The organism is Mesorhizobium sp. P2_D5 (assembly GCF_056404355.1).
In genome coordinates this window covers 1,294,255-1,513,363 of the sequence record NZ_JBFUEE010000001.1, presented here as the reverse complement: position 1 = coordinate 1,513,363, position 219,109 = coordinate 1,294,255, and the positions used below count along the sequence as shown (strand labels likewise).

The window sequence follows — 219,109 nt, the reverse complement described above, 5'->3', positions numbered from 1 at the left end:
CCACCCCGATCCGTCGCCGATGCGGAGGCACGTCCGAGACGGACGTGCCCGACATCAGCACGCGGCCTTCGGTTGGCGTGTCGAACCCCGCCAGGAGCATGAGGAGCGTCGTCTTGCCGGAACCGCTCGAGCCGAGCAGCGCGAAGAACTCCCCCGACGAGATGTCGAGGGTAACGTCGCTCACCGCAGACACACTTCCGTAGCGCCGGGTGACACCCTGAAAGGAAACGGCGGGGAGTGGCTGGCCTGTCATTCCACGGCCCTTCCCAGGTCAAGCGGCGTAAGCGGCTCGTATCCGGTTTCGGTCACGAGCACGGTATCGCCGAAGCGGGCGCCACCAATACCGTCGACATAGACGCCCGGCTCGATGCCGAGGAGCATTCCCGCTTCAAGCACGGTCGGGTCGCTGGCCTTGATCTCGGGAAACTCAGGATCGGAAAGGCCGATCCCGCGACCGGTGCGATGCTGCATGGCACGGTCCCAGCCGTGGCGTCCGATGACCGCGACGGCGGCAGCGTGAACCTCGCCGGTCGTCACGCCCTCGCGCACCTTTGCCAACGCCGCTTCCTGGGCCTTGCGTGCGACGTCCACGATCTTGCGGACATCCGTCGGCAAACCCGTCGACCCCACCTGGACCGGTCGGTCGAAACAGATGCCGTGCCCAAAGAACGGCCGGCCGCAATAGCAGAGCTGCAGGAGTTCCCCTTCCCGCATAGACCGACCGGCGGCAACTGCATGGGCGCGCCCTGAACGGATGCTGCCGCTACCCATGACATGGATGCCCTGGAGAAGCGGCGAATGGTTCTCATCGCCGTTCCACCATTCCGCGGCACGCCGCATCGCGGCCGTGCGGGAAACAAGCGCCACTTCCCATTCGGGAACACCGGGGGCTACAGCTTCGCAGCTTGCCTTGAACTGGTGGGCAGCGATGTCGGCGCAGCGCCGGACGACGTCGATCGTTGCGGCATCCTTGCGGCGACGCACCTCACGAAGCGTGACTGTCACGTCCCGGATACGTTCGGTACCAAGGGCATCCCTGACCAGGTCGAGATTGCGCGCCGAGGTAGCGTCGAAGTCGACGCCGATCGTGCGGGCTTCCGGAGCTACTTTCCCGATATGCTCGGCGAGCGCGGCTGAGAACGACATGGGCGGCTTCCCCGGCTCTTCCCATTCGACCCATTCGATAGCCACGGGCACGCTGCATTGCGCCCTTATCTCAGGTGCTTCGATGCGGGGCGAGACAAAAGCCGCCGCGCCATCCTGTGGCAGCACGAACCAGACCGGCCGCACCGATGCGATGCCATCCAGTCCGGCAAAGAAACGATGATTGTCGAAGCTCGACAGCGCGAGAACGTCGATGCCTTCCTGCTTCATCGCAGTTCGGGCGCGTTCGAGGCGTTTGCCGTAATCCGCCTCGGAAGGAAAGATGAGCCTGGAGTTCGAAGGGTTCTCGTTCATTTTGCTCTCACGATGGTATTTCGCGTGTGATGGGACGGGCATGGCCGAAGGCGCCACGCGTGCCGCAGATGAGCGCGGAGTATTGCGCTGCATCGCTGGCCGCTTCGGCAAGCGGTACGCCGGTCAGCACGCGGTACGCGAGGCGGCTTACAAATGCGTCGCCCGCGCCGAGCGTATCGACGGCATCGACAGGAACCGCGGGCGCGAACAGGATCTCGCCTTTGTGGCACACTGTGGCGCCACGCGCGCCCTGGGTGATCGTGACCAGTTCGACGCCGGCCGATTGGGCGGAATCCAGAACACGCGCCACTTCGTCGTCGCCGGCACTGCCGCGCGAGAAGGCAGCTGCCCTTAAATAAGGCAGGACACCAGCAGCATATTCCAAACTCCGTTCGGAAAAATCGAAGGAGATCGCAACGCGCTCGCGAATGTCGGGAAGCTGGTTGTCCAATCGGCTTGTCTCACCGGTGTGAACCAGGTCGAAGCCGGCAAGATAGTCGAGATCGGCGTTGTCGAGCCGGAACATCGATACGCCTTTCTCGCAGAGGCCCCATCTGCGGTTGTTGCCGCTGTCGTCCATATGAACGGTGGCAAAGGCATTGGGCCCGTCCTCGACACGCAGCCGCTCGAGCTCAATGCCTTCAGCCTGCAGGCTCGAGCGGATCAGATCGCCATCGGCATCGGTGCCGATCACGCCGAGATAGGCAGCGTGCGCTCCGCTTCGCCGGGCGTGAACAGCGAAATTCACCGCGTTGCCTCCCGGAAACATCAGCCTTTGATTGAAATATCGGTCGACAACATTGTCACCGACGCCACAAACACGCATGCGAAATGCCTCAGTAGGTTGTCTTGAACATGTAGCGGCGTTCCGTGAGCGAATGCCCGGTGACCGCCTGGTAGTGTTCGGCCAAACGCTTGGAAAGGGTCGAGAGAAGGAGCGGGGAAATGTCCCCACGCATCGACGCCGGCACGCCGGGCAGGCTGTAGTCCATCGAATCGATCACGCGGCAGCGCCGGGTGTTCTTGTTAAGGAAAGCCTCAACTCGGTTGATCACCGGGCGGGTTTCGTCTTCGCCCTTGAACAGAAGAACCGCCGTATCGGGCTGAACAACCTCGAAAGCCCCATGCAGAAATTCGTTCGCGTTGAACCAGGACGCGTGCTTCCACTGCATCTCCATGAGATAACACATGGCGAATCCGTAGCCGGCGCCCTGATTGGGACCGGCGGACAGGACGTAAGTCAGGGTCTCGGCCGCGAAGTCAGTGGCGATCTCGTGGAGGCGCGCCTCCGCCTCCTGCACAGCCAGTTCAAAAGCTGCCGGCACCGCAGCGAAAGCCTGTTCCAATGCCGCGAAATCGAATTTTGCCCCGGCTTCCTTCAGAAGCGCCGTCACCATCAGGCCAATCAGCACTTGCTTCGGCGCCAGGATGGTTCGGTCGCTGTGGTACGTGAAGACGTCATCGCATTCGGCGGCGAGTTTGGTCGTCTCGTTCTTAGTAAAGCCGATGACGCGGGCGCCGGCGGAGCGCGACCAGCGAGCGGCTTCGATCGTTTCTCCCGTCGTGCCGTTGTGCGATGCGACAAGCACCACTGATCCCGGCCCGAGCAGCGCAGGACGGCGGCGATTGAACTCTTCGCTATTAAGGCAGAAAGTCGGAAATCCGGCGCTTCGGTCGCACTGGTACGATGCGGCAGAGAAGTCGTTCAGGGAGCCACCGCAACCGATCAGGAAGAGGTTGCGCATTCCATCAGCTGCGGCCTTGGCCACTTGCCTGATCCGTTCGCGTTGCTCGACGGCGGCTTCAGTGATGCGACGGAAATCGACATCTGTTGGGACAAGGTTGGAGTATCGATTCACAGTGCCTCTCTTTTTGCGATCAAGATGTGATAGCGCTCTCATGTGATAACGCTCTCACATTTCCCAATGGGTTGTCAAGGGGCGTCGCGGCGGTCTATTTGTCCGCCATGCACGGGCACGAGTCCCGCAACGCGGATGCGATCAGACCATGAAGGATAATGGACGCTCCGGCGCTCAGCCGACGATCGCCCACGTTGCGCGTGCGGCGGGTGTCTCAAGCGCAACCGCGGCGCGGGTGCTTGGCGGTTACGGCTATGCCGGTGCTGAGACGCGCCAGCGCGTCTTCGACGCCGCAAAACGCCTGGCGTACCAGCCCAACCAACTCGCCCGCAGCATGGCGACCGGCCGCAGCGAGATGATTGGCGTCGTTGTAGCCGATATTGAGAATCTGTATTTTGCGCGAGCCATTCGGGCTATCATAGACACAGCCAGTGCAAATGGCTTCGGTGTGGTTCTAGCCAACACCGACGAGGATATTGAGCTTGAGCGTGACGCGGTGCGCGTGCTGCTCGCCAACCGTGTCGATGGCCTGATTGTTTCGCCAACCTCCAGCATCGAGGTGGATCACCTCATCGGCGCGCGGGACATGGGCTGCCCCTTTGTCCTTCTCGACAGACGCGTGCCGGTACTCAATGCCGACACCTTTGCGATTGACAACTTTCGCGCGGCCCATCAGGCGGTGGCATCTCTCATCAAGCAAGAACACCGACGCATCGCGCTTGTGTCCAACGCTCCTTCTCGCGGGGAGCAACATTACCTGATTTCCTCCGTTCGAGAGCGTATCGACGGTTACCGCGCAGCGCTCCACGACGCCGGAATCCAGATTGTCCCCAAGCTGATTATCCTCGGAGGATGGGACACTGAGAATCTTGCTCGCCAGTTGCGCCAGCTCTGTCAGTCCGCGAACCGTCCGACCGCTTTTCTCGCAACCGACAGTTCCGTGGCCCTCGTCCTTCTCAACGTTCTTCGGGAGCTGGATTTATCGATACCCGACAAGGTTTCGCTCATCTGCTTTGACGACGCCGACTGGACGGCGGCGGTGACGCCGCCCCTGACCGTTGTGTCGCAGCCTATCAGAGACTTAGCCAAAGCTGCGACAGAAGATCTGATCGCTCGTTTGCAAGGCGAGGCTACGGGTCCTGCCAAGGAAACCTTGCTACAGGCGACAATGATAGACCGTGGCTCAGTCAGCAGCGCCTTGGCAAGGCCGAGTGTCAAGCGACGATCGTCAGCGGTTGGGAACTGACATTCGTCAACTCCTCCTGTTGTTGCTGCCTTTGCTTGGAAAGCCGGGGGGCTCGGTCGAAGCCAATGCATACCTGAACATCTGAAGATCAAGACCCGGTCAGACTTGTCCCTTTCACAGGTCGAAACCGCCGATGACACGACGCCGGGGCTGAAGCACTTTTCTCATCGAACACAATCGCCTTCAATTTCGACTCGTTGCTGAGGAGCACGAGATGACCCGATCGAATGAAGAAGCACTGAAGCGCACAATCCGGAGACGCCAGCTGCGTGAAATGGTGCCGCTTGCCGACAGTACGATCTACGAAATGGAACAGCGGGGCGAATTCCCGCGACGCTTCGCCTTGACTCCAAGATGCGTGGTTTGGGATCTGGGCGAGGTTCAAGCATGGCTCGCGGCCCGTCGCTCAAAGCCAATCTTGCGCGCTCCGAAACCGGACCTTAAGCAGCGTCGGGCTCGGCCGATCAGAGAGCCGGATCAGGCTCCAAGAGGGGCATCGACGGCGGGATGAGCGTCGGGACGAACTTCTTGCCAACGACCCAGGCGTCGATGATGTCCGACCATTCCTGCATCATATGGCGGCGCTGCATTTCGTATTCGGCCTTGTTGTAGACGCCACGCGACGAGCGTCCGTCCTCGTGGGCCAGGCACTTTTCAATCCAATCGCTGTTGAGGCCAAGTTCATTCAACAGAGTTGAGCCCGTTCGCCGCAGGTCATGAACCGTGAACGGCTCGAGGGGCAGCCCCTCGGACTTCGCGCGCTCGACGACTGCGTAAGTGATCCGATTGAACGTTGCACGCGACATCGGAGCATCCGCATCGTACCGCGATGGAAGAAGGTATCTGGAATTTCCCGCACAGGTCTTCAGGGCAATCATGATGTCGAGCGCTTGGCGCGACAGGTAGACATTATGCGCCTTCGATCGCTTCATGCGTTCCTTTGGAATGGTCCAAACCGCATTTTCGAAGTCGACCTCATCCCAGACCGCGTCCTGCAACTCGCTTTTGCGCACCATCGTCAGCAGGTAAAGCCGCATCCCCAAACGGATCGTGGGAAGCGTGGCGATGTGCTCGAGCTGTCTTAGCATCACGCGAATTTCCGAGGGCGAAAGCGAGCGGTCCTTCGGCACAAACGTGGCAATCGATGCGGGTCCAACTTCATCAGCCGGATTAGCCACCTTCTCGCCGTGCAGGATCGCGAAGCTGTAGATTTGCTTCAGAATGTCTCGCACGTGAATGGCGGTCGCCGGCGCGCCACGTTCAACGATGCTGCCGCAGTGGGCTCGTAGATCGTCCGGTGTGATTTCCGCCAGCAGGCGATTGCGCCAGGCAGGAAGAAGCTCGCGCTCAAAGATGGAACGCCGCATGGCGCGCGTGCTGTCGGCCATCGGCGCGGCGGTGAGCCACTTCTCCCCGAACCCGCCAAAACTCTTCGCCTCTTTCAGGCGACGCTTCTCGCGCTGCTTCTCTATCGCTGGTGACCGCCCATCTCTGATGGCGCGCTTGGCGTCCAGGCATTTCTCTCGAGCGAGTGCGAGCGAGATTCCGTCTCGTCCATATCTGCCTAGTTGCACCGTCTCACGGCGCCCATTGAGCCTGTAGTCCAGCATAAACGAGATCGCGCCACTCGGCATGACCTTGACATACATACCGTCGCGGTCCGCAACCTTGTAGACTTTTTCTTTTGGTCTCAATGACTTAATGGCGACGTCAGTCAGCATAGCTGCTGCCTCCAAAAAAGTACCGTCAGGGTATTTTCGAGGCCTGTCGACAGAAAATTCTATTTACTTTCAATTCCTTACGGGCAAAAAAGTACCGTCACAAGCCTTACTGGCCATGACGGTACTTTGAAAAATCCCAAGCGGCAATATGTGGCAGATCCGTCAGGCAGCCCGCCGATGCCAATTTCTGCCTACCGATAGCTGTTGAACGCTACTGGATAATTATCTTTTTATTTTCAGATGCTTAAGGAGAATAATGGCGAATAATCGGCGGCGTTCGGATGGGCCTGAATCATTCCCACTCTATTGTGCCGGGCGGCTTTGAGGTGACGTCGTAGACGACGCGGTTGATGCCGCGGACTTCGTTGATGATGCGGGTGGCGGCGGAACCCAGGAACGCCATGTCGTAGTGGTAGAAATCCGCCGTCATGCCATCGACAGAGGTGACGGCGCGCAGCGCGCAGACGAACTCGTAGGTGCGGCCATCGCCCATCACGCCGACAGTCTGCACCGGCAGCAGCACGGCGAAGGCCTGCCAGATGGCGTCGTAGAGGCCGGCCTTGCGGATCTCGTCGAGATAGATGGCGTCGGCCTCGCGCAGGATCTCCAGCTTCTCGCGGGTAATGCCGCCGGGACAGCGGATGGCTAGGCCAGGGCCTGGGAACGGATGCCGGCCGATGAAGCTTTCGGGCAGGCCGAGCTCCTTGCCAAGGGCCCTCACCTCGTCCTTGAACAGTTCGCGCAGCGGCTCGACCAGCTGCATGTTCATGCGCGCGGGCAGGCCGCCGACATTGTGGTGCGACTTGATGGTCACCGACGGGCCGCCGGTGAAGGAGACGCTCTCGATGACATCGGGATAGAGCGTGCCTTGCGCCAGGAAGTCGGCGCCGCCGAGTTTCTTCGCCTCCTCCTCGAACACCTCTATGAACAGCCGGCCGATGGTCTTGCGCTTCTTCTCCGGGTCGGCCTCGCCTTCCAGCGCCGAGATGAACTTGTCGGCGGCATCGACCAGGATCAGCGGCAGATTGTAGTGCTGGCGGAACATCGCCACCACGCCCGCAGCCTCGTCCTTGCGCATCAGCCCGTGGTCGACAAGGATACAGGTCAGCTGGTCGCCGACTGCTTCGTGGATCAGAAGTGCGGCGACCGACGAGTCAACCCCGCCCGACAGGGCGCAGATGACCTTGCCCTTGCCGACCTGCTTGCGGATCGCCTCGACCGCGTGTTCGCGGTAGGCGCGCATCGTCCAGTCGCCCTCGATGCCGGCGATGTTGTGAACGAAATTGCGCAGCAGCCTTGCGCCGTCCGGGGTGTGCACGACCTCGGGGTGGAACATGATGCCGTACATCTTGCGCTCGACATTGCCGAAGATAGCGAAGGGCGAGCCTTCGGACTTGCCGAACACTTCGAAGCCCTTGGGCAAGGAGATGACGCGGTCACCGTGGCTCATCCACACCTGGTGGCGCTGGCCGGGCGCCCACAGGCCCTCGAACAGCGGGCTGTCCTTCTCGATCTCGACAAAGGCGCGGCCGAATTCGCGATGATCGGAGCTTTCGGCGACGCCGCCCATCTGCACGCACATCGCCATCTGGCCATAGCAGATGCCAAGCACCGGCACGCCGGCATCGAAGACGATCTGCGGCGCGCGCGGGCTGCCGATGTCCGACGTCGAGGCGGGGCCGCCGGACAGGATCACGGCTTTCGGATTGATGCGCTCGAACGCCGCCTCGGCCGACTGGAACGGCACGATCTCGGAAAACACGCCGGCCTCGCGGATGCGGCGGGCGATGAGCTGCGTAAACTGGCTGCCGAAATCGACAATCAGGACGGTGTCGGGATGATTGGCTGTTTTCATGGCGAGCGTTTAGAGAAAGAAATGAGTCGACGCAATGGGTTGCGGGGCCTTGCTGTCACTTCGATTCCACGACTTCACCTTCAGCGCCAGTGTCTTCATCCTTCGCCGCAGCCTGTCCGGCCGCAAGTGCTCGCAAAGCGCCCATCAGCGCCGTGAACCGCTCCTCGCCAATGCGACTGACATAGCGCCGCTCGATCTCCATCTTGACCCGATCGCCGTCGCGCAAGGCATCCAGCCCCTTGCTGGTGTAACGCACCATCTTGCCGCGGCCATCTTGCGGATCGGGCAGACGCTCGACGATCCCCTCCGCCTCGAGGCCGTCGAGCAGTTGCTGGATCGCCTGCTTGGAGATTGCCGAGCGTTCGATCAACGCCGACTGGCGCATGCCGTTCCTGGTGATGTGACCAAGCAGTCCGGCGCGTGCTTCGGTGAACCAGCCGTGACCGGCGGCGCGCATCGCGGCGGCGAATTCGGTCTGCCAGGCGCGGCTTGCCTGCCAAAGGCGCCAGCCGACGTGATCGGGCAGGGTGTCGATTTTTTCGTCAAGCTCCTTGACCATTTTCTCCAAACTCCATATAGTCAAGATACTTGACGATAAACATCCCGTCGAGGCTCTTTCGAACTCAAGCACGGACAGGGACCATGACAATTCTCGACAGGAACATGCTGGCCGTTATCATGGTTGGCACCACGCATGTCATCGACATGGGCGGCAAGGACGCCTTCATCCACTACGAAAACGAGAACCGGGCGCATATGCTGCTACCGGATGGTACCCTTTTCCATGGGATCTGGATGCTGCTCGACCACGGCTACAAGGTCGAATGGAAAGATGGCCCCACCGGCTCCTGGAAACTCGATCATACGCCAGGAGCGATCGACTATGTCGATGCGAGCGGCGCCGTGCGCGGGCGCATTTCGCGCATCGATTTCGGCGATCCGGAGAGCCTGGCGGCTTGATGCTATTTCCGGTCAGGCGCTCAGCAAGCCATCGCCGATCGCCTGTTCCAGCCGCCCGACCGCTGCGGCCAGTTTCTCGTCGATGACGTGTAGATATTCGGTCCAGTCGCCGACGTGCCGCAGATCCGCCGCGCCGTCGGAAATGCCGCGCAGCCCGATCAGCGGGATGTCGAACAGCTGGCAGGCGCGCAGGCAAGCGAAAGTCTCCATGTCGACCATGTCGGCGGCAATTGCGTCATAGGCGGCGCCGGTGACGATCGCGCCACCGGTGGACAGCGTTGCCTCCCTCAGGTCGGGTATCCTGAACGGCAGCGGCACGGTCACCGGCAGGTCAAGGAAAGGCGTCGCGCCCTGTTCGAAGCCGAGCGGCGAGGCGTCGATGTCGCGGTAGCTAACCGACACGGCCTGGTAGATTTCCGTCTGCTCCAGCGTCCGGCTGCCGGCCGAGCCGAGCGATACGACGAGGTCCGGCAGGGTCTTCCGAGACTTCAGCAAGGAGAGTTCGGCGCCCAGCCTGACGCCGGCCTCGACCGGTCCAACGCCGGTCATCAGCGGCGTGAACAGCCGCTTGAGGTGCGGGCCATACTCGGCCTCGGCAGCCATCACGAAGAGGACGCCCTTGCCGCCAAGCCGCACAATCTTGCCCATCGGATCAGCCTTCGATGCCATCACGCCCGACCACCGTCATCATCGTTCCGGTCATGGTGGCGATCAGCTTGGCCTCGCCGTCGGCGGCAAAGGCATAGGCCTGGCCGTCGGCGACGATGATGGTGCGGCCGGGTTTTGTCACCGAACCGCGGAACAGGAAGCGTTCGCCCCTGCCCGGCGCCAGCAAATTGACCTTGAATTCGATGGTCAGCACGCCGGAGTTTTCCGGCATCAGCGAGAACGCGGCATAGCCACAGGCCGAGTCCAGCGCTGTCGAAATGACGCCGGCATGCAGGAAACCGTGCTGCTGGGTCAGTGCCGCCGAATAAGGCATCTCGATCTCGATGATGCCCGGCGTCACCAGCGTCAGTTCGGCGCCGATCGTGGCCATGGCCTGCTGGCGCGCGAAGGAGGTTCTGACGCGATCCTCATAGTCCGGGGCGGGTACGATCTTTGCTGCCATGGCCGCTGCCTTTCTTTATGCGGATAAGCTTATTGCAGAGGCATGGGCGGCAGGCAAATGCTTTTGCTGCACTGCAGCAAACCGATCTTAGTTCAGCCAGAGAAGCGATGCGTTGAGCAAGGTGGCAAACGCAACCCATGCCGCATATGGCGCGAACAGCCATGCGGATGCCCGGTCGCGGTTCCAGGCCGTGGCGATGAACAGCCCAATGCTGGCGAGAAGAAGCACGATCACAACAAGCGCGAGCCCCATCATCTTGGCTCCGAAGAAGGTCGGCGACCATAGCAAGTTCAGCACCAGCTGGACGGCCCAGATCTTCATCGCGGCTCCCGACGACGCTTGCAGCCATGTCCGCCAGCCGGCCACGGCGATCAGGAGATAGAGGAGTGTCCAGGCAGGTGCAAAAACCCAGTTGGGTGGATTGAAGGGCGGCTTGGTGAGCGATGCATACCAGGCACCCGGCAGCGTCGCATAACCGATCAGCAGGCCCCCGCCGAGCACCACAATGACGAAAAGCAGAAGCGACAGATATCTTTGCAAGAATCCTATCCCGCGATCGCGGCCAGACGCGCCGCATCTGCAACTGGGGCGCTATCGCCGCCTGTCAACGGCAGCGTCAGTTCGCCTTGCGCAACGCACAGAAGTAAAACCCATCCGTGCCGCTCAACGCCGGCGACAGCGAGACGTCGCCGGCCGGACCGATCCGCACGGCCGTCTGATGGCCGGGAAAACGGCTGTCCCAGAGCGCGCGATGATCGACCGGGACAAAGCCGCTGTTGCGGTGCCGGAATGCCGCAACCTGCTCGCCATTCTCCTCGTCGAACACCGAGCAGGTGATGTAGACCAGCAAGCCGCCTGACTTGACGTAGGCTTTGGCGGCTTCCAGGATCGCCGACTGCTCGCCCTTGCGGGCGTCGAGCTGTCTTTGCGTCAGTCGCCATTTGGCATCGGGACGGCGCCGCCAGGTGCCGCTGCCGGTACAAGGCGCGTCGACCAGCACGATGTCCATATGGTTGCCGAGCGGAGCGAGTTCGGCCGGCTTGGTGACGACCTGCACATTGCGGTTTTCCGAGCGACGGATGCGGTCGAAGATCGGCGCCAGCCGCGCCTTTTCGGCGTCGTGGGCAAATATCTGGCCCCGATTGTCCATCGCAGCCGACAGCGCCAGTGTCTTGCCGCCGGCGCCGGCGCAGAAGTCGAGCACCTGCATGCCGGCCTCGGCGCCGGAAAGGGCAGCCACGACCTGCGAGCCTTCGTCCTGGACCTCGAACCAGCCTTTCTGGAAAGCCGGCTCGGCCTGCACGTTGGGGTGCCTGCCGTCGCCATCGATCGGCGGGATGCGGATGCCTTGCGGCGCGATGGCGGCTGGTTTGGCGCCGGTTCCGGTCAGTTCAGCCAGCACCTTGTCACGGTTGGCCTGCAACGTGTTGACCCTGAGGTCGAGCGGCGGTCGCGTCGCCAGCGCCGCCCCCTCATCAGCCCAGGTGTCGCTGAAGGTTTTCTCGAAAAGCGGCACGCACCAATCGGGTATGTCGGCCCGCACCGCGGCCGGTGCATCGGCGAGCCGGCGTTCGGAAATGGCCTGAAGCTCGGTGGCAGTCAGCAACGGCGGCGCGAATTTGTCACCGTCGAGCGCATCGTTCAGCGACTGCGCCGTCTGGCCCCATTCGAGCAGCAGCGCGCCGAAGCCGATGGCGCGCGGCGTGTCTTCCCCCAACAGCCAGCCGGCGGAACGCTTTCGGCGCAAGCCGTCATAGACGATGTTGCCGATCGCCGCGCGGTCGCCGCCGCCGGCAAACCGGTGCGACAGGCCCCAATCCTTCAGCGCGTCCGCAACCGGCCGGTGACGCCGGCCGATGTCTTCCAGCACTTCGATGGCCGCAGCCAGCCGTCCGCCCAGTCGCATTCGTCATTCCATCAAATCGAGCACATGATCTCCGGGCCTGCTCTTAGAGCCTTTCGCGACTGGATTGAACCCCGCTTCTGTCTCATGCCGACGAGGTTGTCTTGACCGAGGCAGGCTGATCGCCCGACCAGTAAATGTCCTTGGTCAGCAACAACAGATCAATCAATAGATGACAGGTTTCTAATGTTCGTAACTGGCGCCTGCAAGTACGCGATCTGGTGCAACCGCTCTGCTTTCCAAGTTATTCGGTTGGGAATACTCTTGCCGCCATGATTCGCGGCACGGAAAACGTGGACCGGCGGATCGCTACGAGGAGAGGGCAATGAAGACTTATCTGGCGGAAGTTCTAGGCACATTTCTGTTGGTGTTCATCGGTACGGCTTCGGTGGTGACGGGCGGCTTCGGCGGTGCGCTGCCGCTCGGCCAGGAAGGCATCGGACTGGCATTCGGCATCGGTCTCATTGCGGCGGCCTATGCGATCGGCCCGATTTCAGGTGCGCATCTCAATCCGGCGGTGACGCTCGGTGTCTTCCTTGCCGGCCGGCTGCCGGCCAAGGACGTCATCCCCTACTGGATTGCGCAGATCATCGGCGCCATCCTGGCCTCGCTGGCATTGTGGATCATCGTCTCCGGCCAGGCTGGCGGACACACCGGCGGCTTCGGCGCCAATGGCTGGGACGTGGCGAAATGGGGCGTCAGCTCTGCGTTCCTGTGGGAACTGATCGGCACGTTTACCTTCGTCACCGTGATCCTCGGTGTCACCGCTGAAAAGCACTCGACGGCGTTCGCTGGGCTGGTCATCGGCCTGACGCTGGCAGGGTTGCACTTCGCCATCATCCCGGTCACCGGCACCTCGCTCAATCCGGCCCGCTCGATCGGCCCGGCGCTGTTTTCCGGCAGTGCTGCGATCGGCCAGCTCTGGCTGTTCATCGTCGCACCGTTGATCGGCGGCGCCATTGCCGGCGTCGTCGCCAAGGCGCGTGTCTTCGAGAAGGACTGAGGTTTGGACGCTTGAATACGAAAAAAGGCGCGGGCCGTGGCCCGCGCCTTTTTTTGCCGACCCTGCCGCGTCTCAACAACAAGGCCATACCTCACTCGCCCGTTTTCGCACGCTCGGTCGAGCGCGCGGGGGGAACTCGCCTATAGCTTTCTAAAGAAGCCGGACAGAATATTTCGGACCCGCTTCGTCGGACCGCAGTCTGATTCCGTCCTCGAAGCAGTTCAGTGTCACGCACTCGAAGCCGCTGTGTGCGAGGAGTGCCACCAGCGAGTCACGGTCGAAGTGGTGCAGGTGCTCGTTGGGGAGACGCATGCGCCACGTGTGGAACCACGCGTCGCCGTCGGCGCCGAGCTCGCGCCAGCGGCAATAAGGGACGGCGACGGCCAGATAGCGGGCCTGAAGGCGGGCGAGGAAACCCAGATCAGGGATGTGCTCCAGCACGTCGAACATGGCGACGAGATCCCACGAGCTGGCGAGCGCCTCATCCCAATCGACAAAGCGGACGCCCTTGGGCAGCGGAAACTTGGCGATGTCGCAGCCGGCGCAGTCGGACACTCCGGTTATTTTCGCGGCCTCGACGAATGTGCCCGTGCCATATCCAATCTCCAACACGGACCGGGGAATCTCGCCGGTGATTCCAAGCACCCAGCCAAGTCGCTGATACCCGAGCTTGATGGTCCGGTCACTCAGGTCCTCGTAATAGGAAATGTATTGCTTGTCGTATTTGATCGGGGTGAAGTCGATCTGGTGGATCACGCCAAACTCGTCCACCTCGTAATTGTCCAACATCAGCGCGCAGCCTCCGATTCCGAATTCCTAAATCACAGACAACCGCGGATCTGGGCGCAAACCGGTCATGGTATAAATATAAGAAATATATACGTAAAAAATACCACGATATGGACCATGCCAGTCAGGAATGTTGTTCTTTCGGTACTAAAACTCACGTTGCATATGAAGAGTGCTAAAACTAGAAGTACTGCATCAGTCGATGGAAGCCCAAGGGTTAATCCTCTCCCCGTTAGCAGGCTGGCGGCTGCGACCGCAGGTATTGTCAAACCAATTGTAGCGCATGCGGAACCCATCGCAACATTCAAGCCGCGTTGCAGCTCATTGTGAAGTGAAGCGCGAACCGCCGAAATGGCCTCCGGCATCAAAACCAACCCGGCGATCAATGCTCCCACAATACTGTCGGACTGGGTCACCTGGTAGGCAACGAGCGTATCTTCAACACCTGCGGCGACTTGCTCGGCGAGCATGACAATTCCAATCAGCCCGATCAACAGGAGCAAAGTGCTGACAGCGATGCTTTCGTGAGGGGCGGTCCGCATCGAAGCGTCGTGTTCTTGCCCTTGGACGAAGTCGTCTCGGTGCCGGACAGTCTGAGCGAACACAAAACTTGCATAGAGCAGCACTGAAAGCACGGCTACGAAGCCTAGTTGAGCAGCTGAAAATGTGCCAGGGCCCGTAGTTTGTGTGTAGGTTGGCAAAATAAGCGTCATGACGGTCAGTGCGGCCAGAACCGCCAAATATGCGCTGGTCCCTTGTCGAACAATTGCCTGCTTGCGATGACGCCAGCCGCCAAGCGCGAGACACATGCCGACAACGCCGGTAGATGTAATCATCATCGTTGAAAAGACGGACTCACGTGCAAGCGTGGGGTTGTTCTCTCCATGCAGCATCATGGAAACGATGATCGACACTTCGATTGCCGTCACGGCAAAAGTCAGTACCAACGTGCCGTAGGGTTCTCCTACACGCCGAGCCACCGCCTCTGCATGGTCGAGCACCACGAAAATGGTGGTGAACATAATGGCACTCGAAAGCCCTCCGACAAGGATCCTGACGCCCAGCGAACCTTCATCCACCGACAGCCCGCTTGCCCTGACTGCGACAGCCATCATCAAGGCGGCCAAGGGCATCGCATAAGAGGTGACCGATCGTTGGAAAACACTCATTCAAGCCCCCATGCGCCTGCGAAACTTGCTGAAAACCCATGGGGAGCACCTTCGCCAATGTCCGGCAGACCCCCATTCGACCCTCACAAACAACGTCAGCCCGCGGCTCCAAACGATGCCGCGGGATCGCGACCTTGGCTGCATTCAAAATCGAAGCGCTGCTCCCCTTAAGCCGTCTTCTGCGTCACCAATCCCAGTTCCTTGACCATCGCCTCGCGCATCAGAAACTTCTGCGGTTTGCCGGTCACCGTCATCGGCAGTTCGGTGCGGAAGCGGATGTGGCGCGGGATCTTGTAGTGGGCGATCTGGCCGGCGCCGAAGGCCTTGATCTCCTGTTCGGTGGCGATCTGGCCTGGCTTGAGCACGATCCAGGCGCACAGCTCCTCGCCATATTTTGGGTCTGGAATGCCGAACACCTGCACTTCCCTGACCTTGGGATGGCGGTAGAGGAATTCCTCGACCTCGCGCGGATAGACGTTCTCGCCGCCGCGGATGACCATGTCCTTGACCCGGCCGACAATGTTGCAATAGCCCTCGGCATCGATGGTGGCGAGATCGCCGGTGTGCATCCAGCCATCGGTGTCGATCGCCTCGCGGGTCTTCTCGATGTCGTCCCAATAGCCCTTCATCACCGAATAGCCGCGCGTGCACAGTTCGCCCGGCGCACCGACGGCGACGGTGGCGCCGTCGGCATCGACCGCCTTGACCTCGACATGGGGGTGGATGCGGCCGACCGTCGAGACGCGTTTTTCCAGCGGGTCGTCGACGCCGCTCTGGAACGACACCGGACTTGTCTCGGTCATGCCGTAGGCGATCGTCACTTCTGACATATGCATCAGCGACACCACTTTCTTCATCACCTCGATCGGGCATGGCGAGCCGGCCATGATGCCGGTGCGCAGGCTGGAGAGATCGAAGGACTGGAAGTCCGGATGATCGAGCAGCGCGACGAACATGGTCGGCACGCCATAAAGCCCGGTGCAGCGCTCATTCGCCACCGCTTTCAGCGTGGCGCCGGCATCGAACCCCTCGCCCGGGAAAACCATGGTCGAGCCCTTCGACACGCAGCCCATGGTGCCCATCGACATGCCGAAGCAGTGATAGAGCGGCACCGGGATGCACAGCCGGTCGTCGACGGTCAGCTTAATCGCCGAGGTGACGAAATTGCCGTTGTTGACGATGTTGTTGTGGGTCAGCGTCGCGCCCTTGGGTGCCCCTGTCGTACCTGACGTGAACTGGATGTTGATGGCGTCGCCGGGCTTCAGCCCCTCCGAGATGCGGTCGAGGCTGTCATGCTCGTCGCGCCCGGCCATGGCCAGCACATCGGCGAAATTGAACATGCCGGGTGAGTTGTCCTCACCCATGCGGATGACGATCTTCAGCGCCGGCAGCTGCTTTGCCTTAAGCTTGCCGGGGGTGGCTGTCGCGAGCTCCGGCGCCAGCGTCTCGATCATGCCGAGATAGTCGGAGGTCTTGAACTTGACCGCGGTCACAAGCGCCTTGCAGCCGACCTTGTTCAAGGCATAGTCGAGTTCGGTCAGCCGATAGGCCGGGTTGATGTTGACCAGGATCAGGCCGATGCGCGCGGTGGCGAATTGCGTCACCAGCCATTCCCATCGGTTGGGCGACCAGATGCCGACGCGATCGCCCTTTTCAAGGCCCAGCGCCAGGAAGCCGGCGGCCAGCGCATCGACCGTGTCCGACAGTTCGCTCCAGGTGAAGCGCTTGTCCTGGTCGACGAAGACCGCAGCATCGAGCGTGGCGTATTTACTGGCGGTGTCGGAAAACAGAGCGGGAACAGTCTTGTTGAGCAGCGGCGTCGAGCGCTCGCCGGAAACATGCGCCTTGCCGTCGACGGGTGCCACGAAGACATCGCCATTGCGCGATCCACGCCCGCGCAAATTGGTGGCATTCTTCAGCTCGTCGAGATTGATCGGCATCGCTGTCTCCTCCCAGGACGGGTCGAGCCTATCAGCCCGCCGGGATGGTGGAAATCCCGTCGATGGTACTGGAGGGCATCCTCAGCTGACGATGGCCGCCATCTTCGCGGCCACATCGCGCAGAAGCGCCTCATCCGCCGCCGCGCGCGTCTTTTTTGACGCCACCAGACAGGCCTGCGAGCGCAAAACCAGGCCGTCGCCGAGCACCTTGAGATGATTGGCGCGCAGCGTGGAGCCGGTGGTGGTGATGTCGACGATGACATCGGCCAGGCCCGCCGCCGGCGCCCCTTCGGTCGCGCCGAGGCTCTCGACGATGCGATAGACCTGGATGCCGTGTTTTAGCGAGAAGAACTGCTGCGTCAGCCGCCAGTATTTGGTGGCGATCCTGAGCCGCCGGCCATGGCGCTGACGAAAATCGGCGGCGACGTCGTCAAGATCGGCCATGGTGTCGACGTCGAGCCAGATGTCGGGCACGGCGACCACGACATCGGCATTGCCGAAGCCGAGACGGGCGACGATTTCGGCGCGGGTTTCCCAGTCGGCAAGGTTCTCGCGCACCAGGTCCTCGCCGGTGATGCCGAGATCGACCGCGCTCTGGCCGATCTCGCCAGCAATCTCGGAAGCCGACAGGAAAGCCACTTCGATGCCTTCCGAGCCTTCGATGCGGGCGCGGTAGGAACGCTCGTCGCCGGGCAGGCTGACGGCGAGCCCGGCCTTGGCCAGCACCTCCAGCGCCTGCTCCTTGAGCCGGCCTTTCGACGGGATTGCCAGGGTGATCATGGCGCCGTCTCCCGCAATGCGTCGATGCGATCGAGCCAGACGGAAAAGCCGACGCCGGGGATCGGCGTCTTGGCGCCAAGCAGCGTCAGCAGCCGGTCGTAGCGGCCGCCACCGACGAGCGGCCGTTCGCCATCTTGCGCCGCGATTTCGAAGACCAGGCCGGTGTAGTAGTCGAGCGGTCGGCCGAAGGCGGCGTCGTAGCGGATCCTTCCCGTCGGCAAGCCATGCGCTTCGATCGCCTTGGCGCGGGCGGCGAAATTCTCCAGCGCGGCGCCCAGCGAGAGCCCGGCACCGGCGGCGAAGGTCGCCAACGCCTGGGCCGCGCCGTCGAGCGGCACGTCGATCGCCAGAAAACTCTTTAGTGCCGCGAAGGCCTCGTTGGATAGCCGCACGCTGCGCAACTCAGCTTTCTCGATCAGTCGACGCGCTATGTCGGCTGGCGAGCGCCCAGCGGAGGCCGACAGGCCGGCCTCTTCCATGCCACTGGCGATGTGCGCGGACAGACCTTCGAGATCGCCGTCGAGGACAAGGGAAGCGACCGGACCGGAGAGTTGGCCGTTGCGTGGCGGGTTGGCTAGATCGGCGAGTGCTGCCTGCAGCATCGGCGCCGAGCCGAAGGCGCGGGCAAGACGCATGCGCCAGCCGCGCGGCAGCCCAAGGGCGGCCAGCACGGCCTCGAAAATGGTCTGGTCGCCGAGCGTGATCGCCAGCGCCTGGCGGGGCAGCACCAGGGCAAGCAGCGCATGTGCGTCGGCCAGCGAACGGGCATCGGCCTCGGCGGTGTCACGATCGCCTAAATCCTCGATGCCGGCCTGGAAGAACTCGTTGCCGCCTTCGCGGCGCTGGCGGAACACCTCGCCCAAATAGGAATAGCGGCGCGGCGTGCCCGCCTGCGATCTTATGTGGTCGAGACAGACCGGAATGGTGAATTCCGGCCGCAGGCACAGCGCCTGACCGGTTTCGCTTTCGGTGAGAAAGATACGCCGGCGAAGGTCTTCACCGGCCATGTCGAGGAACGGATCGGCCGGCTGCAGCACGGCAACCTCGACCGCATGCGTGTTGCGCTCGGCGAAGAGATTGATGATGTCGGCTGATATGGCAGGGTAGCGGGAGGTCATTGATCAGACGGGCGCGAGGCACCCCCCTCTGGCCTGCCGGCCATCTCCCCCTCAAGGGGGGAGATTGGATGTCGCGTAGGCTTTCGCCAATCTCCAGCGTTGAAGAAGAGGCGCCGAGCCTCAAGCTGCCAATCTCCCCCCTTGAGGGGGAGATGGCCGGCAGGCCAGAGGGGGGTGTTCAAGCGCCACCTTTGGCGCGATCGGCGGCCTGCGCCGCCAAGATCTTCTTCACCTCAGTGACCAGTTCGCTTTCCGCCACCGTCACCTGGGCTGGGCGCGCGGCGCGCCATTCGGCGTTGTCGGTGATTTCGGCCGACATGCGCGCGCCTTCGATCAGATCCTTGATCTGCAGCTCGCCCTTGGCGCGCTCGTCGCCGCCCTGGATGATTGCGACCGGGCAGCCGCGCCGGTCGGCATATTTGAGCTGCGCCTTCATGCCGGCGCCGCCGAGATACATTTCGGAACGGATGCCGGCAGCCCGCAGCGCCGCCACCATCTTCTGGTAGCGGCCGAGGCTGTCGGTGTCCTTGTCCATGACCAGCACGACGACCGGCGCGATCACATCAGCGCTGTCGAGCTTGCCGAGGTTCTTCAGCGCGGTCATCAGCCGGGAGACGCCAATGGAGAAACCGGTCGCCGGTACCGGCTCGCCGCGAAAGCGCGAGACGAGGCCATCGTAGCGGCCGCCGCCACCGACCGAGCCGAAGCGGACGATCTGGCCGTCCTCATTGGGGATCTCGGCCAGCAGTTCGGCCTCGAAGACTGGGCCGGTGTAGTATTCTAGGCCACGCACGACGGAACGGTCCATGGCGATGCGGTCTTCGGCGTATCCCGCGGCCCGGACCAGGGCTTCGATCGTCGAGAGCTCGCCAACGCCTTCCTGGTAGACCGCATTCGTGCTGACGCTGGAATCCTGACCAGCCTGTGCATTCCTCGCTGTCGCACGAAGAACCGCCTCGGCTTGTCCGTCATTCAACCCGGCGCCCTTGGCGAAGTCGCCCTCGCCTTCCTTGCCGCCATCCCAACGCCCCGGCCCAAGCAGAAGTCTCACGCCTTCCGGCCCTAGCTTGTCCAGCTTGTCGATCGCCCGCAGCACCGTCAGCCGGCGGCCGGCATTGTCGTCGCCGCCAAGGCCGATCGCATCCAGCACGCCGTCCAGCACCTTGCGGCTGTTGACGCGGATGACGTAGTCGCCGCGCTTGATGCCGAGCGCTTCCATCACGTCGGCCATCATCATCGCCATCTCGGCGTCAGCCGCCACGCCCGGCGTGCCGATCGTGTCGGCATCAAACTGCATGAACTGGCGGAAGCGGCCGGGGCCTGGCTTCTCGTTGCGGAACACCCAGCCGGAGCGGTAGCTGCGATACGGCTTGGGCAGCCGCTCGTAATTCTCGGCGACAAAACGCGCCGTCGGCGCAGTCAGGTCGTAGCGCAGCGACAGCCACTGGTCGTCATCATCCTGGAAGGAGAACACGCCTTCGTTCGGCCGGTCCTGGTCGGGCAGGAACTTTCCCAGCGCATCGGTGTATTCGATCAGCGGCTGGTCGGCCGGTTCGAAGCCATAGAGCTCATAGACCGAGCGGATCGTCGCCATCATCTTCTCGACGGCGCGGATGTCTTCGGCGCTGCGGTCGGCAAAACCGCGCGGCAGCCGCGCTTTCGTCTTTTCCGATTTGTCGGCCATGGAATGGGTACTCGGTGTTTCGTGGCGCTGTGCGATAGGAAATTTCCTATTTCCGCAGCGCGCGTGTCCTAACCGATGCAGCTTTGTGCGGCAAGGGTTTGCCGCCTTGCCTCTCCCTGTCGGGAGAAGGCAGAGGCGAACCGCCCCGAAACAAAAACGCACCGAAAATGAAACATTCCCGCCATGGGTGCGGCATCGTGCCGACACAATCGCAGCCGATAAGTCGCGCCGACACGAAGGGGTTCGGGCCATGACCAGCACAGCAAGATTCCATGCCATCGACGGCAGCGCAGGCGACTTGCCCGCGCGCCTGCGTCCAGCCGACATCCACGCCCAGAAAATCGTCAGCCAGGCCGCCGGTCCGTTCGAGATACCGGCCGACACCGGCAAGGGACCATCCATGCGCGACGCATTGATGACCGGCCTGCTGGTGATCTACCCGACCGTGGCCACGGTGGTGGCGATTGTCGCCGGGCTTTTCCTGGCCAGCGCCAACGGCACCTGAAGGTACCCACCCGCGCCTTCGGGCGACTCACCAAAAGGGATGCAAGCGCCGCTACTTCGGCCGCTTGAAAGCCTTTCGCTCTTTCTCGACTTGCTTGCGGCAGACGCAGCCCTCGAGATGGTCGTTGACCAGGCCCATGGCCTGCATGAAGGCGTAGACCGTGGTCGGGCCGACAAAGCTCCAGCCGCGCTTCTTCAGCTCCTTCGATATCCGAACCGAGACGGCGGTGGTCGGGTTGGCGCGCAGATGGGCGAGGTCGACGATTTCGGGACGCTCGTCCTTGCCGGGTTCGAACCTCCAGAACCAGGCGGCCAGCGAGCCGAATTCGTCGGCCATCTCGCGGGCACGCTTGGCGTTGTTGATGGTCGAGACGATCTTGCCGCGATGACGGATGATGCCGGCATTGCCAAGCAGGCGCTCGACATCCTTGTCGGTGAAGGCGGCGACCTTGTCGAATTCGAAATTTGCGAAGGCCTCGCGAAAATTCTCCCGCTTGCGCAGGATGGTGAGCCACGACAGGCCCGACTGGAAACCCTCGAGGCAGATCTTTTCGAACAGCCTGCGGTCGTCCGCCACCGGCCGGCCCCATTCATGATCGTGGTAATGCAGATAGTCGGGCAGATTGCCGTGCCAGAAGCAACGCGCGACACCGTCGGGGCCGGCGAGCAGGCCGGTGTTTTCTTTTTCCATAGCCAAAAATCCGTCCGTTAACGCGCCTTTGCGCTGCATTTACTGCGGCTTTACCAGATTCCTGAACCCAGCGGTAACCACACCAAGAGGTTTACTGACAACAGCGCATTTTACGCATTCCGATTCATGTTTCGGTTGCTGCTTACGCGCCAATGATCGCCAAACCGGGGGGCGTTCCACCCGGTTGTATCAGACGATCAAGGTGCGTTCCGATGAAGACAGTTCTGTTTCCCGTGCTCGGCGCCGCGGCTGTGTTTGCCTCGGGCGTCACGCCTTCAACCGCCGGCGATCGCTACGCCGACAGGCCGCCGGTTATGGTGAGCCCCGACCTTTCCGCCCCCTGGGTGCTGCAGCTTGGCCATGCGCCCGGCATCGTTCGCCAGAACCGCCAGGTCGTGCAGCAGCCGCGCCTGCGCTACGCTCAACCGGGGCAGCCTGACCGGGTGCAGACTGCGGCCGTGCAGCCGCCTTCCAAGCGGATGGTCATGCGTCCGCAGATCAACCCGATCTACCTGCCGCAGGAAGTCGCCTATGACGGCCCGCAGAAGCCGGGCACGATCGTCATCGATACGACCCAGAATTTCCTCTTTCTGGTCGAGAAGAACGGTAAGGCACGGCGCTACGGCGTCGGCACCGGCAAACCCGGCTTCGAATGGTCGGGCACGCACAAGATCACCAACAAGCGCGAGTGGCCGGACTGGCGCCCACCGGCGCAGATGATCAAGCGCGAAGCCGCCAAGGGCCGCTACCTGCCGACCTACCTGGCCGGCGGCCTGGAGAACCCGCTCGGCGCACGCGCGCTCTATATCGGCACGACCGAATATCGCATCCATGGCACCAACCAGCCATGGACGATCGGCGGCGCGGTGTCGTCCGGTTGCATCCGCATGCGCAACGAGGACGTGGTCGACCTCTATGAACGGGTCAATGTCGGAACCACTGTCGAGGTGATATAGTTCCGGCGACGAATCACTTGGCCGGCAAAGCACCTCGCTTTTGGCGACCAGTCTGAAGATACGGGGGACGGGCCGTATGGGGATGCGGCCAGTCAGGAAGGGCAGCACGGGAAACCGCGCTGCCCTTTCCGTTTCGACCGGAGCCTGAGGGTCAGCGACACTCCCTGGTCGGCACGTCGCGCAAAAAGCATGACGGTTCGCTTTCGTGCTGCCCTTGGCGATGTTCTTTTGCTATGTCGGCGGCAACCAAGCAAAAGAGTTCGCCCATGTCCCTGTCCGACGACAGCCGCTATCTCAAGGGCGGCCCGGTTGCCCAGCGCATCATTGCCGCCGTGCGCGAGGATGCAACGATCGCCAAAGCCGAGGGGTTTCCGCCCAAGCTGATTTCGATCACCGTCGGCGACACCGCAGCGGTGGATGTCTATGTGCGCAACCAGCGCGCCAAGGCGCAACTGGCCGGCATCGATTTCGAGGAACGGCGCTTTCCCGCCACCATCACATCAGGCGAACTGGAAGCGGCCATCCACGGCCTGAACGCCGATCCGCGGGTCACCGGCATCATCATCCAGCGGCCGGTGCCGGCACATATCCCGGTCCGGACGCTGCAGGCGGCGGTGCATCCGCTCAAGGATGTGGAGGGCATGCATCCGGCTTCGATCGGCAACATCGTCTACAACCAGCTCGACCTCGCGCCCTGCACGGCCGCCGCTTCGGTCGAGCTGCTGAAGGAGACCGGCCTCGACCTCAAGGGGCTGGAAGTGGTCATCGTCGGCCATTCCGAAATTGTCGGCAAGCCGATCGCCTTCCTGCTGATGAGCGAAGGCGCGACGGTGACGGTCTGCCATCACATGACACGATCGGTTGCCGCGCATGCGCGTCGCGCCGATGCGCTGTTCGTCGCCGTCGGCAAGCCGCGGCTGATCAAGGCCGACATGGTCAAGCCGGGTGCGGCGGTCATCGACATCGGCATCAATTCCGAGATCGGCCCTGACGGCTCCAGCCGTATCGTCGGCGACGTCGACACCGAAAGTGTGCGCGAGGTCGCCTCCTGGATCACGCCGGTGCCGGGCGGCGTCGGCCCGATCACGGTGGCGATCCTGCTGCGCAACACGATGGTGGCGCTCAGCCGGCAGCGCGCGCTCTATGAAGCGACCTACGGCACGGCCGACAGGTTGGCGGCCGAGTAAGCACCGAGACGGGCTATGAGGCCTACTCGGCGGCGATCAGGCTGTCTTCCGCAACGCCTGCCGGCGTCGGCCCGCCATAGGCCCAGTCGAGCAGCTTTATCGTATGCACCACCGGCATCTTCGCCGCAGACGCGATCTGGGTGATGCAGCCGATGTTGCCGGTGGCGACGATCGAAGCCCCCGTCGCCTCGATGTTTTTCACCTTGCGATCGCGCAGCTTGGCCGAAATCTCGGACTGCAGGATGTTGTAGGTGCCGGCCGAACCGCAGCACAGATGGCCCTCGCGCGGCTCACGCACGATGAATCCGGCCTTGGTCAGCAATTCCTTCGGCTGGCGGGTGATCTTCTGGCCGTGCTGCATCGAACAGGCCGAATGATAGGCAACGACCGTGCCCGGCTTGCGCACCGGCTCGGGCAGCTCGATGCCTGAGAGATACTCGGTGATGTCCTTGGCCAGCGCCGACACCCGCGCGGCCTTGTCGGCATAGGCCGGATCAAGACGGAGCATGAAGCCATAATCCTTGATCGTCGTGCCGCAGCCGGATGCGGTGATGACGATGGCATCGAGCCCGCTTTGTTCGATGGCGCGCGTCCAGGCGTCGACATTTTGCCTCGCCGAAGCGAGTGCAGCCTGTTCCCGCCCCATATGATGGACCAGCGCGCCGCAGCAGCCCTCGCCCGGCGGCACCACGACCTCGACGCCGAGCCGCGTCAGCAGCGAGATCGTCGTCTCGTTGATGGCGGGATCAAGCACCGATTGCGCGCAGCCGGTGAGGATGGCGACGCGGCCTTTTTTGGCCCCTTGCCCGGCATAGATACCCGGTGAGGCCATCGGTGACGTTTTGGGGATCGATGCCGGCGCGAGCTTGAGCATCGCGCCAAGCGGCTTCAGCGCTTGGACCTTCCCGAACAGGCCAATGAACGGCTTGCCCAGCCTCGCCAGCCTGAGTGCTGCGCGAAAGCGCGCGGGATAGGGCAGCACGAAGGCAAGCATGGCGCGGGTCAGGCGGTCGAGCAGCGGCCGCTTGTAGGTCTCCTGGATGTGGGCACGGGCATGGTCGACCAGATGCATGTAGTTGACGCCCGAGGGACAAGTGGTCATGCAGGCAAGGCAGGACAGGCAGCGGTCGATATGGGTGACGATCTCCTTGTCGGCGGGACGGCCGTTCTCCAGCATGTCCTTGATCAGGTAGATGCGCCCGCGCGGCGAATCGAGCTCGTTGCCGAGCGTGACATAGGTCGGGCAGGTGGCGGTGCAGAAGCCGCAATGCACGCATTTGCGCAGAATCTTCTCGGATTCCGCGACATGCGGATCGGCGAGCTGGGCAAGCGAAAAATTGGTCTGCATCGCGATCTAGTCCTAGGCCATGCGGCCGGGATTGAGGATGTTTCTTGGGTCGAATTCCTGCTTCAGCCGCGCGCTAAGTGCGGCCAGCGCCGGTGCCTGCGGCTCGAAAACCGGCAGGGCGGCGCGATGGGAAGGGGCGGCGCGCACCAGCGTCGCATGGCCGCCGCCATGTTTTCTCAACAGCCCACGCAGCAAAGCGGCTTCCGGGTCGCCCTCTTCCATGCGCAACCACACCAGCCCGCCCTGCCAATCATAGAACGCGCTGACAGCGGCCTGCATGCGCAGCGTCAGAACCATCTGGTGGCCCTCTCCCGGCGTCATCGACACACGCCAGACCGGCTTCTCGGTGCCGTCGGCGAAGGGCCTGCAATCGCGCACATCGCGCCAAATGGCGATTGAAGCCTCGCCGGAAATCTCCTCCAGCGGTCCAGCCTTGCCGAGCAGTGTTTTCAGAGCGGCGATGCGATAGGCGACGGAAGGGCCAAAACCTTCGACGCGCAGCAACGTCGCGGCCTCGCTGCCAAGCGTGCCGCCGGCGACGCGCGCGGCGATGCGCTCCGGCAGATGGGCAGCGCTCGACACTTCCGCGCTTGAGCCGAGCGCCAACGCCATGGCGGCGGCGGCGGCATCGTCGAGCAGGCCGCGGACAGCGAGCGTGACCTCGGTCTCGGCGGCGGGCAGCACTTTGAAGGTGACGTCGGTGAACACGGCCAGCGTGCCCCAGCTGTTGGCCATCAGCTTCGACAGGTCATAGCCAGTGACGTTCTTGACCACGCGACCGCCGGATTTGAACGCCTCGCCACGGCCGGAAACGGCATTGATGCCCAGGATATGATCCCGCGCCGCGCCCGCCTTCAGCCGGCGCGGGCCAGAAAGGTTCGCCGCAAGCACACCGCCGATGGTGCCTTTGCCAGGCTCGCCACCAAGCAGCGGGCCGTAGTCCATCGGCTCGAAGGCAAGCTGCTGGGCGTTTTCCGCCAGCAGCCTTTCGATGTCGGCCAGCGGCGTGCCGGCCTTGGCCGACAGCACCAGTTCGGCGGGCTCATAGAGCGTAACGCCGGTAAGCTTGGACAAGTCGAGCGTGTGTTCGCTCTGTTGCGGACGACCGATGCCGCGCTTGGAACCATGTCCAAGGATTTCCAGCGGAGATTCCTCCGCCGCAGCCCAGGCAACGGTGGACAGGACTTCGTCCAATGTGGTCGGGGTAAAAGACGTCAAAGCCTGTGCTCCCGGAGCTTTTCGAGCACGGCTTCGCCCCTTGGCGACAGACGGTAACCGACCTCGAGGCTCTCGGTGAGGCCGAGTTCCTTGAGCTTGCGGACATCCTGCTTGAATTTCAGCGTTTCGACGCCGGCCATCGCAGCCAGCTCAGCCGCCCGCACTTCCGGGTGGGCGCCGATCGTCCGCAGGATCGACGGGAAGTGGCCCGGTGCGGTCTTGTCCCAGCGCGCAAATCGTGCGGTCAGGGCGTGCCAATCCGCATCGGAAAGCGAGGCCTCGCCACGCAAGGCAACGCGTTCGTCGGGTTCGATACCGTTGAGTTCGATGCGGTAGACCGGGGTGCCGTCATCGGAGCCCAGCATCTCCTGAAGAGCTCCGAGTGCCGGAAAGCCGGCCGCAGTTGCGTCCTTTTCCGTCAGTGCGGACATGTCCACAATCGCAATATCGCCGATCAGCACGACGCCCGACGCCGTCCTCACCCGCCCGCCGGCCTTGACCGTCGGCCGCTTCCAGCGGCGAAAGGCGAGCGTCACTTCCTTGCGCGCGATCTTGTCCAGCGAGGATTGTTTGAACAGCAATTCAGACCTCACTCGGGTATTGGGCGAAGCCTGCGCCAAACAGAGGTGTGGAGATGCCGCGATCCTTCCCACCCCCCTTTGTCCTGCCGGACATCTCCCCCGCAAGGGGGGAGATCAGATCGTCACCACGGCTTTCGCAAATTCCTTTGGTTGAAGGATAAGCACCAGCATTGCGGCCAGCCAATCTCCCCCCTTGCGGGGGAGATGTCCGGCAAGACAGAGGGGGGTGTTCAAGCGCCGACATTTCCCCTCAAAACCTCGGAATGTCGGGAAACGCCACCTGCCCCCGGTGCACATGCATGCGCCCGAGTTCGGCGCAGCGGCGTAGCTGCGGGAAGACCTTTCCCGGGTTGAGCAGGTGGTTGGGGTCGAAGGCACATTTGACCCGCATCTGCTGGTCGAGGTCGATCTGGTTGAACATCTCCGGCATCAGGTCGCGCTTCTCGACGCCCACGCCGTGTTCGCCGGTAAGCACGCCGCCGACCTTGACGCAGAGCCGCAATATGTCGGCGCCGAAGCTTTCGGCCTTGTCGAGTTCGCCGGGCACATTGGCGTCGTAAAGGATCAGCGGATGCAGATTGCCGTCGCCGGCGTGAAAGACATTGGCGACGCCGAGACCGTATGTCTCCGACAGCTCGCGCATGCCGGCGAGCACGCGCGGCAGTTCCTTGCGCGGGATGGTGCCGTCCATGCAGTAATAGTCGGGCGAGATGCGGCCAACCGCCGGAAAGGCCGCCTTGCGGCCGGCCCAGAAGCTCAACCGCTCCTGCTCCGACTGCGAGATGCGGCAGGTGGTCGAACCGTTCTTGTAGGCGATAGCTTCGACAAGGCCGATCAGGTGATCGACCTCGACGCTCGGCCCGTCGAGTTCGACGATCAGCAGCGCCTCGACATCCAGGGGATAGCCGGCATGGACGAAATCTTCCGCGGCATGGATCGCCGGCCGGTCCATCATTTCCATGCCGCCCGGAATGATGCCGGCGCCGATGATGTCGGCGACGCACTGGCCGCCCTGCTCGCTGGTCGGAAAGCCGATCAGCAGGGCGCGTGCGGTCTCCGGCTTTTTCAGGATGCGCACGGTGACTTCGGTGACGACTCCGAGCAGACCTTCCGAACCGGTCATGACACCGAGCAGGTCGTAACCTTCCGCATCGAGGTGACCGCCGCCGAGCCGCACCATCTCGCCATTCATCAGCACCATCTCGATGCCGAGCACATTGTTGGCGGTGAGGCCGTATTTCAGGCAGTGCACGCCGCCGGAATTTTCCGCGACATTGCCGCCGATCGAGCAGGCGATCTGGGAGGATGGATCGGGGGCGTAGTAGAAGCCCTCCTGCTCGACGGCGGTGGTTATGCCGAGATTGGTGACGCCCGGCTGGGCGACTACGACGCGGTTGGGGAAATCTATCGCAAGAATGCGGTTGAAACGGCTCATGACCAGCAGCACCGCGTCTTCCAGCGGCAATGCGCCGCCAGACAGCGAGGTGCCGGAGCCGCGCGGCACGACCCGGATGTTGCGGTCGTTGCAGTATTTCAGCACGCGGGAAACCTGCGCCACCGTCTGTGGCAGCACGACGACCAGCGGCAGCTGCCGATAGGCGGTCAGGCCATCGCTCTCGAAGGCCCGCATGGAATTGGCGGCGTCGACGACGCCCTCGCCCGGCACGATGATGCGCATGTCGGCGACGATCTCGTCGCGCCGGCGCATCGTGGCGTCGTCTGGTTTCGGCATGGCCAGGCCGGACATCAGCAGCCTCGTTTTGCTTGACTGGTCAAAATCTTTTACCAGTGAAGCGCGACGGTTGCAAATCCCACTTTGGCGGAAAGTCCAAAGTCACCGCCGGACGGGCTTCCGCAGCGGCAATCTGCCGCTGCGGGTACAGCCCTATTCGCCGGCCGGCTTGCCGGGTTCGGAATGCATCCGGCGCACGCGGCGCACACCCCACCACACCAGCAGAATGGCGACGGGTACCGAGGCCGCGGTGACGACCTCCGGCGCGAAGGCATGGCCGAAGATCGTGGCGCCCTTGGCGACATAGCCGACGAGGCCGACCACATAATAGGAGACGGCGGCGACAGAGAGGCCTTCGACGGTCTGCTGCAGGCGCAGTTGCAGGCGGGCGCGATTGTTCATCGACGCCAGCAGGTCGCGGTTCTGCTTCTCGACCTCGACATCGACCCAGGTGCGCAGCAGCGTCGTGGCGCGGGTCAGCTTGCGCGACAGATTGGCCTGGCGCTCCTCGACCGAACGGCAGGTCCGCATGGCCGGTGCGACGCGGCGCTGCAGGAACCCACCCCAGGTGTCGTAGCCGGGCACGGCTTCTTCCTCGAGCGCTTCCAGCCGCTCGACGACGATGCCGTCATAGGCGCGGCTGGCGCCGAAACGGTAGAGGCTCGACGCGGCGTCCGCTTCCAACTCGGCGGCAAGCTCGGTCAGGTCGGCCAGCAGCGTCTGGCTATCGCGGGTTTCGGCGACCTTCATTTCCAGCGTGGTCTGCGCCAGCCTGTCCTCGATGCGGCGGGCGCGGCCGGACAGGGTGAGCGCCAATGGCAGGCCGAGCATGGCTAGCGTTCGGTAGGTTTCGATGTCGATCAGCCGTTGCGACAGCGCCCCGGTTCGCGCCGGCGTCAGGCCGCGGTCGAGCACCAACATGCGGGTCATGCCGTCGCCATCCTGGCGGAAATCGGTGACGATGGCGGCGTTGCCGCGTTCGACCAGCGAATAGCACAGGCTGGTCGGGTCGAAGCCGCCGATCAGCCGCTCACTCGCTTGCGTCCACTTGCGGATTTCGAGCCTGATCCCCGAGATGACGGTTCCCGGCGGGGAAAACCCGTTGCCGAACGGCGAGTCCTCCAGCGCCCTGCCGCTTTCGGAGAGCGGGCCTTCCCACAGGTAGGTCGAGAATTCCGTGTGCCGCTCCCAGCGCAGCGAGCCCTTGCCCCACTTCATGGCGTGGTGGCGGGCCTGGCGGTCGGGCGCGGCAATGCCCAGACGCCGCGACAGTTCGGACAGCACCGCATGGTCGACACCGGATCCGCCCTCGGTCATGAAGGCGAGTTGCACCAGGACACGCGGCTTGTCGATCAGCGGATGCGGCCGGGCATGGACCTCGCCAAGCGCACCGGGCCGGCCCTCATGCGCGGGAAAACCCATGACGCTGCCCTTGGCGCGCGGCTGGAACTCGAGATTGGACGGGTCGTCTGACACGGCTTGTCCCCCGGGGTTCTCTAGACCCTCTTACATTGCGTCCCTCTAGGGCCAATGGCCAGATGACGCAAACAGCAAAGTTTAGCCGAAGACGATATGGCGTCAGGCGTCAAAATCGACCCGCTTCGACCAATTGGATAAATAATTTGACCAGTTGGCGACGCAGGCTTTATCCTGCACGACAGCGGTTCACCTTCCAGGCATTCTGTTGAGCGACATTTTTTCCAGGATCGAGCATTCGCGCACCGCCGACGAGGTGGTGCAGCAGATCGAGAGCCTCATCCTGGAAGGCGTGCTGCGCACCGGCGACCGGTTGCCTGGCGAGCGCGAGCTCGCACGCCAGTTCGACGTGTCGCGGCCGATCCTGCGCGATGCTCTCAAGGCGCTCGAAGGGCGCGGCCTTTTGACGACCAAGGCCGGCGGCGGCACGCATGTCGCCGACATCATTGGCCAGCTGTTCACCAAGCCGGTGGCCGACCTGATCTCGATGCATCGCAAGGCGGTGGCCGACTACCTGGAATACCGCCGCGAGATCGAGGGCGTCGCGGCTGAGTATGCGGCGCGACGCGCCACGCCGGAGGATTTGGCGCTGCTCGACCGCATCATGGCGCGCATGGACGAAGCGCACCGGACCGGCGATTTCGACGACGAAGCCGAAATCGATGTCGAGTTCCACCACGCGATCTGCGAGTGTGCGCACAACATCCTGCTCTTGCACACGCTGCGCTCCTGCTACCGGCTGCTGTCGGAAGGCGTGTTCCAGAACCGGCTGCTGGTGTTCACCGTGCCCGGCGCGCGCGACGCGCTGCTTGCCCAGCACCGGGCGATCCATGCCGCGGTGAAGGCCGGTGACCCTGCGGCCGCGCGGCAAGCGGCGATGGACCACATGATCTATGTCGAGCGGTCGATGGCCGAGGCCGAGCGCAGCGGCGACTGGCAACGCGTGTCGCGGCTGAGGCTCAGGCAACGTTCTGAAGGGGCCAGATGAACCCACACGCAGACGCTCCCAGGACTGATAAGCGGGAACCCTCATGAGCCAAATCCTCACAATCGCCGATCTCAAGGACCTCGCGCGCCGCCGCGTACCAAAAATGTTCTTCGAATACGCCGATTCCGGCGCCTGGACGGAAAGCACCTACCGGGCCAACGAGGAGGATTTCGCCAAGATCAAATTCCGCCAGCGCGTGCTGGTCGACATGAGCAACCGCTCGCTGGAGTCGACCATGATCGGCGAGAAGGTGGCAATGCCGGTGGCGCTGGCGCCGACTGGCCTGACCGGCATGCAGCATGCCGATGGCGAGATGCTGGCGGCGCAGGCGGCCGAGGAGTTCGGCGTGCCATTTACCCTGTCGACGATGAGCATCTGCTCGATCGAGGACGTCGCCTCGGTGACCAGGAAGCCATTCTGGTTCCAGCTCTATGTGCTGCGCGACAAGGATTTCGTGCTCGACCTGATCGACCGGGCAAAGGCGGCGAAGTGCTCGGCGCTGGTGCTGACGCTCGACCTGCAGATCCTCGGACAACGCCACAAGGATGTCCGCAACGGACTTTCGGCGCCGCCCAGGATGACGCTGGCCAACATCGCCGACATCGCCATTCGCCCGCGCTGGTGGATGGGCATGGCCGGCACCAAGCGCCGCACCTTCCGCAACATTGTCGGCCACGCCAAGGGCGTCGGCGACGTCGCCTCGTTGTCCTCCTGGACGACCGAGCAGTTCGATCCGCATCTATCATGGAAGGATGTCGCCTGGATCAAGGAACGCTGGGGCGGCAAGCTGATCCTCAAGGGCATTCTCGACAAGGAAGATGCGCTGATGGCGGCCAAGACCGGCGCCGACGCCATCATCGTCTCCAACCATGGTGGGCGGCAACTTGATGGCGCGTCGTCTTCGATCATGGCGCTGGAAGAGATTGCGGACGCGGTCGGCGACACGATCGAAGTGCACATGGATGGCGGCATCCGCTCCGGCCAGGATGTGCTGAAGGCGCTCTGCCTCGGCGCCAAGGGCACCTATATCGGCCGGCCATTTCTTTACGGCCTGGGTGCGCTCGGCAAGGAAGGAGTTACCAAGGCATTGGAAATCATCCGCAAGGAGATGGACATCACGCTGGCGCTGTGCGGAAAGCGTCTGGTCACCGACATGGGCAAGGACCAGCTCCGGCGCTAAGTCCGTGACAGCTTGACCACGGAGACGGCGCAGAGTTGGCAGAACCCGGCATCCATTTTCTCGACGCGCATGGGCCGGAAGGTGTGCGTCTTTATGCGATCGGCGACGTGCATGGCCGGCTCGACCTGCTGGCCGCCATGCATCAGCGGATCGAGGAAGAGATCGTGCGGGATGCGCCTGCCGACTGGCGCGTCATCCATCTTGGCGACTATGTCGACCGTGGACCGGACTCTAAAGGCGTCATCGACTTCCTGATCGAGGCGCGAGAGCGCGATCGGCGGCATGTGATGCTGGCCGGCAACCACGACGTCGGCTTTCTCGACTTTATCAAGAAGCCCGACCCGGAAGGGCTCTTCATCCGTTTCGGCGGCATCCAGACGGCGCTGTCCTACGGCGTGGCGATCAGTGAAGGCACCAGCATGTGGTTCGGCAAAGCCGACGCCGCCGTGCGCAAAGGACATGAATCCCTGGTCGAGGCGGTGCCGCAAACCCATATCGATTTCTTGCGATCGCTGCGGCTTTCGCTGACGCTCGGGGATTTCTTCTTCTGCCATGCGGGCATCAGGCCGGGCATCGCGCTGGCAAGGCAAAACCCGCAGGATCTGATGTGGATCCGCGACATCTTCCACAATTACCAGGGCCTGTTCCCGAAGATCGTGGTGCACGGGCACACGCCGGTGCCGGAAGCGGAGGTGATGGCCAACCGCGTCAATGTCGACACGCTTGCCTGGCAATCAGGCATGCTCAGCGCGCTCGTCGTCGACGGCCCGGACAAACGCATCCTGACGATCACGATCAAGGAGGCTGGGACGACGAAGGGAGCTTGAGCGCGGCGCGTCCGGGGACGCGAAAAACGCTCCGGCTTTAACGAAGCGAGGCGGTGACGCCGTAGCCGTCGACGGCGTTGTGGTTGTTGGCTGCGTCGGCGGAATAGATGCCGAGGCCGCACAGCACGATGGCGGACAACATGGCAAAGGACAGAAGCGCTGCTTTCACGGACGTCATCTCTTGTTGAGCTTGCTGCATCTGTGCACCAGGCGGTTACCAATGCGTTGAAACGGAGAATTCGCTTCAAAGTTTCGACGATTTCGCGCTTCTAGGCGCGTTCTGTATCGACGGTGTGTCGCGCGGGTCACACCAAAGGTTCATCGCGGTTGCACAGCCGATGCAGAGCGCGCGCCTTCTAGGATGACGGGCGGACACAAGCCAAGGATGAAAGGGTTTTCCCCAGGCGGTTTCACCGCCGCGTGCCAATTATGTCACGCGGCAGGACACTGGGGTGCTCAAATTAGGGTGTGTGAGATTCAGGTCAGGCCGAGCCGAAAACGATGGGTTCCGAGAACCGGAGCGGAGCGTACTTTTGGGTACGTGAGCACCGGAAGCGCAGGAAGCCGACGTTTGCAGGCCGGCATCACCTGAATATCAACACACCCTAGATCGTCGCCACCCAGGCGCGGGCAATGGCCAGGCCGGCAGCGTCGGCATCAGGCCCGTTGCGGGCCATTTCGCCATCGAGCTTGCCGGCCCAGTCGGGATGGCGCGCGGCGATGGTCGGGGCAAAGGACGTGCTCCAGTCCTGCACCATCGGCCGGTCGGCCTCGAAATGGAACTGGAAGCCGTAGACGGCGCGGCCGACGCGAAACGCCTGGTTCTCGGCGACATCATTGCCGGCAAGCCGCACGGCGTTCTCAGGCAGCACGAACGTGTCGTCGTGCCACTGGAAGATCGGGAATTTTTCCGGCAACGCGCCCAGCACCGGATCGGCCTTGGCGTCCGGGGTCAGCGACACGCCGTGCCAGCCGAACTCGTTGGCGCCACCGATGCGGTTCTCGCCGCCGAAGGCGCGGGCAACGAGCTGGCTGCCGAGGCAAATGCCGAGCACGGCACGGTCCTTGTCGGCGAAATCGCGGGTCAGTTCGAGCAGAGCCGGGAAATAGGGGTAGTCGTCATCGTCCAGCGCATTCTGGCCACCGCCGAGCACCACCATGGCGTCGTGCCCGCCAGCATCATCCGGCAGGGGATCGCCCTTGTAGGGCAAACGCAGATCGAGGTCGGCGCCGGCTTCCGCCAGAGCCGCGCCGACCTGACCCAGACCGGTATTGTCGTAGTTCTGGACCACCAGCACCCGCATCGCAAAACCCTGCTGACATTAAAATGATGCGAGGAGCGATATCATGCCGCCAGCATTGCAGCCAAGATGCGTGTTGCGGGAGAAAACAATGCCACTGCAGAACCGGGTCGATCCGTTCGGCGCCATCCACGCCGTGCCCGAGCGCGGGCTGTTCACCGGCAATCGCGGCATCATCCACGATCCCGAGACAAAGACGCTGCTGAAAAAGCGCTGGGCGCTTCCGGCCTGGATCATCTGCGTGTGCCAATTCCGCGACGTGCGGCGCGAGCCGATGGGGCGCAACCGGAAGAGCGACGACCATTTGGGTGGCAAAGCGGGCTGGACCGAGCTGTTCTTCCTCGACGAGGTAACGGCGCTGGCGGCCGGGCATCGCCCCTGCTTCTTTTGCCAGCGCGAACGGGCCAAGGATTTCGTCGGCCGCTTCGGCGATGCCTTCGGCATTGCCGAGCCACGCGCGCCGCAGGTCGACAAGCGGCTGCACAAGGAGCGGCTGGCGTCCGGTGGCAAGCCCCCGATACTGGCCCTTAAGGACCTTGCCGGTCTTCCCGACAGTGCCATGCTTGCTGATGGCGGCACCGCCTATGCCTTGCGCGGCGGAAAGGCGCTGCGCTGGTCTTTTGCCGGATATGGCCCACCCCGCGATTTCAGCCTGCTCGAAGGCAAGGCGCTTGCGATGCTGACGCCTGCCACGACGCTCGCCGTCCTGCAGCATGGCTTTCGACCGGTGTGGCATCCGACCGCCGAGGCTTGACGCCGGCGGGCGGCTCGCTCATTCCTCGGCGATGCGCGCCAATTACAAGATGCAACGCCTGTTCGTGCCCGACGACCTCGGGCCCGAGATCGAGTTCGATGCCGGTCAGCAGCAGAGCCACTATCTGCTGCATGTGCTGAGGCTTGGCGAAGGCGCCGAAATCCTGGTGTTCAACGGTCGTGACGGTGAATGGTCGGCGGCCATCGCGGCGAAGACAAAAAGGGCGGTGCGGCTGAAGGTGCTGACGCTGCAACGGCCGCAACCGCCACTGCCCGATCTCATCTACTGCTTTGCGCCGCTGAAGCAGGGCCGGCTTGACTATCTCGTGCAGAAGGCGGTCGAAATGGGCGCCGGTGTCCTGCAGCCGGTCATCACCCAGCACACGCAAGTGGCAAAACCTTCCATCGATCGCCTGCGCGCCAATGTCGTCGAGGCCGCCGAACAGTGCGGCATCCTGGCGGTGCCGGAGGTGCGTGAAGCCGAAAAGTTCGACCGCCTGCTGACCGGCTGGGACAGAGAGCGGCGGTTGATCTTCTGCGACGAGGACGCCTCGACCAACAATCCGCTGCCGGCTCTGCAGGCGGTCAAGGAAAAGAAGCTCGGGCTGCTGGTCGGGCCGGAGGGCGGCTTCTCCGATGACGAGCGCAAGATGCTGCGCGCCCTGCCCTTCGTCACGGCCATTCCGCTCGGACCGCGTATCCTGCGCGCCGATACGGCGGCGGTGGCAGCACTTTCGGTGATCCAGGCAACCGTCGGAGACTGGTGAGACTTCATTCCTTGCAAGGGACGGAGAGCGCAGTATCGTTCAATTCCTGTTGACCTGTGGCTCAGGATTTTTCGCTTGATCGACTACTGACATTTCGTCCATCTAGCGCCGGCGGTCGTCCGACCGTCCTACAACTCCGCGTGTCCTTTCGGACGCGCAAAGGACGCTGTAACACTTGAAGGGGCACGTGATCCTTTCCGAAAATCGAAAGCCGATCTTCGGGATTATGTGCGGAGGGCTCTATCATGGCGCGCGACACAACCGATTTCCGCCCGATCGAAGGCGTCGATGAACTCGTCGAGCATCTGGCCGAAGGCAACAAGCCGCGCGACAAATGGCGCATCGGCACCGAGCACGAGAAATTCCCGTTCTATGTCGACGGCAACGCGCCTGTGCCCTATGGCGGCGAGCGCGGCATCCGCGCCATCCTCGAAGGCATGCAGCAGAAACTCGGCTGGGATCCGATCATCGATGACGGCCGCATCATCGGCCTGGTCGAACCGACCGGCCAGGGTGCGATTTCGCTAGAGCCGGGTGGCCAGTTCGAGCTGTCCGGCGCGCCGCTGGAGACGATCCACCAGACCTGCCGCGAGGGCAATGCGCATCTGGCACAGGTGCGCGAGATCGCCGAGCCGATGGGCATTCGCTTTCTCGGCCTTGGCGGCAGCCCGAAATGGTCGCTGGCCGAGACGCCAAAAATGCCGAAGTCGCGCTATGAGATCATGACGCGCTACATGCCCAAGGTCGGCACCAAGGGTCTCGACATGATGTACCGCACCTGCACGATCCAGGTGAACCTCGACTTCGAGAGCGAGGCCGACATGCGCCGCAAGATGCAGGTGTCGCTGAAGCTGCAGCCGCTGTCGACGGCATTGTTCGCCAATTCGCCGTTCACCGAGAGCCGGCCGAACGGATTGCAGAGCTGGCGCGGCGACATCTGGCGCGACACCGACAACCAGCGCTCGGGCCTGCTCGAATTCTGCTTCTCGCCCGATTTCGGTTTCGCCGACTATGTCGAATGGGCGCTCGACGTGCCGATGTATTTCGTCATCCGCGACGGCCACTATCACGACATGACGCACATCACCTTCCGCCAGTTCATGGCCGGCGCCGCGCGCAATGAAGTGCCGGACGGGCTGCCGACGATGGGCGACTGGGCGAACCATCTGTCGACACTGTTCCCGGACGTGCGGCTGAAGCGTTTCCTCGAGATGCGCGGCGCCGATGGCGGGCCGTGGCGGCGCATCTGCGCGTTGCCGGCTTTCTGGGTCGGATTGCTCTATGACGAGGCAGCGCTCGACGCCGCCGAGGCACTGACCTCAAGCTGGACATATGACGAAGTACTGGCGATGCGCAACGCGGTGCCGGAACAAGGCATTTCAGCGCCCTTCCGCAACACCACGCTGCGCGAGATCGCCCGCGACGTGATGGTCATCTCGCGCATGGGCCTGAAGAACCGCGGCCGCAAGAACCGCGACGGCTATGACGAGACCTCGTTCCTCAACACGCTCGATGAAGTGGTCGCACGCGGCACCACCAGCGCCGAGGAGATGCTCTCCGCCTACCACACGCGCTGGGGCGGCTCGATCGAGCCGGTCTTCATGGAATACGCCTACTAACCCTGCGAGTGCAGGCGCGGCCGATTGATTGGCAAAAGCCGCTTCAATCGGCCATCGAAACGAATTAGGCTCTCCACCCTAGGATTTCCCGGAGGAGAAAGCCGATGCCTACCTTGTTCGATATGCTGGCGCAGGCCCAGAACGGCAACGGCATTCAGACCCTTGCCCAGCAATACGGGCTTTCGATGCAGCAGACACAGGCGGCCGTTGCCGCTCTGCTGCCGGCCTTTTCGCAGGGGCTGCAGCGCAACACGGCCGATCCCTATGGGCTCGGCGCCTTCATGACGGCGATGGCGAGCGGCCAGCACGCCAAGTATTTCGAGGACGCGACCCGAGCCTTCTCGCCGCAAGGCGTCGATGAGGGCAACGGCATTTTGGGGCACCTGTTTGGCTCGAAGGACCTGTCGCGGGCCGTGGCCAGCCAGGCGGCGCAAGCCAGCGGCGTCAGCCAGCAGATCCTGCAGCAGATGCTGCCGGCGATCGCCTCGATGGTCATGGGCGGGCTGTTCAAGCAGACGACAAATCAGATGCAGGCGGCCGGCGGCCTTGGCGGCGGCAACAATCCGCTCGGCGAGATCATCGAGCAGATGATGCGGCAAAGCGGCATGCAAGCCCCCGCTCCACAGCCGCGCCAGGCACCGCAGCCGCAGAATCCGATGGACAGCCCGCTCGGCAAGGTTTTGCAGGACATGTTCGGCGGCGGTGCCCCTCAGCCGCAAAGCCAGCAGCAGCCGACACCCAATCCCTATGGCGACAATCCGCTCGGCAAGGTGCTGCAGGACATGTTCGGCGGTGAGGCACCGCAGCCGCAGCCATCGCAACCGCAGCAGACCCAGAGCCCTTATGGCGACAACCCACTCGGCAAAATCTTCGAGGAGATGCTGCGGCAAGGTGGTGGCGGCTTCGGCGGGGGCGGACAGCCCGCGCCGCAACTGCCACAGGCACCACCGCAGCGGCAGGCGCCGCAGCCGCAGACCAATCCGAGCGGCCGGCCGAGAAACCCCTTCGACGACCTGTTCGGCAAGATGTTCGAGACCGGCGCCCAGCAGCGTGACGAGTATCAGAAGGGCGTGGAAACGATCTTCGACCAGTTCAAGCGGGACATGGATCGGCGCTAGCACCAATTGGCACTTCAAAAGAAAAGCCCGGTCCTGGGAGGACCGGGCCAGAGTGCAGGCGGGCCGGCGGGGATCCGGCAGGGAGTGGGGCCTGCATACTCGTCAGTCGCGTCGAACCTCAAGAAGGTTCACGGCAACCGATTCGATAGCAACCAAGCCAGGCGATCAGGCCACCTGGCGGGCGAAATGCTCGATCGTTTCGACGCGATCGCTGGCGATTTCGCGCAAGATCTTCGTCGGATCGCGGCCAAACGGTATGTCGATGGCGACATGGAGGTCGGCGCGCGTCAGGCCGATATCGGCGAGTTCGGAATCCGACATCTCGCCAAGGCGATAGAAGGCGCGGCGGTTTTTCCAGGCGCGGTAGACGTTGGAGACGGTGTTTGCCACGCGCGTCGCAACGGCCGGACGCGAGGTGATGCGCGAGGTCTCGGTGGCGAAATCAAACGTGGTCATGTCGGTCTCCTTCAGACTCGAACGGACAAAGCCCTGCCATCGGCGCTGGCGACAGCGTCCGTTTCGGCTTCGATTCACATGCCTTCATGTGGACAATGACAATTTGCCATCGACCGATTGATTAATCCAACGAATGTTTCTAATCCTAGGCATCAACACTAGTGATGGATTGGACCGATGAAAGCGCCACTCGATCTCGATCAGTTGCAGACCTTCATCTCGATTGCCGACACCGGCAGCTTTACGCGGGCGGCCGAAGAGGTGCACCGGACACAGTCGGCAGTATCGATGCAGATGCGCCGGCTGGAAGAGCGGATCGGCAAGCCGCTGTTCGAAAAGGACGGGCGTACCAACAGGCTGACCGAGGAGGGCGACAAGCTGCTCTCCTATGCGCGGCGGCTGCTCTATCTCAACCGCGAAACACTGGCCGCCTTCGACGACCGGCGGCTCGAAGGCACGATCCGCATCGGCACGCCGGACGACTATGCCGACCGTTTCCTGCCCGAGATCATGGCGCGCTTCACGCGCTCCAATCCGCGCGTCGAACTGACCGTCATTTGCGAGCCGACGCCAGGGCTGGTCGAGCATATCAAGCGCGGCAATCTCGACCTGGCGCTGGTGACGCACAACGATGTACGCGGCCAGTCGGAAGTGGTGCGGCGCGAGCCGCTGCTGTGGGTCACCTCCGCCAACCATGCGACGCACGAGCAGCAGACGCTGCCGATGGCCTTTGGCCGGCCGAATTGCATCTGGCGGCGCGCCGCCGTCGACGTGCTAGACCAGCAGAACCGCGAGTATCGCATCCTGTTCACCAGCTTCTCGGCGACCGTCATCACCGCCGCCGTACTTTCCGGCCTAGCGATCTCGGTGCTGCCGGAATGCGCGCTCAGGCCCGGCATGCGGGTGCTGGGCGAAGCCGACGGCTTCGGCGCCCTGCCCGACTGCCGCATCGGCATCATGCGCGGCCAGACGTCGCGACCGGAGATCGTCGATGCACTTGCCCGCCACATTTCGGAAAGCCTGGACAATATTTCCGTGCCGATCGGTGAAGAGACCGGGACTTTCGACTTCGCCGCCCTCGCCTATGCCAAGATGAAGCGGACGAAGCCGAACCAGATCCTGCCGGGCTGGTAGGTCAGATCCTCCCTGGCAGGAGGGTCAACCAAGAGCCGAAGCCGACCTGCCCTCGCCGGGCGACGGGCCTGCGAGGGCCAGCATCTGGGCCGGCTCCAGCGGCGGTGACAGCAGATAGCCCTGCAACTGATGGCAGCCCATGCCGACGAGCAGGGCCTTTTGCTCCTCGGTCTCGACCCCCTCCGCAGTGACCTCGACGTCAAGAGCGATGGCAAGGTCGACCAACGCCTTGACGATCGCGGTGGAGCTTCGATCATTGTCGAGAAGGCGCACGAAGGAACGGTCGATCTTGAGCTTGTCGATGGCATGGCGGCGCAGGTAGTTCAGCGAAGAATAGCCGGTGCCGAAATCATCGAGCGCAACCCTGATGCCCGTTTGGCGCAAGGCCGCCAGTACCGTCCTGGTGGTGTCGTTGTTTTCCAGTAGCACACTCTCGGTGATCTCAAGTTGCAACCGCGCCGGCGCCAGCCCGGTCTCGGCAAGGATCAACGCGACCTCGTCGGCGAACCCGGCATCGCGCAGCTGTAGCGGCGAGACGTTGACGGCCACCCAGGGCAATTGCGTGCCGACGGCGAACCGGCAGGCTTCGGCCAGTACCCATTTGCCGAGTTCGCCGATCATGCCGCGTTCCTCGGCAATGGCGATGAACTGTTGGGGCGGCAACGCGCCATGGATCTCATGCGCCCAGCGGATCAGCGCTTCGGCGCCGGCGATCGTCCTGCCATCCGCGGCGAAAATCGGCTGATAGGCCAGTTTTATCCCGGTCCCGCCGCCAAGGGCGCTGCGGAGCTCGTTCTCAACCTTGCGCTTGTGCAGCAGGAGGTCGTCCATGTCGCCGGCGAATATCTGATGGCGACCGCGGCCGTTCTTCTTGGCCTCGTAAAGCGCAATATCGGCCTTGCGCAGCAGATCGTCAGCATCGACTTGCGGACCCGACGCCAGGGCAATGCCGATGCTGGCGCTGACGAAGACCTGATCGTCCATCAGCCTGAACGGCTCCTGCATTTTCCGCAGCAGCCGTTCCGAAACATCCTCGGCCGCCCTGATGTCGCGAACATCGACCAGAATGAGCGCGAACTCGTCGCCGCCGAGCCGCGCCACCGTGTCGATTTCCCGGACTGTCTGCTGCAGCCTGGTTGCCGTCTGGCGCACAAGCTCGTCGCCGGCGGGATGGCCGAGCGTGTCGTTGACATGCTTGAAACGATCGATATCGAGATAAAACAGCGCTATCCTAGCCGTATCGCGCCCGGTCGCGAGCAAGGCCCGTCGCAACCGGTCCTCGAAGAGAGCCCGGTTGGGGAGGCCCGTCAGCGTATCGTGAAAGGCGAGATACTGCGCCTGAGCCTGACTGGTCTGCAGCGCCAGCGATGTCCGCCGCAGGCGCCGCAGGAGAAAGATCAATGCACCCGCGGCAAACAGCACGCCGGCGACCAATGCCGGGCCCGCCTTGCGCACCAGCGTCAGACCGGGGCGCTCCTGATCCCAGCCGATGTAGCCGAGAATGACACCGCGTGAATTCATCAGCGGAATGGCGACGGTGCTGACCGGTTGCGACAACAGCAGCAGGTGCGCGCCATCGAGCAGATATTTTTCGGCGATCTTGCCGATGACAGCGTCGTTGATGAACTCGATCGAGACATGCAGATATTCGCTGCCCGGCGCCTGGGTGACGCGGTCCGAACTCGGCACCAGCGGTGCGATGCTGAGGATCGCGGGCTTGCCCGCAAGCGACACGAGGTCCTCGGCGACCATTTTGGTCGGGCCGCCGGATGCGTTCTGCTGCGGCGGTTGAGCGATCAGCTGGCGCAGCTTTTCGATGGTGGGCCGCAAAGCAGGCTCATCCGCGCCGTAGACGGCCAGCGGCATCACCTTGCCTTCCTGCATGGCGTGGATCGGCCGGTTTGCCTCGTCCAGCACATAGACACGGTTGTGACCGTAGTAGGTGTACATCCAGACGCTGATGTTCTCGACCATCCATTGCTGGTTGCCGGCCTTGGCGTTGAGGATGGAATCGTCCCAGACCGAGATACTTTCCTGCTCGCGCTCCACGGTAGCGATCTGATCCTGCAAACCGTTGGCGAAGAATATCTTTTGTCGCTCAAGCGAGGCACGATCGGTCTGCACGGCCGCGTAGAAGCCAAATCCGACGACCATGACCAGCGCAAAAGCGGCAAGCGCCAGCACGGTCAGCGTGACCTGATACGTCAATGGGCTGCGATGTCCGCTTGCGCTCATGCGTCCTTGGCCAGCTTCGTTGGATTCAACTCAATCAAAGCAGGCTTAACATCGCGTTATGACGTGTGGTCCGTCACAGGCGCCTTGACGTGGGCGTTCAACCGTTCCCCAATCGGCCAATGAGCGAGGCAGCATCCGAATCACGCACCAACGCCACCGAATACACGGTGAGCGAGATTTCCGGCGCGCTGAAGCGCACGGTCGAGGACGTGTTCGGCAATGTGCGGGTGCGTGGCGAAATATCCGGCTATCGCGGGCCGCATTCGTCCGGTCATGCCTATTTTGCGCTGAAGGACGACCGCGCACGGCTCGACGCCGTGGTGTGGAAGGGCACGATGAGCCGGCTGAAATTCCGCCCCGAGGAGGGGATGGAGGTAATCGCCACCGGCAAGCTCACCACCTATCCCGGCAAATCCAACTACCAGATCGTCATCGACAATCTGGAGCCAGCCGGCGCCGGCGCCCTGATGGCGCTGCTGGAAGAGCGCAAGCGCCGGCTGCAGGCCGAGGGCCTGTTCGACCCCGGCCGCAAGCGGCTGCTGCCGTTCATGCCGCGCGTCATCGGCGTCGTCACCTCGCCGACAGGTTCCGTCATCCGCGACATCATTCATCGCATCAAGGACCGGTTTCCATTGCATGTGCTGGTCTGGCCGGTGCGCGTGCAGGGCGAGACGGCGGGCGCGGAAGTGACCGCCGCGGTCAATGGCTTCAACGCGCTGGCCTGGGACGGTGCCATCCAGCGCCCCGATCTGCTGATCGTGGCGCGCGGCGGCGGCAGCCTCGAAGACCTTTGGGGCTTCAACGACGAGGCGCTGGCGCGTGCCGTTGCCGCTTCCGCCATTCCGGTGATCTCGGCTGTCGGCCACGAGACCGACTGGACGCTGATCGACCTCGTCGCGGATCGCCGCGCCCCGACACCGACAGGTGCCGCCGAAATTGCGGTGCCGGTGAAGGCCGACCTCGAAGCGACGCTTGCCAGCCTTGGCGCGCGGCTCAAGGCGGCGGTCTTGCGCAATTTCGAGCGCAAGCGGCAGGCCGCCCGTGCGGCCGCCCGCGCGCTCCCCTCGCCCGATCAATTGCTGGCGCTGCCGCGCCGCCGCCTCGACGAGGCGACAAGCCGCCTTGGCCGGGCGCTGTCCGTCAGCGTCGACCGCAAGCGGGCGCGGCTTCAAGGCCAAAGGCTGACGCCGGCCACGCTGTCGCGGCGCATGAATGAAGCCCGCACGCTGACCGGCCGCGATCTCGCCCGCGCGCAAGCGGCATTTTTTGCCATCGTGCGAGAGCGTCGCGCACGATTTTCGCGCACCGCGACGCGGCTTTCGCCGGCCCCGATCGCGCGGCGCCAGAAGCTGCAAGGGGACACGCTGGCAGCACTGGCGCGGCGACAGGATCGGGTGATCTCCGTCCGGCTCGAGCGCCTGCGCGGACAATTGAGCCAGGCCGATCGCCTGTTAACCACGCTTTCGCACAAAGCCGTCCTGGCGCGCGGCTTCGCCCTGGTGAAGGACGCCGACGGAACGGTGATCAAACACGCGGCCGAAGTGGCGTCGGGAATGGCGCTCTCGCTGGAGTTCGCCGACGGCACCGCCGATGCGATTGCCACCAGCGGCACGGCAAGGCCGAAAGCCGTGGCCAAGCCGGCGGCCAAGGCCAAAGAGCCCGGCAATCAGGGATCGCTGTTCTGAGATCATGACCGACAATCCGAACCATCTGGCAACGCCTTCCGGCAAGCCGCGCGCGCGGCGTTTCGGCATCGGTTTCGACGGCACACCCGGTCCGTTCAACGCGATCACCGATGTGCCGGGCGTCGCCGTCGGTTACACGACGCTGATTTCAGGCGATGGCGCGCTCGTCGTCGGCCAGGGACCGGTGCGTACCGGCGTCACCGCGATCCTGCCCCGGCCGCGTGCCGATCTTGCCACGCCGGTCTTTGCCGGCATCTTCAGCCAGAACGGCAATGGCGAACTGACCGGCTCGCACATCGTCGAGGAAACCGGCGCGTTCAACTTTCCGATCACCATCACCAACACGCATTCCTGCGGTGTTTCACGCGATGGCACGCTGCGCTGGATGCAAAGCGTACTGCCGGCGGCACTCGACAGCGCCTGGGGCCTGCCGGTGGCGGCGGAGACCTATGATGGCTTCCTCAACGACATCAACGGCCACCATTTGACGTCAAAGCATGTTGCGCAGGCACTTGACGGTGCGGCCAGCGGACCGATCGAGGAAGGCAGCGTCGGCGGCGGCACCGGCATGATCACCTTCGGCTTCAAGGCCGGATCCGGGACCGCGTCGCGCATCGTCGACTGGCACGGCCGTGCCTACACGGTCGGCGCCTTCGTGCAGTCGAATTTCGGCAAGCGGCACAATTTTACGGTTCGCGGCCTGCGCGCAGGGCCAGAGCTTGCCGAGCCGGCGATCCGGCAGGGCACGCCGCGTGCCGAAAAGGGCTCGATCATCGCCGTCATCGCCACCGACGCACCATTCCTGCCGCATCAGATGAAGCGGCTGGCCCGCCGTGTGCCGCTTGGCGTCGCCATGACCGGCGGCTTCGGCTATCACAGTTCAGGCGACATCTTTATCGCCTTCTCAACCGCCAATGCGAGCGCGGCGCTGGCACCATCCGGCCGCATCGCCAGCGCCGATTTTGTTCCCGACACCGACATCGATCCGTTTTTCGATGCGGTGATCCAGAGCGTGGAGGAATCGATCCTCAACGCCTTGGTCGCCAATGACGACATGAGCGGACGCGACGGCAATTTCGTGCCGGCGTTACCGAAAGTGTGGCTGAAAGAGAAATTTGGCGGAGGGGATGACTGATACGAAGACGCGGGCCGAATAGCCCGCGTTCAGACGGTTACCCTTGAATTGCTCTAAGCGGCTATTCTGCGGCTTTGCTGGGGGCCTGCTGGTTCTCGTCGGCCTCGGCCGCTTCCTCGAGCCGGGAGGCAATCAGTTCCTGAATGTCGCCGACTTCTTCCTGGATATCCTCCAGAGGGATGCCGACCTCTGCCGCCTTGGCAGCGCATTCCTTGGCCAGAGTCTCGGCCTGCTTGTCGATCCTGGCGTGGGATGACTGGCAGTGGACCTTTTCGCCTATCCATCCCCGCAAGAACTCGATCGCGTGTTCACTCATACTGCTGTTCCCTGGCGGCAAAGCCGGTTGGTAATCATAAACGCCGACACCCCGCAAAGGATGCATGGTCCCATACGAACCGAGTCGTCGCCAGCCGGCAAGCCGATCTTGTCCAAGGTCCACAGCGTCAAAGGAAATCGAGGGGTCAAGAGCATTCTGTTTCTGAGGGGTCGGTACCGTTGGCTGGGATCACGCCCAGCTTTGCGCCACTGTTTCTATTTGCTTTTTTCCGGTTTCCGAGCCGATTTCGTCACAATAGATGGCGCAATCCGTAACACATTTACAGTCGCTTCGGCGGCGCTGCCCTGAGGCGCGCGGGTCGAAGCCGCCGGTATATAGTGACATCCTCACGCAATGTCGACTCTGCTCGCCATCAGGTAGTGTCTCAGTTTGAAATCTTGCGATGCGGTCGATGCCGAGACCTGAGAGGCAGATCGACCCAGGGTCATTTCTCTCGCACATAGGTCACTTCGTGAATAATCTCTCGCCCGTCGAACGGATTTTGGGTGGGGGGCGAGGTGTAAGTCAGCGTATGTTCGTCGACTTTGCAGAACCGCACCTGTTCCGTGCCACTCCATGCTTCATTCCAGCTCATGTCGACATGATGGACAACGCGATCTGACTCAACCGTATAGCTGCCCGAATAGGCGAACATCGAGTCGAACAACGCAATCTTCTCTTCGTCGGATGGCGGCAAACGCTGCGGCCGATTGCGATTGTTCCTAAGGATAAAGAAAATGACGCGCTCAGGTGTATAGATGACGATGCCATGAGGTTCCTGACCCAGAGCTGGCTGCCGCTCCCCGGTCGAAACGTCTCTCGTCATCCAAGACGTCATTCGCCAGCTTCCAAGCAGGAGTTCGCGGCGAATTGGTTGAACGGGCATATCTTCAGCCATTGCCCACACCTCCGTTATTTCTTGGCAACCGCTCTCTATACCATCCGCGTGGTCCCGGCCTCGGCGCATCCGGGCAGTCTGGACGGCATATGGAATGAAATCTCCCTATGCTTTGCGGTAAGTATATAAGAGTTCGGCCCGGATCGCGACCAGCGAGCCTTCAAACCGAGACACGACCGGATCATGCGCATCGAGAACGGCGCAGCGAATGCCGCCGCTGCGTCCAAGCCGATAATGTGCTGGAGTTCATGCCGCCATTGACGCTGCCGCAGGACGAGGTGCGGTGGCAACGGGCCACCCCTATCTTGCCGGAAGCGAAGCCCCATATGCATGGTAGGATCCACTCGTCTTGCTGAGTCCTGCCTAGGGCACGGAAAACTGCGAACGACAGGGAAGCTTACCGGATGTCCCTTGGGATCGATCAGGCGACGATCACAGCCTATCTGGAAGTCATCACCATCAATCTCGTTCTGTCGGGCGACAATGTCGTGGTGATCGGCATGGCGGCCGCGGGCCTGGCAAAGGCGCTGCGGCAGAAGGCGATCATCGCCGGCATCGCCGCTGCGGCTGTCATCCGCATCGTCTTTGCCGTGGTGGCCGTGCAGTTGCTGGCGATCCCAGGCATCATGCTGGTCGGCGGTCTGCTGTTGTTCTGGGTCTGCTGGAACATGTTCGGGGAATTGCGATCCGCCGGCGATGCCGATGACGGGGACGATGCAGACGCCGATCCGACCGTGGCTTTCCTTGCGGCGACACGACCGGCCAAGGCGCTGCGCACAGCGATCGTGCAGATCGTCGTTGCCGACGTTTCGATGTCGTTGGACAATGTGCTCGCCGTGGCAGGTGCTGCCAGCGACGACATGGATGCGCTTGTCTTTGGCCTCATCCTGTCGGTGGTGCTGATGGCGATCGCCTCGACCCTGGTCGCGGCGCTGCTGGCCAGGCATCGCTGGATCGGCTGGCTCGGCCTTGCGGTCATCGTCTATGTCGCAGGCAGCATGGTGCTGGATGGCGTCGAGCAGTTGAAAGCGCTCGACTATTGGACGGCTCTTTCAAGAACGTCGAACTCGATGGGAGCCCCAACAATTAGAGTCTCCATGCGGGGCAAGGAATGAGCGACCATTTCTGGATTCAAATTCCGGAAATCCTCTTTGGGCAAAGCCCTCAGGGATTTCCGGCGACCCGCACGATGAGCTTGCCGAAATTCTTGCCTTCGAGAAGGCCAAGGAAAGCTCGCGGCGCGTTCTCTATTCCATCCACGATATCTTCCCGGTAGCGAACGCGGCCGGTTGCTATCCAGTCGGCCATGTCGCGGTAGAATGCCGGGCGCTGGTCGACGAATTCACGCTGGATGAACCCCCTGATCGTCAGGCTGCGGTGGAGCACCTGCTGCATCAGCGTCGGCAGCCTATCGATGCCGGACTCCGCGATGACATTGTATTGCGCGATCAACCCGCAGACCGGCACGCGGGCAAAATCGTTCAACAGGGGGAACACCGCATCCCAGACAGGGCCGCCGACATTCTCAAAATAGATGTCGATGCCATCAGGGCAGGCCGCCTTCAGCCGCGCGGCAAAATCATCGGCACGGTGATCGACGACCGCATCGAAGCCGAGCTCCTGCCGCACGAAAGCGCATTTGTCAGCGCCGCCGGCCATGCCAACGACACGCGCACCCTTGATGCGGGCGATCTGTCCAACGGCTGACCCGACCGCGCCGCTGGCCGCCGCCACGACGACCGTCTCGCCAGGCTTTGGCTGTCCGATCGTGAGCAGGCCGGCATAGGCGGTGAAGCCCGGCATGCCGAGAACGCCGAGTGCCGTGGTGACGGGCGCCGCCGCGGGTTCGAGCTTGCGCAGCCCGACGCCGTCGGACAGTGCAAAGCTCTGCCATCCCGAGTGCGACAGGACGACATCGCCTTCAGCGAAGCCGGCATGGCGGGATCTGACGACACGCGCAACGGTGCCGCCTTCCATCACGCCGTCGATCTCGACCGGCTTGGCATAGGATTTGGCGTCGTTCATCCGCCCGCGCATATAGGGATCAAGCGACAGGTAGAGGATCTGCAGGAGGAGTTCGTTCTCCGCCGGCTCGACAATTTCAACCGTCTCGATACGAAAATCGCCTGGCTTCGGCCGGCCTTGCGGTCGCGCTGCAAGCACGATGCGGGTGTTTGTCTGGGCTGACATTTGGGGACGACCTCGCTGTCAAGGACACTCTACTCGAAAAACCGGTTGGGCGGCCGCTTCAGGCCAAGATTCTCGCGCAATGTCGTTCCCTCGTACTGCCGCCTGAATATCCCCCGTCGCTGTAGTTCGGGCACGACCTTCTCGACAAAGTCGTCGAGCCCGGCGGGCAGATAGGGAAACATGATGTTGAACCCGTCGGAGCCCTCGGTGACCAGCCATTCCTCCATTTCGTCTGCGATCGTTTGAGGTGTACCGACGAAAGCAAGGCCGGAATAGCCACCCAGCCTCTGGGCAAGCTGCCTGACGGTCAGGTTCTCCTTGCGCGCCAGTTCGATGACACGCTCTCGGCCGCTCTTGCTGGCATTGGTTTCGGGGATTTCGGGCAAGGCCGCGTCCGGATCAAAACCGGACGCGTCATGCCCGATCGCGATCGACAGCGAGGCAATGCCGCTCTCGTAATAGACGAGGCTGTCGAGCTTCGCCCGCTTGGACTGCGCGTCCTCGACGCTGTCGCCGACGACGACAAAGGCGCCGGGCAGGATCTTGATGTCGTCGCGCGAGCGGCCGAGTTTCTCCGCACGGCTTTTGACGTCGGCGAAGAAACGTTGCCCGGCGGCGAGATCGGCATGCGCGGCGAAAATGACTTCCGCCGTCTCTGCCGCCAGTTGCCGCCCAGCCTCCGACGCGCCGGCCTGGACAATAACCGGCCAGCCCTGGATTGGCCGGGCGATGTTGAGCGGCCCGCGCACCGAGAGATGCTTGCCCGTGTGATCGAGCACATGCAATCTGGAAGGATCGAAATAGAGACCGCTTTCAGCGTCGCGGATGAAGGCATCGTCAGCGAAGCTGTCCCACAGGCCGGTCACGACATCATAGAATTCCCGCGCCCGCCGGTAGCGCTCGTCATGCTCGACATGTTCGTCGAGGCCGAAGTTGAGCGCCGCATCGGGGTTGGATGTGGTGACGATGTTCCAGCCGGCGCGGCCGCCGCTGATATGGTCCAGCGAAGCGAAGCGGCGGGCGATGTGGTAGGGCGCGTCGAACGTCGTCGATGCGGTTGCGACCAGCCCGATATGATCGGTGACGGACGCCAGCGCCGACAGCAGCGTGAACGGCTCGAACGACGTAACCGTGTGGCTGCGCCGCAGCGCCTCGATCGGCATGTTGAGAACGGCCAGATGGTCGGCCATGAAGAAGGCGTCGAACTTCGCCGCCTCCAAGGTCTGGGCGAAGCGCTTCAGATGCGCGAAATTGAAATTGGCGTCGGGATAGGCGCCCGGATAGCGCCAGGCGCCTGTGTGCAGGCTGACAGGGCGCATGAAAGCGCCAAGCCGCAATTGTTTCTGTGTCATGGAAATCGTTCCGACCGATCAATATGGTCGAGCGCCATCGCTCGAATCCTGATCTTTAGGATCGGCCGGTCCGCTCAGCCCGGGAAGGTATTCCGTTGCGCCGCGCCGGGTTTTTGCAGCAATTCCGTTTGCGATCCAGGACCGCAGCACAAAAAATGGCCGGGCTCGAATGCGGCCCGGCCAAAAGAAGGTTCAAACCTTCAGAGGGGAACACCGCTCAGCGGAATGGGAGGAGACCGCCGAACGATTTTACCTTTTTGAGCTTATTTCCGCGACTTGGCGACGAATGACGTTCCAAAGAACACGCAAAATGGCGAAAATCTGTTCGGCATTGAGCAAAACCGGGCCACTTTTGGGCGACATGCATTGGGCTTCACAGGCGTTCCGCTCCAGTCTGGAGAAGGTCGGCATAGTGGCGGCGCGCCACGTCGGGATGCGAACGCAGACGGCTTTTCAGGACATTGGTGCCGACATCGCGGAACAACGGGTTGTCCGGGTCGCTTGCCGGTCCGCGTGCCTCGGCCGCCAGCTCCTCGGGCAAATTCAGCAGCGGTATCGTCGCATCCAGCCGCGCGCTGAAGAAGAAGGGAACGGAAATCCGCTCGACGCCGGCAGGCGGCGTCACGACGCGGTGAACGGTGGCGCGCAGATACCCATTCGACGCCAGTTCGAGCAGTTCACCAATGTTGACGACAAGCGTTCCGGGGAGCGGGTCCACATTCACCCAGCTGCCGTCATATTCAACCTGCAGCCCCTTGTTGTCGTCCTGCAGCAGCAGCGTCAGGAAGCCGCCATCCTTGTGCGCGCCGACACCCTGGTCGCCATCCGTCGCGTTGCGCCCGGGGTAGCGCACGATCTTCATGCGATGGTTGGGCGAGTCCCTGTAGATCGCGTCGAAGGCGTCCTCGGGCTGATCGAGCGACAACGCGAAGGCTTTCAGCAGCCGGATCGCCACAGCCGTAGCCCTGGTCTGCCATGCCAGCAGCGCCGGCTTGAGATCGGGCAATGCCGAGGGCCATTGGTTCGGTCCTTGCAGCCGTGTCCAAGGCGCAATTCCCGGCCCTTGCGGGATGGGCTGGCGCTCGACGCCGATGTCGAGTTGTTCACGCCAGTCGGCGGCGCCCCTGGTCAGTTCACCGCCGGCGCGCGTGTAGCCGCGAAACTGCGATGACTTGACCATTTCGATCGCCAGCTTGTCGGTCTCCGGCAAGGCGAAGAACCGGCGCGAGGCATCGAGCACTTCATCGGTCTCCGAAGCCGAAATTCCGTGACCACTAAGATAGAAGAAGCCGACGTCGCGGGCCGCCGTACGCAGGTCCAGGAGAAATGTGCGGTGCTCGGACGCTCCTTGTTCGAGACGGCTCAGATCGAGTACCGGCACAATTCTGGGCATGGCCAGGTTCCTTCTTTTCTCCGCCCTTGCCGAGGAGAAGTAGAAGCGACCATCGGCAAGCACTCGAGGCGTGGATCGTGCATCCAAGGTGCCACGCAGGGGCAGCCGATCAAAGCAATGGGCACCCCAATCTCGGCACCAACAGAAGAAAGTCAGCGCTGCATATTGTGGCCCGAGGGCAAAATAATATTCCCAACGGATGTTTCATGCATATTGCGACGAGACATAGATCGGAGACGTTTATGCGGACTTCCGCATGAACTGAAGGCCCGGGCAGGTTGGCCGTTGCGCCCGGATCCCTTCTCGGGCTGTTTGCCTGATGACTTCAAGCCAGCCCGAAAGTCTCCACGGCGCGCATGATGCCGCGCAGTTCGGCGAGGCCTTTCAGCCGGCCGATCAACGAGTAGCCGGGATTGATCCTGGTCTTGCCGATATCGTCGGCAAGCAAGTGGCCGTGATCGGGGCGCATCGGGATGCGCCAGTCGGCGCGACCTTCCCTGCTGCGTCGCGCCTCTTCCTGCATCAGTGCGAGGATGACATGCGCCATGTCGGTGCCACCTTCGAGATGCTCGGCTTCATAGAACGAGCCATCCTCCTCCATGGTGATGTTGCGCAAATGGGCGAAATGGATGCGGTCGGCGAATTCCTTGACCATGGCGACGATGTCGTTGTCGGCGCGCGTCCCGTAGGAACCGGTGCAGAATGTCAGGCCATTGGCGGGGCTGTCGACGGCGTTGAGAATAAAACGCGCATCCGCGGCGGTCGAAACGATGCGCGGCAGGCCATAGAGCGAGAAGGGCGGATCGTCAGGATGGATGCACATGCGCACCCCCTCCTGCTCGGCCACCGGAATGATCTCGCGCAGGAACCAGGAAAGGTTGTCGCGCAATTCCTTCGGACCGATAGCATCGTAGTCCGCCAGGGCCTCGCGAAAACTGTCACGGTCGTAGCTGCGCTCTGTTGCCGGCAGGCCGGCGATGAGGTTGCGCTCGATCCTGTCGATCTGCTCGTCGCTCAATTCCCTTAGTCGCGTTTCCGCCTCGGCAATGCGGGCGGCGCTGTAGCCGGCCTCGGCATTCCTGCGTTTCAGCACGAACAGGTCGTAGGCCGCGAAATCGATCGCATCGAAACGCAGGGCGTAGCCCGTCGTCGGAAGCCGATAGGCCAGATCGGTGCGGGTCCAATCGACCACGGGCATGAAATTGTAACAGACCGTTGTGATGCCGGCCTTGGCAAGGGCGCGGATCGTGTCGCGATAGTAGCCTGCGTAGCGCTCGCGCTCCGGCGCACCGATCTTGAAGGAATTGTGGACGGGAATGCTCTCGACGACCGACCAGGTCAGCCCTGCCGCCTCGATGATCTGCTTGCGCTCCAGAATGCTCTCAAGCGGCCAGGCGCGCCCGTCATAAATGTCGTGCAACGCCGAAACGATGCCCGTCGCGCCCGCCTGCCTGACATGATCGAGCGTCACCGGGTCGTTCGGTCCATACCAGCGCCAGCATTGTTCCATTACCGCTTTCCTTCTGCGAGGACGGCAACCTATTGTTGGACCGCAACGAGTGTCAAACTAAAGCGCGTCGCGTTTGAGCGGATTCAGGCGACGCGCTTTAGGTCCTTGTTTTTATGCATGTCGTTGCCCCAAAACCGGGGCCACTTTTGGGCGACATGCATTAAGAGCCACAGCAAATAACGGAGTACCCGCAATGAAGGATTTCGACGGCAAGGTCGCTCTGGTGACGGGTACGACCGGGATTGGCCTCGCAAGCGCTATACGCCTGGCGGCAGGTGGTGCCGCGATCATCGCCTGTGGCATCGACCGCGCGGCCAACGCGGCGATGCAAGCGCAACTGGAAAGCTCCGGGCCAGGCGTGCTGGTCATAGACACCGACGTCTCTGTGCCGGATCAGGTTCGCGATGCGGTCGCGGCCGGCGTCGAGCGGTTCGGCGGCCTCGATATCATCGTCAATTCGGCGGCGGTCCATCCATACGGAACAGCTACCAGCACCGATTTCGAGACCTGGAACAAGGCAATGTCGGTCAATGTCGGCTCGATCTACCTGACCGCGCATTTCGGCATTCCGGAAATGATCCGGCGGGGCGGCGGAGCCATCGTCAACGTGGCCTCGGTGCAGGGTCACGCTTGCCAGCAGAATGTCGCCGCCTATGCGACGACCAAGGGGGCGATCCATACGCTGACGCGCTCGCTGGCGCTCGACTACGCGCGCTCCGGCATCCGCGTCAACTCCGTGAGCCCCGGCTCGATCCGCACCCCGATCCTGGAAAAAGCGGCACGCGGCGAAAACGGCACCGATGCCGATGTCGAGGCCGCCTACAAGCGCTTCGGCGAAGCGCATCCCATCGGGCGCATCGGCGAGCCGGAGGAAGTGGCGGAACTCATCGCCTTTCTGTGTTCGGCCAAAGCCGGGTTCTGCACCGGAGCGGACTACAAAATCGATGGCGGCCTGACTGCCGGCATCGGCGTGAAGTAGAGCCATGTAGATCGGTTTTGGCCTTTACCGGGAGTCGCCGACATCTGACGACCCCCGGCGCGACCGCTTTTGGCGGGCGCGGCGCTGAAGTCTTCATCGCCAAACTGGCAAGTTTCTTGCCACCGCGAACCTCGACCAACACCGACTTCGGGTTTTTAAACAGATTTAGCTCGGCATCTAGGCGCCTCGCGAGCGCTGCGGCCGTGGTCGCGGTAGCTCGCCCGGTTAGGGCGGTGGCTGGCACCCCGAGCACGGGGGAACGGCATTCTCGATGAGCTGGACAAGCCGGTAGACGACCTTGTGGAGCCGGGTCCTGATAGCCAGAATGACGTCGAACCCGTGCAGTACTATCGATGGAGGCGGCAGCGTGTATGGAGGCCGCGGCGTGGATGGCGCGTGGTTTGCCGTCGCTACTGGCGTCGAGGCCGCTGGCGCGCCGGAGATGTTTCCGCCAATCCTACTGGATCCGTTTCTATTGAAATCCCGTAAACCGCGAAGGCTCCGGCATTTGTTGGAGCCTTCGCAAAGAATTTCAGGGCCGAGGGATAGGGCCTTCGGCTGACGTCATTCCTCGGTGCCGGATCGAACTGCCTGTGCTTGCGGCGGTGGTTCCCATCCGAAAACACTGCGTCCGCCCAGCATGTGCGACTGGTCGAACTCGCCTGCCACGATTTCCTTCAGGCTGGGACCGGTGACATAGCACTCGACCTGGCGTGACTGGTCGTCCAGCCGTCTCAATGCATCGATTTCCTCGGTGCGGCCGAGCTTCGCCTTGTGAACGGCCGATTTCAGCACGCCGATCGTCTCGTCATAGACTTTCAGCGGCACCGGGAATGGGTGTCTGTCCTTGCCGCCATGCGCCAGCGAGAACCGGCCGGGGTCCGAGAACCGGCATGGCGCTCCATGCACGACCTCGGCCACCATCGCCAGCGCACGCACGGTGCGGGCACCGACGCCTGGCACCAAGAGCAGCTCCGAGAAATCGGCAGGCCCGCGCTCGACGGCGGCAGCGATATTGCCGTGCAGGCGGCGCATGACGACGTCGCTTTCGCGGACGTCATGATGGGCCGGCATAATCAGATGCGGCAGCCGGGGCTGCGCGGGAGCGAGTGGCGAGCCGTGCTCCAGCAAGGCGAACTCTTTCACGATGCGATCGGGACCCAGATCCCGCAACAGCTCCAGTTGGCCGTGACGCGAAGCATCGGCGCGCCGGTCGGTCAGATTGACGATCTGGCCCTGATTGGCGCCTTCGATCGCGGCATGCGGCTGCTCGACGAAGCTCGTCAGCCCCTCGGACAGCCAGTGGTAGCGACGCGCCACCTTGCTGTCGCCGTTCATGCCTTGTTGCACCACGACCCAGTCGCCATCGTCGGTAACGATGAAGCCATGAAGGTAGAGGTCGAAGCCGTCCTGAACGGCGGCGCTATCGACCTTGGCGACCAGCCGACTGGCCTTGGCCAGGCCCGACCCGTCGAAACCGACGCGCTCGCCGATCAATGTCAGTTCGTGCGGAGTCTTGCGCGAATGGGCGCCACGTCCGCCACAGACATGGATACCGAGTTCGCCGGAGAGTGGAGACAGGCCGCGTTTCAGGGCGCCGACAACGCTTGTCGTGATGCCGGAGGAATGCCAGTCCATCCCCATCACCGCGCCGAAAGACTGGAACCAGAACGGGTGTGCCAGGCGGCGCAGCAATTCGGTGCGACCATAGTGATGGATGATCGCCTCGCACATCACCGCGCCAAGGCGCGTCATGCGATCACCGAGCCATTTGGGCACGCGACCGCCATGCAGTGGGAGATCAGCACTTCCAGATCGTTGCGCCAATTTCTGCCGCCCGCGTTGCTCGTTGATTAGAGATAGGTGTTGCGCACCTATCAGGGAAGCCTGCCGTCGCCCTTGCCAACGGATCGCACCCCGCGGGTTCGTCGGATTTTCCGATCCCGAGCGTAGCGGAAACGGATGGGGGCAAACCGTAGGAACGATTTGCATGGAAACCCGTTTGCCCTGACTGGAAACAGGATGAGCAAAATGGTCGCCCCGCGTGCTGCCTGGAAGGGTTTTTTGAAGGTTGGGTCGGTGTCCTGCGGCGTGAAGATCGTCGGCGCCACCAGCGAGGCGTCGAAGGTTCATTTCAGGATATTGAACCGCAAGGACGGACTCCCGGTCAAAAGCGTCTACGCCGACGAGGACACTGGAAAGCCGGTCGACGCGGAAGACCAAGTGAAGGGTTTCGAGGTCGAAAAGGATGAGTTCCTCCAGATCGAGCCCGACGATATCAAGGCGCTCAAGCTGACGTCGAAGCATACGCTCGAGGTCGGCGAGTTCGTGTCGATTGACGAGATCGATACGCGCTATCTGGAGAAACCCTACTATCTGATTCCGGCCGATGGCGCCACTGTGGAGGCCTATAGCGTGATCCGCGATGCCATGAAGAACAAGGGCGTCGCCGCACGATCCTGCGTCGTGCTGTATCAGCGCGGCCGCGAGGTTCTGATCCAGCCCTATGGCAAGGGCATGGTGATGACCGAGCTGCGCAACCACAATGAAATGGTCTCGCAGGACAGCATGTTCGATGGCTTGAAGACGCAGAAATATGATCCCGAACTGCTCGAAATCGCCGGCATGCTCATCGATAAGAAGGTGACGACTTTCGATCCTTCAAAGTTCGAGGACACCTACGAAGATGCGCTGATTGCCATGATCGACGCGAAACGCAGGGGCAAGCAACCGCCGAAGCCAGCGCCGAAGCCGAAAGAGAACGTCATCAACCTGGCCGAAGTGCTGAAAAAAAGCCTCAAACAGGAAGGGTTGGGGCCGCCTAAAAAGAGCGCCCCGCCGAAACGCAAGACCGCTTAGCAGCTGTCGCACCTGGCGCGCGCCAACACGCTAGAATTGATCGAAGTGGAGAACGGCAGCCACGTGGTAGGCCGGCACGGTTGCAGCCTTCGGGGTGGCGCTGGGCCGTGCCGGCCAGTGCTGGGGCTTCGAGGGACCAGCGACGATCAGGCTATAGGCATATTAGCAATCTCGCAATTAAGCCAAATGGCCTATCCTGCGCGGATATCGCGAAGGATGCGCATGCGGTCAGCTCGCCATCGCGTTCGCAAACGATCTCATTCATAGCGGCACTACAGCAATTTTCCCCAAGCCCTGGACACCGCAACGCCGCAAGTTGTGGCGGCAATGTTCCGGCGCCGACATGGGCTTCCATCGCAAAATTCCACAAGTCGGCGTTCTTGCGGCAGGCGGGCGCGACAATGGCCGGCAGGGCTGCTCTGGCAGTTTGGTTCTTTTAGCTGGAAAGGCGTAGGACGATGACGATTTCTCCGTTTCTCACCGCTCTCGGATCCGAAGGTCCCCCAGCCGACCGGGCGAAGGACATGGCCCTGTATGGATGGCTGGTTGGAAGTTGGGAAATGGATACGGTCCACCACCTCGACGACGGCACAATGCAGAAATGGAATGGAGAATGCCATTTTGGCTGGGTGCTTGGAGGCCGCGCGATCCAGGACGTTTGGATCAGGCCCAAGCGGCCTGCGCCGTCAACGATGTATGGCACGACATTGCGCATCTTCGATCCTGGGATCGACGGCTGGCACATCCTATGGAACGACCCGCTCAACCAGGATCACTCGCGCCAGGTCGGGCGGGCCGAGGGGAAGGACATCGTCCAGCTCGGCAACGACTCGCGCGGTTTGAAAACCCGATGGCGTTTCACTGAGATCACCGCCGACAGCTTCCATTGGATCGGCGAGGAAAGAGATTCCGAGAGCGACCCCTGGCAAATCACCTATGAACATTTTGCGCGCCGACAAAACCCCGAAGCCAGGTAGCCGTCGAAAGGAAAAGGCCGTCGTTTTTCCACGAACGACGGCCCCATGCTTGCCTGCCCGCCACCCCCCAGGACAGCATGGAGCTCCATTAGAGCAGGCTAAAATTTGCCGTCTATAAACTTTGACATAGAGGGCGGAAAGATTTTGCCGCCCTGATTGCGGCGATGTTCCCCAGGGAGTTTTTCGGACTAGGACAAATTACTAGCCGCCCCCTGAAGCGCGTCGCGCCGGTCCCGGCATAGCTTTGGCGGCTACGCACGCGACCGCCATCGACATAAGATGATTCCACCCGTCATACTAAGTGATTGATTCTGTTGAGGTGCGTATTACTTCGATGCTCGATACCAAAACAGAACCCATTCAGGCCGATGAGTTAGCCGGGTCACCATATAGATAAAATTTATTTCATTTTGAAATCCACCCAAATATAGTCTTTTACAAATCACTTTCTTCGTCTTACAATTATACTTTACGTCTTGGTAATATAAGCGCTTCACCAAGTCCTTCCGCCCAGCTCAAAGCGGCGGCAGGAGATGGCCGGATAGCGCCGTAGAGTACATGGAGGTGGGGATGATCGCTTTCAAACGCGATGCGAGCGGTCTTTATCTGGCGGACCCATTAGCCGGCGCACGTGTCGCCTTTCTGTTCCAGGATAAGTCACGCGCCGACCCGACATTCGATCTGACCGCCCAGAGCTGGGTCGACCCCGGTCAGCTTGGTTACATCGCGTTCTTCGTCCCTTCGGCGACACGCGACTGGAACGCTTTCGAGATAGGCATCCGCAAAGCCTTCGCCGACAGTCCCGGAACCCAGATCGGCTGGTTTCCCGAGCCGCTCAGCATCGCGCCGATCCTGGTCTCGGTCACCGGGCAAGGCACCTCGTCGCCGACGGTGGGGGAGTCCTTCTCGCTGGCATTCCGGCAGAGCGTGACGTTCCAGGTTCAGCCCGACCTGTTCACGCTGTCCACGACGGTGCTGTTCGACGACGCCTCCAACAGCCTGCAGATCGCCAACAGCCAGCCGCCGGCGGCGCTGCTGTTGACGGCGACGCCGCCAGCCGGCGCCACGGTGACATTCCAGTCGGCCGCGCCATTCGCGAGCTTGGCGCTCAGCGGACCGCTCGCTGGTACGGCAAGCGCCGCGTTTGAACTGGCGACCACCGACCTCGTCCAGTTCGAGGCCGGCATGATGTATTTCGACCCGCCAACCGGCGGCGGGCTGGTCGGTGCCTTGAACTATCCGGTTTTCCGCGGCGTCGGTGGCTCGGCCACGCCGTTCGGCTTCAACGTCACGCTGGACGTGCTCGGCCCACTCGACGCGACGCGCAGCTTCTTCCAGTTCACCGACCCGCTGCTCGGCTCGACTTTCGTCACCACCAACGGCAAGCCCTTTGCCCTCAGCACCATCAACACCGGCGATATCGGCACGGCGAGCCGTCTCGTCTTCGCCGGCCGTCCGCAACAATCGCCGAGCGAGCAGCGCTATTATTACCTGACGCCGGCGGGACAGTTCGGCCTGGCACTCGATACCGGCGCCAACCTGGCCACAGCCGTGACCTCCGAAACGGTGCAGATGCTGTGCGGTGTCACCGGCACCGAGTTCGTGACCGTCACCGTCGGCTCGACACCGGACAAGCTCGAATTCGTACCGGCGCAGCCAGCCTATCGCATTGCGCCAGCGCAGGATTCGCCGACCAACCCGGCTTTTCTCGATGCCACCGTGACGACTTCGTGGGCCCAGCTCATCGTCCAGGACGGCAGCTACATCTCGCAGCCCGAGCGCGCTCCGCTCTACAATCAGCGCACCAACACAGCCACAATGCTTGCCGGCGCTGAACCCGCCTCCGGCCTCACCGTCTATGTCCTCGACGCTTTCAAGGTCGCCTCGTGGAGCGCGAAAGGCGCAAGCACGCCAGCCATACCGCTCGTGCCCTATGCGGGCCTCGATTTCTCGACCGACCCGAACCTCAATGCCGCCGCCTATCTCGACATGGAATCGCGGGCGCTCAACCCGAGGCGCGCCAGCGACTTCATTCCAACGCCGAAGCAACGCGCGGCGGCAAACGCTGCCGCCGCCGGACCGACGACGCTGGCGATGACGCCGCAAGGCATGCTGGCCGAACTTGCCGGCACGCCGCTGGCATGGACCGGGTTGCAGATGGCGACGAGTGCGGCCGGCATCCTGGAATTCGAGGCCATGGGTCCGTCGATCTGCAAGGCCGTGCAGCAGAACCAGATCTTCACGGTGGTCAGCGAAAACCCCGCCAACCCCGACCCACTTGGCTCCGGGCAGGCCCTGTTCGACTTTTCAGGCGACAAACTGGAGATCGGCGACTGGACGTTCGACCTGTCGCCGGGCAAGCTCGCCGCGCCCGACGGCACGCCGCCGATCTTCATGATGAAATTCTATCCGGGCGAGACGATCGAAGCGTTGGTCGCCGACACAAGGCTGTGGTCGCAGGCCGACATCTTCAACAAGACGTTCACCGCCGCCGCCACCCAGACCTATCTGCAAAAGCTGATCACCGAGGCGAAGGCCGCGGTGTTCCCGAATGGTGGCACTCAGCCCGACACCACCTCGCTGTACTGGAATTTCTACCAGACCGTCACCGACCCGACCTTCAACGGCATCCTCGCCGTAAACTGCAACATGCAACTCGATGAATTGCCGACCGCAGTGCGCGCTGTGCTCGGCGGCATGAAGGATCCAGGCATAGCCGGCTTTCGTGTCCACCATGTCGGCATTGCCATCAACAACACCGACCCGTCGCAGGCCGTGCCGACGCTGGCGCAGAGCGCGACCTTCGCGCTGGTCGACTATGAAAAGGCGGCGAGCAAGTCGGCAGCGGCCCCCGATAGCAATATTGATATCGACATCGACTATGGCTTCGAGGTCGAATATCTGCGCGCTTTGTTCACCAATTCCGAGCTGCGCAGCTTCGCCTGCGAGGTCAATCTCACCATCAACAATCTGTTCAAGACCGGCGTCAACCTCGATGCCGCGCTGAGCCCGGCCGCCAAGGCCGGCGATGACGCCAATGTCATCGCCATCATGGGTTCCTACCAGGCACACGGCACCAGCGGCGACGACAAGAGTTCCGGACAGGGCGTCTATTCGTTCGTCGCCCAGGGCGATTTCGTCTTCAACTTTACCGACGACAACGGCAAGTCCAACAACAAATATCTCAAGCAGATCACGCTGACGAAACTGCAATTCTCGTTCGATGACGAGACCGCGGCGACGCCACCAAAAGCCGACACCACCCACATCAGCGCCCATTTCGCCATCTGGGGCGACATCGAGTTCAACGAATTCCAGGTGCTCGACCTGTTTGCGTTCGAGAAGCTGGCCTTTTCCAATCTCGGCATCGACGTCGGCTTCGACCTGACGATCCCGGCCCAGGGACAGCCGTCGACAAGCACGCCGTCGCTCAGCTTTTCGCCGGGTGACCTGCGGCTCGACCTCGGCGCCACCGAGAAGCGCAGCGGCGCCGACAGCCTGCTCGACCTGATCCCGTTCAAGCTCAAGTCATTCCTCTATTCGGGCACGGCCGATCAGACGATCGAGAGCCTGAACTATTATTCGCTCGGTTCGCTGCCTGGCCTGGCGGAAAACGGCGTCACGCTGCAGGACAGTTTCAACTATGCGCTGATCTTCGATCTCGATCTCGGCTCGATGGGCGGGCTGGTCGGTTCGCTTTCGGCCTTCAAATTCAGCGTCCTCATCGGCTGGCTGAGCCCCGAGGACGGCGGTGGGCTGGCCTTCGGCATCCAGCTTCCGCAAGTCGACGGCAAGCTGGAAATCAAGATCGAGGGCGTGCTGACCATCTCGATCGAACAGTTCAATCTCGAATACGCCACCGATGCCGATCCCAAGATGCTGGTGCTCGGCATGCACAATTGCTTCATCGAGATACTGGGCCAGCGCCTGCCGCCGGACGGGACGATCAGCATCGGCCTGTTCGCGCCGACCGAAGGCGCCGACCAGATTGGCTGGATCGGCGCCTACAATTTGGGCAAGGATGGCGGCGGCGGTGGCGGCGACGATGCGCAAAAGCTGCTGGCGGCCCCGGTGCCCGCCAAGCTGGGCGCTGTCAGCGATGTCTTCGAGCTCGTCTATCTCGGCGTCGGCCAGCGGGTCGGCCCCGACCCGACCAAGCCGCCCGCCAATTTCGATGCCTTCCTGAAGTTCATGCAGGGCGACTTCTGGGATGCCCTCAAGAACAAGAAATTTGCCGATATCTACCATCCCGAAGGCAAGTGGATCATCGTCACCGACTTCACGCTGCTGAAAGTGCTCGAGGTCGGCTTCGTCTTCTACGACGTGACGCCGTTCTACGCACTGCTGCTCAAGCTGACCGGCGGTGCCGGCAAGGGTGCGGAATTCGAGGTCGTCTACACCAAGATCTCCGACACGATCGGCAAATTCGCCGCCGTCTTCAGCCTGCCCGACAGCCTGCGCACCTTCCAGGTTGGCGCGGCCTCGCTGACGCTGCCGACACTGAGCGTCGACGTCTACACGAATGGCGACTGGAAGGTCGACCTCGGCTTCCCCGACGGCGACAACTGGAGCGTCTGCTTCCAGGTGCAGGCGCAGGCCGGACCTATTCCGGTGACCGGATCGGGCGGCTTCTACATAGCCAGCCTGAGTTCGGCCACCGACCCCGACGTGTTCAAAGGCACCTACCAGAGCATCCTGGCCTTCGGCTTTGCCGCGCGGCTGGGCGTCGGCAAGGATTTCACCGCCGGGCCGCTGAAGGCGGGGGTAAGCGTCACCTTCTTCGGCATCATCCAGGGTGCGGCCGGTTATCTCACCAGCGGTGGCGGAGACCTCGCCAAAAAGCCGGACGCGCTGTCGCTGCAAGGCCAGTTCGGCATCATCGGCGAGCTCTACGGCTCGCTCGACTTCGTCATCATCAAGGCCAGCGTCAACGTCCGCCTCGAGGCCAGCATCGGCATCATCCTGGCGCTGGAGCCACCCAGTGTGCCGGGCGGCGGTGGCGGCTCGATCCTGCTCTACATCGAGGCGAGCGTCAGCGTCAGCGTCACGGTGGAGATCAATCTCTTCCTGTTCTCCATTTCCATCAGCTTCAGCTTCAATGCCTCGTTCCGCTTCGAATGGCAGCTTGCCGGCTCGTCGCAGCAGGCCCAGATCGAAACTTTCGCGCGCCTGAAGCAGCGGCTTCTTGCGGGTGCAGCGGCGAATGTCGGGCTTTGCCCCAACCTGCCGAAGGACCTGCCTATCCTGTTCCTGCCGGAACTGACCGTGGTGTTCCCCGATGCGACCAGCAAGGGCACGCCGTGGGTCGTGACATCGCTCGGCATACAGTATGACGACAACCCGTCGCAGAACCCGACCTATGCCGACTTCAAGCCGTTCGAGGCGGTGACGACGCAGCTCGCCACCTTCGCGCTCATGCACGCGCTGAACCTGCCGGCCTACAACTCCGTGGTCCTGCTCGAATTCGATTCCAGCAGCGGCACGCCCGGTTTGAAGGACATCGACAGCGAGCCGGACGCGCTCACCGGCTGGATCGACTATCCGACCTTGCTTGGCCAGCTCGCCAATTTCTCCGCCACGCTTGCCGCACCGACCGGCAAAGCCAAGGCCTGCGTGTTCCCGATGCCGCCGTTCCTCAACATGGCGACCACCGGACGCACCGACGGCAATGGCAACGCACAAGATCTGTCCTACCAGTTCCTGGCGCAGAACCTCGTCTCGCAGACCTATCTGCAGACGGTCGACACCTATTTCAACCAGCTCTTCGTCAACCAGACCTCGAACCCGACCTCGGTCAACGACAGCGGCGGCACCACGCCGTTGTCGCAGGAGATATTCCTCGATTATTTCAAGGGACTGATCCGTGGCGCGGTGCACGAGCTGCTGGTGACTATGCAGGATGCGGGGCTGACCTCGTCACCGCTCGACAAGCTGTTCATGGCGGCGGTGGCCGCACCGACACCCGGCGCGCAAACACGCTTTCAGGGTCTCGCCGGTCAGATGTCGAGCGCGTTGCGTGGCGGCGTGCGCCTGCCTTACACCGCCGGTCTCACCGTGCCGGGCGGGGCGGTGTCGAACAGCACGAACCCGCTGTTCGCGCTTCTGTGGCAGGAATTTCCGGCCGGCGGCTTCGCCAAGAACAACAGCTACAGCATCACGCTGAGCAATCCCGACAAGACGCAGGACTGGCTTACCGTCAACGCCTCGTTCTCGCTCACCCAAGACGTCCTTAGCCCCTACCTCGCCTTCACCGAAGCGTCGATAACGGCGCCAACCAGCCCGACACCAATCGCGCTCAGTTCGACCGGGCCGCAATCTTTCGCGCTGGAGAACGCCATCGCCTGGACGCCGCCAAGCGCGACGGCGCTCAGCCTGCGGCCATTCGCGCCAAGCCTGGAGAAATTGCAGGTAAATGAAGGAACGGCAGCGATCCCCGTCCTGGTGAAATCCCGCCAGGCGCAAGGGGCCTATCTGCCGGACGGCACGCCGCTGCCCGCCGGGGACATCACCTTTGCCACCAGCATCACGCTGACGGTCAAGCAGATTCCGGGCGCCACGCAAGGTAGCATGCTTGCCGACGTCTACGCACTGTCCGGCGCCAGCCAGTCGGACGAGGCGCTGCTCGGCCGGATCCTCGACGATCTCAGGGGCGGTGACCGGCCGGTCGACGCGATCCAGATCCTGTTCCAGACGGCCGCCGGTGCGCCCGGCCTCGTCTCGGCAGTGGTCGATCCAAACGCCGTCTTTGCGCTGCGCACCAACACCACGACGGTGTCGCAGCCGCCGCAAGGGCTGATGGCCTTTGCGCTCGGTCTGCCGGCGGGTGTGTCCGTCGGCGCCAGCACCGATATCACCGCGGATGGCGGCTACGGTTTCCTGCAGATCATCCAACAGGCGACGGTCACCAATGCGCAGGGTTACTATCTGCGTTTTGTCGACAAGACCGGCAACGCGCTGCCAACCGCGCTGTTCGTCAAGGGCGTCGCGCAGGTGACGATGCTGGTGACCTACAAGGCCGGCAGCGGAACCAACCAGAGCGGCTCGCCGCTCGCCATCCAGCCCTATTACAACGCGGTCGTGCTTGCCGGCACGCAGAGCGGCCTCGTCTACTATGCCGAGACCGCCGACCCGGCGCTCGAGGCACGCTACGTCAAGGTCGCGGCCGGCACCTTCGGTGTCGAGTTGACGCGCTCCGAGAGCGTCATGCAACTGAAGACGCCTGCCGCCCTGGTCAAGACCGGGCAGCTCGGCGCGGCGAACTCCCATTCGCGCGGCAAAGTCATCGAGGCGCTGCGCGCATCCGGCATCGCCGACGATACCGAACTGCACGCAGCACTGGTCGCGGCGGGTGATGCGAAGGCGTCGCTCAACTCGCTCTACAGTCTCGTCACCTACCAGATACAGGCGACGACAGGCTTCGCGCTGAGCAATTTGTCGGCGCCGATCCAGCCGCAAAAGCCCGACCAGTCCGGCTCTACCGGCACGTACCGGGTGTTCGCGCCGCTGTACAACGTCGCCACCGCCAATGCCGGCTCCGCCACGCCCGACCGCTACGCTTCGATCAACGACAAGTTCACGCTGGACTTCTTCGTCAACGACGCCTTCGGCAACCAGTTGCCGACGCCGGCCAGCTACAACGATACCAACCTCTATTTCGATCCGATCGTGCCGGTCGACCAATGGCCGGGGATCCTGCCGACCTATGGTTTCAACGGCTCGACGCCGAACACGATCGAGATCGTCCTGACGCCGAGCCAGGCGGCCTTCAGCGGCATGTCGGCGGACCAGAAGGCGGCAGCCCTGGCCAATTTCCGCACCATCGAGGACCAGATCAGCGGCCCAGGCGTATCGTTCTATGTCGAGACCAGCCTTGCCCTGCAGGCGGATGGCAGCAGCCTTGTCAATTTCCCGGTGGGTGCTGCAGACACCAGCAAGGTGACCGGCATGGTTGCCGACCTCGTCAACTGGCTGGCGGGGCTCAGCACCAACTTCCCCGGCGCAGTGACCATTTCGATGCCGGTCAGCGGCCCCGGCGCTTTGCCGCCGCTGTTCGAGATCGTCGTGCTGTTCGGCATCACCCGCGATGCCAAATTGATCTCGCCCTATCTGAAGGACCAGTTCGGCACGATCATGGTGCCGTCGGCGCAGAACGTCGCGACCGGATTTGTTCCGGCGACCGGCGGCGCCAGCAACATGTCGCAATTCGCCGCCGCTTTCGTCGGCGGCTTCCCGGCGCAGAAGCTCGCCATCGGAATGAATGGGGCCGACGCATCGCCACAGCAGAAACTGTCGAGCACGGCCCAGTCCAGCACGGCACTGGCGCGCAAGCGGCTCAAGTCATTGAAGCTTGCCCATGACGGCTCCGGTGGAGCACGCGCCGGCTCGCAATCGCTGTGGGCGGCGGCGGCATCGCTGCTCGACATCTCGATCGGCGCCGCCGGTGCCGGACCGCGCTTCCTGTCGCCCAAGCCGCTCGACAATGTGCTGAACAGCGCCAGTGTTTCGATGCCGCAGCTGTCGTCCAAGCTGCCGGCGCTGCCGGCGCAACAGCTGTTCATCGACACCGACCTCGACCAGCTCAACCGCATCTTCTTCCAGGCGGTCGACGAGGTGCTGTCACCGGCCTCGGCGGCCAAGGCCTTCGAGGTCGCCCCCGACGCCTACGACGCGATGGCGCTCGGCCGCGAGGCGCTGGCGCAGAAATACGCGCAATACGAAGTGGACTGGCTGTTTGGCCCGCAATCGCCGTTCACCGGCACGACCGCGGCACTTGCCATCGCGAAGGATGTGTTCGAGCAGCAGATGCGCGCGGCGCTGATGACGGCCTATTTCGTCGACACCATCGTCCAATACGACGTGACCTGGAACCAGTCGGTCTCGGCTGCCGCCGATGGCAATATCGAGCTCTTCGGCCAGATCGAAGCCATGCTCGCCGGAAACTACAGCTGGAGCGGTCTCAGCCTGTCGGCGACGACAAACAATCCGCACGGCCTGACCGACGGCAGCAGGGTGCTGATGATATTCCAGGCCAGTTCGGGGCAATTGCCGGCGAATGGCGTCTACGGCGTCACCGTCACCGGTGACACCACCTTCACGATCGCCACCGCCGCCAGCGGTTCAGGCGCCGGCACCTTCTCCGCCACGCGCCAGAATGCCGGGCTGTCCACCGCCCATGTCGGCATCAGCAGCACGGGAGCAAGCCCCCTCACCTTCCTCTACGGCGATCCCGACGCGGCCGCTGCCGCAGTGGTGCCGTTCGATCTGCGTTTCGCCATCACCAACCTGCAGTTCTTCCTGGCGCCGGCGGGCGCACCCGACGAAGCGCGTCCATCGATCTGGCTGCAGCTCGTCGATCCCTATCCAAAGGGCGTGCCGCATGTCGGACCTGCCGGCGCGCTGACCAAAATCCCGGTGGTGTACCGTCAGTACCCGACGCCGCCGACGCTGGTCAGCCAGACCTGGTCGGGCTACACGCCAACGTCGGGTTCGGGCAATCCAATCGCCGACGGCGCCGACTGGAGCTATCTCTACACCTATCAGGCGTTCCTCGTCGCGCAGGACCAGATCAACACCGCCGTCACCTACAACACCAACCTCAGCGCGGCGCCGGACAACCCGCCGAACTCCGCCAACCCTGCCCCCAGCGCAGGCCCGCCCTACGACCTGTTCACGGCATTGGCGCGCACCTCGGCCGTCTACGGTGCCATCAGCCCGGTGCTGCGCAACCCGGCCGATCCAGCCTGGCCCGATGCGGTGGCCGCCTTCGCCACCGCCATTGGCGAGGTGACGGCCAACAAGGACTGGAATCCGAGCCTGAACATGGCCCTCGGTCAGGGTCTGATCAGCGTCACCGACAGCTACGTCGTCACAGACACGCTGCAGCCGGACGGGACGACGCGGCAGATCGATTTGCAGTGGCCGGCCGCTCAAGGCGAATCCAGCTTCTCCAATGTCGCGCTGACCGTCACCGCACTCGACCCGTCGACCCTGACGCCGTACCCCAACCAGCATCCGGTCCAGCCGTCGCCGCCGGACGGCCTGCTGTTCGAGGTCGACAACGCCGCGCCCGGCAATTTCGGCGTGGCGCACACGATCGAGGTCGATGCACTCAACGTGCTGGCGGCCGAGAATGCGCTCGCCTCGGTGCAGATCGAGCGCAACCTGATCACGCTTGAAGCCTCGAACAACACCGCGTGGCAGGTGGTGCCCGAATTCGTCTACATGACGCCGCAGGTCAGGCCGAGCCAGCCGGTCACGCCGTTCATCGACAATGCGACGCCGATCGATGTGGCGACGCTGCCCGGCCAGGGTTCAGGTGCTGCCTGTCCGACATCGCCGTCAAGCCTTTGCCAGCGCATCTACACGATCATGGCCGACCTTTTGGCCGACCCGGTGCACGAACAATCGCTGCTTGCGGCGCAGGCGGCCGCCAACGTGACCAGCGGAACCACAAGGCGGGTCAAGGTCGCCTGCTCCTACCAGTTCCCGTTCCCCGCCGTTGCCGGCGGCGCGTTCGACGGCGCCTCGATCAGTCCGCTTGTCCCGATCGTGCTGGCGCGGTCCTTCGAGATCGACGGGCAGCAGCCGGCGGAGCTCGGCGATTTCGCCGCGCTTTTCGCGGCGGCGATCGCCGGCTGGGCCTCCAAAAACAGCATCGTCTTTGGCGCCAACGCAATGCCGGCAGGCGCGAGGCTGGTCTTCGACATCACGCTTTACGCAGCACTCAGCGGCGTCAATACGCCGGTGCTGCGCTTCAGCAACCTGCAACTGAAACTGACGGACATCGACGCGAGCTGACCGCCTCAAGGCGGGCATCGCGGCGGCGTCACGCAGACACGAGTGGAAGGAGGAGCCGTTTCGAAACCAGACCATCGGGCCCCAAGCCGGCAACAGGTTTTGGAAGCATCCGATGTTGAAACAAAACGATCGAGCGACGGCACGCTTCGACTTCAAGTCCGCCGCTCTGGAATTCGCCTGCAAGAACGACAGTCCGAAACCCGCAAACCGCGAGGGAAATTATGGCAACGACCGCAAAATTCGACATTCTCGGTGCAAACGCATCTAACCCAAACTGGGATGGCTCGCCGCTGACGCTGGCCTACCACGAAAGCGCGGCGATGCCGCAGACGACCAACGGATCGATGATCTTCGCCTATCAGAACACCGCCTCCCTGAACAATGCCGGCAAGCTGGCGCTGACCTCGGGCAGTTCGACACCGTCGTTCCTGACAGCTCCGGCGTTGCTTTCCCAGCCGAACATCCTCGTCAACAACTGGCAGGCAAACAATCTCTCCGTCACCAATGTCAGCGTCGCGAACGCGACGCCGATCTGGATCGAGGCCTTCGGTCCTGGACTGCCCGGCCAGAAGCCGGTCGCCCTTGCCATCAACACCGCGCTGACGCTCAAGCCAGGCGGCATCGCCCAGGGAACGTCGACCCCGAACTGGATGCAGCTGACCCTCGGGACGAATACGGGCCAGTTGATCATCGTTGCCGTTGTCGGCGGTCCGCAGGATGCGTCAGGCAACAACGCCTACGCCGTCGCGCTGAACTCGCCGTCCGGCAACACCGGTCCGGGCACCGGCACCGCGGCGCCACAAGGCTATTACGCGACGACGGGCGGCAACAACTACTCCTTCGAATTCAACTGGGGTTCCTCGGTTGTCTACGTGGCGAACATGTCGCCTTCGACGGCTTCCTCGCTGACGGCGGAACTGCTGTCTCTGTGATCGAAGCGCGGGAGCCGGAAGCGCAAGCCGCCGGCTCCCGCGACAATGCCGGTGCAAAGAGGACATCCTGGACATGCACGACTTCATCGCAGCGGGCACGGTCAACGCGACCTGGAACGGCATGCCGCAGACACTGGCGGTCCGTGGCAGCGTGACCATGCCGCAGACGCCCAACGGCTCCCTCATCGTCGGCTACTTCAACCAGTCACAGCAAAACAACGAGGGCAGGCTTACCTTCACCTCTGGCAGCAGCGCGCCAACGAACGTTCGGGTTCCGGCCCTGGCACGGATGATCAGCGTGCTGACGGCGAACTGGCAGGCCAACAACCTGACACTCACCAACACCAGCCTCAATGCCGCGACCCCCATCTTCGTACAGGCCTTCGGCCCCGGCATTCCCGGCATGCAGCCAGGCCAGCTCGTGAGCGGCACACCTGTCCAGCTGGCGATGCGCCAAGCGGTGCAAGGGATAACGACACCGAACTGGATGCAGCTTGAATTCAGCTCGAGCACCAGCAATCAGCAGGTGGTCGCGGTGGTCGGTGGACCGCCTGACCAGTCGGGCAACAATGCCTATGTGATTGCGCTCAACGCCCCCAGCGGCGACACCGGACCGCCGACCGGGAACACTCCGCCGGACGGATTTTACGCCACGGCGGCCGGCAACAGATACACGATGTCCTTCAGTTGGGGGGCGGCGATAGTCTACGTGGTCAATCTCTCGCCGCAGACCGCAACGCCGGTGACGACCCTGCTGCAATCCCTGTAGACCTCCGCACCGGTCCGCCTTTCCGCCATCTTGGCTGCTCTATGAGACGGAAGCCATGCCACCTTCGGACTTCAACATTCTGGGTCAATCCCTGGCGACGGACAATTGGGATGGCTCCCCGGTGGAGCTTGCCGTGCGCGACAGCGTGGCGATGCCGCAGACCCCCAGCGGGTCGATGATCCTGGCTTTCCAGAATGCTTCCGAGATGAACAATGCCGGCAAGCTGGCGCTGACCAGCGGCAGCAGCCAGCCGCAATTCCTGCTGGCGCCGGGGCTGGCCTTGCAGCCCACCATCCTGATCAACAATTGGCAGGCCAACAATCTGAACATCACCAATGTCAGCGTGAACACCAACACGCCAATCTGGATCGCGGCCTATGGGCCGGGCATGGGCGGCGCGGCGCCAACGCCTTTGCCGACCACCGGCGACGCCGTCCCGGTCGCTGTCGACACCACGCTGAAAGCGGTCACGCTGCCGCAGTACATGCAGCTGGGCTTCCAGGCGAATTCGGCCGGTCTTTGCCTGTTCGCTTTCATCGGCGGCCCGCAGGACACCAAAGGCAACAATGCCTATGCGATCGCGCTGAATTCGCAGTACGGCGATACCGGGCCCGGCCACCCGACACCGGCCCCGGCCGGTTACTACGCGACGGCCGGCGGCAACAGCTACAGTTTCGAGTTCAACTGGGGAACCTCGGTGCTGTTCGTGGCCTATTTTGGCAGCGGCTCCGTCCTGAGCGGCGTCCCCAAGGTGGTGACTGCCGCCCCCACGGTGACATTGCAGACGCTGTGATCCTCGCGGTCATGCTCCGCCGCCGATCGGCACCTAAACTGATTAAAAATAGAGCAATATTGAAATGAACTGACCGTGAGTCGTATAAGCAAGTTCTTAAGTGCACCATCACAGTTTTGTTGGAAGTAAATTTCAGATTTTATGGCTTTGCAAGCTAGACAGATTTCCGGATCGGGCGCACTATGCTTACGGATCGAAGTCTACAGCCAGTATGAGGGAGGCCCCATGTCGCTTGGTGGATCGATGGCGCGTGCGCGATTTCTCTTGGGTTTTTTCGGCAGCAGCCTGGTACCAATCGCGGTGCTGCCCGCAGCGGCCGAGATCCTCAATCCACCGGTGCTGCAGGATGACCGCGCGCCGATCGCCAAGCCTGCTCTGACGGAGCTCGCACCTGCTGCACCACTGCCCGGAAACACGCTGCCGGTGCGTGGCGACCGCCTGCTCAATCTCAAGATCGAGTATATCGACAACCAGATCTACAACCCGTCCACGGGCGGCTACGACAAGGTCCATTTGCGCGGCTACACCGGCAAGGGCGTCGATCCCAAGGCTCCTTATGTCTCGCCGACGATCGAGGCCGTTCCGGGCGACACGGTGCGCGTCACCCTCGACAATCAGTTGCCGGCAGGGCCGCAGCCCGGCGACCCCGGCTGCATGCCCGGCGGCCAGATGCCCGACATCCCCCACTGCTTCAACGGCACCAATCTGCATACTCACGGGCTGTGGGTAAGCCCATCGGGCAATAGCGACAACGTGCTGCTGTCGATCAACCCGCAAACGCAGTTCACCTACGAATACAACATCCCGTCGGACCATCCTTCCGGCACGTTCTGGTATCACACCCATCGCCACGGCTCGACGGCGCTGCAGGTGTCGAGCGGCATGGCCGGTGCGCTGATCATCCGCGGCAACCGCTTCCCGACCCCGACAACCCATGGCGACATCGATACGCTGATCCCGACCTCGGCGATCCCCGAGCGGGTGCTGGTGATGCAGCAGATCCAGTATGCCTGCCGCGCGCCGGCGGCCAAGCCCGGAGAACTCGGCCCGATCAAGCAGGACATCAACGGCCACTATTTCTGTGATCCCGGCGATGTCGGCGGCATCGAGGGCTATGACCAGTTCGGGCCGGGCACCTGGCCGGCATCGGGGCGCTATACCTCGCTCAATGGCAAGGTGTTCAATCCGAACGACGCCTTGAAGGCAACGCAGGGCCAGATCGAGCGCTGGCGCATGGTCCATGCCGGCGTGCGCGACACGATCAGCCTGCAATTTTTCAAGGTGCTTGACGGCAAGCTCAAGCCCGGAGTGAAAACGCTGCTCAATGCCGACACCAACGCGGCGTTCATCAAGGATACGTGCAGCACCACGCCCGTGCCCTATACGCTGGTCGCGGCCGACGGGCTGACGATGGCGGCGGCGCAGCCGACCAAGCTTGCAACCTTCCAGCCCGGCTATCGCTTTGACGCGCTGGTCGTCTTTCCAGAAGCCGGACGCTATTGCGTGATCGACTCTTCGGCGCCCAAATCAGGCGTGGTCAACGGGCTCGATGTCGGATCGCAACTGCTCGCACTGGTCGACGTCGCGCCGGGAACGGCGGTCGACAATGTGGAAACCTACGTCAATCGCAAGCTGGTCGCCCTGGCCGAGGCCACCATGCCGGCGAACGTCAAAGCGACGGTGGTGGCCGATCTCAAGGCCGGAATGAAATTCACCAGCTTCACGCCGCATCCCGACGTCACCGACGACGAGGTGAAGGGCAACGGCACGCAGGAGCTGACCTTCTTCATCGATACGACGGGGCCGAACACCAAGTTCGAGGTCGGGAACACGCTCAACACGGCCGACGTCAAGCCCTACGACCCGACCCGCATCGACCGCTCGCTGCCGCTGGGCAAGGCGCAGGAATGGACGCTGCAGTCGCACTTCGTCAGCCATCCGTTCCACATCCACGTCAATCCGTTCCAGATCGTCTCGATCATCGATCCCAACGGCAAGGACGTCAGCGCGCCGGGCGCGATAGACGATGCCGGCGGTGAGCCCTACGATCCGCAATATGCCGGGCTCAAGGGCGTGTGGAAGGATACGCTGTGGATCAAGAGCCTGATCCCGCAATCCTTGCCGGCCGGCTTCTCGGGCATCTACACGATCAAGGTCCGTACCCGTTACGAGCGCTACATTGGCGAGTACGTGCTGCACTGCCACATCCTCGATCATGAGGACCAGGGCATGATGCAGAACGTTGCCGTGGTGCTGCCTGATCAGGTGGGCGACATCACCCAGAGCGGCGCGATGCAGATGCAGATGGATGGCCACGATGGCCACAAATAAGGCGCAGCCAATGCCCGCCGCGCCGTTCACCTGGAGCGATGTGGAGGCGATCCTCGCGACGGCCGGCGGCACCGGGGGACCCGGCAGCCTGACGGGACTGACGCTGCCGGAGTTCCTGGCACTGCAGCTGCACGGGATGCCGCTGATCGCGCCGCTCTCGACCACCTGTTGCGGCACCAGCGATGCCAAGGGGCGCGGCGCGCGCTCGGCGCTGATCCGGGGCTTGCGCGGACTGCCGCCGTTCGACGGCAAGCAGTTCCCTCGCCTGCCCTGGGGCGGCAAGCCGGTCGCCGATGAAGACATAGACCGGATCGAGACGTGGATCGAAGAGGGCTGCCCCGGCGCGTTGATCGGTTCGATTGCACTCGCCAGCGAGGTCAGCGTGGCGACCGAGGCGCGCGTCGAGGTCAAGGGGATTGCCGGCCCGGTCTTCAGCGCGGCGTCCGATCCGGCGGCATGGCGCTATGCCAAGGGCGAGCTGCGGCAGCGCATGGACGTCGATGTGCTGGACGACGCGCAAAAGGAGCGGCTGCGCTATGCCTTTCGTGAGCTCTACAAGCTCAATAAATGGGTCGGCGACAAGCGCAGCTACAACAATCTGGCCTTGATCCACCAGAACCATTGTCAGCATGGCTGGGAACGTTTCCTGCCGTGGCATCGCGTGTATCTTTATGAATTCGAACAGGCGTTGCAGGATTTCTGCCCCGACGTGACCATGCCGTGGTGGGATTTCCCGGCTGAGCGCTACAAGCCTGAGGATCCGGCGAACGGCGCTATCCTCCCCGATGCGTTCAAGGGTTTCCTTACCGAGGCCTCAGTGCGCTTCCTGCGCGATCATGGTTTCCCGGCCAAGATCGGCACGCTGGTGGGCAAGCTGTGGGCCAATCCGACGCAGGCCTATGACGCGGTCAGCGGCGTCTGCGGCAAGGATTATGTGGAAGGGGAAAACCGCAAACGGCTGATCGACGCGCTGCTCGAGGTCAATTCGCTATGGTATCCGCTGCGCTATTCAAGCCAGTTCGGCAAAGGCACGATCAACACCGTCATCCACTATCATTATCCGGCACAGAAGGACATCGACGAGATCCTCAGCCTGCGCACCTTCCGCGACTTCGGCGGTGGCAGCCTCTATGTCGACAGCTTCGGCTTCCTGGACCAGAATCCGCACAACACGATGCACATCTGGACCGGGGGCATGAACCCTGCGTTCAAGACCAGCGCGCCCGCCGATCGCAACAGCGCGGTACGCGTTGCCGGACGCAAGTTCCACCAGCGCGACGACCTCTACTCCGAGCCGCAGTTCGGCGACATGTTCTCGAACCTGACCGCGTCCTACGACCCGATCTTCTGGCCGGTGCACGCCAATATCGACCGGCTCTGGTGGCGCTGGCAGCAGGACCATCCCGACGGCCTGCCCGCCGATCTCGATTCCGCGCTGACGCCGTGGAGCTACGCGGTGCGCGATACGCTCGATATGAACCGCTTCGGCTATGAATATGTTCGTGGCGGATGCCTCATGCCGGTCGGGCTGACCAGTCCGGTCGGACGCTTCGTTTCGGCGCCGATCGCGGTGCCCGAAGCGACCAAGAGCTTCCGCTCGGCGGAAGTGCGGCTGCACCGCGTTCCGCAGCTGCCGCGCTCCTGCTTCATCCGCGTGTTTCTCAACACGCCGGATGCCGACGCCAGCACGCCGCTCGACGTGGCGGGCTATGCCGGTTACGCGGCGATCTTCGGCCATGGCGAATGTTTTGGCGGGCCTGGGCATTGCGAGATTCCACCAGCGGAGAACCGCAAATTCGATCTGCGCGAGCGCAGCATGAACACGCCGCGCAACCACCGCATCGATGTGACGCGCGCGGCACGCCGGCTGATCGCGGCCGGTGCCACCAGCCTGACAGTAAGCCTGGTCGTGATCGGCGCCTCCTATGAGGAGGACCGCGAGTTGCTGCGGCTCGACGGGGTCTCGCTCAACTTTCTTGATTGAAAACACAAGATACGGCCGGCGCAGGCACCGAGGGGAAATCAAATGGCCGACCCAACAGTCTATCGCATCCACCCGGCCGTCGGCATCGCGCGGCTCGGCGACAGCCCCGAGGGTTTCTGCATCTCGCCGGAAAAGCCGGCGCAGTTGCCGATCGAATGCGACGCCAACGGCAATGCCGCGAAAGGCGATGCGCCGATCAAACACTTCAAGGACAGCAAGGGCCGCATAAAGCGCCAGGCTGCGCGGTTCCAGATCTTCGTTTATGACGAGGCCAACCCGCAGGGCAGTCCGCTGAAGATCGGCGACCATGTCGAAGGTGGCGGCAACCGCGGCAAGCTGGTCGATATCCAGTGGCGCGTTCAACTCGCCAACAAGAAGGCGGCATGGTTCACCTTCGACGGGCTGCGCGGCGAGGCCGGCTATGCCGCCGACGCGCCGCTGCGCAACGCCGGCATCACCGATCCGGTCGAACGGCAGAATCTGATCATCGACGCCGGCCCGCAAGCCGTCGACTGCACCGCGCGGCGCAAGGCGAGCTTCGGGCGGGACACCAACCCTGCCTATGCCGTCACCTTCCCGCCGACCGGGATGGTGCCGAACGACATCGACACGCTGGGCGAAATGATGACCGACGACAGCGGACGGCTGCTGCTGCTTGGCGGACACGGCAACAGCGGCTCGTTCCTCAGCGGGTTTGGCCATCCGCGCATCGAGACCTACGCCAACAGCGACGGCTGGTTCGACGACATCTCGGACGGGCCGGTGATGGCGCGGCTGGTGATGATGGAGGAGCGCGTCCAGGCGCTGCGCTACATCGATGTCGAATATCCCGCCTGGGTGCTGGTCGGATATCCGCGCTACGCGCCGGAAGTGCTCGACATGATCACGCTGGAGGACGTGGTCGAGGACATGTCTATCCGGGAATTTGCCTATCGCACCGACATGTACGGCACCGCGGGAACGTTTGACGCGCCGCAGAAGATCGATCCGACCGACACGGCGGCCTTGCTGCACTGGCAGGCAGGACCGGTTGAGTGGAACCCGGCCTATCGCCCCTGGTTCTGGCGCGACATCTGGCCGATCATTTTCCGCGCCGACGAATTCTCCTATTTCACCAACATCCTCCAGCAATCGAACTTCCCGCACAACCAGTCGAGCCGGGGCACGTTCGATCCCTATCGCTTGTGCATCCCGCCACGCATCGCACCGCGTGCGCTGGCGCAAAAGGAAGGCCGCGCGAAGGACGACCATGTCGGCGGACGGCTGCTCGAGGCAGCTGTGGAACCGAGCCTGATGCTGCTCGATGCAACGCAGGCGCCGGGCGCGGCTGCCGATGCCGTGGTTGGCGATGCTGCCGCCACGCTGAGGGCGGCAGCGGCTACTTTCACCGCGGCGGTCTGCCCGCCCGACGATGGTGAGACGCCGCGCAGCTATGCCGCGCGCTGGCAAAAAACCTTCGCCGACAACGACACAGTGGCCGAGCCGGGCTATGCAGAGGCGCGCAGCGCCTTCGATGCTGAGATCACCGGCGTGATCGAGCGCATCGCCGCGGCCGCCGCGCCGCCGCGCAAACGGATGCTGACGCTCGCCCGGGCCTCGTCGCGGCAGGAGCCCGGCGAACCAGACCGGACCACCGATCCGGACGAGCCGATCGAGGCTGCGCTCCGCCGGTTGGCGTTCGAATACCGCTCCGGCCAGTTGCTCGAGCGCGCGCTCGCTGCCGCGGCCAAGGATGCCACGACCGATCCCGGCCGTTCCGCGCGGCAGTATCTGTTCGATCTGCTGCGCAAGCCAGGCGAGGAGAACCTGTTCCGGCTCGACGCCAATCCGGCGACGCGGACCTATCACCTGCCGCTGATGCCGCTGCTTGCCGGCGACAATCCGATCACCAACAAGACGGTGAGCAAGTTCCTGCGGCTGACCGACACGCAACTGTTCCTGCTGCGGCAATGGGCGGCGGGCATCTTCATTGACGAGGTGGATGCAGGTTTCGCCCCCGCGATCGATCCGTGGCAGCCCTACAAGGACTGGAACGTGCCGGGCGGACGCGGTCTCGACCAGGGTGTGCTGTCGAACGGACTCGGGGGCGCCTTCTGCCCAGGCGGTGAGGTGACGTGGATCATCCGCAATCCGGCGATCTGGCGCGAGCCCTACCGGATCAAGGCAGACCCTGAATGGTACAGCTTTGCGCTGACCGCGGCGCAGGAGAACGCCAACCGATGGGGAGCGGGCGTCAGCGAGGAAGGCTATATCGCCTATGCCTCCGACCCGCTGTCGCTCGGCAGCGACTTCGATGTCGGATTGCAGCCCGGCGACCTGACCAAGCTCAGCGGCCTGCCATGGCAGGCCGATTTCAACGAATGCTCCACCCAGACGATCGACGTCACCTACGAGGAATGGAACGTCCTTTACCCGGACAGCGTCGGCAACACGCTGATGGAGCGTGAGCGGCGCGTGTGGGAGACCTTGTGGTGGCCGGCGCATCGGCCGATGCAGGCCTATTATCCCGTCGGAAAGGACTTTCAGTTCCGCAACTGGGCGCGCGGCATTCCGCAGACGCTTGCCGGCGATCTCAAGATGGTGACCGAATGGTCGAAGCTCGGCTTCATCGTCCGCAATCCGGCGGGCGGGCTCGATCAGCCCTCGCCCGGTATCAAATACATCTGCGTCGAAGATTCGGGAGAATGACCGTGACCAATCCGTTTGTCGGCAACTGGGCCTATCGCAGCTTCAACAACGACCCCGATCTCAGCAAGGCGGCCAACGACCTTTTATTCGGCGAAGGCACGCTGGCCATTGCGGAGGTTTCCATGACCGAACTTTCGGGAACGATCGGCGGGCCGGGATGGTCGCTCGATCTGCGCGGCAGCTTCGGTTACGGTTCGCCGATGCAGGTCCGCTTCCAGGGCAAGGGCGTGGTCGGCGGCGAGCAGTGGATCTACGACTATATCGGCTGGCTTGTGCCGGTTTGGCCCGATAGCACCGACCGGCTGGAAGTGCCCGCGATCGTCGGCTCGGTGGTGCGCACCATCCCGCATTCGGGCGATGGCGGCAGCACGAACCCGGCAGGGGTGGTGGCATCCTTCTATGCCGTGCGAGCAGGCTGACTTCGTCGTCATCGGCGGCGGGCCTGCGGGTGCCGCGGCAGCGCTGACGCTGCGCCGTCACGCGCCCGGACGGCGCGTGGTGCTGTTCGAAGCGGGACGGCACGAGCTGATAAAATCGGGTGAGATGTTGGCGGCGGTAGCACAGGGGCTGCTACGCCAGCTCGGCGTCTGGACGCCGTTCCTTGCCGCGGCTTTCGTGGAGAACCGCGCGGTCGTTTCGGCATGGGCCGGCGAGGCGCTCGACGAGCGGCACAGCATATTCTCCGCCCACGGCGCCGGCTGGCAACTCGACCGGGCACGGTTCGATCAGCTTATGGTGCAGGCGGCAGCGGCGGCAGGCGCGCAAGTGCGACTTGGGTGCGAGGTGCGTTCGGCGGTGCGCGAGGACCAGGGCTGGCGGCTCAAGCTCGCCGATGGGGACATTTTCGCAGGCGCCGTGATCTGGGCGACCGGCCGCAGCTGGCGGCTGGCGCGATCCTTCGGCGCGAAGCTTCGGGTGCATGGCCACCTCGCCGCATACACCCGCTTCTTCGACCGCGCGCCGGGCGATGGCCGCATGGTCATCGAGGCGCGCCCGGAGGGCTGGTGGTATAGCGCCGACTTGCCCGGCGGACGCCGGGTGGTGGCGTGCCTGACCGATCCTGACCTGGGCAGCGGCCTGCGCGATCCGGAATCCTGGTACCGCGCACTGGCGGCAACACGACTGATCGCACCGCTTCTGCCTCCTGGCGCGCGTGAAACCGCAACGCTGGTGAAATCGGCGGGAACGGCCACCGTCGATCCGGCAGCGGGTGAGCGCTGGGTGGCGGCGGGCGACAGCCTGTTCGCCGCCGATCCGCTGTCGTCGCGCGGGATCGTGCATGCGCTGCGCTCGGGGATCCTCGCCGCCTATGCCGCGTCGGACATGGTCGACGGACGCGACGACCTCGCACGCACGCGCTACGCGATGATCGCCTCGCAGGGCTTTGCCGACTACGCCTCCGCGCTCGGCGTGCATTATGCCGCCGCCGCGCGGTGGGACACTGCCTTCTGGCAGCGGCGTCGGCCTCAACCCGAAGAGCGCGCGGCAGCTTTTTATCACAGTGCGTAGCACATTTACGGAACTGCCCTCGCCGACACCATTGACGTCGGGCTCGGCTGCCTGAAGATGTCGATACTGCCCGCCCGAACAAAACAAGCGTCAGGCCGCCACGTTAGACGAGGGATTTCAGCAGTGCCCTGTCGGCGATTTCCATGCCGAAACCGGGCGTGCCGTCGTGTGGTTGCATATCGATCGCCAGGGATTGAACGCAATGAACAAAATCGATCTTGAAGGACAGGTCGCCGTCGTTACCGGTGGAGCGCAAGGGCTGGGCCTGGCCTTTGCCCGGCGGATGGTCGCATCGGGCGCAAGGGTGAGCCTGTGGGACATGAACAAGGCAGGGCTGGAGGTGGCCGTTGCCGGCCTCGGGGACGCAGCCAAGGGCGTCCTGGTCGACATCACCGATGCCGAGGCGGTGCTTGCGGCGCACGCCCGCACCGAAAACGAGAGCGGGGCCGTCTCGATCCTGGTCAATTCGGCGGGGATAGCCGGGCCCAATCACACGCTCGACGAGTATCCGCTCGATGCCTGGCGGCGCGTCATCGAAGTCAACCTCAACGGAACCTTTCACGTCAACCGCGCTGTCGTGCCTGCCATGAAGGCGCGCAACTACGGCCGCATTGTCAACATCGCCTCGATCGCAGGCAAGGAAGGCAACCCCAACGCGTCGGCCTACTCGGCGTCCAAGGCAGGCGTCATCGGGCTGACCAAGTCACTGGGCAAGGAGCTTGCCGGCTACGACATAGCGGTCAACTGCATCACGCCGGCTGCGGCGCGCACGCCGATCTTCGACCAGTTGAAACAAGAACATATTGACTACATGCTGGCCAAGATCCCGCGCGCACGGTTCCTCGAAGTCGACGAGGCGGCGAACATGGTCGCCTGGCTGGTCTCGAAGGAGAACAGCTTCACCACCGCGTCGGTATTCGATCTCTCCGGCGGCCGCGCCACCTACTGATCCAAACCACGAGAATTCGCGCGCGGCCCTTCGTTCTCTAGCGCCTGATCTCATCAAGACGATCGACCGCCTTGACGTTCTCGGCCGAAGGCCCGGTGGGATCGAAGTCGGACGCCAGATACTTGTCGACAATCGCCTTCGCCAGTTCCGGGCCAATCACACGCGCGCCCATCGTGATGATCTGAGCATTGTTGGACTTGGCAGCCCGTTCGGCCGAGTAGGTATCGTGGGTCAGTGCGGCGCGCATGCCCGGCACCTTGTTGGCGGAAATCGAAACACCGATGCCGGTTCCACAAAACAGCAAACCGCGGTCGAATTCACCTTCAAGCACCTTTCGAGCAACCGTCTGCGCTATGTCGGCGTAAAAGCCCGGCTGACTGAAATCCGTTAGCGTTATGCCGGTCTTTCCGGCCAGATGAGCCGCAATCACATCCAGAAGCGGCTTTCCCGCACTGTCGGCGCCGATAGCGATCTTCATGGGCTCACTTCCTTTCAGATTCTGAGTTGTACCGCGGATGCGCCGTCTGGCGCCCGGGTCCTGGGCGTCAGCGGGTGCATTCCATCCGCGGCCAACGGTTGGCATTCATAGTTTCGCCTGCAGCTTGACATTTGTCGAGTGCTAATCGACTATTGTAAAAATCGACGCCAAGAACAGAGATCATTCGTGTCGATCAGCTCGCGCCAAGGAGGGGTGTCGAGTGCCCTTGGGAGGAGAGCCGACGTGGAATTTTTGCTCGAGGTGGAAGGGCTGAAGAAGTCCTTTGGTGGCGTCGCAGCCTTGCGCGAGGGCCGCTTTCAACTTCGCGCCGGCACGGTTCACGCGCTCTGCGGCGGCAATGGCGCCGGCAAGTCGACCTTCCTCAAGATACTGATGGGTATCTTCAAGCGCGATGCCGGCTCAATCCGCCGTCGCGGCAAGGATGTGGAGTTCGCAAGCCCGGCCGACGCATTGGCCTCGGGCATCGCTATTATCGAACAGGAACTCAGCCCTGTCCCTCACATGACGGTTGCCGAGAACATCTACCTCGGTCGCGAGCCTTCCGCGCGGTTCGGAGGCATCGATTTCCGCGCGATGAACAGGTCCGCGCAAAAGCTGCTGGACGATCTCGAATTCGATATTCGAGCCACACAATACATGATGAACCTCTCGGTCGCGCAGATGCAGCTCGTCGAGATCGCCAAGGCGCTCAGCCACGACGCCGAGGTCATCTTCATGGATGAGCCGACATCGGCGATCGGCGAGCGGGAGGCGCAGCACCTCTTTGCCGCGATCCGCCGCCTGCAGGCCCAGGGCCGCGGTATCGTCTACGTTTCTCACCGGCTGTCGGAGATCTTCCAGATCGCCGATTCCTACACGGTCTTCCGTGACGGCGCCTATGTCGGCAGCGGGGCGCTTGCAGACATCGATCGGCACAACCTGATCCGCATGATCGTCGGCCGCGAACTGTCCGAGGAATACATCAAGACCAACACGCCCACCTTGGAAACCGTTCTCGAGGTTACCGCGCTCACGTGCCCGAACAAGATCGAGGATATCTCTTTCACCGCACGAAAGGGTGAGATCTTCGGCATTTACGGCCTGATGGGGGCCGGACGGACCGAGATCTTCAACTGCCTCTTCGGGCTCGACAAGCCTTCGGCAGGAAGCATCAAGCTCGACGGTGCCGAGGTCACTATTTCCAAGTCGGCCGATGCCATGGCGCACGGGCTGGCGCTGGTCACCGAAGACCGCAAGTTGACCGGCCTCAATCTCTCCGATTCCGTGCGCGCCAACATCTGCATGGCGAGCCTGCCGGAAATGAGCCCCGCCTTCAGCATGGATCGGCCGCGGGAGGCGCAAGCAAGCCGCGACATGCGGGAAAAATTCCAGATCAAGGCGGCGCGCGACACGATGCCGGTTTCCGGCCTTTCAGGCGGCAACCAGCAGAAGGTGGTGCTGGCAAAATGGTTCCTTCGCAACCCGAAGGTCCTGCTTTTGGACGAACCGACCCGCGGCGTCGATGTCGGGGCCAAGCGTGAAATCTATCGGATCATCAGTGACTTCGCCGCCGCCGGCGGCACGGTCGTGATGATCTCGTCGGAAATCGACGAAGTTCTCGGCATGTCGGACCAAATCATGGTGATGCGCGCCGGCAAGAGCGCCGGGATCTACAGCCGGGAGGAAACGGATGCCCAATCACTCGTCCACCTATCAACCTGAGCAGGGACAGGGTGTTCGTCCGGCGGCAGAGGAGTCAATGATGTCGGTTGGAAACAACGAGAACGCAAAAAGCTGGCTCGGTTCGGAGCAGCGCCGGCTGCTGATTCAGGAATACGGCATCTTCTTTGCCTTCCTGATCCTGGTTGCGGTTCTGTCGGTCTCCAACGAGTTCTTTTTGACAGCCGGCAACATCTCGAACGTGCTGCTGCAGACGTCGATCAATGGTGTCCTCGCCATCGGCATGACCTTCGTCATCCTGACCCGCGGCATCGACCTCTCGGTCGGCTCCGTGGTCGCGCTTGCCGGTCTCATCAGCGCCAGTTTCGTGACCACGTCCGCGACCGCCGGGATTTCCGGTTCACCCCATCCAGTCGTCGTCGGCCTCGGCATCGGTCTTTTGGTCGGCGTTGCCTGCGGCGCCGTTTCGGGTGTGATCGTGTCGCGCTTTTCGGTGCCGGCCTTTGTGGCGACGCTGGGCATGCTGTCGGCCGCACGCGGACTGACCCTCATCTATGGCGGAGGCCGGCCTGTTCCCGCGCTGACGCCGGCGTTTCGCTGGATCGGCACAGGCGACATCCTTGGCATACCAGCCCCGGTCGTCATTCTGGCTATCGTGTTTGCCGTCTCCTGGTGGATCCTCAACCGGACGCGTTTCGGCCGCTACATCTATGCCGTCGGCGGCAATCCCCACGCTGCCAGGACCTCGGGCATCAACATCACCCGCATTCAGTTCGTCGTCTATGTCGTCTCCGGCGGTCTTGCCGGCCTCGCCGGAATGCTGCTCAGCGCCCGCACCGGCTCCGCACTGCCCCAGGCCGGTATTGCTTATGAGCTGGACGCGATCGCCGCGGTGGTGATCGGGGGAACCAGTCTCTCAGGAGGGGTGGGCCGGGTGACCGGCACACTGATTGGCGCGCTGATCATCGGCGTCATGAACAACGGCCTCGATCTGATGGGTATCCAATCCTACTACCAGCAAGTTCTCAAGGGCGCCCTGATCGTTGGCGCCGTGATGCTTGATCAGAAGAGAAACTACGGGGCTTAGAGCATCGGACCCAAAGCCCCTCCGGGATCGGACCTGCACACCGCGTGTCCGTTGATAGGCGAACCATGTCGGTCGCTCACTTAAAGTGGAGGTACGAAATGAAAACATTGATGATAGCGCTCGCGTCCGCGACCGCGCTGCTGGCCTCGTCGGCCATGGCGCAGGAGAAGATCAAGATCGGCGCAGCACCTTACGGGTTGAATGCGGAGTTCATGCAGATCTGGGCAGCAGCGCTTCAGGAGCACCCTGCCGTCAAGAGCGGTGAAGTCGAACTGACAGTTTTCGACGGCCGCTATGATGCCCTGGTGCAGCAGGACCAGTTCAAGACAATGGTCACGCAGAAGTACAATGCGATCATCTTCGCACCGATTGACGTCGATGCAGGGGCGGCCGCCGTGCAGTCGGCCGCCGATGCCGGCATCCCGGTTGTCGGCTCCAACACCCGCGTCAATTCCGATCTCCTGGCCTCCTATGTCGGGTCCGACGACACGATCTCGGGCTACATGGAAGCCAAGACCGTGCTCGACAAGATTGGCTGCAAGGGCAACGTCGTCATTCTCGAGGGGCCGGTCGGTCAGTCGGCGCAGATTTCTCGCCTCGAAGGCAACAAGAAGGCGCTTGCCGAGTGCCCGGATGTCAAGATCCTCGAAGATCAGACGGCGAACTGGTCGCGCGCTGAAGCCCAGACGCTGATGGAAAACTGGCTCACCGCCCACCCCAAACAGATCAATGGCGTGATTGGCCAAAACGACGAAATGGCCCTCGGCGCCATCGAGGCGATCAAGGCCGCCGGCCTTGATACGAAGAGCTTTGCCATTGCCGGCATCGACGGCATCACCGACGCGCTCTACGCCGTCAAGAACGGCGAGATGACGTCGATCCTTCAGGACGCACGTGCCCAGGCACAAGGGGCGCTCGATCTCGCCATCTTCAATGCCAAGAAGGGTGACTACAAACCCCAGTCCGACATTTGGGCAACCTACAAGGACATGCCGTGGAAGGACGGCAAGGAGAAGATCTACAATGTGCCGTGGACGCCGGTGACGGCGGAAAACGTCGACAAGCTTCTTGCGACACGCAAGTAATTCAGCCGTGGGGTGTGCCCTCTTGCACACCCCACTTTCCAACAGGCCGGGAAGAGAACCATGACTGATTCAATACAGGTCGATCTCAATTTTTCACTTGGCGGCAAAGTCGCCCTGATCACCGGCGGCGCCTCCGGCATCGGCAGCGCCATTGCATCGGCATTTGCCTTGAAGGGTGCCGCAGTCGGAGTGATCGACATCAATGAATCGGTTGCGAGATCGAAGGCCGATGAACTCGGCAACGGTGCCAAGTTCTTCGTCTGCGATGTGTCCGATCCGAAATCCGTGGAGGCCGTGTTTGCTGCGGCGGAAGCGGCTTTCGGCCATATCGACATCGTCGTCAACAGCGCCGGCGTCGCCATCCTTGCTCCGGCCGAGGAGCTCAGCCTCGATGCCTGGGACAAGACCATCGCCATCAATCTCAAGGGAACGTTCCTCGTCTCCCAGGCCGCCGGACGCGTCCTGATCAAAGCCGGCAACGGCGGCAAGATCATCAACATGGCTTCGCAGGCCGGCACCGTCGCGATCGACCAGCACGTCGCCTACTGTGCCTCGAAATTCGGTGTCATCGGCCTGTCCAAGACGCTTGCCGCCGAATGGGGCAAGCATGGCATCACGGTCAATACGATTTCGCCGACAGTGGTGCTGACCGACCTTGGCCGAAAGGCGTGGGACGGGCCGCGCGGCGAGGCGCTGAAGCAGCGCATCCCGACCGGCCGCTTTGCCTTCCCGGAGGAAATAGCCGCCGCAGCGGTGTTCCTGGCATCGAACGGCGCCGACATGATCAACGGCGCCGACCTTCTGGTCGACGGCGGCTACACCATAATCTGAGCGGCGCAGGATTGGAGCAACAATGCAGCGGTTTATCAACAATCCCGACGAGGTCGTCGAGGATACGGTCAAGGGCTTCGTCAAGGCGCATGCCGATATCGTCAGGCTTGGCGGCAATCCCCGTGTCATCGTCGCCCGTCATGCGCCGGTCAGTGGCAAGGTCGGCGTGATCACCGGGGGTGGCTCCGGCCACGAGCCTGCCTTCATCGGCTATACGGGACGCAACATGCTGGATGCGGTTGCGGTCGGCGAGCTGTTTTCGTCACCAACGGCAAAGAGCTTCCTCGACGCCGCGCGCGAGGCAGATGGCGGCAAGGGCGTCGTCTGCCTCTATGGCAACTACGCCGGCGACAACATGAATGTGAAGATGGCGATAAAACTCGCGGCCAAGGAAGGCATCGACATCGCAACCGTCGTTGCCAACGACGATGTGTGCTCGGCAGGGCCGGATGAACGCGACAAGCGCCGAGGCGTTGCCGGCGAGATCTTCATGTGGAAATGCGCCGGCGCCAAGGCCGCGGAAGGTGCTGGTCTCGCGGACGTGCGGGCGACAGCGCAAACGGCGATCGACAACTGCCGCTCGATTGGCGTTGGTCTTGGCCCTTGCACGCTGCCCGCCGTGGGCCACCCCAACTTCTCGATCGAGCCGGGCACGATGGAAGTCGGCATCGGTCATCACGGTGAACCGGGTGTCCGGGTCGAACCGCTGAAGCCCGCCGCCGAGATAGCGCGGGAGATGGTCAAGATCGTCCTCGATGATCATGACCTTGCAGCCGGAACGGAAGTTGCGGTGCTGGTGTCCGGCCTCGGCGCAACCCCGGTCAACGAACTCTACATCCTCAACGACACGATCGAACAGGAGATCACCGGACGCGGGCTGAGCATCCACAAGACCTATATCGGCAACTATTTCACGTCGCTGGAAATGGTCGGCGCCACACTCACGGTCATGGCGCTCGACGCCGAACTGAAAAGGCTGCTGGATGTCGATGTCGATTGTCCCGCAAGGTTCTAGGAGACAGGCGAATGCAGCATTTTGAAAACGCTTCCGCTGGCGACATCGTTCTTTCGGTGGCGGACCGTATCATCGAAAACCGGGCCTATCTGAGCGAGATCGACGGCAAGATCGGTGACGGCGACCACGGCGTCAACATGGCCAAGGGCTTCGGCATGGCCGCGGAGAGGATCAGGGGCAACGACATGTCGCTGGCCACCGCCTTCGATACGCTGGGCACCGTGCTGATGACCGAGATCGGTGGTTCCATGGGTCCGCTCTATGGCGTCATGTTCACGCAATTCGCCGAGACGATCGAACACTCATCGTCAATCGATGCGAAGACTTTCAGCACGATGCTCACCAATGGTCTCGACGGCATCCAGGCCATCGGGTCGGCCAAGGTTGGCGACAAGACGCTTCTCGACACGCTCGTCCCGGCCATCGACGCCTTCGACAGCGCCAACGCCGACGGGAAGCCATTTCCGGACGCGCTGGATGCCCTGGTTGCCGCAGCCGAAAAAGGCCGCGACGGCACGAAGGACCTTGTGGCCAAGATCGGCCGCGCCAGCCGCCTGGGTGAGCGCTCGGTCGGCGTCCTCGACGCCGGCGCCACATCCTGCGCGTTGATCCTGAAAGCCCTGGCGCTAGGCGCCAAGCAGAAACTGCAGCTGTCCGCGACAGCGGTGCGTTGAATTTTGAAGAATGCTCCTCCCGAGCAATGGCTCCCGGCTGATCTTCCAGCCGGGAGCGGAGCAAGATTGAGAGTTCGCCCGTTTGCGCCCATCTTGGCGACCGATTATGGATTCGGGGAAACCAGGCAGCATGACCGTCAAGGCATCATCGGCGCGGAAGAACGGGACGGTGCGGACGGGGGCCGAGGCCGGCACCGAACCCATCCCGCTGCGCTACGGTGACGACCCCTACGTCTGGGCCTGCTGGCTCTACTACGAAGATCGCATGACGCAAGGCGATATCGCCGACATCATGGGCATTTCGCGGGCGACGGTGAACAGCTATTTGGCCGATGCCCGCGCCCGCGGGATCGTCAACATTTCGCTCGAGCCGTCACGGCTGAGTTCGCTCTCGATCGCTCAGGAACTCAAGCGTCACTTCGGGTTGCATGACTGCCTGGTCGTGCCAAGCGACGACAATGCGCGCCCGCTGATCGATCGTCTTGGCGGAGCTGCGGCGCAGGCGCTCGCCAAGCTTTTGAAATCCGGTGACACGCTTGCCGTTGCCTGGGGACGAACTGTGTTGGCAATCGGGGAGCAGGCCTCCGTGCCTGGCCTCCAGGACGTCACCGTCGTCCAGGCGACCGGAGGCACTCGTGCGAGTTTTGCCTATACGCCGGAACTATGCGCTGCCGCCATCGCCGGCGCCGTGGATGGGAAGCTGATCAACATCACGGCACCAGCGGTCGTTTCGACCGCCGAGGTTCGCGACATGCTGTTACGCGAGACGCTGATCGAAAGCCAGTTCGAGGCGCTTGCCAAAGCCAACAAGGCGCTTTTCGGCATCTCTTCCCTGCGCCCGAATTCAACGATCCACACCAGCGGCTTCTTCGAATCGGTCTCACTTCAACAATACCTCGCCAAGGATGCCGTGGGTGTCGTCGCCGGCCGCTTCATCGACGGACAGGGCAATCCGGTGGCCGGCCCGCTCGACGATCGTACGATCGGAATATCGCTCGACAGGCTGAAGGCCATCGGCCTGCGCATTGCGGTCGCCGGCGGTTTCGACAAGGTGCCGGCAATCCTTGCCGCGCTGCGGGGCGGCTACGTCAACGTGCTCATCACCGACGCCGCCACCGGCCGCGGCATCCTCAATGCCGACGGCGTGACGGAGCTCGACCAGAAGCTCTCGCAGCGCCCAAGGCTCGACAACGCCGTGGCTTTGCCCAGCAACTTCCGCACCCATATCAAGAAGTTCCTCAACGACCCCGACGATGTCGTGGAGGAAATGCTTGACGGCGTGGTGAGGGCCCACGCCGCCTATATCGAGCCGATCAAGGGTTCGCATCGTGCTCTCGTTGCCCGCACCGGGCCGAGGCCCGGGAAAGTCGGGCTGGTGATCGGCGGCGGCACAGGGCACGAGCCCTGCTTTCTCGGTTATGTCGGCAAGGGGCTCGCCGATGCCGTGGCCGTCGGCAACATCTTTTCGTCGCCGCCTCCCGGCACGATCTTCCAGTGCGCCAATGCCGCATCGGGCGGGCAAGGCGTGCTGTTCGTCTACGGCAACTATGCCGGCGACGTGATGAACTTCGAAATGGCGGCTGAGATCGCGGCGGAAAAAAACATCGAGGTCCGCACGGTGGTGACGACCGACGACATCGCCTCGTCGCCGATCGAGGACAGGGAGGGCCGCCGCGGCGTTGCCGGCAACTTCTTCATGTTCAAGATCGCTGGCGCTGCCTGCGACCGCGGCTTGTCGCTCGACGCCTGCGAGGCCGTGACGCGCAAGGCCAACGCACGGACTTTCACTATGGGCGTTGCGCTGGAGCCCTGCTCTATGCCGCAGACCCGTCGCCACAATTTCGAAATCGGCCCCGACGACATCGAGATCGGTATGGGCATCCATGGCGAGCCCGGCGTCATCCGCGAAAGGATGATGAGCGCCGACGCGATCACGGACCGGATCATGGACCGCATCTTTTCGGAGATGAAGCCGGCCGCGGGCGACCGTGTCGCGGTGCTGATCAATTCTTTCGGCGCCACGCCGCTGATGGAGCTTTACATCCTGTTCAGGCGCGTCGCGCAGCGATTGAGCGCCAAGGACATCACCATAGAGGCGAACTGGGTGGGGCATTATTGCACATCGCTCGACATGGTCGGTGCGTCGATAACGGTCTTGCACCTCGACAACGAGTTGACGGACCTGTTGCATCATCCTTGCGATACGGCCGTCCTGCGGGTCGGCTGAGATACGAGTATGCGCCGATCGACGATGGGTCGCATCCTGCTTGAACTGGGAGGAACACGATGTCGGACAATGCGGCGCGACGCCTGAGCAGGATGTTTTATCGCATCTCCATTGCGATCGAGGCGGGGAAGGATCACCTCTCGGATCTGGATGGCGCCATCGGCGATGCCGACCATGGCATCACCATGTCGCTCGGCTTCATGGCGGTGAACGCCGAGTTGGCCAAGCTCGACCTCGACCACATGCTCGCGTCGGACGTTTTCACCTCTGCCGCATCGGCCTTTCTCGATGCGGTCGGCGCCTCCACGGGGCCGCTCTATGCGACGGCGTTCCGAAGAGCAGCACAGGCCCTCAAGCAAGATGAACGCCTCTCGACTGCCGACCAGGCGGCGATCGTCGAGGCCATGACGACCGGCATCAAGGAGCGCGGCAAAGGCCAGCGCGGCGACAAGACGATGCTGGATGCCTGGATCCCGGCAACGGAAGCAGCCGTCGGTGCACGTGCCCGCGCTGCCGGTGGCCGGGAAATGTGGAACAGCATCCTGGAGGCCGCGGAAGCCGGCGCAAATTCGACACGATCCATGGTCGCAGCACGCGGAAGGGCGGCCCGGCTGGGCGAGCGATCCCTGGGGCACATGGATCCGGGAGCGGCCTCGGCCGTCATTATCCTGCGCGCGATGAAAGACAGCTTTGGTGAAGACAGCGCGAAGTAATCCGCGATTGCCCGCAGCGCTTTCCCTCAGGGAATTGCTCTAGAACGAGATACCGTCGTGTTTGGCGGGAGACGCTCCGTCGGGCTTCTTCTGAACCGCTCGATCGGCATCGGTCGCTTCATCGACGCGGCGGAAAATCATGACGAGCAGGCAGGCGAAATACCCCACCTGCAGCACCACGGCGCTGATGACTGTCCACGCGAACGAGACCCAAAACGAGCCCGTGACGCTGTAGATCCAGCCAAAGATGACGGCCAACGCCGCCGTTGCTCCCACCAGAAACTGTGGAAAATACATTCGCCCTCGAAAGATTCCGGGAAGCATCGACCCGGTTGTCTTTCGCCCCATTGCATGATTTCTACCCCGAACGAACAGTTTCAGTTTTTGCATATCAATGCAAGCGTGAACTAATATGCCTTGGCGGCTCGCTATGTTGGATTTTTGTTTGTCCAAATTGCAAACGAAACCCACGCGGCGCAAAGCGTTGCTGCAACGCCCGCGTCGTCACCCCGAGGGGACCGAGCGCCGGCAAACTGGAGAGTCTGGTGAGCGCATATTTGCCGGCGCTCGGTAATCGCAGCACCGGGGGGGTCGTTTGGGGTGTTTTGGGCTGCGACCTCTATACGTTAGCACAAGCTAATATAGAGGTATACGGCCATTTTGCTGGCTATCTAAACTCGAGGTTCAGTTAAGCTGATTCAGAATTCCAGTGCTGGTCGCCAGCACCAAACTTTTGTAGATCAGGAACGCTATCGTACAGATCGCGGCTATCGAGATCGGCACTCCGAATGGCACCACGCCCTTGCGGTCCAAATGCTGGACAACGAGCCGAAAAGCGCCCGCAGGCAGCATGAACGGGTTTTTCACGATCACCGCGGTGGCGAGGGCAAGAACCAGGAGCAGCACTGAAAACACCGCGAAATCGCGTCCGCCGATCAGGAAGGGCACCACGGCCAGCAACTTAACATCACCGGCGCCGATCTTGCGCAGCGCCCAGAACGGGAGCAGCGCGATGAACAAAACAAAGCCGGCTAGGGCGCTCAGCCCCATGTCGAACCACGATCCGGATTGGAGCGACAGCAACAGCATGCTCCCTGCCCCCAGGCAAAGCAGCAGCAGCACGTCGCGATTTGCGATCTTCTGGGTGGTGAAATCGATCCAGCCAATCCTTGCCAGCAGAGGGATGGCGAGGGCTTTCAGCAGCAGCGATTCGACCAGCAGCATGCTAGCGCTCGATATTCTGCACGCTTGACGACAGCAGCTTCAGATTGTTGGCGACGGTCGGATCGTTGGGCGCCAGTTCGTAGGCCTTGAGGAAATTGCTGCGTGCATTCTGCAGCTTGCCGCGCAGCAGGTAGGAATAGCCGACATTGTTGTAATATTCCGCCGTCGGGCCAACCAGCTTGAGGGCTCGGGCATAGGCCCGGTCGGCGAGATCGAAGCGGTGGATCCGGTCGCTGCAGGCAGCCAACCCCATCCACGCGTTGCCGTCATTGGGGGACAGTTGCGTCGCCTTGAAGAACAAGGCGCCGGCATTGCCGTAGTTTTCCGCGCGGAACTGGTTCTTGGCTTCGGCCACGGCCTGGTCCGAGGCGTGATATTCGACATCGGCGACCGTCTTCAGCCCGTCGAAAGCATCGCCAAAGGAGGTTACGTCGCCTTTCGACGGCTCGTTGGTGCGAACGACACCGTCGATGGGGTCTGTCTGGCAGCCAGCGAGGACGACCGTCAACAGGCAGGCTGCGACAGCGATAAGCCTTTTCATATAGTTCCCCTCGAGCGTCCCCCGACTCACATTAGGACCAAAGCATACACGCAACTAGAAGAAAATCCCCTTCATCCGGATGATGACCGGCAACATAATGACCATCAGCACGACTGGAAAGATACACAGCCCCAACGGAATCATCATTTTCACGGGCAGTGAGTTGGCTTTCTCCTCCGCGCTCAGAATTCTCTGGCCTCGCATCTCTTCGCTGTAGACGCGTAGTGCGTCTGTCAGGCTGGTGCCCAGCTCTTCCGATTGCCGGAACAGCACGGCCAGCGACCTTGCTTCTTCAAGCCCGATGCGGTCCGCGAGTTCACGCAGCGCCTCGCGCAAGGGCTTTCCCGCCCGCAGTTGCAGATTCATGATCGCAAGCTGGATGCCCAACCATTTATGGGTGCCGGCCAACTCCGAGCCAACTCGCTCGACCGCTGCCTCCAGACTCATGCCGGCGTCGGCACAGGTGATCATCATGTCCATGAAATCCGGGAACCCACGACGGTAGATGTCCTTCTGCGCTTTCTCGAAGCGATCGAGCAGAATGCTAGGAATCACCAAGCACGCCAATCCCAGCAGGGCTGAGCCGGCAAGGCCGAAATACCCGGGCAGATGCGGCGGCAACACGCGCGGCAGAAGTGCGTAGGCAGCCAAAAATCCGATACACACCACGCCGAGTCGCGATAGCGTATAGATCAATGGAGCGCTCGCCTGATAGAAGCCGGCGCGGAAGAGCTTTGCTTCAAGCGCACTCGGCTCCTGACGCTCCTTCTCCATCGTTCGAAAGTAGGCGTCGACCGGCCGTTGCGCGGCGATCTTGACCAACTGTTCCTGACCCGCGAGCGAGCGATGGTTGACCGCACCTTCGGCCATGAGGCTTTTCGCGACGAGCTTTCGCGTCTGCAGGGCCGGTAAGAAGACAAGCGCGCCAAACAGGAAAAGGGCCACCGCAGCCACGAAAACAGCGACGGAGACCAGAAAGCTCAGGTCGTTGATGTTAGAAAGCAGGTTGATCGCACGCTCCTCAGAAGTCGAAGTTGACCATTCGATACATGATGTAGTCGCCCACCAGAGCCCATAGGCCAAAGCCCACAAACACGGGCATAATCAGCGGGTTGTGCCATACCTTGCCATAATAGGACGGGGCAATGAGCTGAAGGACCAAGAACATCACTATTGGAAACAGCGAGATGATCCAGGCTGAGACCCGCCCCTCGGACGAAAGCGCTCTGATCTTCAATCGCAACTTCTGCCGCTCACGCAGAACCGAGGACAGATTAGCCAGGATTTCGGTAAGATTGCCGCCGGTCTTGGACTGAATGGAGAGCGCTATCGAAAGCAGGTGAAGGCCGTCGAATCCGACGCGCTGAGATAGTTTTCGCACTGCCTGTTCAATGCTTAGACCAAAGGTGATCTCGTCGGAGACGATGCCGAATTCTGTTCCCAGGGGATCAGGCATCTCGCGCGCCACAAGGCTAATAGCCACTGAGGCCGGATGTCCGGCTCGCAGCGAGCGCACGATCATGTCGAGAGCATTCGGGAGTTGCTTCGCGAATTTCAGGATTCGCTTTTTGCGCGCGCGGCGAAGCATGAATAGAGGCAACGCAAACCCGACAACCAGAAATACGACGAGTGCCAGTATTGCCGACAAGCCGAAGAGGAATGACAGCAGCAGCGCCAATGCCAACCCGGCACAGATAAATATACCGGCGAATGTCAGCGGGTTTCCGGTGATGCCGGATTGGGTATAGAGCCTGTTCAGTCCGACCAGCCCAAAAAGAAAGTCCCCCGATTCCGTCAGCCCCCGCTCGCGCAGCAGGTTTTGCAAAGTTCGTTCTGCCGGAACGTCGTCAGACAATCGCCTCAACCGACGATTGATGGCGCCGACCGCCGCACGGCGATCGGAAAAGGAAAGATACAGGGCCTCGCCGGCGAGAATGATCGACGCCGCCGCAAGGACGTAGATAAAATAGAGCAATGCCTGGCCGGACGGCATCAGAGCGCAACCTGCGGATTGAAGGCGTCCTTGCCGAAATGATGCCCTAGCGTTGCCGCTTCCGCCGCAAATCTAGGCCTGACACCGGTGGCGCGAAATTCGCCGATGATCGTACCGTCGGCGGCGACATCGCGCCGGACGAAATGATAGATTTCCTGCAGTTGCACGACATTGCCCTCCATCCCAGTGATTTCCGAGATCGATGTCACGCGCCTGCCGCCGTCCGACAGTCTCTGTGTCTGCACGATAATGTCAATGGCCGAAGCAATTTGCGCTCGGATGGACTCGTGCGTCATCGGCATGCCGGCCATGCCAACCATCTGCTCCAGCCTCGATATCCCATCGCGCGGGGTGTTGGCGTGGATGGTGGTCATCGAGCCTTCATGGCCGGTGTTCATCGCCTGCAGCATGTCGAAGGCTTCCTCGCCGCGCACCTCGCCGACGATGATGCGATCCGGCCGCATGCGCAGCGCGTTCTTGACCAGTTCGCGCTGGCGAACCTCGCCTTTCCCTTCGACACTGGGCGGGCGTGTCTCCAGCCGGCCGACATGCGGCTGCTGCAGTTGCAGTTCCGCCGCATCCTCGATGGTGATCAGGCGCTCCCTGGACGGGATGTAGCTCGACAGCGCATTGAGCAAGGTCGTCTTGCCGCTGCCGGTGCCGCCTGAAACCAGGATCGATTTGCGCGCCTGAACAGCGATGCGCAACAGGTCGATCATCGGCTGCTTGATCGAGTTGAGCGCCATCAGGCGTTCGAGCGAGTACGGATTCTTCGAGAACTTGCGGATCGACACCAATGGGCCGTCAACCGAGACAGGCCGCACGGCGATGTTGACGCGCGAGCCATCCTCCAGGCGCGCATCGACCATCGGCGACGATTCATCGACGCGGCGGCCGATGGCGGAGACGATCTTGTTGATGACGCGCAGCAGATGCGCCTCGTCACGAAACCGGATTGCCGTCTCTTCGACCAAGCCACGCCGTTCGATAAAGACGCGCTTGTGGGTGTTGATCAGGATATCGGTAATAGAATCGTCCTTGAGCAACGGCTCGATCGGCCCGAGCCCCAGCATCTCGTCGGCCGTGTCGCTGGTCAGCTGATCGAGTTCGCGGGCATTCAGCGGCACGTTTCTCAGGCGAACGAACTCGCGAACGATCGGCCGGATCTCATTCAGGATCTCATCCTTGGAAGCGCTTTCAAGAGCGGTCAGATTGAACCGATCGATCAGGTGGCGATGAAGCTCGACCTTGAGCGTCAGGAAAGCGTCGGCGCCCTCGGCGACCACCGTCGCTGGAGATGGAACGCTGGGCATCACCGCTACGGGCGGCGGCTCCTGCAGCGCCCGCGTCTCACTCGGTCCCTTGATGAAACGACCTAACATCTTCCGTAAGTCCCCAATGCCGCTGAACGGATACTATTAACTGCCCACAAGGAGTTCGCGAGACGGTTCATTCCACAGTTAACTAATGTCATGATCACGCCTGCTGCTCCGACGATTGCGCATCTTCGTAACCCGTTTGTTGCTGAGTCTCCAGTTTGGCAATCCAATGGACTGTTTGAATCGAGACGGCGGCGACCGCGAATCCCGCAAGAATATCGACAAGGTAGTGACCGCCTTCTGGCAGCGCCGCGAGTATCAGCATGGCGTTCAACAGATAGACGGGGGGCGCCACATAGCGAATGCCTCGCACGGAATAGACAAATATCGCAGCCAGTGCAGAGTGGAACGACGGGAAGGTCACAAGACCCTCCGGATTCCCGATCAGGAACGGCTTCAACATCCGAAGTGCGTGGAGCTGTTCAAGGTGCCGCGCCGAGGCACCGGGACCAAAAGAACTCAAAAGATCCGGCGAAGGATGGTAGAAATCGAAAGTCCCCGCCGCCGGCACCACCATCATGATCAGGCAGGTCAAACAACCGGCCAGCCCAAAATGCGCGGCGAATTCCTTTAGCCGGCCCGAGCGGGCGGTCAAGGCAAGGATGGCTGGCAACAGCAGAAACTGAACCTTCAAGCTGAAATAGGCGGACGAAAGTACCGACACGATCCAAGGATGTTCATTCAGCCGCCCGACATATGCCACCCAATCGAAGCCCAGGGCAGCGTCGCCCGCGGCCAGATATACGTCCATCAAAGGACGGCTGGTTGCGGATGCCAAATAGGACAACAACAAAATTTCGATCGAGAAGAGAGTGATTACGCTCAATGTCACGATCAGATTCTGGAGCCTGCTTGCGACATCGCTCAACATGTCGCGATAGCGAAAGGGAGTCTTGCGAAGTTGGTAGCGCATCGCGCCAAGCGCGACCCACAGCAGGACCATAGGCATTGCTGAGATCGCAGTTCGAGACCAAAGAACCGGCTCTACGCTTACGGTCGAAAACGGGTACCAGATCAAAACTGCAGCCGCGAGCCCTGCGAGCAAGGCCAAAACAAACGCAGTGAGCTGACGGCCCCGATAAATTGCCGCACTGCCTTGAGCCGAATTATACTCTGAACATCCCGTGGGTCTGGCGTGGGGCAAATCAGCAGTCACGGCGCATCCATGATGCGACACCTGGATGACCACCTGCTCCCCACCGATTGCCGAACCGCCCACCACGATGCGTTAGCCCCCGCTAAATTCGTGACACGGAAACTAACTGTTAACCACGCATGGCACAAGCGCCGCGCGAGGTCGCGACCAGCCATTACTTACGGCATAGTTAACAAGCAGTGCAAGAAAATCGTTTTTATTTGGCGACACATCAATACCAGGCAATCTGCCTGCCACCTCACGGAACATGACCGATCGTAATGAGCCACGTCAGGTCGACACCCGGTCGTAAGCCCTTATATATAAAGGATTATGCATATTACCTAATTTAGCGGTACCGAATTCGGAGGTATGGCCAAATTGTGAATGAATGGTTAAGGAGATTGAAAAATTAATCGAATCAAGCTCTTGGAAAAACTAACCTCCCCCCAATCAGGTATTGGAAGGTTAAGGAACCGTTAATCTGTTTGACTCTGCTTTTTCGCGGGACAAGGATCGAGATGACGGGGGATGCTTGGGTATGGATTTCATCCTTGGCTCTGTCTCGTCGGGTTCAAACCTCCAAAGGGAGAAATTGGCATGAAGAAGCTCATGACGATGACCCGGCAGTTCCGCGACGACGAAAACGGCGCTGCCATGGTCGAATATTCCATCCTTGTCGGCATCATTGCCGCCGTTTCGCTCCTCGCAATCCTTGCTATCGGCGGTTGGGTTGGTGATCAGTTCACCGGTCTATGCAAAAACCTCAACCTCAAGGGTGTTACGGCCGGTGGTGGCGCCGGCGGCGATTGCACGCCGTAACCACAAACTGCTGGGTCGGGACCGCTCGGTCCCGACCCAGGCATTCTGCATCAGGAAAAGCTAGCTTCGCCCTTGGGGGGCGATTTGGGGTGGGAAGATGCGTGCCAATACTCTGATCATGATTGTTCTCGCCGGCGTCTTCGGCGTGCTGGCGGTGGTACTTGCCAACATCTGGCTGGCCGGCCAGCGCAATGCGATGGCACAGTCGAATGGTATCCAGCGCGATACGGTCGTGGTGGCGGCAATGCCGCTGAAATTCGGCGACACACTCAGCGCCGACAAGCTGCGCGAAATTCCGTGGCAGGCGGGCGCACTACCGGCAGGCGCGTTCAAGACGACTAAGGATGCCCTGGCCGGCGAAGGCGCAAGACAGGCGCTGCAAGCGATCAGCGCAAACGAACCCATTCTTGCCAGCAAGATCACGGGTCCCGGCCAGCGTGCCACGCTTTCGGCGGTGCTCGGCGAAGGGATGAAGGCCGTTTCCATTCGCGTCAACGACGTGCTCGGCGTCGCCGGCTTCGTCTTCCCCGGTGACCGGGTCGATGTTTTGCTGACGCGCACGGCGCGCGGCGACGATGGCGCGGACAGGAGTTTTGTCGACGTGCTGTTGCAGAGCATGAAGGTGCTCGCCGTCGACCAGGTGGCTGACGAGAGCAAGGACAATCCGACGGTGGTGAAGTCGGTGACGCTCGAGGTCAGCACCAAGGATGCGCAAAAACTGACTCTCGCGGCAGGGGCGGGCCAATTGTCGCTGGCGCTTCGCCAAGCCGCGGCCAGCCGGGGTGAGATGACCGAACGCATAACGCTTTCCGACTTGACCGGCGAAACGCCGGCCGATGTCGCCAAAAGGCAAGCTGAGCTCGACAGGAAGGCAGCGGCGGAAGCCGCGGCCGCAGAGGAGCGCAAACGCGCCGACGACAAGATAGCCGGTTTGACCCAAGCCGTGGACAGGGTGGGGAGCAAGCTCGACGATCTGAGCAAGGTGAAGCCGGCTCCGGCTGTGGCTTCTGCGCCGCAGGTGCAAGAAGTTGTCAAGGAAGTCGTCAAATATGTGCAGCCGGAACCACCGGCGCGGGCGACAGTGGGTGTGTTTCGAGGTATAAAGCTCGAAACATATGATGTGCCACGACAACAATAACACCGGCATACTGGGATATCTGGAGTCCGAATCAGCCGGCGAGGGGGTAGCGTAAATGCGCGTGTTCTGGGGACCACTGGCGGCCTTCGTTCTAGCCTGTCTCTGTCCGTTGCTGTCGTTGAGCCTCGCGGCTCACGCTGCAGACCGCTTCATCAATGTGTCGAACCCCAGCGTCCACAAGATCTTCCTGCCGATGTCGCAATCGGTAACGATCCAGGTGAATGCCAATCTGGGTGACATCGTCGTCGGCGACGAGAAGATCGCCGATGCCCAGCCGATGACTGACCGCACGCTCTACGTCATCGGAAAGGGCGCCGGCACCACCACGGTCAATCTCTTCTCCACGGACAAGCGTTCGCTCGGCGTCATCCAGATCGAGGTCGGCGTCGACGTTAGCGACATGGCGCAGGCGATTCGCCAGGTGGCGCCAAAGTCGCGCATCGAAGTCGGTTCGGTCAACGGCAGGGTCAGGCTTGCCGGCCATGTCAAGGACGGCGCCACGCTGGCGGCGATCATGGAGGTGGCACAGCAATACGGCCCCGATGCCATCATCAACTCCGTCATCGTCGACGACAGCCAGCAGGTCAATCTGGAAGTGCGCGTGCTGGAAGCCAAGCGCAACGCCGGCCGCGATCTCGGCGTGTCGATCAGAACCACCAACAGCAGAGGCACGACTCAATCCGGAACTGGAATTGCTGCCGTCGACAAAGACGGTACGGTGCTTGGCTCGGGCGGTTTGCTGAGTGGCCTCCTGTCCGGCTCCAGTCCCTTCGGAGCCCTCCTCACGCGCGTCATCGACAACAACATCAAAGTCGACCTGTACATCGAGGCGCTGGAGGCCAAGGGCGTGGTGCGCACGCTCGCTAACCCCAACCTCACCACGCTTTCCGGCGAGCCGGCCAGCTTCAACGCCGGCGGCGAGGTCCCAATCCGCAGCATTGGCACGGATGGCCTAGTCCAGATCGATTTCAAGCAATTCGGCGTCAACCTTACGTTCACGCCGATCGTGCTCGACGACGGCAAGATCCATATGAAGCTGGCGCCGGAGGTCAGCGACCTGACCGGCTTCACCACTGCCGGCGACCCGATCTTCACCAACCGCAAGCTGGCGACCGTGGTCGAGTTGCGCGATGGCCAGAGCTTCGCCGTGGGCGGACTTCTGTCGAGCAAAACCACTAAGCTTCAGAACCAGGTGCCGTGGCTCGGCCAGGTGCCGGTTATCGGGACGCTGTTCCGCAATTCGAGCAACCAGAAGGAAGAAACCGAACTGGTGGTCATCGTCACGCCGCATGTCGTGCGGCCGGTTAAGCCCGGCGAGCAACTGGCGACGCCGTTCGACAAGACGCGGCCCGCCAACGACCCGGAGTTCTTTATCCTCGGGCAACTCGAGGTTAACAAAGACATGATCCGCAAATATGAAACGGGCGACGGCGTCACCGGCCCCTATGGCCACATGCTCGACTTCAAATCGAAGGACAAGATGCTCTATGTCAAGAAATAGCGCCCTGATCCTCGTTCTGTGCGCCGGCGCGCTGTCAGGCTGCGCAGCGGACTATCTGAACAACTACGATTCGGTGACCTTGGCCGCCGGCGACACGCAGAAGTTCAATACGCTGCTGCAGACGGTCGACACGCTCAACCCGGCTTCAAAGAACACCAAGATCGAAGGTGACGGCACGCGCGCCGCCAATGTTGGCGAGAACTACAAACATCCACCACCGCCGCCCGCGCCGCCGCCTATCACGGTCAATGTCGGCAACTCGGGTGTGACAACGCAGTGAACTGAACGGAAGGATGCGGAGGCGCCGGGCATGCGAGGGGCCCTGGTGCAAGGAGAGAGAGAGAGAGAGAGAGAGAGAGAGAGAGAGAGAGTAAGGTCATGTTGGGGGCCATTCGTGCGTTCTGGAACGATCAACGCGGCGTAGCGATGATCTTCGTGGCGATAATGTTTCCGGTTCTGATCGGTTTTTCCGTGCTGGCCATCGATATGGCCAGGCTCAACGGGCTCCAGAACGATCTGCAGAAGGGTATCGATGCGCTTGCGCTTGCGACAGCTTCAGAGCTTGATGGTAGGGCGGATTCGATTGACCGAGCCAACCGGGCGGCGACTACTCTCCTCAGCAACACAACCAAATTTTCAACGGCAGACAATCACACACTGGCTCTTGCCGATGTCACGATCAAATACCTGACCGGGATACCCGCCAGCGATGACACCACTTTGACTGCTGACGGCGTCGACTCTACTGGCCATGACTGGTCAAGCACCGACCCGAAAGCGGTGCAGTTCTCCTTGGTGACGGTGAACGCGTCCGGTTTGGCGGATGGTGCCGGCGCATTTGCGACGATCTTTCCGGCAAGCATGATTGGCAGCGCCAACACCATGGACATCCAGCCACAGGCCGTGGCCGGGTTCGTTCAGTCGATCTGCGAAACCGTGCCGATTTTCATGTGCAACCCGTTCGAGACGACCGATCCGTTGACCAGCAAGACGATCCAACAGGCGTTTGCCTCGGGCAACACCTATAGCCGTGAGTTTCGTATTCTCAAGGTGGACTCGAACCCAGGCCCTGGCAATTTCGGGCTGATCGACAACAACCTGAGTTCGCTGCGTGATGCCATAGCGATGGGCACCTCAGGCACCTGCTACAACCGCGATGCGCTCACCACGAAAACCGGCGTCACCTTGGGACAGGTCAACGCTGGGCTGAATACCCGGTTCGATCTCTACAGCGGCTCGTTGAATAAAAACAATAAGGACTGGAACTACCGGCCTGCCAGCAATGTCCGCAAGGGCCAGAAGAACGGCTGCAGCAAATACGACCCCGTTACGGATGGAACGGCGCTGCCTCTCCCTCCCGGCGCAAACTATGTCGACTCAAAAGGAATGTCCGATCAGATTGCTACGCAAGGCTTTTGGTCTAGTTATTGGTCGATCAATCACGGCACGACATACCCCAACGTCCCTGCCGCCACCAACCCCACCGGCACCACCACTGTCCCGGCTTCCAGATATGACGTCTATAAATACGAGATTGCGCACGGGCTCGTCGGGGACAAGTCTCAGGCGCCGACAAAGGAAACCGGGACGCCGTCTTGCTTCAAGGGTGACAACCCAACGCCGGATCCTGATCGCCGTCTGCTCAACATGGCGATCGTCGACTGCATCGCGAACGCGGGCAAGATCAATGGCCACACCCAGTTAAAGCCGGATGGCTATGCCAGTGTGTTCGTCAACACCCCGGTCTCAAAGCAGAACAATGCCGATGATGACGACGGCACTGGTGCTGAGAAGCCGATCAGCCTGGAGATCGTCGACGTCGATGGAGGGTTTGCCAATAACACCCTTGTAGACAAAGCATTCCGCAATGAAGCCCAGCTGTATCGGTAGGGCGACATGACCAGGTTGGGCAAAATCATCCGGCGGTTCCAAGGCGACGAAAGCGGCGCCGCCTTGGTGGAAGTCGCGATCACCGTACCACTCGTATTGCTGTTATCGGCCGGTGTGTTCGAGTTCTCCAACGTTTTGAACACGCGTCTGCTCCTTGAAGCCGGCGTCGAAGATGCTGCGCGCTATATGGCGCGATGCAGTGGCGATTGGGTTACTTGCCAGGGCCTGGCACAAAACCTTGCGGCAAATGGGGCGATCGCTGGCGGCAGCGCAAGAGTTCCGGGATGGACCCCGGGTCAAGTCTTGATCACCAAGCCTGTTTCCACCCCAGCGGTCGATGGCAGCGGCAACGTGCTTTATCTCAGTAGCACCGGCACGGTGAACGTCGTGCAGGTCAGCACCGAGTTGCCATACAACGGCATCGTGTTCTGGGATTATCTGGGCCTTGGAACCCTCAACATCAACGTATCGCATCAGGAGCGCGTCTTCGGATGGTGATGGAAAACCGAAGGTTCCGCGCCGAGCAGTCGGGCGCCACAATGGTCGAAATGGCCATCGCTCTGCCATTGCTGCTGACGCTGCTGCTGGGTTTTGTCGACTTCGGCTACGCCTTTTTCCAGTGGAACGCCGGGAACAAAGCGGTGCAGGCCGGCGCAAGACTGGCAGAGATCTCTGCACCTGTCGCCAGCGGGCTTTTGCTTGAGACGTTGACGCAGAGCGATGTCACTAAAGTCGGTACCGCGGTGCCCGCAAACACCTACAACTATATCTGCACGGCAAATGCCGCTGGAACCGTCTCTTGCACATGTGGCGCAGGCGCTACGTGCCAGAACCTGAATGCGAGCCAGGCCGCCTTTGATTTCATTTTCAGCGGCAACGGCAACCGGGCCGGAATGCAGAGGTTCCTGCCAACCTTAGTGAAGTCCGAGGTCAGGATACAATATCAGGCGTCAGGACTCGGATATTGGACGCGCCCTGAGGGGCCGGTGCCGACCATTACCGTCAGCATCACCGACCATCCCTTTCAGTTCTTTTTCCTGGCCGGATTGCTCGGATTCGGAACCATCACCATGCCCTCCATGCTGAGCACGGTCACGGGCGAAGACATGAAGAGCACGTGGACGCCATGAATGCCATCAACACCAAGGTTACACCGACCAAGCGCAAGCAGGTGGCGCTGTTCTCGTCGGATCCGAACTTCAAGCGCGAGGTGGCGACGCGGCTCGAGGCGCTGGCGATCTACGATGTCAGGGTTTCCGAGACGCCCGACTTCCTAAAGGGGCCGCCCGCCGACACGCGACCCGGCATCGTCATCCTCGACCTTGCCAATGGCGAGGTGCTCGGCCAGGCAGGTATCGTCGAGGCGCGGTCCAAATGGGCAAGCGTACCGCTGATCGCAGTTTCCGGCGAATTGACGTCGGAGCAGACGCGGGTGCTGGTGCGCATGAACGCGTCCGACTGGCTGCACAAGCCGCTCGATGCCAAGGAACTGCTCAACGCGGTGACCTTCCACGACACCGGCAACCAGGGAACGAAAAGCCGGATCATCACCTTCATCAGCGCCAGCGGCGGCGCCGGTGGGACGACACTCGCTTTGTCGGCGGCCGAATACCTGGCCTCGAAATCGGCCGAACGCGCGGCTTCCACCTGCCTGGTCGATCTCGATTTCCAAAGCGCCAATTGCGGTGCCTATCTCAACCTGTTCAACCAGTTCGACCTCGCCGGCATCATCGGCCAGCCGGAACGGCTCGATGTCGAACTGATGGATGTCATCAAGCTGTCGCGCCCGTCCGGCCTCACCATGTATGCCTTCGAAAGGCCGCAACTGCCTTTCGAGCCGCACGGCAGCGATTTCGTGTTCCGGCTGCTGGACCTCGTCGCCTACCGTTTCGACGACATCGTCATCGACCTGCCGAACATCGAGACGCCCTGGCATAACTCCGTGCTGTCGACCAGCGACGAGATCTTCATCGTCTTCGAACTCAATGTCGCTTCGCTGCGGCAAGGCAAACGGCTCTACAAGAAGATCCGCGAACTGCGCGGCAATGCGGTCAACATCACGCTGGTCGCCAACAAGCACAAGCGCAAATGGTTCGGCAACCACTTCTCGCGCAGCGAGCTCGAGAAGATCTTCAAGGCACCGCACATCAAGTCGGTCGCGCTGGACAATGCGTTGCTGACCGATGCCCTGAATCGTGCGATCCTGCCTTCCGAAGTCGATGGGCGGGCGCGCTTCAACAAGGACCTGAAGCGGATGTTCAAAGAGCGGCTCGATGACGCTGCTGCACGCTAGCTACCGGATCGCCCAGGGGTTGGCCTACGCCAGCCTGCTGGGCGTGGTGTTGGCGCTACCAGTCCAGGACTTCGCCCAAGCGAGATCGAGCCTTTCTGATCGGCCGCCGCTGCCGGCAATGGGCCCCAGCCTGCGCAAGACGGTTGCCTTCGCAACCACCGAGCAGCCAGGAACGATCATCATCCGCAAGAACGAGAAGGCGCTTTACCTGGTGACCCGCCAAGGCCAGGCGCTACGCTACCAGATCAGCGTCGGACGCGACGGGTTTGGCTGGACAGGCGTCGTCAAGGTGGGGGCCAAGACCGAATGGCCGGAGTGGCGCCCGCCGCAGGAAATGCGGGCCCGCCAGCCGGAGTTGCCGAAAATGGTGCCCGCCGGGCCCTACAATCCTCTTGGCGCAAGGGCGCTCTACCTGCTTCGTGACGGTCGCGACACACTCTACCGGATACACGGCACCAATGATCCGTCCGGTGTCGGGTTCGACGGGACATCGGGATGTTTTCGGCTTACAAACACCGATGTGATCGATCTTTTCAAGCGCGTCGCGGTCGGCGCGAAGGTGGTGGTCCAATGACGATGCTCAGCGAACCGGACATGCCGGCGATCGATATCGGAAACCAGGAACCGCGCGAACAGGACGCCATCGAGAAACCGAGCAAGATAAAGACGATCGGCATTCTCATCGCCAGCGGCGGCTTGCTCCTCACCGTGGTCAACATGGCGGCCGCGATCTATCTCTATCGCGGCATGAACGACTTGCGTTTCGTCGAAGCGCGGCTGGAGCAGCTCGGGGCGTTCGAGCAGCGGATCGCGGCACGGCTCGACACGGTCAACAACGGCTTCCAGAGCCGGTTCGAGAAACTGGACAGCCAACTGCAAGGCAGCTTCAACGAGATCAATAGCAACGTTGCCCAGCTGGCACTGACTAGGCCGATCGCCGGCGACGAGGCCACGCCGGGTGCGGTGGAGCCGCCGGAGATGACCACCAGCACGCTGGCGGAAGCGCCCGAAGCTCTCGAAGGCGCGAGCGCGAGCGAACCCAGTATCACGCCCAGGAAGAGGGCCGCGCCGGCGTCGCCCCCTCCCCCAAGCTCCAACTACCAGCGCATCCAGCAGCCTGACGGCAAGGTCTATTACAAGAGGATCAATTAGACCTCGTAGGGTATGGATTTTGGCAGGGCACTGGTGGCGAATGCCGCCCGCTCCAACTCTTTAGTTCTGACGCGACTCCCCAAGGGAAAGCGCTACGCGCTTTTCCCGGAAACCCGTTTCACATTTTTCCCGGAATTGCTGTAGAGATCGCGGGATTGCTCAGAGATCGCGCTGCAGGGCCATGATGCGGGAGGTCCGGGCTTCAAACCGCGCCCGCGCTTCGTTGAGGAAGACGACGTGGCAGTACACACAGGCCGCAGCGCCCAGAAGCAGCACCAGGCTGTTCTTCAAGGTGAAATCCATCGCCAGCGCGAACGGAAGACCCCGGGGCGTCGTGAAGGCGGCGATCGTGCTCGCCGTTTCCGAGTGGCTGCCGACCGCGATCATCAGCCCGGCGAAGAGCAGGGCGACGTGGTTCGTAAGGAAGAAGAAGGCCGACCTCCGGGTCTGGCACGCCATCCAGCAGACGATCGATGCGGCGCCAAGGATGGCGGCGTCGGCAGCCATCGAGCCACCCAGATAGGCGTTGACCTGCTGCCAAAGCATCGTCGACAAGGGGCGCAGTTCAAGCCATACCCACCATGCGGTAGGGCTGGCTGGATAGATTCCCAGCAAGAAGGCTGCCATGCGTTCCCCTGCCAGGATCGCAAGAATGAGAAACGGGAAGGCAAAAAGCAGAAGCGGCTTGCGTTTCATGTTCCCTCACAATCTGCAAGTTAAGATAGACCGCGAAGATTGCGCAAGGCTTAACATCTCTCGCCGCCACGAAGCGCCGACCCGCAGCGAGGGCCGCCCGATCTACGGGAGGTTCGGGCTCGGGGGGAACCGCCCGAGGCGAAATAGGCGCCAGGCTGGAGGGCGGCGGGGCTATCGCCAGATCTCAGAAGACCCAAGGACTTCCCAGATGCGAGCGTGCTGATCTGCGCAACGCGGACAGTCGAGCGGCCGGGAATCGATCAAAGATTGAAGACGTGCGAAGCCGTCAGACCGGCGAGCAGCACGCCCGCAAGGAGAGCGACGATCGAGGCGAGGAACCAGCGCAGCGTGACCTGATAAACCGGCTCGTCGTCGTCTCGTGGGAGCAACGACCGCCACAGCGCAACGAACTGAAGGACGATGGCCAGTGCCAGCAGCAGCGTCGCCAGGATCGAGGCAAACGTCCATCCGCCCTCGACTTCGAAATTCCAGTACCGCAGGAAAAGAAGCGAAAATCCGAGCAGCACGGTGATCGCGGAGATGGCACCTTGTCGGTAGCCAGCGGGCAAGGGAACTCTGCGCTCAAAACCTGTTTCCTGCTGGCGATCGATCTGGCGATCGGGATAGTCGTCCGGGCGGTTGGGCTGGTCGGTCATGCTGTTCACAATATCGCCGGCGTCGGCATCGTCAAATGGTGACGATCTTCAAGGTATCGCTCGCCGTAGACGATGCGATCTTCTTCCGCCTCAAGGTCAGGAAATCGCGCCTTCCCGCGGCGCCCGTTCGAGCAGCCCGGCCTCTATGAGGACAAAGGCGCCGGTGCAGGGGACCAGTTACCAAGAAGGCCACCCTACACGTCCTTGTCCTCGAGCGCCCTGCGCATGCGCCTGATCACCGCGGCGCGACCCCGTTCATCGGTCGCCGCGCTGACCGCCTCGTTTACGTCCAGGAGAAGTTTTGAAAGGTCATTGTGCCAGTCGAGGCGGGCAATCTTTTCCGGCTTCAATCGGCGGGGCTCGTTGACCTCGACCGGCAAACTGCGACCGGGGGTCAATTGGAAAGCATCGTCCAGCCTCGGGATGATGATCTTGTCGTCGGGTATCAGTCCTGCAAGCCTTCTACGCAGGCCGCCGAGTCCAGCCTCCTCTCCATGCGTCAAGAACACCTGCTGCTTCACCGGAGTTCGGGCCCTGATCCAGGCGACCAGTTCACTGGCATCGGCATGTCCGGAATAAAGGTCGAACAGGCTGATACGGGCCTTGACCTCGACTTCCTCACCCTGGATGCGCACGCGCTGCGCGCCGTCCAGCAGGATCCTCCCGAGCGACCCCTGGGCCTGATATCCGGCCATCATCACCGTGGCGTTCCTGCGCCAGAGATTGGCCTTGAGATGATGGCGGATACGCCCCGCGTCGCACATGCCACTGGCTGCAATCACCACGAAGAAGCCACTCAGGCGATTGATCGCCTTGCTTTGCTCCACTGTCTCGGTGAAGCGCAACTCTTTTGAACCGAGGGCCTGGCGCAGCACGTTGCCCTGTTCGATCTCGTCGGCATGCCGGTCGAAAATCGCGCTGGCGCGCGTCGCCAGCGGCGAGTCAACAAAAACCAGGGCTGATGGCACCTCCCCGGCTTTCATGAGCAGATACAGGTCGATCAGCAGTTCTTGCGTCCTCTCTACGGCGAAGGACGGAATAATGAGGGGGCCGCCGGCCTTGGCGGCGCCGCGCACGACGTCACCGAGCTGAGATCGCCGCCGTTCGGGCGAAACGTCCGGGCGGTCCCGGTCGCCATAAGTCGATTCGCAGATCAGATAGTCAACGTCGGCCGGCCCCTCGGGATCGGTCTGAAGCAGCTTGTGGCCTGGGCCGATGTCGCCCGAAAACACGATGCTCAGCGGCACATCATGTCGGTCGATCTCGAGCTCTACCGACGCCGAACCAAGCAGGTGGCCCGCGTTCCAGAAGCGGGTACGAACGCCTTCGGCGATGGTGGTCCATTCGCCATATTCCGAAGCCCGAAACAATGTCATGCACGCGGCGGCATCCTGCTGACCGTAGATCGGCTCGACGGGCGGGCGCCCGCGCTGCGCATTGCGACGGTTCAGGTGCTCGACCTCCGTCTCCTGGATATGCGCCGCGTCCGGCAGCATGACCGAGCAGAGATCAATCGTGGCACGGGTCGTATGGATCGGACCGGAAAAGCCCTGTTTGACCAGTTTCGGCAAAAGGCCACTGTGGTCGATATGCGCATGGGTCAGGATGACAGCGTCAATCGCGTCCGGTGGAAACGGGAATGCACCATAGTTCAGTTCCCTCTCGGACTTGGAACCTTGGAACAGGCCGCAGTCGATGAGGATACGCGAATGCGGCGTCTCGATCTCATAGCATGAGCCCGTGACGCCATGGGCCGCGCCGTGGAAGCGCAGGACTGGATCCGTCTCGCCTCTCATCTCGCGACGACCTAATGCGACAGGAGAACAGGCAGGCGCATATCGGCGAGAATGCCCTCGGTGGCTCCGCCGAGCACGAAGTCCCTGACGCGGGAATGCCCGTATCCGCCCATGACAAGCAGGTTGCCGCCGACCTTGAGAGCGTGTTCCTGTAGGGCAGTTCCGATTGAACGTTTCCCCGCTTGAATAGAGGCGGCCTCGGCCACCAGGCCACGCGTCCTCAGGCCCTGCGCAAGGCGTTCGCCGATGTCCTGCCCCGGAAGCGGTTTTTCGTCAGTCACGGTCACAACAGTGACCATCGAGGCACGTTCGAGAAACGCCTTTGCATCGGCAACGGCCCGGGCGGCGACTCGGCTGCCGTCCCAGGCGATAACGACATGTCCAAGAACCCCGACGTCAGTGGAGTCGGGAAGAAGCACGGTCGGTCGACCCGAACTGAACAATATCGCCTCGGCTATCATCCGCGCCGTCTGGTTGGCCGGCGCCCAGCCAACCAGACAGATATCGAAATAGCGGGAGTGGTTTGCGGCAACCTCGCCCATCAGGGCCGGTGGTGCGCTCAGCCCCTGCGTCGTGAGGGCCACACCGCTATGTGCCGCTTCTTGCGTAATGGCCTCTAGCAGAACACTGCCGCACGTGCGGCTGGTCGCCTCGACCTCTCGTATCTTGCTCGGAAGATCAAGCAGGTAGCTCGACAGCGCGTTCGAAACGTCGGGAATGTCGACATTGATGGCAACAGCATCAAGCGATGCGTCGATCTGCTTGACGAGGGCGACCGAGTTCGCCGCGATTTTCGAGGAGTTCGCGTCTGGATAAGTCGCCAAGGACAGGGATGCCATCAGCTTCATTGGAATCGTCTCCATGGTCGAACGGCCAACTGCCATCACCATCTTGTAGTCACGATGGATGAGACGAGCTTTGACCCAGCGCAAATGCGATCCTTCAAATACTGAGCAGCAGGGTCGGCCAAGCTGAGCCCAGCTAGCGCCGCGAGATGGAGTTGACTTGGAGGGCCGCGTCACTGCCTATCTTGGCGCTTCGCGGGTTTTGGGGTGACAGCGTGATTGCCGTCGATCAGCCTTTCCATGTCGGCTGGCGCGGATGGATGTCGTCCTTGAAGGCGTCGAAGCCCTTCCAGGCAGGTTCGATCAGATCGCAGCCCGGCATGGGCGTGAAGGGCGACGGCTCGCTGAGCTGCATCGTCGGGATGTAGCGCGGACAGTTCGGGAAGATCACGCGCGCCTCCACGCGTACCATCATCTGTGCGCCGACCGTCCTGCCTGTTAGCGGATCGTCTCGGTCGATTCGGGCGGCGCCGTTAACGCGCAGGCGGCGCGGCGTGCCGTGCATGGCGATGAACAACAGCGCGACGTTCGGATTGACGTCGAGGTTGCCGAGGCTCCTGAACATGCCGTTGCCGTCATAATCCGGGAACGCCAGCTCCGATGGCCCAATGACACGCACGAAGCCGGCGGGGCCGCCCTTGAACGAGCAATCTGGCCGTCCCTCGGCGTCGACCGTGGCAAGAAAGAAGTAAATCGCATTCTCGATGAACGCCTTATCCTCGTCGGTGAAGGCCGTCCGTGCCATCTCTGCCAGGCGGTCAGCGATGCGCCGGCTCTCGAAGCGGTCCTGCAGAGAGCGATTGCCTTCGTGGTAGAATGCTTCGCCGGTCATGGACGTTCCTCCTTCACAACTCGGGTGATGGTCCGATCCTGAGTGATGCGGCAAGTCGTACGACAGGCGCGAGGCCCTCGCCGCCGGTAGCATGGGCTGCCTGCGATGCAATCGCGAGAGAAAGCCAGGCACGAGCACCAGATCGCGCGAGCTCATGCCCATCGCTCTGTGTACGCGATCCTCGCCATCACTTCTCGAATGACGGATCTTGGCCGGGCGCATCGTCTCATTCCGGAAGCACTGAGGACCCCTATCGTTTTACACGATATCAAGGGCCGATCATATCGGAGTGTCGAACTGCAATGGTGTCGCGCCTGGCGCGTGCCCTAGTGGGCGCCCGGTTCGGTCGCCGCATGCAGGGGCCCCAAAGCAGCAAGACATCGGCTTCGACCTTTAAGCTGACGTGAGGTCAGAAAGTCAATGACTCGAGTGCACCGCTCCAATAAACTGGTCATTGATGGTCGGCGAGGAGTTAGCCACGCAACCCTAAAAATCCAACCCAGCGCGGTGCGAAGAATGATACTCAGGGAGGGCATCAATGAGTTCATACGATTCCGACAAGGTTGCCAAACTTCATCGGGAATTGCACAGCCATCTTCCGCCTGAACCGGCGCTTCGCCTGAGAGCACTGGAGACGGTTCTGGTCGAGAAAGGCTTTCTGGCGGCCGACGCCGTGGACAAGTGGCTCGACGACTACTCGGAAAACGTAGGTCCGATGAATGGAGCCAAGGTCATCGCGCGGGCGTGGACTGATCCCAAGTTCGCCGAACGGCTGGCGAAACATGCGGCCGAGGCGTTTTCGGAAATCGTCCCAAGCGTCAGGAAGGATTACCCCCTTGTCGCAGTGTTCAACACGCCGGAGATTCACAACGTTGTCGTGTGTACCTTGTGTTCCTGCTATCCGGTTGGAATCTTGGGAATGTCTCCATCTTGGTACAAGTCGACCGAGTACCGGGCGCGAGTGGTCCGCGATCCGCGTGGCGTTCTCGCCGAATTCGGAACCGACCTGCCGGACAAGGTTGAGGTCACGGTGTGGGACTCGACTTCAGACCGGCGGTACATGGTGGTCCCGGAGCGTCCAGAAGGGACGGACGGCTGGACCGAAGAGGACCTTGCCGGCCTCGTGACGCGCAATGCAATGATCGGGACGATGAGGGATCTGTCGCCAAAGCAGGAGGTGGGGTGATGGATACGGTACACGACCTCGGCGGCAGGCAAGGGTTCAGGCCGATCCCAAACGTCGCAGAAGATGACTCGGCGCTGTTTTCCGATGAATGGAAGGCGCGAACATGGGCGATCGCCATGATGTCGATGAAAAAGCTGACGACGGATCGCACGGGCTGGACGCTCGATTGGTATCGCCACGTCTTGGAAAGGCTTCCCCCGGACGCCTACCTCGGCCTCGACTATTTCGAGAAGTGGATTCTGGGCATGATGGTCACGTCTGTGGATGAAGGTGTCGCGGGCGTTCAGGAGTTCTTCGACGGCAGTGCCTCAAGTCGAACCTTCGAATACGAGGCGCCCAGGCCTGCGGTCGAGGTCTCGCCCACAGGGGCAAGGTTCAAGGCTGGCGACAAGATTGTGGCACGGCGCGACGTCGCCACAATGCACACGCGGCTGGCTGGGTATGTCCGCGGCCGACCCGGGGTTGTCGACAGCGTGAACGGGCCACAGCCTTTGCCCGACGAGAAAGCTGTCGGCACGATACGGCGCGAGCAGACATACGTCGTGCGGTTTCGGATGTCGGATCTTTGGCCTGAAGCCGGCGACAGCGCAGACAGCCTGCGGATCGACATGTGGGACAGCTATCTTGAGCCGGCCTGAGATTGCCCGTCGCGCACGGCGCCATCGCGATGGCGAACCTGTCTTCTCCGAGCAATGGCACGCTCAGGTCATTGCGTTGGTCGAGCTGCTCATCGCCGACGGAAAGATCGAAGCCGAGGATTGGTCTCAGACCTTGGGCGCCGAGCTTGATCGACGGGCGACCGATACAGCCATGGACCCCGACGCGATCTATTACGGGGCCTTTCTCAGCGCTCTGGAGCAGATACTCGACAGGAGCCAGTTCGCCCTGCGAGCCGAGGTGGACAGACGCCAACAGGATTGGCGAAACGCCTACCTGACGACACCGCATGGCAAGCCAGTGGCCCTGGGTCCGCAAGCAGATTCAATTTGACTGTAGGCAGCGGTGCGCGTTGCTGCCCACCTCTACAACGCGGTCACCCAGTTGCCCATCGCTACCGGCCCGGCACCTGAGCTATCCCGTTGCAATCGACCGTGCGGTGTGAACGCACGGTGTAGCTGGCGTGGATCACCTGACCCATGTTCATGGAGATTTCACGCACCAGCTTTCGACGAACTGCAGTCGCGAACATAGCGGCCTCGGTGACGCCGATTGTAAATGCGTCTGGCCCGCCAATGACACAGCGCTCGAAATAGGATTGGAGGTTGGAACGGTCGTACATCGCAAACCCGTCGGCCCCGCCAATGCGGGGCATTGCGATAGGCAGCCCGTTGATCGTCACGCCTTCCGCAAGAAGAACCTGCCGGATGGGGTCAAGGAGTGCTCCGGCATTGTTGGGTCCGTCGCCGGATACGTCAATAACCCTGCGCGGGCTGCGCAAGCCACTCTTCGCGAACTGATCATTCGCGGCCGACAATGCGCCGGAAATCGACGTTCCGCGGCCTTCAGTCAACGGCAGCGCCGCAAGCCTGTCTGCCAAAGTCAGAACATCGTCGAGGCTTTCGACAATTGTCCACGGCACAATGACTGTTTGCTGACGTGGGCCGGCCCACTCCAGATAAAGCACTGCGATCCTGCCCCGCTCTCCCGACTTGATTGCCCTGGCGATGTCCGTGTGGCGGAAAGCATCGACGTAGCCGTCGCGTTGCACTCTTTGCTCAACCTTGCTCATCGAGGGCGAGACGTCCACGGCAAGGATCAATTGCAGATCGACTTCGGTCAGGTCGTCTGCGCGACGGTCGGTCGAGTGAGCCTGTGACGCCATCGCGAAGAACAGACTGAGCAGGCAGAGGCCCGTGAGCTGTGGCACCGGTCTTGCTCCGGCAGATCGAGCAATCCGCACCAAGTAGTCCATGGCGAGCCTCCCGCTGACAATGCAATTGTCGGTCCGAGGCGTCTCTTTGGTCACGAACGGCTTCCGATCATTTGCCGAAATCTGCGCTCCCCGCCGGTCTGGATGGCGATGACTCTTCGCAGCGCGAACCGTGCTAAGATCGAAGAATTGGACTGCGGCTTCGTGCGTGAGGGAACCGGCTTGAATAGCTCGCCGCCCACGACGTTCGTACTCAACGGCATTACCGCCGATCTGAGCAGCGAGACCTTGCGCGACAAGTCCAACAGGACAATCGCACTTCGCCACCAGACCTTCGCGGTGCTTCGTCACCTTCTGGAAAACGCTGATCGCGTCATCACCAAGGACGACCTGATGAAGGCAGTCTGGAACGGCATAGCCGTGACCGACGACAGCCTGGTGCAATGCATTCACGAGATCCGTGCGGCGCTCAACGACAATCGGCAGGCCGTCGTGCAGACGGTTCCGAGGCGCGGATACAGGCTAGTCCTTCCCTCAAATGCCGCACCGAGAATGGCCACCATCCTGGCCGCCGAAGTGGCCGCCGGGGGCCGGCTGACAGGCATGGATGAGCCGATCTCCGCTGCAACTTTCCGGGCATACAGGCAGATCATCGATCGGCTGCTGGTTGAACATGCGGATGGTGTGTTCTGGAGCGCCGAAGAGAGCGTGGTCGCCGAGTTCTCCGGCCCTGTCGAGGCGATGCGGTGTGCGGGCGAGATCCAGCATGAGGTCGATAGGCGGAACCGCGAAGTTCCCGAGGTAAAGCGCCTGCGCTTCCGCATCGGCGTTCACCTGGGTTATGCCGTCGCCGAGGGCGACCACCTCGCGGGCGAGGCCGTCGAGGTCGCCGCTCATCTGCAAACATTGTCACGACCGGGCGGGATTTGCGTCACGGAAGCGGTGCGCGCCCAGGCTCAAGACCGACTCTCGCTGGAGTTCGTCGATCTCGGCGAGCACAAGCTGAAGAACGTCGCACGCGCCTTGCGCATCTACCGCGTACCCCTTGCTGCGGAGGAACCGGTCAGGTCACCATTTCGTGGTCTCGATGCCTTCGAATTCGAAGATGCCGATCTCTTCTTCGGCCGAGCGCGGGCGATTGCGGCCTGCACCGCAAGACTTGAGCAGCAGGCAGCAAGTGGCACGGCATTCCTGCTCATCTACGGTATGAGCGGATGCGGCAAGTCTTCCCTCCTGCGCGCTGGCCTGCTGCCGTCATTGACACTGCCTGGAGCCGTGGCAGGCATATCCCTGTGGCGCCGCTGCCTGATCCGCCTCTCCGAAGGACCGGATCCATTCGCTGTGCTGGCTGCGGCACTGCTTCGCGAAACTGCTGTGCCGGAGCTGGCCTCCGAAGTAACAGCCGCGGAGTTTGCTCGGCTCTGCAGGAGCACGCCGGATCGGGCACTGGCGATGATCCGACAGGCACTTCGCGAGGCCGCCGGGCCGGCCCGCCCGCAGATCAGATTGCTTGTCGCCATTGATCAGCTGGAGGAGCTGTTCACGACGGAGAAGCAGCCGGCGACGCGCGAGGCCCTCGTGCGGCTCATGGCGGTGCTGGCCGCGAGCGGACTGGCCTGGGTGATAGCGGCGATCCGTTCGGACTTTTTTCACCGCTGCGGAGAGGTCCGGGGTTTCTCGGCGCTCAAGGACGGCCTCTCCAGCTACGAACTCCTGCCGCCGACTGGCCCAGAGATCGGGCAGATCATCCGCGAACCGGCGGGCGTCGCCGGGCTCCGCTTCGAGGAGAGTGCCGAACTGGGGCGGCTCGACGATGTGCTGCAGGAGGCAGCAGCTGCCGATCCCGGATCATTGCCGCTTCTCGAGTTCGTGCTCGACGCGTTGTACGAGGCCGGCCGCGAGCGCCGAGTTCTCACCTTTGCGCATTATCGCGCGCTCGGCGGGCTCGAAGGCGCAATCGCGCGCCGCGCCGACGAAGTCGTGGACTTGCTGGCGCCCAACATCCAGGAGGCCTTACCCGCGGTGCTGCGCGCGCTCACCACGGCAAGTCCTGGCGATGAAACGGTCACGGCACGTCCGGCCCTGTTCACCGAAATTGCAGGCACCCCCTCGCGATCGGCCCTCGTCAGGGCCCTGATCGACGCACGGCTCCTCGTCAGCGACGAGGACGCCGGAGGGCATGTCTTCGTCCGCGTTGCACATGAAGCACTGTTGAGCCGTTGGCCGCGCGCCGGTGACATTGTGAATGCAAACCGGGACTTTCTCGAGACGCGCGAACGCCTCAGGGCCGACACCCACCGATGGCACCTGGAGAGCAGGAATCGAGAGCTTCTCCTTCCGTCCGGCAAACGTCTCGCGGAGGGCGAAGAGCTGATGTTGTCAAGACGGGAGGAGGTCGACGATGACGTACTTGAATACATCGAGGCGTCCTTGCGTGCCCATCAGCAGAAAGAGGAGAAGGACCGGCACACAGAGCTGGCGCTGATCGAGGCCGCAGAAGAGGCAAAACGCGAGCGCCGTGAGCGCGAGGCCGAGCGCCGGAGCCTCGCGGCTGCCGCGGCAAACCGGCTTGCCCGCCGTACGCGCAATGCCGCGATTGTGGCGATAATGCTCGCTCTCATGGCGGGCGCAGGTGCACTGGTCGCCTTCAGGGCGCAGGAGGAAGCAAGGTCGCAACGCGACCTGGCGCTGCGCAACCAGTCTCTTTCGCTCGCGTTTCTCTCGCAGCAGTCCACGGCGAGAGGCAACACCGAGGCTGCGATCCTGTTGGCGCTCGAAGCACTGTCCTCGAAAGACCCGTCCGAGCGGCCCTATCTCTTTGAAGCGGAGGCAGCCCTCTTCAAGGCCCTGCTGGCGCACCACCAGATCAAAATCTTCCGGCATGGTGCCGGCGTCGCGGATGCGGCGTTCAATCCGAGCGGCGATCACATCGTCACTGCATCCTACGATAAAACTGCAGGCGTCTGGGACATCTCCAGCGGTGCCGAAACTGCGGTTCTAAAAGGTCATGGAGGGGCCGTGGAGAGGGCTGAGTTCAGCCCGGACGGGAGCCGTATCCTGACGGCCGCGAGGGACGGCACTGCACGCGTCTGGAACGCCATCTCGGGAGAACAGCTCTTCATCCTGCAGCCGGTAGGCAATTATCCAACCGCAATCTTCAGCCCGAATGGCAACCAGGTGCTGACGGCGGGGGAGAACAGCGATGCAGTGCTCTGGGACGCCCGGACCGGAAGAAAAGTCGTGAGTGTAAGAAGCGACGGATATGCACGGGCTGGCTTCAGTCCGGACGGTCACAGCTTCGCGACGGCACGCAAGCACTTTGTTTCGATCTGGAGTACCGCGGATGGCGCACTGACGCGGTCATTCCGGGTGAACTCCCGGCCCTATAGCCTGGCGTTCAGCCCGGACGGGGGCCGGCTGCTGGCTGGCGCATGCGGCCCGCTTTCATACGGCGGCACTTCCAGCCTTTTAGATGCGTCGAAAGGAATGGAGATCGCGAAGCTGGACGGCCACAAGAGCGACACGCAATTGAACGGCGTGATTTTCAGTCACGGGGGTCAGCGGATCGCCACCGTATCACTCGACGGCGCTGCCCGGATTTGGGATGGATCGTTGGGAACGTTGCATGACCTGCTCGGCCAGGAGGTTTCGGGTTTGAAGCTCGCCGATATCGGTGCGGATGAACGCGATGAAGAGATGAACGGTGCTTTCAGCCCGGACGACCGCTTTCTGGCGACTGCTTCGGTCAATGGGCCGGTCCGCATCTGGGACGTTGAACGCGCCTCGTTGGTCACGACGATCGCCGGTCATGAATCTTTGGTCGAGCATCTGGAATTCAGCCCGGCCGACAGCAACATTCTTCTCACCGCTTCGCACGATGGCACAGCTCGGCTGTGGGACGTCGACGGCGCACTGACGACCACGCTCTCTCATGAATATCGGCCGACTTTCGCGGTCTTCAGTGCCGACAATATCCACCTGTTGACCGGTGGCGGCGACAGCGCGGCGCATCTCTGGGATGTCGTGAGCGGCCGCGAGATCATCCGGCTCGATACACATGAGATCGTTCAACGCGCGACGTTCAGTCCCGATGGAAGGCGCGTCGCGACGGCATCTCTTGGGGGCCAGGTCCGAATTTGGGAGGTTGCCAGGGGATTCGAGACCGCCCAGTTCCGAGCCCATGGCGGACTGATCCAGATCCAGTTTGGTCGCGACGGCAAATCGCTTGTTTCCGCATCGATCGACGGTACCGCGCAGCTGTGGGATGCGGTGACCGGTACCGAGCTGGCCGTCATCAATTCAAGCAGCAAGCTGCCGCAGGCCATTCTTAGCCCCGACGAACGTCTGGTCTTCGCGGCCAGGGAAGACAATGCGGGCCACCTCCTGAAGGCGGGCGGGGCTGAGCTTAAGGCCCTTGTGGGGCACCGGGATCGCATCACGGCAGCGGCCTTCAACCCGGACGGTCAACTGGTCGCCACGGGCTCACTCGACCACACGGCCCGAATTTGGTCGACCACGAATGGAGCAAACGTCGTAACGCTAGAGGGACATACCGGCGAGGTGACGGTGGTCTCCTTCAGTCCCGACGGCCAGTCGCTGATGACGGCCTCACGCGATGGAACCGTCCGGATCTGGAGCGTCGCTGGCGGACTGGAAAGGACCGTTCTTAGGGGCCACAGCGGCGCGGTGGACAGCGCCCAGTTCAGTCCCAGTGGATTGTATGTCGTGACCGCGTCATCCGAAGATCGCACGGTCCGGCTATGGGCGACGCAATCGGGGCGCCAGATTGCCGTCCTTGCCAGCCAGGACGAAGCGACCGTTCGACCGGGCCTTACACGCGCAGCTTTCAGTTCCGACGGCACCCAGATCGCAATTGTTTCCGGCGAGGAAAGCGTCCGCATCGTTCGCGTCTTCCAGACACCCAGGGACCTCATTGACTTCGCCCGGCGCACCGTGCCTCGCGAACTCACCCCTTGCGAGCGGCGAAGCTTCTTCCTTCCTGAAGACCCTGCAATTGGTACTTGTCCGGGCTGAGGTCGACAATGGAGTCAGATTTTGCCGCCTGAGCCGGCTGCTGGAACGGGCAACTCAGCGCCGCATCTCGACTGTAGAGGCCAGCTTTGCCGCTTCCTGAAAGCTGACGTCGCAGGCGACCACGCTGGCGGTCGTGGTGGCGTCGGCGCGAAAGGTCGACGCTCAACCGAGTACATGGTGCGCCTTGCCGGACGAGGCAAACGGAAATTTCAGCAGCTGCGTCCTTCTATTAAACGCGAGAGCGAGCCATGATGCCCATCGTAATCATCCCGAGACAATTCATCCCAAAGGGAAGCGAAACGGGCGTATGCGCAGCTGGGTGACAAGGTTCTGGCGCTCGCTTTCCGCCGGCGGCCTCGCTTTGGGCACGCTGTTCTTCGTCGCCTCGCTTACTCCGACGCTCATTCCCCGCACCTACCTGACCCAAGGCGTGCTGTCCGGGGCATGTTTCGCCGTCGGATACGGCATCGGAGTCGCCTGGCGCTGGCTATGGACCTATATGGAACTGCCGGAACCGCGTGAGCGGCTTCTGCTCTCTCTCAAGATTGCTGTCGCGGCCGCTTGCGCCGTCATCGCCATACTGTTTCTGTGGTGGGCGGCGGAATGGCAGAACTCGATCCGTCGACTGATGCAGCTCGAACCCGTGACGAGCGCGCATCCGGTTGAGGTCTGTTTCATTGCGATCGCTACGTTCCTGGTGGTCATCGCGCTTGCCAGGCTCTTCAAAGGTATCTCCCGTTGGTTTTCAGAAAGGTTGGGCCGCTTCGTCCCACGCAGGGTTTCGAAGGTGATCGGTTTCGCAGTCGCGATACTGTTGTTCTGGACGATGGCAAACGGTGTGCTCTTCCGCTACGTGCTGCACTTGGCCGATTCGTCCTTCGCGGCGGTTGACGCCCTCATCGAGCCGGACCGACCGCAACCTGAATCTCCGCTCAAGACCGGCAGCTCGGCTTCCCTCGTCCGCTGGAAAGAACTTGGAAGGGCAGGACGCGAATTCATCGCGACAGGACCCACCGCCGCCGAGATACGCGCGTTCACGCACGCCGATGCGCTCGAACCTATCCGGGTCTATGTCGGGCTCGGTGTCGCCGACACGGCGGAGGAAAGGGCGCAAATCGCCCTCGATGAATTGAAACGCGTCGGCGCCTTCGAACGCTCCGTACTCGTCGTCATCACCCCCACCGGCACCGGCTGGGTCGATCCCTCTGCGATGGATACGGTCGAGTATCTCCACCACGGCGACGTGGCGAGCGTGGCCCAGCAGTACTCCTACCTGTCGAGCCCGCTATCGCTGCTGCTCGAGCCGGAATACGGCTCGGAGGCTGCAAAGGCTTTGTTTGCCGCAGTCTATGGATACTGGACGACGCTCCCGCACGAGAGTCGGCCGAAACTCTATCTGCATGGCCTGAGCTTGGGAGCGATGAATTCCGAGAGATCGATGGAGCTTTTCGAGATGCTTGGTGACCCTGTCCAGGGGGCTCTGTGGAGCGGTCCGCCGTTCAAGAGCAGAATCTGGCGCAGCGTGACGGAGCATCGCAATGCCGGGTCACCGGCCTGGCTGCCGCAATTCCGAGACGGGTCCTTCGTCCGTTTCATGAACCAGAACGGCGACCCCGGTCCGAGGGACGCGCCCTGGGGTCCACTGCGCATCGTCTACCTCCAGTATGCGAGCGATCCACTGACGTTCTTCGCCTATAGCGATTTCTATCGCCGTCCGGACTGGATGAATGCGCCGCGCGGCCCGGACGTCTCGCCGGAGCTGCGGTGGTACCCGATCGTATCGATGCTGCAGCTCGCCCTCGACATGGCCGTGTCGACCAACTCGCCGATGGGCTACGGACATGTCTTTGCGCCCGAACACTACGTCAATGCGTGGCTCGCCGTGACTGACCCACAGGGGTGGTCGGCCGACCAGATAGCGCAACTGAAGCAACATCTTGCCGCGCGCGCCAGGATGTGATCGCTGCTTGCGACGGGCGCCTCATGCGATTGTTTCGCGGTTCGAACGGCCGGCCGCGGCAGCCGGACCCGCGACGAGGTCACCGCCTGATGCGGTGCATATCTACGACACGGCCATTGCGCGCGTTCAACCCGACTTCAAACAGACCGTTGGCGCGGCGCGCCCGATAGGTGAAAAGGCGCCCGCGGCAATCCACTCGCCGGACGTTCCAAAAACCACGGTTGCGCAGCAGCCTCTCGCCCTCTCGGCATGTGATCGCTCGGCCATTGTTGAGGCTGGTGCCGATGTTGATGTTGATCGTGACGGCATGGGCGGGCGCCGGCAGAGCCAGGGGCACGACAAGACTGAGAACGAGACCCAGGCAAGCAAACAAGGGACGAGGCATGGAACTCTCCGTGACGTTGCTTTGGTTTCCCTAGAATCAACTCCCCCGAAAAGCGTATTGTCAAGGGACTAACTTCGAGCGCGACGGTCAGGCCGCCCGAGGCCGAGCCTGTGAGCGCAGGCGAGGATGTTGGCCGCGATGGCCAGCGAGACCAAGGGCCGGCCCTTGATCCCAAGCACCCAATTGCACACGATCTCGAAAGCCGGGACCGCCGCAACCACCGCGCCGGAGCCGACAAGGCTGGCCACGCTGAAGATTGGCAGCACCGAAGCGTTGGCACCGGCCCGGACTACTCCTCTTCCTACCGCACAGAAATCATGCAAGCTTGCTTGTTGGGCGGCATACCAGTATTTTGAAGTCGCGGGGGATTTTCTGCAAAAAGGCCCCATCATGTCGGACAAATCTGTAAAGGGCATTGATCGCCGCGACCTTATAATGGCATCCATTGCAACGGTCGGCGCCGCGGCCGCCTTGGCGGCCAACGCCGGCGCCGCGAACGCCGAGGACTCGGCGACTTCCTCGTCCACTCCGGCAGCGGGTGCGCCATCGGCGACGATTTATGTCGGCGATGTGATCCAGGGGAAGAAAGTCGTCAGCACGCTCGACGTCAACGACCTGGAGCCCGGCAAGAAGCACCTTCTGTATTTCCAGGGCGTGGAGAGTCCCACTGGACAGCACTGGTATGTGTCCGTGGCCGTCGCCAAGGGGGCGAAGTCGGGCAAGCGCGGCATCCTGACCAGCGGGGTGCATGGCGACGAGATGAGTTCCATACATACGGTCCAGACCGTGATGAACCAGCTCGACCCCGCTGAGATGTCGGGCACGGTGATGGCGGTCACCGACATCTCCCGCCCGGCCCTGGAAAGCATGCAGCGCAGATGGCCCAACGCGGGCAGAGGCCTCGACCTGATCGACATGAACCGGGTGTGGCCCGGGAACGAGAACGACATCACCGCGGCCAGCCGACACGCCGGGCTGGTGTTCAACCGGCTGCTGCGGCCCAACGCCGACTTCGCGATCGACTTCCATACCGGAACGACCGGATTCGAGGTCACCGCATTCAATATTGCCGAGATGGACGTGCCCGAGATCAAGGCGATGGCGGAGCTCTATCCGATCGGCCAGATCTTCGACAATCCAACATATCCCAATGTCCTCCATAACGCGTTTAACGCCGCGGGCATCCCGTCCTTTTGCCCGGAGATCGGGGCTGCCCGCCACCTGGACCTCGAGATGATCGGGCTATTCGTGGAAGGCACGATGAACGTGCTCAAGCATCACGGCATCGTCGCCGGGCCGATGGGACGCACGGGCAAGGACGTGCACGTCTTTGTCGGCAACAGTGCGTTCCCGATCCTGGCAACCGAGGGCGGGTTGGTCGAGTATCTGGTCAAGCTCAACGACAAGGTCGAGGCCGGACAGAAGGTGGCCATCCAGCGCAATAGCTTCGGCGAAGTGGTTGCGGAGTACGCAAGCGGCGTGGCTGGAGAGATATCGGGCCTGCGCAGCGATGCAATGTCCGAGCCCGGCAATCCCTTGGCATTTATCCTTTTCAACAAGCCGGGGCCGGAGGACGTTGGGGGCTACCCCGAGTGAGTTCACCCATGCGAGCGAACCCTTCGGATCATCGCTTGAGAACGACCGCTGCGCGCAGTTGATCCTCAAACGAGCGTGCAGCGGCGATGTTCAGCGCTGTAAGTTTGAGATCCCGATCAACGGCACGATGTGCAGATCAAGGTGCGAGCTATAGCTGTCTACCGTGGTGCGCTTCCGACCGGCTGCCTCGACGCTGGCTATCCAGAACAAGGTGCGGATCGAGGAGATCACGCCGAAGGTGAAGAAGGGGCGCTGACCGTCAACAAATGCAGCACGCCCCGGCCATCTCCCTACATCGTGATCGAGACATACGACAACAGGTAAAGGATCGCCATGGTCGCCGTCGCGAGTATGACCCATAAGCCCAAGCTGCTCATGCTTCCTCACTTCCCCTAGGTGAGGATTGCGCCAGTCGAGCGCAAACGCAATCCGCCCTGGGTGCGTTGTCCACTCCTTTCTTTTGGAGCACTGGCTCTAACGGCGCTGTTCCGCCCAGCGGAGCACAAATTAGCTGGTGCTTTTCTGAAATGCCGGTGCTGCTGCCGAAGGGATAGCGAAACGCGGGGCCGCTTCCGACCCGCATTGCCAAGCGCGCCGAAGCTGGACCTAGACTAAGGGTTAGTTGCAATCCGCCGCGAGCATCCCGACCTTAGAAGGCGGACCTACCCGTCCGAGAGAATTTGCTGGAGCTTTGGGTAGAGATCATGAGAATCATAGCTCGCACCGCCACCGTGATTGCATCGATAGCTGTGGCTATCGTTCTGACCTTTATGGCAGCTAAAGGATTTGAGCTATCGACGCCAGATCCGATCGTGGCTCATACCTTCGAGAGGAACATCTGAGGGGCACGAGGCGCTATGCTAGGGCGCTCTCTGCGATGAACTCGACGCCGGCCGTTTCCAGAGCGTGCGGCGGGGTTGCTGGAACTGGCAGAGTGCTTCGTCAATCGTCCTTGAGACAGGACCACAGCCGCCATCAGAGCGCTAAGGAATAGGTCCGGCTTCACCAGATTACCGACCGGTCGATCTCGCCGATCCGCGCCCGGCCGGTAAGCGCCATTGCGACCTCGAAGTCCCGGCGAAGCAGGTTGACACAATGGGCTACGCCCTCGGCACCATCCGTTGCCAGTGCGTAGACATAGGGGCGGCCAATCATGACCGCGCTTGCCCCTAGGGCAATTGCCTTCAAAACGTCGGTGCCACGCCTCACGCCGCCGTCGAGGATGATGGGAATCCGCCCGGCCACCCGATCCGCGATGGCGGACAGGGCGTCGATGGTCGCCGGCAGGGTGTCGAGGTTGCGCGAACCGTGGTTCGAGACGACGATGGCATCGGCACCGGTTCCGATCGCCTGCTCGGCATCGTCAGGATCGAGGATGCCCTTCAGGATAAGCGGCAGGGTTGTCAGAGAACGCAGCCAGGCAATATCCGCCCAGGTCGGCATGGCGCGCCGCTGCGCAGTGCCAACTTTGAGGACGCCGGTGTTCCGGTCCTTGAAGTATGGCGTTGCGAGGCTGTCGGGAATTTTGAATCCTGCCCGGAACTGCCTGCGGCGATCGCCTGGTGTTGGCATGTCGACCGTCACACTGATCGCCTTTGCGCCCAGTGCGGCCATGCGCGATACGAGTTCGCCATTGAAACTGCTATCGCTTTGCCAATAGAGAAGGAACCAGACTGGAGACTGGGTCACCGCCATGCAATCCTCGATCGCCGCCGTCGCCGTCGTGCCCAGAGTGAACACCGCTTCCGCCACTCCGGCGCCGCGCGCCGCGGCCACCTCGCCTTCCGGATGCGCCAGCCGCTGATATGCTATTGGGGCTAGGATGATCGGATGCGGCAGACTTTGCCCGAAGAGCGTGATCCCGGTATCAAGTCTTGTCACATCGCGAAGCACGCGCGGCCTTAACTTGATGCGGTCGAATGCGGCTTCATTGTCACGCTTGGTGATTTCTTCGCCAGCACCGGCGGCAATGAACTCATAAACCGCGTGCGGCAATAGCTCCCGCGCCGCGGGTTCAAAATCCGCCAGGCAGAGAAACCGAGTTTCGATATCAAGTGGCATGGACCAATCCGATCAGTATCTCAAAAAAGTCGGCTGCTGACCCCACGCCGGCTCCCCAAAAGGGGGGTAGCGCTTGAGGATTTGGCGTCGCCGCGCCTTTTCCCACTGAAGCAGCAGCCATTCCGGCGCACGTCTCACCAATGATCTGATCAGCCTCATGGCTTGCTCAACCTCACCCCGGCGCCGCCGCCGTTTTTGGGGATGTCGCACGGACTTGCCGATAGTCGCAGGAAACCCTTGGAAATCAACGGTAGCCAGTTGCAACATAGGTGTGACATGAAGCGGGCAAGGACGCCCCTACCCCATGCGACAAACCACTGAATTTATTGGTACCGCTGGCTGGGATCAACATCTTCTACAAGATATTGTTTTTATTGTCTTTTTTCTGCCTCTGGTCTCGATTTGTATCACAATTAGGTGTCACAATAGGTAGCACTTTCACGGGGCGTTGGGCGAAGGAGCCGCACAGAGCAACATCCTCACGCACGTCGGCTCACCTTGATGTTCTGCTCCTTTGCCACCCAGGCTGATACTCTTTATCTCGAAAAGGTATTGGTGGGCCCGGAGGACGTATCAAGAACGTTGATTTTATTTAATTTTTCGTGGGCCAAAATCAGAAATCTTCCCGCATCGTTTCGTATGGTTCCGCGACGCTTCACTATCGAAACTCGGCTAATTCTATGACCCCTATTGATCCACGCCCCCTTAAGCAATTTGGAAGGCTGTAACACTTCCAGTTTGGCCTGCTGCGTTTGGTCCAGCATGGTTGCAAAAAAAGCCGTCTCGCCTCGATGTCGGTTCTCCCAGCTAGCCGCGATTGTGCCGGCGTGAACCGCCGCGCCGGCCCGCGCCCTGGACTAAACTACCCGAGAGTTTGACTGGCGAGGCCATAGGTCACCGGCGCAGATGCGCCGCCGACGGCAAAATCGGCGAGGCGTTTGCCCATCGACATGGTGAGAACCGTGTCGAAAACCGGCATTCCGCTGTGTGACAGAAAGGCGGCGAACTCGCCTTTGTCCATGTGGGTGTCTATGCGCAGGAAGGCCCCCGAATGGTCGGCCACGTGCGGCCGCACGATCGCCACGGCATCCGCGTCGCTTTCCGCCACAACCGGCCCCACGACATGGCCCCGCCCGAACGGCCGACAGAGCGCGAATGCGTTCAGCCTGCCATTCTTGAAAAGACCATAGCCGGCCGAGAGGGCGAAAAGCTGTTCGACGAGCGCCGTCCGCCTTACGCCAAATGCTGCCGCGTCGAGCGCGATCACGGCGGGAATATCCCTTGCGTCCAAAGTCCGGACATCGCCTCGAATATTTGCCGGCCAACCCGTCGTCGGCACGCGGGCGATGCCCTGGCATTGATAAACGGTCTTCTCCGGCTGGAAGTCGAGCGAGAGATAGAGCCGCCTTGCCGCGCGCGTTGCATTGAGGCGCAGATCACGGCCGACGACCTTGTCGAAGACCCGCTTCATCAGCCATTGCCCCGCCCCCAGGGTCTGGAGCCGCGGCGAGGTGATGACCATGCCCACGGTTGCGAAATCGGCACCATGCGCGAACCACATGGCCGAACCGAGAACCCGGCCGATCTCATCGAGCGCCACGAACCCTTCTCCCGACTCGCGCAGGAATTGCCAGTCCTCGGCGCGATGCGGCCATCCCACGGAGAGCGAGAGCGCGTGCAAGCGATCCAGTTCGACGCTTTCGATGTCGCCGACGCGCATCGAGAACGTATCGATTTTCAAGCTTCCGGACGGCTTCAAGTCCATGCCCCTGCAAGATTATCGTACCAGAGAGCGACGCACCGATGGCCACCCTCTGCCCCTACCAACGCTAAACAAGCAGACCGGTACGATTTGCTCGAAAGCCGCGCACCAACGCTAGATTCAACTGAAACATTTCCGCTTTCGGCACGCAATCGCGAAAGAACGCGCACATCCTCTCCGGAAATCTAGCAGCGTATGGTCGACGGTATCGATCCCGGTGGACCCGAAATGCTTTGAGGGCTGGAATGGACGTCTTCGACATCCTCGACCGTCTCGTCGCCTTTCCATCGGTCGCAGGCAAGCCGAACGGTGATATCGCCGGCTGGATAGAGGCCCATCTCGTAGAGCACGGGGCGCAGGTCACGGTGCTCCCGGGGCCAGAAGGCGACCGTTCCAATCTGTTCGCGACGATCGGCCCCGCCGATGTCCCTGGCTACATCCTGTCCGGCCACATGGACGTCGTTCCCGCCGGCGAGCCGCAATGGAGTTCGGCTCCTTTCGCGCTGCGCCGAGAGGGCACGCGACTCTACGGACGCGGCACAACTGACATGAAGGGGTTTCTGGCCGCGGCGCTCGCGGCCGTGCCTGCGCTGACGGGACTGGGCCTGGCCAGGCCAATTCATCTTGCCTTCTCCTATGACGAGGAGGTCGGATGCCGCGGCGTGCCGCATTTGATCGCCCGCCTCCCCGAACTTTGCGCGAAGCCGCTCGGTGTCATCGTCGGCGAGCCGAGCGGCATGCGCGCCGTGCGCGGGCACAAGGGCAAGGCGGCCGCCCGCGTGACGATCAACGGGCGCTCAGGCCATTCCTCGCGGCCCGATCTCGGCCTCAACGCCATCCACGCCATGGCCGGTGCGCTGAGCACGGCCGTGAGCGAAGCCGAGCGGCTGGCGAACGGTCCGTTCGACCCTGCCTTCGAGCCGCCCTACTCCTCGCTGCAAGCGGGCGTGGTGGCAGGCGGACAGTCGGTCAACATCATTCCCGGCACCTGCACGCTGGACCTTGAGGCGCGCGCCATTCCAGGCGTCGACCCGGCCAGCCTGCTCACGCCGGTCAAGGCGCGAGCCGAGGCCCTTGCGGCCGAAGATGGCTTTCGGGTCGAGTGGACGCCGATGAGCGCCTATCCGGCGCTGTCGCTGCCGCAGGACGCGGCACTGGCGGCACTGTTAGCCGAGCTGACCGGCGAAGCGCCGCTTGCCGCCGTCAGCTACGGCACGGAGGCCGGACTTTACCAGGCTGCCGGGGTCGATGCGATCATCTGCGGCCCCGGCGACATCGATCGCGCCCACAAGCCGGATGAGTACATTCTCACCAGCGAACTCGCCGCCTGCCAGCGATTGATCGAGGCGCTGGGCGCCCGCTGCGCGGCTTGAAGGGGAACCGGAATGACATTCCTGTTCAATTCCGATGCGCGGCGCGGAGCGATCTTCGCCGATGCCTTCGCCGAGGAACTGCCGGACGTCCCCTTCACTATGGATGCCGCAACAGTCGATCCTGACTCCGTACGCTATCTCATTACCTGGACCGCGCCAGAAGACCTCGCGCGCTACAGGAACCTGGAGATCCTGTTCTCCATTGGCGCCGGCGTAGACCAGTTCCGCCTCGATACCTTACCGGAACAGGTGAAGATCGTGCGCACGGTCGAGGAAGGCATCGTGCGCATGATGCAGGAGTATGTAACGCTGGCCGTGCTCGCCCTGCATCGCAACCTGCCCGCCTATCTGGCACAGCAACGCGCCGGCGAATGGCGTGACATCCCACAGCTGCAGGCTGGGTCGCGCCGGATCGGCGTGCTCGGCCTCGGGCAACTCGGTCAGGCCGTCCTCGACCGGCTGAAGCCCTTCGGTTTCCCGCTCGCCGGCTGGAGCCGCTCGCCACGGCAGATTGACGGCGTGACCTGTCACCACGGCGAGCTCGGGTTGGAGCGAACGCTGGCGTCCAGCGACATTCTGGTCTGTCTGCTGCCGCTGACCGAAGACACGCGCGGTTTTCTCGATGCCGACCTGTTCGCGAAACTGCCCAAGGGCGCCGCGCTCGTCCACGCGGGCCGAGGGCCACAGCTTGATCATGAAGCGCTTCTCGTCGCGCTGAACAGCGGCCACCTTGCGGCGGCGATGATCGACGTCACCGATCCCGAACCGCTGCCCGCAGGCCATCCGTTCTGGTCGCATCCGAAGATCATCCTGACCCCGCATGTCGCCAGCGTCACCCAGCCCGCAACTGCAGCGCGGGCCGTCATCGAAAACATCCGACGCCACCGCGCCGGGCTCGACCCCATCGGGCTCATCGACCGGTCGCGCGGCTATTGAAATCCAACCTGAAAGGCCATCACTTGTCCCTGCTCAAGACCGTCGACACCGCCCCATCTTTCCCGCCACGCCAGTCCAGGGCGTTGCCCGAACGGCTGATAGCCGGCGACCCCGCCTTCAAGACGTGGGCGCAGGACGCCGCCAAGGACGATCTCGTCCATACCGGCGTCTGGGAAGCGACGCCGGGAGAGACGCGCTCGATCAAGGGCGAGACTTTCGAATTCTGCCACATCCTTTCCGGCGTGATCGAGATCACGCCCGACGCCGGCGAGACGGTGACCTACCGCGCCGGCGACAGCTTCGTGATGAAGCCCGGCTTCACCGGCGTCTGGAAGACCATCGAAACGGTGCGCAAGATCTACGTCACGGTAGGATAATGGGGTTCGCACGTGAGGCCCTGGCCTCCGCAACAGATTTTGCCGTCCCTCATCGCCAGCACGCAACAATCATCCGCGACCGATCTTCGAACGGTGCATGCTGCGCTGTTGCACGGGCTAGGCTCCTCCAGAACAGCTGAGAGTGGGCGCCCATGGGCCTGAGCTTCGACCCGGATACCGTCTCCCTTCCCGTCGGCCATTTTATCGGCGGGGAGCTGATTGCGGCCGAGGGTGCGATCGAGATGCGCCGCCCGTCGGATGGCAAGGCATACGCCGTCAGCCCCGTGGCCGGCGTCGAAATGGTCGACCGGGCGGTAGCGGGCGCCAAGGCGGCGCTGAAGACCAGCAACTGGGGCGGAGTTCGGCCGCGCGAGCGCACCAGGGCGCTCCAGGCCTGGGCCGACCTGATCGAGGCGGAAGCCGAAACGCTGGCAAAAATCGAGGCGCTGTGCTCGACGCGGCCCGTCGGCCAGCTCGTCGCCGGCGACATTGCCATAACCGCCGAGCAGATCCGCTTCTTTGCCGAATTCGCCGACAAGGAAGGCAGCGAGCTGGTGCCGACCGACGAAGCCAGTCTCGGCATGATCATGAGCGAGCCCTATGGCGTGGTCGGCGCGATCACGCCGTGGAACTTCCCCATCTCGATGGCTGGCTGGAAGCTTGGTCCGGCACTGGCCGCGGGCAATGCGGTCGTGCTGAAGCCGTCGGAAATGACGCCCTTTTCCGCAGTCTACATGGCACAACTCGCCGTGAGGGCAGGCTTACCGGCAGGGCTCATAAACGTAGTCCTGGGAGACGGCCTGACGACTGGAACGGCGCTGACCGGCCATCCCGAGATCGCCAAGGTCAGCTTCACCGGCTCGACCCGCGCCGGTTCGGCCATCATGGAAAACGTCGCTCGCACCGGCGTCAAGCCGATGACGCTGGAACTCGGCGGCAAGAGCCCACAGATCGTCTTTGCCGATGCCGATCTGGAGAAGGCAGCGACGGCGATCGCCGGCAGCGTCACCTTCAATGCCGGCCAGGCCTGTGTGGCCGGCACGCGCCTGATCGTCGAGAAGAGTTTGGCCGACAGGCTGACGGCCACGATCCTGGAGAAGATGAAGGCGGTGCGGCCCGGCCCGACCTGGGACGAGGCGACGCAGTATTCGCCTGTTATCTCGGAACGGCAGCGGGCGCGTATCGACGGCATCGTGCGGGCCGCGGTCGAAGCCGGCGGCCGATGCCTGACCGGCGGCGCCGCGATGGACAGCCTCGGCTATTTCTACGAGCCGACGCTGATCACAGATGTCGACCAGGCCAATCCAGCAATCGTCGAGGAGATCTTCGGTCCGGTCCTGACCGTCCAAACCTTTGAGACCGAGGAAGAGGCGCTGGCACTGTCCAGCCATCCGACCTACGGGCTCGCCTCCGGCCTCTTCACCTCCGACCTGTCCCGTACCATCCGCTTCGCGCGCAAGCTCGAAGCGGGCACCGTCTGGGTCAACCGCTACAGCCGCTCGCGCGACCATATCCTGCCAACCGGGGGCTACAAGCGGTCCGGCATCGGCAAGGATCTTGGCCGTGAGGCCTATCTCGCCAACCGCAGGACCAAGAGTGTCCTGATCAGCCTTTGAAGTGATGCCGATGACGACCTACTCGATCGCCCTGATCCCTGGTGACGGCATCGGCCGCGATGTGACCGCCGCCGCTTGGACAGTGCTGGAAACCGTTGCCAAAAACTTCGACTTTGCCCTGACGGGCACCGTGTTCCCCTGGTCCTGCCGCTTCTTCAAGGAGACCGGCCGCATGATGCCCGAGGATGCCATCGACACCTTGCGCGGCTTCGACGCCATCCTTCTCGGCGCGGTCGGCTGGCCGGCGGAGGTGCCGGATTCCGTTTCGCTGCACGGCCTGCTGCTGCCGATCCGCAAGGCATTCGTGCAGTACGCCAACATCCGGCCGCACCGCCTGCTGCCGGGCGTGACAGGGCCGCTGCGGGCGGAAAACTTCGACATATTGTGCATCCGTGAGAACACCGAAGGCGAATATTCGGGCGCCGGCGGGCGCGTGCATCAAGGCACGCTGGACGAGGTCGCCGTGGAGACCTCGATCTTCACCCGTGCCGGCGTCGAGCGCATCCTGCGCTTCGGCTTCGAGCAGGCGCGGGCGCGGCGCGGCAAGCTCGCCTCCGTCACCAAATCCAACGCGCAGAAATATTCGATGGTGTTCTGGGACGAGATTACCCGCAAGCTGGCCGCGGAGTACTCCGACGTCGAAGTGACCAGCTATCATGTAGACGCGCTCGCCGCGCGCATGATCATGGCGCCGGAGAGCCTCGACGTGGTCGTCGCTTCCAACCTGTTCGGCGACATCCTGACCGACATCGGCGCGGCAATCCAGGGCGGGCTCGGCTACGCGGCCTCCGCCAACATCAACCCCGATCGCTCGGCGCCATCCATGTTCGAGCCGGTGCACGGCTCGGCACCGGACATCGCACATCTGGGCATCGCCAATCCGATCGCCACCATCTGGTCCGGCGCCATGATGCTCGATCATCTCGGCGAAAAGGCCGCGGCCGGCCGCGTCATGAAGGCGGTCGAGGCGACGACCGCGCGAGGCGTTGGAACAACTGCCGGCAAGGACACCACGGAAACCATCACGGCCGCCATCGTCGCGGCATTCCCCTGATTGCAAGGTCGTTTTCGATGAAAAACCTGAAAGACAAAAGTCTCTTCCGCGAGGCCGGCCTGATCGCCGGTGAATGGGTCGCTGCCGGCTCTGGCAAGACGGTCGATGTTATCGATCCGGCGACCCAGGCAGCGATCGGCACTGTGCCCGACATGGCCGGTCCGGAGACCCGCGCGGCCGTGGAGGCCGCGGCTACCGCTTATGGGAACTGGAAGAAGAAGACCAACGCCGAGCGCGCTTCCCTGCTGGAAGCCTGGCATGGCCTGATGCTCGCGCATCTGGACGATCTCGCGCTGATCCTGACGACGGAACAGGGCAAGCCGCTGGACGAGGCCAAGGGCGAGATCCGTTACGGCGCGTCCTTCGTCAAATGGTTCGCGGAGGAAGCCCGCCGCATCAACGGCCACACCATCCCCTCGCCGACGCCAGACAGGCGCATCATCGTGCTGAAGGAACCGGTCGGTGTGTGCGGCATCATCACGCCGTGGAACTTCCCCAACGCGATGATCACCCGCAAGGTCGCGCCGGCGCTGGCCGCCGGCTGCACGGTGGTCATCAAGCCATCCGAGTTCACCCCCTATTCGGCGCTGGCGCTCGGCGTGCTTGCTGAGCGCGCGGGCATCCCCGCCGGCGTCATCAACATCGTCACCGGCATGCCGGCCGAAATCGGCAACGAGATCATGGCGAACGAGACCGTTCGCAAGATCTCCTTCACCGGCTCGACGCGGGTCGGTTCGCTGCTGATGCGTGGAGCGGCGGACAGCGTTAAGCGGCTCAGTCTCGAACTCGGCGGCAACGCGCCTCTCATCGTCTTCGACGACGCCGATCTCGATCTCGCCGTCGAGGGCGCGCTTGTCTCGAAGTTCCGCAACGGCGGCCAGACCTGCGTCTGCGCCAACCGCATTCTCGTCCAGGCCACTGTCTACGAAACCTTCGCCGCGAAGCTTTCCGCCCGCGTCAACGCCATGACGGTGGGGCCCGGCACGCAGCCTGGCGTCACCATCGGACCGATGATCAACATGGCGGCGGTCGAGAAGATCAACCGCCATGTCGACGACGCGATCGCCAAAGGTGCTGTGATCATCAGCGAGAAGCCGGCGCTGCCGGAGGGTCCTCAATATGTCGCGCCGCTGGTGCTGACCGGCGCCACGAAAGACATGCAGCTCGCCGGCGAGGAAACGTTCGGCCCGGTCGCGCCGCTTTTCCGGTTCGAGACGGAAGAGGAAGCGATCGCGCTCGCCAACGGCACGCCCTACGGGCTTGCCTCGTACTTTTACACAGAGAACCTGAAACGCGCCTGGCGCGTCGGCGAGGCGCTGGAGTTCGGCATGGTGGGACTCAACACCGGCTCGGTCTCGATGGAAGTGGCCCCCTTCGGCGGCGTCAAGCAGTCAGGCCTCGGCCGCGAGGGGGCGCAGGCCGGTATCGAGGAATATCTCGAGATGAAGAGCTTCCACATGGGCGGGCTCAGCTGAGGCAATTGGCTGAAGCCCGACCGGGCCGGATCGACGATCACTGAATCCGGTCGAGCGCCTTGTAGTAGAGGCCGACCATCGGCAGGAACCAGGGCTTGCCGGAATAGCCGGGAATGGAAGGCCACTCGAGCCCCTTCATCGGATTGCGGTCTTCGCGGCCGAGCATGGCATCGGCCAGGATCATGCCGAGATGGGTGGAAAGCTGCGCGCCGTGGCCCGAATAGCCCATCGCGTACCAGACACCGTCATGGTAGCCGGCCCGCGGAAAACGGTCCTTGGTCATGTCGACCAGCCCGCCCCAGCAATAGTCGATCTCGACCTTGGCCAGTTGCGGGAAGATCGCCGCAAGGCCTGCCTGCAATATCTGTCCGCTCCTGGCGTCAGAGCGCTGGTCCGATGTCGCCGAGAAGCGTGCGCGACCGCCGAAGATCAGGCGCCTGTCCGGAGAAAGCCGGAAGTAGTTGCCTATGTTCATCGATGTCACGCATGTCCGGTTGCCGGGCATGGTCGCAGCGATCTCGGCGTCGCTCAACGGCCTTGTAGCGATGATGAAGCTGCCGACGGAGATGATCCTGCGGCGGAAATAGTCGAAATTTGGCGTCGTGTAAGCGCCGGTCGCCACCAGCACATTGTCGGCGCTGAACCGCCCGCGGGAGGTTGTCAGCTCATGCCTGTTGCCGGCCTGCTTGCGGTCGGTCACCGCCGCGTTCTCGTGGATCACCGCACCGTGGCGGGCGGCGGCCGTGGCCAAGCCTGCCACATAGCGGCCCATATGCATCATGGCGCTCTTCTTCGACAGCATCGCGCCGTGGAAGGGCGAGCCAATCTCGGACTTGAGATCTGCCGCCGACAGCAGCTCCGTATCCGGATCGACTTCGGCATGGAGGGCTTCGAAGTTGCGGGCGATCGCTTCGAAATGCTGCGGCTTGGAGGCGAGCTTCAGCTTGCCGGCGCGGCGGAAATTGCAGTCGATGCCCTCTTCGGCGACCAGCGCCTCAATGGTATCGACAGAGTCGTCGAGCGCCCGGTAGAGCGCGATTGCGCGTTCCTTGCCGAGCTCTGCCTTGGCCGAGAGATAGCTGTGGGCGAGGCCGTTGTTCAGGTGCCCGCCATTGCGACCAGATGCGCCCCAGCCCACCCGCTCCGCCTCCAGCACGGCCACCTTGGCGCCGGCCTTCGACAGTTGGCGCGCCGCGGCGAGACCGGTGAAGCCGCCGCCGATGATGGCGGCATCGTAGTGCCCCTCGACCGGGCCCTGCGCCCCGCCGGAAAAGACAGGGGCTGTGTCGTGCCAGTAGGAGACGAACTTCATCGGCAACCCGCCTGTTTCAGAGACCGACCACGCCTGGAAGACCGGAAATGTCTGATATCTCGACATAGCCATAGTACGGGTTGGCTGGCTCGTGGCCCCGGTTGACCCAGACCTTGTTCTTGATGCCAAGATCGTGCGCCGACATCAGGTCGTAGCGGAACGAAGACGAGCAGTGAAGGATGTCCTCCGTGCCGCAGCCCAGCATGTCGAGCATGTATTCGAAGGCTTGGAAGCGAGGCTTGTAGGCCTGCGCCTGCTCGGCCGTGTAGACGGCATGGAACGGCGCGCCTAGCTTTTCGACATTGGACATGATCTGCGCGTTCATGGCGTTGGACAGGATGACCAGCGGAATCTCCTTGGCCACCTTCGCCAGGCCGGCCGGGACGTCCGCGTGCGGTCCCCAGGTCGGGACACGCTCATAGACCATCCTGGCGTCGTCGGCGCTGAAGGCGACGCCATTGCGCTTGCAGGAGCGCTCGAGCGCGTTGTGAACGACGTCGGCATAGGGCTGCCAGTCGCCCATGATCTCGTCGAGCCGATACGCCGCGAAGTTCTTGATGAACTCCTGCATGCGCGGTTCGTCGAGCCGGCTGCCGTAGAGGTCTCGCGCCGCTTCCGCCATCTGGAAATGGGTTAACGTGCCGTAGCAGTCGAAGGTGATGTATTTGGGCCTGAAGGAAGCCATGTCCGTCGATCTCCGGTGGAAGCACATCCGCGCTGGGATGTATTTCATCATAGGACGGCTGGTGGCGGCCCACCTGACCGAAATCGCCCTCCCGAAAGCAGAAAGTTCCGTATCCACCATCCGGTTTGGCACGCTGTAGCATCTGCCGTGCCGAAGCGGCGCCGCGCGAGATGTGAAGCGTGTCCGCCGTGGAGGGTGCCAGCACAAGATGCGGCGCACGCCTCGCGCTACGGCGAAAGATACTGTCGAAGCCGAAGCCTTCAGATGATCTGCGGCGCGCTGATGGCCGAGACTTGGCATCAGACGATAGGGACACCTCATGTCGCAGGGCGAGATCGAAATCCAGGACTTCGGGCCGGACCATATCGAGGGAGCGGTGGCGCTTTCTCGCCAGGAGAAGTGGCCGCATCGCCCCCAGGACTGGCAGATGGCGCTGCAGCTCTCAAGCGGCGCGGTCGCGCTCGACGACGAGGGCCGTGTCACCGGAACCATCCTGGTAACGCCCTACGGCGCGGATTGCGCCATGATCAACATGGTGATCGTCGACAGGAACGTGCGTGGCAAGGGGCTCGGGCGCCGGCTTATGGATCAGGCTCTCGCCCTCGCCGGCGACCGTCCGCTGCGGCTCGTCGCGACGACTGACGGCATGCCTCTTTATCAGAAACTGGGCTTTGTGCCCTCCGGCACGATCCTGCAGCATCAGGGCACGGTTGCACAGCTCGTCGCGCCCGACGGCGTGGAAGCCGCACGCATCGACGATCTGTCAGACATCAAAGCGCTGGACCGCGACGCCTATGGCGCCGACCGCGAAGCCCTGATCGATGCGCTGGCCGAGCACGGCCAACTCGCGGTTATCCGCCGCAACGGCGCCATCGACGCCTATGCCGCGATCCGCCCGTTTGGACGCGGCGAGGTGATTGGTCCGGTCATCGCGGGAAGTGCCGCGGACGCCAGGGCCCTGATCAGCTTCTTCGCCGCGCCGCGCCCCGGCGCCTTTCTGCGTGTGGATACCGACAGCCGGACCGGCATTGCCGGCTGGCTCGAAGACATCGGCCTCGCCCATGCCGGCGGTGGCGTCGCCATGGACCGTCCGCCCAAGACGGGCGCGGAACAGGCCAGGCCAAAAGTTTACGCCCTCGCCAATCAGGCGCTCGGCTAGCGCGGAGGAAAACAATGCTCGCCAATTCCCTGATCGAACTCGACCGCGCCCATCTCATCCATCCGGTCTCCTCATACCGTGGCCATGAGGCCCTCGGCGTGCGCGTGCTGAAATCGGCGAAGGGGGCGACCGTGACCGATGCATCCGGCCGGCAACTTGTCGACGGTTTCGCCGGACTGTGGTGCGTCAATGCTGGCTACGGCCACGACAGCATCGTCGAGGCGGCGGCAAGGCAGATGCGCGAGCTTCCCTACGCCACCGCCTATTTCGATCTCGGTTCGGAGCCCGCTATCCGGCTCGCCTCAGAACTGGCCGAGCGCGCGCCGGGCGACCTCAATCACGTCTTTTTCACGCTTGGCGGGTCGGACGCGGTCGACAGCACGATCCGTTTCGTTCGCTACTATTGGAATGCCAGGGGCGAGCCGAAACGCGACCAGTTTATTTCCATCGAGCAAGGCTATCACGGATCGTCGGTGGTCGGCGCGGGCCTGACCGCCCTGCCCGCCTTTCACGCCGGTTTCGGCATTCCCTTCGAATGGCAACACAAGATCCCCTCGCCCTACCCCTATCGCAACCCGGTAGGCGAGGACGCGAACGCGATCATCGCCGCATCGCTCGCCGCGCTGAAGGCCAAGATCGAGGAGCTCGGACCGGAGCGGGTCGCTGCCTTCTATGCCGAGCCGATCCAGGGGTCGGGTGGTGTGATCGTCCCGCCGAAGGGCTGGATTAAGGCGATGCGCGAACTCTGCCGGGAGTACGGCATCCTGTTCATCGCCGACGAGGTGATCACCGGCTTCGGCCGCACGGGCCCTCTATTCGCCTGCACGGACGAGGACATCGTTCCCGACTTGATGACGACCGCGAAGGGGCTGACCTCGGGCTATGTTCCAATGGGCGCCGTATTCATGGCCGATCATGTCTACAACGTCATCGCCGATGGAGCGGGCGCTTCTGCGGTCGGCCACGGCTATACCTATTCCGCCCATCCCGTCAGCGCCGCCGTCGCGCTCGAGGTGTTGAAGCTCTACGAAGACGGCCTGCTGGAGAACGGCATCAAGGCCGGCGCTCGCCTGATGGCGGGGCTGGAGGGCCTGAGAGACCACCCGCTGGTGGGCAACGTGCGTGGTCGCGGCATGCTTGCCGCGATCGAACTGGTGGTCGACAAGAGGAGGAAGACACCGCTTCCCGCATCGGCCATGCCGGCGCGGCGCGTCTTCGACAGGGCGTGGGACAACGGTCTCATCATCCGTGCCTTTGCGAATGGGGTTATCGGCTACGCTCCCCCGCTCTGCTGCACCGACGACGACATCGATGCTATCATTGAGCGCACGCGCCGGACGCTCGACCAAACATTGGACGATGCTGATGTCCGCCAGGCCCTGGCATGACGGGCGACGAATACCGCGTGTTTCGAAATAGCGCCGGGGCAGACGATTTCGCAATTTTGTGCCGCCCCCTCACGCCTTTTCGGCGAATCCAGCGCGGGGGAAGTGCCAGACTGTCCTTAAGACAAGGCCAGAAGGCCCGAATTTCCGAGCTTTTGAAAAGGCCGACGCCCCGGACAGCACGGAATTTTGTTCTGTTCAACATCATGCAATTCGGCCACGAGCAGAGGAGAGCCAGTCTTGGCCAGGGGCTTTAGCGAATTCAAATACATGACCTTCGACGTCGTCGGCACGCTGATCGACTTCGAAGGCGGCATTACCACCTGCCTGGCCGGGATTGCCGGTGACGCTGGCGTTTCCATCGATGGTGAAGCCGCGCTGGCCCTGTACCGGCAGGCCCGCTACATGCCCGATGCAGGGCTGTTCCCTGACGATCTCGTGCGTGTCTACATGGTCATCGCGCCGCGCCTCGGCCTGCCGGCCGAGGAGAAATACGGCGTCCGCCTGCGGGACTCCGCCAGCACCTGGCAGGGCTTTCCCGACAGCGCGGCGGCATTGGCCGAGCTTGCGAAGTCACACAAGCTGATTGCCATGACCAATGCCCGGCGCTGGGCGCTCAATCATTTCGAGAAGCAGTTGGGATCGCCCTTCTTCGCCACCTTTACCGCCGACGATACCAGAACGGAGAAACCGGATCCGGCGTTCTTCCAGAAGGTCTTTGATTTCGTCGCCTCCCGGGGTGACCGCAAGGACGACATCCTGCACGTCGCGCAAAGCCAGTATCACGACATCGGCATATCCCGGACACTTGGCCTGACCAACTGCTGGATCGAACGCCGGCACGCCCAGAAGGGCTATGGCGGCACGATCGAGCCGGAGCGCTTCACCGCCCCGGACTACCACTTCACCTCAATGGCCGCATTGGCGTCGGCCGTGCGGGAAAGCCTGAAGGAACGAACCTGAGCCCAAGCCCGGAAAGCCGCAACAAGACGAGCATCCCGACCAAACAAACAGAAAGGGGAATAACATGACCGACAAGATCACGAACTGGACCAGCGCAGACGATGCCATGGTCGAAAACGCCATTCGGCGGGGCGCGAACCGCCGCGAACTTCTCAAGATGCTGTTGGCCGGCGGCGCCGCGGTTGCCGCGGGCAGCCTGGTGCTCGGCCGCGCCACCAATGCCGTCGCCGCTGAGCCGGTTTCCGGCGGAAACTTCAAAGCCGCCGGCTGGTCGTCATCGACCGCCGACACGCTTGATCCTGCAAAGGCGTCGCTCTCCACCGACTATGTCCGCTGCTGCTCGCTCTACAACCGCCTGACTTTCCTCGACAAGGATGGCGTCACGCAGATGGAGCTGGCCGAGAGCTTCGACAGCAAGGACGCCAAGACCTGGACGGTGAAGCTGCGCAAGGGCGTCACCTTCCACGACGGCAAGGACCTTACCGCCGACGACGTCGTCTACTCACTGAAGCGCCATCTCGACAAAGCGGTCGGCTCCAAGGTCGCCAAGATCGCCGCGCAGATGACCGGCTTCAAGGCGGTAGACAAGTCGACCGTCGAAATCACGCTCGCCGACCCGAATGCCGACCTCCCGACCATCCTGGCGCTGCATCACTTCATGATCGTCCAGGACGGCACCACCGACTTCTCCAAGGGCAATGGCACCGGAGCCTTCGTGCTCGAGGCTTTCGAACCGGGCGTGCGGTCGGTGGTCACCAAGAACAAGAACTACTGGAAGTCGGGCAAGCCCTATCTCGACTCTTTCGAATTCATCGCTATCAGCGACGACAGTGCCCGCGTCAACGCCCTGCTTTCCGGCGACATCAATTTTGCGGCTTCGATCAATCCGCGCGCGATGAAGCTCATCGGCGGCCAGCAGGGCTTCGAGTTGTCGAAGACGACCTCGGGTAACTATACCGACCTCAACATCCGGCTCGACATGGATCCGGGCAGCAAGGCCGATTTCGTGGCCGGCATGAAGTATCTCGTCAACCGCGAGCAGATCGTCAAATCGGCATTGCGCGGCCTTGGCGAAATCGGCAACGACCAGCCTGTCTCGCCGGCAAACATCTTCCACAATCCCGACATCAAGCCGAAGGCTTTCGACCCGGACAAGGCGAAGTTCCACTTCCAGAAGTCAGGCCTGCTCGGCCAGTCCATCCCGGTGATCGCTTCCGACGCCGCGACCTCGTCGATCGACATGGCGGTGATCATCCAGGCCGCCGGCGCGGATATCGGCATGAAACTCGACGTCCAGCGCGTCCCGGCCGACGGCTATTGGGACAATTACTGGCTCAAGGCGCCGATCCATTTCGGCAACATCAATCCGCGCCCGACGCCGGACATCCTGTTCTCGCTCCTCTACGCTTCCAACGCGCCGTGGAACGAAAGCCAGTACAAGTCCGAGAAGTTCGACAAGATGCTCATCGAGGCGCGCGGCTCGCTCGACCAGGCCAAGCGCAAGGAGATCTACGGCCAGATGCAGGCTATGGTCTCCGAGGAGGCCGGCACCATCATCCCGGCCTACATTTCCAACGTGGATGCCCTCTCCAGTAAGGTGAAGGGTTTGGAGGCGAACCCGCTCGGTGGCATGATGGGCTACGCAATGGCGGAATATCTCTGGCTTGAAGCCTGAGAGACGCCTGCCGGGGGCCGGTCAGCCAGCCCCCGGCAGTTCACTGCGCAAGATTGCTTGGCCGAACAACCGCAGGGAGCGCTTCCATGACATCTGGGGTTCTCAACCTCGTGCTGAAGCGGCTGGGGATCGCGGCCGTCACACTTTTGATCGTGCTGTTCGCCGTGTTCTTCGCCACCAGCATGCTACCCGGCGACACCGCGTCGATCCTACTCGGCCAGGCGGCGACTCCTGAAGCGGTCGCCGGCCTGCGTGAGGCTATGCATCTTAATGATCCGGCGATCCTGCGCTTCCTGCTCTGGCTTCTCGGCCTGCTCCATGGTGACCTCGGCACCTCCTATGCCAACGAGATGCCTGTTGCGGCGCTAATCGGCGGGCGCCTGGTCAACACCATGAAGCTCGCCGGCATCACCACGCTGCTCTCGGTGCCACTGGCGCTGACGCTCGGCATCACCGCCGCCATGTTGCGCGGCTCCGTCTACGACCGCACGGTCACCATCCTGTCGATCGGCGTCATCTCCGTGCCAGAATTCATGGTCGCGACCCTCGCGGTCCTGCTCTTTGCCGTTTATCTCAAATGGCTGCCGGCGCTGTCCTCGGTCAACGAGGCGCATTCGCTGACCGATCTCGTGCGCATCTATGCAATGCCGGTGATCACGCTCACCTTCGTCATCTCCGCCCAGATGATCCGCATGACCCGCGCCGCGGTGATCGAGACGCTCTCCACGCCTTATGTCGAGATGGCGCTTCTGAAAGGCGCCTCGCGCAGCCGCATGGTCCTGAGGCACGCGCTCCCTAATGCGCTTGGGCCGATCGTCAACGCGGTAGCGCTTTCGCTTTCCTATCTGGTCGGCGGCGTCATCATCGTCGAGACGATCTTCAACTATCCCGGCATCGCCAAGCTGATGGTCGATGCGGTCGCCACCCGCGACCTGCCGCTGATCCAGAGCTGCGCGATGATCTTCTGCCTCGGCTATCTCTTTCTCATCACCGCCGCCGACGTCGTCGCCATCATGTCCAACCCGAGGCTCAGATGACGACAGCGCGCGTGACAACCTCTCGGCGTTCCTTCCTGGGCCACAGCTACAGCCTCGTGGGCGTCGTGGCCGCGCTGGTCATCCTGGCTTGGACGCTCGTCGCGATCCTTGCGCCCTACGTGATTCCCCATTCGATCGGCGACATAGTCGACGACGACTATTTCGGCCCGATGCGCCAGGGACTGTGGCTCGGCTCGGACTATCTTGGGCGCGATATGCTCTCGCGAGTTCTGATGGGCGCCCGCTACACCGTCGGCATATCGCTCGCCGCCGTCTCCATCGCCTGTTTTTCGGGCGTCGTGCTGGGGATGATTGCGGCCGTCACCGGTGGCTGGCTCGACACCTGCCTCAGCCGCTTCCTGGACGCCATGAACTCCATCCCCAGCAAGCTGTTCGGCCTTGTGGTCGTCGCCGCGGTCGGCTCGTCGATCCCGGTGCTGATTCTGACGCTGGCCGTCATCTATATCCCCGGCGCCTACCGCTTTGCGCGCGCGCTCGCCGTCAACATCAACACCATGGACTTCATCACCGTCGCCCGTGTCCGCGGCGAGAGCACCCTCTACCTCATCGGGTCCGAAATCCTGCCCAACATCATCCGCCCGGTGCTGGCCGACTTCGGCCTGCGCTTCGTCTTCATCGTGCTTTTGCTCTCCGGCCTGTCCTTCCTGGGACTCGGTCTCCAGCCGCCGCTCGCCGATTGGGGTGCGCTGGTGCGCGAGAACATCGGCGGCCTGCCTTTCGCGGCCCCCGCCGTCATCGTGCCGTCGCTGGCAATCGCCAGCCTCACCATCAGCGTCAACCTGCTGATCGACAACCTGCCGCAAAAGATCAGGGACCGGGACGCATGAGCAATCTCGTCGAGGTCAGGAACCTGCGGATCGAAGCGAAGACCGACTCCGGACGGCTTGTCGAAATCATCAAGGGCGTCAGCCTCGACATCGCCGACGGTGAGATCGTCGCCCTGATCGGAGAAAGCGGCTCCGGCAAGACCACGGTGGCGCTCTCGCTGATGGGCTATGCGCGGCCCGGCTGCCGGATCACCAGCGGCGAGATCAATGTTGGCGGCAAGAACATGGCTGCCCTTTCCGAAAAGGAACGCGCCAGGCTTCGCGGCACCGACATTGCCTATGTCCCGCAAAGTGCCGCCGCCTCGTTCAACCCCTCCTCCACGATCATGGAGCAGGTCATCGAGGTCACGCGGATCCACAAACTGATGCCGCCCGAACAGGCGCGGCAGCGTGCGGTCGAGCTGTTCAGGGCCTTGTCTCTGCCCGACCCGGAAGGGATCGGTACCCGTTATCCGCACCAGGTTTCGGGCGGGCAGTTGCAGCGGCTGTCGGCGGCCATGGCGCTCATCAGCGATCCCAAGCTGGTCATCTTCGACGAGCCGACGACGGCACTCGACGTGACGACGCAGATCGACGTGCTGAAGGCATTCAAGTCGGTCATGCGGGCGGGCGGCGTGGCGGGTGTCTATGTTTCCCATGACCTCGCGGTCGTGGCCCAGATCGCCGACCGCATCGTGGTGCTGAAGGGCGGCGAAGTGCAGGAGACCGGCACTACCGCGGCAATCCTTTCGGCTGCCCAGCATCCCTATACGCGCGAACTGCTGGCCGCCTTCGAACCGAAGCCGCGGCAAGCACATGCGGACGTAGATGCCGGGACCAAGCAGTTGCTGCGTATCGACAATGTGACGGCCGGCTACGGCCCGGTTCGGGATGACGGACTGCCACTCATCCGCGCCGTCGATTCCGTCAGCCTGGTCGTCGAGAAGGGGCGCAATCTCGGCGTCATCGGCGAATCCGGCTGCGGAAAATCGACGCTGGCGCGCGTTATCGCAGGCATCCATCCTGCTGCGACCGGCGACATCGTCTTCGACGGCAAGGACCTGCAGCGCGCCGCCAGGAAACGCAGTCAGGACCAGCTGCGCGAGATGCAGATCGTGTTCCAATATGCCGATACTGCGCTCAATCCGGCCAAGCCGGTGGAGGACATCATCTCCCGTCCGCTGGCCTTCTATCACCGGCTCGACAGGCAGGCGCGCGCGAAGCGCGTGGACGAGCTGCTCGACATGGTGCGCTTGCCAAGGGGCCTGCGCTACCGTCACCCATCGGAGCTCTCTGGCGGCCAGAAGCAGCGCGTGAATTTCGCACGCGCGCTGGCGGCCAACCCCAAGCTGATCATCTGCGACGAAATCACCTCGGCCCTCGACACGGTGGTGGCGTCCGCCGTGATCGAGCTGCTCAAGGAGCTGCAGCGCGAGCTGGGACTTTCCTACATCTTCATCAGCCACGACCTCTCCGTCGTCGAGGCCATCTGCGACGAGATCATGGTCATGTACAACGGGCAGCGGGTGGAACAGATCACGCCCGACAAGGTGACGGCGCCCACCCACCCCTATTCCAAGCTTCTGTTCTCCTCGGTGCCGAAGCTTGACCCGACCTGGCTGGACGGCCTCGTCCGCGACCCCGAACTCGTCAGCCAGTACGGCCACCGCTGACTACATCGACAAAAGGGCCACCGTTTCAGGAAGCAGCCGCCTCACCTCGGAAACAGGCTGGGCAGCGGCATGTGCGCCTTGACGATGGGAGACTTCAGCACCACGAAGCTGAAATACTTGTCGATGCCGATATCCATGTCGGTCAGCCGTTCCATGATCGTCTGGTACTCGCCGATACCGGCGGTCACGAATTTCATCAAATAGTCGTAGCCGCCCGACACGAGGTGGCATTCGATGACCTGGTCGATCTTCTCGACGACGGCGAGAAAGCGGGCGAAGTCCACCTGGCGATGGTTCTTCAAGGTGATTTCGGTGAACACGGTCAGCGTCTGGCCGAGCTTGCCGATATTGACCTGTGCGGAATAGCCCTCGATGTAGCCTTCCGACTGGAGTTTCTTCACCCGCATCAGGCACGGGCTTGGCGACAGATGCACCAGATCGGCCAGTTCCACATTGGTGATGCGGCCGTTCTTCTGCAACTCGTAGAGGATCTTGATATCGATCCGATCCAGTTTCACGGCCGTCTCCGCAGAACGCGCTCGCCACAGCACAAAATGCTGCCTTGCTAGTAGCCATTGACACTACCACAGCCCGCCGGCCTGTCCATCCAAGCGATACCGCTTTGAAACGCAGCGACTCCCGATTTCAACCGGGCTGCCGGAATAAAATTCTGCTTGGGCCTCAACTGCGGCAGCGGCTGCCTGCGCAACGCGCTAGGATTGGCGCTTCAAACGTAGAGGGACCATGCGCGCGCCGCTGCAGCAAATCGAGACATCCGGCGAACTGCCCCAGTCCGCGGACGCGGTGGTGATCGGCGGCGGCATTGTCGGTGCCTTCGCGGCCTACTATCTGGCCAGGCGCGGCATGCAGGTCGTGCTTGTCGAAAAGGGACGCATCGGCGCCGAGCAGTCCTCCAGGAACTGGGGCTGGTGCCGCCAGCAGAATCGTGACGCCCGCGAGTTGCCGATGGCAACCCGAAGCCTTGATCTGTGGGACAGCTTCGCGACGGAAACCGGCGAAGACACCGGCTTTCGCCGCTGCGGCCTGCTCTATCTCAGCGACGACGAGGCGGAACTGGCCGGCTGGGCGCGCTGGCGTGATTTCGCCAAAACGGCCGGCGTTACCACGCATATGCTCGACAGCGCCGCGGCCAGCGAGCGGGGCCGCGCCACGGGCCGGACCTGGAAGGGCGGCGTCTTCTCGCCGACCGACGGCACCGCCGACCCGTCGCGCGCCGCGCCCTCGGTCGCCCGTGCCATTCTCAAGCTTGGGGGCTCCGTGCACCAGAGCTGCGCCGCGCGCGGTATCGAGATCGAGGGCGGCCGCCTGAGCGGCGTGGTCACCGAAAGCGGAACGATCCGGACGAAGCTGGCCGTCCTAGCCGGCGGCGCCTGGGCCTCCTCTTTTTGCCGGCAGTTCGACTTCCGCTTTCCGCAGGCGTCGATCCGTTCCTCCATCCTGTCCGTCTCGCCGGGTGCCGAAGGTCTGCCGGATGCGCTGCACACGGCAAGGATCTCGGCCACGCGTCGCGGCGACGGCGGCTACACGCTCGCCATAAGCGGACGCGGCCGGGTGGACGTGACGCCGCAGCAGTTGCGCTTCTCGTCGCAGTTCCTGCCCATGTTCCTGAAGCGCTGGCGCAGCCTCGCACCCGGCGGTCTGCAGGGCATGCGCTCGGGCCACGAAACACTCGGTTGCTGGCGGCTCGACCAGCCGACGCCGATGGAACGGATGCGCATCCTCGATCCGACCCCGGATCAGGCGACCATCCGCCTGACGCACACCCGGGCGCTCGAGCTGCTGCCGGCACTGCGCCAAACAAAGATCAGCGCGGCCTGGGCCGGCTACATCGACAGCACGCCGGACGGCGTGCCCGCCATCGGCGAGATTCAAACGGTGCCGGGTTTCTTCCTGGCTGCCGGATTTTCGGGACACGGCTTCGGCATCGGCCCGGGCGCCGGTCACCTCGTCGCCGATCTGGTGACCGGGTCGGAACCGATCGTCGATCCGAATTCCTATGATCCCCAGCGCTTCGACGCTTCAGCCTGGGGGAAGGTCGCCGATTTCTAAGACGTGATCCATGTCTTCCTGGTGTGGACTCCGGAATTGCATCAGCCGTCCCGGAGGAAGGCACCGACAGGCGCCGGTCGGACAGGCGCCTGTCCGCGAAACCGGCCGACAGCGTCGGCCGTACAGCCGGCCTGCGCCGCCACGAGTTCGACCGCAGCCAACTGGCAGTAGCGCCCCTGGCATCGCCCCATGCCGACGCGCGATAGCGATTTCACCCTGTTGGCCTCGCCGCCGCCGAAATCCCCGCTCTGGCGTACGGCTCCGGCTGTCACATTCTCGCAGCGACAGACGACCGCCTCATCGGGAAGTGCCCGCGCCATCGCTGCCGGCCAGGGAAAGGCGTAAGCCAGGCCGCGAGCAAAGCGCTCGAGCCGTGCCAGCTTGCGCAAATCGACGCCGGTGGCGGACGCAGGAATTCCGAGATCGGCAAGGCATGCCGCAGCCGCGAGACGCCCAGCGATCTCCGCGCCATCCGCTCCCAGAAGACGAACCCCATCGCCGGCAAGATAGACTCCGTTGCCGGCTCGACCCATCGGGTCGGTCTTCGGCAGCCATTGCCGCCACTGCTCATCATAAATGAAGGCGCATCCGACCAGGTCGGCCAGATGCGTCTCCGCCCGCAGGTGCCAGCCCATGCCGATCATGTCGCAAGGGGTGCGGTGCTCCCGGCCGCCTGCGTCGCGCCAGCGCATCGCCGCGACACCTTGCTTGTCGGCCTCGATCCGTTCGAGCGTCACGCCCGCATGGTAGCGGCCGCCGAGTCTCGTCCGCAGGGCCAGACCGCGCAGCGTGACGAACGGCCGGGCGGCAAGCTGGCAGAACCCGCGCATCTGCTGATGCCAGGGAGACGTGTCGAGCACTGCTGCCACATCCGCTCCAGCCTTGACCAGTTGGGCGCCGACCAGCGTCAGCAGAGGCCCCGATCCCATAAGGACGATCCGCCGCCCAAGAGCGACGCCCTGCGCCTTGAGCGCGATCTGCGCCGCGCCAAGGCTATAGACGCCGGCATTCTGCCAGCCGGGAACCGGCGCCACGCGGTCGGATGCGCCGGTGGCAAGGATCAGGCGGTCATAGCCGATCATCTGCACGCGGCCTTCCCCCAGCAAGTGCAGCCGACCCTCCTGCGCTGCGATCACCGAACTCGCCGCGCAATGGGTGAGCCGCCCTTCCTTGGCCAGCCGATCGAAGAGCATATGCAGCGCGCGCGCCTTCGGCGCTTCTGGCCCGTAGAGCTGCTCTGCCGTGCGGGTAAAGCCGGCAGGGGGGCGGCGATAGATCTGCCCGCCCGCGCAATGCCCTTCGTCGATCACCACCGGGTGAAGTCCGGCCTCGACCAGCGCCGCAGCGGCCCTTATGCCGGCTGGACCGGCGCCCACGATCACGACCCGCTGCGATGAGGTCTCGCTCACGGCCAGCTCTCCGGCTGCGTTGTGTGTAAACGCATGCCCTGGGTGACAAATGCCGAGCACGCCCTTATCCGCGGTCCCTCGTCCTGCCACACCCAGCAATCCTGGCAGGCTCCCATCAGGCAGAACCCGGCCCGCGGCTCGGGTCCGAACTCGGACTTTCGCAGCGCGTACCCAGAAGCCAGCATGGCGGTCAGCACGGTGTCGCCCACCAGAGCACTGCATATCTGCCCGTCGAGAAAAAAATACACCTCGGCCCGGTCGCACTCGGCCAGCCGAACGATGCGGCCGGCGGTCATCATTCCGCCGCCTCTCGTACCGGGTTCGGGCGAGGCAGTTCGGGGAACCGCTCGCAGGCCGCATCGAACGCCGCCTGGACGCCCTCCGGCCCCGAACGTCCCTTCATGCGGCGGAAGATCTCCGTCTTGGCGAAGAACCGCCAATGGATCGGCAAGTCCCTCAGTATGGCGGTAAGCCGGTCATAGGCCGCTGGGGTCCACTGCGCTTCGTAACCGTCGCGCTCCGGACCGAAATGGAAATGGCCGGCGGCTGGCCCCTGGCGTGCGCGCAGCCTTTCCGTCGCTTGCTCGTCGACCTCGCCGTCGCGGATGACGACGCCATAGTCGCGCTCGGCAGCCGTTGGCGAGACATAGCCTCGCCGCACATCCTGCGCGACGCGCCAGGGCTCGCGCCCATGCGGATCGCCGCGCCCGCCGCCTCCGGCGGAACGGATATCGAGCACGTCGCCGGGCTGTAGCACCGCCGTGTCGATGTTGCCCAGTCGCCGCTCGTGCTCGGTTCCCGGATTGACGACCATGTCAGACAGGCCGGCCGCCTTGCCGCCCAGCACGCCCCAGGGACGAAAGAAGCTGCGGTCCCGGTTGCGCGCCGTGATCCTTGAGTCGGGGGCGAAGACACGGAAGGCCATCTCGGTCGCCAGCCCGCCGCGCCAGCGGCCCGCGCCGCCGCTGTCCCTGGCGAGCCCGTATTTCACGAATTCGACCGGAGTCTCGGTCTCGGTGATCTCGATCGGCGTGTTCTTGAGATAGGCCGCATCGGCGCCCGATCCGTTGGTTCCGTCGCGATGGGGCATGGCGCCGCCGCCGCCCACGACGGGATTGACCGCGGCGATGACGGTCCGGCTGGTCCGCTCGTCCGTGGTCATGACATTGACGATGCAGTTGTTGCCGGCGGGTGCCGCTGGCAGGCGCTCCGGCACCGCTTGCGAGAAGCCGCCGAAGATGACCGACCGCAGCCGGGCGCAGGTGAGCGAGCGCATGCCCACGGCGGCGGGGTATACCGGGTTCAGCACCGAACCCGTGGGTGCGATGCAGGTGAACGGTCGGGTGAGGCCCGTATTGAGCAGGATCTTCGGGTTGATCGTGTAGAGCACATAGTAGACGCCCACCAGCAGCATAGTGTGGCGCGGGTCGCGGCCTGAAGGCACGTTGAGCGAGGAGCCGAGCTGCGGATCGGAGCCGGTGAAGTCGAGCACCGCCTCGTCGCCCCTGATCGTCAGCGTCAGCTTCAGCCGGCAGGGATTGGCCTCGACCGAATCCTCGTCGGCATAGTCGGCGAATTCCCACGTCCCGTCGGGCATGGAGCGCAGCACGTCGCGCGCCTGCGCCTCGGCATGGTCGAGAAGAGCGGAAACGCCTTCGATGAAGCCGGCCTTGCCGAACTTCCTCACCATTGCCTGGATCTTGCGCTCGCCGGTGTTGAGCGCCCCGACCAGCGCCTTGATGTCGCCGATGTTGAGGTCGGGCTTGCGCACATTGGTGCTCATGATCCGCAGGATCGTCTCGTCGAAGACGCCCTCGTTCACAAGCTTCATCGGGGGAAAGCGGATACCTTCCTGATGGATTTCGGTCAGCGCCCGGCTGAGCGAAGCCGGAACAGCCCCGCCCATGTCGGTGTTGTGGATATGCCCTCCTGTCCAGGCGACGATATCGCCGTCGACGAAGACCGGCTTCCACAGATGCGTGTCGGGCGCGTGCGTGGCGACGTGGCCGGAATAGGGATCGTTGGTGAACGCGACGTCTCCCGGCCGGTAGTTGTCGACCATCGCGATAGCGCGGTGATACGAAAGCCCCGGATACCAGGTGGCGCCGAGGTCCATCGGCACGGCGAAGGTCGCGCCTGAACGGTCCATCAGCATCACCGTAAAGTCCTGCGTCTCCTTTACGAAGGCGGAGTGCGCGGTGCGGTGCAGCGTGTGGGCCATGTTCTCGGCGGCCGCGCGGGCATGGTTCGCCAGAACCTGCAGATTTGTCCGGTCAAACATGGCATCACTCCGGGAAGGTCAGCAGAAGGTTGAGGTGACGGTCGACCCGTGCCTGCGCCCCCGCGGGAATGGCAAAAGTGGTGTCTTCCTGAACGACCACGGCAGGCCCATGGAACGTGCTGCCCGGCACGAGGGCCTGCCGGTCGTGGAGGTCGATGGTCTCTACGCTCGCGCCCGTGTAGACTGGGAGACGGCGCGCCGGAATGGCGGCGGCGTCGATCATGTCGACCACCGGGAAGTGGAGTTTCGGCCCCGCGCCCACTGCCGACAGCCGGACATTCACAAGTTCGATCTCGCCGTCCGGGTCGTGGAAATCGTAGAGCTGCTCATGGGTGAGGTGGAAGGCTTGTGCGACGGCGGTCGCATTGCCGTCCGTCAGCCATTCCGGCTGAAGGACGACCTCGATCTCATAACTCTGCCCGACATAGCGCATGTCGCAGGATAGACTGAGTTCGGCCGCCCCCTCATGCCCCTGCGCCGCGAGCCAGTCGCGACCCTCTTGTGCGAGGGCCTCGAAGGCGCCGCGAATTCCGGTAAGCGACATGTCCGACAGCGGGCTGAAGATGGTGCGGATGAAGTCGCCGCGCAGATCCGCCACGAGCCCGCCCAGCGCCGACACCACGCCGGGACGGCGCGGTACCATGACACGCTTCATCCCGAGTTCGCGGGCAAGGAAGGCGCCGAGCATCGGGCCGCCGCCGCCGAAGGGCATCAGCGTGAAATCGCGCAAGTCCACGCCGGCGCGCGAGGCGAGCTTCTCGACCTCGACGAACATCTCCGACACCGCGATGTCGAGGATCGCCTGCGCGGTCTGCTCGACTGGACGGCCGAGGCGAGCGGCAAGTTCGCCGATTGCGCGATGCGCCAGCCCGGTATCGATCCTGAGCTGGCCGTAGGCCATCTCGCTGTGACCAAGCCATCCACACACCACCATGGCGTCCGTCACCGTCGGCCGCTCGCCGCCACGGCCATAGCATGCGGGTCCTGGCGTCGAACCGGCCGACTCCGGCCCGACCCGCAGCACCCCCTGTGCGTCGACACTGGCGATCGAGCCGCCGCCGACGCCGATCGAGCTCACCGACACGGAAGGGATATGGAGCGGAAACTCGCCGATCAGTTCACCGGTACCGAATTGCGCCTCGCCGCCGATGATGAGCGCGAAGTCGGCCGAGGTCCCGCCAATGTCGAGGGTAAGAACCTTGTCCTCGCCTGCCTGGCGCGCCAGCCATGAGGCGCCGATGACGCCGGAGGCCGTTCCCGACAGCAGCATGTTGACGCAGGCGCGCTTGCCTTCGGCAGCGTTCATCAGCCCGCCGTTCGACTTGGTCAGCATCGGGCGGGCCGGCACGCCGCGGTCCTTCAGCCGCTCTTCCAGCGCCGTCAGATAGCCCGAGACGCGCGGATGGACATAGCCATTGAGGATGGCGGTCGAGCTGCGCTCGTATTCGCGGATGACCGGCCACACCTCGGCCGAGGAGCAGACGAAAAGGTCGGGCGCGAGACGCGCGATCGTTGCCTTGACGGCGGCCTCCTGCGCGGCGTTGCGCCACGAATGGAGGAAGGAGACGATGATCCCTTGCGCCCCGTTCGCTTTCGCCAGTGCCACCGCCCTCTCGACAGCCGCCATGTCCGGTGCCTGGGATTCACTCCCATCGGCACGCATGCGAACCGGAATGCCAAACACCATGTCACGCGAGATCAGCGGATCCGGCCGCGCGCAGAACAGCGAATACATGTCCGGCATTCGCAGCCGCGCGAGTTCGATGACGTCCTCGAAGCCGGCATTGGTGAACAGCGCGAGCGGCGCGCCCTTGCGCTGGATGATAGTGTTGATGCCGACGGTTGTGCCATGCACGAAGCGCGTCATGTGCGTAGGATCAAAGCCTTCGCGTTCAGCCAGGAGGGTGAGGCCCGTCATCAGCTCGGCGCCCGGATCTTCCGGCGTCGTCAGCACTTTCAGCGAGGCGACGCGACCGGAACGGGCTTCGAGTGCGCAGAAATCGATGAATGTCCCGCCGATATCGACGCCGACCTTCCAGTCGGCCTCTTTCAGCGCCCCATTTGCCGCGATGGCACCGTCCATGATGCGTCCCTTTCTGTCTGCCGACCAAAACTGGCACGAGCGGACGGTCAGGGTCCAAGATGGATGAGAGGCAAGGATATAAGTCTTGCTTATGCTTTGGCGCGATGTTCGCCGAGGACCACCGAACAGGCAGCACGGATTTGCTCGCGCATCATCTCATCGGCCCGCGAAAGTGGCCGAGTGCGCGAGGTCAGCAGCGCGATCGGAAATTCCGGCCCCGCAGCGAGCGGCCTGACGGCAAGCCCGGCAAACTGGTGCCAGGGCAGCAGCGCGTCGACGAGGCCGATACCCAGACCGGCCTGGACGAAGCCGACCGCGGAGATGGACACGTCGATCTCGAGCGACGGCGAAAGCGCCACACCCTGCGCGCGGGCCGCATGGGCCAGTTCGTCGGCAGGACGGGTGTTTCCGCGATAGGATATCAATTCCTCGCCGGCGAGATCGGCGAGCCGCAGATCGGTTTTCCTGGCCAACGCATGCCCTATGGGCAAAAGGCATGCGAATCCGACGCTGCCGATCACTTCCGCCTCGATATCGGGAGGCAGACGATCGTCCATGGCCACGCCGAGGCTGGCATCGCCGGCGCGCAGCATGTCGATGATCGCGGCGATCGGCGCCATATGGGAACGTAGCAAAATATCGGGATGCTGCGCCCGGAATCCGGTGAACGCGAGCGGCAATATCGCCATGGCCGGCGGTGGCGAAGCCGCGACCCGGACTAGCCCAGTTCGGCCCAGACGCAGGTCGGTGGTCTTGCGGCGCAAGCCCTCGAGCCCTGCCGACAGCCTCTCGGCATCGACGAAGATCTCCAGCGCCTCAGGGGTCGGCCGTAGCCGGCCCTTCACCCGCTCGAACAGCGTGAAGCCGAGTTCGTCCTCGGTGTGGAGCAGGATCTGGCTGAGCGCAGGCTGGGAGATGTTCAGCATCCGCGCCGCGGCGGTCACGGTGCCCGCGCGCATGACGGCGATGAACACTTCGAGCTGCCGGGCCCGCATTGCCACTCCATAGGTAAAGCTTATGGCTCTTGTCCAAACGCATCTTTGACGCAACGCCGTGGCGCGGACAAGATCGGCGTCTTCAAAGGATCATCTGCTCAAGGAATAACTATGGATGTGATCGTGCTGGGCGGCGGACTGATGGGGACGGCTTCGGCCTATTTCCTCGCCAGGCGCGGGGCACGCGTGACGCTGGTCGAGCGCAATCGGATCGGCACCGGTGCAACCGTCGCCTCCTTCGGCAACATCCGGCGGACCGGGCGCCATCTCTCCCAGCTTCCATTGGCCCACCGTTCGCTCAGGCTGTGGGGCGAGGCCGAAAGAATGCTTGGCCGCGACGTGGAATTCCGCGCCACCGGTCATATCCGGCTGATCTTCGATGAAGGCGGGCTCGCTGACATGCGGACCTATGCCGAGGCGGCGCGCCCCTGGGGCCTTGAGCTAGAGGAACTCGGCCCGCGCGAGATCCATGCCCGCTTTCCCGGCCTCGGTCTCGAAGCGATCGCGGCGTCGTTCTCTCCGCAAGATGGCAGCGGCAATCCGCGGCTGATCGCACCTGCCTTTGCCGAGGCTGCCCGCAAGCTGGGCGCGGAAATCGTCGAGGGAGCCGAAGTCGGGAAGATCACCAGCACGGGCTCCGGTTTCCTTGTAGCCAGTTCAAAAGGTACATTCGCCGCCGGCTGCGTGCTCAACACCGCCGGAGCTTGGGGCGCGCGCATCGCCGCGCAGTTCGGCGAAGAGGTCCCGCTCGACGCCCGCGGCCCGCAGATGGGCGTTACCGAGCCCGTGCCACATCAGATTCTACCGGTGGTGGGCATCTGGACGCGCGATAAGCACCATGGCGCCTATCTGCGTCAGGTCGAGCGGGGCAACATCGTCTTCGGTGGCGCCGCCGAAAGGGTGGCGGTTAACCTGGATCCGGGCCATGCGAACGCCGACCCCATGCGCCTGCCGATGCAGTTGCGCGCCGTCGCGCGGCTGCTGCCGGCAATCGCGCAAGTCGCGATCATCCGTACATGGTCCGGCTGCGAGGGCTATGTGCGGGACATGCTGCCGGTCATGGGACGCTCGGCGACGACGCCAGGCCTGTTCCACGCCTTCGGCTTCTGCGGACACGGCTTCCAGCTCGGCCCGGGCGTGGGCGACGCCATGGCCGAACTCATCACCACCGACCATTGCGAAACGCCGCTCGACGACTTCAGGGTCGATCGCTTCGCCCGCGCAGCCTTAAGAGCAGCAGCAGCCTAAAGAGCACAGACGGGCTCGCACCGCGTTGTGATCAGACTTGTCCTTTGCGATCGTGCTGCCACTTTCCCGCGCGAGCGCCGGCCCCCTGCTGATGCTTTTGGCTGCTAACTGTACCTCTTTTTGGATGTTGCCGCTTAATCAGGAAATGGCGATGCCGCAAGGGCTAAAGGGGAACGCAGCGCGGCCAGAATAGTCGTCACAACTACCATTGTAAGACTGAAGTCCTTGGTCTGCCGGCTCTAAAGGCCCGCTTCGTCTATCGTCCGAAAGTCGGTTTCCAGTCGCGGTTGCGCTGTGCCTGAATCCCCTCGTAGTCAGGCAACGGGACCTGAAGGAGGTTCGACAGCGGCGGGTCGCGGCTCCACAGGAGCCGATTGGCACGCGGCCAGGGCAAGTGCCGCGAAGCCCAGCATCGTGTTCCGCATCAAATTCTTTCCATCGGGAGCTATTGGTTGGCAGCAGGCAGCCGAATTGCACACTATCCTGCTCGTGCAGCTATTCGATATGGCTTGTCGGTTTCCAGATGTGTGTCGATATGATGTCGCGCAGCTCGGTGCGAACCGTGCGGAAGAGCGGGCGAAAGTTCGAGGACATCGGTCGCTGCGAGGAGGTCGCGAGGATCAGCTGTCGGGTAATCGGCGGGTCGAATGGCCAGACCTCGATGCGGCCAGCCTCCACAAGGAGGTGGACGGAAGCGTAGGGCAGAACCGTATAGCCAGTTCCCTCCTCGACCAGAAGCAAGGTTGAAGGCATTGCCTCCAGCTCCATCTCTACACGCGGATAGATGCCATGCTCCGCCAAGGTGTTATCGATAAGCCGCCGCAGTCCGTGCGGGCGGCTGGGCAGGATCATCGGCAGCTCGGCGAAGATGTTGAGGCCGACCGGCCCGCGCGGCAGCGCGCGCTCGGACAAGACCGGCCCGATCAGAAACAGCTCGTCATCGGCCAGCGGTTCGGTCAGCACGGAAGGATGGTTCGGCGAATTGTAGAGCACGGCGGCATCGATGCGACCGGCGATCAGCCATTCCAGGATATGGCCGCTGAAGCCTTCGATCACCTGCAGCGCGACATTGGGAAACTCGTTCTTGATCTTCTTGACCAAGGGCACGGTCAGCACGGTGCCAACCGAGGGCGGCACGGCCAGCACCAACCTCCCCTTCGGCGAGGATTTGAGGTTCGATACTGCATTCTGCGCCAGCCGCATCCGCTCGACGATCTCGTCGGCATGGGCCTTCAGAAGCACGCCCGCCTCGGTCAGCACGACGCCGCGGCCGTTGCGATAGAACAGCTCGACGCCGAGTTCCTCCTCAAGCCCGCGAATATGGCGCGTGACCATCGGCTGGGTGACGTTGAGGTCGAGCGCGGCCTTCGAGAAGCTGCCAGCCGCACCGACGGCGATGAATACCTGTAGCTGTTTCGTGTCCAACTTTCGCCCTAACCATCCACTGCTACAGAGCTTCCAGGCTGACTCAGTGGTGTCCGTGTCACGTGCCGAACGGGTACTGCTGGCCCCGGACATTTAGGAAAACGGCATAGACCGACGTTGTCGCTGTGATGAACAGCCTATTGTTGCGCGGTCCACCAAAGGTCAGGTTCGCAACCATTTCCGGCACCTGAATTTTCCCGATGAGCTCACCTTGGGGCGTATGGCACTGTACGCCATCCCACGCGCTGATCCAGAGATTGCCCGCAACGTCAACGCGAAAGCCATCCGGAATGCCAGGCGATATGTCGGCGAAGACGCGGGAATTTACCAACTTGTCACCGTCAACGTCAAACTGCCTGACGTGATGCGGGGCGGTGCGGTCTGTGAGGAAGCCGGAGTCCGAAATGTAAAGGTGCTTCTCGTCGGGCGAGAAGGCTAGCCCGTTCGGCATAGAGAAATCATCGGCAACAACGGTGACTACTCCCGAGCTGGGATCGATCCTGTAGACGCGGCAGCCCGGTTGCTCCTGCAGGCCCTTGCGCCCGACATAATCCGAAATGATCCCGTAATTGGGATCGGTGAACCAGATGCTGCCGTCGGACTTCACGACCACATCGTTCGGCGAGTTCAACGGCTTGCCATCGAAAGAATCGGCCAGAAGGGTGATCGTGCCGTTCCATTCCGTGCGCACGACGCGACGCTCCCCCTGCATGCAGGTGATCAGCCTTCCGTTTCGGTCGCGTGTATTGCCGTTCGGGTTGGAGACATGGCCGCGGAAAAGCGAAACCGCTCCCGTCTCCTCGTCCCATCGCAGCATGCGGTCGTTGGGAATATCGCTCCAGATCAGCGAGCGAAGGTCGGCGAAATAGACCGGTCCCTCCGCCCAGCGATTTCCCGTATGGACGGTTTCGAGGAATGCGACCGGATCGATCAGCTCCCCAAACCGTGTGTCGATCGTCTCGTAGCAGGACATTGACCGCCTCGCCTATGGCAACCGGATCGCGACGGTTTTGGTCTCGGTGTAGAGCTGCAGCGCCTGTTCGCCAAGTTCGCGCCCCCACCCCGATTGCTTGAAACCACCGAACGGCATGGTGACGTCGTTGAAGTTGTGGCAGTTGACCCAGACCGTGCCGGATTTGATTTTCGCGGCCAGCCGATGCGCGGCGCCCAGATTGTTGGTCCAGATCGATGCAGCCAGGCCATACTCGGTGTCGTTGGCATCCCTGGCAAGTTGGTCCAGATCCTCGTCGTCGAACGGCATCGCGCAGGCCACCGGCCCGAATATCTCCTCGCGGATCACCGACATGTCCGGCCGCGTCCTGGAGATGACCGTCGGCTCGACGAAATAGCCGACGTCGCCGGCACGCGCGCCACCGGTGACGATTTCGGCACCGTCGCTCCTGCCTTCCGAGATCAACCTGGTGATGCGTTCCATCTGCTGCTGAGAGACGACGGGGCCGAGCTCGGTTGAGGGATCAAGCCCGGCGCCGAGCTTCAGCTTTTCGGCACGCTCGGCAATGCCGGACATGACCTTGTCGTAGATCTTCTTGTGGACGAAGAACCGCGTTCCCGCGCCGCAGCTCTGGCCGGCATTGAAGAATGCCGCGCTCGAGGCGCCCGCCACCGCCATGTCGATGTCGGCGTCCCCGAGCACGATGGTTGGCGCCTTGCCGCCAAGCTCCAGGCTGACCTTCTTGAGGTTGCCGGTCGCGGCGCGTGCGATCAGCCGGCCGACTTCGGTCGAGCCAGTGAAAGCAACCTTGTCGATGTCGGGATGGGCCGACATAGCCGCACCCACCGTTTCGCCAAAGCCGGTCAGAATGTTGACCACGCCTTCCGGAAAACCGGCGTCCTGGACCAGCTTACCGAAGTAGAGCGCACCGAGCGGCGTCTGCTCGGCCGGCTTGAGCACGATGGTGCAGCCGGCCGCCAGTGCCGGCGCCACCTTCCAGGCGAGCATGCTGAGTGGGAAGTTCCACGGGATGATCTGGCCGACGACGCCGACCGGCTCGCGGCGGGTGTAGGCATGCCAGTCACCCGGCGCGTTGATGGTCATCGTCTCGCCGTTGATCTTGGTGGCCCATCCCGCATAGTAGCGGAACGTCTCGGCCGTGAACGGCACCTCGCCATTGCGGGAATCGCCGATTGGCTTGCCGCTCTCATAAGAATTGAGCGTTGCCAGCATATCGACATTGGCGTCAATCAGATCAGCAAGTTTCCAGATCAGCCTGGCGCGCTCGGCCGGCACCATTTTTGACCAGGGACCGTCGATCGCCGTCCGCGCGGCCTTGACCGCCAGATCGACATCGGCACCATCGCCAGCCGGCACCTGCGCGATGACCCGGCCGTTCGAGGGGTCGATGACGTCGAGCGACTGTCCGGAGGCCGCAGGCAGCCACGCGTTGCCGATCAGCATCGCATGCCTGCCGCCGACGAACGCCGCCACCTTGGGGTCGAGCGGCGGCACCGCATCGAAACGTATGTTCATGATTTCCTCCGAAGGGTCTCTTCGATCAGCGCTGGACGAACGGCGCGGGAATGGAATTCCCGGCATCGATCCAGATGCTCTTTTCCTGAAGATATTCGTAGATGGCGGTCTGGCCGTTCTCCCGACCGATGCCCGACTGCTTGTAGCCGCCAAAAGGCGAGAGATAGCTGGTGGCGCGGTACATGTTGACCCAGACGCTACCGGCTTCGAGCCGCTCGGGCAGGCGGATTGCGCGGCCGAGGTCCTGCGTCCAAAGACCGGCCGCAAGTCCGTAGATGGTGTCATTGGCGATGGCCACCGCCTCGTCCTCGTCGTCGAACGGAATGACCGACAGAACAGGTCCGAAGACCTCTTCCTGGGCGATGCGCATGGACTGCTTCACGTTACCGAAGATCGTCGGCTCCACGAACCAGCCGTCGGCAATCGATTTGTCCTCGGGTATCTTGCCGCCGAGCAATTGCGCGGCGCCTTCACCGTTGGCGATGCCAATGTAGTCGAGCACTTTCGCGCGCTGCGGCAGGGTGGTGATCGGACCGACCTGGGTCTCGGGATCGAGCGGATCGCCAATCCTCGCGGTCTTTGCGAAGGCGACCAGCTTCTCCGTCACCTGGTCGTAGACGGAGCGCTGCACAAGCGCGCGCGAGCCGGCGATGCAGGTCTGCCCCGTCGCGGCGAAGATACCGGAAACGAGGCCAGGGATGGCGGCATCCATCTTGGCGTCGGCGAAAACGATGTTGGCGGATTTACCGCCGAGTTCGAGCGTCACCTTCTTAAGCCCGCCAGCGGCAGCCTGATAGACGCGGCGGCCGGTTGCATCGCCACCGGTGAACGCCACTTTCGCGACATCGGCATGCGTGACGAGGCGGTCGCCGATTTCATGGCCGAAGCCGGTGACGATGTTGACGACGCCGTTGGGAAAGCCCGCCTTCTCGAAAAGCCGGCCGAAGAACAATGCCGACACCGAGGAAAATTCCGACGGCTTCCAGACGATCGTGTTGCCGGCAGCGAGCGCCGGGGCAAGCTTCCACGTCGCCAGCATCAAGGGCGAGTTCCACGGCGTAATCGCGGCCACAACCCCGAGCGGCTCGCGGCGCGTGTAATTGAACACCCCCGGCTTGTCGATCGGGATCACACGCCCTTCGATCTTGTCGGCAAGGCCGCCAAAGAAGCGGAACCATTGCGGGATGTATTTGCACTGCATCCGCATTTCATTGATCAGTTTGCCGTTGTCGCGGGTTTCGAGAACAGCCAGGTTTTCGGCCTCCTCCGCCACAAGGTCGGCAAAGCGGGTCATGATCTGGCCACGCGCGCTTGGGGTCATCGTCCGCCACTCACCGCGGAACGCGGCCGCTGCTGCCTGAACGGCCGCATCGACATCGGCTACGCCAGCGCGCGGAACGAGGGCCCAGGCCTTGCCGGTGAAGGGATCGAAGGATTCGAAAAAATCCTCCGACTGCGCGGCGGCCGAGCGGCCGCCGATCAGCATCGAGAGCTTTTCCGTGGCCAGCGGCGGACGCGTTGTCATGCGCCGACTTCCTGCATTGCTTCGCGCGCCACCCGGAAGGAATCGACGCCCGCGGGCACGCCGGCATAGATCACGACTTGTAGAAGGACTTCGCGGATTTCGTCTTTGGTCACACCGTTGGTCAGCGCGCCCTTCACATGCATCTTCAGCTCGTGGGGACGATTGAGCGCGGAAAGCATGGCGAGGTTCAGCATGCTGCGGGTCTTCTTGTCGAGCGTGTCGCGGCCCCAGACAGCGCCCCAGCAATATTCCGTCACAAGTTCCTGCAGCGGACGATTGAAATCGTCGGCGCTGGCGAAGGATTTCTCGACGAATTCGGCGCCCAGAACCGATTTGCGGATTTCAAAACCCTTGTCGAAAACGTCTTTGCCCATTGGATGGTCCTTTCCAGTTGCTTGGGAGATCAAAGGCCGGGGCTCGGCCGATATTTGCGGCCGCGCGCGACCACCTGGCCGAGCGAGCCGTCGGTCAGGTAGGTCTGCGTCGCCTTGGAATCGTAGGGGACGTTCTCCTGGCCGGGATAACCGATCAGTTCGCGCACGCGCGGGCTCATGTAGTAGGTAGCGATGGCAATCGTGGTGATCGCCGAGAAGGCTTCGCCATCCTCCTTGTTGAGGCTTTCCAGGCGAGCCTCGGCGCCGTTGGCCGGATCGACTGCGATGCCGCGCGCAAAGCCCGGCTTCAGATCAATACGAAAATCCAGCGACTTCTCGACATCGGCGTAACCGCAGACGTCGCTGAACTTCGGCATCTTGCCATGCGCGGGGATGAGGAAGTCGGCGAGCGCGAAGAAAGTGTTCTGGTTTGACATGTCAGGCCACCTTCTGGTTGCGGCGCTCGGCGATCATGCGGCGCGTGTTGCGTAGCGCGACCGCCATGATGGTCGCCGTCGGGTTGGTGGCGCCCGAGGTCGGGAAGGTCGACGCATCCATGATGTAGAGGTTCGGCACGTCGTGGCAGGCGCCCCATTGGTCGACGACCGAGCGCTTCGGATCGTCGCCCATGACGGTGGTGCCGATGAGATGCCAGCCGGATTCACGCACCGGCGTCGAAACCAGCGTCTCGATGGCGCCGGCGGCGCGCACCGATTCCAGGCAGCGGTCGATGTTGAACTTCAGCAGCCGGTTGGAGTTTTCGTTGACCTTGTAGACGATTTGCGGCGCGGGCAGGCCATCGGAATCCACCAGATCCTTCGACAGGACCACCTGGTTGCTCTCTTCCGGAAGATCCTCACCGACAATGCCCCAGATCAGCGAGTGGCCGAAGCGGCGCGCTACATTTTCATGCAGGTTGGCGCCCCAGAAATCCTGGAACCGGCCGCTTTCGGCGACATAGACCTTGGACCCGGTCGCGCCGGATATGCCGACCGGTCCGCCCGACGGCATGCAGTTCCATTTCGAGCCGCGTACGAAGCCGCGGCTTTCGTCGCTCTCGTAGAATTCCAGCGAATAGACCTGTTGGCCGAAGGGACCGCGCCAGGAATCCAGCGGATCCTGGTAGGAGGCGAGTACGCTTGCAAAGGGATGCATCATCAGCCGCTTGCCGACCATGCCCGAAGAGTTGGCAAGGCCGTCCGGGTTCCCGGCCCCTCCCGACATCAGCAGCAGCCGGGGCGTGCCGACGCCGTTGGCGCACAGGATCACCACCTTGGCGCGCTGGCGCCGGTCGCGCCCGTTCGCGTCGACATAGACGACGCCGGTCGCCAGTCCCTGGTCGTTGGTCTCGATCTCCTTGACACGGGCACGGGTGACGAGCCGCGCGCCGGCCTTCAGGGCCAGTGGCCAATGCGACCGGTCGGTCGTCGATTTCGCGCCCTCCGGACAGCCCGTCAGACAGGTTCCGCGGCGCACGCAGGGATTGAGTTCGCCGAACTTCTCCGACGGGATGGCGTTGCTGCCGGGCCACCAGTGCCAGCCCATCTTCTCCATACCCAGCGCACCGCGCTGGCCGACGGAGCCCATGGGGAGCGCCGGAAAGGGATAGGCGCCGCGCGGCGGATAGGCCGGATCGCCGGCAAGGCCAGACACGCCCACTTCGCGCTCGATCTCGAGCTGGTAGGGCAACAGGTCTTCATAGGTGAACGGCCAGTCCTCGGCCACGCCATCCATCGAGCGCACGCGGAAGTCGGACGGCAGGAAATGCATCCATTGCGCGCCGTAGAGCGTCGCGCTGCCACCGACGCCGGCATACATCAGCGGGTTGATGTCCGTCGTCGAGGTGTCGACGGGATAGTCGTTGGGATTGTCGCGGACGTTGGGATTGGGATGCCAGAGCTTGGTGCTGACAAGCTCGTGCTCCGGACGGGCACCCGTATAGTCGGCATAGTCCGGCCATTCGCCCTGCTCGAGCACGACGACGGAAATGCCGGCGCGCGCCAGATGGAGGGCTGCGACCGAGCCGGATGGACCGGCGCCGACAATCACGACATCGACTTCCTCGTCGCGCCTTGCCCGTGCACTGCGATCCGCCAGAACTTCAACGGTCATTTTCTTCCTCCCTTGCGGTCCAATGGCAACATCGTGTCAGACGAGGCGCGTCCGGTAAAACGCCGCCGCGCCGATGATGATGATGCCCTTGATGATGAGCTGCATCTCGATCGGAAATCCGAGCAGCAGCACGAGATTGTTGATCACCATCAGCACGGCCACGCCAAGCAGCGCCGCAAAGATGTTGCCGCGCCCCCCGGTCAGCGCGACACCGCCCATGACGGCGGCGACGATGGAGTCCAGTTCGTAGCCCTGGCCGACCCAGTTCGAAACGGTGCCGACATAGCCGAGCAGGAACAGCCCGCCTATTCCCGCGCAGACCGAACAGATCACGTAGCACAGGATGATCACGCGATCAGGCGCGACGCCGTTGAGGAACGCGGCCTTGGGGTTGGTTCCGACCATGAATATCTCGCGTCCGAGGCGCGATCGATGCAGCACGATGCCAAAAGCAATCGCCAGCACCGCCAGCGTCATCAGGTTGACGGGAACGCCAAGAATGCGCCCGGAGGCCAGAAAGCCCATGCCAGGCGGCAAGGTGCTGATCGGCGCACCGCCAGTGTAGGCGAAGCGGATACCCTGCAGGATGATCATCATCGCCAGCGTCGCCAGGAACGGACTGACGTTGCGCCTGGCCACCAGCCATCCGTTCAGGAAGCCGACAATGGCCGAGAAGACGATCGCCGCCAGGAAGATCAGCGGAATGGCGTCGTTGGTGGTGGCCTTGAAGGCTGTCGCCAGCACCGCGACCGTGGCCATCAGGGACGCCACCGACAGGTCCAGCCCGCGCACCAGGATCACGAATGTCTGGCCGATCACGACCATGCCGAGCGGTGCCGCGATGGTCAGCACATTGACCAGGTTGGCCGGCCGCAGGAAGGTCGGCGACGCCGCCGCAGCGACCGCCATCAGCACCGCCAGGAAGATCACCAGCCCATAGCGTTCGAAGATGGTCGCGAGCGACAGGCCTCGTGAGCGCGGCATCGGAGTGTCGAGAGGCGCCATCGTTATCTCCGCCTCGAAGTGTGGATGCCGACCGCGATGATGATGATGAGACCCTGGATGACCCACTGGTAGTAGGACGAGACATTGACGAAGTTCAGCAGGCTGTTGAGCATGGTGACGAGCAACACGCCGAGGAACGTACCAAGCACGCCGCCTCTTCCGCCGGCCAGAATGGTGCCTCCGACCACGACTGGCGTCACCGACTGCAGCGTCAGCGCGGCCCCGATGCGCGGGTCGCCAACGCCGGTTCGCGCGGTCAGGAAAATCGCCGCTATACCGGCGCACAGGCCCGACAGCGCGTAGGCAAGCACCACGATACGATCGACCGGCAATCCATTCAGCCGCGCCGCTTCCCGATCGCCGCCGACGAAGTAGATGCTGCGGCCCGAATGGGTCCGCTGTAGCCAGAGGCCGGCCAAGGCGAAAATGGCTACGAGGATGATGGCGCTGACCGGAATGCCGGCGACCTTGGCATAGGCGACGTCGGCGAAGGCGCGCGGCACCGAACCGCCGGGCTCCTTGCGATACATCAGCGTGCCGCCGAAAATGACAGAAGACATGCCGAGCGTCACGATCAGCGAATGGACGCGCAGCACAACCGTCAGCAGCCCGTTGAGCGCCCCCACAGCGGTCGCGGCCACCAGGGCGAGCGGCAGCGCCAGCCAGACCAGGTCCGGCCGCCATTCGAGGAAGTTCGCCAGGAAGACCGTCAGCGCGCTCACCAGCGAGCCGATCGCCAGGTCGATGCCGCCCATCAGCACGACGAAGGTCTGGCCGAGGCTGACCATGCCCAGCACGATAAGCTGCTGGAACAGATTGCCGACATTGCGCCAAGTGAGGAAGCGGTCGGACAGGAAACCGCCGGCAACAGCCAGCATGACCAGCAGCACCGCAACGATCAGGTACGACATCATCAGCCGGTTGCGGCGAATATCCATGGCGATGGCGCTCATGCGATCTCCTCCGCTGGCGCCTTGTGACGCTCGATCGATCTTACCGCGAGATCCATGATTACCTCCTCGCCGAGAGCGTCGCCTTCGACTTCGCCCACGACGCGGCCCTGGGCCATCACGAAGACCCTGTCGGACAGACCAACGATTTCTGGCAGTTCGGAACTGATCATCAGGACGCCGACGCCCGAATCCGCCAGACGCCGGACGATGCGGTAGATCTCGACCTTGGCGCCGATATCGACGCCGCGTGTCGGCTCGTCGAGGATGAGCAGCCGATTGGCGATCCTGGACCAGCGACTGAACAGCACCTTCTGCTGGTTGCCGCCAGACAGATTGCCGACCTTCACATCAGGCGACGGTGTTGCGACCGAGAAATCGTGGATCTGGCGCTCCGCCAGCGCACGCTCCCGCGAGCGGTCGATCAGGCCATATTTCGTAATGCCCTGGAGGTCCGGCGCCATGATGTTGGCGGAAATCGGAAGGCCAAGAAAGAGGCCCTCGTCCTTGCGGTTCTCGGTCAGAAAACCGAGGCCGCCGGCGATGGCATCTTTCGGCACTCTCTTTGGGAACGGCTTGCCGTCGAACTCGATCACCCCGCCTTCGACGGCGCGCGCGCCGAAAATGGCCTCCGCGACTTCCGTGCGCCCCGAGCCGACCATGCCGGCCACGCCGACGATCTCTCCGGCCTTCACGCTCAGGCTGACGTCGCGTACGCGCCGACCGGCCCGCAGGTTGCGAACGCTGAGGATGTCCGGCCCATCCGCCGGCGCCGCGCGCCGCGCCGGATAGATCTGGCCGAGGCTGCGGCCAACCATCTTGGTGATCATCTCTTCGCGGCTGATCTCGCCCACCGGGCTCATGCCGACGACCTGGCCGTCCTTCAGGATTGTTACCCGGTCGGCGATCTCGAAAATTTCCTCGAGCCGATGCGAGACATAGACGATGCCGACGCCCTCGTTGCGCAGCCTGCGCATGTTCTCGAACAAAAGGTCGACCTCGTGGCCGGCAATGACAGCGGTCGGTTCGTCCAGGATGAGCAGCCTGGCCTTGCCGACCAGCGCTTTTGCAATCTCGACCATCTGCTGGTCGGCAAGCGGCAGTTCGTCGATCCTTGCGTGCGTGGGAATGCTAACCCCGAGCTGGGCGAGGATTTCCGCGGCGCGGGCGTGGCGGGCACGATTGGAGATGAGCCCAAACCGGCCGCGAGGCTGTGCGTCGATCAGAATGTTTTCGGCCACCGACAGTTCGGGAAAAAGCGCAAGTTCCTGATGAATGACATGGATGCCGGCGACGCGCGCGGCCTTTGGCGATTGCCAGGAGACCCGCTTGCCGAGATAGGTGATGGCGCCGGAATTCGGCTTCACGGCCCCGCCCATGACGCGGATAAGGGTCGACTTGCCAGCGCCATTCTCACCGAGAAGGGCGTGAATCTCGCCTGGCTGTACGGCGAAATCGACCTTGTCCAGGGGTTTTACGCCGGGATACTCCTTCTCGATCTGGCTGAGTTCGATAACAGAAATGGACATTATCCGACGCTCAAAACAATCAAATCACACCCGGGTGCACGTCCTTGGACGCGCACCCGGTTGAGCTGGGAGGCTCACTTCGGATAGTCGGGATTGAACGTGCTGGGGTTGTATCCCGCCGGCAGTCCGTTGCTTGGCGACAGGTCACCCGGGTCACTCATGCTGACATGGTCGAGCAGATGCCGGTCGCCCTTGACGGACACCGTATCGGCGCCAGGCGACGTCACCACCTGGAAGCTGACCTCGACCTTGTCGGGAACCGAAATGCCCTTGAGCACATCGAGCGCCGTTTCGATGCCGGTGATGCCCATCGACGTCGGATAGTCGATACCGACCATCTTGATGTTGTGCTGGTTGGCCAGCTGATACATCCGCGCAACGTCGCCGCCGGTGATCGGCGGAAATTCGCCGTCCTTGTAGCCGGCGTCGAGGAACGCCTCGATCGCGCCATAGCCCTGCAGCGCACTGTCGGACAGCACGCCGTCGATGGCCTTGCCGTGCTTCTGGATCAGCGCGGCCATCACCGATTTGCCGGTGGCCGGATTCCAGTCGCAATACTGCTTTTCCAGCACCTTGATGCCGGGGAACTTGGAGAACACTTCCTCGTTCGCCTTGATGCGGATTTCCGCGACGCTGGATCCGGCGATGCCTGGCAGCATGACGATGTTGCCCTTGCCGCCCAGCGTCTCGCACAGCCACTGTGCCTCGAGACGGCCCAGCGCCCAATCGGATGCCGTGACGTAGGTGATGTAGTTTGCCGGCGTCTTCACCTTGCGATCGACCATGACGACGGGAATGCCCTGTTCCGTGGCGCGGCCGACGACGGAATCGAGCGCGTCCTCAGTAGAGGCCGCAATGAGGAGAATATCGACGCCCTGGCTGATCAGATCCTGGATGTCGGCAATCTGCTTGGAGGGATCGTCGTTGGCGTCGGTGACGAGAAGATGGGCAATCTCGTCGCGATGCTGGCCGGCCGACCAGAGGACGCCATGCTGGAAGGCGACGCGCCAGGCATTGGAAATCGACGCATTGGAAAAGCCGATCGTATAGGGACCCGCCTTCTTCCACTTCGACGTGTCGACCATGCTGTTGGCATTGGGGTTCCACATCCAGGTGCGTGGCGCACCATAGTAGCCGGGCTTGGTTTCGGCTTCAGCCGCGGCGGCCGGGGTGGCCTGTGCAAGCTGGAGCCCTGGCACGGCGGCGATCGCCGCGGCGGCCGGCATACCCCTGATGAAGCTTTTGCGTGATATCTTGTGGTCTAGGATGCTCTTTATTGACATTGGTTCCTCCTCCTGAACGCTCGACAGAGCGCCTGAAATTCTCCTCAGAAACTCTCACGCGCGGGACAGTATAAACAAAGAATAGATGCTTATATCCCGGGCAAATCGCACGGCCATCTTCCTGATACCCTCCAATTCAGGAAAATTCGATTGAAAGCGATTTGACGCAAATTAGCAGTCGATTACCCACGATCGTCAATCTGCCGTCTTGTAATAGCTGCTATTACCTTTTTCGCCATTGGGGGCAGCGAAGAATACGACTTATCTAGCAGCCGGTGCCGGGCGCTTGAGGTGCGTTCCGTCGGAGGAGAGGCCGTGAATATTCTTGTTGTCTTGCGCATGATCCCGGATTCCGCGGGCGAGCTGCAACTCGCCGAGGACGGGCGCAGCATCGATCGGGAGTGGCTCGATTTCCAGCTCAACGATTTCGACGATCATGCCCTCGAGGAAGCAATCCTGCTCAAGGAAGCCAGCGGTGCGAAGGTGACAGCGGTGGCCGTTGGCGAAGGCGCCAACCGTGTCCTGCAGATGGCTGCCGCGCGCGGTGCCGACGAAGCCGTGGCGCTTCAATCCGAGGAGGACGCCATGATCTCCTCACGCGAGATCGCGGCGTCCATCGCTGCAATGGCGCGAGCGAAGTCGGCCGACCTTGTGCTGTGCGGCGTTCAATCCACCGAGGATGTCTTCGGCCAGCTCGCGCCCTATGTCGGTGCGTTGCTCGACTGGCCGCACGTTTCAGGAACCGCCCGTATCGTTGCGAACGGCAGCGTGCTTCGCGTCACGCAGGAGCGCGGCGCGGGTGTGGCCGTCACCTATGAGTTGGCCACGCCGGCGGTGCTGGGCGTGCAGACGGCGTCGAAGGCGCCGCGCTACGTTTCCGGCAGTAAGCTTCGCGAGGCGTCCAAGACGCCGATCGGCCGCGCCACTCCAGAATCGTCAGGCTTCGAGCGTTCCGCCGAGATCATCACATTGCGTCTGCCAGTCCAGGGCGGCTCCGGCGAGAACCTGGGCGGCAATGCCGAGACAGTAGCGGATCGTCTGGTCACCATCCTGGCAGCCAAAGGCCTGGCAAGGAACTAAGTCATGAAATTGATTGCCTGTACGGAAGGCCACTCCAGCAAGATCGAAGCCTTCTCGCTCGAAATGATCGCCGCGGCGCGTTCGCTCGCCCAGGCCGGCGACGAGGTCGTCGCCTTCTTCGCCGGCCGGGATGCGCAAGCAGCGTCTGCTTCATTCGGCGCAGCCGACCGGCTGATCGCGGCCTGCGCGGCAACATCGGATCTCATTCCGGCCGAGACCTATGCACGACTTCTGCGCGACATCATCGCCGCTGAGAGCCCAAGCCTCGTGCTGGTGCCCTATTCGGCGAACGGTCTGGATGTGGCCGCCGACATCGCGGCAAGAACCGGCTGGCCGCTCATCTCCTATGTCAATGAAATCAAGCGGGACGGCGAAAGCCTGACGGTCGTCGCGCAGATGTATGGCGGCAAGATCCTCGCTGAATGCGCGGTGCGGCTGCCGGCAATCCTGATGATCAATCCGGGCGCCTTTGCGGAGGCAGCACCTGGTCCGATCGATACGGCGAGGGTGCGCACGATCGATGCCGAACCCGTGCTCGCCGGCGGCAAGGTGAAGATGGTGGCCATCGACGTGCCCGACTTTGCCGACGTCGATCTGACGACGGCCGAGAGGATCGTGTGCGTGGGCCGAGGCATCGGCGACGAAGCAAGCATTGACCTTGCGCGCGATCTGGCGACGATGCTGGGGGCGGAGATCGCCGGCAGCCGTCCGGTCGTCGACAATGGCTGGCTGCCAAAGCTGCGCCAAGTCGGCAAATCCGGCCAGAAGGTCAAGCCGAAGCTTTATCTGGCGCTCGGCGTGTCCGGTGCGCCCGAACATCTCGAAGGCATGTCGCAGGCCGACCTTATCATTGCAGTCAACACCGATCCGAAGGCACCCATTTTCAATGTCGCGCATTACGGCGCGACCTGTGACCTGTTCGATCTCGTCGCCAATCTGAGCGACAGGCTGCGGGCCGGCTCTGGCCGTTGAGATGGCATCGACCCTGCCACTCTGGATTTTGGTCATGGCGGCACTGGTGCTGACGGGCTGGCGCGCGCGGAACTACGCCTTTGCTCTCGCCAAGGCGCCGGCCGCGGCCCGCTTCGACCAGCCGATGCGGCGTCTCCAGGGCGTGATGGTCGCCATCGGCTTGCATCGGAAAATGCTTCGCAAGCCGCTTTCCGGCGTGCTGCACGCGATCATCTTCGTCTCGTTCTTCGTGCTGTTCACCGCCACCATCGATGCCTTCGGCTCGCGGTTGTTCCCGGGGTTTTCGCTTGCCCCGCTCGGCGGCGAGACCTGGATCGCCTCGTTGCAAGACACTTTTTCGGTGGTGATGCTGGTTGGCGTCGGACTTGCCCTCTACCAGCGCTATGTTCTGAGGCCTGCCCGCTTCGATGGCTCGAGCGGCAGTGACGCGGCAATCATCTATGTGTTGATCGTCCTGATCGTGGCGTCTCTGCTGCTTGAGGCGGCGGCGCGCATAGTCGGCGGCGCCGACGGCTCGTGGCGGCCGGTCGCGTCGGCGCTGGCAGGACCCCTCGATCGTGCCGGCATGTCGGCGCATGCGGGCGAAGAGCTGTTCTACTGGGTTCACGTCGGCGCCATTCTGGCGTTCCTTGTCTATATCCCCGGTTCGAAGCACCGGCACATGTTCCTTGCCGCGCCCAACATCTACTTCCGCAGCCTCGAACCGCGCGGCCTGGCGCCCGCGGTCCCGGAAGCGCGTGAGACTCCAGGCATCGACAGCCTGGGGCAGTTCGACTGGAAGCAGCAGCTCGACCTTCTGTCCTGCACCGAATGCGGCCGTTGCCAGGCGGTCTGCCCAGCCTATGCGGCCGGTCTGCCGCTCAGCCCGAAATTGCTGATCACCGACATGCGCGACGCGCTTGCCGCAGGATCATCGGCTGCCCTGCTGGTGGGCGGGGTGATTTCCGAGGAGACGCTGTGGGCCTGCACCACCTGCCGTGCCTGCATGGAGGCATGCCCGGTCGAGATCGAACATCTGCCCAAGATCATCGACATGCGCCGTCACCTGGTCGACGAAGGCCATGTCAGCCCCGGTCTGCAGGAGGCGCTATCGAACCTGACCCGTCTCGGCAATTCCATGGGCAAGCCTTCCAAGATGCGGGCGCGCTGGACCCGGGAGCTCGGCTTTCCCGTCAAGGACGCGCGCGAGGAACCCGTCGACGTTCTGTGGTTCGTAGGAGACTACGCGTCCTACGATCCGCGCGTTCAGGAAATCACCCGCAAGGTTGCAGAACTGCTGACCGCGGCCGGTGTCGACTTCGGCATTCTCTTCGATGCCGAGCACAACAGCGGCAACGATGTGCGGCGTGCCGGCGAAGAGGGTCTGTTCGAGACGCTCGCGCAGTCCAACATCGACGAGATCAAGGCGTGCAGCTTCAAGCGGATCATGACCACCGATCCGCATAGCCTGAATGCGCTGAAGAACGACTATCAGCATTTCGGCGTGGCGTTCGAGGTGCTGCACTATACGGCGCTGCTGGCGGAACTTATCGCAGCGGGAAAACTCGATCTGCACGTCGCCGACGGCGCCAGGGTCACCTATCACGATCCCTGCTATCTTGGACGCTACAATGGCGGCTTCGATGCGCCGCGCGAGCTGATCCGCGCCGCCGGTTATACGCTTCATGACATGCCGCGCTGCCGCGATAATTCCTTCTGCTGCGGCGCCGGTGGCGGCCGCATCTGGCAAGGCGACGACGGCGTGATCGAGCGGCCGAGCGAGAACCGCATCCGTGAAGCGCTGAGCTTGGGCGACGTCGCCTATTTCGTCGTCGCCTGCCCGAAGGACAAGGTGATGTACACCGCCGCGATCGATGCGCTCGGCGTGGCCGAGACATTGAAGGTCGTGGACATAGCGGAACTTCTCGTGCCGCGCACAAGCCAGGCGCTCGAAATGCCCACGGTGGAAACGACCTGACGCAATGCGATCCAAGAGATCGAGACCAAGCACCAATGGGCAATAGCCCCGACGAAGGAGAGAGCGATCATGTCGACCCTGAAAATCGGCTTTGTTGGCATCGGAAAAATGGGCACACCGATGGCGACCCGTCTCATCAAGGCCGGATACGAAGTGACTGTCTACGACGTCGACAGCAAAGCCGTTGTGGAGTTGACCAATGCGGGCGCGAAAGCCGCCGCCGATGCGCGCGAGGTTGCCGACAATGCGGAGATCGTCTTTGCCAGCCTGCCCAGCCCGCAGATCCTGGAAAAGGTGGTGCTCGGCGAAGGCGGCATCGCCGAGGGCAAAGCAGTTCGTATCTTCATCGACATCTCGACGACGGGTCCGCGGACGGCCGCCAAGGTTGCCGAAGGCCTTTCAGCCAAGAACATCGCCATGATCGACGCGCCCGTCAGCGGAGGATTGAAGGGAGCGCGCAACGGCACGCTCGCCGTCATGGTGTCGGGGCCGAAGGCTGCCTTCGAAACGGCAAGGCCGGTGATCGAGAATTTCGGCCGGATATTCTTCATGGGTGAAGTTCAGGGCTCCGCCCAGACCATGAAGCTTGCCAACAACCTGCTTGCAGCGGCAGCACTTGCGATCTCCTCCGAAGCGGTCGTAATGGGCGTTAAGGCGGGCCTCGATCCGAAGGTGATGATTGACGTCATCAACGCCTCGAGCGGCCGCAACAGCGCCACCGAGGACAAGTTCCCAAAATCTGTCCTGCCACGCACCTTCGATTTCGGTTTCGCGACAGGCCTGTCCTTCAAGGATGTACGCTTGTGCGTGGATGAGGCGGAGGCAATGGGCGTGCCGATGGTGGTGGGCAGTGCCGTGCGCCAGTTGCTCAGCGTGACGAACCAACTCTACGGGCCTGACTCCGATTTTACCTGTATGGTCAAGACGGTCGAGACATGGGCGCATGTAGAAGTCGGCTCTGCCAAGATCACAGATGTCGCCAAAGCGAGCTGATCATGGGTGATCCCGGACGCTATGAAATCCATGCCGTTCGCTACGGCCATTTCGAACGCCGCTCGGGTGAGAATTTCCTCGGCGGCGATACGCATGATGTTGCGATGCCGCTCGACTACTTCGTCTGGGCGATCGTTGGGGAGAAACGCACCTTCATCGTCGACACCGGCTTCGACAAGCCGACCGGCGACAAACGCGGGCGCAGTGTCGTCAGACCCGTCGATGCCGGCCTGGCGGCAATCGGCATCAACCACGCCGACGTCAGCGACGTCATCATCTCCCACATGCATTACGACCATTGCGGAAACCATCACCTGTTCCCGAACGCGACCTTTCATCTGCAGGATGCGGAGATGGAGTTCGCGACCGGCCGCTGCATGTGCCACCATGCGATGCGCCATCCCTTCGAGGCCGAAGACGTGTCAACCATGGTGCGACGCGTCTTTGCCGGAAAGGTCTGCTTCCACGACCCCGAGTCGCAGATCGCGCCCGGCATAACGCTCCACAAGGTTGGCGGCCACTCGCGCGGATTGCAGGTCGTGCGGGTGGAGACCGACAACGGCGCGGTCGTGATCGCGTCGGACGCAGCCCATTTCTACGCCAACATGGAACGCGAAAAACCTTTTCCCGTCTTTGACCGGCTGAGCGATGTGATCTTCGGGGTCGAGCGTATGAAACAACTCGCCAGTTCCCCCGCTCACATCGTCCCCGGGCACGACCCTCTGGTGCTCAAGCGCTTCGCGCGTACCCGCCAGGACGTCGAAGGCATTGTTACGCTGAGCCGCCCGCAGCACTGAACATGTTGGTGCCACAGGGGTCTCGGGGGGCACGTCCGGCAGCTTTCGCAACTTGTCCTCACGTTGAAACAATCGACGTCCGCTTCTTGAGGATGGTGCGGATTGCCTGAACGGCCGACATGAGGCGCGAAGCTGCCGCCCTCTTGCGGCTGGCGCAGGTCAACTATGGGGCAAGTCGGGACATACCACATGTCCAGTCCTGTGATCCGGAACGACTCGAAGATCAACTTCGCGGCAGGCCTCGACGAAGAGGCCCAAAGCCGTTTCGTTCAACCCTCAAATTTGTCCGCTAAGTAGCACAATAGGTAACACAAATGAGTAGAATGAACCGAAATTGACGGCTAGAAATTTGAAATTATACAGCAAAATCAATTAGTTACCGAAAAATTTGTGGTACCGTTGGCTGGGATCGAACCAGCGACCTCCGGATCCACAATCCGGCGCTCTAACCATCTGAGCTACAACGGCACGTTCACCGAGCCGGACCAGGTGGAAAGCGCGCTTTCCGTGATCCGCTCCGTCGTTCGGCGATGCGTCCTTACGGGCTAATGGATTTTAATTCAAGACTTTTGCTAGGCAAAGGTCGCTTGCCCACAAACAGCATCGACTTTTCGCCGGACAAAGAAAAAGGCCGGCGGGAGGAGGTGCCGGCCTTTTCCTGTTACGAGCCAGCGGGAGGAGGTGCTGGCTGGTCACCCCGGGAGCAGAGGGAGGAGGTTCCACTCGCCGGGTATTCCTTTATGGCTACCATCATACGCCTGATCGTTTTTAAGAAAATGCGACCTTTTGTTGCATCTTCAGATCATGCGCAAATGTTAGGCAACCTTGATTTCCTTCATCGCCTTCTCGAAGGCGGTCTTGATCGGCTTGGTGACGTCCTCGGCCGCCTTGGAGGCGACGGTCTGGAAGTCCTTGGCCTGCTCGACGGTCATTTCGACGCGCTTGCGCAGGAAGGCGGTCTGCAGCTCGACGACTTCCGACAGCGACTTGGCGCCGATCAGGGCTTCGAGATGCGAGAAACCAGCCTCGGCATTGGCGCGGAGAGCGGAAATGGTCTTGAGCGACAGGTCGCTGGAAACGGTCTTGGCGGTCTCGTAGGTCGACTCCAAAGCCTTCTGGGTCTCCTCGGCGCCGGTCTTCAGCTTGGCGTAGGCTTCCTTCGACTGCTCAACGCCCTTTTCGGCGAAAGCGCGCATCTGGTCGGTAGCCTTGGAAGCGTCGAAGCTCGGGAATTCAACGTTTTCGATCGTGTCGGCAGTTTTGGTCCTGGACATTTTCCATCCTTTTCAGCGTCAGCGGCTTTGACAGAAAGCCGTCTCGTTCATGTATGATGGCAATATAAAGGCAAATTTTGTGCATTGCAATATCTTTGTTGCAGTGCACCATAAATTTCTTCGGGCCGTTAACCAAGAGGCCAGATTCCAGCCTTTGCACGTTCTGGCTTGTGGACCTTCGCGCCGCCGGCTTTTATTAACAAAGCGTTAACCGCAATTTGCCGCTCCGTGAGGGTTCGCCAAGCGCATGCCGTCCGAATATTCCTTCCTCGACGTCGCCGTGCTCGAAGCAGTCCGCCAGCGCTTTGCCGCCGGCGACGCGATCGCGATTCTTTCGACGGATCTGGAGCAGGTGATCTGGGCCAATGGGCCAGGAGCCGCGGTGTTCGGCTACCCCGACATCGAAGCGATCATCGGCGCCTCCGCGCAGTTGCCGTTGGTCGCCAGACGCCAGATCATGGCGACCAGCGGATTTCCCGAGATCAGCGGCGACCGCGCCATCACGGTCCGGCTGGCAACCGGCATGACCAGCCGTGCCGTCGGCTTCCTGGCCAGTGCCGTGACCATGCCGGACGCCGAAAAGGCGATCATGCTGACCGTGCCGGCGGCGCAGACGGGCTCGCGTAGCGCCGGCGAAATCGCTGCTCGCGCCATCGGCGGCCTTACCGAAGACGGCCATTTCATCGCCTTTGTCGATGCCAGGGGAAACGTCGAGGCCGCCTCGGAAGGATTTGCGGCACTCGGCATCTTGCCGGAGACTCTGGCGGCGCTGGTTGCCGACGTCGCGGATGAGAGCGACCGTATCGTCAAGCGCCTCGTGCCTGGTGGCGCGACCTCCTATCCGGCAGGGCTGGCAAGATTGACTGAGGAACGGCATCTGCTGGTGGTGATCGACGAGGACCAACTCGACGACACGTCCGCTGCCGACGACAGTGTCGCGGACGCGCAAGCGCCAGCCCAGGTTGAAACCACGGCTGCGGAAAGCACGATTGCCCGGCCGGAACCGGACCAGAACAACAGACCGGCAATCGACATCGAACACCCCGCCGTGGACGAACCGAGCGTTCTGGAAGCCGCCGAGATTATCCCGATGCCGGCAGCGCCTGAGAATGCGTATCCATCGGGGCAGCCTGTGGAGGCGGCCGATAACGACCCGGGAACTGCCGACGCGACGCCGGCGCAGCACGATCATTGGTACTTCAATGCCGGTGAAGACGACACGCAACAGGCAGACCGGGCCGCTGCCGCCGAGCCGGTTGAGCCCCCTGCCGCCGTCGCGAAGGGTGCGGCGGAAATCCCGACGCAGCGCGACACCAAGGCCGCCGCCCCTGTCGAACGCCCGGTCGCGCGGTCTATCGACCGCACGGCGGCGCCACTACGCTTTGTCTGGCGCACCGATGCCGAAGGCAAGTTCAGCACGCTGTCTCCGGAATTCGCCGACATTGTCGGCAAGCCGGCCGCCGATGTGATCGGGCGGCGCTTCAGGGATGTGGCGGCCACTTTCGGCCTCGATCCCTCCGGCGAGATCGCCGGCTTGCTGGAACGCCGCGATACCTGGTCCGGCCGCTCCGTGCTGTGGCCGGTCGCCGGATCCGACCTGAAGCTCCCTGTCGACCTCGCGGCGCTGCCTGTCTATGGCCGCAGCCGTGCTTTTGAAGGCTTCCGTGGCTTCGGTGTTGCCCGGGCCAGTGACGCGGTCGTCGATCCGGAAGCCATCGGCATGGCGCTGGTGCCCAACGGCAAGGCCCCGGAGACGCCGGAGCCGCAAGCCGTGGAACCCGTGCCTGAACAGCCCAAGGCTGAAGCGCCGAAAGCCCAGGAGCCGAAGGTCGAGGAGCCGAAGGCATCGGACCCGTTCCAGGGCGAGGTGCCGGCGCTGACCATCGTGCCGAAACCGGAGCGACGCTTTGCCGACAAGGTGATCCGGCTGGCCGAACATCGCCAGCCAGCCAACGATAAGGGCCTGTCGACGCTGGAGCGAAGCGCGTTCCGTGAGATCGGCGAAAGGCTGAAGAAGGACAGTTCCCCGGTCGAGCCGCCGGAGGCCGAGAAGCCCAGCCTGGACAATCCCAGGGAACGGACCGCCGAGACACATGCCGAGGCTGCGGCAGTCGGCGAGATTCCGTCAACAGCGGATGTGGCCTCGCACGAAGGGCCGACGCTGGCCAGCGAAATCCCGGCGGCGGAGCCGGAGACGATGCGGGCCGAGACGGATGTCGATGCCGAGGACGAAGCGGATCTGGCACGGCTTGACGGCGGTCACCCGGACGAAGCGGGTCATGAGGCACCCTCCGACACCCTGCCGGGTTCGTTGCTCGACTATGCCGACCGTGATGATGAACGCGGTCCTGTTGCGGACAACAGCGACGGGGCCCCGGTTTCCGAACCGGTGGCGGCGCAACCAGAGATCACCGAGCCCGTCGCCACCGGCAAAGGGCCGGTTGTAGCCGATGCGACACATGACGCTGTTGATGACGACAGCATGACATCGGCGGATTTTCGCGATGCCGAGGATAGTGAAGATTGGGTACAGCCCAACGAGGAAGCCGCTGCCTCTAACGAAAAGGCGTCCGCGTCCGTCGCGGAAACAGCCGGCGCAACCGGCGCCGCAGCACGCATCGCGCGCCCACGCCTTAATGTGCCGCCGCTCAAGGTCGAAGGGTTCGTGCCGTCGGCCTTTTCCGCCGGAGATGAGCACAAGGCTCCTGATACCTCGCTTCTCAGCAAACTGCCGGTGCCGCTGCTCATCCATTCCGGCGACCAGTTGCACTATGCGAACGAGGAATTCCTCAACCTGACCGGCTATGAGGCGCTCGAAGACCTGGCGGATGCCGGCGGCCTCGGCGCGCTGTTTGCCGACCCCTACGCCCACGATGGGACCTCCGACGGCACCGATCGCGCCTTGCGACTGAAGACGCGCGATCGGCAGGAATTCCCGATCGAGGCTATCCTGCGCTCCGTCCCCTGGCGTGACGGCAAGGCATTGATGCTGGTCGTGCGCCGCACCGGCGAAGATGACGCGCCGGCGGCCCTGCATGTGGTTGGCGACGAGCAGACGCAGCCCGACATTCCCGAGCTCAAGGCACGCATCGCCGAGATGCGCACCATCATCGACACCGCCACCGACGGGGTCGTGCTGATCGGCCGTGACGGCACCATCCGCTCGATCAGCCGGCCGGCCGAAGCGCTGTTCGGTTTCGACAGCGACGAAGTGACCGGCAAACCGTTCGCCTCGCTGTTTGCGATAGAAAGCCAGCGTGCGGCGCGCGATTATCTCAACGGACTGTCCGAGCCCGGCGTGGCGAGCGTCATGAATGACGGCCGCGAGGTGATCGGGCGCGAGGCGCAGGGCCGCTTCATCCCGCTGTTCATGACCATCGGCCGGCTGCCCAACGACAGCGGCTTCTGTGCCGTCGTGCGTGACATCACGCAGTGGAAACGGGCCGAAGAGGACCTGACCCAGGCACGCGCGGTGGCCGAGCGTGCGTCCTCGCAAAAGACCGATTTCCTCGCCCGCATCAGCCACGAGATCCGCACGCCGCTCAACGCCATCATCGGCTTTTCCGAACTGATGGTCGACGAGAAGTTCGGACCGGTCGCCAATGACCGCTACCGCGACTATCTGCGCGACATCAATCGCTCCGGCAACCATGTGCTCGACCTCGTCAACGACCTGCTCGACATCTCGAAGATCGAGGCCGGCCAGCAGGAGATGGCCTACGAGGCGGTGTCGCTGAACGACACGCTGGCCGAGACGGTGGCGATGATGCAGCCGCAGGCCAACCGCGAGCGCGTCATTATCCGCTCCAGCTTCGCGTCTCGGCTGCCGGAAGTGGTGGCCGACCTGCGCAGCGTGCGCCAGATCGCGCTCAACATCCTGTCGAATGCCATTCGCTACACCCAGGCCGGCGGCCAGGTGATCGTCTCCACCGCCTATGAGACGTCAGGCGACGTCGTCATGCGGGTGCGCGACACCGGCATCGGCATGAGCCACGCCGAGATCGAGCAGGCACTGAAGCCGTTCAAGCAGATCAACGCGTTGAAGCGCGGACGTGGCGACGGCACGGGGCTTGGACTCCCGCTGACCAAGGCGATGGTCGAAGCCAACCGCGCCCGGTTCACCATCAACTCGACACCGGGTGAAGGCACCCTGGTCGAGGTCGCGTTTCCGTCGACCCGCGTGCTCGCCGAATAAGCAATTCCGGAAAACAGACCGACCTACAGCGCAGCGCGTCCGATCAGATTCAGGCGATGCGCTTTTGGTCTTTATCCTTGTGCATGTCGTTCTCCCAAACCGGGAGCACTTTTGGGCGGCATGGAGCAGCAAAAGAAAAGGCGCCCAAGAGGACGCCTTAAGAGATGGGATTGCTGTCACAACGGGGCTTGAGCGAATTCAGATCCTCCGGGGGCAGAGGAACGGGATTTCTCCCTCAAGTTACGTGCGACTATCGACGCCGGGCCTTAACAACTCCTTACCGGCGCCGCCGAAAGTTTACGAATGTGTACCACTCATGAAATCTAGGTAAATTCTCGCGACATATTTGGTTAACCATGCCTGCCCGGTCACTCGGCCAGCTGCGGCAGGTTCCTGAACAGCTCCAGCGCCTCGGGGTTGGCGAGCGCCTCCTTGTTCTTGATGGCGCGGCCATGCACCACGTCGCGCACGGCGAGCTCAGTGATCTTGCCTGACTTGGTGCGTGGGATGTCGGTGACAGCGACGATCTTGGCTGGCACGTGACGCGGGCTCGCCCCGCTGCGGATCTTGGAGCGGATGCGTTTTTCCAGATCGTCATCCAGTTCGACGCCGGCCGCGAGCCGCACGAACAGCACGACGCGCACGTCGTTGTCGAAATCCTGGCCGATGCACAGAGCTTCCAGAATCTCCGGCATCTGTTCGACCTGGTTGTAGATCTCCGCCGTGCCGATACGCACGCCGCCCGGGTTGAGCGTGGCGTCGGAGCGGCCATGGATGATCATGCCGCCATGCACGGTCCATTCGGCGAAATCGCCATGGCACCAGACATTGTCGAAACGCTCGAAATAGGCGGCCTGATATTTCTTGCCCTCGGGATCGTTCCAGAAGCCGATCGGCATCGATGGAAACGCCCTGGTGCAGACCAGCTCGCCCTTCTCCTGGCGGATCGGCTTGCCGTCGTCGTCCCAGACATCGACGGCAAGGCCAAGGCCAGGTCCCTGGATCTCGCCGGTCCACACCGGCTGTGTCGGCACGCCGAGCACGAAGCAGGAGACGATGTCGGTGCCGCCGGAGACCGACGCCAGATGCACGTCCTTGCTGATGCCGTCATAGACGAAGCGGAAATCCTCCGGTGACAGCGGCGACCCGGTGGAAGAAATCGCCCGCACGCTCGAAAGATCATGCGTGCGGATCGGCTTGAGACCGGCCTTGCGCACGGAATCGATGAACTTGGCCGAGGTGCCGAAAAAGGTCATCTTCTCGGCATCGGCGAAGTCGAACAGCACATTGCCGTTGGGGTAGAAGGGCGAGCCGTCATAGAGCAGCAGCGTCGCGCCCGAGGCGAGCCCCGAAACCAGCCAGTTCCACATCATCCACCCGCAGGTAGTGAAGTAGAAGAAGCGGTCGCCGTCGGTGAGACCGGCATGCAGCCGATGTTCCTTGACATGCTGGATCAGCGTGCCGCCGGCCGAATGGACGATGCATTTGGGAATGCCGGTCGTTCCCGACGAGAACAGGATGTAGAGCGGATGCGCGAACGGCAGCCGCTCGAAGGTGACGGGCTTGACGGCGAAGGGCGAAAGCGCCTCTTCCAGCGCCACGGCCTTATCGATGACATCAGCGACATCGCTCGAGGTGCCGAGATAGTCGACGACCAGAACCTTGCGCACCGTGCCAAGCTTGGCCGCGACCGCGGCGATCTTGTCGGCGACCTCGATCGCCTTGCCATTGTACCAGTAGCCATCGGGCGCGATGAAGACCACCGGCTCGATCTGGCCAAAGCGGTCGAGCACGCCCTGCTCGCCGAAATCGGGAGAGCAGGACGACCAGACGGCGCCGATCGAGGCGGCAGCCAGCATGGCGGCGACGGTCTCCGGCATGTTGGGCATCATCGCTGCGATGCGATCGCCCTTCTTCACCTTGAGCGACAGGAAAAGCTGCTGCAGCCGTGACGTCAGCGCCTGCAACTCGTTCCACGACAGTCGGCGCTCGACCTTATCTTCGCCGCGAAACACGATTGCCTCACCAGCGCCGGTCTTCTTGAGCAGATTCTCGGCGAAATTCAGCGTCGCGTCGGGGAAGAACGAGGCACCAGGCATCCTGTCGCCGTCGACGAGCACGCGCTCGCCCCCATTGGTCCCCTTGTCGCCGACGATACCGCCGAAGTCCCAGACCAGGTTCCAGAACCCTTCGCGGTCCTCGACCGACCAGCGGTGGAGCTCCGAATACGAAGAAACCTCTACGCCGGCTTTCACTGCCGCAGCCTTTGTGAAAGCGGTCAAGGGTGCTGCATCAATCTGGTCTTGCGTCGGGGTCCAGAGCGGTACTTCGGCAGCCATGATCGTTCCTCCACGGTCGCCACCGCTTATGCATATCGCAGCGCAGCAGAGCAAGATTTTGTTCGGTCAGTGAGACCAGATGTGCGCAAATGCCATCGCCGGGCCATAAAGACTTGAAATGCCTCAGCCCTAAGTCGTAGTGACGACTGGGGTTACACCCGTCAGGCGATTTTTGTCGGAATGGAAACATACGGGGCGATATGCCATCAACTTTGATCCGGCGCGGAATATGGGCGATCGGCGCTGCCGTGCTCGTCATCGCGCTGGTCGTTGCCGCCCTGCCGCTGATCGCCTCCACCCGAATCGTGCGTGACCGCATTGCCTGGGAGATGAGTGCGTGGAGCGGCTTCCGGGTCGCCATCGACGGCTCGCCGCGCATCGAGGTCTGGCCGAAATTCCGCGCGATCCTGACCGATGTGACGCTTTCGCAATGGACCGACACCGAGGCGCCGCCGGTGGTCGAGGCCGAGCGAGTCGAGGTTGACCTTTCCGCCATGGCCGCCTTGCGCGGCGACGTGGAGTTTTCGACGGCGCGGCTGGTGCGGCCGACGATCCGGGTTGAGCGAACACCGGCCGGCTTTTTCCTGCCCGCCGTCCCGACCGGCGGGCGCATCACGCGTTCCATCGACACGGCGCGCGGCGTGGTCAATGCCGACCCCGCCAAGCCCGACCTCGACAAGCTGCCGGCCGACACGTTCGGCACGGTGGAGTTCCGCGACGGCCGCATGGTGGCGTCCATCGCCGGCAAGGATGTCGAGATCCTGAGCAGCCTGTCCGGCCAGGCGAATTGGGCGGCGATGAACAGCAATGCGACGCTGTCGGCAACCGGGATCTGGCGCGGCGAAAGCGTCGCGCTGGACGTAGCCTCGCCGAAGCCGCTTGTACTGTTTGCCGGCGGTACAGCACCGCTGACGCTGTCCTTCAAGGCGGCGCCCGCGACCTTCTCGTTCGACGGCACGGCCAGCATGTCCGAAAACGCTTACTTCGACGGCCAGGCGAAATTCTCGGCACCTTCGCTGCGGCGTGTCCTGGAGTGGTCGCAGGCCGGCATTGCGCCGAGTGCTGCGATCGGTTCGGTCAGCATTTCGAGCAAGATCACGGCGACGGCAGGGCGAGTCAAATTCGACAACACCGCGATCGCGCTGGACAACAATCCGGGAATGGGCGCGCTGGATCTCTCGTTGGGCGAGGCGCAACCGGTGATCTCCGGGACGCTCGCCTTCGACACGCTCGACCTCAGATCGTTTCTCTCGGCCTTCACGCCGCTGGCGCCGACCGGAGGGGCGGAACCCGGCGACATCGACACAAGTTTCGCCGACAAGGTCAACCTCGATCTCAGGCTGTCGGCAGCGCACGCTACGGCGGGGCCTATCCAACTCGCCGACGTCGCCGCCACCGCCCAGGTCAAGGATGGTCTTTCCGTCTTCGATATCTCCGATGCCTCGGCCTTTGGCGGCAACATCCAGAGCAGCCTTCGCTTCGACCGCAAACCGGAAGGCTCGCAGGTCGAGATTAAGCTGCTGGCGTCCGACATCGATGGCGGCGCCTTCGGCACGGCGGCTGGGATGACCCGGCTGGTGCCGGTCGCCACCGGAACGGTCTCGGTGATCCTCAAGGGACCAGGCAGAACCTGGGACTCCATCTTCGACAATGCCGACGGCTCGGTCTCCGCGACGTTCGGACCGGGTGTGTTGAGCAAGCTCAACCTGCCCGCCTTCCTCAAGCATACCGAACAAGGCGGCTTCTTCGCGCTCGACGACGTCTCCGACGGAACATTGCCGATCGACGGTGCCGAGATCAAGGCCAGCATCACGAAGGGCGTGGCGCGGATCGACAAGGCCGAAGCCAATTCGGCGAAGTACAAGCTCTGGCTGTCCGGGATCGCGTCCTACACCGGACGAGGACTGGCCTTGTCCGGCGGTATCATTCAGCCGGACCAGGCGGCAACGCAGGCCAACGGCCAGCAAGGCCCGATCCAGTCATCCTTCTTCGTCGGAGGAACGTGGAGCACGCCGTTCATTTCCCCGATCAGCCGCGGCGTTTCTGGCGAATAGACCTTACGGCCGGTTTATCCTGAAGCAATTCCCTATGAAAAACGCTGCGCGCTTTTCCCGGAATTGCCTCAGCCGCGTTGTGCGGCCCGCTCGTCGAGTTGGCGCTGCACCTCACGCCGCTTGTTGGCGACCGAGGCGATGATGACGCCGACCGCGACAACGGCGATCAGGATCGTGCAAGCGGCGTTGATCTCCGGCGTCACGCCGAGACGCACCTGGCTGTAGATCTTCATTGGCAGCGTTGTTGCTCCAGGCCCGGAGGTGAAGCTGGCGATGACCAGATCGTCTAGCGAAAGCGTAACGGCCAGCATCCAGCCGGACACGATCGCCGGCATGATGACCGGGAGCGTGATCTGGAAGAAGGTCTTCACCGGCGTTGCGCCAAGATCCATCGCAGCTTCTTCCAGCGAGCGGTCGAAGCTGACTAGGCGCGACTGCACGACGACGGCGACGAAGCACATGGTGAGCGTGATGTGGGCGAGCGTGACGGTCAGGAAACCGCGGTCGAGACCGACGGCGACAAACAGAAGCAACAGCGACAGGCCGGTGATGACTTCCGGCATGACCAGCGGCGCAAAGACCATGCCTGAAAACAGCAACCTGCCCCTGAACCGCGTGTAGCGGGTCAAGGTGAGCGCCGCCAGCGTGCCGAGCACGGTCGCCACCGTGGCCGAAATGACGCCGACGCGGGCCGTGACCCAGGTGGCGTCCATCAGGCCCTGGTTGTGGAACAGGGAAACGTACCATTTGGTCGAGAAACCGCCCCAGACGGTAACCAGTTTCGACTCGTTGAAGGAGAAGACGATGAGCAGGACGATCGGCAGGTACAGGAAGGCAAAGCCCAGCACGATCGAGGTGACGTTGAATCGGCTCCAGGTGGTGTTCATTTGTCCTGCTCCTGGGCGCGCGCCTGGGCCTGCTGGAAGAACATGATCGGCACGGTCAAGAGCAGCAGAAGGATGACGGCCACGGCCGACGAGACCGGCCAGTCACGATTGGCGAAGAACTCGTTCCACAGCGTCTTGCCGATCATCAGCGTCTGCGATCCACCGAGCAAATCGGGAATGACAAACTCGCCAACGGCGGGGATGAACACCAGCAGACAGCCGGCGATGACACCGGGCAGCGACAGCGGGAAGGTGATCTTCCAGAACGCGCTGGTCGGCGGGCAACCAAGATCCTTTGCGGCCTCGATCAGCGAATAATCCATCTTTTCGAGCGACGAATAGAGCGGCAGTACCATGAACGGCAGGTAGGAATAGACGATACCGATGAAGATCGCCGTATAGGTGTTGAGGATGATCAAGGGCTGGCTGATGATGCCTGTGGCCAGCAGCAGCTGGTTGAGCAGCCCCTCCGGCTTGAGGATGCCGATCCAGGCATAGACGCGGATCAGGAACGAGGTCCAGAACGGCAGGATCACCAGCATCAGCAATGTCGGGCGGATCGTTGCCGGCGCGCGTGCCATGCCATAGGCGATCGGGTAGCCGACGATCAACGTCAGGACCGTCGAGATCGCGGCGATGATGACGCTTGTCACATAAGCGTTGAAGTAGAGGGCATCCTGCGTCAGCCAGGCGTAGTTGTCGAAGCTGAGCGCGCCAAAGCCGGCGAAGAACCCGGAGATACCGTCCTTGAAGTCGAGCACCGGCGTGTAGGGTGGCATGGCGATCGCCGTCTGCGACAGCGAAATCTTGAAGACGATGATGAAGGGAACGAGGAAGAAGAAAAGAAGCCAGACATAGGGGACGATGATGACCAGGCGGCCGACGAAAGCCGCTCCCAGCCTGGCCAGGATGGACTTGTCGGCATTGGTTGCCGGGGCTGATGAGGCGGTTGCGGCGGCGTTCGACATGACCGCCCCCTACCGCGTCAGCACGACGCCGGCGTCGGGCCGGAAGGAAACCCAGGCGCGGTCGTTCCAGCTCAGCGGATCCTCGGTGATGCGGGCCGCATTCATGGTGCTGGCGCGCACCATCTGCCCGTCATCCAGCCTGACGTGAAAAACGGTCATGTCGCCGAGATAGGCGATGTCGTAGACTTCGCCTTCAAGTGCATTCACCGCATCGGCCGGCTTCTTGGACGAAATCTTGATCTTTTCCGGCCTGATGGCGAACACGATATCGGCGCCTGCAGCCGTCTTGGCGGCGTTGTCGACGACGATCTGGGCCCCGCTCGAACCCGCGATGCGTGTCGTGTTTGCGGTCTGCTCGGCGACCTTGCCCTCGAACATGTTCACGTTGCCGACGAAATGGGCGACAAAGCGCGATGTCGGGGCTTCATAGACTTCGGCAGGCGTCGCCACCTGCATCACCTCGCCCTTGTCGATGATGGCGATGCGATCGGCCATGGTCATCGCTTCTTCCTGGTCGTGGGTGACGACGACGAAGGTCAGGCCGAGATTCTGCTGCAGGTCCATCAGTTCGAACTGCGTTTCCTCGCGCAGCTTCTTGTCCAGCGCGCCGAGCGGCTCGTCGAGCAACAGCACCTTCGGCCGCTTGGCAACCGAGCGGGCGAGCGCGACGCGCTGGCGCTGGCCACCGGACAATTGATGCGGCTTGCGCTTTGCGAACTGTTCGAGCTTGACCAGCTTCAGCATCTCGGCCACGCGTGACGCGATCTCGGGCTTCGGCATGCCGTCCTGCTTGAGGCCGAAGGCGATGTTGTTCTCGACCGTCATATGCGGGAACAGCGCATAGGACTGGAACATCATGTTGACCGGCCGGCGATAGGGCGGAATGCCGCGCAGATCCTGGCCATCGAGCAGGATGCGGCCAGCCGTCGGCTCCTCGAATCCGGCGAGCATCCTGAGCAGCGTCGACTTTCCGCAGCCCGACGCGCCGAGCAGGGCGAAGAACTCGCGCTCGAAGATGGTCAGCGACAGATTGTTGACGGCGGTGAAGTCACCGAACTTCTTGGTGACATTGTCGAACTGGATGTATGGCTTGGCGTTCGGGTCGTTCCACGGCGCAAAATCCCTGCGGATGCTGCCAAGCGATTTCATGTCCCACTCCGTCCTGTGTCTTGCTTCTTGCCCCAGAAAGAATCGGTCCCGGCAGGTGGCTGCCGGGACCGTCTCGGATTGCTATTGGCCGGTGACGATCTTGGTCCAGCTGCGTGTGATCAGACGCTGGGTCTTGGGATCGTAAGGCTGGACCGTATAGAGCTTCTGCAAGGTCGCCGCGTCGGGATAGACTGACGGGTCGTCGAGAAGCGCCTTGTCGACGAACTGCTGCGACGCCTTGTTGCCGTTGGCGTAGAGCACATAGTTCGACGATTTGGCGATCACTTCCGGCGTCATCATGTAGTTGATGAATTCGAGCGCCTCGGCGACATGCGGCGCATCGGCAGGGATCGCCATCTGATCGAACCACATCTGAGCGCCTTCCTTCGGCACGGAATAGCCGATTTCCACGCCCTGCTTGGCCTCGACCGCGCGGTTGCGAGCCTGGAACACGTCACCCGACCAGCCGACGGCCAGGCAGATATCGCCGTTGGCGAGTGCGTTGATGTACTCCGAGGAGTGGAACTTTCTGATGTAAGGCCGGACCTTGAGCAGGGCCTCCTCGGCCTTGGCGATATCGTCAGGCGAGGTGCTGTTGGGGTCGAGACCGAGATATTTCAGCGCCGCCGGGATGATGTCGGCCGGTGAATCCAGCACATAGACGCCGCAGTCCTTCAACTTGGCCAGACTGTCCGGATTAAAGAACACATCCCAGCTGTCGATCTTGTCGGTGCCGAGTGCCGCCTGCACTTTCTTGATATTGTAGCCGAGACCAACCGTGCCCCACATGTAGTTGACCGAGTATTCATTGCCGGGGTCGTATTTGGCGGTTCGTTCCGAAACCGTGTCCCACATGTTGGAAATGTTCGGCAGTTTCGACTTGTCGAGTTTCTGGAACACGCCGGCCTGGATCTGGCGCGCGAGGAAGTTGCCGCTGGGCACGACCACGTCATAGCCGCTGCCGCCGGCAAGCAGCTTGGTTTCCAGGATTTCGTTGGAATCGAAGGTGTCATAGACGACCTTGATGCCGGTTTTCTTGGTGAAATCATCGATGATCGAACTGTCGATATAATCCGACCAGTTGAAGACGTTGACGACGCGATCTTCGGCATGGCCGCCGACGGTGAAAAGCGTCAGAAATACCGAGGTCGCCGAAAGCCAGAGCGCTTTGCGGATCATGCTATTCTCCTTTGATGAGTGTTCCTTCGCCGGCTCGTCGCGGACCCCGCGCGGCCGGGCATTTGTTTCAGACTATTGAGCTTTCCAGGAAGCAACAAGCGCCAACTGCCGACAGCATGCGGGCGGTTCGATGAGCGGCGGGTGGTGGGTTTGTGTCCCTGTCGCTGCCTGGGAGGCGTGCGGATACCGTCAAAGGCTTTCGCCGTGGCGGGGGCAGAGATACGACGATGTGGTCCGGTCTCGATCTGACCGGCAGGGAGACTTGGCAAGATACGCCTGTCTTGTTGTTGCGTGGTCTCAGCCTGCCCGTGCGGCAGCGAATTTGTCAATGGCAAAGCTTGCACGCCGCATCAATTAGGCGATGGCACCCCTGTGACCCCTGCACGCTCGGGTCGTGCCTGGCGCTTGAATTCGAGCCCGATATGGACGAGCAACGCCGTCACCACCACCCCGCCGCCGATGATGGTGCGCTCCGATGGCACTTCGGAATGGACGAGCCAGACCCATATCGGGCCGAGGATCGGCTCGAACGTGCCGAGCAATGCGGCGACGGCCGCCGGGATCAGCCGCGCCCCGGTGGCAAAGAAGGCCAGGCCAAGACCGAGATTGACTACGCCGAAGGCAAACAGAAAGCCCATGTCACTGGCCGACACGGCGAATGTCGATGCCTGCGAGGCGGCAAAGCCCGCCGCAAGCATGGTGCCGAGACAGGTCGCCGGCGTCATGCGAACGCTGGAAAACCGCCGGGTGATGACGGTGGCGATCGAGAACATGACAGCAATCAAGAGCGCCAGCCCGTCGCCTATCGGCGAGACGGCGCCATTGAGCGATTCCGACACCATGATGGCGACACCGGTAATGACGGCCGCGATCGCCAGCCAGGTCGCGACACTCACCCTCTCGCGAAACAACGCCCAGGCAAACAGCGCCGCCAGAAGCGGCACGCCGGCCTGCATCAGCAGGATGTTGGCGACGGTTGTGTAGGCAAGTGCGACGACGAAGGCGGTCGATGCCGTGGCGAAGCAGAGCCCGACGGCCAGGCCGGGCAGACCCATGTCGCGGAACAATTTCAGCGTGCCGCGCCAGCCGTCACGCCAGACCATGAAGCAGATCAGGAAGGCCGCTGCCCAGACGGAGCGCCAGAAAATAACCGTCCAGCTGTCGCCGACGGCGATGAAGCGGGCGATGGTGCCACCGAAACTCCACATCAGCGCCGACAGGAACACCAAAAGCATGCCGACGCGTTCCTCGCGCGGCGAGACGGTCGACAAAACAACGCTCGGTGATGGTGCTGTGTCGGTCATGGGCGCGACTGTCGGGCTTTTGTGGACGGGACGATGCGCAAGGGACGACAAAAAGATACTCCGTTCGCGTAACGCAAAGGCGAAGGCCGGGGGTGAGCCAGAGATCGACGACAATTGTGGCACCCGGCCCGGCGTCACTGGGGGCCAGCGTCACTGGAAGTCGAAGGCACTCAGGCCCGTCACCATCTCGTCGAGGCCAAGCGGACGCGTCACCGGCGGCTCGGCACGCGCCAGACAGCCGACGCGTTCGCAAAGCCGGCAGGCGGGCCCGACCGGCGTCGCCGTGACGCTGCCCGCCTTCGCGGTGGCAGCCGCGCCGGGAAGTGCCGCGCCATAGACGATGTCGTCGCGAAAGCCGATGTCGCAGCCAAGCAGCAACGCCGTGCGGCGCGGACGCTCGGAGAAGGCGCCTTGCGGACCTTCCAGCGTGCGGGCAATGCACAGGAACTCGGCGCCGTCGGGCATTTCCACCGCCTCGACGAAGATCTGGCCGGGCTGGGTGAAAGCGACATGCACGGGCAGCTTGGGACAGCCGCCACCGAAGCGGCTTTGCGGAAAGCCCTGGCTGCCGGCCTTGCGGAAGCGGTTGCCGGCATTGTCGACCTCCAGCATGAAGAACGGCACGCCCTGGACGCCCTGCCGCTGCAGCATGGTCAGCCGGTTCGCCGCCTGTTCGAAGGAGACGCCGAAGCGCGAACGCAGAACGTCGATATCATAGCGGGCGCGAACGGCAGCCGCATAAAAGGCCTGGTAGGGCATCATCAGCGCATGCGCCGCATAGCGGCCGAGTTCGAAACGGGCGAGACGGCGGGCCTCGTCGGTGGTCAATTTGAGCGCCTGGATCTCGCCGGCGACCGCGACCGTCATGCGGATCAGGCAGGCTTCCATCGCCACTTCGCGCAGCTGATCGAACGGCGACAGCCGTTCGGACAGGAACAGGCGCTGCGAGTGGCGATCATAACGGCGGCGCCAGTTCGGCATGGTGGCGACCGGCAGCACCTTGACCACGATGCCGTATTCGCGCTTCAGCCAGGCCTTCAACGCGCCGAACAGATCGTCGCCGGGATCAAGCACCGAGGTGAACGCCGCGGCCTCTTCCTCGAGTGCCGCGAAATGGTTGGGCCGGCGCTCGAAAATCTCGTGCACCTCGTCTATCGGCAAGCGAGCGCCGGAAAGTGCGGTCGCCCGACCTTCGCGCGCCAGGAGCTCGTTGAGGTCGGACAGGCGCTCGGCCTGCTCGCGATAGGCGCGGAACAGTTTTATCACCGCCGCCGACGCGTTGGGCGCCGCCTCGGCAAGCTCGATCAACTCCTGATCTCCCGGCAACTCGCCGACCAGCAGAGGATCGGTGAACACTTCCTTCAAGGCAGCGACGGACCCCCTTGCCTCGCCCTGCAGTTCGTGCGGATCGACCTTGTAGACGGACGCCAGCTTGAGGATCAATTGCACCGTCAGCGGCCGCTGGTTGCGCTCGATCAGGTTGAGATAGGACGGCGAGATACCGAGCCCCTCGGCCATCGCCGTCTGCGTCAGGCCCTTGGCGTTGCGGATGCGCCGAATGCGCGGCCCGGCAAAGATCTTCTGGTCAGCCATCACCTGTCCTTGACAAGAATTTACACCACTTTCGCGGCGACCCCACGCCCGCCTCTTTTACAATCATGACAAATTTACAACGGCTTCCTGTCAAACACAACACAGGTTTTCCCCTATTTCAAGCTGATTTCCTTGATTTCTCTGGCCCATTTCGCACCGCAATGTAAATTCAGTCATATCCCGGTGCGCAGATCATTGGCGCCGGACACGGGTGTAGCAATCCTTCGGAGTGACCAATGACTGACTTTTACAACCTTGTCCCCTCGGCGCCGGAAGGTCGTTTCGACGGCATCGAACGGCCCTATTCGCCGGAGGATGTGAAGCGGCTGCGCGGTTCGGTTCAGATCCGCCAGAGCGTCGCGGAAATGGGCGCCAACCGGCTGTGGAAGCTCATCCACGAGGAGGACTTCGTCAACGCACTCGGCGCCATGTCCGGCAACCAGGCGATGCAACAGGTGCGCGCCGGGCTGAAGGCGATCTACCTGTCGGGCTGGCAGGTTGCCGCCGACGCCAACACGGCTGGCGCGATGTATCCGGACCAGTCGCTTTATCCGGCAAACGCGGCGCCCGAACTGGTCAAGCGCATCAACCGCACGCTGCAGCGCGCCGACCAGATCGAGACCTCGGAAGGCAACGGGCTTTCGGTCGAGACCTGGTTCGCGCCGATCGTGGCAGATGCGGAAGCCGGTTTCGGCGGGCCGCTCAACGCCTTCGAGATCATGAAGGCCTTCATCGAGGCAGGCGCGGCTGGCGTCCACTACGAGGATCAACTGGCGTCGGAAAAGAAGTGCGGCCATCTCGGTGGCAAGGTGCTGATCCCGACCGCGGCGCACATTCGCAACCTCAACGCCGCGCGCCTTGCGGCGGACGTGATGGGCACGCCGACCCTGGTCGTCGCGCGCACCGATGCGGAAGCCGCCAAGCTGCTGACGTCCGACATCGACGAACGCGACAAGCCTTTCGTCGACTACGGCGCCGGGCGCACCGTGGAAGGCTTCTACAACGTCAGGAACGGCATCGAACCCTGCATCGCCCGCGCCGTCGCCTATGCGCCTCACGCGGACCTGATCTGGTGCGAGACTTCGAAGCCGGACCTGGCGCAGGCCAAGAAATTCGCCGAAGGCGTGCGCAAGCATCACCCCGACAAGCTGCTCGCCTACAATTGCTCGCCATCGTTCAACTGGAAGAAGAACCTCGACGACGCGACGATCGCCAGATTCCAGAGGGAGCTTGGCGCGATGGGCTACAAGTTCCAGTTCATCACGCTCGCCGGCTTCCACCAGCTCAACTACGGCATGTTCGAACTGGCGCGCGGCTACAAGGCACGGCAGATGGCGGCCTATTCCGAGTTGCAGGAGGCTGAGTTCGCGGCGGAGGCCAATGGCTACACCGCGACCAAGCATCAGCGCGAGGTCGGCACCGGCTATTTCGACGCCGTGTCGATGGCGATCACTGGCGGCCAGTCGTCGACCACCGCCATGCACGAGTCGACCGAGCACGCGCAGTTCAAGCCGGCCGCCGAATAGCAAACAGAACAACACAGAGGAAACGCCCAACAGGGCATGGAACACAAGGAGAAGACCAATGGCATCGATAAGCCGTGTCAAGGAACGCGCCGAAGAACAGGCCACAACGATGACCGTCGACCAGCAAGCGACGATCCGCATGCTGGCCAATGATCTGCACCGCCTCAACCAGTCGGTGATGAAGGCAGTCGAGGCCGGCGTCTCGGTGGAGCTCGTGCGCTCGGCACGGCATCACGGCGGCGACGGAAACTGGGGCGATCTCTTGATCCCAGTGATCGTCACGCAGCAGAGCCACAGCTGATCGAACTCGCGCAACCGACCCTTCACCTGCGCAGTCTCTGCGCAGGTGAATTTTCTTTTTATGAAGCCCACCTGTGGACAGTTGAGTACAGTAGCGTTGCTTGAAATTCACTGTTCCCAGGGATGATTTCGGGGACTTTTATTTCAACTTGACATAGGCGGCGATCTCACGCCAATTGCGCTCCAGATTCAACTCTGCATTGAAATAGGGGCGAGCTTCTTGGCCGACTTGTGTGCCCAGTGAACCGCGAAGGCGAGACTCCAAGACACCTGAATTTTGTTGCCCGCGACTCGAACACAGAGACGATCCGCGATCCATCGCAAGTGCTCGTCGTCTGCAAATCGCCGATCAATCGCGTGGTGATTTCGAAGATCGTCGAGCGATCCGGGCTCAAGCCAATCTCGGAATCTCCCGACATGGCGGTAAAGATCCTGCGGTCCCTCATTCCCGGTGCGGTTGTCCTTGACGGCGGCGCCGACAACAAGGACTGCGACAATCTGATGGCCAGCATCGACGCGTTGCGGCGAGCCTCCGGCAAATCGCTTCCGGCGGTGATCCTCCTTTCAACCAAGAATGGCACGCCGGAGAGCCTGGGCCTGTCGAGCGTCATAGACGTGGTGGTCGCCAAGCCGATCACACCCGAACGGCTGCAGCCGGTGATCGATCGCCTGATCAACCGTTAAGCGATTTCCGTCCGGAATTGCGCAAAATAGGAAGGCCCCGCGATCAGTCCGGATTGACGATGCTTTCGACCAGTCCGGGCAGTTGTCCGAGATCGGATATCTCACGGAAGCGTGGCTCGGTCACTGGAGCCTCGACATGCTCAAGCACCCAGGTGAGTTCATGCGGCACATGGACACCCCAACCACCGGCCTCGATGGCCGGCACCACGTCCGACTTCAGCGAATTGCCGACCATCATGCTTCTTGCCGGACCATCGCCGTGGCGGCTGAAGAGGCGGGCATAGGTGGCGGCACTCTTGTCGCTGACGATCTCGATCGCATCGAACAGATCTCCGAGGCCTGATCCAGCCAGCTTGCGCTCCTGGTCGAAGAGGTCGCCCTTGGTGATCAGCACAAGGCGGAATGCGCCGGCAAGCTTCTCGATCGTCTCGCGCGCATGCGGCAGTGCCTCGATCGGATGGCTCAGCATCTCGCGGCCGGCATCGAGAATTTCTGAAATCACCGAAGCCGGCACGCGGCCTTGCGTGACCTCGATCGCCGTTTCGATCATCGACAGCGTAAATCCCTTGATGCCGAAGCCATAGACGGCAAGGTTGCGTCTTTCGGCCTCCAGCAATCGTGCCGAGATGTGCTCGGCTTCGCCATGATCGGCAAGCATGGCGGCAAAGCGCTTCTCCGTCATGCGGAAGAACTGCTCGTTTTGCCAGAGCGTGTCGTCGGCATCGAAGCCGATCGTCGTCAATTTGCTTTCGTGCCGCATGCAAAGTCTCGATTGGGATCGGGGTCTCGATTAGGATTGGGAAACTAAGCCGATTGGCGTGATTTTCAACCGTGTCGGCCAATGCCCGACGTGGCTCCCCTTCCCTTCCACAGGGGCGCACGGCTATACTCCACAATCCGCAACCCAATCTGGTGAATGATGCCGCCTGCAAAAAAGGAAGTCCGTCCGTCGAGCCGCGGAGGACGGGCGCGCACGCCTGCCTTCGTGAAAAACCAACGTGGCGTCAAGAACTGGAAGGAAGCCAGCGCCTGGCTGGAATGGCGCGGCATCGAAGACATCGAGTGCATCACACCTGACCAGGCCGGCGTCGCACGCGGCAAGATGATGCCATCGAAAAAATTCACCTCCAACACCTCGCTGGCACTGCCGTCGGCTGTCTTCATGACGACGATTTCCGGCGGCTATCCCGAGGATGGCAACGGCTTCCACTATCCGGAAGACGATGGCGACCTCAAGCTGATGCCGGATCTGTCGACGCTGACGGTGGTGCCCTGGGAAGAAGACCCGACGGCCGCGGTCATCTGCGACCTCGTCCACCAGGACGGACGCTCGGTCGAGTTCACGCCGCGCAATGTGCTGAAGCGCGTGCTTGCCGCCTACGACAAGCGTGGACTGAAGCCGGTGGTGGCGCCCGAGATCGAGTTCTACCTGGTGCGCAAGAACCCCGATCCGGACTATCCTCTGACGCCACCGGTCGGCCGTTCGGGGCGTGCCATCGGCGGTGGCGCCGGCTATTCGATCGCCGGCGTCAACGAGTTCGACGAACTGATCGACGACATCTACCATTTCTCCGAGGGCCAGGGCCTGGAGATCGACACGCTGATCCATGAGGAGGGCGCCGGTCAGCTCGAAATCAACCTGCGCCACGGTGACCCGATCGAGCTGGCCGACCAGGTGTTCATGTTCAAGCGCACCATTCGCGAGGCCGCGCTGAAGCACGAGATCTACGCCACCTTCATGGCCAAGCCCATCCAGGGGCAGCCGGGCTCAGCCATGCATATCCATCAGTCGATCATCGACAAGAAGACCGGACAGAACATCTTTTCGGCAGAGGACGGCTCGGAGACCGAAGACTTCTTCCATTTTATCGGCGGCATGCAGAAGCATGTGCCGAACGCGCTGGTGATGTTCGCGCCCTATGTCAATTCCTACCGCCGGCTGACACAGGCAGCGTCGGCTCCGGTCAACAACAAATGGGGCTATGACAACCGCACCACGGCGTTCCGAGTGCCGCGCTCGGATCCGGCGGCGCGGCGCGTCGAAAACCGCATCCCCTCCTCCGATGCCAATCCCTATCTCGCGCTGGCGGCATCGCTCGCGTGCGGGCTGATCGGCATCACCAACAAGATCAAGGCCGAGCCTCCCGTGCTGACCACTGCCAACGCGGCCGAGATCGACCTGCCGCGCAGCCTGCTCGAAGCAGTCGACCTGTTCGAGGGCGATGAGGAACTTTGCGCACTGCTCGGCAAGTCCTTCGCCGCGACCTATGCGGCGATCAAGCGGGCGGAATTCGAGACGTTCATGGAAGTGATCAGTCCGTGGGAGCGGGAGTATCTGCTGCTGAATGTGTAGGAGTAGCGAGTAGCGAAGGTACCCGATATTTTTCTATTCGCTATTCGCTATTCGCTTTTCACCTCCTCCTTCTGAATCACCGAGTCTTTCCTCCATCATGCCCTACCAATCCCCGATTTCTCCCGGCCGTTCCTGGTATGAGGACACCGGCGGCCCACGGCCGGAATATCCGGCGCTGGATCGCGACCGAACATGCGACGTCGTCATCATCGGCGGCGGTTTCACCGGTTTGTCGGCGGCTGCTCACCTTGCCAAGGCAGGCACGAATGTCGTGCTGATTGAAGCCTACCGCTTCGGCGATGGCGCCTCCGGGCGCAATGGCGGCCAGCTTGGCACCGGCCAGCGCGCCTGGGTCGAGGACCTGGAAGCCGAATACGGCCTCTCCCGCGCCAAGGCTTTGTTCGACCTTGCCGAAGAGGCGAAGGCGCATCTCCTCGAGTTTGCCGCCGCCAACCAGATCGATATCGACTATATGCCGGGCCAACTCTCGGTGGCGCACAAGCCGCGCTATGTCGACGACTACAAGGCGCATGCCGAGATCATGGCGAGCCGTTTTTCCTACCCGTATATCTCGTTCATGGATGCCAAACAGACGGCGGAGCGGCTGGGCTCGACCGCCTATTTCGGCGGCACGCGCGACACCGGCACGGGCCACATCCACCCGATGAAACTGGTGATCGGCACCGCGCGGGTGGCGGCGCAAGCCGGCGCGCAACTGTTCGAGGAGACGCCATCGACCGGCATCATTTCCAGTGGCGGAAAGGTCAAGGTTTCGACACCGAGAGGCACGCTGACAGCGCAGAAATGCCTGATCGCGGTCAACGCCTATGGCGGCACACTTGAGCCGGTGAGTGCCGCGCACATCATGCCGATCGGGTCGTTCATCGGCGCAACTGTGCCGCTGGGCGCGGACTCGACAGTGCTGCCGGGCGGCGAGGCGGTCGACGATTCCCGCTTCGTCGTGCGCTATTTCCGCAGATCGAAGGACGGGCGGCTGCTGTTCGGAGGACGTGAAGTCTATGGCGTCAACGATCCGAAGGACATCCACATCCACATCCGCCGTCAGATCGTCGAACTCTATCCGGCACTTAGGGATGTCGAGATCACGCATGGCTGGGGCGGCTATGTCGGCATCACAGTGCCGCGCAAGCCGTTCGTGCGCGAAGTGATGCCCAATGTGATCTCGGCCGGCGGCTATTCCGGCCACGGCGTCATGCTGTCGAACTTCTTCGGCAAGCTCTATGCTGAAACCGTCGCCGGCAACCGCGACCGGCTGAAGCTGATCGAGGATCTGAAGATCCCGCCATTCCCCGGTGGCCGGCGCTTCCGCGCGCCGCTGCTGTTCCTGGCGCTCAACTGGTTCGCGTTGCGCGACAGGATCTAGAAGCTGTTCTGTCCAGGTGGAATTGGGAGCGTGATCTCCTGCGAAACCGCATGGTCACTTTTCGGGATCGTGGTCCGGACGGACAGGATCGCTCTCATCTATGTAATATTGCTGTAATATTTGTTGCCGTAACGGCACATTGCAGAATCCCCTCCAAAGGAGCAGAATCCCTGATGAGGGCGTAGTGATGCCACAATCAGCGATATAAAGATGCCGGTTGTGGGTTACTGACGGGGAATTCTGCGGGCTTGCCCGCTTTGATTCTTGGGACTGATGCAGATCTGGCGCCAGGTTCTTGGCATTTGATCGGAAGAACATCGGCCCGCTTATGGAGGTGGCAAGAGTGAGAGAGCCCTTCAGTTTCGGTACGCCGGAACGTCGGCGCTTTGCCATGCAGTTCGGATATGACATGCGGCCGTCCTTCTGGCAGGAGGTCCGCTCGAATTCGCATCTGGTGATCGCCGCGATCGGCACCGCCGCACTGCTTGGTGTCGCCGCGGTGGCACTTTGGCTGGCATTGCCGGCCAATGACAGGCAAGCGGCGGCGAGCCCCGAGCAGACCATTCCAACCATTCCGGTGAAAACGACGAAAATCGCTCCGGCGGGAGCAACTGTGGCTGCAGCGGCCGTGCCGCAGGCGGCGCGCAAGTCGGACAAGATTTTGCCGACCGTGGCGGCCGCGCAAGCCACCATACCGGCGCTGCCAGCCGATGATCCGCGTTGGACCGGTTCGCAGTCGAAAGCCGCATCCGCTGCGGGTACGCCTGCTCCCGGCCAGATGGCGAACCAGGCTAAACAGGCACCGGACAAAGCCGCGGTGGCATTCGCGCAACCGGCGGCAGATAGCGATGCTGCCAGCGAACTTGCCAAGGTTGCCGCCCCCACTCCGCCGGCGGGTAGCCATCCCGATGACGCGAAAACCGCCGCCATCCCGGCGGTGCAGCCGCAAGTGCCGTCAGAGCAGCCCGCAGCGGCTGAAGACGACGACAGCCAGGTCAAGGCGAATCCACGCAAAGTCGAGGCCGCCGGAACCGGACTGATCCTGCGGGCCGTGACCATGCGCAGCGGCCCGAAGAAAAATGCGGCCGCTATCCTCACGGTGCCAGCCAAAAGCTCGGTGCAAGTGATGAGCTGCAAGAAGTGGTGCCAGATCACCTACAACGGCAAGACCGGCTGGATCTACAAGACCTACATCAAGACCGGCGCCTGACGCCTCGAGCAATTTCAGGAAAAGTGTGAAGCGGTTTCCCCGGGAAAAGCGCGCAGCGCTTTCCCTGAGGGAATTGCGTCAAGACACGAGATGGACCCGTCGCAGAAATGCTGCCTCCGTGCGGCATTTTGATTTGCCCATGATCCTTTCCGAAAATCGGTACCGATTTTCGGGGCATTGGCGCCTTCAGATGCAGCGTCCGCCGTCCACTTCCAGCGCGACACCGGTGATGAAGGCGGCTTCATCCGACGCCAGCCAGAGTGCGGCGTTGGCGATATCGAGTGGTGTTGAAAGCCGGCCGAGCGGGATCGACGCACGGAACTTCTCGCGGATTTCAGGCGTGTCGGCGCCCATGAACTTCTCCAGCATGCCGGTCTCGCCGGCAACCGGGCAGAGGCAGTTGACACGGATGTTCTTCGGCGCCAGTTCCACCGCCATCGACTTGGTGGCGGTGATCGCCCAGCCCTTCGAGGCATTGTACCAAGTGAGACCGGGCCGCGGCCGCAGACCCGCGGTGGAAGCCGTGGTCAGGATGACGCCGCCGCCTTGCCGATCCATGATCGGCACCACGGCGCGTGCGGCGTGATAGATCGCCTTCATGTTGACGGCGGTGATCAGGTCGAAGGTTTCCTCGTCGACGTTGAGCATGTCGCCGTTGCGATGGGTGTAGCCGGCATTGTTGACCATGATGTCGATGCGGCCGAAGGCGCTCTTGGCGGCATAGACCATCTCGTCGAATTCGGACCGCTGCGAAACATCGGTCTGGGTCCAGATCGCCGCCTCGCCGATTTCGCTGGCGACACGCTCCGCGCCCTTGGCGTTGAGGTCGGCGACGACGACCCTGGCACCTTCCTGCGCAAAGCGCCTAGCCATACCCTCGCCAAAGCCCGCCGCCGCACCGGTGATGACGGCAACCTTGTTTTCCAGACGCATGCTTTTCCCGCTCATGATTGGTGACGATCGACCGGAGTGCCCGCGGCACACGCAAAGCCACGGCTTCTGACCGGGCCACGACTTCTAGCCGGGCCACGACTTCTAACCGGCTTAGTCGAAAGATGTGCGGTCATCGCCGATTTCTCCTTTGGCTTTCGCTTCGATCCCGCTCTATGCTGCAACTGCGAAGGCTTCCGGGGCCGCGCCTGTCGACAAGCCTCCGAGGCATCGGGCTGTCAAGAGGCAGGCGCAACACTCAGATGTGACACCATGGCACTGGAAAATTTAAATCGATTAGATAATATCAGCCGCGTCACAGCGACCGGCGTCAGAGCGGACCTACCATGACCAGCCAGATCATCCCCGTCGATCCTTTCGACTTCATCATTTTCGGCGGCACCGGCGATCTGTCGGAACGCAAGCTTCTGCCGTCGCTCTACTATCGCCAGCGCGACCATCAGTTCTCCGAGCCGACGCGCATCATCGGCACGTCGCGCTCGAAGATGACCGACGAGGAATTCCAGGCCTTCGCCAAACAGGCGATCTCGGACCACGTCAAAGCTGACGATATCGACGCTAAGGAACTGAAGACCTTCCTTGCTCGCCTCTCCTACGTCTCGGCCGATGCGACGACCGGCGCCGGCTTCGACAAGCTGAAGAAGGCGATCGGCGATAGCGACCTCATCCGCGCTTTCTACCTGGCGGTGGCGCCGGCGCTGTTCGGCGATATCTCGCACAAGCTGAAAGAGCACAAGCTGATCACGCCGAACTCGCGCATCGTGCTGGAGAAGCCGATCGGCCGCGACCTTGCCTCGGCGCAAGCACTCAACGACCTGGTCGGCGACGATTTCCACGAAAGCCAGATCTTCCGCATCGACCACTATCTCGGCAAGGAGACGGTGCAGAATCTGATGGCGCTGCGCTTTGCCAACGCGCTCTACGAGCCACTGTGGAATTCCGCCCATATCGACCACGTGCAGATCACCGTGGCCGAGACCGTGGGTCTGGAAGACCGCGTCACCTATTACGACAAGGCCGGCGCGCTGCGCGACATGGTGCAGAACCATATACTGCAGCTGTTGTGTCTTGTTGCCATGGAAGCGCCCTCGTCGATGGACGCCGACGCGGTGCGCGACGAGAAGCTGAAGGTGCTCAGGGCACTTAAGCGCATCAACGGCAACGAGGCGCCGAAGCACACCGTGCGTGGCCAGTACCGCGCCGGCGCCTCGGCCAGCGGCGCTGTGAAGGGCTATGTCGAGGAGCTTGCCCACGACAGCAACACCGAGACCTTCGTCGCCATCAAGGCCGAGATCGGTACCTGGCGCTGGGCGGGCGTTCCGTTTTACCTGCGGACCGGCAAGCGGCTGGCGACGCGGGTTTCGGAAATCGTCATCGAATTCAAGCCGATCCCGCATTCGATCTTCGGCGACAGTGCCGGGCCGATCTTCGCCAACCAGCTGGTCATCCGACTGCAACCGGACGAAGGCGTCAAGCAGTTCATCATGATCAAGGATCCGGGTCCGGGCGGCATGCGGCTGCGCCAGATCTCGCTCGACATGAGCTTCGCGCAATCCTTCGACGGCCGCGCTCCGGACGCCTACGAACGGCTGATCATGGATGTCATCCGTGGCAACCAGACCCTGTTTATGCGTCGCGACGAAGTCGAGGCGGCGTGGAAATGGATCGACCCGATCCAGAACGCCTGGGAGAGCGCCAGACAGGAAGCGCAGGGCTACACAGCAGGCACCTGGGGACCGTCGGCTTCCATTGCGCTGATCGAACGTGACGGGCGGACATGGCACGAGAGCAATTGAACAGCGTTGCCTATAGCTGGAACGGCTTCGCCGGGCGCCAGGAGTTGGCGGCCGCCCTTGCCGGCCATGTCGCCGGGCGCCTGACCAAGGCAATCGCCGAGCGCGGCACAGGGTTGCTCGCCGTCTCCGGCGGCACCACCCCGGCCAAATTCTTCGCCGCCCTTTCGGTGATACCCATCGCCTGGGACAAGGTGATTGTGACGCTGGTCGACGAGCGTTTCGTGCCGGCCTCCTCGCCGCGCTCCAATGCCGGGCTGGTGGCCGCCAATCTGTTGCAGAACGCGGCCAAGGCGGCACGGTTCGTACCGCTCTATCACGAAGCCGTCGGCATCGAGGATGCGGCGGCGTCCGACAACGCAGCGCTGCAGTCATTGCCCTGGCCGCTCGATGTCGTCGTGCTCGGCATGGGACCGGACGGCCACACCGCCTCGTTCTTTCCCGATGCCGATGATCTGGCAAAGCTGCTCGACCCGTCGTCCGACAGGATCGTGCTGCCGGTTCAGGCTGCGAGTGCCGTCGAGCCGCGGCTGACCTTGTCGCTGGCGCGCATTGTCGATGCCGGCTTCATCGCGCTCCACATCGAAGGCGAGGACAAGCGCACCGCCTTCGACGGTGCGGTTGCACCTGGACCGCGAAAGCCGATCCGCGCCGTGCTCGACGCCGCACCCAAGCCCGTAGAGGTTTTCTGGGCGCCCTGATTTGAACGTGCTGAGGGTCCCGGCAGACAGCCGGAGGGTGTTCCGGGACCTCGCCTGAAAGGACCGACATCATGACCGCCAGACGCGACATCGAAGCCATCACCGAGCGCATCCGCCAGCGTTCCAGACCGGGCCGCGAGCGCTACCTCGGCCGCATCGCCGAAGCGTCGAACCGCACCGCCAACCGAGCCGTGCTGTCCTGCGGCAACCTCGCCCACGGCTTTGCGGTGTGCAGCCCCTCGGAAAAGCTGGCGCTGGGTGCGGACACGGTGCCGAACCTCGGCATCATCACCTCCTACAACGACATGCTGTCGGCGCATCAGCCGTTCGAAACCTTTCCGGCACTGATCAAGGACGCGGCGCGCGAGGCCGGCGGCATCGCCCAGGTGGCCGGCGGCGTGCCGGCAATGTGTGATGGCGTCACCCAAGGCCAGCCCGGCATGGAACTGTCGCTGTTTTCGCGCGATGTGATCGCCATGGCCGCGGCGATCGGCCTGTCGCACAACATGTTCGACGCTGCCGTCTATCTGGGCGTCTGCGACAAGATCGTGCCGGGTCTGGTGATCGCCGCACTCACCTTCGGCCACCTGCCCGCAGTGTTCATTCCGGCAGGGCCGATGACCACCGGCCTGCCGAACGACGAAAAGGCCAAGGTCCGCCAGCTCTATGCCGAAGGCAAGGCGGGACGGGCCGAACTGCTGGAGGCCGAGTCCAAGTCCTATCACGGGCCGGGAACCTGCACCTTCTACGGCACGGCCAATTCCAACCAGATGCTGATGGAGATCATGGGCCTGCACACGCCGGGCGCCTCGTTCGTCAATCCCGGCACGCCGCTGCGCGAGGCCTTGACGCGCGAGGCGACGAAGCAGGCGCTGGCGATCACCGCGCTCGGCAATGCCTATACGCCGGTCGGGCGGATGATCGACGAGCGCTCGATCGTCAACGGCGTCGTCGGCCTGCATGCCACCGGCGGCTCGACCAATCACACCATCCACCTGATCGCGATGGCGGCAGCGGCCGGCATTGCCATCACCTGGCAGGACATTTCCGACCTGTCGGAAGCCGTGCCGCTGCTGGCGCGGGTCTATCCCAATGGTCTCGCCGACGTGAACCACTTCCACGCGGCAGGTGGGCTCGGCTTCCTGATCCGCGAACTGCTCGACGAAGGCATCCTGCACGAGGATGTGCAGACAGTGTGGGGCGAAGGCCTGCGGCCCTATGCGGTCGAGGCCAAGCTCGGCGCCGACGGCGGCGTGGTGCGCGAAGCCTCGCCGCGCGAAAGCGGTGACGAAAAGGTGCTGGCGCCGTTCAACAAGGCATTCCAGGCAACCGGCGGTCTCAAGGTGCTGTCGGGCAATCTCGGCCATGCCGTCATCAAGACCTCGGCGGTGAAGCCGGAGCGGCGCATCATCGAGGCGCCGGCCAAGGTCTTCGACAGCCAGCAAGGACTGAACGAGGCGTTCAAGGCGGGAACGCTGACCGGTGACTTCATCGCCGTCATCCGCTTCCAGGGGCCGAAGGCCAACGGCATGCCGGAACTGCACAAGCTGACCACGGTGCTCGGCATCCTGCAGGACCGCGGCCAGCGCGTGGCGCTGGTCACCGACGGGCGCATGTCGGGCGCCTCCGGCAAGGTGCCGGCCGCCATCCATGTCACGCCGGAAGCAGTCGAGGATGGACCGATCGCCAGGATCCATGATGGCGACATCGTCCGGCTCGACGCCGACGCCGGAACGCTGGAAGTGCTCGTGCCGGCCGGCGAGTTTGCACTGCGCCGGACGGCGGATGCCGACCTCATCGGCAATGAATTCGGTTTCGGCCGCGAGCTGTTCGCCGGCTTCCGGCAACTGGTCGGCCGTGCCGACCATGGCGCCAGCGCCTTCGGCACGGCGTGACGAAATCATCGTCCTGTCGATAAAAAAGGGCGGCTGACAGCCGCCCTTTTTTGCTGCCGGTCATACGGCAGTCATGGCGTAACGGTGATCTCGGTACGCTCGCCAGCCTTGACCGTCACCGGCATTTCTTTGTCATGGCCTCCATCGGACATGTGCCGGACGACCACGTAATCGCCGGCCGGAATGGTCTGCTGCCAGGCGTCGCCATAGTTCAGGCCAAGCGCCTTGCGATTGCCCTGGATGTCCTTTTTCGGAGACAGGACCTCGATCGAGTAGGCGCCAGGGGCCGACATGGCCAGAACGCCGGCACCGAGCGGCACCTTGATGTCCTGATTGTCGCCGACCTTGACGCTGAACGGCTGTTCGACGGTTGCAAGATCAAGCGTGGTGAGCGCGACATAGTCGTCCGGCGGCAGCCAGAACTTGCTGTCCGGCCCATAGGAATGCTCGACATCGTCGCGTGAACCGTCGATCTTCTTCTTCGCCTTGACGATCTGGAAGCCGAGGCCGGAACTGTCGGCCTTGTCGCCGCCGGTGACATAATAAGCGTTGAACACGACGTGCCCGACGCCGACGATGACGTCCTTTTCGATCGTCTGCCCGGCGGCCAGTTGGATGGTCTCGACCACCGAACCGCTGCCGATCTGAACCGTGACCTTCTGTTCACCCGCCGGTACGATGATCTTGGTGTCGCCATAGTGGGTGGTGTTGCCGCCGGGATAGGTGAAGTCGACATGGGCCTCGTCACTGATGTCGGCGCCCTGGCTCGGCCGCGGATGAATGAGCATGGTGCCCGCGTTCAAGGTGAACAGCGGCTTGTAGACCTGGCCGGCCTCGATCTTGAATTTCTGCTCCACCTTGGCCTCGTCGTCGCGTGCAACGACGACATAGTCGCCGGGCTCGAGATTGCCCTTGTAGGCGCCATATTCGGTGGTCACGGAATCCTCGCGCGAGCCGTCGGAATTCGCCTTGTAGATCTCCCAGGCGTTGCCGTCGGTGATCGGCTCGCCACCTTCGGCCATCACCACCGTCGGCTGGAAGTTGAATTCCGGTTTCGCGGGCTCCGGCGCAGGCGTCGGGGCGGGAGCCGGTTCAGGAGCAGGAGCGGGTGCTGGTGCTGGTGCCGCCACCGTCTCGACTAGCGCCTCCTGCAACGCCTTCTCATCGGAGGCCTGGATGTACTTGCCGCCCGTGTTGTCGGCGAGGCAGGCGATCTGCTTGCCTTCGTCGGCGGTGAGGCCGAAGCCGACGACGTCAGCGGTGAAATCGACGCCGGACGCCTCGAGTTCCTTGCCAAGCGCGCAGGGATCGCCGCCGCATGTTTCCAGCCCGTCGGTGATGAGGACGACGGTCGCCTTGTCCTCGGTGTATTTCAACGCTTCGGCCGCCTGCTTGACGGCGGCCGTCAGCGGCGTCTTGCCGAGGAATTTCAGGCTGTCGGCAGCGGCCGAGATGGCGCTTGCCGAGCCTGCCTGTGGTGGCACGATCAACTGGATGTCGTCGCAACTGCCTTTTTCGCGATGGCCATAGGCCATGAAGCCGATCTCGTCATCGGCGGGAACCGATTGAAGCACGGTTCTCAGCGATTCACGGGCGATTTCGAGCTTGGGCTTGCCGTCGATCTGCGCCCACATGGAGCCAGAGGCATCGAGAATGATGATGACCTTGTTTGCGGCAAAGCCGAACGTCGTCATCGACAAAAGGAGGATCGCCGCAGCGACGCTCCGTGCAAATCCCGCCATCGAAATCTCCTCAAATCCGCCCCGATCCGGGCGGGAAACTATTTGACGCAGCGTCAGGACACAAGGCCGGGCGCGGCTGGGAGGGGACGGAATGTCAAACTTTTGAGCGGAAGCGAAAATCTCCGCTCAGTAGGTCGTGCGGCGCTCTTCCGAGGGCGGCCTACCGAATTGCAGCCGGTAGCTCTGGGCAAAATAGGAATGCGAGGTGAAGCCCGTGGCGATCGCCACGTCGAGGATCGGCATGTTGGTCTGGCGCAGCAATTCGCGCGCCCGCTCCAGCCGCAGCCGCATGTAATAGCGGCCCGGCGTGACGCTGAGATGGCGTAGGAACAGGCGCTCGACCTGGCGCACCGACAGGCCGGCGGATTTGGCCAGCTGCACCGCCGACAGCGGCTCATCGAGGTGGTCGGCCATCAGTTCGACAATGCGCCTGAGCTTCTCCGACTTGCCCGTGAGATCGCGTTCCGGCCCGACACGCTGGCGGTCGCCGGCCGAGCGGATGCGCTCGTGCTGGAACTGGTTGGCGACGCCATTGGCGAGGTTGGAGCCGAAATCGCCGCGCACGATCTCCAGCATCAGGTCGATCGAGGTGGTGCCGCCGGCGCATGTGTAGCGCTTGCGGTCGATCTCGAAGACGTTGCCCGTGCAGTTGATGTCGGGGAAGCGTTCGACGAAGCCGGCGCGGTTTTCCCAATGGATGGTGCAGCGATAGCCTTCGAGCTGGCCGGCCTCGGCAAGCAGGTAGGAGCCGACCGACAGCGCACCGAGCGCGTTGCCGCGCCGGCCCCAGCTGCGCAGCGCCGCCAGCACCTTGCTCTTGCCGGGAAATTCCGTCGTCAGTCCGACCGAGACGAAGAGGATGTCGACCGGCGGCAGGTCGGCAACGGCATAGTCGATCTTCAGCGGCAGGCCGTTGGAGGCCATCACCGGATCGCCATCCGCGGAGACGGTCGTCCAGCCATAGAAGTCGCGGCCAAGCAACCGGTTCGCCGACCGGAACGTATCGATCGCCGCGGCCAGCGAGAACATCGAGAACTTGTCGACCAGCAGGAAAGCGAACTGCCGGCCGCCTTGAACGGGATCCGTCATGACCGGCCGTTCTACAGGAACAGTTGGGTTCGGCAAAGCTGCGGCTTTCTGGTGGGTCAGAAGGACGGCCGTTTCAATCCGGCCGCGAGGTAGGCAGAGGCTAACGTATTGGCCATCAGCATGGCAATGGTCATCGGGCCGACACCACCGGGCACCGGCGTAATGGCGCCGGCGGCCTTCGCCGCTTCGGCATAGGCGACATCGCCGACGAGGCGCGACTTGCCCTCGCCCTTTTCCGGCGCCGGAATGCGGTTGATACCGACATCGATGACCGTGGCGCCGGGCTTCACCCAATCACCCTTGATCATCTCCGGCCGACCGACCGCCGCGACGAGAATGTCGGCGGTGCGGGCAAGCGCCGGCAAATCCCTGGTGCGGCTGTGGGCGATGGTGACGGTGCAGTTGGCGGCAAGCAGGAGGTTGGCCATCGGCTTGCCGACGATGTTGGAGCGGCCGACGACGACCGCGTTGAGGCCGGACAGGTCCTTGCCGCGCACGCGCTCGATCAGGAGCATTGAGCCGGCCGGCGTGCAAGGCACGAAGGCGGTCTCGAGTTCGCCGGTGCCGAGCTTGCCGACATTGATGAAATGAAAGCCATCGACATCCTTTTCCGGCGCGATGGTCTGGATGATCTTGCCGGCGTCGATATGGGCGGGCAGCGGAAGCTGCACCAGGATGCCGTTGATGGCCGGATCGGCGTTGAGATCACCGATGATCTTCAGTAATGCCGGCTCGGAGGTTTCGGCCGGCAGCGTGTGCTGGACGGAATGAAAGCCGCATTCCTTGGCGGTGCGCGACTTGGAAGCGACATAGACCTGGCTGGCCGGATCCTCACCGACGATGACCACGGCAAGACCGGGTTTGGCCTTGCCTTTCGCGACAAGTTCGGCCGTCAGGGTCTTAACCGTCCGCACCACGTCTTCGGCGACGCTCTTCCCATCAATCACTTCGGCCATGGACCACCCTCAACACCGTTCCGCCCAAACGGCCGCATCGAAAACATGAATGCGGCACCCTGGATCCTTGTCTGACGCATGCCGCGAAACCGCGCGCCCCGATCAAACTCGGAAGCGTGCCTTCGGCACCATGCAGCGCGGCATTTTCACGAAAATTCCAACACGCAATCCCGTCAAAGCGCCGTCCCATGCCGTTTACGCGAAACCGGCATGTTTTTGTTCGGCAGCGCGACTTATTTTGTGGCTCAGAAGTAGCGGCGGCGCGCGCGGGTCTCGGTAAGTTCGCGGACGGCTTCGCGGAATTCGCGCAGGCTGGCGCGGATTTCGTCGATCGGGGCGTGCCGTTCGACATCCTCCGCCGCCCGGGGCGCCTCCACCGATGGCTCGTCGGGCTGAGCCGCCTGCTGCGGCGCGGTGGGCTGTTGCGGATAAGGCGCGGAAGCGGGGTGGGGCGGATAAGACATCTGCCCGGCATCGGGCATGGGCTGCGGGTAGGGATAGCCCGGCTGCTGCGGCACCTGCCAGTGCTGCGCCTGCGGAAGGCCTAACGGCTGCCCATAGGGATAGGCCTGCGGACCCGAATACGATCGCTGCGGCATCATGTGGGGAGGCAATGGCGGCTGCGCTGTCTGTTGCGGATAGGGAACATGGCCGCCGGGCCGGAAAGGCGGTGGTGGATAGGCTGCCGCGGCCGACGGCAGGGGCGCAAAGGCCGCTGCCGACTGGGAATAGGCGGGGTGCGTCAGATCTTCCGTTGGCTTCCCTTCGGCAAAGGATGAGACCCACTCACCGGCATCGATGGTGTCCTGCGGGGACTGCTTGCGGGACATGGCCTTGCGCAGCTTCGACAGCAACGCACTGATCCGACCGGGACCTTCGGTCGGCGTGACGTCAGCCTGTTGAACAGGCGCGGGTGGTGCAGGCGGTGGCGGGGGCGGTGCAGGTGGCGGTGGTGGCGGTGCCGCCGGCTGCGGTGCAGGTGGTTTTGGCGGCGGCGGTGCTGGCTGATATGCCTTGTCGTCGTAAGGCGTCCGGCGTTCGTCCATGCTGCGGTCGCGGCGCGAGCGCGATGTCGCGGTGTCACGCAAGCTCTCATAGGCGCCACGCATGGCGCCGAGGCCAACGCCGGAGGCAAAGCCCAGCAGCAGGCCGGCAAGCGCCACCACGACCCGCGACGGCCCGTTCGGCTCGAGCGGCGCGAAGGCCTTCGAGATCACATTGATGTTGGCGGTGTTGATGTCTTTCTGCTCGCCCGTCTCCTTGGCGCGCAGCAGATACTGTTCATAGACGGAACGCTTGGCGGCGGCCTCGCGCTCCAGTTCGCGCATCGACACCAGGTCGCTGTTGACGTCGCCGCTGCGAACCTTCAGCTGCGCCAGACGAGAGGCGAGATCCTGTTCGAGATGGACCGCGCGCTTGAGGTCGACCTGCAGCGACGAGCCGATGCGACGCAGTTCCGCGGCGATGCGGTCGCGTGCGCCGGCAAGCTGGGCATTGAGCGCCTGGAGTTCGGGGTGCCGCGGACCGAACCGGATGGCGGCGCGGTCGGCCTCCTGCTTGAGTGACGCATATTGCGAACGCAGATCGCTCATCGTGTTGGAGTTGATCTCCTCCGGCAAGGTGCCGGTGAGAACCGAGTTGACGTCGACCGAACGCGCCGAAGCGGCCCGGGCGTTGAGTTCCAGCGTGCGGGCGCGCGCAACCGACAGCTGCTCGTTGAGCTTCAGCATCTCGTCGTCGCTGATGAGGTGGCCCTGCGCGTCGACGAGGTCGTGCGTGGCCCTGAAATCCTCGACCTTGCGTTCGGCCGCCTCGACGCCCTTGCGCAATTCATCAAGCCTGGCCGTCAGTTCGTCGGTGGCGCGGCCGGCGGTATCGGACTGGATCTGACCGAAGGTCTGCAGGAAGACATCCGTCATCGTGTTGGCGATGAGAGCCGATTTCTCGCCATTCTGCGTGGTGGCGCTGACGGTGATGACGAAGGTCTTGCCGCCGCGCTCGACTGAAAGGCTTTCGCCCAGATTGCCGACAGTAAGCGCCCGGCGGCGGGTCTCGTCGACACCACCCGGCCCGTCGTGGCGCGACAGGATGGAGCGGATGAGCGACATGACGCTGAGGCCGCCACTGCCCTGCCCATTGAATTCCGGATCGTTGACGAGATTGAGCTTGTCGACGACTTTGTTCAAAACGGTGCCGGACGTCAGCACCCGAACCTGGTTTTCGACGATGGCCAGCGTGGCATCGGAGGCGACGACCGACTGGGTGAGGTCGCGGTCGGTGAGCTTCAGGTCGCGCGGATCGACGATCAGTTCTGTGGTGGCTTCGTATTTCTTCGGCGTCGACAGCGCGATGGCGATGCCGAGCCCGGCACCCAATATCGTCGTCGCCACGATCAGCAGCTTCGACTTGCCAACGCCACGGACGACCTGCATCGGATCGATCAGCGGCTTCCATTGCTGGCTGTCCGCGCCGTCGTTGCGGGACGCCCGCGCGTCGCCTGAATGGTAAGGTTCGGATATGCGATCGGGGCGATAGGTGGTGCCTGCGGTTTCAGCAGACCGTGACGTGGTTTGCGCGTAGTCCGATGATGCCGACCTGGTTGCTGAATAATCGTCAGCGGATCGACCGCCTTCAGGCGGCACCTGCGCAGACGAAGCTGGCTCATAGCCAGCCTGATATCCATCTGTTGCAACGGCGTCCGACAGCTTCGGATTCGACAGCGCCTCGCGCTGCGAAGGGTTCGTCCGCGCTTCGCGCTGTGACCGGGCGAGACGATGACGTGTGGCGGCATCCTCGCGCCATGACGGGTCCGCCCGGTCCCCGATCGAGACCAGGGACGCGTCGGGTTCGCCGTCGCCGCGCACAGCCTTGCCGAGCGCCAGCAGCGAACGCTCGCGCTTCCAGTCTTCACGGTTTTCCCTGTCGACCATCGTCTGGAGCTTTACCCTTGGCGGCCTGCAAACGGCGCTTCGCCATTCGTTAAGCCACGCTAAACAGGCATGGAAAACAAAAGGTTAATTTTCGCCCGCCGAAGCCCCCGTTTCTCCCTCCGCCAGCACCTATTTTTCAACACGCCCCTGGGCTCCAGAACGGCACGTTAAGTTTTCCGACCTAAGCTCTCCCTGGAGATATGACGCAAGCCAGTGACATACCGCAAAGGCGGCCCACCCTCGCCCGGATCGGCACTTTTTTGGCCGAACGACGGGGGCTGCTGCGCGATTATTTCTCGGCGATCAGCGGCGCCGGCGGGCGACTGGTGTTTTCACTCGCCTATTTCATCGCGCTGGCCAACACGCTGTCCATTTCCGAGTTCGGCATGTTCGCCACCGCATCGGCGGCCGGCGTCATGCTGTCGCGCATTCTCGCCTTCGGTTTCATCTCGGCACTCTATCGCACCGCCACCATCCGCCCCAATCTGATCGGGACCTTCACCGCCGGCTTCCTGCTGCTCGGCCTGCTGTCGCTGCCGCTGTTGGCCGCTGCCTCGTTCGGCGTCTACCTGATCTTCTTCGCCGACACCGTGCCGCTGTCGGTGTTTGCGGCAATCGTCTTTGCCGAAGCGCTGTTGTGGCGGCCAGTGGAGGTGGCGCTGATCGTCAACAACGGCCTGGGCAAGTTCGGCCGCGCCGCGCTGCTGGCCATCATGGCGACGGCGCTGCGGGCGCTCGGCGCGGTGCTGTTCATGTTCTGGGCGCAACACAGCGTCTGGATATGGTCGTGGTTCTATATCGGCGCCAATGCCGCCTCGTTGCTGATTGCCTTCGGCTTCTTCTACCCGCGCCAGCGTTTGCGGCTGCGCATCGAGCTTTATCTTCGGCGACTGGCCGACTCCATCTACGTGGCCGGGGCCGAAGTGCTGTTTTATCTGCAGATGGAGTTCGACAAGCTGCTGGTCCTGGCGATCGGCGGACCGCATCTGGCCGGTATCTACGCCATCATCATGCGGCTGGTCGACCTGACGGCCATTCCGATCCGCACCTTCTCGATGATGCTGGTGCAGCGCATGATGCGCGCGCCGGAGCTGCTGTCACGGCTGGCGGTCAAGAGCGGCATTGAAGGCGGCGTTTTCGCGGTCTCGACGCTGGCGCTGTTGACGCTTGGCATCGTGCTGCATTTCTTCCCAAATGCGCTCGGCAAGAACGTCGCCGAGGCCGCCCCTCTGGTGGCGCTGGCGATCTGCGTCCCGGGACTGCGCAATTTGGTCGAATACCAGGCGGAGCTGCTGTTCGCCCGCGGCCAGACGCTGGTGCGGGCGCTCAATCTCGGCCTGCTTGCCGGACTGAAGGCGGTGCTGCTGACCTATGTGCTGACGACCATCCTCGACACGCCGAACCTGGTGCTGTCGCTCAACGTCGTCTTCCTGCTTCTGTATCTTGCCTCAACGCTGCTCACCTATTCGGCGATGCGCAAGCCGCCAAAGCCCGTCTAGGGCGGTTCACCGTTCACAGAAACGCAGAACCACGCTATCTCCCCAGCTTTGACGCAATTGCGGACGGAAACCCAGCCCGTTTTCAGGATCCGGCCTTTAGTTGAGCCCGATCAGACGGCGGATGCGGCCGATATCGGTGCCTATGAAAGACTGCATGCCGATTGCCACCTGCTCTGGCGCCATGGCGGCGACGAAGCGGCGGAACTCGTCGTCCGACAGTGCTTGCCCGGTCCAGTGGACGCGGCAGAACTCCTCCGAAGCGTGGAAGTGGCCGGCACCCTCCAGCAGATCGTCGACATAGCGGCCGTAGATCATGCATTCGGAGAATTTGCGCGCCGAGCCGACAACCTCGACCCAGCCACGCGCATGGACCTTCTCGATCTCGCCGCACATGGCCAGCACGGTGTCACGCCGCCACGCGATCAGCGTCGAGATATAGTCATGGACCGATGTCCGGGACGGGTCGATACCGAGTGCCGTACCGGCGTTGCGCGACCAGATGCGATGCTCCTCATGCCCCTCGTCCGCCAGCACCCCGTCGCGGCGGAACAGCCGTACCTTGCCCTCGCGCCAGAAGGCGCCGCAGTCGAAAGGTTTGAGGAAGGCGACGTCGGAGTCGCAGAAGATCAGCACGTCTTCCCCGGCATGCGCGGCGATCGCGATACGGCGCAATTGCTGCACGTGCCAGCCGCGCAACGGCTGCGTCTTAAGGCTGAGCCAGACTCGCCGGCGAAACAGGCTGAGCGGATCATCGAAGGCATGCAGCCAACGCGGCAGCAACTCCCGCTCATCGACGATGCTGCGACGGTCGTTCTCCAACTGACGGAAAAGCTTGATATCGCGATGTTCGACAAGGATATAGTGGTGCGCCGCGCCCGAAACGTGATGGTCAAGCGTTTCGCATAACAGCCGGCAACGCTCGAAATCCGGTGCATAGCTTGCCGTCACTATTGCCGCCGTCGGTAGCTGCTGAAGCGTGCTTGGCTCGATAGCGGCGCCTGGGACGAACCGGCTGTTCAATGGATGTCTCCCGCAGCTTCCGGTGTGCGCGAGAGTTTCTGCCTGACAACGCGCAGCAGGAACAAGGGATTGCCGACCACGTAGCGGCGCCACAAGCGACCGGGTTCGACGGCCAACCGAAACAGCCATTCGAGCCGCAGCCGGCGCATCCACAAGGGCGCCCGCGGCACCGCGCCGCTCAGGAAATCGAGCAATGCGCCGACGGCGATCGGCAGCGTGCAGTGACGCGCGTCGATATGGCGTGCGATCCACAATTCCTGGCGCGGCACGCCCATGGCCACGAGCAGCACGTCCGGCCGCAATTCTTCGATCCGATCGACTATTCCCGCCTCCTCGGCCGGCGAGAAATAGCCGTCATGGATGACCACGAAGCTGTGCTGCACGGCAAGTGCTGCAAGCTTGGCCGACGCAGCTTCGGCATTGACGCGCGTCGCGCCGAGCAGCCCGACCGTCAGGGGCGTCGTCGAGGCCTGCAGGAAGGCGGGGACGAAGTCGGTGCCGTTGAGGTTGTCTGGAAACGGCGCTCCATAAAGAAGTTTCGCCGCCAGATCGACACCGATGCCGTCGGGCAGGATGAGGAAATCATCGAGCGCGTCGGCAAAGACCGGGTCGGTGGAGGCGAGGTTGGCGTTGTGGGCGTTGAGAAAACTGACCTTGGTGAAGCGCCGCTCGGCAATCAGGCGGTTCAGCAGTCCGACCGCATCGTTCCAACGGATGGCGAGCACCGGGATACCGAGGATCGTCTTAGAGGTGTCGAGCCCCGACGGGGTGCGGGCGGCATGCATGTTCATGCAAACGCCTCCTGCCTGACCGGCCCGAGCTTTTCGAGGCCGAGCCGGATGGCGGCATCGAGCGCCCTGACCTGCGACCGACGGAAAGCGCTGCCGTCGACATCGTGGATGACAGTTGCCGCGGCCTCCAGGGCCCGGGCAAAATCGGCCGGATCGTCGGTGACGACGCAATTGGCCGGGCGATGATCGATGCCGCGCAGCGAGCGGCTGGTGGCGACGGAGGGCAGGCCGAGTTCGAAGGTCTCGATGGTCTTCAACTGGACGCCGCTGCCGGCGGTGCTGATCAGCGGGATGACGGCAGCGCTGCGCACGAAAGCCTGCGCATCCGGCACACGGCCGACGAATTCGACACCGGGATGCTTCGACGTGACGCCCGAAGGCATGCTGCCGGCGATGCGAATGCGGAAACCGGGCCGCAGATGCGGCACCACCTTGCCCAGGAACCAGTCCAGGCCGATACGGTTCGGCTGCCAGGTCCAGGTGCCGATCAGCGCTGCCTCGCAATCGATCCGGCGCAAAGCTACCTCGGTCGGCGGCTGCGCGCCCGTCACTAAAGGCAGCACCGCCGAGCGGTCGTCGGAGGCGACACCGAGTGCCGCGCGGTCTTCCTCGGCCAGCGTGAAGATGAAGCGCGCGCGGCGGCAGAGACGCTCTTCCATGGTCTCGAGCAACTTCGCCTCGCGGCGAAACAGCAGGCGCTGGAAGAGGCTGCCGGCGGCAGCGGCATTCTCCCGCGCCGAAAGATGCTCGACATTGTGGGCGACGAAGATCGAGGGCCGGTCGGCGAACAGCTTTTCGAAGGCGCCGGCGAACTGCACGGAATTCAGCACATAGCCGTCGAACGGACCGGCGCGTGCGACCGCGGCGAGAACGTCGCTGTCGGGCACTGCGCGCAACTTGACCGAGGCGAAGGTGAGGCCTGAGAGCAGCGCCTTGCCGACCCAGGCCAGCTTTTGTCGTGCAGAGGCATTGTCCGTGCGCACGTCGATCGCACCCAGCACCACGGTGTTTTCGGGGTCGTCTGCGGGCTTTCCTGGCCAGGTGAAGCCGATGACGGTGACGCGCACGCCAGCGCGCCGCAAAGCAGCGATGATCGCAGCGTTGGCGATCTCATAGCCCGAGGCAAGAGCGCCGTCGGGCACGATCGATGTGGCGAACAGCAGATGCATCTCACCTATCCTGTGGTGTAGCCGGTAGCAAAGTGCGGTGAACCCTTGATTAAGCGAGCACAATCGACGAGCGAATGCCGCTGGCAGGCAGGCTTCTCCGTACAAGGTGATTAACGAAACCTTATCACCGTGGTGCTACCAGAACCCAACTCACCATGTGGCTGGACACAGATGATCCCTTTGCCATCGGACAGTTCGGTATCGATCGCGGGGCGCTCGCCCCGGCTTGACGTCGAGGCTGTCGAAGTCGTCGTCACCTTGCCGACCTTCAAGCGGCCCGAGCAGGTGCTGGAAACGCTGGCGTCGCTGCGTGCGCAGCAAACCGGCCGGTGCTTTGCCGTCATCGTCATGGAAAATGAAGCCGAAGCGCGTGCCGGCGCCAAGGCGGCGGTGCCGCTGTTCGAGCGCGGCGAGATTTCAGGTCTGGTCATCATCGCCCATCAGCGCGGCAATTGCAGCGCCTACAATGCCGGCTGGCAGACAGCGATCCTGCAATTCCCCAGCTTCAGGCATCTGCTGGTCATCGACGATGACGAGATCGCTGATCCGCAATGGCTGGAACGGATGTGCACGGCGGCCGAAACGCTCGGCGCCGATATCGTCGGCGGTCCGCAGGTGCCCGACTTTGCCGACCCCGCCCATGCGAAATGGGCCGAGCATCCGGTGTTTGCGCCGCCCTACCGGGAAACCGGACGCGTGCCGGCGCTCTATTCGTCCGGCAACCTTTTGGTCGGACGCAATGTACTGATCGCCATGGGTCCGCCCTTTCTCGATCTGAAATTCAACTTCATGGGCGGCGGTGATTCTGATTTTCTCAGCCGGTCCGCACAGAGAGGCTTCGTGCTGGGCTGGTGCGCCGAGGGACAAGTGCATGAAACCGTTCCGGCCCGGCGCCTCGAGGCCGACTGGATCCGTGCCCGCAGCCTGCGCAACGGCGTGATCTCGACACTGGTCGAAAAGAAGAAACGCGCCGGCGCGCCGCTGGCCGGCGCCATGGTGTTGCTGAAGAGCCTGGCGCTGCTTGCCGCCTCGCCGTTCCGCGGCATGCTCCGGCTGGCGCGGACAGGATCGCCGGCGATCGCCATCTACCCCGTCCATGTGGCGCTGGGCCGCGTGCTGGCCGAATTCGGATATGCCAATGAGCAATACCGCCAGCCTGAGAAAAACTGAGCGCGCCCCGCTCAGCGAAGCGTTCACGCGCGAAGGCGTGGCGACCGCGATCGCAGCACTGCTGTTCACCGTCATCATGGTGTCCTTCCGCCCGTTCCAGCCGGCCGGCGCCGAACTGACCGGGGAAGGCGGCGACATCGTCAACCAGCTTGGCTTCGGCTCGCTCGGCGCCATGTCGATCTTCTCGCTGATGGCTTTCGCCGATCCGCGCGTGGTGCGCTCGCTGCTCAGCCCGTCCTGGGTGCTGATGCTCGGTTTCTTTTTCCTGTCGGTGGTGCTGGCAACCGACCCGCCCACGGCGATGCGTGCCGCCTCGTTCACGCTGATCGGCATTTTGACGATGGCGACGATACTGGTCTTGCCGCGCGACGCCGAGGCTTTCTCAAAGGTCATCATCTTCACCGCCGTCGTGGTCATGGGCCTGTCCTATTTCGGCCTCATCGTCTTTCCGCACGAAGCCATGCACACCGCCGACTCACAGGAGCCCGAACATGCCGGCCTGTGGCGCGGCGTGTTCACCCACAAGAACATCGCCGGCCCGATCATGGCCTGTTTCAGCTTCGCCGGCCTGTACCTCTACCGGCGCGGGCAGCGGCTTTGGGGGGCGGCGATCTTTTGCGCGGCGATGATCTTCATGCTGCACACCGGCTCCAAGACGACGGCCGGGCTGGTGCCGTTCTCGATCCTGATCGTCGTGCTGCCGAGCCTGATGGGGATGCGGCTTGGCACGCCGGTCCTGTTTGCGCTGGCGATGATCGGCACGGCGGTCGGCACGCTGGGCATCGTCTTCCTGCCGCCGGTGAAACATCTGGCGGCGATCTATTTCCCCGACATGACCTATACCGGGCGCACGACGCTGTGGGAGTTCGCCGGCAGTATGCTGGCGAAGAGACCATGGACCGGCTACGGCTATGAAAGCTTCTGGGGCACGCCGCTGCTGCTCAACCAGGACCAGCCCTTCGACCGGCCGTGGGACATCAGAACCATCGTGCACGGCCATGACGGCTATCTCGACATCGCCGTGCTGATGGGCATTCCGGCACTTTGCGTCGCGGTCTACACCTTCCTCATCGCGCCGCTGCGCGACTACATGCGTATCCCGCTTCGCAAGGAAAACATCTATCTCGGCGACTTCTTCATGATGGTGGTGCTGTTCACGGCGCTCAACGCCTTCCTCGAAAGCTTCTTCTTCCATCGAGGCGACCCGGTCTGGCTGTTCTTCGTGCTCGGCGTGCTTGGGCTGAGACAGGTGTCGCTGCGGCCCATGGCAGTGCGGGATTCCGATCGCGGTTAGCGGTCTTCTCGTCCGTCCTGACGGGGCTTCCCCACCGAACCGCGAGCGTCTATGTGAAGGCCTTCCTTCGGAGGGTTCCATGACGATCAAGCTCGTTCTCGCCGGCTGCGGCAATATGGGTTACGCCATGCTCTCGGGCTGGCTGAAATCCGGCAAGCTTCAACCATCGGCGGTCTTCGTGGTCGAGCCCAATGCCGACCTACGCAATCGAGCGGCAGTGCTGGGCTGCGGTACATCAGCCGATGCCGGCGGCATTCCAGCCGATGCCGTTCCCGATCTCGTCGTCATCGCGGTGAAGCCGCAAGTGATCCGAGACGTGACGGCCGCCTACAAGCGCTTCGGCGACGGCCGCACCACCTTCGTCAGCATCGCTGCCGGGACACCGGCCGCCACTTTCGAAGAAATCCTGGGCAGCCGTGCACCGGTTGTGCGCTGCATGCCCAACACGCCCGCTGCCATCGGCAAGGGCATGATGGTGGTGTTCTCCAACCGACTGGTCTCCGACGACACCAATCGTTTCGTTGCCGACCTTTTGTCGGCGAGTGGCGAAGTGGCCACCATTGACGACGAGGGTCTGATGGATGCGGTGACCGCCGTGTCCGGATCGGGGCCGGCCTATATTTTCCATTTCATCGAGGCACTGACCGTGGCCGCCGAGAAGGCTGGCCTGCCGACGGCGACCGCCAAGCTGCTCGCCATGCAGACAGTCTACGGCGCTGCCTCGCTCGCCGCCGAAAGCGGCGAGGAGCCGGGCGTGCTGCGCCAGCAGGTCACCAGCCCCAACGGCACGACGGCGGCTGCCCTTGGCGTGCTGATGGGCGAGGACAGGCTAACCAACCTGCTTACAGAGGCAGTCGAGGCGGCGCGGCTGCGATCGATCGAGCTGGGAAAGTAAGAACTCAGTTCGTTCCGTACAGCATGTCGTCCTGCAGCTGGCGCAAGGCGAACAGCCGCGTGGTCTGGTCGGGCGCGGCATTGTCGGTGGTCAGCAACTCGCCTTTCCGGACCGGCTTCAGCACCTTGCCGCCCTCCAGCAGGCCGACGGGCACGGCGCGTTGGGCGCGAGCGTCACCTACGGTCACGGTCCAAGAGCGATAGCAGGTCTCGCCGATCGCATCGAAGGTTTCGCCGGCGGCGAGATCGCGCTTGGCGACGGCGCACACTTCTGCCACCGGCTTTGGCAGCGGCACCATGTCGGGCTTGCCGAAAAGCACGATGCGGGCGGCGGTCAGCGGCACTTCCAGCGAGGTCAGATGATACGGCCGGAACAGGCTGTAATAGGGGCCGTGGCCGATATGCAGATCGTCCATGCGCTCGATGATGCGCGGATGCGTCGCCTCGACGATGACGAAGACGCCGGGCGCGACGCCCTTGCCGACCGTGTAGTCGACGACGCCTTTCTTCAACAGGAGCCCGCCGTCCTCTCGCGGGATGAGCACCTTGGCGAGGTCATCGCGATCGGCCTTCGGGCCATGCATGCCGGGGACATCGGGCACCAGCCCGGTGGCGTTGGCGATGGCGCACATCTCGACCATGGTCTTCGAGCCGTCGACGAACTCGACCAGCATGCGCGGGTTCATGTTGCGGCGGATCGCTTCCTCGCGATAATCGTCCGGCACAGCATCGTGGTTGAGTGGGTTGTTCTTGCCCTTGCCGGCGGAGACGATGGTGTAGCCGAGCGCGGACGCAAACTCGATCAGCTCCATGCAGCTCGACGGCTCGTCGCCGGCGCCGACCGAATAGACGACGCCCAACCGGTCGGCCTGCTGCTTGAGATAGCAGCCGATGGTGACGTCGGCCTCGACGTTCATCATCACCAGATGCTTGCCGTGCTCCATCGCCATCAGGTCGAAATCAGCGGCGACGCCCGGCTTGCCGGTGGCGTCGATGACGACGTCGATCAGCGGATTGGTGACCAGCATCTCGTTGGATGTGATGGCGATCTTGCCGCTCTCGATGGCCCCGGTGACTTTCGATGCGGTGTCGGCTTCGACCGCCATCGCTTCATCGCCATAGGCAATACGGATGGCCTCGCGCGCGGTGTGCGGACGGCGTGTCGAGACCGCGCAGACCGAAATGCCTTTCATCAGCATGCCTTGCGTCACCAGATCGGTGCCCATCTCGCCCGAGCCGATAACGCCGATGCGCACCGGGCGGCCCTCGGCGGCACGCCTGGCGAGATCGCGGGCAAGCCCGGTCAAGGCGACATTGGTCATGCAGGTGCTTCCATGCTTCTCGATTTCGAGGCGGCAATAGCAGGGAATCGCCCCTCTTTGCCAACGAAACCGCAAGCCGACGGCAATTTCTCGCTCGTCAATGCAGCGTTAGAACAACCCTCCCACCCATCTCCGAGCCATTGAAACCGGGTTCAGACCACCCTGACATAGCTCGTCATTCCCGATTTCTGGTGCTCGATGATGTGGCAGTGCAGCAGCCAGTCGCCGAGATTGTCGGCGACGAAGCCCAGGCTCACCTTCTCGTTGGGCTGGATGAGATAGGTGTCCGAAATCAGCGGCTGAACCTCGCGCGTCGAGGACGACAACACCTTGAAACTCATGCCGTGCAGATGCATCGGATGGGATTGCGGCGTCAGGTTCTCCATGTCGATGACATAGCTTTTGCCGAGCTTCAGTTCGGCCAATGGCGCGGTTGGATCGGGCGTATCGCCTGGCCACGGCACCTTGTTAATGGCCCAGAAACTGTAGCCAAGCGAACCGCAGATGCCATCGCTCGGGACGTTTTCCGCCGTGGCGCTGAGCGCCAGCGAAATATGCTGGGCGGCGGTGAGATCCACCTCCGCCACCGGATTGACCTCGAGGGGTGCAACATCACGAATGTCGCGCTTGAGCGAGCTTCCAGTCGTGCGCAGGGTCGCGAGCACCCTGGGCTTGGTGCCCCTGACGTCTCGCAGGCTGACGATCGCGCCCTCGTCGTCGGGCATGCGGATGGCCAGTTCCATGCGCTGGCCGGGTCCAAGCAGCAGAGCATCGGGAGTAAAACGCTGCGGCACCGGATTGCCGTCAAGCGCCATGACGGTGGCCTCCGCGCCATCGACGAGAAAGGCATAGATCCGCGTGACGTCGGTGATGGCGACCCTGAGCCGCACCAGCCCGCCAGCCGGCGCGTCATATTGGGGCTGATCGAGCCAGTTGGCGGTACGCACGGTGCCGTAGGTGCCGGTTCTTGCGGCATCGCGAGGCCGGAACTGGTCGATGAACTGGCCGTCGTCGCCGAGCCGCCAGTCGCGCAGATTGAGGACCATCTCGGCATCGAATGTCGGATCGCCGGGGTTTTCGACCACGATTACCCCCGTCAGGCCGTGGCCCATCTGGGTCAG

181 protein-coding genes, 1 tRNA gene and 1 pseudogene (1 of these 183 cut by a window edge) are annotated in these 219,109 nt (G+C 62.9%); 91 read left to right on the top strand and 92 right to left on the bottom strand.

Translation table 11 applies throughout. The features are described 5' to 3' along the window. From AC1DYW_RS07030 to AC1DYW_RS07015, 4 genes are all read right to left on the bottom strand, one after another. On the bottom strand, positions 1-184 hold a 184-nt coding region (locus tag AC1DYW_RS07030; RefSeq protein WP_477225549.1), incomplete at its 3' end, for an ATP-binding cassette domain-containing protein. Positions 185-249: 65 nt separating this feature from the next. Next, a complete protein-coding gene (locus tag AC1DYW_RS07025) occupies positions 250-1,458 on the bottom strand; it encodes a M24 family metallopeptidase (protein ID WP_477225548.1) in 1,209 nt (402 codons plus the stop codon). A gap of 7 nt (positions 1,459-1,465) precedes the next feature. Then, on the bottom strand, positions 1,466-2,227 hold the full coding sequence (locus AC1DYW_RS07020) for a PfkB family carbohydrate kinase (RefSeq protein WP_378987575.1): 762 nt from the start codon (positions 2,225-2,227) through the stop codon (positions 1,466-1,468). Positions 2,228-2,294: 67 nt separating this feature from the next. Then, positions 2,295-3,317, bottom strand: a complete 1,023-nt coding sequence (locus tag AC1DYW_RS07015) for an SIS domain-containing protein (protein ID WP_477225547.1) — start codon at positions 3,315-3,317, stop codon at positions 2,295-2,297. 148 nt (positions 3,318-3,465) lie between these two features. Here AC1DYW_RS07015 and AC1DYW_RS07010 point away from each other — a divergent pair, with 148 nt between their 5' ends. Further along, entirely contained in the window at positions 3,466-4,563 is a 1,098-nt protein-coding gene (locus tag AC1DYW_RS07010; protein ID WP_477225546.1) for a LacI family DNA-binding transcriptional regulator, read from the top strand. A 214-nt stretch (positions 4,564-4,777) separates the two neighbouring features. Beyond that, a complete protein-coding gene (locus tag AC1DYW_RS07005; RefSeq protein ID WP_436163053.1) occupies positions 4,778-5,074 on the top strand; it encodes a helix-turn-helix transcriptional regulator in 297 nt (98 codons plus the stop codon). On the opposite strand, the gene AC1DYW_RS07000 is transcribed toward AC1DYW_RS07005, so the two are convergent. From AC1DYW_RS07000 to AC1DYW_RS06990, 3 genes are all read right to left on the bottom strand, one after another. Beyond that, on the bottom strand, positions 5,028-6,284 hold the full coding sequence (locus tag AC1DYW_RS07000; protein WP_477225545.1) for a tyrosine-type recombinase/integrase: 1,257 nt from the start codon (positions 6,282-6,284) through the stop codon (positions 5,028-5,030). The two genes, AC1DYW_RS07005 and AC1DYW_RS07000, sit on opposite strands and share 47 nt — an antisense overlap. A gap of 292 nt (positions 6,285-6,576) precedes the next feature. After that, positions 6,577-8,139: a glutamine-hydrolyzing GMP synthase gene (gene guaA / locus AC1DYW_RS06995; RefSeq protein WP_457154900.1), complete on the bottom strand. Its 1,563-nt coding sequence runs from the start codon at positions 8,137-8,139 to the stop codon at positions 6,577-6,579. 55 nt (positions 8,140-8,194) lie between these two features. After that, positions 8,195-8,770 carry a MarR family winged helix-turn-helix transcriptional regulator gene (locus AC1DYW_RS06990; protein ID WP_457154901.1) on the bottom strand — a complete coding sequence of 192 codons (576 nt, stop codon included), beginning with the start codon at positions 8,768-8,770 and terminating at the stop codon, positions 8,195-8,197. A gap of 11 nt (positions 8,771-8,781) precedes the next feature. Between AC1DYW_RS06990 and AC1DYW_RS06985 the strand changes: the two genes are divergently transcribed. Then, positions 8,782-9,099, top strand: a complete 318-nt coding sequence (locus AC1DYW_RS06985) for a hypothetical protein (RefSeq protein WP_477225544.1) — start codon at positions 8,782-8,784, stop codon at positions 9,097-9,099. A 12-nt stretch (positions 9,100-9,111) separates the two neighbouring features. On the opposite strand, the gene AC1DYW_RS06980 is transcribed toward AC1DYW_RS06985, so the two are convergent. The 4 genes from AC1DYW_RS06980 to AC1DYW_RS06965 all read right to left on the bottom strand — a co-directional run bounded on the left by AC1DYW_RS06980 (position 9,112) and on the right by AC1DYW_RS06965 (position 12,116). Continuing rightward, the gene (locus AC1DYW_RS06980; protein ID WP_457155433.1) at positions 9,112-9,747 is read right to left on the bottom strand and encodes a 5'-methylthioadenosine/S-adenosylhomocysteine nucleosidase; all 636 of its coding nucleotides are present in this window, start codon (positions 9,745-9,747) and stop codon (positions 9,112-9,114) included. 4 nt (positions 9,748-9,751) lie between these two features. Continuing rightward, the gene (locus tag AC1DYW_RS06975) at positions 9,752-10,210 is read right to left on the bottom strand and encodes a PaaI family thioesterase (protein ID WP_095088397.1); all 459 of its coding nucleotides are present in this window, start codon (positions 10,208-10,210) and stop codon (positions 9,752-9,754) included. An 87-nt stretch (positions 10,211-10,297) separates the two neighbouring features. Continuing rightward, positions 10,298-10,750, bottom strand: coding sequence for a TspO/MBR family protein (locus tag AC1DYW_RS06970; RefSeq protein ID WP_477225543.1), 453 nt, complete (start codon positions 10,748-10,750; stop codon positions 10,298-10,300). A gap of 76 nt (positions 10,751-10,826) precedes the next feature. Further along, complete coding sequence (locus tag AC1DYW_RS06965; RefSeq protein ID WP_457154926.1) at positions 10,827-12,116, bottom strand: RsmB/NOP family class I SAM-dependent RNA methyltransferase; 1,290 nt, start codon at positions 12,114-12,116, stop codon at positions 10,827-10,829. A gap of 322 nt (positions 12,117-12,438) precedes the next feature. On the opposite strand from AC1DYW_RS06965, the gene AC1DYW_RS06960 reads away from it, so the two are divergent. Next, positions 12,439-13,116, top strand: coding sequence for an MIP family channel protein (locus AC1DYW_RS06960; protein WP_457154925.1), 678 nt, complete (start codon positions 12,439-12,441; stop codon positions 13,114-13,116). 150 nt (positions 13,117-13,266) lie between these two features. Here the strand turns inward: AC1DYW_RS06960 and AC1DYW_RS06955 are convergent, their stop codons facing one another. The 6 genes from AC1DYW_RS06955 to hisS all read right to left on the bottom strand — a co-directional run bounded on the left by AC1DYW_RS06955 (position 13,267) and on the right by hisS (position 20,596). Further along, entirely contained in the window at positions 13,267-13,905 is a 639-nt protein-coding gene (locus tag AC1DYW_RS06955; RefSeq protein WP_477225542.1) for a class I SAM-dependent methyltransferase, read from the bottom strand. Positions 13,906-13,970: 65 nt separating this feature from the next. Next, positions 13,971-15,074: a calcium:cation antiporter gene (locus AC1DYW_RS06950; RefSeq protein WP_477225541.1), complete on the bottom strand. Its 1,104-nt coding sequence runs from the start codon at positions 15,072-15,074 to the stop codon at positions 13,971-13,973. A gap of 167 nt (positions 15,075-15,241) precedes the next feature. Next, positions 15,242-17,014 carry an AMP-binding protein gene (locus AC1DYW_RS06945; protein ID WP_477225540.1) on the bottom strand — a complete coding sequence of 591 codons (1,773 nt, stop codon included), beginning with the start codon at positions 17,012-17,014 and terminating at the stop codon, positions 15,242-15,244. A gap of 81 nt (positions 17,015-17,095) precedes the next feature. Beyond that, positions 17,096-17,794 (bottom strand): ATP phosphoribosyltransferase, encoded by a 699-nt coding sequence (gene hisG, locus AC1DYW_RS06940; protein WP_457154628.1) that lies wholly within the window; start codon positions 17,792-17,794, stop codon positions 17,096-17,098. Next, positions 17,791-18,912 carry an ATP phosphoribosyltransferase regulatory subunit gene (locus tag AC1DYW_RS06935; RefSeq protein WP_457154629.1) on the bottom strand — a complete coding sequence of 374 codons (1,122 nt, stop codon included), beginning with the start codon at positions 18,910-18,912 and terminating at the stop codon, positions 17,791-17,793. The genes hisG and AC1DYW_RS06935 overlap by 4 nt, the downstream gene beginning before the upstream one ends. Positions 18,913-19,090: 178 nt before the next feature. Beyond that, positions 19,091-20,596, bottom strand: a complete 1,506-nt coding sequence (gene hisS / locus AC1DYW_RS06930; protein WP_477225539.1) for a histidine--tRNA ligase — start codon at positions 20,594-20,596, stop codon at positions 19,091-19,093. A gap of 250 nt (positions 20,597-20,846) precedes the next feature. On the opposite strand from hisS, the gene AC1DYW_RS06925 reads away from it, so the two are divergent. Then, entirely contained in the window at positions 20,847-21,101 is a 255-nt protein-coding gene (locus AC1DYW_RS06925) for a hypothetical protein (protein ID WP_457153568.1), read from the top strand. A gap of 51 nt (positions 21,102-21,152) precedes the next feature. Here AC1DYW_RS06925 and AC1DYW_RS06920 read toward each other — a convergent pair whose 3' ends face one another. Further along, a complete protein-coding gene (locus AC1DYW_RS06920) occupies positions 21,153-21,791 on the bottom strand; it encodes a DNA-3-methyladenine glycosylase I (RefSeq protein ID WP_457153567.1) in 639 nt (212 codons plus the stop codon). A 212-nt stretch (positions 21,792-22,003) separates the two neighbouring features. Between AC1DYW_RS06920 and AC1DYW_RS06915 the strand changes: the two genes are divergently transcribed. Together AC1DYW_RS06915 and AC1DYW_RS06910 are read left to right on the top strand one after the other, a co-directional pair. Next, positions 22,004-22,747, top strand: a complete 744-nt coding sequence (locus tag AC1DYW_RS06915; protein WP_457153566.1) for a L,D-transpeptidase — start codon at positions 22,004-22,006, stop codon at positions 22,745-22,747. A 266-nt stretch (positions 22,748-23,013) separates the two neighbouring features. Further along, positions 23,014-23,934: a bifunctional 5,10-methylenetetrahydrofolate dehydrogenase/5,10-methenyltetrahydrofolate cyclohydrolase gene (locus tag AC1DYW_RS06910; RefSeq protein WP_477225538.1), complete on the top strand. Its 921-nt coding sequence runs from the start codon at positions 23,014-23,016 to the stop codon at positions 23,932-23,934. A gap of 22 nt (positions 23,935-23,956) precedes the next feature. Here the strand turns inward: AC1DYW_RS06910 and glcF are convergent, their stop codons facing one another. The 5 genes from glcF to AC1DYW_RS06885 form a co-directional block, all read right to left on the bottom strand. Continuing rightward, on the bottom strand, positions 23,957-25,282 hold the full coding sequence (glcF, locus tag AC1DYW_RS06905) for a glycolate oxidase subunit GlcF (RefSeq protein ID WP_477225537.1): 1,326 nt from the start codon (positions 25,280-25,282) through the stop codon (positions 23,957-23,959). A gap of 12 nt (positions 25,283-25,294) precedes the next feature. Beyond that, positions 25,295-26,500: an FAD-binding protein gene (locus tag AC1DYW_RS06900; protein WP_477225536.1), complete on the bottom strand. Its 1,206-nt coding sequence runs from the start codon at positions 26,498-26,500 to the stop codon at positions 25,295-25,297. Beyond that, positions 26,497-27,081: an ASCH domain-containing protein gene (locus tag AC1DYW_RS06895; RefSeq protein ID WP_477225535.1), complete on the bottom strand. Its 585-nt coding sequence runs from the start codon at positions 27,079-27,081 to the stop codon at positions 26,497-26,499. Before AC1DYW_RS06895 ends, AC1DYW_RS06900 begins: the two co-directional genes overlap by 4 nt. Before the next feature lie 250 nt (positions 27,082-27,331). Further along, complete coding sequence (locus AC1DYW_RS06890) at positions 27,332-28,828, bottom strand: FAD-linked oxidase C-terminal domain-containing protein (RefSeq protein ID WP_477225534.1); 1,497 nt, start codon at positions 28,826-28,828, stop codon at positions 27,332-27,334. A gap of 138 nt (positions 28,829-28,966) precedes the next feature. Next, positions 28,967-30,289, bottom strand: a complete 1,323-nt coding sequence (locus AC1DYW_RS06885) for a DUF3422 family protein (protein ID WP_477225533.1) — start codon at positions 30,287-30,289, stop codon at positions 28,967-28,969. A 208-nt stretch (positions 30,290-30,497) separates the two neighbouring features. On the opposite strand from AC1DYW_RS06885, the gene AC1DYW_RS06880 reads away from it, so the two are divergent. From AC1DYW_RS06880 to AC1DYW_RS06870, 3 genes are read left to right on the top strand one after another with little or no spacing between them, the layout of a single operon-like run. Next, positions 30,498-31,277, top strand: coding sequence for an FCD domain-containing protein (locus AC1DYW_RS06880; RefSeq protein WP_457151378.1), 780 nt, complete (start codon positions 30,498-30,500; stop codon positions 31,275-31,277). Between the two features lie 43 nt (positions 31,278-31,320). Then, on the top strand, positions 31,321-32,457 hold the full coding sequence (locus AC1DYW_RS06875) for an alpha-hydroxy acid oxidase (RefSeq protein ID WP_095088432.1): 1,137 nt from the start codon (positions 31,321-31,323) through the stop codon (positions 32,455-32,457). A 35-nt stretch (positions 32,458-32,492) separates the two neighbouring features. Next, entirely contained in the window at positions 32,493-33,284 is a 792-nt protein-coding gene (locus AC1DYW_RS06870; protein ID WP_477225532.1) for a metallophosphoesterase, read from the top strand. 37 nt (positions 33,285-33,321) lie between these two features. On the opposite strand, the gene AC1DYW_RS06865 is transcribed toward AC1DYW_RS06870, so the two are convergent. Further along, positions 33,322-33,453, bottom strand: a complete 132-nt coding sequence (locus AC1DYW_RS06865; protein ID WP_257784452.1) for a hypothetical protein — start codon at positions 33,451-33,453, stop codon at positions 33,322-33,324. A 436-nt stretch (positions 33,454-33,889) separates the two neighbouring features. Further along, positions 33,890-34,588, bottom strand: a complete 699-nt coding sequence (locus tag AC1DYW_RS06860) for a type 1 glutamine amidotransferase (RefSeq protein WP_477225531.1) — start codon at positions 34,586-34,588, stop codon at positions 33,890-33,892. Positions 34,589-34,676: 88 nt separating this feature from the next. Here AC1DYW_RS06860 and AC1DYW_RS06855 point away from each other — a divergent pair, with 88 nt between their 5' ends. The 4 genes from AC1DYW_RS06855 to AC1DYW_RS06840 all read left to right on the top strand — a co-directional run bounded on the left by AC1DYW_RS06855 (position 34,677) and on the right by AC1DYW_RS06840 (position 38,842). Further along, positions 34,677-35,339: a hypothetical protein gene (locus AC1DYW_RS06855; RefSeq protein ID WP_477225530.1), complete on the top strand. Its 663-nt coding sequence runs from the start codon at positions 34,677-34,679 to the stop codon at positions 35,337-35,339. 31 nt (positions 35,340-35,370) lie between these two features. Continuing rightward, complete coding sequence (locus AC1DYW_RS06850; RefSeq protein ID WP_477225529.1) at positions 35,371-36,105, top strand: 16S rRNA (uracil(1498)-N(3))-methyltransferase; 735 nt, start codon at positions 35,371-35,373, stop codon at positions 36,103-36,105. 245 nt (positions 36,106-36,350) lie between these two features. Then, on the top strand, positions 36,351-37,724 hold the full coding sequence (locus AC1DYW_RS06845) for a glutamate--cysteine ligase (RefSeq protein WP_477225528.1): 1,374 nt from the start codon (positions 36,351-36,353) through the stop codon (positions 37,722-37,724). A gap of 104 nt (positions 37,725-37,828) precedes the next feature. Further along, on the top strand, positions 37,829-38,842 hold the full coding sequence (locus tag AC1DYW_RS06840; RefSeq protein ID WP_477225527.1) for a DUF937 domain-containing protein: 1,014 nt from the start codon (positions 37,829-37,831) through the stop codon (positions 38,840-38,842). A 165-nt stretch (positions 38,843-39,007) separates the two neighbouring features. On the opposite strand, the gene AC1DYW_RS06835 is transcribed toward AC1DYW_RS06840, so the two are convergent. Then, complete coding sequence (locus AC1DYW_RS06835; RefSeq protein ID WP_477225526.1) at positions 39,008-39,298, bottom strand: DUF1127 domain-containing protein; 291 nt, start codon at positions 39,296-39,298, stop codon at positions 39,008-39,010. Positions 39,299-39,475: 177 nt separating this feature from the next. Between AC1DYW_RS06835 and AC1DYW_RS06830 the strand changes: the two genes are divergently transcribed. Further along, complete coding sequence (locus tag AC1DYW_RS06830) at positions 39,476-40,432, top strand: LysR substrate-binding domain-containing protein (protein ID WP_477225525.1); 957 nt, start codon at positions 39,476-39,478, stop codon at positions 40,430-40,432. A 24-nt stretch (positions 40,433-40,456) separates the two neighbouring features. Here AC1DYW_RS06830 and AC1DYW_RS06825 read toward each other — a convergent pair whose 3' ends face one another. Next, positions 40,457-42,667, bottom strand: coding sequence for a bifunctional diguanylate cyclase/phosphodiesterase (locus AC1DYW_RS06825; protein ID WP_477225524.1), 2,211 nt, complete (start codon positions 42,665-42,667; stop codon positions 40,457-40,459). Between the two features lie 119 nt (positions 42,668-42,786). Between AC1DYW_RS06825 and xseA the strand changes: the two genes are divergently transcribed. Beyond that, a complete protein-coding gene (gene xseA, locus AC1DYW_RS06820) occupies positions 42,787-44,352 on the top strand; it encodes an exodeoxyribonuclease VII large subunit (protein WP_477225523.1) in 1,566 nt (521 codons plus the stop codon). 4 nt (positions 44,353-44,356) lie between these two features. After that, on the top strand, positions 44,357-45,487 hold the full coding sequence (locus AC1DYW_RS06815; RefSeq protein ID WP_477225522.1) for a DmpA family aminopeptidase: 1,131 nt from the start codon (positions 44,357-44,359) through the stop codon (positions 45,485-45,487). A gap of 61 nt (positions 45,488-45,548) precedes the next feature. Here the strand turns inward: AC1DYW_RS06815 and AC1DYW_RS06810 are convergent, their stop codons facing one another. Together AC1DYW_RS06810 and AC1DYW_RS06805 are read right to left on the bottom strand one after the other, a co-directional pair. Beyond that, positions 45,549-45,803 (bottom strand): hypothetical protein, encoded by a 255-nt coding sequence (locus tag AC1DYW_RS06810; RefSeq protein WP_477225521.1) that lies wholly within the window; start codon positions 45,801-45,803, stop codon positions 45,549-45,551. A 445-nt stretch (positions 45,804-46,248) separates the two neighbouring features. Then, positions 46,249-46,701, bottom strand: coding sequence for a lipocalin-like domain-containing protein (locus AC1DYW_RS06805; RefSeq protein WP_457154309.1), 453 nt, complete (start codon positions 46,699-46,701; stop codon positions 46,249-46,251). 404 nt (positions 46,702-47,105) lie between these two features. On the opposite strand from AC1DYW_RS06805, the gene AC1DYW_RS06800 reads away from it, so the two are divergent. Continuing rightward, on the top strand, positions 47,106-47,816 hold the full coding sequence (locus AC1DYW_RS06800) for a YjbE family putative metal transport protein (RefSeq protein WP_477225520.1): 711 nt from the start codon (positions 47,106-47,108) through the stop codon (positions 47,814-47,816). A gap of 49 nt (positions 47,817-47,865) precedes the next feature. Here the strand turns inward: AC1DYW_RS06800 and AC1DYW_RS06795 are convergent, their stop codons facing one another. The 4 genes from AC1DYW_RS06795 to uxuA form a co-directional block, all read right to left on the bottom strand. Beyond that, positions 47,866-48,891 carry an NADP-dependent oxidoreductase gene (locus AC1DYW_RS06795; RefSeq protein WP_477225519.1) on the bottom strand — a complete coding sequence of 342 codons (1,026 nt, stop codon included), beginning with the start codon at positions 48,889-48,891 and terminating at the stop codon, positions 47,866-47,868. Positions 48,892-48,920: 29 nt separating this feature from the next. Continuing rightward, positions 48,921-50,243: an LLM class flavin-dependent oxidoreductase gene (locus tag AC1DYW_RS06790; RefSeq protein WP_477225518.1), complete on the bottom strand. Its 1,323-nt coding sequence runs from the start codon at positions 50,241-50,243 to the stop codon at positions 48,921-48,923. Between the two features lie 373 nt (positions 50,244-50,616). Beyond that, positions 50,617-51,636, bottom strand: a complete 1,020-nt coding sequence (locus AC1DYW_RS06785; RefSeq protein ID WP_477225517.1) for an isopenicillin N synthase family dioxygenase — start codon at positions 51,634-51,636, stop codon at positions 50,617-50,619. A 325-nt stretch (positions 51,637-51,961) separates the two neighbouring features. Further along, positions 51,962-53,146: a mannonate dehydratase gene (gene uxuA / locus AC1DYW_RS06780; protein ID WP_477225516.1), complete on the bottom strand. Its 1,185-nt coding sequence runs from the start codon at positions 53,144-53,146 to the stop codon at positions 51,962-51,964. Positions 53,147-53,339: 193 nt separating this feature from the next. On the opposite strand from uxuA, the gene AC1DYW_RS06775 reads away from it, so the two are divergent. Further along, complete coding sequence (locus AC1DYW_RS06775; protein WP_457154361.1) at positions 53,340-54,125, top strand: SDR family NAD(P)-dependent oxidoreductase; 786 nt, start codon at positions 53,340-53,342, stop codon at positions 54,123-54,125. Between the two features lie 564 nt (positions 54,126-54,689). Here the strand turns inward: AC1DYW_RS06775 and AC1DYW_RS06770 are convergent. Next, the gene (locus AC1DYW_RS06770) at positions 54,690-55,952 is read right to left on the bottom strand and encodes a DUF763 domain-containing protein (RefSeq protein ID WP_477225515.1); all 1,263 of its coding nucleotides are present in this window, start codon (positions 55,950-55,952) and stop codon (positions 54,690-54,692) included. A gap of 195 nt (positions 55,953-56,147) precedes the next feature. On the opposite strand from AC1DYW_RS06770, the gene ku reads away from it, so the two are divergent. From ku to AC1DYW_RS06710, 12 genes are all read left to right on the top strand, one after another. Continuing rightward, positions 56,148-56,984 carry a non-homologous end joining protein Ku gene (ku, locus tag AC1DYW_RS06765; RefSeq protein WP_477225514.1) on the top strand — a complete coding sequence of 279 codons (837 nt, stop codon included), beginning with the start codon at positions 56,148-56,150 and terminating at the stop codon, positions 56,982-56,984. 458 nt (positions 56,985-57,442) lie between these two features. Next, entirely contained in the window at positions 57,443-57,961 is a 519-nt protein-coding gene (locus AC1DYW_RS06760) for a hypothetical protein (RefSeq protein ID WP_477225513.1), read from the top strand. Between the two features lie 570 nt (positions 57,962-58,531). Continuing rightward, the gene (locus AC1DYW_RS06755) at positions 58,532-68,758 is read left to right on the top strand and encodes a hypothetical protein (protein WP_477225512.1); all 10,227 of its coding nucleotides are present in this window, start codon (positions 58,532-58,534) and stop codon (positions 68,756-68,758) included. A 221-nt stretch (positions 68,759-68,979) separates the two neighbouring features. Further along, on the top strand, positions 68,980-69,690 hold the full coding sequence (locus AC1DYW_RS06750; protein WP_477225511.1) for a hypothetical protein: 711 nt from the start codon (positions 68,980-68,982) through the stop codon (positions 69,688-69,690). Between the two features lie 73 nt (positions 69,691-69,763). Continuing rightward, the gene (locus AC1DYW_RS06745) at positions 69,764-70,459 is read left to right on the top strand and encodes a hypothetical protein (protein WP_477225510.1); all 696 of its coding nucleotides are present in this window, start codon (positions 69,764-69,766) and stop codon (positions 70,457-70,459) included. A 55-nt stretch (positions 70,460-70,514) separates the two neighbouring features. After that, positions 70,515-71,252: a hypothetical protein gene (locus tag AC1DYW_RS06740; protein WP_477225509.1), complete on the top strand. Its 738-nt coding sequence runs from the start codon at positions 70,515-70,517 to the stop codon at positions 71,250-71,252. A 225-nt stretch (positions 71,253-71,477) separates the two neighbouring features. Continuing rightward, complete coding sequence (locus tag AC1DYW_RS06735; RefSeq protein ID WP_477225508.1) at positions 71,478-73,583, top strand: multicopper oxidase family protein; 2,106 nt, start codon at positions 71,478-71,480, stop codon at positions 73,581-73,583. Further along, a complete protein-coding gene (locus tag AC1DYW_RS06730; protein WP_477225507.1) occupies positions 73,570-75,567 on the top strand; it encodes a tyrosinase family protein in 1,998 nt (665 codons plus the stop codon). Before AC1DYW_RS06735 ends, AC1DYW_RS06730 begins: the two co-directional genes overlap by 14 nt. Before the next feature lie 42 nt (positions 75,568-75,609). Continuing rightward, positions 75,610-78,255, top strand: a complete 2,646-nt coding sequence (locus AC1DYW_RS06725) for a LodA/GoxA family CTQ-dependent oxidase (RefSeq protein ID WP_477225506.1) — start codon at positions 75,610-75,612, stop codon at positions 78,253-78,255. Positions 78,256-78,257: 2 nt separating this feature from the next. Continuing rightward, a complete protein-coding gene (locus AC1DYW_RS06720) occupies positions 78,258-78,674 on the top strand; it encodes a hypothetical protein (protein WP_477225505.1) in 417 nt (138 codons plus the stop codon). Further along, positions 78,655-79,764, top strand: a complete 1,110-nt coding sequence (locus AC1DYW_RS06715; RefSeq protein WP_477225504.1) for an NAD(P)/FAD-dependent oxidoreductase — start codon at positions 78,655-78,657, stop codon at positions 79,762-79,764. The genes AC1DYW_RS06720 and AC1DYW_RS06715 overlap by 20 nt, the downstream gene beginning before the upstream one ends. A 202-nt stretch (positions 79,765-79,966) precedes the next feature. Next, complete coding sequence (locus AC1DYW_RS06710; RefSeq protein WP_477225503.1) at positions 79,967-80,713, top strand: SDR family NAD(P)-dependent oxidoreductase; 747 nt, start codon at positions 79,967-79,969, stop codon at positions 80,711-80,713. A gap of 37 nt (positions 80,714-80,750) precedes the next feature. Here AC1DYW_RS06710 and derI read toward each other — a convergent pair whose 3' ends face one another. Next, a complete protein-coding gene (gene derI, locus AC1DYW_RS06705) occupies positions 80,751-81,191 on the bottom strand; it encodes a D-erythrulose-4-phosphate isomerase (protein WP_477225502.1) in 441 nt (146 codons plus the stop codon). Between the two features lie 243 nt (positions 81,192-81,434). Here derI and AC1DYW_RS06700 point away from each other — a divergent pair, with 243 nt between their 5' ends. The 8 genes from AC1DYW_RS06700 (at position 81,435) to dhaL (AC1DYW_RS06665) (ending at position 90,503) form a co-directional block, all read left to right on the top strand. Then, on the top strand, positions 81,435-82,913 hold the full coding sequence (locus AC1DYW_RS06700; protein ID WP_477225501.1) for a sugar ABC transporter ATP-binding protein: 1,479 nt from the start codon (positions 81,435-81,437) through the stop codon (positions 82,911-82,913). 40 nt (positions 82,914-82,953) lie between these two features. Then, positions 82,954-83,958 (top strand): ABC transporter permease, encoded by a 1,005-nt coding sequence (locus AC1DYW_RS06695; RefSeq protein ID WP_457154234.1) that lies wholly within the window; start codon positions 82,954-82,956, stop codon positions 83,956-83,958. Between the two features lie 98 nt (positions 83,959-84,056). Further along, complete coding sequence (locus AC1DYW_RS06690) at positions 84,057-85,043, top strand: substrate-binding domain-containing protein (protein WP_477225500.1); 987 nt, start codon at positions 84,057-84,059, stop codon at positions 85,041-85,043. A 60-nt stretch (positions 85,044-85,103) separates the two neighbouring features. After that, positions 85,104-85,874: an SDR family oxidoreductase gene (locus tag AC1DYW_RS06685; protein WP_457154236.1), complete on the top strand. Its 771-nt coding sequence runs from the start codon at positions 85,104-85,106 to the stop codon at positions 85,872-85,874. 22 nt (positions 85,875-85,896) lie between these two features. Then, a complete protein-coding gene (locus AC1DYW_RS06680; protein WP_477225499.1) occupies positions 85,897-86,889 on the top strand; it encodes a dihydroxyacetone kinase subunit DhaK in 993 nt (330 codons plus the stop codon). 11 nt (positions 86,890-86,900) lie between these two features. Continuing rightward, positions 86,901-87,563, top strand: a complete 663-nt coding sequence (gene dhaL / locus AC1DYW_RS06675) for a dihydroxyacetone kinase subunit DhaL (RefSeq protein WP_477225498.1) — start codon at positions 86,901-86,903, stop codon at positions 87,561-87,563. Positions 87,564-87,693: 130 nt separating this feature from the next. Further along, on the top strand, positions 87,694-89,790 hold the full coding sequence (locus AC1DYW_RS06670) for a bifunctional sugar-binding transcriptional regulator/dihydroxyacetone kinase subunit DhaK (protein WP_477225497.1): 2,097 nt from the start codon (positions 87,694-87,696) through the stop codon (positions 89,788-89,790). Between the two features lie 59 nt (positions 89,791-89,849). After that, positions 89,850-90,503, top strand: a complete 654-nt coding sequence (gene dhaL / locus AC1DYW_RS06665; protein ID WP_477225496.1) for a dihydroxyacetone kinase subunit DhaL — start codon at positions 89,850-89,852, stop codon at positions 90,501-90,503. A 39-nt stretch (positions 90,504-90,542) separates the two neighbouring features. Here dhaL (AC1DYW_RS06665) and AC1DYW_RS06660 read toward each other — a convergent pair whose 3' ends face one another. The 7 genes from AC1DYW_RS06660 to AC1DYW_RS06630 all read right to left on the bottom strand — a co-directional run bounded on the left by AC1DYW_RS06660 (position 90,543) and on the right by AC1DYW_RS06630 (position 96,589). Next, positions 90,543-90,800, bottom strand: coding sequence for an exopolysaccharide production repressor protein (locus tag AC1DYW_RS06660; RefSeq protein WP_477225495.1), 258 nt, complete (start codon positions 90,798-90,800; stop codon positions 90,543-90,545). 387 nt (positions 90,801-91,187) lie between these two features. Then, positions 91,188-91,727, bottom strand: a complete 540-nt coding sequence (locus AC1DYW_RS06655) for a prepilin peptidase (RefSeq protein ID WP_477225494.1) — start codon at positions 91,725-91,727, stop codon at positions 91,188-91,190. 1 nt (position 91,728) lies between these two features. Further along, positions 91,729-92,268: a tetratricopeptide repeat protein gene (locus tag AC1DYW_RS06650; RefSeq protein ID WP_477225493.1), complete on the bottom strand. Its 540-nt coding sequence runs from the start codon at positions 92,266-92,268 to the stop codon at positions 91,729-91,731. Positions 92,269-92,322: 54 nt separating this feature from the next. Continuing rightward, complete coding sequence (locus AC1DYW_RS06645) at positions 92,323-93,273, bottom strand: type II secretion system F family protein (RefSeq protein ID WP_477225589.1); 951 nt, start codon at positions 93,271-93,273, stop codon at positions 92,323-92,325. A 16-nt stretch (positions 93,274-93,289) separates the two neighbouring features. Then, positions 93,290-94,261: a type II secretion system F family protein gene (locus tag AC1DYW_RS06640; protein ID WP_477225492.1), complete on the bottom strand. Its 972-nt coding sequence runs from the start codon at positions 94,259-94,261 to the stop codon at positions 93,290-93,292. Beyond that, a complete protein-coding gene (locus AC1DYW_RS06635; RefSeq protein WP_477225491.1) occupies positions 94,261-95,643 on the bottom strand; it encodes a CpaF family protein in 1,383 nt (460 codons plus the stop codon). The genes AC1DYW_RS06640 and AC1DYW_RS06635 overlap by 1 nt, the downstream gene beginning before the upstream one ends. 94 nt (positions 95,644-95,737) lie before the next feature. Continuing rightward, entirely contained in the window at positions 95,738-96,589 is an 852-nt protein-coding gene (locus tag AC1DYW_RS06630; protein WP_477225490.1) for a phosphatase PAP2 family protein, read from the bottom strand. 786 nt (positions 96,590-97,375) lie between these two features. Between AC1DYW_RS06630 and AC1DYW_RS06625 the strand changes: the two genes are divergently transcribed. The 10 genes from AC1DYW_RS06625 to AC1DYW_RS06580 all read left to right on the top strand — a co-directional run bounded on the left by AC1DYW_RS06625 (position 97,376) and on the right by AC1DYW_RS06580 (position 105,571). Continuing rightward, positions 97,376-97,597 (top strand): Flp family type IVb pilin, encoded by a 222-nt coding sequence (locus AC1DYW_RS06625; protein WP_477225489.1) that lies wholly within the window; start codon positions 97,376-97,378, stop codon positions 97,595-97,597. 97 nt (positions 97,598-97,694) lie between these two features. Further along, positions 97,695-98,735 (top strand): Flp pilus assembly protein CpaB, encoded by a 1,041-nt coding sequence (gene cpaB, locus AC1DYW_RS06620; protein WP_477225488.1) that lies wholly within the window; start codon positions 97,695-97,697, stop codon positions 98,733-98,735. A 55-nt stretch (positions 98,736-98,790) separates the two neighbouring features. Continuing rightward, complete coding sequence (locus AC1DYW_RS06615; RefSeq protein WP_477225487.1) at positions 98,791-100,236, top strand: type II and III secretion system protein family protein; 1,446 nt, start codon at positions 98,791-98,793, stop codon at positions 100,234-100,236. Continuing rightward, a complete protein-coding gene (locus tag AC1DYW_RS06610) occupies positions 100,223-100,516 on the top strand; it encodes a hypothetical protein (RefSeq protein ID WP_457154320.1) in 294 nt (97 codons plus the stop codon). Before AC1DYW_RS06615 ends, AC1DYW_RS06610 begins: the two co-directional genes overlap by 14 nt. 98 nt (positions 100,517-100,614) lie before the next feature. Next, the gene (locus tag AC1DYW_RS06605) at positions 100,615-102,126 is read left to right on the top strand and encodes a TadE/TadG family type IV pilus assembly protein (RefSeq protein ID WP_477225486.1); all 1,512 of its coding nucleotides are present in this window, start codon (positions 100,615-100,617) and stop codon (positions 102,124-102,126) included. Between the two features lie 6 nt (positions 102,127-102,132). Continuing rightward, positions 102,133-102,624 (top strand): TadE/TadG family type IV pilus assembly protein, encoded by a 492-nt coding sequence (locus AC1DYW_RS06600; RefSeq protein WP_477225485.1) that lies wholly within the window; start codon positions 102,133-102,135, stop codon positions 102,622-102,624. Then, entirely contained in the window at positions 102,618-103,256 is a 639-nt protein-coding gene (locus AC1DYW_RS06595; protein WP_477225484.1) for a TadE/TadG family type IV pilus assembly protein, read from the top strand. The genes AC1DYW_RS06600 and AC1DYW_RS06595 overlap by 7 nt, the downstream gene beginning before the upstream one ends. Then, positions 103,253-104,419: a CpaE/TadZ family protein gene (locus AC1DYW_RS06590; protein ID WP_477225588.1), complete on the top strand. Its 1,167-nt coding sequence runs from the start codon at positions 103,253-103,255 to the stop codon at positions 104,417-104,419. The genes AC1DYW_RS06595 and AC1DYW_RS06590 overlap by 4 nt, the downstream gene beginning before the upstream one ends. Beyond that, the gene (locus AC1DYW_RS06585) at positions 104,400-104,993 is read left to right on the top strand and encodes a L,D-transpeptidase (protein WP_477225483.1); all 594 of its coding nucleotides are present in this window, start codon (positions 104,400-104,402) and stop codon (positions 104,991-104,993) included. The genes AC1DYW_RS06590 and AC1DYW_RS06585 overlap by 20 nt, the downstream gene beginning before the upstream one ends. After that, entirely contained in the window at positions 104,990-105,571 is a 582-nt protein-coding gene (locus AC1DYW_RS06580) for a hypothetical protein (protein ID WP_477225482.1), read from the top strand. The genes AC1DYW_RS06585 and AC1DYW_RS06580 overlap by 4 nt, the downstream gene beginning before the upstream one ends. Before the next feature lie 159 nt (positions 105,572-105,730). Here the strand turns inward: AC1DYW_RS06580 and AC1DYW_RS06575 are convergent, their stop codons facing one another. The 5 genes from AC1DYW_RS06575 to AC1DYW_RS06555 all read right to left on the bottom strand — a co-directional run bounded on the left by AC1DYW_RS06575 (position 105,731) and on the right by AC1DYW_RS06555 (position 110,618). After that, the gene (locus AC1DYW_RS06575) at positions 105,731-106,267 is read right to left on the bottom strand and encodes a hypothetical protein (RefSeq protein ID WP_457152637.1); all 537 of its coding nucleotides are present in this window, start codon (positions 106,265-106,267) and stop codon (positions 105,731-105,733) included. A gap of 260 nt (positions 106,268-106,527) precedes the next feature. Continuing rightward, the gene (locus AC1DYW_RS06570) at positions 106,528-106,932 is read right to left on the bottom strand and encodes a hypothetical protein (RefSeq protein ID WP_477225481.1); all 405 of its coding nucleotides are present in this window, start codon (positions 106,930-106,932) and stop codon (positions 106,528-106,530) included. A gap of 185 nt (positions 106,933-107,117) precedes the next feature. Further along, the gene (locus AC1DYW_RS06565) at positions 107,118-108,719 is read right to left on the bottom strand and encodes an MBL fold metallo-hydrolase (RefSeq protein WP_457152639.1); all 1,602 of its coding nucleotides are present in this window, start codon (positions 108,717-108,719) and stop codon (positions 107,118-107,120) included. A gap of 11 nt (positions 108,720-108,730) precedes the next feature. After that, positions 108,731-109,567 (bottom strand): universal stress protein, encoded by an 837-nt coding sequence (locus AC1DYW_RS06560; protein WP_477225480.1) that lies wholly within the window; start codon positions 109,565-109,567, stop codon positions 108,731-108,733. 226 nt (positions 109,568-109,793) lie between these two features. After that, positions 109,794-110,618, bottom strand: coding sequence for a pyridoxamine 5'-phosphate oxidase family protein (locus AC1DYW_RS06555; RefSeq protein ID WP_477225479.1), 825 nt, complete (start codon positions 110,616-110,618; stop codon positions 109,794-109,796). 316 nt (positions 110,619-110,934) lie between these two features. On the opposite strand from AC1DYW_RS06555, the gene nthA reads away from it, so the two are divergent. From nthA to AC1DYW_RS06540, 3 genes are read left to right on the top strand one after another with little or no spacing between them, the layout of a single operon-like run. After that, the gene (gene nthA, locus AC1DYW_RS06550; RefSeq protein WP_477225478.1) at positions 110,935-111,582 is read left to right on the top strand and encodes a nitrile hydratase subunit alpha; all 648 of its coding nucleotides are present in this window, start codon (positions 110,935-110,937) and stop codon (positions 111,580-111,582) included. Further along, positions 111,582-112,220: an SH3-like domain-containing protein gene (locus AC1DYW_RS06545; protein ID WP_477225477.1), complete on the top strand. Its 639-nt coding sequence runs from the start codon at positions 111,582-111,584 to the stop codon at positions 112,218-112,220. Before nthA ends, AC1DYW_RS06545 begins: the two co-directional genes overlap by 1 nt. Then, positions 112,207-112,572 carry a hypothetical protein gene (locus AC1DYW_RS06540; RefSeq protein WP_477225476.1) on the top strand — a complete coding sequence of 122 codons (366 nt, stop codon included), beginning with the start codon at positions 112,207-112,209 and terminating at the stop codon, positions 112,570-112,572. The genes AC1DYW_RS06545 and AC1DYW_RS06540 overlap by 14 nt, the downstream gene beginning before the upstream one ends. Positions 112,573-112,633: 61 nt before the next feature. Here the strand turns inward: AC1DYW_RS06540 and AC1DYW_RS06535 are convergent, their stop codons facing one another. Further along, positions 112,634-113,494 (bottom strand): DUF1194 domain-containing protein, encoded by an 861-nt coding sequence (locus AC1DYW_RS06535; RefSeq protein ID WP_477225475.1) that lies wholly within the window; start codon positions 113,492-113,494, stop codon positions 112,634-112,636. Positions 113,495-113,602: 108 nt separating this feature from the next. On the opposite strand from AC1DYW_RS06535, the gene AC1DYW_RS06530 reads away from it, so the two are divergent. Further along, positions 113,603-118,486, top strand: a complete 4,884-nt coding sequence (locus tag AC1DYW_RS06530; protein WP_477225474.1) for an nSTAND1 domain-containing NTPase — start codon at positions 113,603-113,605, stop codon at positions 118,484-118,486. 307 nt (positions 118,487-118,793) lie between these two features. Further along, positions 118,794-120,446, top strand: coding sequence for an alpha/beta hydrolase (locus AC1DYW_RS06525; RefSeq protein WP_477225587.1), 1,653 nt, complete (start codon positions 118,794-118,796; stop codon positions 120,444-120,446). A 79-nt stretch (positions 120,447-120,525) separates the two neighbouring features. Here the strand turns inward: AC1DYW_RS06525 and AC1DYW_RS06520 are convergent, their stop codons facing one another. Beyond that, positions 120,526-120,831, bottom strand: a complete 306-nt coding sequence (locus AC1DYW_RS06520; protein ID WP_457151162.1) for a hypothetical protein — start codon at positions 120,829-120,831, stop codon at positions 120,526-120,528. Between the two features lie 73 nt (positions 120,832-120,904). Further along, positions 120,905-121,130, bottom strand: a pseudogene (locus AC1DYW_RS06515) (GntP family permease); the annotation flags it as partial. 91 nt (positions 121,131-121,221) lie between these two features. Here AC1DYW_RS06515 and AC1DYW_RS06510 point away from each other — a divergent pair. Beyond that, on the top strand, positions 121,222-122,427 hold the full coding sequence (locus AC1DYW_RS06510; RefSeq protein WP_457151165.1) for a M14 family metallopeptidase: 1,206 nt from the start codon (positions 121,222-121,224) through the stop codon (positions 122,425-122,427). 90 nt (positions 122,428-122,517) lie between these two features. On the opposite strand, the gene AC1DYW_RS06505 is transcribed toward AC1DYW_RS06510, so the two are convergent. The 3 genes from AC1DYW_RS06505 to AC1DYW_RS06495 all read right to left on the bottom strand — a co-directional run bounded on the left by AC1DYW_RS06505 (position 122,518) and on the right by AC1DYW_RS06495 (position 126,253). Beyond that, positions 122,518-122,787, bottom strand: coding sequence for a hypothetical protein (locus AC1DYW_RS06505; RefSeq protein ID WP_457151161.1), 270 nt, complete (start codon positions 122,785-122,787; stop codon positions 122,518-122,520). A 642-nt stretch (positions 122,788-123,429) separates the two neighbouring features. Then, the gene (locus AC1DYW_RS06500; RefSeq protein ID WP_457151160.1) at positions 123,430-124,488 is read right to left on the bottom strand and encodes an alpha-hydroxy acid oxidase; all 1,059 of its coding nucleotides are present in this window, start codon (positions 124,486-124,488) and stop codon (positions 123,430-123,432) included. An 862-nt stretch (positions 124,489-125,350) separates the two neighbouring features. Continuing rightward, complete coding sequence (locus AC1DYW_RS06495; RefSeq protein WP_457151159.1) at positions 125,351-126,253, bottom strand: GNAT family N-acetyltransferase; 903 nt, start codon at positions 126,251-126,253, stop codon at positions 125,351-125,353. A gap of 242 nt (positions 126,254-126,495) precedes the next feature. Here AC1DYW_RS06495 and argE point away from each other — a divergent pair, with 242 nt between their 5' ends. From argE to AC1DYW_RS06465, 6 genes are all read left to right on the top strand, one after another. Continuing rightward, positions 126,496-127,623, top strand: coding sequence for an acetylornithine deacetylase (argE, locus tag AC1DYW_RS06490; protein WP_457151158.1), 1,128 nt, complete (start codon positions 126,496-126,498; stop codon positions 127,621-127,623). A 12-nt stretch (positions 127,624-127,635) separates the two neighbouring features. Then, on the top strand, positions 127,636-128,559 hold the full coding sequence (locus AC1DYW_RS06485; RefSeq protein WP_457151157.1) for a 2-hydroxyacid dehydrogenase: 924 nt from the start codon (positions 127,636-127,638) through the stop codon (positions 128,557-128,559). 23 nt (positions 128,560-128,582) lie between these two features. Beyond that, the gene (locus tag AC1DYW_RS06480) at positions 128,583-128,936 is read left to right on the top strand and encodes a cupin domain-containing protein (RefSeq protein WP_457151156.1); all 354 of its coding nucleotides are present in this window, start codon (positions 128,583-128,585) and stop codon (positions 128,934-128,936) included. A gap of 152 nt (positions 128,937-129,088) precedes the next feature. Beyond that, on the top strand, positions 129,089-130,552 hold the full coding sequence (locus tag AC1DYW_RS06475; protein ID WP_477225473.1) for an aldehyde dehydrogenase family protein: 1,464 nt from the start codon (positions 129,089-129,091) through the stop codon (positions 130,550-130,552). 10 nt (positions 130,553-130,562) lie between these two features. Then, entirely contained in the window at positions 130,563-131,606 is a 1,044-nt protein-coding gene (locus AC1DYW_RS06470; protein WP_477225472.1) for a tartrate dehydrogenase, read from the top strand. 17 nt (positions 131,607-131,623) lie between these two features. Continuing rightward, on the top strand, positions 131,624-133,081 hold the full coding sequence (locus tag AC1DYW_RS06465; RefSeq protein WP_477225471.1) for an NAD-dependent succinate-semialdehyde dehydrogenase: 1,458 nt from the start codon (positions 131,624-131,626) through the stop codon (positions 133,079-133,081). Between the two features lie 37 nt (positions 133,082-133,118). Here the strand turns inward: AC1DYW_RS06465 and AC1DYW_RS06460 are convergent, their stop codons facing one another. Together AC1DYW_RS06460 and AC1DYW_RS06455 are read right to left on the bottom strand one after the other, a co-directional pair. Beyond that, positions 133,119-134,393 (bottom strand): NAD(P)/FAD-dependent oxidoreductase, encoded by a 1,275-nt coding sequence (locus AC1DYW_RS06460; RefSeq protein ID WP_477225470.1) that lies wholly within the window; start codon positions 134,391-134,393, stop codon positions 133,119-133,121. 16 nt (positions 134,394-134,409) lie between these two features. After that, on the bottom strand, positions 134,410-135,078 hold the full coding sequence (locus AC1DYW_RS06455) for a haloacid dehalogenase type II (protein ID WP_477225469.1): 669 nt from the start codon (positions 135,076-135,078) through the stop codon (positions 134,410-134,412). Between AC1DYW_RS06455 and AC1DYW_RS06450 the strand changes: the two genes are divergently transcribed. The 8 genes from AC1DYW_RS06450 to AC1DYW_RS06415 all read left to right on the top strand — a co-directional run bounded on the left by AC1DYW_RS06450 (position 135,077) and on the right by AC1DYW_RS06415 (position 143,797). Continuing rightward, positions 135,077-135,217, top strand: coding sequence for a hypothetical protein (locus AC1DYW_RS06450; RefSeq protein WP_167392327.1), 141 nt, complete (start codon positions 135,077-135,079; stop codon positions 135,215-135,217). The genes AC1DYW_RS06455 and AC1DYW_RS06450 overlap by 2 nt on opposite strands. Positions 135,218-135,397: 180 nt before the next feature. Beyond that, positions 135,398-136,237, top strand: a complete 840-nt coding sequence (locus tag AC1DYW_RS06445; protein ID WP_477225468.1) for a GNAT family N-acetyltransferase — start codon at positions 135,398-135,400, stop codon at positions 136,235-136,237. A gap of 14 nt (positions 136,238-136,251) precedes the next feature. Further along, positions 136,252-137,625 (top strand): aminotransferase class III-fold pyridoxal phosphate-dependent enzyme, encoded by a 1,374-nt coding sequence (locus AC1DYW_RS06440; protein WP_477225467.1) that lies wholly within the window; start codon positions 136,252-136,254, stop codon positions 137,623-137,625. Between the two features lie 267 nt (positions 137,626-137,892). Then, positions 137,893-138,585, top strand: coding sequence for an HAD-IA family hydrolase (locus AC1DYW_RS06435; protein WP_477225466.1), 693 nt, complete (start codon positions 137,893-137,895; stop codon positions 138,583-138,585). A gap of 64 nt (positions 138,586-138,649) precedes the next feature. Next, complete coding sequence (locus AC1DYW_RS06430) at positions 138,650-140,260, top strand: ABC transporter substrate-binding protein (protein ID WP_477225465.1); 1,611 nt, start codon at positions 138,650-138,652, stop codon at positions 140,258-140,260. Between the two features lie 86 nt (positions 140,261-140,346). Continuing rightward, the gene (locus AC1DYW_RS06425) at positions 140,347-141,297 is read left to right on the top strand and encodes an ABC transporter permease (protein ID WP_095091041.1); all 951 of its coding nucleotides are present in this window, start codon (positions 140,347-140,349) and stop codon (positions 141,295-141,297) included. Further along, a complete protein-coding gene (locus AC1DYW_RS06420; protein WP_477225464.1) occupies positions 141,294-142,145 on the top strand; it encodes an ABC transporter permease in 852 nt (283 codons plus the stop codon). The genes AC1DYW_RS06425 and AC1DYW_RS06420 overlap by 4 nt, the downstream gene beginning before the upstream one ends. Then, complete coding sequence (locus AC1DYW_RS06415; protein ID WP_477225463.1) at positions 142,142-143,797, top strand: ABC transporter ATP-binding protein; 1,656 nt, start codon at positions 142,142-142,144, stop codon at positions 143,795-143,797. Before AC1DYW_RS06420 ends, AC1DYW_RS06415 begins: the two co-directional genes overlap by 4 nt. Positions 143,798-143,838: 41 nt before the next feature. On the opposite strand, the gene AC1DYW_RS06410 is transcribed toward AC1DYW_RS06415, so the two are convergent. Beyond that, positions 143,839-144,315 carry an Lrp/AsnC family transcriptional regulator gene (locus tag AC1DYW_RS06410; protein WP_095091725.1) on the bottom strand — a complete coding sequence of 159 codons (477 nt, stop codon included), beginning with the start codon at positions 144,313-144,315 and terminating at the stop codon, positions 143,839-143,841. A gap of 226 nt (positions 144,316-144,541) precedes the next feature. Here AC1DYW_RS06410 and AC1DYW_RS06405 point away from each other — a divergent pair, with 226 nt between their 5' ends. Continuing rightward, a complete protein-coding gene (locus AC1DYW_RS06405; protein WP_477225462.1) occupies positions 144,542-145,867 on the top strand; it encodes an NAD(P)/FAD-dependent oxidoreductase in 1,326 nt (441 codons plus the stop codon). Positions 145,868-145,908: 41 nt separating this feature from the next. Here the strand turns inward: AC1DYW_RS06405 and AC1DYW_RS06400 are convergent, their stop codons facing one another. The 5 genes from AC1DYW_RS06400 to AC1DYW_RS06380 all read right to left on the bottom strand — a co-directional run bounded on the left by AC1DYW_RS06400 (position 145,909) and on the right by AC1DYW_RS06380 (position 152,635). After that, positions 145,909-147,276 (bottom strand): FAD/NAD(P)-dependent oxidoreductase, encoded by a 1,368-nt coding sequence (locus tag AC1DYW_RS06400; protein ID WP_477225461.1) that lies wholly within the window; start codon positions 147,274-147,276, stop codon positions 145,909-145,911. After that, positions 147,273-147,575, bottom strand: coding sequence for a (2Fe-2S)-binding protein (locus AC1DYW_RS06395; RefSeq protein ID WP_477225460.1), 303 nt, complete (start codon positions 147,573-147,575; stop codon positions 147,273-147,275). The genes AC1DYW_RS06400 and AC1DYW_RS06395 overlap by 4 nt, the downstream gene beginning before the upstream one ends. Then, a complete protein-coding gene (locus AC1DYW_RS06390; protein WP_477225459.1) occupies positions 147,572-149,557 on the bottom strand; it encodes a hydantoinase B/oxoprolinase family protein in 1,986 nt (661 codons plus the stop codon). Before AC1DYW_RS06390 ends, AC1DYW_RS06395 begins: the two co-directional genes overlap by 4 nt. 4 nt (positions 149,558-149,561) lie before the next feature. Beyond that, on the bottom strand, positions 149,562-151,640 hold the full coding sequence (locus tag AC1DYW_RS06385) for a hydantoinase/oxoprolinase family protein (RefSeq protein WP_477225458.1): 2,079 nt from the start codon (positions 151,638-151,640) through the stop codon (positions 149,562-149,564). Between the two features lie 89 nt (positions 151,641-151,729). Next, entirely contained in the window at positions 151,730-152,635 is a 906-nt protein-coding gene (locus AC1DYW_RS06380; RefSeq protein WP_477225457.1) for a LysR family transcriptional regulator, read from the bottom strand. A 111-nt stretch (positions 152,636-152,746) separates the two neighbouring features. On the opposite strand from AC1DYW_RS06380, the gene AC1DYW_RS06375 reads away from it, so the two are divergent. Then, positions 152,747-153,883, top strand: a complete 1,137-nt coding sequence (locus tag AC1DYW_RS06375) for an NAD(P)/FAD-dependent oxidoreductase (RefSeq protein ID WP_477225456.1) — start codon at positions 152,747-152,749, stop codon at positions 153,881-153,883. Positions 153,884-154,378: 495 nt separating this feature from the next. On the opposite strand, the gene AC1DYW_RS06370 is transcribed toward AC1DYW_RS06375, so the two are convergent. From AC1DYW_RS06370 to AC1DYW_RS06320, 11 genes are all read right to left on the bottom strand, one after another. Continuing rightward, positions 154,379-155,308: a LysR family transcriptional regulator gene (locus AC1DYW_RS06370; protein WP_477225455.1), complete on the bottom strand. Its 930-nt coding sequence runs from the start codon at positions 155,306-155,308 to the stop codon at positions 154,379-154,381. A gap of 58 nt (positions 155,309-155,366) precedes the next feature. Further along, on the bottom strand, positions 155,367-156,281 hold the full coding sequence (locus AC1DYW_RS06365) for an SMP-30/gluconolactonase/LRE family protein (protein WP_477225454.1): 915 nt from the start codon (positions 156,279-156,281) through the stop codon (positions 155,367-155,369). Positions 156,282-156,293: 12 nt separating this feature from the next. Then, a complete protein-coding gene (locus AC1DYW_RS06360) occupies positions 156,294-157,796 on the bottom strand; it encodes an aldehyde dehydrogenase family protein (RefSeq protein ID WP_457152925.1) in 1,503 nt (500 codons plus the stop codon). A gap of 25 nt (positions 157,797-157,821) precedes the next feature. Next, positions 157,822-159,321: an aldehyde dehydrogenase gene (locus AC1DYW_RS06355; protein ID WP_457152924.1), complete on the bottom strand. Its 1,500-nt coding sequence runs from the start codon at positions 159,319-159,321 to the stop codon at positions 157,822-157,824. Beyond that, positions 159,318-159,695: a carboxymuconolactone decarboxylase family protein gene (locus AC1DYW_RS06350; protein ID WP_109661499.1), complete on the bottom strand. Its 378-nt coding sequence runs from the start codon at positions 159,693-159,695 to the stop codon at positions 159,318-159,320. Before AC1DYW_RS06350 ends, AC1DYW_RS06355 begins: the two co-directional genes overlap by 4 nt. A 29-nt stretch (positions 159,696-159,724) precedes the next feature. After that, a complete protein-coding gene (locus tag AC1DYW_RS06345) occupies positions 159,725-160,132 on the bottom strand; it encodes a hypothetical protein (protein WP_457152923.1) in 408 nt (135 codons plus the stop codon). Position 160,133: 1 nt separating this feature from the next. Then, the gene (locus AC1DYW_RS06340) at positions 160,134-161,807 is read right to left on the bottom strand and encodes a GMC family oxidoreductase (RefSeq protein WP_457152922.1); all 1,674 of its coding nucleotides are present in this window, start codon (positions 161,805-161,807) and stop codon (positions 160,134-160,136) included. Positions 161,808-161,843: 36 nt separating this feature from the next. Continuing rightward, on the bottom strand, positions 161,844-162,812 hold the full coding sequence (locus tag AC1DYW_RS06335) for an ABC transporter permease (RefSeq protein WP_457152921.1): 969 nt from the start codon (positions 162,810-162,812) through the stop codon (positions 161,844-161,846). A gap of 2 nt (positions 162,813-162,814) precedes the next feature. Then, positions 162,815-163,765 carry an ABC transporter permease gene (locus AC1DYW_RS06330; protein ID WP_477225453.1) on the bottom strand — a complete coding sequence of 317 codons (951 nt, stop codon included), beginning with the start codon at positions 163,763-163,765 and terminating at the stop codon, positions 162,815-162,817. Then, on the bottom strand, positions 163,762-165,291 hold the full coding sequence (locus tag AC1DYW_RS06325) for a sugar ABC transporter ATP-binding protein (RefSeq protein WP_477225452.1): 1,530 nt from the start codon (positions 165,289-165,291) through the stop codon (positions 163,762-163,764). The genes AC1DYW_RS06330 and AC1DYW_RS06325 overlap by 4 nt, the downstream gene beginning before the upstream one ends. A gap of 74 nt (positions 165,292-165,365) precedes the next feature. After that, on the bottom strand, positions 165,366-166,574 hold the full coding sequence (locus AC1DYW_RS06320) for a substrate-binding domain-containing protein (protein WP_477225451.1): 1,209 nt from the start codon (positions 166,572-166,574) through the stop codon (positions 165,366-165,368). A gap of 315 nt (positions 166,575-166,889) precedes the next feature. Between AC1DYW_RS06320 and AC1DYW_RS06315 the strand changes: the two genes are divergently transcribed. From AC1DYW_RS06315 to AC1DYW_RS06295, 5 genes are all read left to right on the top strand, one after another. Continuing rightward, positions 166,890-167,654 (top strand): electron transfer flavoprotein subunit beta/FixA family protein, encoded by a 765-nt coding sequence (locus AC1DYW_RS06315; RefSeq protein WP_477225450.1) that lies wholly within the window; start codon positions 166,890-166,892, stop codon positions 167,652-167,654. 3 nt (positions 167,655-167,657) lie between these two features. Continuing rightward, a complete protein-coding gene (locus tag AC1DYW_RS06310; protein WP_477225449.1) occupies positions 167,658-168,626 on the top strand; it encodes an electron transfer flavoprotein subunit alpha/FixB family protein in 969 nt (322 codons plus the stop codon). 1 nt (position 168,627) lies between these two features. Continuing rightward, on the top strand, positions 168,628-170,583 hold the full coding sequence (locus AC1DYW_RS06305) for a (Fe-S)-binding protein (protein ID WP_477225448.1): 1,956 nt from the start codon (positions 168,628-168,630) through the stop codon (positions 170,581-170,583). A gap of 18 nt (positions 170,584-170,601) precedes the next feature. Further along, a complete protein-coding gene (locus AC1DYW_RS06300; protein ID WP_477225586.1) occupies positions 170,602-171,576 on the top strand; it encodes an NAD(P)-dependent oxidoreductase in 975 nt (324 codons plus the stop codon). Positions 171,577-171,680: 104 nt separating this feature from the next. Continuing rightward, entirely contained in the window at positions 171,681-172,373 is a 693-nt protein-coding gene (locus AC1DYW_RS06295) for an N-acyl homoserine lactonase family protein (protein ID WP_477225447.1), read from the top strand. Between the two features lie 391 nt (positions 172,374-172,764). Here AC1DYW_RS06295 and AC1DYW_RS06290 read toward each other — a convergent pair. Both AC1DYW_RS06290 and AC1DYW_RS06285 read right to left on the bottom strand, forming a co-directional pair. Further along, a tRNA-His gene (locus tag AC1DYW_RS06290) sits at positions 172,765-172,841 on the bottom strand. 347 nt (positions 172,842-173,188) lie between these two features. Continuing rightward, positions 173,189-173,647, bottom strand: coding sequence for a phasin (locus AC1DYW_RS06285; RefSeq protein ID WP_477225446.1), 459 nt, complete (start codon positions 173,645-173,647; stop codon positions 173,189-173,191). 247 nt (positions 173,648-173,894) lie between these two features. Between AC1DYW_RS06285 and AC1DYW_RS06280 the strand changes: the two genes are divergently transcribed. Then, positions 173,895-177,842, top strand: coding sequence for a PAS domain S-box protein (locus tag AC1DYW_RS06280; RefSeq protein WP_477225445.1), 3,948 nt, complete (start codon positions 173,895-173,897; stop codon positions 177,840-177,842). Between the two features lie 368 nt (positions 177,843-178,210). Here the strand turns inward: AC1DYW_RS06280 and AC1DYW_RS06275 are convergent, their stop codons facing one another. Next, complete coding sequence (locus tag AC1DYW_RS06275; protein WP_477225444.1) at positions 178,211-180,181, bottom strand: acetoacetate--CoA ligase; 1,971 nt, start codon at positions 180,179-180,181, stop codon at positions 178,211-178,213. Between the two features lie 200 nt (positions 180,182-180,381). Between AC1DYW_RS06275 and AC1DYW_RS06270 the strand changes: the two genes are divergently transcribed. After that, positions 180,382-182,235, top strand: a complete 1,854-nt coding sequence (locus AC1DYW_RS06270; RefSeq protein ID WP_477225443.1) for an AsmA family protein — start codon at positions 180,382-180,384, stop codon at positions 182,233-182,235. Between the two features lie 68 nt (positions 182,236-182,303). Here AC1DYW_RS06270 and AC1DYW_RS06265 read toward each other — a convergent pair whose 3' ends face one another. The 6 genes from AC1DYW_RS06265 to AC1DYW_RS06240 all read right to left on the bottom strand — a co-directional run bounded on the left by AC1DYW_RS06265 (position 182,304) and on the right by AC1DYW_RS06240 (position 189,315). Then, complete coding sequence (locus AC1DYW_RS06265; protein WP_477225442.1) at positions 182,304-183,122, bottom strand: ABC transporter permease; 819 nt, start codon at positions 183,120-183,122, stop codon at positions 182,304-182,306. Then, entirely contained in the window at positions 183,119-184,090 is a 972-nt protein-coding gene (locus tag AC1DYW_RS06260) for an ABC transporter permease subunit (RefSeq protein ID WP_477225441.1), read from the bottom strand. Before AC1DYW_RS06260 ends, AC1DYW_RS06265 begins: the two co-directional genes overlap by 4 nt. Positions 184,091-184,099: 9 nt before the next feature. Continuing rightward, positions 184,100-185,239: an ABC transporter ATP-binding protein gene (locus AC1DYW_RS06255; RefSeq protein WP_095088558.1), complete on the bottom strand. Its 1,140-nt coding sequence runs from the start codon at positions 185,237-185,239 to the stop codon at positions 184,100-184,102. 81 nt (positions 185,240-185,320) lie between these two features. Continuing rightward, positions 185,321-186,418: a polyamine ABC transporter substrate-binding protein gene (locus tag AC1DYW_RS06250; protein ID WP_095088560.1), complete on the bottom strand. Its 1,098-nt coding sequence runs from the start codon at positions 186,416-186,418 to the stop codon at positions 185,321-185,323. 350 nt (positions 186,419-186,768) lie between these two features. Continuing rightward, positions 186,769-187,722 (bottom strand): DMT family transporter, encoded by a 954-nt coding sequence (locus AC1DYW_RS06245; protein WP_477225440.1) that lies wholly within the window; start codon positions 187,720-187,722, stop codon positions 186,769-186,771. A 150-nt stretch (positions 187,723-187,872) separates the two neighbouring features. Then, a complete protein-coding gene (locus AC1DYW_RS06240) occupies positions 187,873-189,315 on the bottom strand; it encodes a helix-turn-helix domain-containing protein (RefSeq protein WP_477225439.1) in 1,443 nt (480 codons plus the stop codon). Positions 189,316-189,551: 236 nt separating this feature from the next. Between AC1DYW_RS06240 and aceA the strand changes: the two genes are divergently transcribed. The 3 genes from aceA to AC1DYW_RS06225 all read left to right on the top strand — a co-directional run bounded on the left by aceA (position 189,552) and on the right by AC1DYW_RS06225 (position 191,825). Next, positions 189,552-190,841, top strand: a complete 1,290-nt coding sequence (aceA, locus tag AC1DYW_RS06235; RefSeq protein ID WP_477225438.1) for an isocitrate lyase — start codon at positions 189,552-189,554, stop codon at positions 190,839-190,841. A 58-nt stretch (positions 190,842-190,899) separates the two neighbouring features. Beyond that, positions 190,900-191,142 (top strand): SMc00767 family acetate metabolism repressor, encoded by a 243-nt coding sequence (locus tag AC1DYW_RS06230; RefSeq protein ID WP_095088567.1) that lies wholly within the window; start codon positions 190,900-190,902, stop codon positions 191,140-191,142. Between the two features lie 230 nt (positions 191,143-191,372). Beyond that, positions 191,373-191,825, top strand: a complete 453-nt coding sequence (locus AC1DYW_RS06225; protein ID WP_457152492.1) for an ANTAR domain-containing protein — start codon at positions 191,373-191,375, stop codon at positions 191,823-191,825. Positions 191,826-191,868: 43 nt separating this feature from the next. Here the strand turns inward: AC1DYW_RS06225 and AC1DYW_RS06220 are convergent, their stop codons facing one another. After that, positions 191,869-192,585, bottom strand: a complete 717-nt coding sequence (locus tag AC1DYW_RS06220; protein WP_477225437.1) for an HAD family hydrolase — start codon at positions 192,583-192,585, stop codon at positions 191,869-191,871. Between the two features lie 156 nt (positions 192,586-192,741). Between AC1DYW_RS06220 and AC1DYW_RS06215 the strand changes: the two genes are divergently transcribed. The 3 genes from AC1DYW_RS06215 (at position 192,742) to AC1DYW_RS06205 (ending at position 196,772) form a co-directional block, all read left to right on the top strand. Then, entirely contained in the window at positions 192,742-194,178 is a 1,437-nt protein-coding gene (locus AC1DYW_RS06215) for a glutamine synthetase family protein (protein ID WP_477225436.1), read from the top strand. 97 nt (positions 194,179-194,275) lie between these two features. Then, entirely contained in the window at positions 194,276-195,562 is a 1,287-nt protein-coding gene (locus tag AC1DYW_RS06210; protein WP_477225435.1) for an NAD(P)/FAD-dependent oxidoreductase, read from the top strand. A 343-nt stretch (positions 195,563-195,905) separates the two neighbouring features. Further along, entirely contained in the window at positions 195,906-196,772 is an 867-nt protein-coding gene (locus tag AC1DYW_RS06205; protein ID WP_477225434.1) for an SH3 domain-containing protein, read from the top strand. A 186-nt stretch (positions 196,773-196,958) separates the two neighbouring features. On the opposite strand, the gene AC1DYW_RS06200 is transcribed toward AC1DYW_RS06205, so the two are convergent. Further along, positions 196,959-197,705, bottom strand: a complete 747-nt coding sequence (locus AC1DYW_RS06200; protein WP_477225433.1) for an SDR family oxidoreductase — start codon at positions 197,703-197,705, stop codon at positions 196,959-196,961. Positions 197,706-198,049: 344 nt separating this feature from the next. On the opposite strand from AC1DYW_RS06200, the gene zwf reads away from it, so the two are divergent. The 3 genes from zwf to edd all read left to right on the top strand — a co-directional run bounded on the left by zwf (position 198,050) and on the right by edd (position 202,112). Then, complete coding sequence (zwf, locus tag AC1DYW_RS06195) at positions 198,050-199,519, top strand: glucose-6-phosphate dehydrogenase (RefSeq protein WP_477225432.1); 1,470 nt, start codon at positions 198,050-198,052, stop codon at positions 199,517-199,519. Next, entirely contained in the window at positions 199,501-200,217 is a 717-nt protein-coding gene (gene pgl, locus AC1DYW_RS06190; protein ID WP_477225431.1) for a 6-phosphogluconolactonase, read from the top strand. Before zwf ends, pgl begins: the two co-directional genes overlap by 19 nt. Before the next feature lie 71 nt (positions 200,218-200,288). Continuing rightward, complete coding sequence (gene edd / locus AC1DYW_RS06185; RefSeq protein WP_477225430.1) at positions 200,289-202,112, top strand: phosphogluconate dehydratase; 1,824 nt, start codon at positions 200,289-200,291, stop codon at positions 202,110-202,112. A gap of 71 nt (positions 202,113-202,183) precedes the next feature. Here the strand turns inward: edd and AC1DYW_RS06180 are convergent, their stop codons facing one another. The 4 genes from AC1DYW_RS06180 to AC1DYW_RS06165 all read right to left on the bottom strand — a co-directional run bounded on the left by AC1DYW_RS06180 (position 202,184) and on the right by AC1DYW_RS06165 (position 208,829). After that, positions 202,184-203,854: a vWA domain-containing protein gene (locus AC1DYW_RS06180; protein ID WP_477225429.1), complete on the bottom strand. Its 1,671-nt coding sequence runs from the start codon at positions 203,852-203,854 to the stop codon at positions 202,184-202,186. A 126-nt stretch (positions 203,855-203,980) separates the two neighbouring features. After that, positions 203,981-204,943: a GlxA family transcriptional regulator gene (locus AC1DYW_RS06175; RefSeq protein WP_013530232.1), complete on the bottom strand. Its 963-nt coding sequence runs from the start codon at positions 204,941-204,943 to the stop codon at positions 203,981-203,983. Between the two features lie 56 nt (positions 204,944-204,999). Continuing rightward, a complete protein-coding gene (gene folD / locus AC1DYW_RS06170) occupies positions 205,000-205,899 on the bottom strand; it encodes a bifunctional methylenetetrahydrofolate dehydrogenase/methenyltetrahydrofolate cyclohydrolase FolD (RefSeq protein WP_095088586.1) in 900 nt (299 codons plus the stop codon). 245 nt (positions 205,900-206,144) lie between these two features. Continuing rightward, the gene (locus tag AC1DYW_RS06165) at positions 206,145-208,829 is read right to left on the bottom strand and encodes a Wzz/FepE/Etk N-terminal domain-containing protein (RefSeq protein ID WP_477225428.1); all 2,685 of its coding nucleotides are present in this window, start codon (positions 208,827-208,829) and stop codon (positions 206,145-206,147) included. A gap of 200 nt (positions 208,830-209,029) precedes the next feature. Here AC1DYW_RS06165 and AC1DYW_RS06160 point away from each other — a divergent pair, with 200 nt between their 5' ends. Then, complete coding sequence (locus AC1DYW_RS06160) at positions 209,030-210,328, top strand: lipopolysaccharide biosynthesis protein (protein ID WP_477225427.1); 1,299 nt, start codon at positions 209,030-209,032, stop codon at positions 210,326-210,328. Positions 210,329-210,424: 96 nt separating this feature from the next. Here the strand turns inward: AC1DYW_RS06160 and AC1DYW_RS06155 are convergent, their stop codons facing one another. Genes AC1DYW_RS06155 through AC1DYW_RS06145 form a run of 3 tightly spaced genes read right to left on the bottom strand, consistent with a single transcriptional unit; the run spans position 210,425 to position 213,308 of the window. Continuing rightward, positions 210,425-211,348 (bottom strand): DUF6492 family protein, encoded by a 924-nt coding sequence (locus AC1DYW_RS06155; RefSeq protein ID WP_477225426.1) that lies wholly within the window; start codon positions 211,346-211,348, stop codon positions 210,425-210,427. Further along, the gene (locus tag AC1DYW_RS06150) at positions 211,345-212,139 is read right to left on the bottom strand and encodes a WecB/TagA/CpsF family glycosyltransferase (protein ID WP_477225425.1); all 795 of its coding nucleotides are present in this window, start codon (positions 212,137-212,139) and stop codon (positions 211,345-211,347) included. Before AC1DYW_RS06150 ends, AC1DYW_RS06155 begins: the two co-directional genes overlap by 4 nt. Then, a complete protein-coding gene (locus AC1DYW_RS06145; RefSeq protein ID WP_477225424.1) occupies positions 212,136-213,308 on the bottom strand; it encodes a glycosyltransferase in 1,173 nt (390 codons plus the stop codon). The genes AC1DYW_RS06150 and AC1DYW_RS06145 overlap by 4 nt, the downstream gene beginning before the upstream one ends. Before the next feature lie 171 nt (positions 213,309-213,479). Between AC1DYW_RS06145 and AC1DYW_RS06140 the strand changes: the two genes are divergently transcribed. The 3 genes from AC1DYW_RS06140 to proC all read left to right on the top strand — a co-directional run bounded on the left by AC1DYW_RS06140 (position 213,480) and on the right by proC (position 216,667). Further along, complete coding sequence (locus tag AC1DYW_RS06140; protein ID WP_477225423.1) at positions 213,480-214,478, top strand: glycosyltransferase family 2 protein; 999 nt, start codon at positions 213,480-213,482, stop codon at positions 214,476-214,478. After that, positions 214,447-215,772 (top strand): O-antigen ligase family protein, encoded by a 1,326-nt coding sequence (locus AC1DYW_RS06135; RefSeq protein ID WP_477225422.1) that lies wholly within the window; start codon positions 214,447-214,449, stop codon positions 215,770-215,772. Before AC1DYW_RS06140 ends, AC1DYW_RS06135 begins: the two co-directional genes overlap by 32 nt. 79 nt (positions 215,773-215,851) lie before the next feature. Then, entirely contained in the window at positions 215,852-216,667 is an 816-nt protein-coding gene (proC, locus tag AC1DYW_RS06130) for a pyrroline-5-carboxylate reductase (protein WP_477225421.1), read from the top strand. Between the two features lie 4 nt (positions 216,668-216,671). On the opposite strand, the gene AC1DYW_RS06125 is transcribed toward proC, so the two are convergent. Continuing rightward, positions 216,672-217,988, bottom strand: coding sequence for an NAD(P)H-dependent oxidoreductase (locus tag AC1DYW_RS06125; RefSeq protein ID WP_477225420.1), 1,317 nt, complete (start codon positions 217,986-217,988; stop codon positions 216,672-216,674). A 152-nt stretch (positions 217,989-218,140) separates the two neighbouring features. Further along, positions 218,141-219,109: the 3' portion of a multicopper oxidase family protein gene (locus tag AC1DYW_RS06120; protein WP_477225419.1), read on the bottom strand. Its footprint extends 426 nt past the window's final position; the window shows 969 of its 1,395 coding nt (coding positions 427-1,395); the start codon falls outside the window, past its right edge; it ends in the stop codon at positions 218,141-218,143.

Coding starts and splice junctions, on each gene's coding strand:
- AC1DYW_RS06430 (WP_477225465.1), top strand. CDS start 138,650: ATGACCGACAAGATCACGAACTGGACCAGCGCAGACGATGCCATGGTC.
- AC1DYW_RS06135 (WP_477225422.1), top strand. CDS start 214,447: ATGAGCAATACCGCCAGCCTGAGAAAAACTGAGCGCGCCCCGCTCAGC.
- folD (WP_095088586.1), bottom strand. CDS start 205,899: ATGGCCGAAGTGATTGATGGGAAGAGCGTCGCCGAAGACGTGGTGCGG.
- guaA (WP_457154900.1), bottom strand. CDS start 8,139: ATGAAAACAGCCAATCATCCCGACACCGTCCTGATTGTCGATTTCGGC.
- AC1DYW_RS06305 (WP_477225448.1), top strand. CDS start 168,628: ATGGCATCGACCCTGCCACTCTGGATTTTGGTCATGGCGGCACTGGTG.
- AC1DYW_RS06125 (WP_477225420.1), bottom strand. CDS start 217,988: ATGACCAATGTCGCCTTGACCGGGCTTGCCCGCGATCTCGCCAGGCGT.
- AC1DYW_RS06365 (WP_477225454.1), bottom strand. CDS start 156,281: ATGTCCTGCTACGAGACGATCGACACACGGTTTGGGGAGCTGATCGAT.
- AC1DYW_RS06810 (WP_477225521.1), bottom strand. CDS start 45,803: ATGAGTGAACACGCGATCGAGTTCTTGCGGGGATGGATAGGCGAAAAG.
- AC1DYW_RS06150 (WP_477225425.1), bottom strand. CDS start 212,139: ATGAACATGCATGCCGCCCGCACCCCGTCGGGGCTCGACACCTCTAAG.
- AC1DYW_RS06375 (WP_477225456.1), top strand. CDS start 152,747: ATGGATGTGATCGTGCTGGGCGGCGGACTGATGGGGACGGCTTCGGCC.
- AC1DYW_RS06530 (WP_477225474.1), top strand. CDS start 113,603: ATGACTCTTCGCAGCGCGAACCGTGCTAAGATCGAAGAATTGGACTGC.
- aceA (WP_477225438.1), top strand. CDS start 189,552: ATGACTGACTTTTACAACCTTGTCCCCTCGGCGCCGGAAGGTCGTTTC.
- AC1DYW_RS06475 (WP_477225473.1), top strand. CDS start 129,089: ATGGGCCTGAGCTTCGACCCGGATACCGTCTCCCTTCCCGTCGGCCAT.
- AC1DYW_RS06585 (WP_477225483.1), top strand. CDS start 104,400: ATGACGCTGCTGCACGCTAGCTACCGGATCGCCCAGGGGTTGGCCTAC.
- AC1DYW_RS06950 (WP_477225541.1), bottom strand. CDS start 15,074: ATGAGTGTTTTCCAACGATCGGTCACCTCTTATGCGATGCCCTTGGCC.
- AC1DYW_RS06360 (WP_457152925.1), bottom strand. CDS start 157,796: ATGAACATACGTTTCGATGCGGTGCCGCCGCTCGACCCCAAGGTGGCG.
- AC1DYW_RS06795 (WP_477225519.1), bottom strand. CDS start 48,891: ATGTCAGCCCAGACAAACACCCGCATCGTGCTTGCAGCGCGACCGCAA.
- AC1DYW_RS06450 (WP_167392327.1), top strand. CDS start 135,077: ATGTCCGTCGATCTCCGGTGGAAGCACATCCGCGCTGGGATGTATTTC.
- AC1DYW_RS06695 (WP_457154234.1), top strand. CDS start 82,954: ATGTCGGTTGGAAACAACGAGAACGCAAAAAGCTGGCTCGGTTCGGAG.
- AC1DYW_RS06320 (WP_477225451.1), bottom strand. CDS start 166,574: ATGTCAATAAAGAGCATCCTAGACCACAAGATATCACGCAAAAGCTTC.
- AC1DYW_RS06140 (WP_477225423.1), top strand. CDS start 213,480: ATGATCCCTTTGCCATCGGACAGTTCGGTATCGATCGCGGGGCGCTCG.
- AC1DYW_RS07020 (WP_378987575.1), bottom strand. CDS start 2,227: ATGTTTCCGGGAGGCAACGCGGTGAATTTCGCTGTTCACGCCCGGCGA.
- AC1DYW_RS06685 (WP_457154236.1), top strand. CDS start 85,104: ATGACTGATTCAATACAGGTCGATCTCAATTTTTCACTTGGCGGCAAA.
- AC1DYW_RS06920 (WP_457153567.1), bottom strand. CDS start 21,791: ATGGAAAAAGAAAACACCGGCCTGCTCGCCGGCCCCGACGGTGTCGCG.
- AC1DYW_RS06420 (WP_477225464.1), top strand. CDS start 141,294: ATGACGACAGCGCGCGTGACAACCTCTCGGCGTTCCTTCCTGGGCCAC.
- AC1DYW_RS06680 (WP_477225499.1), top strand. CDS start 85,897: ATGCAGCGGTTTATCAACAATCCCGACGAGGTCGTCGAGGATACGGTC.
- AC1DYW_RS06385 (WP_477225458.1), bottom strand. CDS start 151,640: ATGGACGGTGCCATCGCGGCAAATGGGGCGCTGAAAGAGGCCGACTGG.
- AC1DYW_RS06575 (WP_457152637.1), bottom strand. CDS start 106,267: ATGAAACGCAAGCCGCTTCTGCTTTTTGCCTTCCCGTTTCTCATTCTT.
- AC1DYW_RS06670 (WP_477225497.1), top strand. CDS start 87,694: ATGACCGTCAAGGCATCATCGGCGCGGAAGAACGGGACGGTGCGGACG.
- AC1DYW_RS06295 (WP_477225447.1), top strand. CDS start 171,681: ATGCCGCTCGACTACTTCGTCTGGGCGATCGTTGGGGAGAAACGCACC.
- AC1DYW_RS06500 (WP_457151160.1), bottom strand. CDS start 124,488: ATGCCACTTGATATCGAAACTCGGTTTCTCTGCCTGGCGGATTTTGAA.
- AC1DYW_RS06275 (WP_477225444.1), bottom strand. CDS start 180,181: ATGGCTGCCGAAGTACCGCTCTGGACCCCGACGCAAGACCAGATTGAT.
- AC1DYW_RS06640 (WP_477225492.1), bottom strand. CDS start 94,261: ATGCCGTCCGGCCAGGCATTGCTCTATTTTATCTACGTCCTTGCGGCG.
- AC1DYW_RS06415 (WP_477225463.1), top strand. CDS start 142,142: ATGAGCAATCTCGTCGAGGTCAGGAACCTGCGGATCGAAGCGAAGACC.
- xseA (WP_477225523.1), top strand. CDS start 42,787: ATGAGCGAGGCAGCATCCGAATCACGCACCAACGCCACCGAATACACG.
- AC1DYW_RS06395 (WP_477225460.1), bottom strand. CDS start 147,575: ATGATGACCGCCGGCCGCATCGTTCGGCTGGCCGAGTGCGACCGGGCC.
- AC1DYW_RS06910 (WP_477225538.1), top strand. CDS start 23,014: ATGTCCCTGTCCGACGACAGCCGCTATCTCAAGGGCGGCCCGGTTGCC.
- AC1DYW_RS06280 (WP_477225445.1), top strand. CDS start 173,895: ATGCCGTCCGAATATTCCTTCCTCGACGTCGCCGTGCTCGAAGCAGTC.
- AC1DYW_RS06875 (WP_095088432.1), top strand. CDS start 31,321: ATGAGCCAAATCCTCACAATCGCCGATCTCAAGGACCTCGCGCGCCGC.
- hisS (WP_477225539.1), bottom strand. CDS start 20,596: ATGGCCGACAAATCGGAAAAGACGAAAGCGCGGCTGCCGCGCGGTTTT.
- AC1DYW_RS06850 (WP_477225529.1), top strand. CDS start 35,371: ATGCGCGCCAATTACAAGATGCAACGCCTGTTCGTGCCCGACGACCTC.
- AC1DYW_RS06630 (WP_477225490.1), bottom strand. CDS start 96,589: ATGCCTATGGTCCTGCTGTGGGTCGCGCTTGGCGCGATGCGCTACCAA.
- AC1DYW_RS06425 (WP_095091041.1), top strand. CDS start 140,347: ATGACATCTGGGGTTCTCAACCTCGTGCTGAAGCGGCTGGGGATCGCG.
- AC1DYW_RS06445 (WP_477225468.1), top strand. CDS start 135,398: ATGTCGCAGGGCGAGATCGAAATCCAGGACTTCGGGCCGGACCATATC.
- AC1DYW_RS06750 (WP_477225511.1), top strand. CDS start 68,980: ATGGCAACGACCGCAAAATTCGACATTCTCGGTGCAAACGCATCTAAC.
- AC1DYW_RS06545 (WP_477225477.1), top strand. CDS start 111,582: ATGGATACGGTACACGACCTCGGCGGCAGGCAAGGGTTCAGGCCGATC.
- AC1DYW_RS06380 (WP_477225457.1), bottom strand. CDS start 152,635: ATGCGGGCCCGGCAGCTCGAAGTGTTCATCGCCGTCATGCGCGCGGGC.
- AC1DYW_RS06350 (WP_109661499.1), bottom strand. CDS start 159,695: ATGGGCAAAGACGTTTTCGACAAGGGTTTTGAAATCCGCAAATCGGTT.
- AC1DYW_RS07025 (WP_477225548.1), bottom strand. CDS start 1,458: ATGAACGAGAACCCTTCGAACTCCAGGCTCATCTTTCCTTCCGAGGCG.
- ku (WP_477225514.1), top strand. CDS start 56,148: ATGAGCAAAATGGTCGCCCCGCGTGCTGCCTGGAAGGGTTTTTTGAAG.
- AC1DYW_RS06175 (WP_013530232.1), bottom strand. CDS start 204,943: ATGACGGATCCCGTTCAAGGCGGCCGGCAGTTCGCTTTCCTGCTGGTC.
- glcF (WP_477225537.1), bottom strand. CDS start 25,282: ATGCAGACCAATTTTTCGCTTGCCCAGCTCGCCGATCCGCATGTCGCG.
- AC1DYW_RS06735 (WP_477225508.1), top strand. CDS start 71,478: ATGTCGCTTGGTGGATCGATGGCGCGTGCGCGATTTCTCTTGGGTTTT.
- proC (WP_477225421.1), top strand. CDS start 215,852: ATGACGATCAAGCTCGTTCTCGCCGGCTGCGGCAATATGGGTTACGCC.
- pgl (WP_477225431.1), top strand. CDS start 199,501: ATGGCACGAGAGCAATTGAACAGCGTTGCCTATAGCTGGAACGGCTTC.
- AC1DYW_RS06715 (WP_477225504.1), top strand. CDS start 78,655: ATGCCGTGCGAGCAGGCTGACTTCGTCGTCATCGGCGGCGGGCCTGCG.
- AC1DYW_RS06525 (WP_477225587.1), top strand. CDS start 118,794: ATGCGCAGCTGGGTGACAAGGTTCTGGCGCTCGCTTTCCGCCGGCGGC.
- AC1DYW_RS06760 (WP_477225513.1), top strand. CDS start 57,443: ATGACGATTTCTCCGTTTCTCACCGCTCTCGGATCCGAAGGTCCCCCA.
- AC1DYW_RS06650 (WP_477225493.1), bottom strand. CDS start 92,268: ATGAAAAGGCTTATCGCTGTCGCAGCCTGCCTGTTGACGGTCGTCCTC.
- AC1DYW_RS06470 (WP_477225472.1), top strand. CDS start 130,563: ATGACGACCTACTCGATCGCCCTGATCCCTGGTGACGGCATCGGCCGC.
- dhaL (WP_477225498.1), top strand. CDS start 86,901: ATGCAGCATTTTGAAAACGCTTCCGCTGGCGACATCGTTCTTTCGGTG.
- AC1DYW_RS06505 (WP_457151161.1), bottom strand. CDS start 122,787: ATGGGTCATACTCGCGACGGCGACCATGGCGATCCTTTACCTGTTGTC.
- AC1DYW_RS06215 (WP_477225436.1), top strand. CDS start 192,742: ATGATGCCGCCTGCAAAAAAGGAAGTCCGTCCGTCGAGCCGCGGAGGA.
- AC1DYW_RS06790 (WP_477225518.1), bottom strand. CDS start 50,243: ATGACACAGAAACAATTGCGGCTTGGCGCTTTCATGCGCCCTGTCAGC.
- AC1DYW_RS06955 (WP_477225542.1), bottom strand. CDS start 13,905: ATGTTGGACAATTACGAGGTGGACGAGTTTGGCGTGATCCACCAGATC.
- AC1DYW_RS06725 (WP_477225506.1), top strand. CDS start 75,610: ATGGCCGACCCAACAGTCTATCGCATCCACCCGGCCGTCGGCATCGCG.
- AC1DYW_RS06180 (WP_477225429.1), bottom strand. CDS start 203,854: ATGGCGGGATTTGCACGGAGCGTCGCTGCGGCGATCCTCCTTTTGTCG.
- AC1DYW_RS06535 (WP_477225475.1), bottom strand. CDS start 113,494: ATGGACTACTTGGTGCGGATTGCTCGATCTGCCGGAGCAAGACCGGTG.
- AC1DYW_RS06390 (WP_477225459.1), bottom strand. CDS start 149,557: ATGTTTGACCGGACAAATCTGCAGGTTCTGGCGAACCATGCCCGCGCG.
- AC1DYW_RS06265 (WP_477225442.1), bottom strand. CDS start 183,122: ATGAACACCACCTGGAGCCGATTCAACGTCACCTCGATCGTGCTGGGC.
- AC1DYW_RS06615 (WP_477225487.1), top strand. CDS start 98,791: ATGCGCGTGTTCTGGGGACCACTGGCGGCCTTCGTTCTAGCCTGTCTC.
- AC1DYW_RS06660 (WP_477225495.1), bottom strand. CDS start 90,800: ATGTATTTTCCACAGTTTCTGGTGGGAGCAACGGCGGCGTTGGCCGTC.
- AC1DYW_RS06405 (WP_477225462.1), top strand. CDS start 144,542: ATGCGCGCGCCGCTGCAGCAAATCGAGACATCCGGCGAACTGCCCCAG.
- AC1DYW_RS06945 (WP_477225540.1), bottom strand. CDS start 17,014: ATGCCGATCAATCTCGACGAGCTGAAGAATGCCACCAATTTGCGCGGG.
- AC1DYW_RS06440 (WP_477225467.1), top strand. CDS start 136,252: ATGCTCGCCAATTCCCTGATCGAACTCGACCGCGCCCATCTCATCCAT.
- AC1DYW_RS06710 (WP_477225503.1), top strand. CDS start 79,967: ATGAACAAAATCGATCTTGAAGGACAGGTCGCCGTCGTTACCGGTGGA.
- AC1DYW_RS07010 (WP_477225546.1), top strand. CDS start 3,466: ATGAAGGATAATGGACGCTCCGGCGCTCAGCCGACGATCGCCCACGTT.
- AC1DYW_RS06755 (WP_477225512.1), top strand. CDS start 58,532: ATGATCGCTTTCAAACGCGATGCGAGCGGTCTTTATCTGGCGGACCCA.
- AC1DYW_RS06455 (WP_477225469.1), bottom strand. CDS start 135,078: ATGGCTTCCTTCAGGCCCAAATACATCACCTTCGACTGCTACGGCACG.
- AC1DYW_RS06830 (WP_477225525.1), top strand. CDS start 39,476: ATGAAAGCGCCACTCGATCTCGATCAGTTGCAGACCTTCATCTCGATT.
- AC1DYW_RS06310 (WP_477225449.1), top strand. CDS start 167,658: ATGAAATTGATTGCCTGTACGGAAGGCCACTCCAGCAAGATCGAAGCC.
- AC1DYW_RS06785 (WP_477225517.1), bottom strand. CDS start 51,636: ATGCCCAGAATTGTGCCGGTACTCGATCTGAGCCGTCTCGAACAAGGA.
- nthA (WP_477225478.1), top strand. CDS start 110,935: ATGAGTTCATACGATTCCGACAAGGTTGCCAAACTTCATCGGGAATTG.
- zwf (WP_477225432.1), top strand. CDS start 198,050: ATGACCAGCCAGATCATCCCCGTCGATCCTTTCGACTTCATCATTTTC.
- AC1DYW_RS06485 (WP_457151157.1), top strand. CDS start 127,636: ATGACATTCCTGTTCAATTCCGATGCGCGGCGCGGAGCGATCTTCGCC.
- AC1DYW_RS06800 (WP_477225520.1), top strand. CDS start 47,106: ATGTCCCTTGGGATCGATCAGGCGACGATCACAGCCTATCTGGAAGTC.
- uxuA (WP_477225516.1), bottom strand. CDS start 53,146: ATGGAACAATGCTGGCGCTGGTATGGACCGAACGACCCGGTGACGCTC.
- AC1DYW_RS06165 (WP_477225428.1), bottom strand. CDS start 208,829: ATGGTCGACAGGGAAAACCGTGAAGACTGGAAGCGCGAGCGTTCGCTG.
- AC1DYW_RS06330 (WP_477225453.1), bottom strand. CDS start 163,765: ATGAGCGCCATCGCCATGGATATTCGCCGCAACCGGCTGATGATGTCG.
- AC1DYW_RS06560 (WP_477225480.1), bottom strand. CDS start 109,567: ATGAAGCTGATGGCATCCCTGTCCTTGGCGACTTATCCAGACGCGAAC.
- AC1DYW_RS06355 (WP_457152924.1), bottom strand. CDS start 159,321: ATGACAACGCGTCCGCCGCTGGCCACGGAAAAGCTCTCGATGCTGATC.
- AC1DYW_RS06200 (WP_477225433.1), bottom strand. CDS start 197,705: ATGCGTCTGGAAAACAAGGTTGCCGTCATCACCGGTGCGGCGGCGGGC.
- AC1DYW_RS06960 (WP_457154925.1), top strand. CDS start 12,439: ATGAAGACTTATCTGGCGGAAGTTCTAGGCACATTTCTGTTGGTGTTC.
- AC1DYW_RS06145 (WP_477225424.1), bottom strand. CDS start 213,308: ATGCATCTGCTGTTCGCCACATCGATCGTGCCCGACGGCGCTCTTGCC.
- AC1DYW_RS06610 (WP_457154320.1), top strand. CDS start 100,223: ATGTCAAGAAATAGCGCCCTGATCCTCGTTCTGTGCGCCGGCGCGCTG.
- AC1DYW_RS06975 (WP_095088397.1), bottom strand. CDS start 10,210: ATGGCAGCAAAGATCGTACCCGCCCCGGACTATGAGGATCGCGTCAGA.
- AC1DYW_RS06345 (WP_457152923.1), bottom strand. CDS start 160,132: ATGTCAAACCAGAACACTTTCTTCGCGCTCGCCGACTTCCTCATCCCC.
- AC1DYW_RS06285 (WP_477225446.1), bottom strand. CDS start 173,647: ATGTCCAGGACCAAAACTGCCGACACGATCGAAAACGTTGAATTCCCG.
- AC1DYW_RS06340 (WP_457152922.1), bottom strand. CDS start 161,807: ATGACCGTTGAAGTTCTGGCGGATCGCAGTGCACGGGCAAGGCGCGAC.
- AC1DYW_RS07000 (WP_477225545.1), bottom strand. CDS start 6,284: ATGCTGACTGACGTCGCCATTAAGTCATTGAGACCAAAAGAAAAAGTC.
- AC1DYW_RS06730 (WP_477225507.1), top strand. CDS start 73,570: ATGGCCACAAATAAGGCGCAGCCAATGCCCGCCGCGCCGTTCACCTGG.
- AC1DYW_RS06985 (WP_477225544.1), top strand. CDS start 8,782: ATGACAATTCTCGACAGGAACATGCTGGCCGTTATCATGGTTGGCACC.
- AC1DYW_RS06935 (WP_457154629.1), bottom strand. CDS start 18,912: ATGACCTCCCGCTACCCTGCCATATCAGCCGACATCATCAATCTCTTC.
- cpaB (WP_477225488.1), top strand. CDS start 97,695: ATGCGTGCCAATACTCTGATCATGATTGTTCTCGCCGGCGTCTTCGGC.
- AC1DYW_RS06580 (WP_477225482.1), top strand. CDS start 104,990: ATGACGATGCTCAGCGAACCGGACATGCCGGCGATCGATATCGGAAAC.
- AC1DYW_RS06825 (WP_477225524.1), bottom strand. CDS start 42,667: ATGAGCGCAAGCGGACATCGCAGCCCATTGACGTATCAGGTCACGCTG.
- AC1DYW_RS06915 (WP_457153566.1), top strand. CDS start 22,004: ATGAAGACAGTTCTGTTTCCCGTGCTCGGCGCCGCGGCTGTGTTTGCC.
- AC1DYW_RS06590 (WP_477225588.1), top strand. CDS start 103,253: ATGAATGCCATCAACACCAAGGTTACACCGACCAAGCGCAAGCAGGTG.
- AC1DYW_RS06855 (WP_477225530.1), top strand. CDS start 34,677: ATGCCACTGCAGAACCGGGTCGATCCGTTCGGCGCCATCCACGCCGTG.
- AC1DYW_RS06270 (WP_477225443.1), top strand. CDS start 180,382: ATGCCATCAACTTTGATCCGGCGCGGAATATGGGCGATCGGCGCTGCC.
- AC1DYW_RS06890 (WP_477225534.1), bottom strand. CDS start 28,828: ATGTCCGGCCTGGCCATGCCGAAACCAGACGACGCCACGATGCGCCGG.
- AC1DYW_RS06435 (WP_477225466.1), top strand. CDS start 137,893: ATGACCTTCGACGTCGTCGGCACGCTGATCGACTTCGAAGGCGGCATT.
- AC1DYW_RS06595 (WP_477225484.1), top strand. CDS start 102,618: ATGGTGATGGAAAACCGAAGGTTCCGCGCCGAGCAGTCGGGCGCCACA.
- AC1DYW_RS06510 (WP_457151165.1), top strand. CDS start 121,222: ATGTCGGACAAATCTGTAAAGGGCATTGATCGCCGCGACCTTATAATG.
- AC1DYW_RS06240 (WP_477225439.1), bottom strand. CDS start 189,315: ATGGCTGACCAGAAGATCTTTGCCGGGCCGCGCATTCGGCGCATCCGC.
- AC1DYW_RS06220 (WP_477225437.1), bottom strand. CDS start 192,585: ATGCGGCACGAAAGCAAATTGACGACGATCGGCTTCGATGCCGACGAC.
- dhaL (WP_477225496.1), top strand. CDS start 89,850: ATGTCGGACAATGCGGCGCGACGCCTGAGCAGGATGTTTTATCGCATC.
- AC1DYW_RS07005 (WP_436163053.1), top strand. CDS start 4,778: ATGACCCGATCGAATGAAGAAGCACTGAAGCGCACAATCCGGAGACGC.
- AC1DYW_RS06520 (WP_457151162.1), bottom strand. CDS start 120,831: ATGCCTCGTCCCTTGTTTGCTTGCCTGGGTCTCGTTCTCAGTCTTGTC.
- AC1DYW_RS06845 (WP_477225528.1), top strand. CDS start 36,351: ATGGCGCGCGACACAACCGATTTCCGCCCGATCGAAGGCGTCGATGAA.
- AC1DYW_RS06840 (WP_477225527.1), top strand. CDS start 37,829: ATGCCTACCTTGTTCGATATGCTGGCGCAGGCCCAGAACGGCAACGGC.
- AC1DYW_RS06210 (WP_477225435.1), top strand. CDS start 194,276: ATGCCCTACCAATCCCCGATTTCTCCCGGCCGTTCCTGGTATGAGGAC.
- AC1DYW_RS06635 (WP_477225491.1), bottom strand. CDS start 95,643: ATGTTAGGTCGTTTCATCAAGGGACCGAGTGAGACGCGGGCGCTGCAG.
- AC1DYW_RS06465 (WP_477225471.1), top strand. CDS start 131,624: ATGAAAAACCTGAAAGACAAAAGTCTCTTCCGCGAGGCCGGCCTGATC.
- AC1DYW_RS06555 (WP_477225479.1), bottom strand. CDS start 110,618: ATGCGCCCGGCCAAGATCCGTCATTCGAGAAGTGATGGCGAGGATCGC.
- edd (WP_477225430.1), top strand. CDS start 200,289: ATGACCGCCAGACGCGACATCGAAGCCATCACCGAGCGCATCCGCCAG.
- derI (WP_477225502.1), bottom strand. CDS start 81,191: ATGAAGATCGCTATCGGCGCCGACAGTGCGGGAAAGCCGCTTCTGGAT.
- AC1DYW_RS06835 (WP_477225526.1), bottom strand. CDS start 39,298: ATGACCACGTTTGATTTCGCCACCGAGACCTCGCGCATCACCTCGCGT.
- AC1DYW_RS06965 (WP_457154926.1), bottom strand. CDS start 12,116: ATGCGACTGGGCGGACGGCTGGCTGCGGCCATCGAAGTGCTGGAAGAC.
- AC1DYW_RS06230 (WP_095088567.1), top strand. CDS start 190,900: ATGGCATCGATAAGCCGTGTCAAGGAACGCGCCGAAGAACAGGCCACA.
- AC1DYW_RS06860 (WP_477225531.1), bottom strand. CDS start 34,588: ATGCGGGTGCTGGTGGTCCAGAACTACGACAATACCGGTCTGGGTCAG.
- argE (WP_457151158.1), top strand. CDS start 126,496: ATGGACGTCTTCGACATCCTCGACCGTCTCGTCGCCTTTCCATCGGTC.
- AC1DYW_RS06690 (WP_477225500.1), top strand. CDS start 84,057: ATGAAAACATTGATGATAGCGCTCGCGTCCGCGACCGCGCTGCTGGCC.
- AC1DYW_RS06980 (WP_457155433.1), bottom strand. CDS start 9,747: ATGGGCAAGATTGTGCGGCTTGGCGGCAAGGGCGTCCTCTTCGTGATG.
- AC1DYW_RS06925 (WP_457153568.1), top strand. CDS start 20,847: ATGACCAGCACAGCAAGATTCCATGCCATCGACGGCAGCGCAGGCGAC.
- AC1DYW_RS06495 (WP_457151159.1), bottom strand. CDS start 126,253: ATGGACTTGAAGCCGTCCGGAAGCTTGAAAATCGATACGTTCTCGATG.
- AC1DYW_RS06600 (WP_477225485.1), top strand. CDS start 102,133: ATGACCAGGTTGGGCAAAATCATCCGGCGGTTCCAAGGCGACGAAAGC.
- AC1DYW_RS06605 (WP_477225486.1), top strand. CDS start 100,615: ATGTTGGGGGCCATTCGTGCGTTCTGGAACGATCAACGCGGCGTAGCG.
- AC1DYW_RS06745 (WP_477225510.1), top strand. CDS start 69,764: ATGCACGACTTCATCGCAGCGGGCACGGTCAACGCGACCTGGAACGGC.
- AC1DYW_RS06625 (WP_477225489.1), top strand. CDS start 97,376: ATGAAGAAGCTCATGACGATGACCCGGCAGTTCCGCGACGACGAAAAC.
- AC1DYW_RS06250 (WP_095088560.1), bottom strand. CDS start 186,418: ATGATCCGCAAAGCGCTCTGGCTTTCGGCGACCTCGGTATTTCTGACG.
- AC1DYW_RS06325 (WP_477225452.1), bottom strand. CDS start 165,291: ATGTCCATTTCTGTTATCGAACTCAGCCAGATCGAGAAGGAGTATCCC.
- AC1DYW_RS06460 (WP_477225470.1), bottom strand. CDS start 134,393: ATGAAGTTCGTCTCCTACTGGCACGACACAGCCCCTGTCTTTTCCGGC.
- AC1DYW_RS06740 (WP_477225509.1), top strand. CDS start 70,515: ATGCCACCTTCGGACTTCAACATTCTGGGTCAATCCCTGGCGACGGAC.
- AC1DYW_RS06260 (WP_477225441.1), bottom strand. CDS start 184,090: ATGTCGAACGCCGCCGCAACCGCCTCATCAGCCCCGGCAACCAATGCC.
- hisG (WP_457154628.1), bottom strand. CDS start 17,794: ATGATCACCCTGGCAATCCCGTCGAAAGGCCGGCTCAAGGAGCAGGCG.
- AC1DYW_RS06245 (WP_477225440.1), bottom strand. CDS start 187,722: ATGACCGACACAGCACCATCACCGAGCGTTGTTTTGTCGACCGTCTCG.
- AC1DYW_RS06255 (WP_095088558.1), bottom strand. CDS start 185,239: ATGAAATCGCTTGGCAGCATCCGCAGGGATTTTGCGCCGTGGAACGAC.
- AC1DYW_RS06775 (WP_457154361.1), top strand. CDS start 53,340: ATGAAGGATTTCGACGGCAAGGTCGCTCTGGTGACGGGTACGACCGGG.
- AC1DYW_RS06565 (WP_457152639.1), bottom strand. CDS start 108,719: ATGAGAGGCGAGACGGATCCAGTCCTGCGCTTCCACGGCGCGGCCCAT.
- AC1DYW_RS06160 (WP_477225427.1), top strand. CDS start 209,030: ATGACGCAAGCCAGTGACATACCGCAAAGGCGGCCCACCCTCGCCCGG.
- AC1DYW_RS06815 (WP_477225522.1), top strand. CDS start 44,357: ATGACCGACAATCCGAACCATCTGGCAACGCCTTCCGGCAAGCCGCGC.
- AC1DYW_RS06805 (WP_457154309.1), bottom strand. CDS start 46,701: ATGGCTGAAGATATGCCCGTTCAACCAATTCGCCGCGAACTCCTGCTT.
- AC1DYW_RS06655 (WP_477225494.1), bottom strand. CDS start 91,727: ATGCTGCTGGTCGAATCGCTGCTGCTGAAAGCCCTCGCCATCCCTCTG.
- AC1DYW_RS06335 (WP_457152921.1), bottom strand. CDS start 162,812: ATGGCGCCTCTCGACACTCCGATGCCGCGCTCACGAGGCCTGTCGCTC.